This is a genomic window from Alkalilimnicola ehrlichii (assembly GCF_003399765.1).
Lineage (GTDB): Bacteria > Pseudomonadota > Gammaproteobacteria > Nitrococcales > AK92 > AK92.
In genome coordinates this window covers 1-227,812 of record NZ_NFZV01000005.1, presented here as the reverse complement: position 1 = coordinate 227,812, position 227,812 = coordinate 1, and the positions used below count along the sequence as shown (strand labels likewise).

Below are 227,812 nucleotides of genomic sequence, written 5' to 3'. Positions count from 1 at the left end.
GTCGCCTTTCTTTTGGTTCCTTTTCTTTGGCGACGCAAAGACTCATTCGCCGGGAGCGAATGAGGTGCGCTAAGCGAGCCGAAGGCCGAAGACCAGGGAGGGTCTGAGCCAAAAGGGACTCGCCCAGGAGGGCGAAACAGGCCGTTATGCATCGCTACGGCAATCGCGACTAAGCGCAGGCCCCAGACGCCGCCTTCTAAATCCATCGCGCGCAGCGCACCAAACTTAACCACCAACACCAGAAACTAACCACCAACAACCTACTACTCAGTCACCTCCGACTTCACGCCCACCCGCTCTTCCATCTGCTCGACACTAATGTGACGCACATCCTTACCCTTCACGAAGTAAATGACGTACTCGCAGATATTACAGGCGCGGTCGCCGATACGCTCCAAAGCTCGCGCCGCCCAAATGAAATCCATCATTCGGGGTACTTCCGCCGGGCTTTCCTTCATCCTCTCAACCAAGCCGCGCATGATGATTTCATACTGCCGGTCCGCTTGAATGTCGGACTTGGCCACTAGCACGGCGTGCTCTGCATCCATTCGCGCAAAGGCATCGAGCGCGCCTCGCAGCATGAAGCGAACGTGATTGCCAAGATGCTCGAACTCCGTCATCACCTCGCTGCCGCGCCCAATCTCCGCCAGGTGCATGGCCATGCGGCCGATCCGCTCGGCTTCATCGCCAATCCGCTCTAAATCGGTGATCGTTTTGATAACAGCGAGCACTAGCCGCAAGTCGCTGGCCGCCGGTTGTCGACGCGCAAGGACATGGACGCAATCTTCGTCGAGGGCGACTTCAAGCGCATTGACTTCGACATCGGTTCCGAGCACCTTCTCGCCGCGCTCGTCGTCGCCTTCGATCAGCGCCGACAAGGCGTCGGCCAACTGCTGCTCGACCAAACCGCCCATCGCCATCACCCGATTGACGATTTCTTCCAACTCCTCGTTGAAGCGGTGCGAAATATGCTTAGTAAAACTCTTGTTATCCATGTTCGAGCCTCCTCACGCTTAACCGTAGCGGCCGGTGATGTAATCTTCGGTCTGTTTCTTTGCCGGCGTCGTGAAGAGCGTATCGGTGTCGGAATATTCCACCAGCTCGCCCATATACATCAAAGCCGTATAGTCCGACACCCGCGCCGCTTGCTGCATGTTATGGGTAACGATGACGATGGTATAGTGCTCCTTCAGCTCGAAGATCAACTCTTCGATCTTTAACGTCGCTAACGGATCGAGCGCCGAAGCCGGCTCGTCGAGCAACAACACTTCCGGCTCGATGGCCACCGCCCGCGCAATCACCAAACGCTGTTGCTGACCGCCTGAAAGGCCATGGGCATTTTCATGCAGTCGGTCTTTAACTTCGTCCCAGAGCGCCGCCCGGCGTAGGGACTTTTCCACCACTTCATCCAGGTAACGCCGGTTGCGCACGCCCTGCAAACGTAGCCCGTAAGCAACGTTTTCGTAAATCGACTTCGGGAACGGGTTCGGCTTCTGGAACACCATGCCGACCTGGCGCCGAAGTTCGGCAACGTCGACGCGCTTGTCGTAGATGTTCTTGCCGTCCAGCGTGATCTCGCCCTCGGCGTGGAAAGCGTCGATCAAATCGTTCATCCGGTTAAAGCAGCGCAGCAAGGTCGATTTGCCGCAACCGGACGGGCCGATGAAGGCCGTGACCCGCTTTGCCGGGATCATCATGTTGATATTCTTCAACGCGTGATCCTTGCCGTAGTAGGCGTTCAGGTTCTTCACCTCCAGCGCCGCGGCTTCTTGCTCGAGGCGTAGTTTTTCGGCACGGCTTGAGCTCAGCAGGCTGGGATCGACCGCATGGGTCAAAGGAGATTTCGTTTCAGTCATGAGCTTATCCTCAGTCGCTCTCGGCCTTGTACTTCTCGCGGAGCCGGTTGCGGATCGCGATCGCCGTCAAGTTAAGAATGATGATAATCAGCACCAGCACGAGTGCCGTGGCGTAAACCAAAGGCCGGCCGGCTTCGACATTAGGGCTTTGGAAGCCGACATCGAAGATATGGAAACCTAAGTGCATAAAGGCGCGATCCAGGTGCAGGTACGGCGCCGTACCGTCTACCGGCAAGCTCGGCGCAAGTTTAACCACGCCGACCAGCATGAGCGGCGCGACCTCACCCGCAGCACGCGCCACGGCAAGGATCAAACCCGTCATCATCGCCGGAGCGGACAAGGGCACAACGACCCGCCATAGCGTTTCCGCCTTGGTCGCCCCTAAAGCCAAACTCCCCTGCCGGATCGAAGCCGGAATACGGGACAAGCCCTCCTCGGTCGAGACGATAACCACCGGCAGCGTCAACAACGCTAACGTTAACGAAGCCCAGATGATCGCGGGACCGCCGTAGGTGGGGGAAGGTAAGGCTTCTTGGTAGAACACCTGATCGATGCCGCCGCCAATGAAGTAGACGAAAAAGCCTAAGCCGAACACCCCGAAAACGATGGAAGGCACGCCCGCCAGATTATTCACCGAAATCCGGATGGCGCGTGTTAACGGCCCTTGTTTGGCATACTCGCGCAGATAGATCGCCGCCATTACCCCGAACGGCGTCACGACCACCGACATGATCATGACCATCATAACCGTGCCGAAGATAGCGGGCAGGATGCCGCCTTCGGTATTTGCTTCGCGCGGAAAACCGCTGATGAAATCCCAAAAGCTCTGGCCGTAGAATCCGAGCTTGGCGAAAAACCCCATATCGTTCGGCCACCAGGCCTTCACGATTTCGCCCAGCTGGATTTCCTGCATGCGCCCGTCCATGACCTCGGCGACGATGCTATAGCGACGCAGTTCGCTGCGTAAGTCATTACGGCGGGCTTGCAGCGCCGCGTACTCAGCGTCCAGCTCCGCCCGCTCCGCAGCAAGCTCCGCCTGCCGCTGCTCCCGCTCGGCTGCGCCGAGCTCGTCACGCAGATTTAGGCCGCGCTCAACCAGCCGCAGGCGCTCCATTTCACGGTTGACCGCGCCAATTTCGACGCGCTCGATGTGAGCAATCTCCCGCACCATCCGCTGCGTTTCCTGGAGACGGGCTTCGAAGGCCTGCCGCGCCTCACTGCCGCTGACGATGACCTCTCCGTCTTCCCTATATTCCCGCAGATAGCCAATGAAATCGCCCCACGTCAGCCGCTCCAACACCATCGCATCGCTGGGATAACGCCACTCGGAGCTGTAGCTGCCCAGGTACCACACGAAATCGCTGCCGGTAACATCGCGATTGCCTCGCTTAATGAGATGGCGGACAACAATTTCTTGGTCCTCCGGCACGGCGTGGCCGGCCTCGCGCATGGCCGCCGCGGTCAAGGTCTCGGAGCGGCTGAGCTCGCCCAAAACCCGTACCGGCTGTTGCCCTTCTTGGGCATAGTCGAACTCCACTACCGCCGAGGGCCAGAAGTGCCCAAGCCCGCGCACGCCGATCATTAGCAGAAGTCCGAGGACCATCACTAAGCTGACTGCGACGGCGCCGCCGGTAAGCCAAACCCAGGGGGTGCCTGACCGCATCCACTCTTTCATGCTTTCACCTCCACGCAGCCCCGGCTCAACATACCGGCTGCCGCTACCATTCGTTGCCCGACGCTCATGGCATCCCCCCGCGTTACAATGCGCTGTATTTCTGGCGCAGCCGCTGCCGGACGATTTCGGCGACGGTGTTCATCACGAAGGTGATGACGAACAGCACCAAGGCGGCTAAGAACAAGATCCGGAAATGCGTACCGCCCACCGCCGCTTCCGGCATTTCCACGGCGATATTGGCTGACAGGGTGCGCATGCCTTCGAAGATATTGAAGTTGACGATCGGGCTGTTGCCGGTCGCCATCAGTACGATCATGGTCTCGCCGACCGCCCGGCCCATGCCGATCATCACGGCGGAGAAAATACCGGGGCTTGCCGTCAACAGCACAACACGCGTCATCGTCTGCCAAGGGGTGGCGCCCAAGGCCAGCGAGCCTTGCGTCAGGTGCTTCGGCACGTTGAAGATCGCATCTTCCGAGATCGAGTAAATCGTTGGAATAACGGCAAAGCCCATCGCAATCCCCACCACTAAGGCATTGCGTTGGTCGTAGGTGATGCCGACGTCGGTCAGCCACTGCCGAGCGTCCCCGCCGAATAAGGCGACTTCCAGAAGCGGGCTTAGGGAAACCGACAACCAACCGACCAAAATCACCACCGGAATCAGCAGCGCAGCTTCCCAGCCGACCGGAATCCGCGCCCGCCACTCAGCCGAAACCAAACGGGTCCAGATAAAACCGAACGCCACCATCAGCAAAGGCATTAGGAGCAGAATACTGGCTACCGCCGGTAGGTTATTTTCGATGAAAGGCGCCAACCACAAGCCGGCCAGGAAGCCAAGAATAACGGTGGGCAAGGCTTCCATGATTTCGATAGTCGGCTTCACGTAGCCGCGCAGGCGGGCCGACATGAAGTAAGCGCTATAAATGGCCGCCATGATCGCTAACGGAACAGCGAATAACATGGCGTAAAAGGCTGCCTTAATGGTGCCGACCGTCAGCGGCACGAGCGAGAACTTCGGTTCGAACTCGTCCGTGGCGGAGGAGGATTGCCACACGTAATCCGGCTCTGAACGCCCTTCGTACCACACCTTCTGCCAAAACGCCGAGAACGACACTTCCGGGTGCGGATTACGTACGATAAGCCGATGCAACCGCTCGTCCTCGCCGACGGCATATAGGGCGTTGGCACGGGGGCCGAAAGATAACGCTCGCGGCGCCGTACCAATGCCGCCGTAGGTCGCCAAGGTTCTTTCGGAGGTGGCGTAATGCAATTTGATCGTACCGTCGGCATCGGCGGTGGCGAACCCTTTACGCGCATACTCCGGCGCGATCGCGCGCACCGGCGCGGCATGCGACTCGAAATCGCGGATGTGGGTCAGACGACCGATGTTGTCCGCATCGCGTACCAAAAACCACTGACTGACCGAACCGTCGGAGCCGCCAACGATTAAGGACACCGAGCCGAGCAGGTACTCCATCGACGTAACCGCGGCATTCGGGTCTTGCATCACACGCCGGCTATCGCGCACCTGCCCGTCCGCCGGACGCGCAATATCGTAGTAATGCACTTGCCCGTCGGCATCGCCCACCAGCAAGCTACGGTTGGTGCCGTCCAACAGCATGCGAGTGATGGCCGCGTTACTCGGCGGGCGTTCCAGCTCATATTGCTTGCGCTCGACCGTAGTTTCGCCGGTAAGAAACGACCGTGTTTCCTCGAAGCGGACCAACACCAAACGCCCATCCGCCAGCTCTGCGGCCAAAGCAATCCCTCGCGCCCCGCGCTGTACCGCTAAGTTGCGAACCGCCGTGCCGTCGCCGGCGACGTCCAGCAAGGGATCGCCGTCGACCGCGACCGGATACTCCAACGAACCGCTGACCTGTCGCGCCCCGCCCCTGAACACTTCGTCGAAACCGTAGGCGGCGATCAGCACATGCCCGTTATCTAGGCCTATCGCCACCGTGCGGCTGCGCGCTTCGGCTCTTGCACGGGCAGTAACCGCAACGTCGGCGGGCAAAGGTAGTATCTTTTGCTCCAGGACTTCCCCGGTTTCGGGCGAGAAGAAGAGCGCGTGTCCGGCATCGGTTAGCCGAACGCCAAGCGAGTTATGACGGTCGGAAGCAACCTGTGCCGTTCTTACGCCATCGATCGGTCCCGGCGCCGCGTACACGGCGCCTTGAGTAACCGCAGCGCTACGAAACAGCGGCACGACTTCGCTGAACAAGTAAACGAAAATCAGCCCAAGGCAAAAGATAACACCGAGACCAAAGATACCGATACCGTACCGGGCAAGCTGGTCTTTTATGTTGCGCCAACGGCGCAGTCTGGCGAGACGTTCCCCCGTCGGCAATAGGCTGCGCTCTTTTCGCAGCTTGCCGGCGACTCCGGCAGGATTGGCAAGATCGTTCATGCGGCCCCTCAAAGGCTTCTACGACAACTGCCGGGCATCATAGGCGGGATAGATGACGGATTTGTTACAGCCTCGGGAAACTATTATTACGAAAACAGGAAAGGCTGAACGAAGCAGGCTGAGTCCGGTGGTGCCGAAAACGCTCTACCGTCAGTAAAAGAAACGGCCCCATTAGGGGCCGTTAAACTTCTTTTAAGAACCGTTACGGTTTCTTATTCGATACCCAGGCGCTGACGCTCCTGCTTAGCCAAGGACTCCGGCAGCGGCAAGAAGCCGTCGCGAACCGTCACCTCTTGACCCTGCTGAGACAGCACCAGGCGCAGGAATTCCTTTTCACGCGGCGCCAGATCCCGCTCCGGATGTTTGTTGACGTACAGGTAGAGGAAACGCGCCAGCGGATAATCCCCGGACACGGCATTCTCAGCGTTAGGCTCGAACAGTCTGCCTTCCTCGCGGCCCAGTTTGATCGCGCGGACGCCGGAGGTGGCATAACCCATGCCGGAGTAGCCAATGCCGTTGATGGACTCGCTCACACCCTGAACAACGGAAGCCGAACCCGGCTGTTCGTTAATCGAGTTTTTGAAATCGCCGTCGCACAGCGCGTGCTGCCGGAAGTAGCCGTAAGTACCGGATACGGCGTTACGCGAGTACAAGGTGAAGTCGCGGTTCTGCCAAGCGCCGCCCAGGCCGACTTGGCCCCAACGGGTGATATCCTGCGGCCCGCCGCAACGACGGGTGGAGGAGAAGATCGCGTCGACCTGCTCCAGCGTCAGCCCTTCGATCGGGTTATCCCGATTGACGAAAACCGCCAAGGTGTCGATCGCCACCCGAACCAGCGTCGGCGGATAGCCGTGAGCTGCTTCGAACGCTGCGATTTCGCTGTCGCGCATCGCCCGGCTCATCGGACCGAAGTTGGCGGTACCTTCGGTTAACGCCGTCGGCGCAGTGGAAGAGCCGGCGCCCTGAATCTGGATGTTGACGTTCGGATAGAAGCTGTTGAACTCTTCTGCCCACAGAGTCATCAGGTTATTCAGGGTATCGGAACCCATCGAGCTTAGGCTGCCGGATACGCCGGACACTTCAGAATACACGGGCAGGTTCGCATCAACCTGAACGCGTTCTGCCCCGCCCCCGCACTGAACATCAGCGCCGCTGCAGCGAGGCCGGTCATTATTTTCCGCGTCATTTCACGCACTCCTTAACTGAGCGTTGGTTCATCGATAGTGGGCGGCTTACGTTAGTCACCTGCCCGACGACGGTGCTCACTATAGGAGCGATAGATGACAGAACAGTGAAAGCAACGTGACAAGTCCATGTAGCGTTAAGCAAAGATTAAAGTTACCGAACACACAAGCAAGACCAACCCGATGGCCGTCGAGAACGCTCGGCGACAACGGCGTTTTTCACAGGCCACTAGGATCTCAAGATACCGCAACGGTTGGGAATCTTACGCCGACAAGAAGCACCTACCCCGCCCGACTAGCGGCGGCATCTTGGTAACACATGGGAATGGGAAAATGGCAACTAAAGGTACTACCGACACCCGGCTTGCTCTCAATCGCTAAACGCGCGTCGTAGCGTTGCAGAATATGCTTTACGATAGCCAACCCAAGCCCCGTCCCGCCGGTTTTAGTGCTACGCCCTCTATCGACCCGGTAAAACCGTTCGGTCAACCGGGGGATATGCTTAGCGGGAATACCGATACCGGTGTCGGTAACGGAGAAATGCGCGCCGTCCTTATCGCACCACCACTTTAAGGTAATGGCCCCGCCTGGAGGCGTGTAATTGACTGCATTGAAAACCAGGTTGGAGAACGCGCTACGCAACTCGCCCTCGTCCGCTAAAACCTGACATTGAGTACGCACATCCAACTGTAGGAAATGCTCGCGATCTCCGCTCAAGGTTTCGGCTTCACGGCGCAGCGAGTGCAGCATAGCCGGCACGTCTACGGGGGCCACGTCTGCCGGCCGGCTACTGGTTTCCAATCGAGACAGCTGCAACAAATCCTCCACCAGGCGCCCCATTCGTTGCGCCTGCTGTTGAATCAGCTCCAAACCGTGCCGGTCGGCGGCCTCCAAATCGGCTTCGACTAAGGTTTCCGACACACCTTGAATGACCGTCAACGGCGTACGTAGCTCATGCGAAACGTTAGCCACGAAATCTCGCCGCATCGATTCTAGCCGTTGCAGGCGCGTAACGTCACGGCCGAGTAACAAGCGCTGATTGCGCCCATAGGGGACCAAGCGAATATCAAGGACGATGGATTCGTTGACGGGCGACGGCAAGCGAATCGGCTCGGGTTTATCGTAAGTACGCTGAATAAACTCGGAGAACTCAGGGTTACGGAATAGGTTCTCCAGGCGCAGCCCAGCATCCTTCGGCCATTTCAAACCCAGCAAATGCTCCGCCGCGGAGTTCCACCACTGCATTTCGCCATCGTCCCGCAATACGACAGCGGCATCCGGCATTGCGTCGATCGATTCCCGAAACGCCTGCAGCATTTCGATAAGGCGCCGACGACGTTGCCGGTGATGTTTCTGCAAGCGGTAAATATGGTTAAAAATGTCTTCCCATAAGCCACGCCCATGCGGCGGCTCAAAGCGACGATCCGTGCGTAGCCAGAACTCAAGCCGGGCAACATTACTCAGGTGCCATCCCAAGTAAATCAGCGTTCCTAAGAACAGCACCAGAAACAGTTGATTGACAAGGTAGCCGAGCACGCCCAAACCGGCGGTAAGCAAACCCCACCGGAGAAGGACGCCTGGCCAGGGGTTATAAGGAATCACGGCTTAGCAGAGAACCGGTAGCCGGCCCCCCGGACGGTTTGCACCAAGCGGTCGTGACCGCTGACGGCGAGAGCCTTGCGAAGACGGCGAATGTGAACGTCCACAGTGCGCTCCTCGACGTAGACATTAGTGCCCCACACGTTATCGAGTAACTGCCCGCGGGTAAAGACACGCTCCTGATGCGTCATAAAAAATGCAAGAGCTTGAACTCGGTAGGGCCGAGATCTAGGCTGCCTTCCTCGGCGCGCACCCGATGGCTAACCGGGTCGAGCGCCAAGCCGTCTACTTCCACAACCTCATCGGCCGCCATCGGCGACGCACGACGCAGCACCGCTTTGATGCGAGCGATCAGCTCGCGAGGAGAAAAGGGCTTGGTCACGAAATCGTCCGCGCCCACGCTCAAGCCGCGGACTTTGTCCTCTTCCTCGCCGCGCGCCGTCAACATGATGATAGGGATATCCCGACACAGCGGGTCTTTCTTGATCCGCTTTGCGAAGTCGACGCCGCTCATGCCCGGCAGCATCCAATCCAGCAAAATCAGATCCGGAACGACCTCGTTTAGCAACGAGAAACCTTCCTCTCCCGACTCTGCCTGATGCGCCTCGTAACCTTCCCGGGCCAGCGCCAACGCAACCATGTCGCGAATGGCAGCCTCATCTTCAATGATTAAAACTTTTACCGCCATGAGTTAATCGCCTATTACGAATACAATTCTCAGAACAAGCCTAGCGTCTTGTTCGGTGGCTCCGTCATGTAACGTGCTGCCATTAGATCTCACGGACGTGACAGTTTAATGACAGCAACAAGGCGCTCTGTCAGGAAATCTTCTCATTTTTGACCCGAAACTGTAACGCTGCAACGGCATCTTGCCAGCTCGACAGACATCGGCCGAGGCCGACCTGTAAACAGTACGCCATCTGACTTCAATCTTCGGATTCAGCGAGCTTGTGCGCGTTCGCGGTATTGGTGCGCAGGCTCGCCCGCAGGGAGCGTCTCGCAGTCAATGGCGCGACTCCCTTGGCGAGAGGCGCAACACCGCCAGGGGCCGAGGGAGACGCTCTGAACCCGAAGATTAAAGTCAGATGGCGTACTAACCCTGGCAAAAGAAAGGAAAAGCGTTATGAACCGCAAGATTATGGCCCTTGCCTCCGCAGCCGCACTGCTCGCACCCGCTGTTGCGAGTGCGGACGTCGACGTTTACGGCCGCGCCCACCTGTCCGTCGATTTCCTCGACAACGGTGACGACAGCGCCGTGAACGTTTCCAGCAATTCCAGCCGCCTGGGCTTCCGTGGCAAGCACGACCTGGACTACGGTTTACGCGGTATTTATCAGATCGAGTCGGAAATCCGCTTCGACACACAAGGCGGCGAAATTGCCAGCCGCGATACCTTTGCCGGTATCGAAGGCGATTTTGGCATGGTGCGTCTGGGTAAGTTCGACACCCCGCTGAAGACGCTGCGTAGCCGCGTCGACCTGTTCGGCGACCAAGTCGGTGACGCCCGCAACATCACCCGCAGCACGGTGCGGTTCGACGAGCGTTTCCGCAACAGTATCCACTACCGGACGCCGAACATGGCCGGCTTCTTCGCCGATGTTCAATACTCGACCAACACCGATAATGCCGGCGGCACCGATGACAACGATAACGACGCCATCAGCGTTTCCGGCACCTATCGCAACGGGGCGCTGTATGCGGCGATTGCCTACGAACAGCACAACAGCCCGGACGAGGATCTCAGCGCCGTGCGTTTCGCCGCTGCTTACGATCTAGGTGCATTGCGCTTCACAGGCTTAATACAGCAGGCCGACGTCGACGACGACCGCACCGACAACATGTACGGTGTTGGCGTCCGCTACAACCTCGGACTGACCAATCTGAAGGCACAAGCCTACCTGCTGGATGCAGATGTGGACGATGCCGACGCCACCATGGTGGCCCTAGGCGTCGATCACCGTTTGGCCAGCAACTTTACCGTGTACGCTAACTACGCGTTCACGTCGAACGACGACTTCCAAAACGCCGACCCATACCGCCAGGCTCGTAGCGGCGGCACCGCCGCAGCCGACGGCGAAACGGCCAGCGGTTTGTCTCTGGGTATGATCTATAACTTCTAAAGACGCGGAAGCACTTATTGCGGCACAAGGATGTGCCACTTCTTCTTCAATTTTTAAGACGTAATTCGTTTATCTTTATTTGCCAATGACCGATGCTATGAGAGGGAAATAGTCAGGCGGCTATCGACAACGCGCCGCCACGGTCGAGCTTACCGATCTTCTGCTCGATCACTCCGCAGCAAAAGTCAGAGGCGTAGGAATGCAATTAACCATTCTCGGCAGCGGCAATGCCGCCGGTGTTCCCGTATACGGCTGTAACTGTCCGGCCTGCGCACGCGCGCGCCAGGACTCGGCTTACCGGCGCCGCGCCTGCTCGGCTTTTCTGGAAACGGAAACGGACAACCTCCTGCTCGATGCCGGGCTACCCGATCTCGACGAACGTTTTCCCGCCGGGACGCTACAAGCCATTTTGTTGACTCATTACCATATGGATCACGTGCAGGGCTTGTTTCGACTCCGCTGGGGCGTGCACGAGCCGATTCCCGTCATCTCCCCAAACGATGCCAAAGGGGCCGACGATCTTTACAAACACCCCGGCATCTTCGACTTCACCCACCGCGCTCAGGCCTTTGTGCCTTTGCAGATCGGCGGTTTCTCTATCACACCGATTAAGCTTTATCATTCCAGGCCGGCGCTTGGTTATTATCTTCGCTACGGCGAGCGCAGCATCGCCTACCTAACCGATACCGTTGGCTTACCCGAGGTAAGCTGCGAATTCCTCGCCGCCCAGGAAATCGACCTGCTGGTTATCGACGCTAGCGAGCCGCCACGGCAGACACCTCCCCGTAACCACAACGATCTCGATCTAGCATTGGCCATTCACACGTTAATTCGTCCGCACCAAACGCTGCTGACCCATATCGGCCATGAACTGGATAACTATCTGCAGGAACATCCGCATGCTTTGCCAGCCGACGTCCGCCCTGCCTACGACGGCCTGACGATCGAACTGTAGCGCCACTACCGAGACGTTTCCGCAGCATTGGCCGGCGGTCGCTCAGGCGGCTTTAAGCAATAGCAGCGAGAAGTAACGGTTTGGCGGCGTAAAATGCGCGCATTCGGCTAAGCCTGCCTCTGCCATCAAGGCGGCCAATCGCTCGCCAGAATACTTCTGGCTGATTTCGGTAAGCAAGCGGTCGCCCGGCTCGAAGCGGTAGACCCCACCCAAGGCCGCGACCGAAACCGCCACGGCCTTGGTAGCAATCAAGTACATCTCAATACGCTCGGCTTGGCGGTTATAAACGGCTCGATGACGAAACCGATCGACCGGGAAATCGGCGCCTAGCTCCCGGTTTAGGACATGCAACATATTGAGATTGAACTCGGCGGTCACACCGGCCGCATCGTTATACGCCGCTTTCAGAACCGACGGCTCTTTTACCCGATCGAGCCCCAACAACAAGTAATCGTCCGGGGCCATTAGGCCGCGCAACTCGCGAAGAAAGCAAGCCGCTTGCTGCTGTTCGAAATTACCCAAGGTGCCGCCTAAAAACACGAACAGCCGTCGTCCGGCCGCTACCGGCAATGCGTCCAAGCCCGCCAAATAATCGGCTTCCAACGCCGTGATACTTAACCAAGGATAATCGGCTAGCAAGGCAAGACCGGCGTCGGTCAGCATTTCCGCGCAGACATCCAACGGCCAGTAATGCACCGCTTGCTCGGCTTTTTCGCAAGCATCGAACAAGTGCCTGGTTTTGCGCGATGTTCCGCTACCCAGTTCGATAATGTGCTCGGGCCTCGCATAATGAACGATCGATGCCGCAGACTCGGCCAATAGGCGGTCTTCCGTACGTGTCGGGTAGTATTCCGGAGTATGACAAATCCGGTCGAATAACACCGAGCCGCGCGCATCGTAAAAGTACTTGGAAGGTACGCTACGCGGCGAAGCCGACAATCCGCCGGCCACCTCGCCGCCATACTCAACGGCGGCCGCACCGGCGGCAGCCGGATACATCTGAAACGATCGTCGGTCGCCTCAACCATTTCTGTATTCAAACTAAAATTGCCGATAGCCATCCCTGCCACCTTGCTTTTGTTTGCTAAACGATTTACTAGGATTAAGAGGATACCGAGCACTGCTTGCCCGGAACGAGAAACTTAGCATCTCTGCGGGGTCGTTAGCCTAAGCAGCTTGTCGCCGACATACAGCAAATATGCTTGGGAGCCTCCAGTTAATTCCCTGGAAGTAGGGACGCCGCCGGTTCTTCCAAAGCATCGGCTCGTCCCCACATCATTTTGCAGCCCAGAATAGGAAGAGGAACCGTACCGTGTGTCGCATTGCTGCTTATCTCGGCCCCCATTGCTACTAGAGCCTTTTCTACTGCAACCGTCGCATAGCCTACTAAAACAAAGTTGGCAGCCGCGCGAAATGAGTACGGCGCTGATGAATGCCGACGGTTTCGGCATCGGTTGGTTCGACGATCGCGATCAACCTAGCGCTTATCGGCAAACTCAACCGATGTGGTCTGACAGCAATCTTCCTTTCCTAGCGCGTAGCCTTAAACAGCCGTTATGGCTCGCCTATGTGCGTAGCGCCACCGATCCTTTCACCACCGGGCTGGCCAACACCCAACCGTTCATGGACGAGGAGCTGATTTTCTTTCATAACGGATTTATAGCACCGTTTGCCGAGCGCGCACGGGTTTTAATGCGACGCTGGATGCTGCCGGAAATCGAAGCCGGCATTCACGGCAACACCGACTCGGAATATCTTTTCGCCTGCCTGCGTCAATTCTATCGCGAGGACGAGGAAGTCTCTCTGGAGGAAGCACTCCGCCGGCTTTGTCAGCAACTTAACCGATGGCTGGAAGCGGAAACCTTATTGCTAAACGTAGTCATCAGCGATGGCAGACGGGTGTATGCGCTCCGCCACGCGATCGCAGCGGAATGCCCCAGCCTGTATTACACGACCGACGACGATCAGTTCCCGGGTGCTCAGGTGGTAGCCTCGGAGCCGTTGACGGACTCCGAGTTCTGGCGCCCTTTGCCGCCCCATCATCTGCTGGTACTCGACCCCGACGAGCCTCCCTTGTTAACCGAGCTATGAGATGGGAAACGGCGCTAATTCGGTTGGCGGAACTACAAGCGCGGCTGCTTGAGCTTACCTCCGCGCAACCCGACGAGTGGCTGTATCGTCAATTCCACCCCGACCTCAGCCCCTTGGGCTGGCATTTAGCGCATTGTGTGTTTATCGAAGCACACTGGATCAAAGCATGCCTACTTGATCTTGCAGTGCCGACCGAGCTGGATGAGTTATATTTCCCGGACCGCGCACCGAAGGCACGGCGCGGGGCTCGCTTACCGCTGCGCGACACGCTGTTAGCCTGGTCGCAAGCGCAACAGGCGGAGCATCGCGCCTTGTTAGCAAACGGCCCTCTTTCTCACCCTCTTGCACAAGATGCCTACATCGTCCGCTTCCTATGCGAACACCACGCCCAACATCTGGAAACCATGCGAATGGCACTTGCCCAGGCGCAATACCAGAAATCGCCTGACAACGCGCCAAACGACCTGCCCCCCGCGTTGGCCACAGTAACCCATAGCGCGAAAAGCTCCCAAAGACCGACTTGGTTACCGGGTAGCGGCATTTCCTTGCGGCAAGGCCATTACCGCATAGGCTCGACCGAAAGCGTATTCGACAACGAGCAACCGCAGCGAGACGTACGGCTGAACGGTTGCCGAATCGCCCGCCGCCCCGTCACCAACGGCGAATACCTTATGTTCATAGAGGCTGGGATGTATCAACGGCCCCGAGAATGGTCCGCCCCAGGTCGCGAATGGCTCGCGCGCTCCGGTGCGCAAGCCCCCGGTCTATGGCGTCGTCGCGATGGCGCATGGCGGCAAATCGGCCCGGACGGAATGCAGGCTTTACAGCCCGAGGCGCCTGTTTGCGGGCTTAGCTGGTTTGAAGCCGAAACCTTCGCCCGTTGGGCCGGCGGACGCCTGCCGCACGAATACGAATGGGAAGCAGCGCTACGGACGGGCGGAATGGCATCGGTCGGCCAAGTGTGGGAGTGGTGCGCTAACCGCTTTCATCCTTATCCTGGCTTTCGCAGCTTTCCTTATGCGGGGTATTCCACCCCCTGGTTCGACGGACGGCATTACGTGTTACGCGGCGGGAGTCGATACAGCGAAGAAATACTCCGGGGATGTGCCAGTTTTCGAAATTTCCACACGCCCGAAAAGCGCTATCTCTTCTCCGGCTGCCGTTTAGCTTACGATGCCTGACTCACCGTCTTGACCGGCACATCATCAAACTCGTCAAGCCCGAGCGATGCCGCCATCGCAGCCCGAGCTTCTCGCGCTACGTCGGTTCGTCCTTTGCCTAAGGTTACGATCGGCTGCCCAACATGAATGCGCACATTCATCCTGGCTTGGCCGGCCAGCCGTAGCGTATGACGAATCAGCGGCGTGTCGTTAATGAAAGGCGCCAAGCGGCTAATCGTGCCGTCAGCATCCGTATAGCGAATCGTCACCGGCTGAACCACAGCCCCGGCATCCAACGCCGCTTGCAGTAAACGAGGCCGAAACGGCAATAACCCAAAGCCTTCGCTCGTCGTACCTTCGGGGAAAAATAAAACGCGCTCGCCAGCGGCTAAGCGCTCCCGCATCCGCTCGGCGGCACGCGCAGCACCATCCCGTTCGCCACGCTCGATATACAAGGTACCAAGGCCGCTCGCCACACCTCCAACCAAAGGCCAGCGGCGAACCTCCGACTTACTCAAAAAAGCTAATGGCCAATAGGCGGCGAAAACCGGGATATCCAGCCAAGAAATATGGTTAGCGACGACAAGTACCGGCCCGGCTGCTAGCGACTCGCCTTCTATTTGAACGCGTATACCGAGTAAACGGCACAAACCGCGACACCACCATGCTTGCGCGCAACGAGCCGCGCCTTGATACCGAGGCCGTCCGCGCAGGCGATCCCACAGTAGCGCACCGCGAATCCACAGCACACCGACGAGCAGCCAAAGAAACGCTAACGGCAAACGGACCACTTTCCGCAACAACAGCATAAAGCTCGACTTTCCTACCAGTTGATCAGGCTCCGCCTACCGACAGCAGACGTTCTTCGGATTAGCATTCGCATAGACTACCGCTGAACCGGGAAGGAAACCGAGAGCAGCGACCTTACCCTGCCCGCACGGGCGTTAGCGGTCTGCCCGCATATCCCGAAGGTTACTGACCACTGCCTCTAAGGCTTTGTCGAACAACATATTGTCATCGAGAATGAAGGCCCGCTCCGTCTCTAAATCAGCCGCCATCTCCGGCAAAGTTCTATCGGCCATTTTGAACCCTGCCCGGTTGACGAAGATCAGGCGCTCCCCTTCGTTCAGCTTAGCGGATAGCTTAGCACGGACCCGACTACCATTATCGTGCACAAATTCAAACCAAGTGCCGATGGTTACATCCCGCAACCGCTGAAGATTCTCGCTGGTCTGCGAATCCGGTAGCGAAGGCTCAGCCTCATCGACAACCGCTTCCGTATCCGCCCCGGCGGTAGGCTTATCTTCCTCCGGCGCCGGCCTAATAGTCGCCGCGCTGTCCGCAACCGCCCCACTCCCAGGCTGACCCGAAGCCGTAAGGCAACGCACGTGCTCAGTCTCTAAGGCTTTAAACAAGCGAGCCATCTCAAAGGGGTTATAAAGAATGCCGTTCAAGCCCTCGCGCAAGTCATGCAACAAACCGGGAATTTCTCCGAGCAGCTCCTTACGCTCTTCGGCAGTCGCCTTGGGTTCCAGGCTCCAGAGCAAGCGGTCGACGACCTCAAGCTGTCGCTGGAATACGTCGCTATCGCCGCCTTCCCGCAAACAGGTAATAAAAAGGACTTTAGCCCAGGCCTCCTTCAGCAAGACCTTGACCACTTCAGGCGGATTGTGCATCCCTAGCCGGACATGCAACTCGCTATCGACCAAGCTTTTAGCCACATCGACTTTAGCTTTACCCTCTGCCGCCTGCCGAGTACGCTCTTCGATCAGCCGCGTTCGCTCGCGCTCCTCCGCGCAGAATTGGCGGAACTCCTGCAACAACTCCTCGAACAACCCGATATCGTCGCTGAACTCGCGCAGTATGCGGTCAACCGTGTACTCGACCTGGCGATACAGCGGATCACGCTCCACATGCGTCGGCTCGCTCCACCCTAGCGCCGCTTGCGCCAGCTCGTTGATCAAGGCTCGCGCCGGATGCTTCCGTTTGCCGAAAAAAGCCCTGTCCAATAGCGCAACTTTAATGACTGGAATCTGCAAACGCCCGATGAGCGCTTTGATAGAGCGCGCGAGGTGAGGGTCGTCGAGAATCGCATCGAACAGCATCTCGACAATATCGATGGTATCGTCTTCAGGACGCCCCAACGCTCTGACTTCTCCGCTTTGCCGCTGTAACGTCTGAGCAAGAACCGGTTTTAAATCTACATCCGCATCGCCTTGTTGCCGCTGCAACATAGACAATGCACCAATCACATCTTGTAAGCTCGCTTCCGGCTGGCGATAACCGCTACCCGTCCACTGCCCGCCGGCGCACCGCCGTACTTCTGCCCCGCCAAAAGCTGATGCAAGGCCTCCGCCAGTTCGCCCTGCTCGATAGCTACCGACCCACTGTGATGCGAAGATGCGGTAGGCGGTGCCGACGGTTTGATTTCAATGCCGTGCTTAAGGCCCGGCAGTACGCCATGTTCGATAAGGCGTTGATTAACCTCTTCATACAGGCCGGGCAACTGGCTAGCGACATAGCGCTCGAACAACTTGAAGATAACCAAGCGCGACTTGATATCCAGCTCAAGAACAGCAGCGGCCTGACGAAAGGCGCGACAGACTTGTTGTGGATCGAAAGGGTTATTATCGTCGTTGATCTGCTGGTCTCTGAGCAGATAATCCAAACGCATTTGTAGCTGGGAGCGCGGCAAGGCGGTGCGCGTACGTGATCTGCCGATCATCCCTTCGACCGCCAAATCAAGCTCTAAGGTTTCGTTATCGAGCAAGGAAAGCTCGGACTCATCGAGGCTAAGAGCCGAGGTACGTTTTGTCGGAGCGGCCAGCGCTTTGCGGAAACAGGCAAGCAACTCGCGCTGAAAGCCCTCTTCCAACTCGCGCCGTTTCAGCCGTAATTGACGCATGGCGTCCAAAATCGGCTGCGCTCGCCTTCTTCTTCGCCCTTTTCGGCGAAGTCGAACAGCGCATCGTCGGCTTTATCAAGCATATGCGCCAACATGGCCGCAAGGCGCTTTAGTCCATGCTGCCGAAGCTGATCGTAGACATCCCGGAGCGCACCGGGCTGGGCTTTATCTGTCTGTTCGAGGTAAACGACGTTATTATTATCGGAGCTCATCGATGCCCCCTCACCTGCGCCGTGATGCAGTCTGCACACTCCGACGTGTGCCGGAACCGTTAATTAACTATAGCAGTACCGCAACCTCCCCCCAGGCCGCCGTATCGGCACTCGAGAACGAGTGCCAACATCACATACTGCACTACAAGGCCGTCATTAACAATTATTTTTTAGTGTTTTTTGAACTATACCCCACTATGTCCCTACATGAGGAAAACTTCTATAATCGCCCGCGATTTCGGAATAGTTGGCTGCTGGATAAAGAGCGTGGACGAGCAGGGGGAAACGCCTCGAAGACTCGCCGCGACCCTTTCGGCAGCCTAACACCCCTTTCCCGAAGCGGACGATTTTTGACGAACGGAGGATGACAATGACGGATATTCAATCCTTGCTGGGCGACGAGGCGGAATCTCTGCTGACGCACCGCTGCGAAGGCATTCCCAGCAGCATGATTCACCTGCCCGGCCCGAATTATATCGACGAAGTAGTGGCACAAAAAGATCGCAAACCCGGCGTTTTGCGGAATCTGCAAGCCATGTTCAACACCGGCCGGCTAGCGGGCACCGGTTATTTGTCGATTCTGCCTGTGGACCAGGGCGTGGAACACTCGGGTGCGGCATCGTTCGCCCCCAACCCGGAATATTTCGATCCGGAAAACATCGTCAAACTCGCGCTGGAAGGCGGCTGTAATGCAGTGGCCTCCACGCTCGGCGTACTAAGCTCGGTTGCCCGCAGCTACGCACACAAGATTCCGTTCATCGTCAAAATCAACCATAACGAGTTGCTGACGTACCCGAACATGCATGACCAGACCTTGTTCGCCAACGTACAGCAAGCATTCGATATGGGTGCGGCCGCCATCGGCGCCACGATTTACTTCGGAGCGCCGGAGTCTCGCCGGCAGATTCAAGAAATCACCGACGCCTTCGCCCTGGCGCACGAACTGGGAATGGCGACTATTCTCTGGGCCTACACCCGTAACAACGCCTTCAACAAAGACGGTACCGATTATCACGTCTCGGCGGATCTGACCGGGCAGGCCAACCACTTGGCGGCCACCATCAACGCCGATATCGTCAAGCAGAAACAGGCTGAAAACAACGGCGGCTATACGGCCGTCGGGTTTGGCAAAACCCATAAGCGCGTATACGACGAACTGACCAGCGACAACCCAATCGACCTCAACCGCTGGCAGGTCGCCAACTGCTACATGGGCCGGGCCGGCCTGATCAATTCCGGCGGCGGGTCCAGCGGCGAAAGCGACCTGGCGCAAGCTGTCCGCACCTCAGTGATCAACAAACGCGCAGGGGGCATGGGCCTGATCTCCGGCCGCAAAGCCTTCCAACGGCCGATGCCGGAAGGCATCAAACTGCTGCATGCCATTCAGGACGTATACCTGGACGAGAGCATCACCATTGCCTAAACCAGGCTGATTTAAGCGTGATAGAAAGGGCGCTGCGGCGCCCTTTTTAAGCACACCCTTCAAACTGATATTGCCTCCCCCCAGCGCTCAGGTCCCGGCAAAAATCACGCGCGTTCGCCGCCCCCTCACTACCGGAACATGCTCCGCAAGCTAAGCGCATTTCGCCTTTTGTTAAACCCTATCGACTTTTTTTTCATGGCACTTTAAGCCGCCCTATATAATAAGAGTAACCGCCTCAAAACGGCGCCAGGACGCGGTTTTTCATAGGTTAGGAGCTGTTGGAACGCTTGCCTTTCGGCCTCCCCTTCGCTATCTTGCGCACTCGATCTAGGGAACCTTAAACGAGTTTCCTAACGGCCCATACCGGCGCAAGCAGCCTGCTGAGAACACCAACGCGCCCCGGCCACCGAAAACCACAAGGAATCGGGCTCGCTGTCGTATGACTGGAGCGGGAATCGGGGGGCTCCGAGGAGCCGGCACGCTGCGACCGCCGAGCGGACTTGTTCTCCCGTTTCAGCGAATGGCTGAGGTCTTGGAGTAACAACTCGCTGCAGGCCATCAGCCCGACACGCAAAAGGAATCCCGGAACCCATGCTGTTAGCCGTTCTGTCAGGTTTCTTGCTGGCTGCCGCCGTCCCCTGGCTCTATAAGCTGCTGCAAGGTCGTATTAACTGGGCGCTCGCCCTCTTGCCCGCCGGGCTTACCGTTTATTTCGCGAGCTTCATGCCCGAAATAGCGGCAGGCGACCAGGTGCTGGTGAGCTACAATTGGATACCGTCGCTCGACATCCAGCTGTCGTTCCTGCTCGATGGTTTAAGCCTGATGTTCGCGCTGCTGATCAGCGGCATCGGCACCTTCATCCTGCTCTATGCGGGAAGCTATCTCCACGGCGATCGCGACCTGCCCAAATTTTACATTTTCATCCTCGCCTTCATGGCGTCGATGCTGGGTTTGGTGCTATCCAACAACCTGATTTCCCTGTTTGTCTTCTGGGAGTTGACCAGCATCACCTCGTACATGCTGATCGGCTATCACCACGAGCAGCTCAAATCGCGCAAATCGGCCTTACAGGGCTTATTGGTCACGGTTGGCGGCGGCATGGCGCTAATGGCCGGTTTGATCCTCATGGGCAGCGTTGCCGGCACCTACGAGATTTCCGAGATTCTCAACAACGGCGACGTCATCCGCGACAGCGGCCTGTACACCGGCATTTTGATTCTGATCCTGATCGGTACCTTCTCGAAGTCGGCGCAAGTGCCGCTGCACTTCTGGTTACCGAACGCGATGGCCGCACCGACGCCGGTAAGCGCCTACCTGCACTCGGCCACCATGGTGAAAGCCGGCGTATACTTGCTCGCCCGCCTCAATCCGAGCCTGGGCGAGACCGAGCTGTGGCACACCATCCTGCCACTATTCGGTGCGCTGACCATGTTCACCGGCATGTTCCTCGCCTATCGCAGCACCGAGATCAAAAAGATTCTCGCCTACACCACACTGATGGCGCTCGGCACGCTGACCATGCTGATCGGTATCGGCACCGAGCTTGCGATCGGTGCGGCGATGACTTTCTTGCTCGCCCACGCGCTCTACAAGGCTTCGCTATTCTTGGTGGCCGGCTCGCTGGATCACTCCACCGGCACTAAAGACATCACCAAGATGGGCGGCCTCGCGCGCATCATGCCGATTACAACCTATGCGGCGATTCTGGCTGCCTTGTCGATGGCCGGCATTGCCCCGCTGTTTGGCTTTATCGCCAAGGAAATGCTGTTCGAAGCGGTATTGGAGTCCAACTACCTCACCAGCTTCCTCTTGGTGCTGACGGTAGCCACGGCCATGCTCGGAGTCGCGATTGGCGGCGTCATCGCGCTGCGCCCGTTCTTCGGCGCCCGCAAAGAAACGCCGAGCAAACCGCATGAAGCTCCCTTTGCCATGTGGATCGGCCCGGCCACACTGGCCACCCTGGGCCTGCTTTGCGGTCTGCTGCCGTTCCTGCCGGAACGGGGCATCCTGTCGGCGGCCGTGACCAGCGTTTACGGCGAGTACGAATCCTTCTACCTAACCTTGTGGCACGGCTTTAACCTGCCGTTGATGCTGAGCATCGCCAGCATTGCCGTCGGCGTCTTGTTGTTCTTCGGCTGGGATGCGATTCGTGCCCGCCTGTTGTGGCTGGATAAGGTCTTTGCCTACGGACCGGAGCGCGGCTACGAAAAAGCGCTGGACGGCATGAACTGGACCGCCCAGTGGCAAACGCGGGTGCTGCAAAACGGCTACCTGCGCTACTACTTGCTGACCATTCTCGCCACGTTGATCGGGCTGGTCGGTTACACCCTGTTCACCGGCTACGAGCCGCGACTGCTGTTCGACTTTGTCGGAGTGCAGTTCATCGAAGCGGTAATCGCCATTCTGATCGTGCTGGCGGCGGTGGTCGCCGCAACCACCCACTCGCGTCTGGGTGCCGTGGTTTCGGTTGGCGTAGTCGGCTTCGGTGTCGCCCTGGTCTACGTCCTATTTAGCGCGCCGGACCTCGGTATCACGCAAGTGCTGGTCGAAACGTTGACCGTCCTCCTGCTCGTGCTGGTGCTGTTCCGCCTGCCCGAGTTCCTGGACCTCTCCAGCACTGCGGCGCGGATGCGCGATGCGGTGGTGGCGGTAGCCGTCGGCAGTTTGTTCACATTACTGCTGCTCACCGCCACCGAGTTACAACTGCACGATCCGATCTCGCAATTCTTCGTCGAGAACAGCGAGCCGGAGGGGCACGGACGCAACATCGTTAACGTGATTCTGGTGGACTTCCGGGCGCTCGACACCCTGGGCGAGATCTTCGTGCTCGCGCTGGCGGCCATCGGCGTCTACGCGATGATCAAATTCCGCGCGGAGGAGTATAAGAAATGACCAGCATGCCGTCCCTGATCCTCAGTACGGCGGCGCGGGTGCTATTACCCCTGCTCGTGCTGTTTTCGATCTTTCTTTTGCTGCGCGGCCACGACCTGCCGGGCGGTGGCTTTATCGGCGGGCTGGTCGGTGCTTCCGGCTACACGCTGTATTTGTTCGCTTTCGACAGTTCGGCGGCGCGGGCGGCACTACGCATGGACCCGCGCACCATGGTCGGGTTGGGCCTGGTCATCGCCACCTTGAGCGGCGTGATCGGCACCTTCGTCCGGGGCGAGCCCTTCTTCACCTCCCAGTGGTGGGAAGTCTACGTGCCGATTTTCGGCGAAATGAAGCTGAGCAGCCCGCTCATCTTCGACCTCGGCGTGTATATGGTCGTGCTCGGCTCGGTCATGACCATTGTGCTGACGCTGGCGGAAGCGGAGGAATGAGATGGAACCGTTAATGGCGTATGTCGTCGGCGGACTCTATGCCGCCGCCATCTACATGATGCTTCGGCGTAGCATCGTCAAACTGGTGATTGGCCTGATTTTGTTGAGTAACGCGGCCAATCTCTTGATTTTCACCGCTGCCGGGCTGGTCCGCGGCACACCGCCGCTGATCGCGGAAGGCGCCCAGGTGCCGCCGCCCGGTGTGGCCGACCCGCTACCGCAAGCGCTTGTCCTGACCGCTATCGTAATTGCCTTTGGCGTGCTCGCCTTCGCCGTGGTGCTGATTCACCGCGCGTACGAAATCGTCAAGGCCGATGACCTGGATCAAATGAAGAGTACCGACACGTGAGACCCGAGATCGCGCTTCCGATTCTGATCCCGCTTTTCTTCGGCGCCCTGTCGCTCGCGGTCTGGCGCTCGCGCCTGGCTCAGCGCTGGCTGGCCGTTATCGGCACCGGTGCGCTGTTGGCAAGCGGCATCTGGCTATTGTTCGCCACCCTGAACCAAGGCCCTCTGGTTACCACCCTCGGCGACTGGCAGGCACCGTTCGGCATTGTGCTGGTCAGCGACCTGCTCGGCGCCATCATGGTGCTCCTCGCCGGGCTGATGGCATTTTCCGCCGCGGTGTACTCGCTTGCCGCCATGGGCGAGGGCCATGAGCGGTTTGGTTATTATCCGCTGTTGCATATGCTGCTCGCCGGCGTCTGCGGCGCCTTCCTGACCGGCGACATTTTCAACCTCTTCGTTTGGTTCGAAGTGCTGCTGATCGCCTCGTTTGCGCTGCTCATTCTCGGCGGCGAACGGGCCCAGATGGAAGGTGCGATCAAGTACGTCACCATCAACCTAATTTCCTCGGCGGTGCTGCTGACGGCGATCGGTTTGGTGTATGGCTTAGTCGGCTCGCTCAACATGGCCGATCTGGCAGTGAAATTTGCCGACGCCGATGCCGAGCATACCGGCCTGATCACCGTCATCGCGATGCTGTTCATGATCAGCTTCGGCATTAAGGCGGCGGCGTTCCCGTTGTTTTTCTGGTTGCCGGCGTCCTATCACACGCCGCCGGTAGCGGTCTCCGCTTTGTTCGCCGGGCTGTTAACAAAAGTCGGCGTATACGCGCTGTACCGCTTCTTCACTCTGATCTTTACTCAGGATGCGGAGCTTATCCAAACCATCCTGATCTGGGGCGGTACGATCACCATGGTGGTGGGCGTGCTGGGTGCGGCTGCACACTTTGAGTTCCGCCGCATTCTGGCCTTCCATAGTGTGAGCCAGATTGGCTACATGATTCTTGCGCTAGGCCTTATGAGCCCACTCGCCATCGCAGGCGGACTCATTTACACCTTCCACCACAGCGTGGTGAAGACTAACCTGTTCTTCGTCAGCGGCGTTTCCTATCGGCTACGCGGTACCCATGAACTCAAGGAACTGGGCGGGCTTTACCGCGCTGCCCCCTGGTTGTCGTTGCTGTTCTTGATCTCCGCCCTGTCGCTGGCAGGCATACCGCCTCTGTCGGGCTTCTTCGCGAAATTCGTTTTAGTCCGAGGCGCTCTGGACCTACAATTTTGGGTGGTGACGGGTATCGCCTTGGCCGTCGGCCTACTAACCCTGTTCTCGATGACCAAAATCTGGGCGGAAGCGTTCTGGAAGGCGGCACCGGAGAACGCCCCAACACCGCCGCCGGTAGAACCGGGGCAACCGCTTTATCTGATGTACCTGCCGATCATCGGGCTTGCTGCCATCGCAGTGCTCATGGGTATTTTCGGCGAGGCGGTCTTTGAGCTGGCGATGCTGGCGGCCGAGCAACTGGAAGATAGCCGCATTTATATCGAAGCCGTGCTAGGAGAGAATCCGTGATTGCCTTCGCTTCCAATCTTGTACTGGCTATTACTTGGGTTGTCCTGACGGGTACCTTCACTGCGGTCAATTTGGTCGCGGGATTCGTCCTGGCCTATGTCGTGCTCCGTCTAACCAAGCGGGGATCTCCCCAGTTCGACCGTTATTTCAGCAAGACTCCGAAGTTCATCGGATTTATCTTTTTCTTCATCTGGGATTTGCTGAAGTCGAACCTTCGCGTGGCCTATGACGTAATAACGCCTTCGCACCACATGCGCCCGGGCGTTATCGGCGTACCGCTGGATGCGGAGACCGACGCCGAGATCACGATCCTGGCCAATCTGATAACGGTGACTCCCGGCACCCTCAGCCTCGATGTCTCCGGGGACCGAAAGACGCTTTACATCCACGCGATGTACATCGACAACGAGGAAGAGTTGCGGAAAGACATCAAAAACCTGGAGCGCCGGGTCATTGAACTATTGCGATAACCGAGGTTTGGCGTGTTCGAGCTGACCATACAAATTAGCTTTATTATTCTGGGACTGGCTCTGTTGCTGTCCTTTATCCGCTTGGTCAAAGGGCCTACGCTGCCGGACCGCGTCGTAGCACTGGAGTTGGTGGCGTCCCTAACCGTGGGCGTTATCGCCCTTTATACGGTCGCGACCGGTGTTGCCGATTTCCTGGACGTGGCCATCGTGCTTGCCTTGACGGCTTTCTTAGCGGCGGTTGGTTTCGCGCGTTATCTGGAAAAAGGAGGCCCGCGCGATGATTGAGTTTCTGACTGGCTTTTTCTTACTCGGCGGTGCGGCACTAATGCTCATAGCCGCTCTTGGTTTGCTGCGCATGCCGGACCTTCCCACCCGAATGCACGCCTCGACCAAAGCCGGCGCGCTTGGCGCCGGCATGATGGTTGCCGCGGTGGCGATTTACTTTGACGACGGCGCCATCATTGCACGTGCCATCGCCATCGTCGTGTTCATCATTATGACGGCACCGATCGGCGCTCATATGATCGGCCGTGCCGGCTATTTCGTCGGGGTTCCGCTGTGGGAGCACAGCATCAAGGACGAACTCAAAGAGCAGTACGATCGCGAGAAACACACCCTTGCGAGCAAGCGCGACGACGGATCGGCCAAGTAGTACGGTGAGGGGACACCCATGATCGACCAGGACCGTGTCAGGGACGATGTACGCCGAGCGCTCGCGGAGGATATCGGCAGCGGCGACTTAACCGCAGCCCTGATACCCGAGGACAAAGCGGCCGAAGCGACCGTCATCACCCGCGAGCCTGCCGTTATTTGCGGCCGGCCATGGGTGGACGAAGTCTTTCGGCAGCTCGATCCCGGCGTAAGCATCGACTGGTTAGTCGACGATGGCGCGCAGGCGGCAGCCGACCAAGCCCTGTTTCACCTCCGAGGCCCGGCCCGCAGCCTGGTTACCGGCGAGCGAACCGCGCTTAACTTTCTACAAACCTTATCGGGAACCGCCACCTGTGCCGCGCGATATGCGGCAGCCGTAGCGCATACTCATACGAAGGTACTGGATACGCGCAAGACACTACCCGGGCTCCGTCACGCGCAAAAGTACGCGGTCCGTTGCGGCGGTTGCCACAATCATCGAATCGGCCTGTTCGATGCCATCCTAATTAAAGAAAACCACATTCATGCGGCCGGCTCGGTTACCGCAGCGATTCGCCGCGCCCGGGAGCTGAATCCGAAGGTGCTGTTAGAAGTCGAGGTGGAAAACCTTAGCGAACTGCAAGACGCGCTTACGGCAGGGCCGGATGTCGTGATGCTGGACAATTTCAGCCTGGACGACATGCGTCGCGCCGTCGAACTCGCGGCAGGCCAAGCGAAACTGGAAGTATCGGGGAACGTTGAGCTTGACAGGTTGGCTCAGTTAGCGGAAACGGGGGTCGATTATATTTCCACCGGCGCGCTTACCAAGCACGTTCGGGCGATTGATTTGTCGATGCGTTTTACCGCTTGAGTTTGCTGGTCGCTTCGCGGCACGGCGTTGAGATTGTGCGCTTCCAAACAACCGCACCCTGTTAACTGGCTTGGTCTTATTTATTTGGGAAAGCGTGGATCGAAGGGTCTTGCTCTTGCCCGTTGGCGCTGCCGCGCGGGGGCGGAACCCCGCCTTCTAAATAAGCCGCGCGAAGCGCACAACCTCTAACCACCAACAGCAAAGACAACAAAACAGTTATCCCGCTAAAACAAAAAAGCAAAAACAGCGGCGATTTCCGGCGTTTTGCATCAGGCAAAGACTCTTAGCCTTGCATGTTGCGGAGATGTTCGTTCAAACGGCTCTTGTGGCGCGCAGCCTTATTCTTATGAATAAGACCTTTGCCAGCCATGGTGTCGATCACCGGCACGGCAGCCTTATAAGCCGCCTCAGCCTGCGCTTTATCACCGGCCTCGATAGCACGAACAACCTTCTTGATGTGGGTCCGCAGCATGGAGCGACGGGCCTGATTGTGCTGGCGGCGGACTTCCGCCTGACGGGCGCGTTTCTTTGCAGAGGCGATGTTAGCCAAGGCTCAACTCCTAGCAGTACCGATGGTTGCCGAAAGGCGGGTAATATGCAGAGATTGACGCATTTTGTCAATAGCTTTCGCAGGAAAAACCCTGAGAAACTGGGTATGATGCGAGGCTTCCGCGCCACTTCTGTTGCTGATAATGGGAATTCATGAAGAAGAAAGGCCTACTGCAGAATATCGCAACCTTCGGCTCGCTGACCTTTCTCTCTCGCATACTCGGATTGGTGCGAGATGTCATTATTGGTACGGTGTTCGGCCCAAGCGCGGCGACCGACGCTTTTTTCGTCGCGTTCAAGATTCCGAATTTCATGCGCCGCCTGTTTGCCGAAGGCGCTTTCTCGCAGGCTTTTGTGCCGGTTCTGGCGGAGTACAAATCGCAGCGCTCTCAAGACGAGGTGCGGCAACTGGTCAGCCGCACGATCGGCGTGCTGGGCACGGTGCTCACTGTTATTACCCTATTAGGGATGCTGGGCGCGCCCTGGGTGGTCAGTGCGTTTGCCCCTGGCTTTAGCGATGAGCCGGATAAGTACGAACTAGCGGTAGAACTCCTCCGCTACACGTTCCCTTATATCCTTTTCATTTCCCTTGTCGCCTGTGCAGGCGGCGTGCTCAATACGTACGGACAGTTCGGGCCGCCGGCCTTCGCGCCGGTACTGCTTAACCTGACGCTCATCGCCGGCGCTTTGTGGTCGGGCCCGTTTACCGACGAACCCATCAAGGCTTTAGGGGTAGCGGTGCTTGTGGCAGGCGTCTTGCAGCTCCTGCTACAGCTGCCGTACTTAGCCAAGCTCGGGCTGCTGACACGACCGCGCTGGGGGTGGAAAGATTCGGGCGTTCGCAAGATCATGCGCTTGATGGGACCAGCTATCTTTGGGTCTTCCGTCGCGCAGATCAACCTGTTGGTCGACACCATTCTCGCCTCGTTCCTCATCACCGGCAGCGTGACCTGGCTGTATTTCTCTGACCGAATGGTCGAATTTCCGTTAGGTATCTTTGGCGTCGCGCTGGGAACCGTGATTTTACCGCGCCTATCCAGCGAGTTCGCAAGCAAGGCACCAGAGCGATTCTCTAACACGCTCGACTGGGCATTACGCTGGGTCGTGCTTATCGCCGCCCCTGCAACCGTCGGCTTGGTGCTGTTATCGGCCCCGATTCTGTCGACGCTCTTTCAGTACGGGCAGTTTACTGCTTATGATGTGCGCGCTGCGGGGCTGAGCTTATCTGCCTACGCATTAGGGCTAAGCGGCTTCATTCTTGTTAAAGTCGCCGCTCCGGGCTATTTCGCCCGTCAGGATATGAAAACGCCGGTCGTATTCGCAGCAATCAGTATGGTGCTGAATATGATTCTCAGCATAGCCGCCGTTCTGTGGTTACGCGATTCCGGCGTCGGTCACGTTGGTTTGGCGTTCGCGACAGCCTGCGCCGCAACGCTGAATGCCGCTTTATTGCTCGTCGGCCTCCGTCGAAGCGGTGTGTATCGCGCTAGCCCCGGTTGGTGGGGGCTATTGGCAAAAGTCGGCTTTGCAACAGTAGCGATGGGCGCATTGTTAGCAATCCCCGCCACTAATGTCGAGTGGTGGCTTGAGGGTACCTTATGGCTTCGAATCGGTTATCTGCTCGGCTGGATTGGCTTAGCGGTACTGCTGTATTTTGGCTGCTTGGCGCTGCTGCGGATGCCATGGCGAACATTGCGGGCCCCTGCACCCTCCTAAAAAGCGCGTCAGACCATTATAATCAATCGTTTTGCGAGCTTTTCCGGGCATGGAGCTGATACGCGGTCTACACAATCTGCGCCCTCGACATCGGGGCGCGGTCGCTACCATCGGTAATTTCGACGGTGTCCACCGAGGTCATCAGGCGATGCTGGCTCAACTGCAAGCGCAGGCGGCCTGTTTAGGCGGCGTCAACACGCTCATTACCTTCGAGCCGCATCCGCTGGAGTTCTTTCGCCCGGATATCGCACCGAGCCGGCTCACGAGTTTGCGAGATAAGCTCGACGCACTACAAGAGCACGGGGTCGAACGCGTACTATGTCTGCGATTCGATGGCGCGTTGGCGAGTATACCCGCCGAGCAGTTTGTCCAGCGCATTCTGATCGATGGGCTCGGCGTTCGCTATCTTCTTGTCGGCGACGATTTCCGCTTTGGGGCGGGCCGGCGCGGCGATTTTTCGTTGCTTGCGCAGGCGGCGAAACAGCATGATTTCGAGCTGGAGCAGATGGGTACGGTAGCTGCTAGCGGCCAACGCATCAGTAGCACGCGGGTGAGGGAGGCCTTAGCCGCCGGCGAGTTGGAACTTGCCGGCGACTTATTGGGTCGACCCTATTGCATGAGCGGCCGCGTCATCCGCGGCCAAGCACTTGGCCGCAATCTCGGCTACCCTACCGCCAATATCGGGTTCGGCGGTCGCCATCCGCCGATGACGGGTATTTTCGCGGTACGCGTACATGGGCTTGATAAGGTCTATAACGGTGCGGCCAGCCTCGGTTACCGCCCAACGGTTAACGGCAAGCAACCGTTACTGGAGGTCTATCTGCTGGATTTTGAGGGCGACTTGTACGGACGCCATCTCCGAGTGGAGTTTTGCGCTCGCCTACGCGAAGAGGAGCGTTTCGAATCGCTAGAGGCGCTAACGCAACAGATTGCCGCGGATACCGAACAAGTACGCCGCTATTTCGCCAACGAACAGCAACACTTTACGACGCCACGCTAAGTCGCAAAGCGTGGCCATACGGCTTCTGCTCTGCGACGACATACTGATACGGGATTGCCACGTGACTGACTACAAAGACACGCTGAACCTGCCGAAAACGGATTTCCCCATGCGGGGCAATCTGTCCAACCGAGAACCTGAGTGGCTCGCCCATTGGGAATCGATGGACCTCTACGGGAAATTGCGTCAAGCGCGTGCCGGTCAGCCGAAGTTCATTCTGCATGACGGGCCGCCCTACGCCAACGGCGACATTCATATCGGTCACGCAGTCAACAAGATCCTTAAAGACATCATCATCAAGGCCCGCAGCATGGAAGGCTTCGATGCGCCTTACGTGCCTGGCTGGGACTGCCATGGCTTGCCCATCGAACTGAAGGTGGAACAAAAGATCGGCAAAGCCGGCCATAAGGTGTCGGTCAAAGCGTTCCGCGATGCGTGTCGCGCCTTCGCTAGCAAGCAGGTCGACGGGCAACGGGCGGACTTTAAGCGCCTCGGCATTTTTGGCGCCTGGGAACAGCCGTATCTGACCATGGACTACAAAGTCGAAGCGAACATCCTGCGTTCGCTCGGCCGTATTTTCGAGCGCGGCCATATTGCTCGCGGCTTCAAGCCCGTGCACTGGTGCGCCGACTGCGGCTCGGCTCTGGCCGAAGCAGAAGTCGAGTACGAACAGAAAGTCTCCCCCGCCATCGACGTCCGCTTCCAAGCGATGGACAGCAACGAGGCGTTGCAGCGGATGGAGGCGGCCGGCAGCGGTTTGAAGTCGGTCAGCGTGCCGATCTGGACTACCACGCCCTGGACGCTGCCCGCGAATCAGGCTGTCGCGCTACACCCTGAGCTCGACTATGTCCTCGTTCAGCCCGCCGGCACCGACGAGGGTCTCGTGCTGGCGGCAGAGCTCGCTGAGACGGCATGCGCCCGGTACGGCTTCGAAGGCTATCGGGAAGTCGCCCGTTTTCCGGGCCGAGTGCTTGCTAAGCTACCGCTACAGCATCCCTTCTACGGCCGTACGGTTCCCGTGATTCTGGGCGAACACGTCACGACCGAGGCGGGTACCGGTGCCGTCCACACGGCCCCAGGCCACGGCCTGGACGACTACCTGGTTGGCCTTGAGTACGGACTTGAGGTAGATAACCCTGTCGGCGGCGATGGGCGCTTCCTACCCGGAACCGAGCTTTTCGAAGGCCTTCCCATTGCTAAGGCCAACGATGAAGTATTGCGCGTACTCAAGGAGCGGGGCGCACTGCTCCACCACGAGAAGTACGAGCATAGCTATCCTCATTGCTGGCGGCATAAGACCCCCATTATCTTCCGGGCCACACCACAATGGTTTATCAATCTGGAGCAAGCGGGACTGCGCGAACAAGCGTTAGCGGCCATTAAACAGGTAGGTTGGCATCCCGCCTGGGGCGAAGCACGCATTGAAGGCATGGTGCGCAACCGGCCGGATTGGTGCATCTCCCGGCAGCGTAATTGGGGGGTACCGATTGCGCTGTTTGTCGACAAACGCAGCGGAGAACCGCACCCGCGGACACCGGAGCTGATCGAGCAGGTCGCGCAACGTGTCGAACAAGGGGGCGTCGATGCCTGGGATGAGCTGGAACCGAGCGAACTGTTAGGCGCCGAGGCCGAGCAGTACGAAAAGGTAACCGATATTCTCGACGTCTGGTTCGACTCCGGCGTCACCCACGCAACGGTTCTGGAAGACCGGGAAGCGCTACAGGTTCCGGCAAATCTGTATTTGGAAGGTTCGGACCAACACCGCGGCTGGTTTCAGTCGTCGCTCCTCACGGCGACGGCCATGCGCGGCGAGGCACCTTATAAAGAGGTGCTGACGCATGGCTTCACCGTCGACGCCTCGGGCCGCAAAATGTCGAAATCGCTCGGCAACGTCGTCGCGCCGCAGAAAGTCGTCAACAACTTAGGTGCCGACATCCTGCGGCTTTGGGTCGCCTCGGTCGACTACAGCGGCGAGATCGCCGTCTCCGACGAGATCCTCAAGCGAACGGCCGACTCCTATCGCCGGATGCGTAACACGGCGCGTTTTCTGCTGGCCAATTTAGCCGGATTCGATCCGAGTAAGGATTTAGTCAACAACGCCGACATGCTGCCGCTGGATCGCTGGGCGGTGGACCGTGCCCGCCTGCTTCAAGAGAGCGTACGCGAGGCTTACGATCAGTATGACTTCCACCACATTTATCAGAAGGTGCACAACTTCTGCGTGGTGGATATGGGCGGCTTTTACCTCGACATCATCAAGGACCGCCAGTACACCACGCCAACCGATAGCCTTGCCCGGCGTTCGGCACAAACGGCGCTCTACCACATCGTGCACGCTCTGGTACGTTGGCTGGCGCCGATCCTCAGCTTTACCGCCGAAGAGATCTACAGCAACATTCCGGGCGAGCGCAACGAATCGGTATTCCTCGGGACCTGGTACGATCAGCTCTCCCCCCTTGCCGATACCGAGCTCGACAGCGCATTCTGGGAGCAGATCATAAGGGTCCGCGAAGCGGTCGGAAAGGAGCTTGAGAACCTGCGCGCAACCGACAAGCTCGGCGGCTCGCTAGAAGCCGAAGTAGACCTCTTTCTACCCGAGCCTTTGCTGCAAACGCTGGGCAAGTTGGAGGACGAGTTACGCTTTGTCCTGATAACCTCGTACGCCCGGATTCATCCCGAGCAGGCGAAGCCGGAAGAGGCCGTCGAGGCAAAGTTAACCGACGGCACCACTATTTACATTCAAGCGAAACGCTCGGAGCACACCAAGTGCGTACGCTGCTGGCACCGCCGAGAGGATGTCGGCCAACATGCTACGCACCCGGAGCTGTGCGGACGCTGCGCAACCAATGTCGAGGGGCCGGGTGAACAACGTCGCTATGCCTGATACGCGTACCGGAATTGGCATTTGGCTACTGATTGCGGTTGTGGTTGCAGTACTGGATCAAGCCACCAAACTGGTGGCTGATTCGGTACTAAGCTACCACTCGCCGGTACCTGTCATTCCCTTTTTCAACTTAACCCTCAGTTACAATCCTGGCGCCGCTTTCAGCTTTCTGGGCGATGCTTCCGGGTGGCAGCGTTGGTTCTTTATCGCCTTAGCCACGGGCGTTAGCGTATTTCTGATCCAATGGCTTCGCCAGTTGCAGGGAAAGGACCGCTGGCTCTCCGCATCGTTAAGTCTCATACTCGGCGGGGCGGTAGGAAATCTGATCGACCGTGTAGCCTACGGGCATGTGGTGGACTTTATCCACTTCTATATCGGCGATTGGAGCTGGCCTATTTTTAACGTTGCCGATATCGCTATTACGGTAGGCGCCGGCCTACTCATTGCCCACATGTTTCTGGTCAAGCAAAGTCCGCAGGAACAGGAGCGGTAAGCCTTTGCGCAAAACCGCCTGAACAACGACGAGGTAACCATGCAAACTGAGATCGTGCTCGCCAATCCACGGGGCTTTTGTGCCGGTGTCGATCGCGCTATCGCTATTGTGGAGCGGGCTTTAGAGCTCTTTGGCGCACCGATCTATGTTCGCCATGAAGTAGTACATAACCGTTATGTCGTTGACGGGCTACGCGATAAGGGCGCTATCTTCGTCGAGGAGCTGCATGAAGTTCCGGATGGCAACACGGTGATCTTTAGCGCCCATGGCGTCTCGCAAGCCGTTCGCGACGAAGCGGCGCAGCGCGATCTGCGGGTCTTCGACGCAACCTGCCCACTGGTGACCAAAGTCCATTTGGAAGTTAACAAGCACGCCCGCGACGCGCGGGAAGTGGTGCTTATTGGCCATGCCGGCCACCCGGAGGTGGAAGGTACGATCGGTCAATATGTGGGCGAAGGCGCCGATCGCGGCGCCATTTATCTGGTCGAAACCGTCGAAGATGTCGAGCGACTAACCGTTCGCAATGCCGACGAATTAGCGCATGTTAGCCAAACGACGCTGTCGATGGACGACACGGCCAAAATTATCGACGCGTTGCGTGCCCGTTTCCCAAAGATTCAAGGACCGCGCAAGGACGATATTTGTTACGCCACGCAAAACCGCCAGGATGCGGTGAAAGAGCTGGTAAAACAAGTGGATCTCCTACTTGTCGTCGGCTCTCAGAATAGCTCCAACTCAAACCGTTTGCGTGAGTTAGCGGAACGGGAAGGCGTGGAGAGCTACCTCATTGACGGTGCGCAACAACTGAAGCCAGAGTGGATTGCCGATAAGCGGGCTGTCGGTGTCACGGCAGGCGCTTCGGCGCCGGACATTTTGGTCCAAGAAGTCATCGAACAGCTAAAAAGCTGGGGCGCACAAGCCCCGAAAGAGCAGATTGGGCGCGAGGAAAAAGTCTCTTTCTCTTTGCCCAGGCCGCTACAACGCACAGCGGTTAAGGCGGACGTGGGGCGGACGGCGTAAAAGAGAAAAGTTAATCCGGACAACGCAGCACGGCCGTATCGCTCTTGCCGCCGTGCGGACGTACGCGGCCTGTCATAGAGATTACCACCCCCGGGCGGCATCGATGCCCCTGTTGTCGCACACCGTGAACGTTGCCGCCGCTCCTCTCGCAAACCCTTGCGGGTCAAAAACGACCGCCTTTCTCAGATGGCTGTTGGCGCGGAGGGTAACCGAATTGTCGAGGGCCGACTGCACGAGAAACAAACGCCCACCGTCATCGCAGCGATCAGCCCCGAGCGGCGCTCCGCAATCGCCCGAGCCGCTAGGGTCTTCAAACCCAATCCAACCCAACTCCCAGTAGGGCACGTCAGCGCACGCAGACCCGTTGTCGCTCGGGCAAAGGACGGTGCGCACGCTACGAGTAACTGCCTGACTACGCGCCAGCTGCATACTGCCCGAAAACAGATTCAACACCGCCACCAGCTGGTTATCGGCCCGCAATCGCCCCAGCGCGGGCACCGCCGTGCTCAACAGGATGGCAAGCACGACGAGTGCCGTCATCACCTCAATCAGGGTTACCCCTTGCTGATCGCTTATCCGTGTCATCAGTTCGTCCTTGTACTGAGATCACGGGTTAGAGCAACGCGGCTTACCAGCAGTCTTCTTCTTCAGCCCCCGTCGCACCCGTGTGACTTAACGTTAACACTCCGCAACGATCATCTCTTTGCGGCCCATCAGGCAACGGCGTCGCCGTTAGCGTGTACTGCACCGGATCGGTCGAAGCCGTTAGCGCAATAGTATAAACCGGGGTGCCATCCCTCGGCGAAGCCGTGAACGGCAGATCGTCTTCCGGAACGACATAGGTATGGTTGGCGGTAAAATACCGTTCCATGAATTGCGCAAACTGCACCAAGTCTGCTTGCGCCTCGGCACGTCGGGTCTGTTCGACGTGACGCTGGTAGCTAGGGAAGGCTACCGCAGCCAACAGGCCGATGATGGCGACGACGATCATCAACTCGATCAAAGTAAAACCTGCCGCCCCCAGCCGCTGAGGCCTTCTGCTTTTTTCCATGGTGCCCTCTAACATTATCGTAATTGCTCCCACGACTGGCGCCCTCGCATCATGCTCCCCCGCTCGCCAATCGTCGCGCGCTGCCCTGAGGTATCCGCTACCACCTTACGCTCGTTCCTACCGGCGCCGACGTCGGAAATAATCCCGGGGCGACTGATAATGCCGAAGCCCTGAAACGATACCCCGCTCACGACAACCCATTCGCCGTCGATTTGGACCATATCGCGCTGATCGAAATCGCCATCGTCATTCAGATCGAATACCGTGTAATCCAGGCGGCCGCCGGTAAAGGCGTTCAGCTCCATGATGAAACTCTGCCCGCCCCCAGCACAAGGATCGTCCATTTCAGGAATCAACGTGGTAAAGATGACTCTGTCTTCTCGAACGATAGCCCGCTCGACAACACGCTCGCCGTTTAGCACTCCGTCGTAAGCGAGATCTAAGTACCAGCCTTGGTCATTAGACCCCAGAGCATGATCGCTGACTGCCCTGACATCGAAATCGTAAAGGCTGTTTTGATAGATAATACTTTGCTGGCGCAAAGCACCCCTGCCCCCAATTTCTTCGCCGGTATCGATGATCCCGTATAACGTCTGCAACTCGCCGTCCGATAGATCTTGCAGCTCTCGGAAACTACCCGTGCCGAAGAACACCATATGCTGGCGGTTCATGTTAAACGCCGAGGTTAACGGCGCCGTGATCGGCTGCCGTTGTCCGGACTCGTCACGGGCGATGAACAAAGGCCGGGGGTTCCCAGGCGAGCCAAGGGTGTCGGGAGGCGCCATGCTCAGGCTATTGCCGTTAGCGGTGAGGTCGAATCGCCAAAGGTTGCCTTCGGTATCGCCCACATAAAGGCGGTTCGCTACCCGGTCGCCGGTTAGATCCACCAAGAGCGGAGAGCCGAGGCGGCCACTATTGGGAACGACGATCGAGACGAGCTCTTGCCCTGTCTCCGGGTCCAGCACCCAAATTCTACCGTCTCGTTGATCGCTACCTGTGTAACCGCTGGTCACGACCACACCGAATCGCCCGGTGGGCAGGGCAACGACGCTGGGCTGGAATAAGGTGTACCCCATATCGTCGGGACTGAACTCCCATAAAACCTGCTGCTCGCCCACTTCTTCGGGGTGAGTAATATCTAGCGCGAATACGCTATTGCCGCCGGCACCGGTCGCTCCGACGACGATCGTTCGCCATTCGCCTCTGTCGCTAAACCAAGCATCCGCGATTCGCGGTGTTGCATCGACATAATAGCGATGCTCGTAATCGGGATCGGCTAACTCGTGCAGATGCTCATAAACACCGCGGGGCACGTAAGCAAATAGCTCGCGGCCTCCGCCCGGCCCCTCGATGGTGGCATCGAAACCATGCAGCATGCCGTCATTGGCACCAACGACAACGACCGGCGGCCGTTCGCGATACGCATCGGATTGCCGAAAAGCGAGGTATGCATTCCCCGCGTCCGTGCCGGCAAACTCCGGTGCATGACGCAACTGGCCGTAGCCAAAATCCGCCCGATGAGCGAATTGAGGGTCCGAGTTAATAATACCGCCGAGCCGGCTGCCACGGGCTCGGAAACGCCCCCCAGGGTTAGAGGGGGAAATCTCGTTGGCCCGCGAGCCGCGCAAATAAGCCACAACGTCTGTCGTCAACTCGTCGGGCGCTCCCGTCAAGTTGCCCCGGAACTGCGTTCCGGCCGTGGCCAGGCCGCTGTGGTTAAATTGACCGATCGTCAGAATATTCCGGCTATTGACACCGGTTTCATTCAGCTCGTCCAACCACCGAGCCGCATCCCAGGCCGGGCTGTCTTCCAACTCCCCCTCATCCGTGAACCGATAAGCCGCTAAGCTACCGCTCCAGTCCCGCGTGTCGAAACTCGCCTGAAACGCCGCCGAATCGCTCTCTAAACGCTGCGAGTTAATGGCAACCGCCGCTGTCGACCCTCGCGCCACCTCGAGGAACCTAGCGAACGCTGCATTAAAGCTCTCGACCATAGCCGCCGCGTTGCCGGCGAGGAAATAGTTATCCGGTCGCTGGAAGCTAACATCGCCGCTCGACAAGGGCTGGTTCGGCCCCGGATAAAGCGTTTCCCCATTCGTGTGCCATAGCTCCAACGGCAAAGGCTCAGAAACGCCATAAGGATCGAAGTCCGCCGGTACGCGGAAACCGCCGTATTTCGTTGCTAAGTAATATTGGTTTCGACGGCGATCTTCTAACGTCTGATTCTCCAACACGTCGATCCAGATAGTTGACAACGATTGCCGCCCCGGCATATCCGGGCGCAAGTCCCCAGCATTGGCGATATAAGCGAGGCCGGCCATATACGCGGAGTTTTCGCGACCAGACCAACTATTACTCTCGCCAAGATTGCCAAGCCTCTCCAATTGACCAACCTTGTTGGTCGCACGGATTACGTCAATCCAATCGTCGGCCGCCACCTCCGGCGGCATACTCGGCTCTCGGTGTCGATACCGCGTATTGCCGGGAAGATTCTTATCGACGTGCGTATACACATCGCCAATGCCTAAAATCGCGTTACTTTGGCATTCGTAGGCAATGGGGTCGTCCCAGTCGGTAATGGCCGGGAAACCATCTAAAAACTGCTCCGCCGGTTGATAGCTAGCGATATTGCTATACGCGGCAACATTGCCCACCCCTCTCGCGTAACGAAGCGCCGCGTAATAGAGTTCGCTCACCGGGTCATGACTCTTATGAGAGTTGTCCGTCAGCTGGCCGAACATATTGATGTAGTTGATGACACCACTGTGCGAAATGGTGACGCCGTAGCGTCGGGACGCAGCCGCCGCATCGTCAGGATCCGGGTTTTGGATGAGGATCCCGGTTCTGGCATCCCATTCTGCATTAGGATTCTCGATCAGCACGCCGTCCTCGTCCGGCATTTCCGGACCGACCCATTTTTGCGAGCCCGCACGCCGCCGTCACGGTTGGCCGACGAATCGTTGAGGTAGCCGAATACGCTAAAGCGAATGGCTTCGGCATGCTGCTGAATCAAACCCTCGGGCTTGTAACCGTTCGCATAACGAACGCAGTTATCCTCTCCTTCCATAAACTCACTGACACAAACGCTGACTCGAACGCTAAGGTCGTACGCTTGGCCCGGCCCGACAGTCCCTCCCGTGTAGGTAGAGCCGCTACTTACATCCTCACCTTCTAAGCGGAAGCGCATTTCATTGCCCAGACCGTGGATCCGCATACGCATCGAGGACGCATTAAACGGGGTCGCCCCACTTACTAAGCTAGCGTCGCTGCCATGCTCGGGAATGCGCCGATTGGGATAGATACTAGCGCCGCCTTGATTATCGTGACGTGCTTTTTCCAACCAGGTTTCTGTCGCCGTATCGCGAACGCGATAGCCGCCTGTTAGAACTTTTCTGAACGGGTCAACGGTTTGCGTCGCCGCCCAGTTCAGAAAGTTACCGCTCCAGTATCCGGAGCATTCGCGTTGATGTCGGCCCGAGGCATAACTCACCGGCTTAAAATGCCGCTCGCTTTCTTGCTCGTCGTAGACGTATTCGTAACACACGCGAGAATTAAAATACCCGACGAATTCCCGCGCAGGCGTGTATGGGCCGAGGTTGGCAAGGCTATTAATGGTCGGCCATTCCACCGAAGGCACCAAAAACATATTGCCTGGCACATTGCCCCCGCCAATATGCAGCGGCATCCTGGATAACTCGGCAAGGGCGGGGTTTATAGTCAACAAAAAAGCAGCCGTACCCCAAAAACCCTTGAACAGCGGGCGAAACCGGTTCCGCAAGGTCTTTTGCATGTTCTTATCCCTTATAACCTGTCATCGCAGCAAAACTGCGATCAGTAATATTGCGACGATGTCCCTAGCCTTTACGCTACGGGCGGTATACCGAGCGCACGACGACAACGGTATCCGGCCGCGCCCCGAAGCCACGGGCGGTAATGCGGTAGAACTGAATCTCCGTGGTAGGCGTCCCTACTTCCGTTTCGACGCCCGGCACCGAAATTTGCGGCAATTGCTCCACGTAATATTCTGGGAGCCGCGAAACCCCTTCGAACTCGCCGTTATAGCTCGCGGCGCCACCACCTTCTTCAATCTGCTGCCCCGCCCAGCTCGGTCGGTTCGCATCGCCGGCAGGATAAAACCCGCCGGTTCCATCGAAAGCGGGAACGGCGGCATCGCTCAAGACGGCTTCCGCCTGTCGCAAGGCTGACTCGGCAGCCTGGAATGCCAAATGCCGGTCGGCAACATTGCCCGTCATACGCTCCTGCAAAATCGAGACTCTGGCTCCCGTAACGCCGATAAGCGTCAAGACGAGCAGGATTAAAAGGCTAACGAGTAAGACGGTTCCTTTTTGGTTTGCTTTCGTAGCGTTCATAGCGGTTAATCCAAACGGTTTCGAATGGCCACGGTCGTGGTCGCTACTTTCCGCAGCCGGGCATCTTCCTCGCCGGCCGGGACTTGCAAGCGCGTTCCTAGCAGGTTGTAGATCCCGGTGCTGGGAATATCTTGCACTTGCCGATCAGACGTTAGGAGTAGCGAAACGCGAACACTGTATACGTTCTCCCAGTTAGTCACGTCTTCCGCCGTCACGTAGGTGCTAGCCCCCACGTTTCCGTCGGCATTAATGCCATACAGGACCTGCATGCTCTGTACGCCGCTAATCAGTTCTTGCGCTGGCGTCAGCGCGGCCAAATCCCGCCGAAACAGGCCCGGCTCCCCACCCGCGCCAATCCCTATGTAGTAAGCAAACGTACCTGCTTCGTAAACGACTGAGCTGGCGTCGTGATTTAGCAGGGCCGTTGTTGTCGCATTCCCGGGGGTGCCGCCTTCGCCTCGGGTAATGTCTGTTTCGTCGGCCGAATTCGTCTTCTGGAACAAATCGCCTCCGGTCAGGTCGTCCCGCATGATTAATACGATACGGCCTTGCTCAATCCCGCTGCTGCCGACAGTTCGGATGCTCTCTCCATTGGTAGCGTTATTCGGCAAGGTAACGGGCAGGCGTCGGAGTCCGCTGCTTAATAAGACGTCGCTGCCCCTGACTGCTGCGCCGACGAGAGCCGTAGGAAAGCCCTCCCCGGTACCATTGTTCCAGTCGCCTGCATTGCCTATTGCTGACGCTCTCAACGCGTATTCATCGCCAACGCCGGTTCCTCTTGCCTCCCAACCGAGAATGGCTGGACCGCCCGCAGCATGGGGCGAGATTCCCTCGCTACCGGCAGGGTTAAGGTGACTAATGACGCTAAACGGGATGCCGCCCGAGAACGCTGTCATGCGTAAATCGGCCTGCAACCGCCCGAGGGCAAAACGCATGTTCTCCTGAACACGCGACATATCCTCGTTCATTTGGTAACTGCGGTGGCTACCTAGGAACAAATTGATAATGCCGGCAGTTAGAATCAGGCCAATAACCAAGGCCACCATCAACTCAACCAGCGAGAATCCTTTCGAAGCGCCTTTTGAAGATTCCAGCGGCATCGCAGCTCTGGAACCCAGGCATAAAGCCCGACGCGAGCAACCGTAACCGTTATTCAAAGCTCCGCCCCCACCGTAATGCTGGCCTGCGCATCTGCCTCGGTATCGAACCACTCCACTTGTATGGTGGCGACGCCATCGGTCACCCCTACCGCCGCTTTACCCGACGAGAGGAAACACCCCACTTGATTCGCCCATTCCGCCAAATCGCGGTCGCTTAAAGAGGCGCTTTCGTCGGGAACGAACTCCCGGTCACAGGATAAAGGCTGGTCCTGTAACACCAAGCTGTAGTCTCCGGCGAGCGCAGCGGCCCTATTCGCCCGCATACGATCCAAAACATCGTAAGCCAGAAAAGTCGCTTGGGTGCGCATCTCCGAGTTGAAATTAACTCTCATAGACACAGCCTGTAGCCCGGCCACGCCCAACAGGCCGATAGCCAGGACCAAAACCGCCACCAGCACTTCCAGTAAAGAGAAACCGCGCTGCCGCTGTCGAAAGATTTTATTCTTCATTGTTCGCAATCTTGCGCTGTTACACTTACGCGCCCTGTAGGCGCAACCGACACCACTCGCGACCGAATGGAACCATTGCATAAACTCGGGGACAGAACGATGCTGAAGTCCTGCGGGACGGAGCCGTCGGCGAAGAACGCAATAGAGTGATCGCCGTCCAAATCGACCGCCGCCGTATTGCGCACAAGTTGCCGATAAACTTCGTCTTGAACCAGAATTTGACCGCTCCAACCCTCCTCCTCCGAAGTCAGGTTTGCCGTAACCTGCCCTCCCAGCCTAACCGCCTCGCTACGCGCCGCATTAAGCAGCGTTATCAGCTCATTGGCATCTGCTGTCATACGGTTCTCTTGGATAATTCGAGTGAAATTGGGCACGGCCACTGTTGCCAAGATCACCACAACCACCATAACGACGATCAGCTCGATAAGCGTAAAACCACGATTCTTTTTCATAAGCGCGAACTGCTTCATAAAGAGGCCGATACGCCCCCAATCCGTTTGGGCCACGGCATACCGCCGTTTATTTTGATTTTTCGACCACTAAAAAGTATTAGTTATACGACTTTCTAAATCAAAGTTTCACAGGGCCTCCTATCGGCCAAAACTTACCGTTTAGCAGAAGCCAACTAAAAACGGGCATTCCGATCCGGCCACCCGCCGCGCTCGCTGAGATAAACTGTGCGCTACGACGTTACTCGACTTAGGTATCAAAGAATGGCCGATACGATCATTGTGGGAGGCGGCATTATAGGCCTGCTGACGGCTAGGGAGCTGAGGATCGCCGGCGATCGAGTCACCGTTCTCGACCGCTCGGAGATAGGCTGCGAATCCTCCTGGGCCGGCGGCGGAATTCTAAGCCCGCTACCTCCTTGGCGATATCCGGAGCCCGTTACGCAACTTGCGTTGCTAAGCCTGCCGGCTTACCACGCTCTAGACGCTCACTTGCGCGACAGCGGTTATGGCGACCCGGAATTGAGTATTGGCGGGTTGTTGCTGCTGGATGCAGACCAAATCGCGCCCGGCTCGCAATGGGCAACGGCTCACAACGTACGCCATCACGTGATGGACGCCCAGCAACTACGCCATGACGAACCTTATCTGGCCGAGCAATTTTCGACCGCCTTCGCCCTGCCGGGGGTTGGCCATATCCGCAACCCGCGACTGTTAAAGGCGTTATACCGTGAGCTAATTGATCTCGGCGTGGAGATACACCCGCATACCCCGGTCGAGCGGTTGACGGTCTCAGACGACCGTATTACCGGCGTGACCGCAAAAGGCAAGCACTGGCCCGCGGACCGCGTCGTCATCGCTGCCGGCAGCTGGTCCGGCGCACTGTTAAGCGCCACCGGCCTCGCGCTAGCGACCGATCCCGTAAAAGGTCAGATCCTACTATTCAAGGGAGAACCGGGGCGTCTCCAGCATATCCTGCTCCACGACCGTCGCTATCTGATCCCCCGCCGCGATGGCCATCTACTGGTAGGCAGCACCACCGAACAGGTGGGATTTGACAAACAGCCTAGCCAGGAAGCGGCAGAGACGTTACGCGATTGGGCGTATCGCGTGGTGCCCGACCTCAAGAGGCTGAAGCCGATTAAGCATTGGGCAGGGCTGCGACCGGGAAGCCCCGACGGCCTGCCGACCATCGGCCCCCACCCGATGCTAGCCGGCTTATTCATCCATACCGGCCACTACCGTAACGGCCTATGCACCGCTCCGGCATCGGCTCGCCTGCTCGCCGACGTGATACTTGGGCGGCCGCCGATCCTGGATCCAACGCCATTTAGTGCAAAAAGGCAAAATCGCGTTGTTTGAACGCGATTCTTTTAATATACTGCGCGCTCAGCGTTGATCTTGCCGGTGTAGCTCAGTCGGTAGAGCAACTGATTCGTAATCAGTAGGTCGGCGGTTCGACTCCGTCCACCGGCACCATATATTAACGGCTTGCGGCCCCCACGGGACGCGAGCCGTTTTGTTTGTGTCGACACCATTATCGGTATTTCGTCGTAGCGGCTCGTCGAGGAACTGCTGCCCCAAGCCGGGCGGCCGGGTCACCATCAGCCTCTTAGGCGTCCAGGCGCCGGTCCGATTCCTCGCGCTGCTCTTGGGTCAGCGGCAAGACCTGCTAATCGGCCGCAATGCTGCTCCACAGCTCTTCGACAAGCCGCAGGCGCTCGAATGCGCTTGGGTTCCGCAGTATACTCGGCAAAGAATCTCTTCCTGTGATAACCATGAGCACACCACTTCGTCTACGCCAGCGCCTGCTGTTCGGCAAGGCCATCGCTATCGGTCCGGGCAAAGCGGAGCTGTTGCAGCACATCGCCGACAGCGGCTCGATCTCGGCCGCTGCCCGGCAAATGGGTATGAGCTACCGCCGCGCCTGGCTGCTGGTAGACACGATGAACCAGTGCTTCCGCTCTCCGCTGATCGAGACGGCGGCTGGCGGCAAGGGCGGCGGCGGAGCGCGCATCACCGAATTGGGCCAGCGGGTACTGGCCATCTACCGGTGTATCGAGGCCAAAACCGCTACCGCGGTAGCCCCAGAGCTGGCCGAACTGGAGAGTATGCTCGCACCCAACCCGCCCGAGAACCCTCACTAGCAGAACTTATGGGCGATGCTCGATTGACAACCTGTCAGGGCTATCCGTATCCTTTCGCTATATACCAACAGATACGGCGCCTAGCGGATTCGCAACAAAAGCCCCCTCTGCAACAAGCGTCATGCGTCCAGCGGCATGAGCCTTGGGCCGCAGATAACCCGCCGCGCTGGCCTACGCTATATCCAGCCGAACATAACAGTTGATATAGCTCGCGACACAGGAGAAGCACCATGCACTCAGGCTACCAAACCCTCCTGCGCGGGCTTGTCGCCCTCTGTCTTGGCGGTCTGCTGATAGCCGGTTCGGCCCAGGCCAACGAACCGCTACGCATCGCTGTGGCAGCCAATTTCGCCACTACTATGGAGAGCCTCGCTCAAGCCTATGCGCAGCAACACGGCGTCTCCAGCCAGATCAGCAGCGGCTCTTCCGGAAAGCATTACGCGCAGATCCGCCAGGGCGCTCCCTTCGATCTCTTCTTCTCGGCCGATAACCGCCGCACAGCCGATCTGGAAAGAGAAGGGCATACGGTTGCGGGCAGTCGCCAGATCTATGCCCTGGGTCGCCTGGTCCTGTGGAGCCCGGACCCGGCAAAGATTCCGGCAGACGGAGCGGCACTGCTCGCGGCCCAGGACTACCGGCGCTTGGCAATGGCCAACCCGCGGGTAGCGCCCTACGGCGCCTCCGCCGAGGCGCTGATGAACGCTCTGAACTTGGATCTGCCGCGCGGCCGGGTGGTGGTCGGCCAAAGCCTCGGCCAAACGATGAACTTTCTTGTCTCCGGCAATGCGGAAATTGGCTTCATCGCCCTCTCTCAGGCACGCATCTACGAGCGCGAGCACGGAAAAGGCTCCAGCTGGCTTCCGGCCGAGGAGCTTTATCCGCCGATCATTCAGGAAGCGGTCGTGCCTAGGACATCGAGGCAGCAGGATGCCGCCCAGAAGCTATTGGCCTGGATGCGCGACGACCCCGTTGCGCAGGCCATCATCACGGAAGACGGCTACCGTCTGCCCCAACAATGATCGTTCCAGCGGGAGCCGCTTAACATGGGCGATTGGCTGCATCCCCAGGATCTCACCGCGCTATGGCTCACCCTCCGCTTGGCGGCGGTTACTACTATCGTGCTTCTAATCCTCGGCACCCCGTTAGCTTGGTGGTTGGCACGCACGCGCTCCCGCTGCAAGCTGGTGATCGAGTCGCTGGTCGCCTTGCCGCTTGTGCTGCCGCCGACCGTGTTGGGGTTTTATGTCCTGTTGATGCTGGGTCCGCAGGGGCCGATTCAGGCCCTGGGCGGCCCGGCCTTTGCCTTCACCTTCACCGGTCTCGTGATCGGTTCGGTGCTCTATTCGCTACCCTTCGTGGTGCAGCCGCTGCAAAACGCGTTTGTCGCGGTGGGAGACGAAATCCTAGAGGCCGCGGCAGCACTACGCGCCGGGCCGTGGGATCGCTTTGCCAGCGTAGTGCTGCCGCTGTCACTCCGCGGTTTTCTTACGGCCACCACACTAGGCTTTGCCCACACAGTGGGGGAGTTTGGCGTTGTACTGATGATCGGCGGCAACATTCCCGGTGAAACCCAAGTGGTTTCCATCGCCATTTACGATCACGTCGAAGCGGTGGACTATCGCTCGGCCCATATGCTGTCCGCGCTGTTACTCGGCCTTTCCTTCGTCATGCTGTTGCTGCTTTACATGATAAACGGGCGCTACAGAATAGGAGCGACCAACTCGTGATCGATTTCGATTTCCACCTTGAGCGTGGGGCGTTTACCCTGCAACTAGCCAGCCGCATTCCGGGAAACGGTATTACAGCCCTATTCGGCCGCTCCGGCTGCGGTAAGACGACCCTGTTGCGCTGTATCGCCGGACTGGAGCGACGGGTGCGTGGGCATCTCCATATGCAGGGCGAGGTGTGGCAGGACCAACAATGCTTTCTCAGGCCGGAACAGCGCGCGATCGGTTATGTTTTTCAAGAAGGTCGACTGTTTCCCCACCTGAGTGTGCAACGCAATCTGGAGTACGGTCTACGGCGTATTCCAGCTTCCCAGCGCCGCATTGAGTTTGCCGAGGTGGTCGAGCTACTCGGCTTGCGCGAACTGGTCAAACGTCTTCCCAACGAACTATCCGGCGGCCAGCGTCAACGCGTGGCAATCGGACGCGCCTTACTCACCTGCCCGCAGGTATTATTGATGGACGAACCGCTGGCCGCGCTGGATGCGATCAGCAAGGCCGAGATAATGCCCTACCTGGAACGCCTGCATGGGGAATTGGCCATTCCCGTGCTGCTGGTCAGTCATAGCCTGGAAGAGGTCAGCCGTCTGGCCGATCATATGCTATTACTGGATGGCGGCCGTCTTCGCGCGGAGGGCCCATTGCTGCAGATGCTAACTCGCACCGACCTACCCCTAGCCCACAGCGACAATGCTTCGGCAGTGCTGGAGGCCAAGGTACTCAACAATACCGACGATCACATGAGCGAGCTGGTTTGCGGCGGCGGGCATCGTTTACTGATCTCGCGCGAGAATGTAGTACCTGGGCAAGAGGTGCGGGCGCGCATCCTCGCGCGGGATGTAGCAGTCGCCTTGGAACCGCCAACGGCATCCAGCGTATCCAACTGCCTGCCGGTACGCATTTTGGAGATCAGCGACGATCCTCATCCAGGCCATGTACTGCTACGCCTTGACCTGGACGGGCAAGCCTTACTCTCACGCATCACCCGCCGCTCGCGGGAACGGCTGGCATTGGCGCCGGACATGAAGGCCTATGCCCTGATCAAAGGGATCACTCTGAATTAACGGGCGATCGAACAACCCATGCCCACGCTAGCTGCGACAACCGGAGTCGCGCGTTGTCCGAAGATTTACGGAAGGCAGCGCATCCGCGCCTAACCAACTGTCGTCATCGAAAAAGTCTTGCACAGGAGGCAACCTCCCGTAGAGAGCGCCGCAAAAGTTTTTGCTCCGGCCTTAGCCTGTAATAGCGCGAGAAAACGACACCGCCTACGCCCATCGCGAGAGCAATCAGAATAATCCCGAGATTCATAGTATGGCCCCTAGTCCTCGTTACACTGCCCGCCACCCTACGCCCGCCCTATGACAATAGCGTGACAGCCTGCGGGCAAACCGATGACACCAAAAACAAACAGCCAACCTCCCGGAGAGATTGGCTGTTTGGCGAACAAGACGCAAGGGTACTATCCCGCGCCTGCCCGGCGCGTGCTAGCTTCCGATTACGCCGCCGTCCTCTTTCCAGATAACCACCGTCGCCGAACGCGGCGGCAAGTTAAGAGGATCGTGATCCGGCCAGGTTCCGTTCAGTTCGCCCTGCTCCCATTCCTCGGCGGTGGTGGTAGCACCAGGGTGCTGAACATTGATGAACATGGTCCTTTGATCCGGCGTGGTGATCACACCGGTAATCTCCTGCCCCTCGGCCCGGTCAGGAAGCGACGAATTTCGCCGGTCCTCGGATTCGCGGCCAACATGCCGTTATTTCCCATCATCTCGTAAACGGGATGGGTGTTCATCACGCTCTCGCTCATGTCCATCTGAATCCAGACACGGCTATCTTTGTCGATCCAGAGGCCGTCCGGCGAGCTGAAGATGTTATCTTCCGTCAGCGGGTTACCGTTATTGTCAAAGCCGGCAGCCACGCTATCAGGGTCATCCTGGCCGCTGGTATCGCCCGCAAATGCAAAGATGTTCCACTGGAAACTCAATGCCGTCGGCTCGTTGCCGTCTTCCGCCCAGCGGATAATATGCCCGTGCGGGTTGGGACCACGCGGATTCGCCGCATCGGTGCCGCGATCGCCTTCGCCGCCCCGGTTGCTATTATTGGTTAAGGTGAAGTACACCTCTCGCGTTGCCGGATCGATGGCGCCCCATTCTGGGCGGTCCATCTTGGTTGCGCCAACCAAATCGGCCGCAAGGCGGGTATTGACCAAGATATCCGCTTGGTTGGCAAAGCCGTTTTCCGGCGTCAAACCGTTCTCGCCAAATTTAAGCGACAACCACTCGCCCGTGCCGTCTTCTTTGAATTTGGCAACATAAAGCGTGCCTTCGTCCAGCAGGTGCCCGCCCGCGGTCGCTTTGTAGTACTTTTGCTTACTTACGAACTTGTAGATGTATTCGAACTGAGCATCGTCGCCGGAGTAACAAACGACCGGCTCGCCTTCTCGACCTTCGTGAAAAACAACGCCTTCGTGCGCGAAGCGACCGAGCGCGGTACGCTTCTTCGGCACGCTGTCCGGATTGAACGGGTCGAACTCGACCATCCAGCCGAAACAGTTCGGCTCGTTCCGATAGTCTTCCGTCTCGTCGCGCCGGTGCTGCTGGCATCGAAACGAATATATTCATCGGCGCCGTTGTCTGCCAGTTCCCATGCGTAACGGCCCGTTCCGCTGGAGCGCACGCCGTAACGCGTATGCTCGCGCGGCAGCGTATCGTCGTGATTAACGAAATAACCCGCCCAATTCTCTTCCGCCATGACGTAGGTATTCCACGGTGTGACACCATGGGCGCAGTTATTCAACGTACCGCGGACGCGGGTTCCATTGGGGCTGTACTTAGTACGAACCAATCCGGAACCGCGGACAGGGCCATGGATTTCCATTTCGGTTAGAGCCGTAATCCGTCGATTACGCACATCCGGTTGAACGGACCATTCGTTGTTCGTTCCTTTACGGATGCGCGCCACGCTGATACCGTGCGCATTCATCTCCTTCAGGACTTGATCGGCAGCGCGCGTCCCGTCGCCCTTGGTCGGATAATGGCCACGATTGAACGGCTGCCCGATCGCTTCGACATGCATGAAGCGCGGCTCGATATACTCGTGATTCATCACCAGCAAGCCGTCTTCCGAACTACCTTCGTACGGGTCTTCCCCTTCAATCGGGAAGAAATGCATCCCGTCGTGGTGCATACCTACCTGCTGCCCTTGGTCGGCACCGCTATTGGACAAACTAAAGGCCGGATAGGAGCCGGTAATCGGCTGCCCCCAGGGCATCAGTACGTGGTACCTATAGCCTTCTGGAACCACAATGTCGTCGGATTCGCTCAGGGGCACCGTTGTAAAACCGAGCGTAGGCTGACCGCCTCCACCGCCGCCGCCCCCACCGTTATTAGAGCTACTGCTACTGCCGCAAGCGACTAATCCGGTGCCGAACAGGCCCACCATCGCCGCCCCTAAAGTGCCTTTCAAAAGGTCGCGGCGCCCCATACGCGCTTCGAGAATACTGGCGAAAGTCGCGTTGTCGGAATGGTTACATAATGGCTCGTCACCATTGTCGACCACGTTCAATTTGTTCCGTTTATTATCCGTCATTCCTCTAATCCTCTGCCCTACGGTAAAGACGTGGGCAGAGCTTGCAGGACGGATATGGCGGCAGCGTTAACGCGACATGACGATTTTAAGACTAGGCAAAAGGGTAACCGCTAGCTTCCGCCATTAGCGGCGAGATAGAACTCCTCGGCACCAGGTTGATGCTCGCAAGCGGCAAAGATCTTTTCCATCAACTCCTCTCCCCAACGAGATAGCGGCATCCACACTTCCCGCGTCAATACCAGAATATCTCTTTGCACATCCGGCGGCGGCGACACAGGGCTGTACACGACAAATCCATCGCCAGAAAGACGGCCAAGCACTAACGGAGGGCACACGACCGCTGCTCTCAATGCATCGGCAACCGCATCGAACCGACGTGCTATTTCTATTGATTCTGTTGTCATCCTGACATCCTCGAGAATAGATTCGTCAAGAAAGCGTTGCACCCTACCCCCGCACCTTTTTCTTGGCTCGCTCGATGGAAGACCAAGAAGACGGCAAGCAGAGCAAACATCTCCTTAACAACAACAACAACCCGAGTCGACCCATCCTGGACCGGCTCCAGTTTGCTTCGATATGGAAACCCAACAAAGGTTCACAAGCAGCGATAAGACCAAGCGGGCGCGATCGATATCCGTCGCAACCGCCCCGCCTCTTGGCGAGCAAGCACCGACACCCGTAACGGTAACGCCGCAAAACACTATGCTCATTACTCCGCCTAATCCAGCGGCACCCAGCCACCAGGTAATATGGGGTGCCTGTTACCGCAGAAAAGAATATGAATGTCTAAATGGATACGAAAGCTGTTGTCTCCCCCACCGCACGCTCACCGCAAGGCAAGTCTTGCAGGGCGAAGTCAATCACCGCCACAACTACTCGAGGTCAAGGTCGGGAGAACGCGCAAAAATCTGCCTTACGCGGCGCACGGCTCCGTTGGGCATGGACAAAGCCGTTGGTTGGTAAGCGGTGCATCTATAGTATCGGGGAAACGGCTCGCAATCATTGCTCCTGCCCGTATTGAAAATACGGCAGCATGATTACTCAGACAGATGTCGAAAGAATGTAAATCCGATTACGGGCAAATGGACAACACAGCAAAGCGTGACGAGTGGCCGATCGCCGGACGAGCCCGGCCAGCCGAGCAGCACAAGGTTAAGGAAGAGTAATAACTAAATTATCGCGGTGAACCAGCTCAGGCTCATCGACATAGCTCAACAGGTGCTCGATCCGGCTGCTCGCGTGCCCCTTGATGGCATCGGCTTCCTGAGCGCTATAGTTTGTCAGCCCTCTTGCCACCTCCCGACCGTCAGGACCGATGCAGGCGATCATCTCACCGCGAGAAAAATTGCCTTCGACACGTGTCACACCCACCGGCAGTAGACTGCTCCCCGCTTCCCGCAGCACCTTTACGGCGCCCGCATCTATCCAGACTTTCCCAGCGACCTGCAAATGGCTTGCAAGCCACTGCTTACGAGCAGCCACAGGCTCTCGACTGGGGAGAAGCAAGGTGCCGATCGCTTCCGACTGGCGCAACCTCTCTAAAACGGCCTCCTCGCGACCGGAAGCGATAACGGTTGCCGCCCCGGAGCGGGCAGCGCGGGCCGCCGCCCGAACCTTCGTCAACATCCCGCCGCTCCCCAGCGCCCCAGCGCCCGCGGAGCACATCGCCTCCAATGCCGGATCGCCAGCGAGCCCTCTGGAAATCAAACGGGCGTCCGGGTTACTGCGCGGATCGCTATCGAATAGTCCTGCCTGATCGGTAAGGATGGCTAATAAATCAGCCTCTACGAGATTGGCAACCAAGGCTGCCAGCGTATCGTTATCGCCGAAACGAATCTCGTCGGTGGCCACGGTGTCGTTTTCGTTAACGACCGGCACCACGCCTAAATCAAGCAATGACTTCAGCGTGCTGCGCGCATTCAGGTAACGCTTACGGTTCGACAAGTCGTCATGCGTTAACAAAACCTGCGCCGTATGGATGCCATAGCACTGGAACTCGGACTCATAGGCTTGAACCAAACCCATCTGCCCTACTGCCGCCGCCGCCTGCAACTGATGTAGTGCATGCGGACGACGCAGCCACCCTAAGCGTTTGATTCCTTCTGCAACAGCCCCGGAAGAGACCAGCAAAACCTCGACCCCAGCTTGGCGCAGACGCACGATCTGCTCGACCCAAGAGGCAATACGCTGCCTATCCAAGCCGCGACCGTCATTCGTTACCAGAGCACTGCCGACCTTGACAACCCAGCGCCCTGACCGCTCGAGTCGGTCCCGCTCCCGCGTTTCCATAACGTTATACTTCCGCTTCCGGCCCGGCGCTAGCGTCGGACACGTCGCCGTCAAGCTGCTCGATGTGATTCATGATTTCCTGGCATAAGTACTCCGTACCCTCGCCGCTTAAAGCGGAAATCCGAAACACCGGACCATGCCAACCCAGACGCTCGATCAACTCGCGCGCATGAGCGTCACGTGCATCCGCCGGCAACATATCGAGCTTATTCAACACCAGCCAACGCTCTCTCCCAGCCAACTCCGGGCTGAAGCGTTCCAACTCGGCGTAAACACTTTCTATATCTACGATGGGATCATGGTCATCCATCGGCACCGCATCGACGATGTGCAACAGCAAACGCGTACGCGACAAATGCTTAAGGAAGCGAACGCCTAAACCAGCCCCTTCAGCCGCGCCTTCGATAAGCCCCGGTATATCGGCGACGACAAAGCTACGCCCCGGACCAATACTCACAACGCCCAGATTCGGGTATAGGGTCGTAAACGGATAATCGGCCACTTTCGGCCGCGCGGAGGAGACTGCGCGAATAAAAGTAGATTTACCGGCATTAGGCATACCAAGCAAGCCCACATCGGCGAGGACTTTCAGCTCGAAACGCAGTTCTCGCCGCTCGCCGGGAGTCCCTGGCGTGGCACGGCGCGGTGCCCGGTTAACGGAGCTCTTGAAATGAATGTTACCGAGCCCGCCACGACCGCCTTTGGCAACCAGCAAACGCTGCCCATGCCTGACAAGGTCGCCAATGAGCTCCTCGGTACCTCGATCCCACACTAAAGTGCCTACCGGCACTTTAATGACCAGCGGCTTTCCGCTCTTGCCGCTGCATTGTTTACCGGAGCCGCCCTCGCCCCGTTCAGCGGCGAAACGCCGAGTATGACGAAAGTCAGCTAAGGTGTTGAGGCCTTCGTCGGCTTCGAGCAACACATCGCCGCCGCTACCGCCATCGCCGCCATCCGGCCCGCCCCGTGGGACATATTTTTCTCTGCGGAAGCTGACAGAGCCATTGCCGCCGTCACCGGCCGTTACGCGGATGGTTACTTCGTCGACGAACTTCATGCTGCACCCGAGCCTACTTCACCGAGCTTATATTGTGCACAAAAAGCCCCGCACAGGGACGGGGCTTTTTCCAACGCGGGAGCGTCGGGTCACTCAGTTCGGGCGAACGCTTACGAACTTACGGTTACGAGAACCTTTGACCTCGAAGACCACATTACCGTCTGCCTTGGCAAACAAGGTGTGATCACGGCCGACCCCAACGTTTTCACCCGCGTGAAAATGCGTGCCGCGCTGCCGAACCAGGATGTTACCAGCGACAACGGCCTGACCGCCGAAGCGCTTCACACCCAGTCGTTTCGATTCGGAATCGCGACCGTTACGAGTACTACCGCCAGCTTTCTTATGTGCCATTGCCTATACCTCTCAACCAGCCGAAATGCCGGTGATCTTCACTTCGGTAAACTGTTGGCGGTGACCAAGCGTACGCTTGTAGTTGTGCCGGCGTTTGAACTTGATGCCGGTCACCTTCTTGTCCTTGGCATGCCGTAGCACGGTCGCGGAGACCTTGCCACCGGCCAGGACCGGCGTACCAATCTTGACGTCGTCACCGTCAGTGACCATCAGCACCTGGTCAAAATCCACGGACGCGCCTTCATCAGCGTCCAATTTTTCGACCTTCAGGGTTTCACCCTCGGAGACACGATACTGCTTGCCTCCGGTCTTGATAACGGCGTACATGTCCGTACTCCCAAGGCTTCTGCGACCTAACAAGGGCGGGAATTTTAGCCCCTTGCCTTCTCAAGGTCAAACTAAAGAACGCCTCTTGTATCAAGATAAGGGTATTATTTTCGAACACCGAGCCTTTTCAAGGAACCGGAAACGACAAAACCTCTGGTTTCGACATATATAGTGGGGGCTGTCGAACCGGTACATCTTAGACCTAGCGATGCAAGACAGAAGCACGAACCAGATAACGATTCAAGAGCAAGGGAATTATTCTTCGCCTTATTCAGGTACAATACGTTCTGCTTTAGTCGTACTTAATCTTGACACTCAGAAAGCCCCCCCTAGCATGCGGGCTTTCTCAACACCGAGCCCCTGGAATGGATATCGACGCCATCCGTTCACTAGCCGCGGAAGACATGGCTGCCGTGAACCGCCTCATACAGGCACGGCTCAGCTCCGACGTGGTCCTGATCAACCAGCTCGGCAGTTATATCGTCAACAGCGGCGGTAAACGGCTGCGGCCTTTGATCGTTCTACTGGCAGCGCGAGCCAACGGTTACCGCGGCGAAGATCACATTCAATTGGCAGCGGTCATCGAGTTTATTCATACCGCGACCCTGCTGCACGACGACGTTGTAGACGCCTCCGAACTCCGGCGCGGCCAAAACACCGCAAACAGCATCTGGGGTAACGAAGCAAGCGTCTTGGTCGGCGATTTTCTCTATTCGCGCGCCTTCGAAATGATGGTCGAAGTCGGCAAAATGGAGATCATGGCCGTTATGGCCGGCGCCACCAACACAATTGCCGAAGGCGAGGTGATGCAGCTACTCAATATTCATGAGCCTGACATTACCGAAGCGCATTACTTAGACGTCATTTATCGCAAGACGGGCACGTTGTTTGAGGCCGGCTGCCGATTGGGCGGCATGATCTCGAACGCGTCTAGCGAGGTTATCGACCAAATGGCGGCTTACGGCAAACACCTCGGTAATGCCTTTCAGCTTATCGACGACGCGCTTGATTATGACGGCGACGTCGAAGAGATCGGCAAGAACATTGGCGACGACTTAGCGGAAGGCAAACCGACAATGCCACTCCTCTATGCGATCCGCACAGGCTCCCCAGCGGACGCGGACATGCTGCGAGAGGTCGTACGAACCGGGGGCCGCGACCGCATAAAAGAAGTTCACGAGACCATTGAAAAGACCGGAGCGATAGCCTATACTCGCCGCCTCGCTAAGCTTGAAGCGGACAGGGCAAAAGAAAGCCTCGGCTGTCTCCCGAACAGCGATTATAGGCAAGCCTTGGAAAGACTGGCTGATTTTTCGGTCGAACGCACCGCTTAAGGCGAACTCGGGGTGTAGCTCAGCTTGGTAGAGCACTGTCTTCGGGAGGCAGGGGCCGGAGGTTCAAATCCTCTCACCCCGACCATTTAACGAAAGCCCGGCATCCATGATGCCGGGCTTTTTTTATACTCTGCCGCCAACGCCCGACCATGAACTGTCGCTGCGAGACGCCCAGCACCGCTGACAGCGAATGGACAGCGTCACAAGGGCAGGAAAGGCGAGCGGCCACTAGTTAGCGCTTACTGCATAAGTTATATTGAGGAACCTGCAGCGACTGGCAAGCCATCGTCGCTGCCCAGCACGGATACGCTAGCAAATAACTAAGATAACGAATACGTAATCACTTATGGCCACAGTCAATCCCATGCTGAATTTTAGTGGACTTGCCGGCAGGCTCGTCCGTGACGGCCTAATTAGCGAAGACAGTGCGAAAACGGCCTTAAGCGAAGCAAGACAAGCCCGCACCCCGCTAGTTACCTACTTGGTCGAAAGCAAGCTGGCGCCAGCAAAGGCTATCGCCCAAGCGGCTTCCGAGGAGTTTGGCCTACCGCTGTTCGACTTAGACGTGATGGACAGCGACGGCCAAGCGGTTTCTCTGGTAAAAGAGAAACTGATTCGAAAGCATCGGGCCTTGCCTTTGTTCAAGCGTGGCAAACGACTGTTTGTTGCTGTATCGGACCCAACCGATATCAACGCGCTCGATGAGCTTAAATTCCATACCGGTCTTACCACCGAAGCTATCCTCGTTGAAGACGACAAACTCGGCAGAGCCATCGAGCGTGCACTCGACGGTGCGAACAGTGCGATGGCCAATCTTGATCTCGACGAAGATCTCGACAACCTATCGGTAAGCGGCGGCGGAAGCACCGACGAGGACAGCGCAGAGGTCACTAACGTCGACACCGACGACGCTCCCGTCGTTCGGTTTATCAACAAGATTTTGCTCGACGCCATTAATAAAGGTGCCTCGGATATCCACTTCGAGCCGTACGAGAGAAAATACCGGATACGTTTCCGCCAAGACGGCGTGCTGCGAGAAGTTGCCGCCCCCCCGGTTACGCTCTCCCCCCGGCTTTCCGCGCGGCTGAAAGTCATGGCACGGCTCGATATCGCGGAACGGCGAGTCCCCCAGGACGGCCGTATCAAGCTCAACCTGTCGCGCACCAAGGCTATCGACTTTCGGGTTAATACTTGCCCCACACTCTACGGCGAGAAGATCGTTCTACGTATTCTCGACCCCAACAGCGCAAAACTTGGCATTGATCATCTCGGTTACGAAGAAGAACAAAAAGAACTGTTCCTCAATGCCATCCATAAACCCTACGGGATGGTCCTGGTAACCGGGCCGACCGGTTCCGGTAAAACGGTGTCGTTGTACACGGCTTTGAATATCCTCAACACCGACGATCGCAACATATCGACGGTCGAGGACCCGGTTGAAATCAACCTCCCCGGCATTAACCAGGTCAACCTCAACATCAGAGCCGGGCTGACCTTCGCCTCTGCCTTGCGAGCTTTCTTGCGCCAAGACCCCGATATCATCATGGTCGGCGAGATTCGCGACTTAGAAACCGCTGAAATTGCCATTAAAGCGTCGCAAACCGGCCACTTAGTACTATCCACGCTGCACACCAACGACGCGCCGCAGACTTTGACCCGGCTCGCCAACATGGGGGTTGCACCCTACAACATCGCCTCGTCGGTAAGCTTGATTATCGCGCAACGCTTGGCACGCCGCCTTTGCAACAACTGCAAGCAGCCGGCAGCCCTGCCGCGGGAGGCACTACTTAAAGAAGGTTTTCTCGAAGACGAGCTGGACGACCTCACCGTCTACGAACCCAAAGGCTGCGAACAATGCGCCATGGGCTATAAAGGACGGGTCGGCATTTATCAAGTCATGCCGGTATCGGAAGCAATGGGCCGCATTATCCTGGAGGGGGGAATGCGATGCAGCTCGCCGAGCAAGCGAATAAGGAGGGAGTTGCCGACTTACGCCGCTCGGGTTTGTTAAAAGTAAAACAAGGGATTACTAGTCTCGCAGAACTTAATCGCGTCACGAGAGATTAAGACAGGTACATCGGCGAGACAGATTCCAACGCGTAATACTCCAAGGAAAGACTGACTATGGCAGAGAAAACAATAAAACTTGCCACTTTTGCCTGGGAAGGAATCGATAAAAGAGGGGCTAAGGTAAAGGGGGAAAGCCAAGCGGCGAGCGCAAACTTAGTCAAGAACGAGTTACGCAAGCAGGGCATTGTCCCGCGCAGAGTACAGAAAAAGGCAACGAGAAGGCGCGGCGGTGCTATCAACTCGGCCGACATTGCCATATTCAGCAGGCAATTATCCACCATGTTGAGCTCGGGTGTGCCGCTGGTACAGGCCTTCGACATCATCGGACGGGGACACCGAAAATCTAGCATGCAAGACATGGTGCTAGGCATAAAAGCGGATATCGAGGCGGGAACCTCCCTAACGGAAGCGCTAGGCAAGCACCCTCTCCAGTTTGACCCTTTGGTCAGAAATCTGGTTAAAGCAGGCGAACAGGCAGGTATTTTAGATACTCTGCTAAACAAGATAGCGACATACAAAGAAAAAACCGAGTCGCTGAAAAAGAAGATTAAGAAAGCGCTTTTTACCCTGCCGCGGTCATTGCAGTGGCGTTTGTCGTGACGGTAGTTCTACTCGTCTGGGTTGTTCCCCAGTTCGAGGCGCTGTTTCGCGGGTTCGGAGCGGACCTACCGGCTTTTACCCGTCTGGTGCTAGACCTTTCCGACTTCGTCCGAGATAGAGGCGTATGGTTATTCGCCGGCATCGCCTTCGGTATCGGCGGATTTATTGCTGTAAGAAAGCGCTCACCGCAGTTCCGCCGACTCATCGATCGTTTATCGCTTAAGATACCGGTCATAGGCACTATCCTTGAGAAAGCGGCCTATGCACGTTATGCGCGCACCTTATCGACGATGTTCGCAGCAGGCGTTCCTCTCGTGGAAGCCTTAGAATCGGTCGCAGGAGCCACAGGTAATATAATTTTCGAGGAAGCGGTACTGGAAATGCGCGACCAAGTCGCATCCGGCCAGCAATTACAACTGGCGATGCAACAGGCTGAGTTGTTCCCCAATATGATGGTGCAGATGGTAGCCACAGGCGAAGAAGCCGGCACATTAGACAGCATGCTTGCCAAAGTCGCAGACTTCTATGAAGAGGAAGTCGACAACACCATCGACAGCCTAAGCAGCTTGCTCGAACCCTTCATTATGGTCGTACTCGGCGTCCTCGTGGGCGGCCTCGTTATTGCCATGTACCTGCCTATCTTTCAGTTGGGGCAAGTGGTCTAGCGGCCACGGCCGCGGCATCCGCGTTTAGGCTTTCATCGACAATCTTCAGGCGCCAGCTAATGTTCGATTATCTACAAGACTCCCTCGCCGCCTTCATCGGCGTTACCTTTGTCCTTGGTTTGCTGGTGGGAAGTTTTTTGAACGTCGTTATTTTGCGCGTTCCGAAGATGTTGGAAGCAGACTGGCGCCAGCAGTGCGAAGAATTCCTCAACCCCGACGAGTCTACTAAGACGCCCGAACGCCGCCACAGCCTTTGGTGGCCGCCTTCGCATTGCCCGGAGTGTCAACGCCGCATTCGCCCCTGGGAAAACATCCCGGTTATCAGCTATCTGTGGCTGAAAGGTCGTTGCCGCGGCTGTAAGACGACCATTTCGATCCGCTACCCGGTAGTGGAGCTGTTCACCGCCATTGTATCGGCAGTAGTCGCCTGGCAATTCGGCTATAGCTTCGAAGCCGCGGCGGCCTTACTCCTCAGCTGGAGCTTGATTGCTCTATCGGGGATTGATCTAGATCACCAATTACTGCCAGACAACCTAACCCTGCCCCTCATTTGGATTGGGCTTCTCCTAAGCCTCGGCGGTTACTTCACGCAGCCGCAAGACGCCATTATCGGTGCGGTTGCCGGGTATCTGTCGCTCTGGAGCGTATTCCATCTATTCCGTTTATTAACCGGCAAAGAGGGCATGGGGTACGGTGATTTCAAGCTATTGGCCGTATTCGGCGCTTGGTTAGGCTGGCAAGCTCTCCCGGTAGTGATCCTTCTATCATCGCTGGTCGGCGCATTAGTAGGCATCGCGCTTATTGCGTTCCGCGGCCAGGATCGCAACGTTCCTATTCCGTTCGGCCCTTATCTGGCCGCTGCAGGATGGATAGCGCTACTATGGCAAGACGATTTAGTGGGCGCTTATCTAAGATGGGCAGGGCTAAACTAATGCGGAACCCTACAAGCCTTTATATTGTCGGACTGACTGGCGGTGTTGCGAGCGGCAAGTCAACCGTCGCCGAGCTTTTCGCCGAACTGGGCGTTCCCGTACTGGATGCCGATGTAGCCGCGCGCGAAGTCGTAGAGCCAGGAACGGCGGGCTTGGCCCGGCTTGTCGACACTTTTGGCGCTACCATAATCGATAAACATGGGCGCCTAGACCGGCGCAGCTTAAGGAATGTCGTCTTTCAAGACCAAACCGCACGGCAGCAGCTAGAAGCCATACTGCATCCTTTGATTCGGCAGCGCCTACTTGACCAACTCGACCAAATACAGGCAGCGTACGTTATTCTCGTAGTACCGCTGCTGGTCGAGTCGGATTTCAGTAAACTTGTTGACCGTATCTTAGTAATCGACGTGCCGGTAGAAACCCAACGCAGCCGGCTCATGCAGCGAGACGCCTGCGATAGGACACAGGCGGATGCCATTATCGCATCGCAAACGGAAAGACAAAGGCGGCTTGACGCTGCCAACGACGTACTCGAAAACAGCGCCGGTCCTAACGAACTAAAGCCGAAAGTCGAAGCTTTGCACCGGCACTACCTGAGCTTGGCTGCCGAACGAAACCCTGGCTAGGCATGCTTTGCCCTTCGGTTAAAGCAATATATACGGAAGCCAAGCACTCGCGGTCAGATACACGCCAGGCTGTTCGCCGGCCCAACATGGCGACCGCAGACACATTAGGCGATGTAATACGCGGCGGCAAGCTAAGCCCGCCCTTGGAATAGCAAGGATATGGCCCCATGGCGAATGCCGAGCAGAATTTACTCATTTACGAACAACCGCTCAACGAACGGGTTCGTACGCTGTTGCGGCTTGAGCTTCTCTATGACGAGGCGCAAAAAGCCATCCAAGGCGATACGGTATGGCATAGCAGAAGAGCCGTTGACTCGCTCATCGCTATCCTCGGCGTATTGGAACGCGGCGACCTGCGCACCGACTTGGTACAAGAACTCGAACGTCTCATCACAACGCTACAGCGACTGGAGAATAGCCCCGGCGTTGCCCAAGAGCGCCTGCAAGAAACCCTTGGCAACGCTCGAAGCCTGATTAACGAACTCCGCGCCGTTCGCGGCCAGCCGGGCTGCGAACTTAAAGCCGACGAGCTACTCAATAGTATCATTAAGCGCAGCGGGATAGCTGGCGGCACCTGCGGCTTCGATCTTCCAACCTATCAAAACTGGCTAAGCCAAGCCGCGGCTAAACGCCAAGCTCAGCTGCAAGCATGGCTTGCTAGTTTCGACCCGCTCCGAAGAAGCGGCCAGTTGCTGCTTTCCGTCTTACGAGATAGTGCTATTCCGCAGCAACAATGGGCGGAGCGAGGAAATTACCAGCGAACGTTAGAGCGCGATGTTCCCTATCAGCTGATCCGCATTGGCTTACCTGAGGGAGCCCACTGCTTTCCGGAGATAAGCGGTAGCAAACTCTTTTTCACCGTCCGCTTTCTATCGCAAGACGACACCCGGGAGCGGCCGGTACAGATAAACGACGACGTAGAGTTTCAACTCTGCTGCTGCGTGATTTGAGGTATGAAATGACTGTAGTCCGTTGCCCAACCTGCGATACCAAAGTGGTTTGGAACTCGGAAGCTCGTTACCGGCCATTTTGTAGTCGGCGCTGCAAACTCATCGATCTTGGCGCTTGGTTTGACGGTAGTAATCACATCGCCGGCAATGAGTTGAACGAGCCGCTCTTTGACAATATCGACAGCGACTACCCTTCCGCCAATGAGTAGTTGCCGGCGCCCGGCTCATAAGGTCGATTACTCGGGTACTTGCCAGAAGGCACGAATACCAGCGATCCCTTGCCCGCCGGCACGGTAGACACGCTCCAGGGAAGTCGTGTCGACACCCCCAAGGCATACACAGGCAGCGCTGCCTCGGCCGTCAGCTCACGAAACCCCTCCCACCCTAACAGCCTGGCACCTGGATGAGACGGTGTCTCGCAAACCGGAGACAAAACGGCAAAATCGGCGCCGATGCGGGCAGCTTGTGCTAACTCAGTCGCACAGTGGCAGGATGCGGCAACCCAGTAAGCGTCCGGTAAAGGGCGCTCGCCCAAAGCCCTTAATCGCGCCGAACTCAAGTGCACGCCATCGGCGCCAAGCTGCCGAGCCCGCTGAGGCGCGGCATTCAGCAAAACGCGAGCTCCACGCGAACGGGCCCTACCGATAGCGCGTTTCGCGATTTCGGCAAACGCCGGGCTATCCTCCGGCAAGCCGAGTCGCAACTGTAATAGCGACACACCGCTATCCAGCGTTTGTTCGAGGGTCGTGAGGAAACGCTCGACCTCGGTACCGACGGACCCGCTAATGGCGTATACCGGCGGCAACTGAACGGCGGAAACAATTGGCCGATTCGCGGCCGGGAAACGGTAAGCGCCTAACGAATCCGGCTCAACCCACGCCAACGGTTGTCCTTCCCGCCCTTCAGGTTCTCCGGCAAAAGCTTCTACCCGCCATACATCGAGCAATACGTAGCGATCTGGGTAACGAAAGGGGATTTGGATCAGAGGCCGACTGCGCAGGGGCCGAATATGGACCTCTTCCCAAAGCTCCCGCGCCAAGGCGGCTTCGACGCTCTCGCCCGCCTCGACTTTACCGCCGGGAAACTCCCACAAATCGCCTTGATGAACATGCTTCGGCCGCCGAGCGAGTAGCACCCGCCCGGCAGCGTCGAAAACGGCCGCTACCGCAACATGCAGCGGCTTACTCTCATACTTGGCGCTCATTCAGGTGCGATAGTCGGCATTGATCCGGACATAATCGTAGGAGAAATCGCATGTCCAAACCGTCGCCTCGGCGCTGCCTCGCTCCAAACGGATGCCGATGGTCAATTCCTCCTTAGCCATCCGCTCGGCAGCTGCCGATTCGTCATAATCCGCCACACGCCCCCCTTTGTCAGCGATCAACAAATCGTCGAGATACAAGCGCACACGCTCGACCGCCAGATCGTCGACACCCGCCCTACCGATCGCAGCCAGAATCCGCCCCCAATTAGGGTCGGCGGCAAATAACGCCGTTTTTACCAAGGGCGACTCGGCAACGGTAAATGCAACCTGCTCTGCCTCGGCGACCGTTTCGGCACCTTCGACCTTAACGGCAATAAACTTGGTCGCTCCTTCGCCGTCGCGGACGATGGCCTGCGCCAACTCGATACAAATATCCGTTAACGCAGCGACGAAACGCCGATAATCGCTATTCTCAGCGTCGATGACAGACGCGCCCGACCGGCCCGTCGCCAACAACAGCAGTGCATCGTTAGTGGACGTATCGCCATCCACCGTAATGCGGTTAAACGAAACCGCCACCGCTTCTCGCAGAGCCGAGTCCAACAGCTCCGGCGCGACAGCCGCATCGGTAGCGACAAAGCTCAGCATTGTCGCCATATTCGGCCGAATCATGCCGGCCCCTTTGGAAACGCCGGTCAGGGTCACTCGCTGCCCGCCTAGCTCAAGCGTACGACTCGCCGCTTTCGGTACGGTATCCGTCGTCATGATACCTTCGGCGGCAGCTGCCCAGCCCGTGTCGCTGAGCTCAGCCAATAGCGCGGGCACAGCAGCCTTAATACGCTCAACCGGTAACGGTTCGCCGATCACGCCGGTCGAGAAAGGTAGCACCCGCTCGGGCTCGCAACCGGCGACCTCGGCAACCGCCGTACAGCAGGCTATCGCGTCCGCCAGCCCCCGTTCGCCTGTGCCCGCATTAGCGTAACCGGTATTAATGAGTAAATAGCCTGGTCTGCCCACGGACAAGTGCTGTTTTGCCACCTGCACCGGAGCTGCGCAAAAGCGATTCTGCGTAAAAACCGCCGCACACTGCGTATCCGGTGCCAGCTCGAACAACACCAGATCGCGTCGATCAGGCTTTTTAATCCCCGCCTTGACGGTAGCCAAGCGCACGCCGGCGACCGGCATCAACTCCGGTAAACCTTGATAACCTACTGCCATCGAGTATTTATTCCGTTAAGCGTCCGTGACACTGCTTATATTTCTTACCGGAGCCGCAAGGACAAGGCTCGTTACGGCCCACTTTACGCTCTTGCCGCACAAATGTTGTCGCCCCTGCAGCAGCCTGCCGCGCCTCTTCTTCGTCAACGCCTGGGCTGCCCGGGTCTTCGTGCTTGAACTCCATTTTCCCTTGGCGGCGGCGTTGCTCTTCCACCGCTTCGACGTCCTCCTGCGCCCGCACCTGAACACGCGACACGATAGAAATGATCTCGTGCTTAATCCGGTCCAGCATCTCGGAGAACATCGCGAAGGCTTCTTTCTTGAACTCCTGCTTAGGGTTGCGTTGCGCGTAACCGCGCAAATGGATACCTTGCCGCAAGTAGTCCATAGCGGCCAGATGCTCTTTCCACTGCGCATCCAGCACTTGTAGCATCACCGCCTTCTCGAACTGCCGCAGGACCTGCGAACCCGCCTGAGCTTCCTTATCCTTATACTGCTCGGCGATCGCCTCAACGATCCGCTCCCGCAAGGGCTCTTCGTGCAGGCTGTCGTCCTCGTCCAACCACTGCTGAACCGGCAATTTCAGATTGAAATCGCCCTCCAACGCCTCTTCCAAGCCAGGGATATCCCATTGCTCGTCGACGCTGCCAGGCCGGATGAATTGATCAATAACCTTATTCACAACATCGACCCGCATCGATGCGATCGCGTCACCGACTTCCTCGGCCTCAAGCAGCTCATTACGCTGAGCGTAAATGACCCGACGTTGATCGTTGGCGACATCGTCGAAGTCCAGAAGGTGCTTACGAATATCGAAGTTATGCGCCTCGACTTTCCGTTGGGCATTTTCGATCACCCGCGAGACAAGGCCGCTCTCGATGGCTTCGCCTTCCTGCATCCCGAGTCGCTGCATGAGGTTGCTAACGCGGTCAGATGCGAAGATCCGCAGAAGATTATCTTCTAGCGACAGGTAAAACCGAGTCGACCCAGGATCGCCCTGACGTCCCGAACGGCCGCGTAGCTGATTATCGATCCGGCGCGACTCATGCCGCTCGGTACCAACGACGTGGAGGCCGCCTGCTTCCACGACTTTATTGTGCCGCTCTTCCCATTCCTGACGGGCACGCTCAAGTTGTTCTTGGCTCGCATCCTCGCCGAGTTCGGCAAGCTCGGCATCCAGATTGCCGCCAAGCACGATGTCAGTACCGCGCCCCGCCATATTGGTTGCGATCGTAACCGTCCCCGGCCGCCCGGCCTGCGCAATCACGTGCGCCTCTTTCTCGTGCTGCTTGGCATTCAGCACGTTGTGCGGGATCTTATTCTGCCGCAACAGCTGCGCCAGATACTCGGAAGCCTCAATGGAGGCCGTACCGACCAGTACAGGCTGGCCGCGCTCGCGACAATCCTTGATATCTTCGACGATGGCGTCGAATTTCTCTTTTGCCGTGAGAAAGACAAGGTCGTTATGGTCCTCGCGGATCATCGGCCGGTGAGTAGGAATAACAGCGACTTCTAAGCCATAGATATGCTGAAATTCGTACGCCTCGGTGTCCGCCGTACCGGTCATGCCGGACAGCTTGTCGTACATCCGGAAGTAGTTCTGGAAGGTAATCGATGCCAGCGTTTGATTTTCGCTTTGGATAGGTAACCCTTCCTTAGCTTCAACCGCTTGGTGTAAACCCTCCGACCAGCGCCGACCGGCCATCGCACGACCGGTGAATTCATCGACAATGACGACTTGGTTATCGCGCACTAAGTAATGCACATCGCGCTGGAACAGCGCGTGAGCCCGCAAAGCCGCATTCAGGTGATGGACAAGCCCGATATTGCGCGCGTCGTACAGGCTCTCGCCTTCGCCTAACAAGCCTTCCTGCTTAAGCAGATCCTCGACCTGACCGTGCCCTTGTTCGCTGATGTAAACCTGACGCGATTTCTCGTCGACGTAGTAATCGCCTGCCTCTTCCTCGGTTTCGATTTCTTCTCCCGCCTGCCGCTTGAGCTTTGGCACGATTTGATTCATGCGCTGGTACAGCTCGCTACTTTCCTCGGCTGGCCCCGAAATAATCAAAGGGGTTCGAGCTTCGTCGATAAGGATCGAGTCGACTTCGTCGACAATGGCAAAGTTGAGCTTCCGCTGGGTACGGTGCTCTTTACTAAAGGCCATATTGTCGCGCAGGTAATCGAAGCCGAATTCGTTGTTCGTACCGTAGGTAACGTCGGCCGCATAAGCTTCCTGCTTTTCCTGCGGCGGCATTCCGGGTACGACCACACCCGTGGTCATTCCAAGGAAACCATATAGACGCCCCATCTGCTCGGCGTCGCGCCGCGCAAGATAATCGTTGACCGTGACTACGTGCACACCTTCGCCCGGCAAGGCATTAAGGTAAACGGCCAAGGTCGCCATCAGGGTTTTACCCTCGCCAGTTTTCATCTCGGCGATTTTGCCCCGATGCAAAACCATCGCACCGATAAGCTGTACGTCGAAATGCCGCATGCCGAGCACGCGCTTGGACGCTTCCCTAACCGTTGCAAACGCCTCCGGCAACACATCGTCGAGAGTTTCGCCCTGTTTAAGGCGCTGGCGAAACTCTTCTGTCTTCGCCTTCAGTTCGCTGTCCGACAAACCGCTGAAGTCGGTTTCCAAGTCGTTAATACGGTTGACGGTCTTGCGCATCTTACCGATCAAGCGGTCGTTGCGACTTCCGAAAACCTTCTTTGCAATCGCGCTTAACATATAGGGTTATCCGCGTCTGATGTGACTTCCGTATACAGGCCTATTCCAGCCGCCTGGGAAAAACGCTTACTATACTGTATCTATTCCGCGTTTTTTACCATTGTGAAAGCGTTGCGCTATCTTGCCACCACAAACCGAGGCCAAACGAATGGGCGATCGTACCGACGGCCCCCGCCGACTGACTCAGTGGTTACGCCAAACAGGCGGCGGAACTAGCGCCAAAATCCTGAACCAAGCCTCCCGCTTAGCTCAACTCACGAGGACGCTGGAGCGGCAATTGCCAACGAATCTACAGGGCCGTTGGCAACTGGCAAAAGTCGAACCGGGGGCACTGGTCTTAGTCGCGGAATCGCCAGCGTGGGCAGCGCAGTTACGCTTTGCGCAACACACTTTATTGGAGACAGTCGAGCAAGCGCTCGGGTTCCGCCCGAGAACGGTACAGGTGCGCAGCAACGGCTATCGACCTCTGCAACGCGAGAAACCGCGACAAAAACGGACATGAGTCGTGAGACGGCCGAGCTTATTGCCTCCAGTGCCGCCGCAACGGAAGACGCCCGCCTGCGCCAAGCCTTAGAGAGGCTGGCTCAAGCGGGCGCCGGCAAGAAAGACCGCTAAGGAGCAAAGCCATTAGCGCGGCGCTCCTTAGCCTCCTTTTGACAGGAGGTGCACGCTAAGCGGCAGAAACGGGTTGGTCGAACGCGATGGGCGCTGCCTCTTCGTCCTCGAAGGTTACCTCTTCCCAAGCATCCTGCTCAGCCAGCAGGGCCAGCAACAGGCGGTTGTTCAAGGCATGGCCGGACTTATGGCCGCTGAATGCACCGATCAAGCTGTGGCCGAGCAGGTACAAGTCGCCAATCGCGTCAAGGATCTTATGCTTCACAAACTCGTCGCGATAGCGCAAACCGTCTTCGTTGAGAATGCGAAAATCGTCGACAACAATCGCGTTGTCTAAGCTCCCGCCCAAAGCCAGCTGGCGCTCGCGCATCCATTCGAAATCGCGCATAAAACCGAACGTACGCGCCCGGCTGACTTCCTTGACGAAGGAGGTCGAAGAGAAATCGACAACCGCTTGTTGATCGACATTCTTGAATGCCGGATGGTCGAATTCGATGGTAAAGCCGACTTTGAATCCGTCGAATGGATCGAAACGAACCCACTTATCGCCGTCTTCGACCTTAATCGGACGTTTGATACGGATGAATTTCTTGGCGGCAGCCTGCTCTTCGATACCGGCGGAGCGGATCAAGAACACGAAGGGGCCAGCGCTACCGTCCATAATCGGCACTTCCGGTGCGCTCACATCGACGTAGGCATTATCGATGCCTAGCCCTGCCATGGCGGAAAGCAGATGTTCAACGGTAGAAACCCGCACATCGCCATTTATCAAGCAGGTGGAAAGCTGCGTATCGCCGACATTCTCCGGCGCTGCTTTAATCTCCACCGGTTCGTCTAAATCGACACGTCGAAAAACGATACCCGTATTCGGCGCGGCCGGCCGCAGGGTCAAGTAAACCTTCTCACCAGTGTGAAGGCCAACACCTGTGGCACGGATGCTGTTTTTTAGTGTCCGTTGTCGAATCATCGCGAGGAAGACTCCTCATGCATCACATCAAGGAAAAGTCGTAAGGCCGGCGCCAATGCGGGATCCATGGCCATTGTCATGGTTGCAGCGCACCATTGTACGGAAATACGACCGACGTGCCTACCTTGGCTTATAGTTTTTGCGAACTCCATCGCACATCACGTTAGAGCAGAAAAAGATGAAGAGGTTCCCGACTAGCTGTACAAAATGGCTTTCGGTAGCGAGCAACACTGTTGCAGCCCCCGCTCCCAACGCCAGTTCCGCTGCTTTCGGGACGGCCCTGCGGCGGGCGTCAATGCCCGCCGCAGCCGAAAAGGTGCGGAGATGGTAGAGCCGTCAGTCTGCCTGACGGCGCAGGAAGGCCGGGATGTCTAGATAATCGAGATCCCCGCTTCCCTGCTCCGGATAACGCTCATTCGCCGCTTTCTTACGAATGACCGTGGGTCGATCCAACTGCGCGTAATCGACCTCGCCGCTCGGCTTTTTGCTAACGGTCTGCGGTTGCGGAGCCGGAGCCGCAGCCGGTTGCGCCGCTTTGCCTTCGGCCCCTAAACCGGTGGCCACCACGGTAACACGCAACTCGCCTTCCAATTCCGGATCGATAACGGTACCGACAACGACGGTGGCGTCCTCGGACGCGAAGTCCTTGATGGTGCTACCTACCTCGTCAAACTCTCCGATAGAGAGATCCATACCAGCGGTAATATTGACCAAAATACCGTTGGCGCCGGCAATCTCGATATCTTCCAGCAAGGGACTGGCAATAGCCCGCTCGGCGGCTTCGCGCGCCCGGCCTTCTCCCGAAGCGGCACCGGAACCCATCACCGCCATTCCCATTTCCGACATGACCGTACGCACGTCGGCGAAGTCGACGTTAATCAGGCCCGGGCGGGTAATCAGTTCGGCGATGCCTTTTACCGCACCGAGCAACACGTCGTTAGCCGACTTGAAAGCATCCAGCAAGGTCAGGTTCTTACCCAAAACGCTGAGCAGCTTTTCATTGGGGATCGTGATCAAAGAGTCAACGTGCTTGCCGAGCTGTTCGATACCTTCCTGAGCGACGCGCATCCGCTTGCCGCCTTCGAAAGGAAAGGGTTTGGTAACAACCGCCACCGTCAAAATCCCCATTTCCTTCGCAACTTCGGCAACGACAGGTGCCGCACCGGTGCCCGTGCCGCCACCCATACCGGCGGTGATAAACACCATATCCGCCCCTTCGAGCAGCTCCTGGATACGCTCCCGGTCTTCGAGCGCGGCATCCCGCCCGACATTGGGGTTAGCGCCCGCTCCCAAACCTTTGGTTACGCTCGTACCCAGCTGCAATACCGTGCGAGCAGCCGTGTTCTTGAGGGCCTGCGCATCCGTATTCGCGCAGATAAAATCGACCCCCTCAATATCCGCCGACACCATATGTTGAACGGCGTTACCGCCGCCGCCGCCGACACCGATTACTTTAATGACGGCGCTTTGGCTATACGAATCCATTAGCTCAAACATTCTAGCCTCCTTAAGATCTCCATCTACCGCACCTAAACACGTCAGAACAACGCGCATCCCGCGCGTTACTCAATTATTAAAAATTGCCCTGAAACCAACTCTTCATCCGCGCCATGAAGGCTTCGAAGCCCCGGTCGCCTCGCAACTCCGGCATGGGACTCCCTTGATTCATCCAACCGAACTGCAATAAACCGACACCCGTCGAATAGATCGGATTACGCACCACGTCGGCGAGTCCCGCGACGTTCTGCGGTTGCCCCAAGCGAACAGGCATGTGGAACACCTCTTCGGCAAGGTCGATAACGCCTTCCATCTTCGAACTGCCACCGGTTAAGACCAGGCCCGCCGCCATCAAATCCTCAAACCCGCTGCGGCGTAATTCCGCCTGTACTAGGTTCATGAGTTCTTCGTAACGGGGCTCGACTACTTCCGCCAAAGTCTGGCGGGACAAGCGTCGCGGTTTGCGCTCACCGACCGAAGGCACTTCAATGGTCTCTTCGACGGCGGCCAGCTGGGACAACGCACAGGCGTACTTAACCTTGATCTCTTCCGCGTGCTGAGTCGGTGTGCGCAACGCAACTGCAATGTCGTTCGTTACCTGATCGCCGGCAATCGGAATTACGGCGGTATGACGAATCGCACCTTCAGTAAAAATCGCAATATCCGTGGTTCCGCCGCCGATATCGACGACGCACACGCCAAGCTCTTTTTCGTCGTCGGTTAAAACGGCGTGCGCCGAAGCGAGTTGCTCGAGAATGACGTCGTTCACCTCTAGCCCGCAGCGACGGACACACTTAATAATGTTCTGCGCGGCGCTAACAGCGCCGGTCACCATGTGCACTTTGGCTTCCAAGCGCACGCCGGACATCCCGATCGGTTCGCGAATACCTTCCTGGTTATCGATCAGGAACTCCTGCGGCAAGATATGCAGGATCTTCTGGTCGGCCGGAATGGCAACCGCCCGTGCCGCGTCGATGACGCGCTCGACATCGCCGGAGGTCACCTCTTTGTCGCGAATGGCAACGATCCCGTGCGAATTAAGGCTTCGGATATGACTACCCGCAATGCCGGTATAGACGGAATGAATCTGGCACCCGGCCATGAGTTCCGCCTCTTCCACCGCTCGCTGAATCGATTGCACCGTCGACTCGATGTTGACCACCACGCCTTTTTTCAGGCCGCGGGACGGGTGAGAACCAATACCCACCACGTCGATCACACCTTCTTGGTTCATCTCGCCAACAATCGCCACCACTTTCGAGGTGCCGATATCCAGACCAACCAACAGATTTCGTTCGGTCTTTTTGGTCATTCGATTTATCCTTTATCGCGCTCCGCCGGGCTCATGCCAGCGCAGGGCAAAACCGTTCGGATAACGAAGGTCCACTGAGGCCAAAGAGCCGTCAGCCGCTTCCGCCAATCGCGGATAGGTGCGGACGAAACGCCGCAATACGGCGTCGTCCTGCTCCGCGCCTAGTTGCATGTCTATCTCGTCGTTTAGGACGGCACGCCAAACCAAGCGATCGTCCAAGGTCACCGCAGTGACCGTAAAACCTAACGGCGCCAGGAGATCCGATAACTGCCGATAGCGCTCGGCCACTTTCCCGCCACTGCCTTCCGGACCGCGCAAGCTCGGTAGATCGTTCGCTAAGCGGGCACTGCCGGCGGCAAACACGTCGCCGCTGGGGTTTAGCGCTTCCTCGTCGTTCCAGCGCGCCAACGCCACCTGTTCTTCAATTTCCAGCGCTAAGGTGCCTGGCCATTGCCGTCGTACCGACGCCGTAGCCACCCAGGACAGGCCTTCCAGGCTTTCCCGAATACTCCGCACATCCAACCCCAGCATGCCGCGGTCGACGTGCGGCTCGATGGCCGCCCGAATTTCCTCTTCGCTGACCTGTTGCAAACGACTTTCGACCGACACCGCTTGCAACGGAAACACCTCGGGGGACATCAGCCAGCGCCAACCGGCGTCCAAACCGAACCCGAGCATCATCAGCACCGCCACCGCCAAGGCATAGCGACGGTACGGCGGACGCGGCTTATCCTGCGAACGCACAGCACGCAGCGTGTTGCGACGCGGAGCAGGCTCCGTCTGTGCAACGCGTTTTGCTATGCTCGCCGCAGGTGTCGCCATTAGCTGCCCCGCACCTCGTTACTACTCGTCAAAATCCGCCAGACCAGCTCGTCAAAGCTAATGCCGGCAGCCGCGGCCGCCATCGGTACCAACGAATGATCCGTCATCCCCGGCACGGTATTGACCTCTAACAACCAGTTGCTGCCGTCACCGTCGCGCATGATGTCGACCCGCCCCCAACCGCGCCCCTCAACCGCTTTAAATGCCTCCACGGCGAGCGCCTGCATTTCGGCTTCCTCCGCCGTCGACAGGCCGCAAGGGCAATGGTATTGCGTGTCGTTAGCCTGATACTTCGCCTCGAAGTCATAAAAACCACGCGGCGTCTCCAACCGAATTACCGGCAACGCCTGCTCGCCGAGAATCGCCACCGTGAACTCCTGCCCGGCGACAAAGCGTTCGGCAAAGACCTGGTCGTCGAAACGACCCGCGGCAGCGTAAGCCTGACGCAACTGTTCGGGATCCTCCGCTTTGGTCATCCCGATGCTCGAGCCTTCCCGACTCGGCTTGACCATCAACGGCGTTCCCAACCGCCCGCAGACAGACTCCGGACGCCAATCGCCACCCAGGCGGGCAAACTCCGGCGTCGGCAAGCCTGCTCCGCGCCAGGCAAGCTTCGTTTGCAACTTGTCCATAGCCAAGGCGGAGCCCAGTACACCGCTACCCGTGTACGGCACTTGCATCGCCTCCAAAGCGCCTTGAATAACGCCGTCTTCGCCGCCGCGCCCGTGCAGCATTACGAATGCCCGATCGAACTCGGCCAACCGATGCAGGTTGTCGCGCTGCGGATCGACCGGCGTCACCTTCACGCCTAAGCGCTCAAGTGCCGCAAGCACGGCAGCGCCGCTTTTTAACGACACCTCCCGCTCCGCGGACCAGCCGCCGAATAAAAGAGCAACGCGGCCCAGTGCCGCTATTTCATCTGCTCGCCGCGCCGCCACTACAAAACCTCTCCCACAATTCGCACCTCAGGCTGAAGTTCGACCTCGAATTTTTTCTCACCGTCGCTTGTACATGCTCGATCAGCGCTTCGATGTCGGAAGCCGTCGCCTCGCCGGTATTGACGATGAAGTTCGCATGCTTATTCGAAACCTGTGCGCCCCCACGCCCATACCTTTCAATCCCGCACGTTCGATCAAGCGTGCTGCGTGCTGCCCTTCGGGGTTCCGAAACACCGAGCCGCAACTGGGTTGGTTGGTCGGCTGACTCGCGCCACGCCGCGCCAAAAGGGCGCGAATACGCTCGTTAACGAGCTCGCTGGCAGTCGCGTCCAACTGCAGGCGACAAGCAATAAACCATTCATCGGCAGGGCCGCGGACATGACGGTAAGCGACTTCGAAATCGGCCGGTTGCCGCTGTCGAATGTTGCCGCTGCGATCGAGCGTCTCGACGCTGAGCACGCGATCCCATGTCTCTCCGCCAAAGGCACCGGCATTCATTGCCAGCGCCCCACCCATGGTGCCGGGAATACCCGCCAGGAACTCGGCACCGCCCAAATCGCTTTTGGCGCCAACTTGGCAACCTTGGCGCAAGGCACACCGGCTTGCGCATAGACCACGTCGTCGTCGAGCAGACGCAACTCGTCAAGCCTGCCCTGGGTATAAATGACGGTGCCCGGCCAACCGCCGTCGCGTACCAACAAATTGCTACCAAGGCCGCACCAAAGCAGCGGCTCGGCGTCCGGCAACTGGCGCAAAAATGCCTGCAAATCCGCGAGATCGGCCGGACGATAGAAGCGAGCGGCCCGGCCTCCCGTGCGCCACGAGGTATGACGCGCCATCGGCTCGTCTTCTAACAGCTCGCCCCGCAACGGCGCGATATCGACCGCAGTCATCACGCAGTCACCTCCTCGCTTTGCTCGACCAGACGCGGTGCCAACGTACCGATGTTGCCCGCTCCCATGGTCAACACCAGATCGCCGTTCTCGACCACTTCCGGCAAGACCCGCTGCAATTCTTCCAATGTCTCGACAAATACCGGGTTGACATGCCCGCGCGCTCGAATCGCTCCACACAGGGAGCGGCCGTCGGCACCGGGAATAACCGACTCTCCCGCGGCATAAACTTCCGTCACCACCAAGGCGTCGACGCCCGCCAAAACACGGGCAAAGTCCTCGAACAGATCTTTGGTACGCGAGTAACGGTGCGGTTGAAACACCACCACGAGACGACGGTCCGGCCAACCGTCCCGTGCTGCTTGCAAGGTAGCGGCGATTTCCCGCGGATGATGGCCGTAATCGTCGACCATCAGCACCTCGCGGCCGTTAAGCGTAAGCGCTCCATAGAGCTGGAACCGGCGTCCGATCCCCTGAAACTCGTGCAAACCGCGCGCAATAGCGCCCCGGCTCACGCCAAGCTCGCTGGCGATGGCGATGGCGGCCAGCGCATTCAACACGTTGTGGGTACCCGGCAAATTCAGAGCCAATTCAAAACGCTCGCCCTGTTGCTCGACCGTGAAGTGCGTGCGATTCCCCTCCTGCCGGATATCGACCGCGCGCAGGTCCGCCCCTTCGGTCAGGCCATAAGTGCGTACTGGGCGCGTCACTTCTGGCAGCATCTCGCGCACGACCGGATCGTCGATGCACAACACCGCAAGACCGTAAAACGGAAGGTGATGCAGGAACTCGACAAACGTGCTACGCAAACGGCCAAAGTCGCCGCCATAAGTCGCCATGTGATCGGCATCGATATTGGTGACCACGGCCATCATCGGCTGCAGATACAAAAAGGAGGCATCGCTCTCGTCAGCCTCGGCAACCAGATATCGTCCGCTGCCTAAGCGCGCGTTGGCGGCCGCGCTATTAAGCCGCCCTCCGATAACAAAGGTCGGATCGAGCCCGCCTTCGCCGAGCAAACTGGCAACCAAGCTGGTCGTGGTTGTTTTACCGTGCGTCCCCGCCACGGCAATGCCGTAACGAAACCGCATCAGCTCCGCCAACATTTCCGCCCGCGGCACCACTGGCACACGGGCTTCTTTCGCCGCTAGCAGCTCCGGGTTGTTAGGGTCTATCGCGCTGGAAACGACGACCGCATCCGCAGCACGCGCGTACGCGCCGTCATGGCCAAACCAGACCTGGGCTCCCAAATCCTGTAGGCGGCGCGTCATCGCGCTTTCTCGTAAATCCGAGCCGGTCACTTGGTAACCGAGATTCAGCAACACTTCCGCGATGCCGCCCATGCCGACGCCGCCAATGCCGACAAAATGCAAACGGCGTACTCGGCCCATCGCCTGGGTATGATCAATGTCGGACAAAGCCGGCGAAGTCATTTCGCAATCTCCAAACACATTTCCGCTACCTCCTCGGCAGCATTTGGGCGCGCCATCGAGCGGGCATTGCGCGCCATCGTCAATAAGTGTTCCCGGTCTGCAAGCAGCTCTTCGAGCACGACAGCCAGTCGCTCCGGAGTCAGTTGATCCTGCGAACACAAAACGGCTGCATCGCGATTAACCAAATGGCGTGCATTCGCCGTTTGGTGATCGTCAACTGCATGCGGGAACGGAACCAAAACAGCAGGCGTACCCGACGCCGCCAGTTCGGCGACCGTCAGCGCACCGGCACGACAAATCGCCAAGTCAGCCCACCCGTACGCTTGGGCCATATCTTCGATAAAGGGTTCAACTTCTGCTTCAATTCCAGCCTCGCGATAGGCCGTTTGGGCGACATCGAAGGCGCTACCGCCCGCCTGATGACGTACCTCAGGCCGTAACCCCGCGGGTAGGCATTGCAACGCCGCCGGCACGATCTCGTTGAGGACTCTCGCTCCTTGGCTACCGCCGACGACCAGTAAGCGCGGGCGCCGCTGTTGTTGTTCCGAACGCATCGACGGCGCCGGCAATCGAGCGATGGCAGCGCGTACCGGATTACCGACCCAGACTGCATCCTCCCGCTCCGGGAACACCGCATCGAAGCCGGTGACCACTCGGTTCGCAAACCGTAACAACTGCCGGTTGGTCATTCCCGGCACGGCGTTTTGCTCGTGAATAATCAACGGCGTTCCCGTCAAACGCGCCGCCAAGGCGCCGGGGCCCGATACGTAGCCCCCCATGCCAAGCACAACCCGTGGGCGATGGCGTCGAAAAACCGCCAGAGCCTGTCCAAGCGCTCGTAGCACCATAAACGGCGCTTTAATCCAGCCGAACGCGCCCTTACCGCGAATACCGCTTACCGCCAGCCATTCCATATCGATACCGGCCGCGGGCACGACCCGCGCCTCCAGGCCTGTTTCCGTACCAAGCCACAGCACTGGCACCTCACGCGCACGCAAGCGTTCGGCGACTGCCAAGGCGGGGAACACATGCCCACCGGTACCACCGGCCATGATCAAAACCGGACGGGCGCCGTTGTCGTTCATCACGCCTCCTCCCCGGTTGCCCGCGCTGCCACCTTAGCGACGCGCAGCTCATAATCCGCACGCAGCAGCAAAGCGAAAGTAATCAATGTCATGATCAAACTACTGCCGCCATAACTCAGCAGCGGTAAGGTCAAACCTTTGGTCGGCAGCAACCCCATATTCACGCCCATATTGATAAACGCCTGAAGAGCCAGCCAAATAGCAACGCCATAGGCAAGGTAGGCTGCAAATAGACGCCCCATACGCAGCCCTGCCGTACCGATGCAGAAAGCCCGCCAGACCACGAAGCTGTACAGCGCGATAACACACACCACGCCAACCAATCCCAACTCTTCGGCCAGTACCGCGAACACGAAGTCCGTGTGTGCTTCGGGTAGGTAAAACAGTTTCTGCACGCTGCTTCCCAAACCGACGCCGAACCACTCGCCACGACCGATCGCAATCAACGACTGGGTTAGCTGGAAGCCGGTATTGAAAGGGTCGGCCCACGGATTGAGAAACGCCGTGAGGCGCTGCCAACGATAAGGAGAACCGACAATCAATAACCACGCCGCGCCGGCACACAACGCTGCCAACATGCCGAATCGCCAAACGGGAACGCCGGCGAGAAAAATCATCCCGAGCCCGACCGACATCAACACCACGGCGGCACCGAAATCCGGCTGTAGCAGGAGCAGTACGCACGCCAAGGCCAAGATGGCCACAGGAATCAAAAACCCGTCATCGTTGTGCGCACACTATCGGCGCGCCGCACCAAATAACCGGCGATGTAGAGCATGAATAAAAGCTTGGCCGGTTCGGAAACTTGAAGATTGAACGGCCCGATCGAGATCCAACGTACGGCCCCGTTAACTTCTCGCCCCACCCCCGGGATCAACACCAAAACCAACAAGAAGTAAGCAAACAGCAAAACGGCCGGCCCCGACCGCTCCCAGGTATCCATCCGCACGTGCAAAACCACCGCTGCCAGCAAGGTTCCTACAGCGATGAATAACAGCTGCCGCTGGAGGTAATACAGCGGCGCTCCTAGGTGTCGATCCGCGATAGAAATCGATGCGGAGGTCACCATCACGATGCCGAGGGCCGCCAACACGGCGATAGCCGCCAGTAAAGCGTGATCCAGATTCGGCCAAATGGCCGGCTTTCGACGCTCGGCGACCACGGGTAAGAAGCGGAGGATTGCCTCGGTCATAGCACCCACCTCCGCACCGCAGCGGCGAACACATCGCCGCGTTCTTCGTAGCCGGAGAACATATCGAAACTGGCACAGGCCGGCGACAACAGCACGCTGTCTCCCGGCTGCGCCAAGTCAGCGGCCATTTTCACCGCGGTTTCCATATCTGGCGCCTGGCGTAGCGGCACGGCACCCTCCAAGGCCGTACGTAACAGCGGCGCATCGCGACCTATCAACACCACCGCGCGGGCTTTATTCGCCAGAGCCGGACGCAACGGGGCAAAATCGCCGCCTTTACCGTCGCCGCCGGCGATCAAAACGAGCTTGCCCGGCAAGCCGTTCACGGCCGCCAACGTGGCCCCGACATTAGTTGCTTTGGAATCGTTGTACCAAACGACCCCGTTCGCTTCGCCGACCCACTGCGTGCGATGCGACAACCCGGGATAGGTCCGCAACGCTTCCAATACCGCCGGAGTCGGGATGGCAACCGCCTCTGCTAACGCACAGGCAGCCAGCGCATTGGCTAGATTATGCTGCCCCGGCAATCTCAACTCGCCAGCCGGCAGCAGTGGCTCGCCGCGCGCAACCAGCCACGTTTCGCCGTCCCGCCGTACAACGCCGAACCCGTCGGCAGGCGCCTTTTGCAAACTAAACGGGACGCAACGACGATTGGCATCCGCCATCGCAACCACCGCCGAGTCGTCCTGATTAAGAACCATGACACCGGTGCCGGCGAAAATCCGGCGTTTGGCTTCGGCATAGGCCGCAAGATCCGCATACCGGTCCATGTGGTCGGGGCTGATATTGAGCACGACGGCAGCACGCGGGTTAAGCCCCGAGGTCGTCTCAAGTTGAAAACTGGAAAGCTCCAACACATAAAGCTCGGGCTCCGGCTCGCGTAGCAGTTCTAACGCCGGTGTGCCCAAATTACCGCCGACCGCAACGTCGATACCGGCTAGTTCGGCCATTCGCCCGAGCAACGTGGTTACCGTACTCTTTCCGTTCGAACCGGTGATCGCTACCACCGGCGCTTGTGCATACCGAGCGAACAGCTCTATTTCGCTAACCATGGCGACGCCTGCCGCCGCGGCGGCTTTTAACGCCGGCTCGTCCAGGGCTACGCCGGGACTAACGACAACCTCCGCCGCTGCACACAGTGCCGGCTCATCAAAGCCCCCCAGTGCCAGCGGTACGGCTGGAAGCTCTTGCCGAGCAGCAGCCAAACCCGGCGGTTGCGGACGGCTATCGGTAACCATGACCGGCACCCCGCGAGCATGCAGGAAACGCGCGCAGGCAAGCCCGGTGGCACCGAGTCCGACCACGACTGTCATTCCACGCGTTGTCACTGCTGCGTCTGCCATATCAGCGAATCTTCAAGGTTGCCAAACCAATGAGCACCAGGATCACCGTGATGATCCAAAAACGAACGATAACGCGCGGCTCCGGCCAGCCTTTTAGCTCGAAGTGATGATGAATCGGAGCCATGCGGAAAATCCGCCGCCCGGTCAACTTGTAGGAGGCGACCTGCAAAATGACCGAAACGGTTTCCATCACGAACACACCGCCCATGATGACCAAGACCAGTTCCTGCCGCGTAAGAACGGCCAACAGGCCGAGCGCCGCACCCAAGGCCAGCGCTCCGACATCGCCCATAAACACCTGCGCGGGATAGGCGTTAAACCAGAGAAACCCTAAACCCGCGCCAACAAGGGCACCGCAGAACACAACCACCTCGCCGACGCCGGCGATATACGGAATCCCCAGATAGTCGGCAAACACCAAATGCCCTGTGGCATACGCGAACACAGCAAATGCCGCAGCCACCAGCACCGTCGGCATAATCGCAAGCCCGTCCAAACCGTCCGTCAAGTTAACCGCGTTGGAGGACCCGACGATGACGAAGTATGTCAGCGGAATAAACAAGATCCCCAACGGGATAACCGCATCCTTAAAAACCGGCAGAACCAGCGCTGTCTCTACCGGCGTCTCCGCGGTAACAAACAACACGATCGCCACCGTCAGGCCGACGACCGACTGCCAGAAATACTTCGCCTTAGCCGACAAACCCTTGCTGTTACCCAGCAAAAGTTTCTTGTAATCGTCGACGCCGCCGATGACGCCAAACGCCAAGGTCACCAACAGCACCATCCACACGTAACGATTGCTTAAGTCCGACCACAACAAGGTCGAGATCGCAATCGCCACCAGAATCAAAGCGCCGCCCATCGTGGGCGTACCCGCCTTCGATAAATGACTGGCCGGCCCGTCTTCTCGAATCTGCTGGCCGATCTGATGCAAGGTCAGGCGACGAATCAGAATCGGGCCAACCACAAACGAAATCACCAGCGCCGTGAGCGTACCGAGAATGGCGCGCAACGTGAGATACTGAAACACGTTGAACGCGCTGTAGTACTGCTCCAACAGGCTTGCTAGGTAAAACAGCATTCGTTACTTATTCCTCGCGCGGGCCGCATAAAGCCGCGACCACCTGTTCCATCGCCATGCTGCGCGATCCCTTAACCAGCACGGCGACATCCGGCCGCAGCTCGCTCCGTAGCGCGGCAACTAAGGCATCCTTGTCAGCGTAGTGCGACCCACCGGCGCCGAAGGCGTCCGCAGCATCGCCCGCGAAATGACCGACCGTGTACAAGCGCGTCACTCCACAGTCACGAGCCAAACGACCGGCTTGCGCATGCAATGCGCTCGCGGTGTCTCCTAGCTCCGCCATATCTCCTAAAATCAACCAGTGCTCGCCTTCGGTTTCGGCGAGCACGCGCAACCCTGCCTCCAACGAATTCGGGTTTGCGTTATAAGTGTCATCCAACACGCGCGCGCCTTGACGCGCGACCCGCCAATTCAAACGGCCCGCAACCGGCTTCATGGCGGCCAGCCCTTCGGCGATAGCCGCCGGTGCAATGTCAAGAGCAAGCGCCGCCGCGCTGGCCGCCAAGGCATTTAGAACGTTGTGCCGCCCAGGCAACGGCAACGACACGGGCACACGCCCTTTTGGCGTGTGCAACTCGAATCCATCGGCGGCAATCCGCTCCGCTCTAACCATCGCGGTTGGCGACAGACCAAAATCGACAATGCGTTTACGCCCGGCTAACTGCCTCCAGAACCCGGCGTATTTGTCGTCCGCGTTGATAACGGCGATCCCGCGCTCAGGTAGCGCCGAGAACATTTCGCCCTTACCTTTGGCGACGCCGTCGTAACCGCCGAAACCTTCCAGGTGCGCGGCCCCGGCATTCGTCACCACGCCGACTTCAGGCTCGGCAACGCGCGCCAGATAACCGATTTCCCCCTGATGATTGGCGCCCATCTCCAGCACCGCGTAACGGTCATCCGCCTGCAGCCGAAACAGGGTCAAGGGCACGCCGATGTCGTTATTCAGGTTCCCCACCGTCGCGAGGGTCGGCCCCTGGGCGGCCAGAATCGAGGCCAGCATTTCCTTCACGGTGGTTTTGCCATTACTGCCGGTAATCCCAACCACACGGGCCTGGCTTGCCCGCCGCACCGCACGTGCGATATCTCCAAGCGCAATCCGGGTGTCGGGGACAACGCAGTGCGGCAGCTCCCAATCCCCTTCGCGACTGACCAACGCCGCCGCCGCACCGGCCGCTTTGGCCTTCCCAATGTAGTCATGGCCGTCGAAGCGCGGGCCACTGAGGGCAACGAATAACTGCCCCGGCACCACCTGCCGGCTATCGGTACCAACGCCGGAAAAACTCGTATCGGCCCCAGTCAGAGCACCATCGAGCAAAGTAGCGAGCTGTTTCAGACTCATCTCTTGCATGTCACTCGCTCCTGCAATGCCTTAACCACCGCCACCCGATCGTCGAACGGAATGCGCTTATTGCCGACCTGCTGCTCTTGCTCGTGGCCTTTACCGGCGACGAGCACGACGTCGTTATTCTCGGCACGGTTGACCGCCCACCGGATCGCCTGCTCCCGGTCATGCTCGACATGGGCCGGTGCCCGACCTAAGCCGCGCCGAATATCCGCGACAATCTGTGCCGCAGGCTCGGAACGAGGGTTATCGTCGGTAATCACGATGCCATCGGCCTGATGCGCTGCCACCTTGCCCATTTCCGGCCGTTTACCTCGGTCGCGATCGCCGCCACAGCCAAACACGCACCAAACGCGTCCGACGACATGCTCTCGAACCGCAGCCAAAGCCGCTGCGAGCGCCGCCGGCGTATGCGCGTAGTCAACAACCACCAGCGGCGAATCACCCCCACCGAAACACTCCATTCGACCGGGTACCGGCTTCAGTTCCTGCAACGCGTGAACCGAGTCGGAGAGCGGCACACCCAGAGCCTGTAAAGCAGCCAGAGTCGCCAAGACATTGGCAGCATTGAACCGGCCCAAGAGCGGCAGCACCAAATCCGCCGTTTCCTCGCCTACCCGCACCCGCAAACGCATTCCTCCGCCGTCGAGCTGCAAGTCGGAACACACGATGTCCGCGCCCGTATCGGCCGGGTCGAGCGAGTAGCCCAAAAGTGAAACACGCGGTTCAAGCTGCGCTTGTAAGGCACGACCAAAAGCGTCGTCGCGATTCAGCACCGCCGCACCCAAACCGGCCTGTCTAAAAAGGCGCGCCTTTGCCTCGGCGTACGCCTCGACCGTGCCGTGATAATCCAGGTGATCCCGGCTTAAATTAGTCAGCACTGCGACATCGAAATGCACGCCGGCAACCCGGCCCTGATCCAAAGCGTGGGAAGACACCTCCATCGCGGCTGCTTCACCTTCTGCGGCGCATATCGCCGCCAGCAGGGCTTGTACGCGTACAGCATCAGGCGTTGTATGGCTCGCCGGCTGCAATGCCTCGACAAATCCATACCCCAGGGTTCCGATCACACCGCAGCGAAGCCCGACAGCCGAAAGCGCCTGCGCAAGAAACTGCGACACCGAGGTTTTACCGTCAGTCCCGGTAACACCAATGACCTTGAGCTTTTCGCTCGGCTCGCCGTACCAGCGACCGGCAATCGCGCTCAGTTCATCGTTCAGACGATCCAGCACGATCAGCGGCACATTCCGCTTCGCACAAATCTGCGCCGATCGAGTCAGCAAGGCAGCAGGGGCCCGCGCCGCTAAAACAGCCGACACCTTACTCGCCAGCGCGTCGTCAACGAATTCCAGACCATGCCGCCGCGTCCCGGCCAACGCACAGAACACGTCGCCCGGCTGCGCCTGAGCACTATCGACGCTCAGCCCCGTCATATTTCTGTCATCGTCTGCCACCACGTCTACCCAAGGACGCAGTAGCTCGGCGAGCGTGGCTTGCCGCGGCGCGACCAACGAAGCGCTCATCCCGCACCTCCTCGGCTCGCCATATGCGCGTCCAAAGCGGGTAGATCGTCAGGCGGCACATTAAGCAAGCGCAACGCCCCCGTCATGACGGAGGCGAACACCGGAGCAGCCACCTGGCCGCCGTAATACGCTCCGGCCGAAGGCTCGTCGATCACGACCGCCATCGCCAAACGGGGCCGGCTGGCAGGCGCTAAACCGGCAAATGTCGCTACGTACAAATCATCGGCATAACCGCCGGCAATGGATTTTTTGGCCGTTCCCGTTTTCCCGGCGATGCGGTAACCCGAGACACCCGCCCGTCGCCCCGTCCCCTGAGAACCGGCAACACCTTCCATCATCTCCCGCAGTAGCTGGGCGACGTTGGCATCGAGCACCTGCTCACCGTCCGGCGCTTCTTCCAGCTTCAGGAACGAAATCGGGCGCTGTACGCCGTCGGCGGCCAACGTCGCATAAGATTGCGCCAGCTGCAGCGGCGTAACCGACAAACCATAGCCATAGGAGAGCGTGGCTCGTTCGATAGCGCTGCGCGGCGGTACGATGGGCAAACTACCTGCAGACTCACCGGGAAACCCGGTTCCCGTGGTCATGCCGAAACCAAACCGAACCAAAAGCTCCCAGAAAACGTCATCCTCAAGCTCCAGCCCCACTTTCGCAGCACCTACCGTGCTTGAGCGGTTTAGCAGTGTCGACAGGTCTATCGTGCCGTAATCGCGGAAGTCGCGGACAGTATGCCCGCCAACACGCATCACACCCGGGCTGGTGTTAATGACGCTATCCGGTCGCAGCTGCCCGCTTTCCAAAGCTGCGGCTATCAACAACGGCTTAACGGTGGACCCAGGCTCGAAGGCATCGGTTACCGCACGGTTGCGCATATGTGCCGGCTGGGCGTTGGTGCGATTATTCGGATTGAACGAGGGTTGATTCACCATCGCCAATACTTCGCCGGTTTTCACATCCAGCAGCACCAAAGAGCCCCCGCGCGCACCATGCTCTCTTACGGCGGCCTTCAATTCTCGATACGCTAAATACTGCAAACGCCGATCGATACTTAATGCCAGCGTGTTACCGGGACGAGGCTCGCGCAAACTCTCGACATCGCGTACGCGCCGACCGAGCCGATCGCGCAACACCCGCTTCGCTCCAGGCTCGCCCCGTAACCATTCGTCGAACGAGAGCTCTAAACCTTCCTGGCCCCGATCGTCGATATTAGTAAAACCCAGCACATGCGCCGTTACTTCGCCGGCGGGATAAAACCGGCGGTACTCCCGCTGTAAGGCAACCCCAGGCAAACCAAGCTCCATCACCTGAGCGGCACGATCCGGAGACAAATGCCGGCGCAAGTAGACGAACTCGCGCTCGCTGCGGGCTTCCAACCGACGGCGCATAGTCCGCTCGTTCAAACCCAGCAGAGAAGCCAACGCCGTAAGATCCGCACCGCTTTCCAGCAAATAACCCGGATGCGCCCAAACCGAATCCACCGGCGAACTCAAGGCTAAAGGATCGCCGTAACGATCGGTCACAGCACCACGGTGCGCAGGCATTTCGACCACGCGCAAGTGGCGTGCATCGCCTTGATTTTGCAAAAATTCGCGGTCGAGAATCTGCAAACTCAAGGCACGCCACAACAGCACGCCCGCCAAGGCGACGAAGAATACGAGCAGCAGCGTGGGTCGCCACAAGACGACCGACTGACTCTCTTCTTGCTGAGCGCGTGGTGCCAAGCCCCATTCCTTCCTTATCTAAAGCAGCTTAAAGCCGCATTTCTCTTAGTCGATTACTCTTCGATGATGACTACGTCATTTCGGCCTGGAATGCGCATTTGCAGGCGTTCGCGAGCCAGCCGCTCTATACGCCCGTGGGTAGCCCAAGCACCGCGCTCGAGCTGCAACATGCCCCATTCCACGTTCAATTCGTCGCGCGTTTTAATCAGCTCCTGCGTCTCGACGAAAAGCTGCCGGCTATGATGCTTGACATAGACGACCGCGACTGCCGACCCGATCACCGCTAGCACTAAAGCGGTGACGACGAGCTGCTCAACTTTCATGACAAACGCTCCGCCACCCTTAATACGGCGCTGCGCGAACGAGGATTGACGGCCAACTCCGCTTCCCCGGCACGAACAGGCTTGCCGACAAGCTTCAAGCGCGGCCGCCGCTCCTCGGGAACGACAGGCACCTCCGGCGGCAAATAGCCGACGGAGGACTTATCGCGCATAAATCGTTTAACGAGACGATCTTCCAACGAGTGGAAGCTGATTACGGCCAAACGCCCGCCGGGCGCTAACAGATCGCAAGCGTCGTCTAGCAAAGCCCGCAGCTCGTCGAGCTCACGGTTAATAAAAATACGAATGGCTTGAAAGCTTCGCGTCGCGGGATGCTTATTTCGCTCTTTGAACGGCAGCGCCGCCTCGATAAGAGCAACCAGCTGCTGAGTGGTTTGCGGCGCAGCGCCGGATTCGCGGGCTAAAACAATGGCCCGGGCGATACGTTTCGCAAAGCGCTCCTCGCCATACTCCCGCAACACCTCGGCAATCTCCTCCGGTGCTGCTTCAGCCAACCATTCGGCGGCACTCATGCCGCGCGAGGCGTCCATCCGCATATCCAGCGGGCCATCGCGCAGAAAACTAAATCCTCTTACAGGATCGTCGAGCTGCGGCGACGAAACGCCGAGGTCGAGCAAAATGCCATCTATCTTGCCTCGGCACCCCTGCTCGCTCGCCAGCTCCGATAACTGGACGAACGACCCTTGCCGGATCAAACAACGCGGGTCGGTACCAAAGCGTTGGCGGGCATAGTCGACGGCTTGACCATCCTTGTCGATCATCCACAACCTTCCCTTGTCGTTTAGCTTCGCCAGTATCGCCTCGCTGTGACCGCCCCTACCGAAGGTGCCGTCCACATACAGTCCGTCCGACCGTATCGCCAAAGCGTCGACAGACTCTGCGAGCAGTACTGACCGGTGCGCGTATTCCTGCATTTGTTATCGCCAACCCCGCCACGTTCGCGAGAAACCGGGACACCCGGCCGTAATAGCCGGACGCACACGCTCAATAACCGAAACGGCCGCCCTTGGAACAAGGCCTATCGTCAACTCGAACACCGTGAACCCATCACATCCGCCTCAACAGACGCTGCACGCACTCGCCGCCACTGAAGAGGCGTAAGGAAGCATCTCCTACAGCGAAAGCTCCTCCAGCTCCGCAGAAAGCTCCATTTCTTCCGCCGCTTGCGCCAGCCATACTTCACGTCGCTCGTTCCAGGTCGCTTCATCCCAGAGTTCGAATTTATTTCCCTGACCGACCAGAACGACTTTCTTATCCAGTCCCGCAAAATCGCGCAGCGGGGGTGGCAACAAAATCCGCCCATTGCCGTCCATCGGGCACTCGGTTGCATAACCGATCAGCAAACGCTGTAGACGACGGTTCTGAGGCTTCAGGCTCGGAAGCTTCGCCAACTTGGCTTCGATCACTTCCCAATCGGGTAGCGCATAGACGAGCAGGCAGTGATCGGGATCGACCGTAATGACCATCTCACCCTCGCAATACGCCTGCAGCCGCTCGCGATAGCGGCTCGGGAACGTCAAGCGTCCCTTGGCATCAAGGTTGAGATGACTAACCCCGCGAAACACTTTCCGCCCCCGTTGCGCCCCAAAATTCCATTTTCATCCACTTTGTCCCACTTTGCCACACTATAGGTAGCGACAATCCTCCTTGTCAAGCTGAACTCAATGAAGTTCTTTCTTACACAACAAATACTTAGAGCCAATTCACAACGTCGCTTATTAGCGACAGAACACCGCGAATAGAATAGAATGAGAAAACACAGCGTTACACGCAGAACGCACAAACAAGATGAAGTGTCACGTTTAAGCCGCTGAGAAAGCGGGGATTTCTCGCAGTACCAAGAGAAGAGAACAAGAAGGGAAGTGGGAGCCGGCCGATAAGCCGGGTTCTGTCGTGGGCAGCCATTCCTCTGGGACGCGCGTCGCCGCGCGCCTCAAGCGACCTACCCGGGAGCGATGCGGGCCACATCGATGCCCCCCTATTTGGTCTTGCTCCGGGTGGGGTTTACCCTGCCGCGGCATGTTACCACCCGCGCGGTGCGCTCTTACCGCACCTTTTCACCCTTACCGGCACCCTTAAGGTGCTTAGGCGGTATATTTTCTGTGGCACTAGCCGTAGGCTCGCGCCCCCCAGGCATTACCTGGCACCCTGCCCTTTGGAGCCCGGACTTTCCTCCACATCGAGACGATGCAGCGACTGCCTGGCCGACTCCCGTACTTATAATATCAAATTAACGCTGCATCAGGGGAAACTGAAAAATCATACGGCCCCTCGAGCACTGACCGCATTGCGGCCAGTGCAGGCCCGCCGCACACCGGTAGCGACGCTTTGAACCGGCAAAGCGAAAGGCGATCGACCGCTAGAGCCAACGATTACTTATTGTCTTTATAACTTTTTAAGGCCAGAGCGCGCTCGTACAGAGCGTTCTTAGGCTGACCGGTGATACGAGCCGCCAAACGAGTCGCCTGCTTAAGAGGCAACTCTTCCAACAGAGCCTGTAGGACGTCGTCGCCAGCAACCACCGCTTCGGGCTGCGCAGCAGGACCGGCGCAACCGGCAACGATCACGACGAACTCGCCCCGCCTTTGGTTAGGGTCGCTTGCGAGCCACGCCTCCACCTCCCCCAACGCCCCCTGGCGGACGGTTTCGTAGGTTTTAGTAAGCTCACGCGCGACCGTAACTTCCCGCTCCGCACCGAATACTGCGCTCATATCGGCTATGAACGCCTCGATGCGATGGCTGGATTCGAAAAAGATCATTGTCCGCGGCTCTGCGGACAATGCATCCAACTGCTTACGACGAGCAGCGGATTTCGCTGACAAAAAACCTTCAAAACTAAAGCGATCCGTCGGCAACCCGGCCACGGACAACGCGGCCAACACGCTACTAGCTCCCGGCACCGGCACCACGGGCAACCCGCGCCGGCGCGCTTCCCGCACCAAACGAAAGCCAGGATCGCTAATCAACGGCGTTCCGGCATCGCTCACCAACGCGACCGATTCGCCCTGCTCTAACAACCCTAATACAGAATCGAGCTGCGCCTCTTCGTTATGCTCATGCAAGCTTCGCAGCCGCGCGGAAATACCGTAATGCCGCAAGAGAATCCGTGTGCGCCGGGTATCTTCCGCGGCAACATAATCGACCTCGGCCAACACGCGCTCGGCACGCCGAGTCATATCCTCGAGGTTACCGATAGGCGTTGCTACAACAAAAAGGGTGCCGCAGTTGTTTGACACTTTGAACCTCAAATGCTGATATTGACGCCTGCCCTTCCGGCAGGCGACGTTAGGGGGCTAATTTGCTCCCTTCCAGGGAACGCTCGAGGAGTAGCCGATGTCTCTGTAGATAATCGAGGCCGTCTACGGCTTTAGCAGGTTAAGATGCATCAAAAAGTTATTCCTTCGATTTTGCGATGCCCGTTATAGCGTCACCATACCCGAATTGGCCAAAATCGCTTGATAATATGGTATCAAGCAATTGCGTAACTGTATGGTGTCGAGCAAAGGTCACCAAATTTCATGCAGCAGAAAAATAGCCGTTTTATTTCCCTATTGTCGCTGATCGCACTCGCGGTCGTATTGGCTAGTTGCGCCACGGCACCACGCCCAGTGGTCGAACGCTCGGTGGCAGAGATCGTTGAAGAAGCCGATGCCGCCATCGAAGCCGGCGACATTGAGCGCGCGGCGGAGCAATTAAGGCGGGCCGCAACGAAGAGCGTCTCCCCCGAACGGGAGCACCTATTGCTCCGCGCGGCAAGCTTATACCTGTATCTCGGGAATACCGACGAGGCCGATGCGCTGATAGGCGACTTGCCCTCGGTGCTACCTGCTGCCCAACAGTTCCACCGCGAACTTCTAGAAGTCCGCCAACTACTCCTGCGGGACCGTCCGGCGGCGGCATACCTAAGCTTTAGCATGCTCGGAGAGGCTCCGGAGTATCTGCATCAAGAAACGTTACGCCTCCGCGCGGAGGTCAGCGCGGCGGTAGGCCTGTTGCTGGAAAGCGCCGAGGCCCGAGCCGAACTGCATCAGACCTTGAGCACAGCAGAAGAAATCGACGAGAACATGCAGCACTTGTGGAACTCGCTTTCGCAAACGCCGATGGAACTGCTGCGCGAACGCATGCCCCCGCCGCCCGACGCGTTTGGCGGTTGGCTCGAGCTTGCTTTTACGGTCAGAACGTATCGCCTCGATGTAAATCGTTTAGAAAACGCGCTAAAGCAATGGCAGCGCCGCTATCCTGATCACCCTGCCGCCGACGTTTTCGTCCAGGAATTACTGGTTCGTTATCGCGACCAACTAACAGAGCCGCAGCAACTAGCGATACTGCTTCCGTTGTCAGGCCCTGTGGGCGGTGCAGGACAAGCGATCCGCGACGGATTTCTGGCTGCCTATTACGCAACCAATAACAACCGCCCCAGCCTGCGCATCTACGATACCGGCAGCGAGGACGGTTCGGTACTGCGGCTATACGATCAGGCCGTCGCCGACGGTGCGGACTTTATCATCGGCCCGCTGACCAGGGGCGATGTCGCAACCCTCGCCGCTCGGGGCGAGTTACCGGTACCGACGCTAGCCTTGAACACGCTCCCCGCCGATGCCACCGCTCCGGAAGGTTTATACCAGTTTGGCTTAAGCCCTGAGGACGAAGCACGGTCGGCGGCGCTCTACGCAATAGAAAGAGGCTACGAAAACGCGCTTGTTCTGGTTCCCGAGGGCGACTGGGGCGAGCGGGTAGCCAAGGCTTTCGCTCAAGCCTTCGAAGGCGAGTATCAGCAGGTACTTGAGACGCGCACCTATCCTGCGGAAGGCAGCGATTTTAGCGTCCCCATCAGAACCTTACTCAATCTGAACGCCAGCGATCATCGCCAAAGACTGCTACGCAGAACACTCCAAAGAGGCTTCCACTTTGAGTCGCGCCGTCGTCAGGACGCGGACTTTATCTTTCTGGGCGCTTTCCCGCGCGACGCCCGCCTCATCCAGCCCCAACTACGGTTTCATCACGCGATGGATTTGCCCATCCTGGCAACTTCGCACGTATTCAGCGGCGTGATCGATACGGCGGCCGACCAGGACATGAACGGCATTCGCTTTGTCGATATGCCCTGGCTGCTCGACCCGGAGCCGAAAGACGACGGCTTGAGCCGTTCCGAACTGGCCGAGCATTGGCCAGGCGTAGCAAGGCAACCCCGCCTCTACGCCTTGGGGATAGATGCCTATCGGATCATCCCCTATCTTGAGGCACTACAAGCCTACTCGGGCGACACACTCGATGGCAAAACCGGGGTACTCCAAGTAGACACGAACGGTCGCGTTCAAAGAATGCTGCTGCCGGCGCAATTTACCCGCGGGCAACCACGCCTTGAACCGCGACAAGTCCAGCCCTCACGCAACGGAATCAGATTCGAGGGGAACGACTAAGCCATGAGCCGGGCGCAAGGAAGCAGCGCAGAAGCCAAAGCCCGCCGCCACTTAGAACGCGCAGGCCTGCGGTATAAGGAAAGCAACTATCAATGCCGTCTCGGCGAAATCGACCTTATCATGGAAGATGGCCGGACATTAGTGTTTGTCGAAGTTCGCAGCCGCAGCGATGCGCGATTCGGGGGCGCTGCGGCGAGTATCGATACGCGCAAACAGGCCAAATTACGACGAACCGCCGAACATTACTTGCAACGTTTAGGTAAGCTTCCACCTTGCCGTTTCGACGTCGTTGCTTTCGAAGGCGATACTGGGATCAACTGGATCACCGACGCCTTTTAACGGGTAAGCGTAGGGCACCCACAGAAAAATTGGGATTCGTTGCGCTTGCCATAAGTCATCGACAATCATGTTTTACTCTACGTTTAGAAGGAAACGATATGGATCCGCATGAGCGCGTTATCCAGCACTTTCACGAGAGCATCCGGACTAAACAGATGGCAATGGACCAATTGGCATCCGTCATCGTCGACGGCGCTCGCACCATGGCGCGCTCCCTACAGCAAGAAGGCAAAGTGCTAACCTGCGGCAACGGCGGCTCGGCAGCGGATGCTCAGCACTTTTCCTCGGAGTTGTTGAACCGTTTCGAAATGGAGCGTCCCGGGCTGCCCGCCGTCGCGCTAACAACGGACAGCTCAACGCTGACCTCGATCGCCAACGACTACGCTTATAACGACATCTTTGCCAAGCAGGTTCGCGCACTGGGTCAGAGCGGCGATATTCTGCTGGCGATCAGCACCAGCGGCAACTCGCCCAATGTCGTCGCCGCCATCGAGGCTGCTCATGAGCGCGATATGCGAGTAGTCGCGTTAACGGGCAAGGACGGCGGTCAAATGGGGCCGCTCATAGCCGAAGGCGACGTCGAAGTCCGCGTGCCCGCGACCGTCACAGCCCGGATTCAGGAAGTACACCTGCTTGTCATTCACTGTCTTTGCGACCTGATTGACCAATACCTGTTTAATCCGGAGTAAGCCCCGCACCGTTCGCGACTTAACGGCCGCGGCACCGATACGCCTTCAAGCTTAAGCGGGTCGCATGCCGCGACTTGCCAAGAGCCGGAAGAAGAGCTTTGAACCGGCAAACCTAGGGGCTGCGCGCACAACGCTGTGGTATACCGTGACGTTTCTTGCCGACGATATTTATCGCCATTTAGTAAGCGCTCTCGATGAGCAGCGCGTCAAAATCGATCCTGCCGACTGCTGGGCCTATGGCTTTGATAATAGCCGCCATCATAGCCTGCCGAGCTGTGTAGTCTTTCCGCAAAGTCATGAGGAAATCCGCTCGGTGGTGCAAATCTGCCATGCTAGCGGCACACCGCTGATTGCCCGCGGCCGCGGTACAGGAACAACCGGTGCGAGCGTACCGGTGACGGGGGGCGTGATTCTTGCTCTGGAACGGATGAACCGTATCCTACGCATCGACGCCGATAACCGCTACGCGGTGGTCGAACCTGGAGTAACCAATCAAGCACTGCAAGATGCCGTTGCAGCGAAAGGTTTTTTCTGGGGGCCCGACCCGAGCAGCGCTACGGTCTGCACGGTTGGCGGCAATCTCGCCTGTAACGCCGCCGGGCCGCGAGCCGTTAAGTATGGTACGACGCGCGATAACGTACTTGGGCTGCGCGCAGTAACCGGTGACGGCATAGAATTGCGTGCCGGTGTTTTCACTACCAAAGGGGTTATCGGTTATGACTTGACGCGCCTTTTGATTGGCTCGGAAGGCACCTTGGCCATCATCACTGAGGCCACACTCAAGTTAACCCCCTTACCCGAGGCCAAACGGACCCTACGCGTCATATATACCGATATCGATGCGGCGGCCCAGGCCGTCTCCCGCATTATGGCGCAACCCATCACGCCTTGCGCACTGGAATTTATGGACGGGCGCGCTATCGAGCTCATCCGCCAGTACGGCGAGATACCATTGCCGGAACAGGCAGGCGCCTTACTTATGGTCGAGGTGGATGGCCCCACAACCGGCCTGGATGCCGCTGCACAAACCATCGCAGCGGCGGCCAGCGGCAGGGGAATGCTGAGCCTTGATATCGCCAACGACCCCTCGACCGTGAAAGCGCTTTGGCAAGCCAGAAAGGCCCTTTCTCCTTGCCTGCGCAAAGCGGCACCGAAAAAAGTCAACGAGGACGTTGTTGTCCCCGTGTCGAGGATGCCCGAGCTCATCGCGGGGCTAGAGGCGCTTAGCCGGACCCACGGAATCTTGATCGTCAACTTCGGCCATGCCGGTAACGGTAACATTCACGTTAACCTGCTCTACGATCCCAGCAACCCGGCACAGGCAGAAGCCGCACCGCACTGTCTTGACGCCGTATTTTCCTTAGTCCTCAAGCTTGAAGGAACGCTCTCCGGCGAGCACGGCGTCGGCATCGATAAACGCGACTTCGTCAACCGAGAGCTTACACCGGAGACGCTGGAACTTATGGCTCGAATCAAGCGGCAATTCGATCCGGCAGGGATCTTGAACCCGCAGAAGTCCCTTCCCGCCACACCTACAGGCGCAACGGCAACGCCTTACAGCTCACCCACACGCCGGCTGTAGGTACTCGCCGAAACACTCGACCTACCCGGGCCGAGGGCAACTCGTTATACGTGGACGGACTCAACCCGAGACTCAACCGGGCTTCTGCGCCACGAACGCAAAGTAGGTTGATTCTCCGGTCAAGAACTTGTCGTAAACCGTACTGCCGCGCAGCGCGGCAAAATCCGCCAGGTTTTTCCTCATAAAGCTCAGCGTCGTAGCGCGCTCGATAAGGTGGCGTTTCTCTTCATCGGCTACATCGAGCGCGGCCAACACCCCCTTAGTAATATCGACCGCCTCAACCAGCGAAAAACCCTCTTCTTTTAGGCGGCGAGCAAGGTTTTCTATTGGATTCTCGGGAATGTCCTTGGATCCATAAGGATTGAAATCGGCATAGAGGAAATAGCCGCCGCTACGCAACACTCGAAAGGCTTCGCGATAAAAGTCCTGAACGCTTTGGTAGCAGTGAGACGACTCTACATTCAACACCACATCGAAACTATCGCTCGGATACGGCAGTGCAATCGCATTGGCGCAACCGAAACTAAGATTCTCGAACCGATGCCGTCCCTGGCAGAAGGCCACTTGCTCCGGCGACAGATCCACCCCTTCGATCCGGGCAGGCTGTCTTGTACTAGCCAAGTACGCAGCACCGCCGCCTCGGCCGCACCCCACCTCAAGCACGTCTTTACCGGCCAAGGAAATGTTCGATAAAACCCGGTCATACAGTCCACGCTGCAAGGCCTCCTTGTCGCCATCCTTGGACATGGCAGCAGCATCTTTACGACTCGGATCGATATAGCCGTAGTTCAAGAACGTTACCTCGTCGGCCGGCAGTCGCCGCATCAATGCGTTATAGAAGAACTTAAAGAACGCACTCTTCGCCGGCGTAACGCGCTGCATCAGCCAGAAGAACCTGACAAAGGCCGACGGTTTAGCAATAGCTTTCTCGCTCATAGCAACTCCTAATATCGTTAACCCACAAGACGGTCGGAATCTTGAACGCCGGCTTCATCCCTCTCGTTGGCGACAGGCCATGTTCTCGGACCGCGACGCATCCACTGCGCGATTAGATCGAATACGGCAACGGCCGGTTTGCCGTTGGCCAAAAACGTTTGCTCATAAACTCTCGGCGCTGCATACCATTTAGTCGTGGGATAAGCGTGATGAACGCGGTGATAGTTGCGAAACAGGCATAAGGCACCAAAGAAGGCGGGGAGCGCTATGTCGTTGGCGGTATCGGCAGGGTCGTCGCTTCGTTTTTGCCCGTAAAAGGGCGCCCATAGTGCTCGCCTTGGTTCAAAAAGTAATCGAACCAGGCGAAGACACAGAACGGAATGACATACAGCAAAATTACAAGCACTGGCGCGACAAACGCCAAAGCTGTCATTGCCAATACGAACGCCAGAATCGCCAAAAAGGAGATCGCCGACTCACGTCGTTTATGAGCAGGAACGTAACGGGAACGATTAATCGCCGCAGAAAATAGCAGCTGGTAGAAGGGCGCGAATAATAGGGAGAGCAGTTTTCCAGGCGGCTCTTTATAGAAAACCTGTTCGGGATCGTTAGCGGCGTTGGTCGAACGATGATGCTCTAAATGAAAGTAACGGTATTTCGTGAAGTTAATCAGCAGCACCGCCCCCGCAAACAGACCAAACACTGTGTTCATTAGCCTAGAGCGGAAAAAATTATAATGCAGCGACTGGTGCAATGCTTCCAGCAAACCTGATAAAAGCAACCCCTGGAGGAGAACCAATGGCAGCACAATGAGAAAGTGCGCAGAGAAAACAACAATAAGAAGAGCGTTGATCGAAACAGCCAGCAGAAAAGCGGCATCCTGCCATTTCATATGATATCCCCCTAACAACTTACCAAATCACCCACTTCGGAAACGATGACGATACGCCTCGAATAGTCCGCAATAAGTGCCGACGGCAAACAGAAGCACTATGCCTTCCCAGCAAGACGATCGAGAATTTAGACAGCAGGGAGGCGACTGTGCACTAAGATGCTTTTGAGCACCTACTTTCGGCGCCGACAAGTGCCGACTCGGCCAAACACGCCATACCGTTTATTGCTTTCAGCAAATGGTCGATATCCCGGTATGACGTTCTCGGATTCATAAAACACAATCTCACGTACAAATCGTCGCTGATGAAGGTGTGGCCGATGGAATACTCTCGGCTCGCATTGATGCACTCGACGATCGCTTGGCTTACGGCATTCGCATCCGCTCCCGCGGCGTGCTCACGGCGGAAACACACAATGTTGGAGAATGGCGCATAAAGCACATGCCAGCCTGCAATATCCCGCAATGAAGCAGCGGCATATTGCGCTAACGAGAGTAGGTGCTCGTGCGCGGCATACACGGCTGTTTCATTCGTCATCTGCAAAGTCATCCATAACTTCAGGCAGAGGCTCCGCCGCGAGCATTCAAGGGTCAGATCCGACTTATCGGGGAACTCTGCGGTTTTATTCTGCGTAAGATACGGCGCATGATGAACGGCAAGATGCGCTGCTCTTCGTCCATCTCGGTAAAAGAGAAGCCCTAACGGAATCGACTGAAAAATAGCTTATGCGGATTCCAGGAAACGCTATCGCACTCCTTCAAAGCGGCAAACGTTTCATGCAGGGAGGAGAGGTGAAAGAGTCCCCCGCCATGCGCCGCATCGACATGAATCCACACATCGGGGCGGATTCGACGGGCTACGGCAACGGCATCTGCGATGGGGTCGATCGCCCCGGTTGCGGTATTCCCAAGCGTTAGTACGACCACGGCCGGCTCGGAATCCCGAAGCCGCGTTAAGCTCTTGGCCAGACCCTCGACCGACATCCGCCCATAGCGGTCTCCCTCGATCTCAAGGCAGTTTTCCACGCCGATTCCGAGCATACCCGCAGCCCTGGCGACGGAGTAATGCGAAAATGCCGTCGAGAACACCGTCAGCTTTGGCCATGCTCCGTCCCGCCACCCTCGCCAGTTACTGAGAAAGTTACGCGCTGCTAGTAGGGCTGATAGATTCGAAAGAGAGCCGCCCCCCGTCGGTATGCCGACAAAATCCTCCGCAAGCCCCAACCGTTGTTTCGCCCAAGCCAAGACTTCGTCTTCGACAAGACTGTGCGTAGGGGACATGGAAAACACCGCGTGGCCCTGGTTGAGCAAGGAAGCCAACGCATCTCCGACAACGCTTGCGGCAGCCGGCGCACATAGCTGTTGGCTCATGTAGCCGGGGTGATAAAGGTTTACCGCGCCCTCGCCTAACAACGCGATCGCATCCTCGTACCGACCGTTACGCAACAGCCTCTTTGCTTCGTGTAGACGCTGTTTCAGTGCCTTTCCATCCAGGGAAGGCGCTACGCTTCCAGTGTCGTCTGCGTTGGAGTACAACCTTTGCCCAAGCGCACCTACCGCTTCCAAGCCCCCAACCAATTCGTCCGGATTCCACAGCTGCGCAATACTCTGCTGACGATTACCGTTATCCATACACTACTTGCCTATCTCCGTGTGGAAACACAAAGCACAACAAATCGTCACGAGAGTCTTCGCTGAAGACAGCTAGAACATGTTGCAGGAGACGATCGCTGCCCGGACAAACATGAAGGGTCATGGGCTGATTCCAGCCGGTCGGGAAAGTAACGCCGGTGTTAATGAACCCTATGCGGCGCATATACTTGTGTATCGGCTTAATGCTAATGGAGGCGATGCGTTCGGCTTCGTTCCGGACCAAGTACCGGGTAACCGCAGCAGTCAGCGCGCCGAGGACCTTGAACGTGTCATGCTCATCCTTGTGAATAACCAACTCCGACAGCTCCCAGACGTCGCCGGCAGTAGCGAAATAGGCGCGGGGATCGACATACTGCTGCATGAAAAACCCCAGCGGATTAGGTCTGATCATCCTAACCATCCCCTTCACTGCGTTCGCCTCGTCCCGGTAGACCAGATAATCGGTGTACGGATCGAACTTATCGCCAATCGATAGTTCGGGCGTTCCGCGATCCGGCAGATAGCGGTTCCACCGGCAGATGTGTCGATACCTTAGGTTCAGCGCATCGCTCACATCCTCTGGTCGGGCAATCCGGACGTTTTTCAGATAGTCGGTTGTGAACGCCATACGGCTATCCCTCCTCCGTGCCCGATACTTCCTCAGGCCACGTACGAACGCCGTGACGCCACCACGACTTGACGAAGCCGAGATAGGGTACGGTCGAGGCTAAGGCGATATCTCCATGGCTCGCCGCCACCTCCGGCATCCGGTACCACTTGGCAGAAGGCGATGCGTGGTGCGTGGCGTGATAGTTCGTATATAACGATAAAAACCCAATCCAATTGGGCAACCGCAGATTACGGCTGTAACGGTAATGCTCTAGCCCTTTTGGTGCGGTCGCCGCATACGGTTTTTGGTAATGCTGGGAATGCGACATGAAGTACTCGTAGTAGAAGAATACGAGCATTGGCAGTAGGAAAACCGCCAGGGTTTGGGAGGGGTACAGCACCAGCGCCAGCAGTATAAGCACTGCTCGCAGATAGATCAGAAGCATAGTGAACTTGTGCAAGTTAACGTCGTTTCTTTGCAGCAGATCCTGTGCCGCATTAACGATGGAAGCATGCCCTGCCACTGTGATGGGAATCAGCAGTAAAGCACGAAGACGGCTACTAGCTTTGGTATAGAACCGCGCTTCGGGATCTCCATCGCTATTGGTCAATTGATGATGCTTCAGATGGAAGCGGCGATAGGCAGGGTAACTCGTTCCTAGAAACGCTCCAACGAACACCCCAACAACGAGGTTGGCTCGTTTGCCTGGAAACAAGTTGGAATGAACGCTTTGGTGAAACGCCTCAACCAGCCCAACAAACATAATGGCCTGCAACAGCACCAGAGGCGCCGACAGCAAACTTAAGGGGAAAGCTATCAGTAAGAAAGTATTTGCCGCTAAAGCCAGAAAAAACAAACCGAAAAAAAGTAGTCCTTAACCACAACAATACCTCGTCGCCACCTTCCATAGACAGGTCATCCGCGAAGCATCCCCACGTCGGCTTCCGCAAAAAAGCCACATCAAGGTTGCACTATCCATGGTATAGAGGACCTCAAGACCAAAAAACTGACTTTTATCAAGTATTGTCGTGTTTTTTATTTCATCAATAATTAATAAATTTAATAACGTTAGCATGCTCTAAGCAAGCGAAAGCCGAGCCTCTATTAGGGAATGTTAAAATAATTACATTCCAATCCTAGAGAGTGGAAAATCCATCTCAGCAATCTTTCAATCGCTTTATTATTTGAATAAAAGAAAGGTAATTAGCGAGCTTTGCGAATGGCGACGAGCAGGACATGCACGTACGGCCGAAAACGGAATTCGTGGAACTTGGCGGCATTAGCGGTCGACCAGCTTTCGCTTTGCCGGTTCAGAATGCCACTCTCTTTGTTCGGGCTTGTAATCGGCCAGTAGGCGTATAAGTTACGAAACGGTGGGAAGGCGTTATCGAGTCACGATGACGCAAGATACAGGAGGCAGCCTTTGGGCTTCGGAAACCCCTCTCTCCATACTCGAAAAGAGACGGCTATATCAACAGCCGCTGCGGATACATATCTCCGCAGCGGCCGCGCTTAAGCTCACTTGACGATACGCAGCGTGGGCTTACTGCTACCCTTACCTTGAGGATCTGGCGGCGGCTCCCCGCCATCATCCCGCTCCGAGAACAGCATACCTTGCCCATTCTCTCGCGCGTAGATAGCCATTACCGCCAAGATGGGAACATAAACGTCACGCGGCGTACCCCCAAAGCGAGCATTAAAAGACACGCCGTCGTTCGCAACGTTCAAGCCACGCACAGCTCGCGGGGCGATGTTCAACACCAACTTACCGTTGTCGGCATATTCTAACGGTGCGACCAATCCCTCGTAGTTCGAGTCGACCAGGATATAGGGCGTCAAGCCATTATCGACGATCCACTCATAGAGCGCGCGTACCAAATAAGGACGACTGGAAGTCATATAACCTCAAACAGGAAGATGCCTGCGCCCCCTCAGGGGCGCATAACACGTTCCGCGTCGGTAAGACTACGTTGGAACGAGTCCAGCGCGAAGATCCGCTCAGCGTAATCCAGTACTGCCTGCGCCTGCTCCGGCAACTCGATGCCATAGTGCGGTAAGCGCCACAGCAACGGCGCTACCGCGCAGTCCATGATCGAGAGATCTTCGCTAAGGAAGTACGGCATATTCGCAAACAATTCATTGCTAGCCGTCAGACTCTCGATCAGCGCCTTACGGGCACCCTCGGCGTCCGTCTCGCCGCCTTCGATTAACCGGTCTAACGGACCGTACCAATCTTTCTCGATCCGATACAGCACCAGCCTCGCCTTAGCCCGCGAAACGGGGTCGACCGGCATCAACGGCGGATGCGGGAAACGCTCGTCCAAATACTCGGCGATGATCTTGGTCCCATACAGGGCAAGATCGCGATCAACCAAGGTCGGTACCGTGCCATAAGGGTTCAGATCCAACAGCTCTTCGGGCTTGTTGTCTCCGCTGACAGGCACGATATCGGCGGTGATTCCCTTCTCCGCCAACACGAAGCGTATCCGATGACTCAACGGGCAGGTTTGCCCCGAATAAAGCGTCATAACCGAACGTTTACTCACCGCAGCCATCCGGCACCCTCCTCGCCGGTTACACCCTCACACGAGGTGTAAGATTTAGTGGACATCCTTCCAGTATTCCTTCTTAAGCAAGTACGCCACGAAGAGGAACACCAGCAGGAACAGGATCACCCGCACCCCTAAGCGCTCGCGCTCGGCGCGAATCGGCTCGGAGATGTACACCATAAAGTTGGTGAGATCCTGGGTAGCCTGACGGTATTCCGCTTCGGTCATTAGCCCGGAACCTTCTTCCACACGGGTGCCAACGATTTCCAAGCGAGCTTCGTCGCCGACCTGAACCTCTTCATAAACCGGCTCCGGCATACCCTGCAGCTCCCACAACGGGTGGGGCATGCTCAGATCGGAAAAGATCAGGTTGTTGACCCCGACCGCGGACTCTTCGTCCCGATAGAAGCTGTTAAGAAACGTATAGATCCAATCGGCCGAACGCACACGGGCCGTCAAGCTCAAATCCGGCGGCGCGGCGCCGAACCAACCTTCCGACAGCTCCGGGTCCATCGCGTTGAGCATGGTGTCGCCAATCTGCGCATCGGTGAAGATCAGGTACTTCTCGACCAGATCTTCGCTCAGACCCAAGTCCTGAGCAACCCGCCCAAAACGCATGAACTCGGCCGAGTGACAGCTCATGCAGTAGTTGACGAAAAGGTTAGCACCCCGCTGCAGGGAAGCATTGTCGTTTACGTTGACCCGAGCCGACATCAGGTCGCCTTGTGGACCTGCGGCGCCGCTTAATCCCGGCGCCAGCAGTAACAGTACAGCTAGTACGAACTTTTTCATTACTTTGTCACCCTTTCCGGCACCGGCTTCGTCTTCTCTAGTCCGAAGTAGGTGTAGACCCACAAGAAGATGAAATAGCCGAAGTAGATCACCGTACCGATCTGCGACAGCGCCGTATACAACGGGGTCGCAGCCTGCATGCCAAGGAAGGTCAGCATGACGAAGGCGATAGCGAACAAGATCAAGGCGATCTTGAAGCTCAAGCCGCGATAACGGATCGAACGCACCTTACCACGATCCAGCCAGGGCAACAGGAACAGCATGACGATCGCCAGCCCCATGACGGCTACCCCAGGGAAGGAAGAGCCGGCAATACTTGGGATCGCACGCAAGATGGCGTAGTAAGCCCCGAAGTACCAAACAGGGTGAATCAGATCCGGCGTAACCAGCGGGTTCGCAGGCTCAAAGTTCGGCGACTCGATGAAAAGGCCGAAGAAGGTCGGCATGAAGAACACAACGGCCGCGAAGAAGATCAGGAAGATAATAACGGCTACCAGATCTTTCACGGTCATGTACGGGTGGAAAGCCACGCCGTCGAGCGGAACACCGTTCTCGTCCTTATATTTCTTGATGTCGATGCCGTCGGGATTGTTCGACCCGACCTCATGTAACGCCATGATGTGGAAAATCACCAGGAATACCAGCACCAGCGGCAGAGCGATCACATGCAGCGCGAAGAAACGCGTCAAAGTAACTTCGGAGATGTTGTAGTCACCGCGAATCCACAGCGCCAGGTCTTCGCCTACGAACGGGACCGCGCCAAAGAGCGAGATAATCACCTGCGCACCCCAGTAGGACATCTGCCCCCAAGGCAGCAGATAGCCCATAAAGGCTTCGGCCATCAGCAGGACGTAGATCAACATGCCGAAGATCCACACCAACTCGCGCGGCTTTTGGTAAGAGCCGTACATCAACCCGCGGAACATGTGCAGGTAGACGATAATAAAGAACGCGGACGCGCCCGTTGTATGGATATAGCGCAATAACCAACCCCATTCGACGTCGCGCATGATGTATTCGACGGAGGCAAACGCGCCGGCGCCAGTGGGTGATAGTTCATCGTCAAGAAGATGCCGGAGACGATCTGTATGACCAGCACCAACATCGCCAGAGAGCCGAAGAAATACCAGAAGTTAAAATTCTTCGGCGCGTAATAATTGGAAACGTGCTCTTCCCAAAGCTTGGTTAACGGGAAGCGCGCGTCGATCCAGCCAATCAAACGATTGGACTTTGCGACTTCTTCCATCTTATTCATTAGGCCGCCTCTTCCTCTTCGCCGATCAGGATCTGGTTCTCGTCAATGTAGAAGTGCGGCGGCACTTCCATATTAGTCGGAGCCGGTAAGTTACGGAAAACACGACCGGCCAGATCGAAGCGAGAACCGTGACAGGGGCAGAAGAAACCGCCTGGCGAGCCGGTCCCACCCATATCGGAAGAACCCGGCTCAGGACGGTATAACGGCGAACAACCAAGGTGGGTACAGATACCGACCATAACCATGACTTCCGGCCGAATCGACCGGTGGTAATTTTCGGCATACTGAGGTTGCTGCGGCACGCGAGACTCGGGATCGGCCAGACGCGGCGCCAATTCCTCAAGCTCTTGCAATGCCCTTTCGTCACGCTGAAAGACCCACACGGGCCGTCCACGCCACTCGATATTGATCAGCTGACCCGGCTCCAGGCGACTAATGTCAACCTCTACCGGTGCACCCGCGGCTTGAGCCCTAGCACTTGGCTGCCAGGACGCAAGGAAGGGGTAGGCGGTAAACACAGCGCCTACGCCACCCACAACCGCGGTCGTTGCAGTCAGAAAACGGCGTCTTGATTTATTTACGCCTTCTTGATTCATTCACGACCCCCACGAGGTTGAGACGGTGCCTGGAAGGAAAAGCCGGCCTTAGCCGACCTGCCGAGCCCCTAGAAAAACAAAAGGGAACCCGGGCAAATTTGGCGCATAAGGATCTTATATCCCACCTGGGAAATCAAGCGGACAAGCCGCAGAAGCGATACATCGAACGCAACTTTCCGGGAAAAGACCGTATAAAGTTCCCGCACTCCAACCTGGAATTAGCGGGGGCTAGGTGCGCCTATTAGGCCGGCAAGACACTATATCCGGCTGCTGCCAACCCTGCCGGCATGGGCACGAAACATCGATCGAACGCGCTCAAGCCGGATTATCGACATCGATAAAGGAATACTTGAGCCCGAAGCGCTCGGCAAGATGCTCGCCTAGGGCCTGAACACCGTAGCGTTCGCTGGCATGATGACCGACAGCATAATAGTGAATACCTTGCTCCCGCGCGCTGTGCGTGGTCCGCTCGGAGATTTCTCCGCTGATATAAGCGTCGACCCCACTTGCAGCAGCAGCGTCGATGAAGTCTTGCCCTGCTCCGGTACACCAGGCGACTTCTTGAATTTTGCCCGGCCCGCCTTCGATATGCATGGGACTGCGCCCCAAGACAGCCTCGATGTGGGCGGCAAACGCCTCAGCGGTTACCGGCTGCGCCAATCGCCCCTTTAGGACCAAGGCCGGCCTCGGTCCGGCTGCCACCTCGCCGGTTATGGCAATTCCAAGCCGATCGGCCAATTGACGGTTATTGCCGTAGAGCGGGTGGGCATCCAACGGCAGGTGGTAAGCAAGTAAATTGGCATTCGCTCGCAGCAGGGCGCCAATACGTTGAGCCTTCATCCCGACTATGCTGGGGTTCTCCCCTTTCCAAAAATAGCCATGATGCACCAGAACCGTATCGGCCCCTTCCGCCAAGGCTCGCTCCAGAAAAGCTTGCGATGCAGTCACCCCTGCAATCAACGTTTGCACCTCCGAACAACCTTCGATCTGAAGCCCGTTCGGACAATAATCGCTGAAGTGCTCGACGGCCAGTAGGTCATTCAGATAAGCGATCAGCTCCGAGCGCTGGACCATATTTACTCCTTATCTCCCTCACCAAGCCATCGATTAGGGACACTAGCACGCCGCCGAACAATGTGCGAGGCCGAATCGCCAACCAATAGTACTCGGCCCTTCACAACGTACGCCATTTACACAGCCTTACATTGTGAAGGCATCGAAAGCATGCCGTCGAAGAAGATTTACACTACAATATAAGCCTTTGTTTTATCGCGAGCCGGATTACGACACCCGATAGGCCGCGCACCCGCAGGCACAAACAAAGCATAAAAAACGCCCGTGGCGGGAAGACGGTTTTGACTGTCGGCGTAAAATGTACCCAGCATCGACTGGGACGAGGACATGTCCGTAATGAAGAAAAGTCGTCTACTCCGTTTTTACTTAGTTATGCGTTAGTCGGCATTATCGTAGCAGCAACGATAATGTACGTATTCCCCGGTGTAATTGGGCCGGAACAACACGTCGTTGAAGTACACTCGTCCGAAGCCGGCACTCCAACCCCAGGCGGCGGGCTGGGTGAGGGTCCGGTTTCCTACGCCGATGCGGTGGCACGGACAGCGCCCGCCGTCGTCAACATATACACCACCAAGCGGGTACAAGAGCGACAGCATCCTTTGCTGGAGGATCCGTTGTTTCGCCGCTTTTCGGCGAAAGTCCGGGCGGAGAAACCCGCGAGCGGATGGAAACAAGCCTCGGCTCCGGCGTTATCCTCAGCGAAAACGGCCATATCCTTACCAACAACCATGTCATCCAGGGAGCCGAGCAAATCGAGGTCATGCTCAACGATGGGCGCACCGCGGACGCACGGCTAATCGGTGCCGACCCGGAAACCGATTTGGCGGTACTGGCCATAGAACTCGACAATTTACCCTCCATCACGTTGGGACACTCGGATGCTTTGCGCGTCGGCGATGTCGTGCTTGCCATCGGCAACCCGTTTGGCGTTGGGCAGACCGTTACCCAGGGCATCGTCAGTGCGACAGGGCGCTCGCAACTGGGCCTTTCGACGTTCGAAAACTTTATCCAGACGGACGCGGCTATCAACCCAGGCAACTCAGGAGGGGCGCTGATCAATGCTCGCGGCGAGTTGGTAGGCATTAATACGGCGATTTTCAGTCGCAGCGGAGGCTCGCACGGGATCGGCTTTGCCATCCCCGCCGAATTAGCGCGGGAAGTACTGATCAGTATTATCGAGCACGGTCGGGTTATTCGCGGCTGGGTTGGCATCGAAGTACAACCGCTTACGATGCCTCTTGCAGAATCGTTTGGACTTGATTCCGATGCCGGCGTCATCGTCGCTGGCGTGCTACGTAATGGGCCTGCAGATCAAGCCGGCTTGCGCCCCGGCGACGTCATTCACACCATTGACGACACACCCGTCGATAATGCCCAGTCCTTGCTACGGCTCATCACCGCACGCCCGCCAGGGACGGAAATCACCGTCGGCGCGTGGCGCACCGCCGACGAAACGACATTTGAAACGCAAATTAGCATTCACGAACGGCCCCACAGACAAGAATCGCGACGCTAATAGGGAGCGAGGATAGTTAGCTCCCGCGGGAGCAAGGCCAACCTACTAATGCCGCCCTCTGTCGAAGGGCGGCTCTTATGGTTATTTCTCGGCTTCGACTCGCAGCTCGGCCGAGCGCGCATGAGCTGTTAACCCTTCTCCCCGAGCTAATATACTGGCAGTCTTCCCGAGCCGAGCCGAACCGCTTGCCGAGCAGTTAATGACGCTTGTCCGCTTCTGAAAATCGTAAACGCCCAAGGGCGAGGCGAAGCGTGCCGTTGCCGATGTCGGTAGCACGTGGTTTGGCCCTGCGCAGTAATCGCCTAGCGCCTCCGGCGTATGCCGCCCAAGGAAAACCGCACCTGCATGACGAATCTCGGCCAGCAAAGCTTCCGGCTCGGCGACCGATAGCTCTAGGTGTTCGGGGGCAATGACATTGGCCACGACAGCCGCTTCGCTCAGATCTCGCGCGAGCACAAAAGCACTACTGCCCGCAAGCGATTGGCGGATAATAGCTTCTCTCTCCAATGTCGGCAGCAAACGCTCCATCGAGGCCTGCACTTGATCGAGATAACGCTCCGAGGTCGCGATTAAAATCGCCGATGCCTGTTCGTCGTGCTCGGCCTGCGAGAAAAGATCCATTGCGATCCAATCGGGGTCGGTTTCACCATCGCAAATCACTAATATTTCCGACGGCCCGGCAACCATATCGATGCCGACCACCCCGAAAACCATCCGTTTGGCCGCAGCAACAAAAGCATTACCGGGCCCCACGATCTTATCGACAGCGGGAATCGTTGCCGTACCATAGGCAAGCGCGCCCACCGCGTGCGCTCCACCCAGCGTAAACACTCGATCGGCCCCGGCGATACGGGCCGCCGCCAACACTAGCGCGTTAACCTCGCCGGCCGGGGTCGGCACGACCATAATGACTTCCGGCACGCCCGCAACCTTCGCCGGAATGACATTCATCAATACGGAAGAAGGATACGCTGCCTTTCCGCCCGGCACGTAAACGCCGACGCGGTCTAACGGCGTCACACGCTGACCGAGCAGTGTCCCGTCGGTTTCTTGGAACTGCCAAGACTCCTGCTTCTGTCGCTCGGCGTAAGCACGAATGCGGCCGGCAGCTTGCTCTAATGCCACGCGTTGATCGCTCGGCAACTCGGCCAGCGCAGCCTCTAAGCGCTCGGCGGAGATTTCAAATTCGGCCACCGTCTGCGCTTCGAGCTGGTCGAAACGCTGGCTGAACTCAAGCAGGGCGGCGTCGCCGCGCTGCTTGACAGCATGGAGGATATCTCTAACCGCATGTTCGACACCTGCTTCAGCGCTGTTGTCCCAAGCGGTTTTCGCCCGCAAACGCTCCCAGAAATTGGGTTCCGCAGTACTTAGGCGTTCAATATCCACCATCTTTCCAAGCCTTTCTTGCACTGATAAAGGAAAGCACCGAACCAAGCCTCGCGCGCAGCTGCCAAGCTCCGCTCTTTGTAGGCAATCGTTCAATATTTCGAGGTCTGGCGCTAGCGCTGGACCGCCTGCGCCATTTCGGTAATAAATCGTTTAATACGACGATGCTTCATCTTCATCGAAGCTTTATTTACGATCAACCTCGAACTGATGTCTGCTATATGCTCCAACGGCTCCAGGCCATTGGCTCGCAGAGTATTGCCGGTATCGACCACATCCACGATCAGGTCCGCCATCCCCATTAAAGGGGCTAACTCCATCGAACCGTACAGCTTGATCAATTCCACCTGGCGACCGCGCTCGGCGTAGTAGCGCCGGGCGATATTAACGAACTTGGTAGCGATCCGAAGGCGTCCTTCGCGCAGGTTAGCGCCCGGACGGCCCGCCACCATTAAACGGCAGCGGGCGATGTTGAGATCCAACGGCTCATACAAATCCTGCCCGCCGTACTCCATCAGCACGTCCTTGCCGGAGACACCGATATCCGCGCCGCCGTACTCGACGTAGGTTGGCACATCGGTCGCTCGCACAATCACCAGCTGGACATCGGGCTGGTTGGTCGGCAAGACGAGCTTACGGCTCGATCCAGGGTCTTCCAACGGCTCTATCCCGGTCTGCGCCAGCAGAGGCAACGTTTCCTTAAGAATACGCCCTTTCGATAAGGCTATGGTTAGGCTATCAGACATAATTCATTCCATCGTTCCGCTGGCGAGACGCTGACTCTGGCAAAGCGAAAACCGATCGACGACTAGTCCGGCACACGCCGAATATTCGCCCCCAGCTGCGCCAGCTTTTCTTCAATACACTCGTAACCGCGATCGATGTGGTAGATGCGCGCGACTTCCGTCTCGCCTTGGGCCACCAACCCAGCTAAAACCAGACTCGCAGAGGCACGCAGATCGGTTGCCATAACTGGCGCGCCGGTCAAGGTCGGCACTCCCCTACTGATGGCGGTATTACCTTCGATTCGGATATCCGCGCCCATACGCTGCATTTCCAACGCATGCATGAAACGATTCTCGAATACCGTCTCGGTGATGGTCCCAACGCCTTCGGCGATGCTGTTCAAAGCGCAGAACTGCGCCTGCATATCGGTCGGAAACGCAGGATAGGGTGCCGTCCGCAAAGACACGGCCTTAGGCCGCTCGCGGCGCATGTTAAGTTCGATCCAATCCTCTCCGGTATCGATCTCCGCGCCGGCATCTTCCAGCTTGAGCAGCACGGCTTCCAACAAGCTCGGGTCGGTATCCTTAATGCGCACGCGCCCGCCGGTCATAGCGGCAGCCACCAAATACGTACCGGTTTCGATGCGGTCCGGCAACACCCGGTAGTGTGCACCCGATAACGACGGCACTCCGTCGATGACGAGCTTATCGGTACCGGCACCGCTGATCTGTGCTCCCATAGCGTTCAAGCAGTTAGCAAGATCCACCACTTCCGGTTCGCGCGCGGCATTCTCGATGACAGTGGTACCTTCGGCAAGCGCGGCAGCCATCATCAGGTTCTCGGTTCCGGTGACAGTTACGGTATCGAGCACAATCAAACCGCCTTTCAGGCGCTTGCACTGTGCCTTGATGTAACCGCCCTCGACGGTAATGTCGGCACCAAGAGCCCGCAACCCCTCTACATGTAGATTGACCGGCCGCGAACCGATAGCACAGCCGCCCGGCAAGGAAACCGTCGCCTCGCCGAAACGCGCTAATAGCGGCCCTAACACTAAGATACTCGCCCGCATGGTCTTAACTAATTCGTAAGGGGCGTAGCAGGTCTTGATCGTACTCGTGTCGACCTCAACGCTAAGCCGCTCGTCCACCGTCAGGCTGACGCCCATCCGGCCGAGCAATTCCATAGTGGTCGTAATATCCTGCAAATGCGGGATATTACCGACCGTCATGGGACCTTCGGCTAGCAGGGTCGCAGCCAAGATAGGTAACGCGGCGTTCTTAGCGCCGGAAATGCGGACATCCCCGTTAAGGGGAACGCCGCCACGCATGATCAATTTTTCCATTTCAAGTATTCCGGATCTGGACTCGGAAACCCGCGCGAGGTTTCGACGAAGGGTTAAGGCCTTGGCAAAGTGCTATCTGTATGCCCACCCTGCGAAAGCGGCAGAGCATAAGCCATGCAACGTTACTAAACTAGCTTAGATGTCTCAGCCGGCCTGGTTCATCCACCCGGAGGGAAAGAAGCACGACGACACCTAACCGCGCTGATCCGGCGTTAGCGTACGCATGGAAATCGCGTGCAAGACATCGCTGTGGATGTGCTCCTCAAGCAGCGCATAGACCATCCGATGCCGTTGAATCGGCGTCTTGCCGGCAAAAGCCGGCGAGACGATCGTAGCCTGAAAATGCCGCCCGTCCCCCTGCACTTCTACTTCGGCAGCTTCCAGCCCAGCCTTAATTAGCACTTCGATCTCTTGAGGATCCATCATGCTCCGTCCTCGCTCTCATCAAATGTATTCACATGTCCGCCCAACACGCTTCAGGCGGCGCTAAATGGCAGCACATCCTGTAAACCGCTGACTTCGGCAATCGCCTGCATTTGCGGCGACATTTTAACAAAACGAATATCCTGCCCCTGCATCTGCGCTACTCGCGTCCACTCGACAAGCAACGCAAGCCCTGCGCTATCGGCGCGCTCCACCCCCCCGAGATCGACCGTGATCCGGGCCTGGCCTTTGAACAAGCGCTGGCTTTCCCGCAACAAGCCCGTCACCGTGGAAAAGCCCATCACACCCTGTACCGTGAATGCGCCGGCGGACAAGCTCGGACGCAGCTCAGCCTTAAGCTCGGCGGCTCTCATCCTTACTCCCCTTCAATTTGGCGAACCATGAACGTTCCGATCAAATCTTCCAATACCAATGCCGGCTGCGTGTACTCGATTTCATCACCATCTTCCAGATAACCAAAGCCGGGAGCGCCGGGCGTTAACCCGATGTACTGCTCGCCCAACAGGCCGGCCGTCATTATTCTGGCATCGGTTTCCGCCGGCAGGCCCTGGAAGCGAGCGTCGATTTCCAAGACCACATCGGCGCGCCAGGTCTCGGGGTTCAATTCAATCGAGGCGACCCGCCCGATGCGTACACCGCCAACAGTGACCGGCGCCCGCGGCTTTAAATTACCGATGTTGCGAAAACTGGCCGTTAGCTCGTACGTCGGGCCTTGGCGAAATTCCGTAAGATTGCTGACCTGGACAGCCAGGCCTAGCAATGCAGCCAAACCCAGGGCAACGAAGATGCCCACCCAAATTTCTACCACACGGGATGTTTGCATAACCTGCTGCCCCTTATCCGAACATGAGCGCGGTCAGAATAAAATCGAGCCCGAGGACCGCTAGCGACGTATTGACTACGGTCCGCGTGGTCGCACGACTAATACCTTCCGAAGTCGGCGTGGCGTCGTAACCTTCGAAAACCGCAATCCAAGCCGCTACGAAACCGAACACAATCGCCTTGATCAAACCGTTAAGCACATCGTCATAAAAAGAAACTGCGGCCTGCGTCTGCGACCAGAACGCCCCGTCATCGATACCCAACATATTCACACCGATCACGTAACCGCCCATAACGCCCAGGAAGCTGAAAATCATCGCCAGTAACGGCAAGGCGAAAAAGCTGGCCAGAAAACGCGGCCCGATCACCCGGCGAATAGGGTCGACCGCCATCATTTCCATGCTTGAAAGCTGCTCCGTGCTCTTCATCAAACCGATCTCGGCGGTCAATGCCGAGCCTGCCCGACCGGCAAACAATAACGCGGTAACGACAGGCCCCAACTCCCGCAGCAAGGACAACGCAACCAAGACGCCGAGCGACTCGGTAGCGCCAAACTGCACGAGGGTGTAATAGCCTTGCAGACCAAGCACCATACCGACAAAGGTGCCGGAGACAATAATGATAATTAGCGACAGGACACCGACCGAAAAGATCTGCGCCACGATAAGCCGCGGCCGTAACAAGACGGCCGGAATCGCCGCGAGTATCTGCAATAAAAACAGATGTCCGCGCCCCAGCCGCGTCAGCGACTGCAACACCCGCTCTCCAAGAAACTGGAACCCTGCGATCATCGCCGGCCTCCACGCTGTTTACCCGTTAGCAGATCATCGCGATAGGATCCGCCGGGGAAATGGAAGGGCACCGGGCCGTCCGCTTCGCCTTGCAAAAACTGCTGAACCCAGGGCGAGTCGGACTGCCATAACTCCTCCGGCGTACCGGACTCGATGACTTGCCCACCGGAAAGTACGTAGATGCGATCCGCGATTTCAGCGCTTTCCTGGACATCGTGGGAGACTAGAATACTGGTCAGCCCCAGCGCGTCGTTAAGCAAACGGATAAGCTTAACCAGCACCCCCATCGAGATAGGGTCCTGCCCTGTAAACGGCTCGTCGTACATAATCATCGATGGATCGAGCGCGATCGCCCGCGCCAGCGCCACTCGTCGCGCCATGCCGCCCGACAGCTCGGTGGGCGCAAGTTCGCGCGCACCTCGCAAACCGACCGCTTCCAATTTCATCAAAACTAAATGACGAATCAGAGACTCGGGAAGGTCTGTATGCTCGCGCAGCGGGAATGCCACGTTCTCGAAAACGTTCAAATCGGTAAACAGCGCACCGCTTTGAAACAACATCCCCATCCGCCGCCGCAATTGATACAACTCTTTACGCCGCAGCCGGTGGACATCGATACCGTCGACTTTGATGGTGCCGGCGTCAGGACGCAACTGACCGCCGATCAGCCGTAGCAGAGTGGTTTTACCGGTTCCGCTCGGCCCCATAATCGCGGTGACTTCACCGCGCCGTATATCGATATCGACGCCGTCAAAGATCTTCCGCTGCCCGCGGGTGAAATGCAGGCCGCGAATTTCAACCATGACGTCGGAGGGTCGAGCGCTATTATCAGCTGCCATAGGCATCACTTGATTGCCAAACCTCGATGACGGGAAGGAACGTCTACACATCCGGGGTAGCGAGAGCCACCTATTACCGGATGGTTAATCACCATTCAGACAGTGCAGCTATGCGCGTCGCCGAAACTAAAGGCGAGACATTCGGAGCACCCCAAACCTTGAACGATCAGGAGTATCCGGCATGGTTCCACATCAGTCAAATGACATACGCTGTGTAACGAAGCAACAGCGGGTATGATAACGCCCGTCATGCACTCGGCGATCGACCCATGCTTTTATATATCATCGGACTGATAGTCGGCTTTGCGGCGCTTGCCTGGAGCGCCGATCGATTTGTGCTCGGAGCCGCCGGCGCAGCCAATCAACTCGGCCTATCGCCGCTAGTCATCGGTTTGACGATCGTTGCACTAGGCACATCGGCACCGGAGCTGCTCGTTTCCGGCCTGGCCGCTTGGCACGGCAGTCCAGGGCTCGCAATCGGCAACGCTGTCGGCTCCAATATCGCCAACATGGGCCTGATTCTCGGTGCCACCGCGCTGGTCGCACCGCTTGCTATCCACTCGCGATTACTCCGCCGCGAGCTTCCCGTTCTTTTCGCCACCATTCTGTTGTGCTGGGCGCTGCTCTGGAACGGCCAGTTATCGCGGTTGGAGAGTAGCGCGCTATTGCTCGGCCTCGTTGCCCTGATTCTTTTCCTGCTTTGGGAAAGCCACCGAAAATCGGCACGCACCGACCCTATCGCCAGCGAATTTGCCGCTGAGATCCCAAGCGGCTTAAGCGTTGGCCGAGCCGCCTTATGGTTGACAGTCGGTTTGATCGGGCTGCTGCTTAGCGCGCGCCTTTGCGTTTGGGCGGCCGTGGAACTTGCACAACTTTTCGGCGTCAGTGATTTAGTAATAGGCCTGAGTATAGTTGCGCTAGGCACCAGCCTACCGGAATTAGCGGCTTCTATTGCCAGCGTACGCCGGGGAGAGCATGACATCGCCATTGGCAACCTGATCGGCTCGAACATGTTCAATCTGCTCGGAGTTATGGGTCTGGCTGGCTTAATCGCGCCGACTGCGGTAGAAAGCGGCGTCATCGAGCGGGACTTTGCGGTGATGTTCGGCCTCACCGCAGCGGCGGTCGTCATGAGCCGCGGCTTAGGTTCGCCGGGGCATATCGGTCGACTTGGCGGCGCGTTGCTACTGCTCGCCTATGCCGGCTATCAGCTGTGGCTCTACCTCGTGTCGGGGTCGTAACGAAGGCGCGGGTGTGACGGGTTACTATTACCCCTGGGCCGGAACTGCTATACCATGTCTGCCGCCTTAGCCGGTATAAACCAAACGAGGGAATTGCTCGGTGTTTCGCTAATAATTCGCAGTATTTTTGAGTGCCAGACCGATGCCGGAACGGAGGAGCGGTACCGCGGCCCTTGATCTGTGCACACGCATCTAAGGGTGACAGAAATACTCCGAATTATTGGGCAGGTACGCTAACGCTAAGCTTGGCGGTATATACAACGCCTGAAAAACTCATTCACCTGATGACGACACTCAACGAGATGGAACAAGATAAGATTCGTTCACCGCTAAAAGATACCGATACGACCTCCCCCAATGCACGGGTTACCGACGGTCGGCTCCGCGAGCTGGCCTTAGCGGTGCTGGCAACGGAAGCAGACGCCGTAGAAAGCTTGAAAGAGCGCATTGACGAAACGTTTACCAAAGCATGCCGCTATATGCTGGCCTGCGAAGGCCGAGTCGTCGTTACCGGCATGGGCAAATCCGGCCACATTGGCAACAAAGTTGCCGCCACCCTAGCCAGCACCGGCACACCGGCATTTTTCGTCCACCCCGGCGAGGCCAGTCATGGCGATCTCGGCATGATCACGCCCCAGGATGTGGTCCTGGCGCTATCGAATTCGGGCGAAACCGAGGAAATGATCACGATCCTACCGCTTATTAAGCGGCTCAATGTGCCCTTGATCGCCCTGACCGGCAACCCCGACTCGACGCTCGCCAAAGCCGCGAACGCGCATATCAACGTTAAGGTTCCGAAAGAGGCCTGCCCGCTGGGCTTGGCGCCTACGTCAAGCACAACAGCCGCCTTAGCCATGGGCGACGCCCTCGCCGTTTCTCTGCTCGAAGCCCGTGGTTTTACCGCCGAAGACTTCGCCCGCTCCCATCCCGGCGGTCGCCTGGGACGCCGCTTGCTGCTTCTCATCGACGACCTTATGCACACGGGCGAACGGGTACCGCAGGTAACGCCGGAGACAGCGCTAGCCGACGCGCTGATGGAGATGAGCCGCAAAGGCTTAGGCATGACCGCCGTCGTCGATCAGAAACAACGACTGCTCGGCGTTTTACCGACGGCGACCTGCGCCGAGCCCTGGATCGAAACGTCGACGTACACCGCACTAAGGTACGCGACGTGATGACGGAGCGGTGCAAAACCGTCCATCCGCAGCAACTGGCAGCCGAAGCGCTCGCCGTCATGGACGAACACAAAATCAACGCACTGCTGGTTATCGACGACAACGAACAACTGGTAGGCGCACTTAACATGCACGACCTACTGCGTGCCGGCGTGGTCTAGACAAAATGAATACCGGAGAGCTTGAATACGCCTGCTTCACGGCGCCTACGCCCGCCCTTGCCGAGCGGGCGCGAAACATCAAACTGCTCGCCCTGGATGTCGACGGTGTCCTCACGGACGGTCGCATATACATGGGGAACAACGGGGAGATGATGAAAGCGTTCCATATCCAGGACGGCAAAGGTATCAGTATGTTACTTGCCGCAGGCGTGGAAGTTGCGATCATTACCGCACGCAGTTCACAAATTGTCGACCAACGCGCGAAAGAGCTAGGAATTCGTTACGTTTTACAGGGTCAAAAGCAAAAGCAAATAGCGCTTGAAGAATTGCTGGAGCTGCTTAATCTTGACCTTGCACAGGTTGCCTATGCGGGCGACGATTTGGTAGACGTTCCCATCCTTGCTCAGGTCGGGCTCGCCACCGCTGTCGCCAACGCTCACCCCTGGGTGAAACGACACAGCCATTGGACCACCCAACGGGCCGGTGGCGAGGGCGCCGTGCGCGAACTTTGCGAACTCGTCCTCGCAGCCAAAGGGCAACTGCGAAGTATATTGGAGCGTTATGTTCCTTAAACGACGCCTTTTTCCGCTGGTAAGCCTCGTCGTAATGGCGGTGATGGCTTGGTGGGTTTTTGATGAGCGCGAGCAGCCGCCCCCGCCCACAGCCGAAGAACAACCTCCCGAGGAAACCGACTACTACGCGCGGCAGCTCCACCTGCTGACCAGCGGCGCAGACGGACGCTGGCGCTATCGGTTGGAGGCCGACGATATGATGCATTATCCACGCACCGAGCATTGGGAGTTCGACACCCCCCGGCTCGAGCTGTATACCGAAGACGGCGCCAACTGGTACGGTACGGCGGAACGTGGACGTGCCTGGGCCGATGGCGACGAAGTGTTACTGCAAGGTCAGGTCAGGCTTTGGCGGCCGGCCGGAGAAACAAGAGAAGCCACTCAACTCGATACCGCAGAAGTTCATCTGCAAACGCAGGAACATTACGCTGAAACCGATCAGTTAGCCGTACTGACACAGGAGAGCGGCCGCATCGAAGGGATTGGCGCTCGCGCCTGGCTGGACGAGGGCCGAATCGAACTACTTTCCAGAGTAAGGGCTCATTATGCACCGCAAGAGCTATAGCCGCCTCGGCTTAGTATTTATCGCATCGGCACTTCTCTTAGCGACCGGCATAACGCAGGCGGAACGCGGCGCAGCCGTTCAGCTCGAATCCGACCGCGCCGAAATGAGTCAAGCGACCGGAATCGGCGTGTACACAGGTAATGTCGAATTAACCCACGGCGACACCATCATCCGTGGCGACCGCATGACGGTACACACCTCCCAGAACCGAGAAATCGAACGCGTCGTCGTCGAAGGCGAACCGGCCAATTTCGTCCGTGCCCGCGAAGGCCAGCAAGAACCTATTCGCGGCTATGCTCCGCGCATGGAATATCATGCAACGGCCCCCGAGCACGTGCGACTTCTGCAGGGCGCGCGCCTGGTTCAGGGGACGAACGAATTCACCGGCGAAACTATCCACTACGACCTGACCGAAGAACGCGTCGCCGCGGAAGGTGCAGGAGAACGCCGCACCCGGATTACCTTTTTCCCCCGGCAGGACGAAAACGCAGAGGGCGAAGACGAATGAGCCGCTTGCTAGCCAGCGATCTAAGCAAGAGTTATCGACGGCGCTCGGTGGTCAAGAGCGCATCGGTCGAAATCGGTAGCGGCGAGGTTGTAGGGTTACTAGGGCCTAACGGCGCCGGCAAGACCACATGCTTTTACATGATCGTCGGCCTCGTACCCGCCGATAGTGGCCGAATCGAGCTAAACGGTCAGGATATCACCCGCCTCCCCATGCACGAACGAGCCCAACGCGGTATCGGCTATCTACCGCAGGAAGCCTCGGTTTTTCGAAAACTGACTGTGGCCGATAACATCATGGCAGTTTTAGAAATACGCAAAGATCTCGACCGTGCCGGCCGGCGCGAGGCACTAGAGGCTCTGCTGGAAGAATTCCACATTGGCCATCTGCGAGATCAATACGGCATCAGCCTATCCGGCGGCGAGCGGCGGCGAGTAGAAATCGCCCGAGCCCTAGCCGCCAACCCTGCCTTTATTCTTCTCGACGAACCGTTCGCCGGTGTCGACCCCATTTCGGTGATCGATATTCAACAGATTATCGGCCAACTCACCGAACGCGGCATCGGCGTACTCATTACCGATCATAACGTTCGAGAAACCCTCGGCATCTGCGAGCGGGCGTACATCCTCAGCGGAGGGCACGTCATCGCATCAGGCAATGCGGAAGCCATCCTAGCCAATCAACAAGTCAAGGAAGTGTACCTCGGAGAGAACTTCCGCTTATAGTCGATAAGCCAGCGGCAACAATTCACACACCGCCCGTGATAGATTTCTTTCGCTTCATACAGAATTTGGGCTAGCATTGGATTAACATCATGTTCATGAAGCATACGCCAACACAACCGGCCGCCTTCGGCCGGAAACCGGTCAGGTAAGCCTTGCAGCCATGAAGCAATCGCTACAGATTCGACTTGGCCAACAGCTGACCATGACCCCGCAACTGCAACAAGCTATCCGCTTGCTGCAGCTGTCTTCGCTCGACCTGCAAACGGAAATTCAGCAAGCGCTTGATTCCAACCTCATGCTGGAAGTCGCCGAAGACGTGGAGGCGCGTAGCGACGAAGCAGCGCTGTCGGTCAAGGAACCGCAAGAAGCCGCCGCCGAACGCAACGACCACGATAGCGACATCGAACATGAAGCGGCTAGCGTCCAAAACGAGCGGGAGAACATTCCGGACGAATTACCGGTCGACAGCGACTGGCAGGACGTCTACGACGGGAGCTCGTCCTATAGCGCGGGCGACCCCGACAGCCAGCGCGATCTTTTTGAAAACCAAGCCGATAGCGAAGACGGACTACGCGAACACCTGAGCTGGCAGGCGAACCTCAGCCGTTTCTCCGAACGTGATGCAGCGATTGCCGAAGCGATCATCGACGCTATCCGCGAAGACGGCTACCTCGGCTGTAGCCTGGAAGATATCCAAGCGACACTCCCCCCGGACTGGGAGGTCGAGGCGGATGAGATTGAGGTCGTCCTGCACCGGATTCAACGCTTCGATCCGGTGGGCGTTGCCGCGCGCGACCCCCAGGAAGCGCTGCTGATTCAGCTCCGAGTGCTTGATTTAGATTCCCCCTGGCAAGAAAAAGCCCGGGAATTAGTGGAAAAGCATCTGGACCTTCTCGTCAATCGTCAGTACGCTCAACTTATGCGCCGCATCAAACTCAGCGAAGAAGAGCTGAAAGCGGTCATTACGTTGATTCAAGGGCTCGACCCTCGGCCGGGATCGCAATTTAGCGCGCAACGCGCGCAGTATGTCATCCCGGACGTGTATGTGCGCAAAGTACGGGGAGTTTGGCGGGTGGAGTTAAATCGCGAAACCGCACCCAAAATCCGCATCAACAATTACTATGCAAGCCTTGTTCGGCGTGCCGATAACAGCGCCGACAATACGACGTTGCGCAACCATTTGCAGGAAGCCCGCTGGTTTCTCAAGAGCTTACAAAGCCGCAACGAAACCTTGGTGAAAGTTGCCAATTGCATCGTCAAACATCAACAGGGCTTTCTGGAGCAAGGGGAAGAAGCGATGCAGCCGTTAGTGCTGCGGGAAGTGGCGGAAGAGGTCGACATGCATGAATCGACGATCTCCCGAATTACCACTCAGAAATACATGCACACCCCCCGCGGCACTTTTGAGTTCAAGTATTTCTTCTCCAGTCACGTGCAAACGGCGGATGGCGGCGAATGCTCAGCCACCGCCATTCGCGCCCGAATCCGACGCCTCATTGCTGCCGAAGACGCAAGACGCCCGCTTAGCGACAGCAAATTAGCGGAAATCTTGCGCGACGAAGGCATCAATGTGGCACGGAGGACCGTGGCCAAGTATCGCGAAGCCATGTCCATCGCCTCGTCCACCGAGCGCAAACGATTAGCTTGAAGGCAAATACAGGAGGCCGCATGCAAATCAATCTGACTGGACATCATGTCGACATCACCGAGCCTCTGCGGGAGTACGTGACCACCAAATTCGCTAAACTTGAGCGGCACTTCGACAACGTCGTTAGCGTGCATGCCGTCCTCACTGTCGAAAAACTTGAACAAAAGGCCGAAGCGACCATACAGTTGCGCGGCGGCACCGTGCATGCCGACGCCGTCGCGACCGACATGTACGCGGCGATCGATGCTTTAACGGATAAACTTGACCGTCAAGTCGTTAAGCACAAGGAAAAACTAACGGACCACCACCGCAGCGAAGGCGCCATACATCGCGCCTTAGCGGAAGAATAGGCGACGACCGTCGGCCGTATCGCAATGCTTGCAGGCACGCGATGCGGCCGATATACCTTACCTCGCCCCTGACAGCGTATTGGCAGGCACAATGGACATCATTGACCTTATCAGTCCGGACCGAATCAAGTGTGACGCCGACGTCACCAGTAAAAAGCGGGCTCTCGAACTGCTGAGCGAAATGCTCGCCGCAAGTACCGAGACGCTCCCCGCTAGCGCCCTATTCAACAAGCTCACCGGGCGCGAGCGACTTGGCAGTACCGGTCTTGGACACGGTGTTGCACTTCCCCACGCCCGCATCGAAGGCAGCGATAAAGCTGTAGGCGCGCTCATTAAGCTCGAGGAAGGCATTGACTTCGACTCCTTCGACAAACACCCTGTAGACCTTCTATTCGCGCTGGTAGTTCCCGAGCATTTCACCGACGAGCACCTAAAAATACTGGCCGACCTCGCCGAGATGTTCAGCAATGAGCAACTCTGCGAAAGTCTGCGGCAGGCTAATACGCCCGAAGATATGTACAAGGAACTGCTGCACTGGCAGAAGCAGCTAAAGATTGCCTGAACGTGGCGGATCCATCGGTTCAAAACACACGCGATTCTGTGATTTCATCTCGACCTAGCGCGTCTGGCAAGACTGTGCCGGGTACGCTTGTCCAGATATTTGATCGAGGCGTTTTGTTAACGGGCCTTAGCGGTATCGGCAAAAGCGAAACGGCACTTGGCCTTATCGATAGAGGCCACGCGTTGGTTGCCGACGATGCGGTAGACGTTTACCTCGACGAAGGTTTGCCTTTCGGTAGCTGTCCGCCGTTGCTACGAGGCATGCTCGCTATTCGGGACCTAGGCGCATTGGATATTCAGCGTCTATGGGGGGCGAAGCGGGTCGCGGAAAGTGCTCGAATCGATATTGCGATCGAGTTGCTCGCCTACGAGCCGGGACCAGCCAAAGCCGGCGATATTGCCCGGCCAACGGCACGATACGAGCTACTCGATCTCAGCATCCCCTGCGTGAAGCTAACGGCGGGTCCGGGGCGGAACTTGGCTTTGCTGGTTGAAACTGCCGTAAGGGATCTGCACGCTCGGCAACAGGGCTATCATGCCGACCGCGTACTCAATGACCGACAGCAACGCCAGTTGAGCGGAGAAGCGTCATGAAACTGGTGATTATTAGCGGCCTGTCAGGCTCCGGCAAAAGCGTGGCACTCCACACCTTGGAGGATGTCGGTTTTTACTGTATCGACAATCTGCCGGTCGAGCTACTCGATGCTTTCGGACGCCACTTGATCGAGAATCCCTATCCGCAGCAAGAGCGTTATGCCGTCAGTATCGATGCCCGCAACAACCCCGGTGCGCTCTCGCGATTTCCCGATATTCTCGAACAACTAGCGGAGCGCGGGCTGAGAGCGGAAATTCTCTTTCTACGCGCCGATAACGATACCTTAATCAAGCGCTTTAGCGAGACACGGCGGCGCCATCCGCTCAGCAACGGCAAAACCTCGCTGGCCGAGGCCATCGAACGCGAGCAAGAGCTGCTAAGCCCTATACTCGGGCGGGCCGACTTGGTAATCGACTCGACCCAAACCACCCTGCACCAATTGCGGAACTTAGTCAGAGAGCGGCTAGATCGCCGGCACGATAGCCGCATATCGCTGCTGTTCCAGTCCTTCGGCTTTAAACACGGCATACCGAAAGACGCCGATTTCGTGTTTGACGTTCGTTGCCTGCCTAATCCGCATTGGGAACCACGCTTACGGCCTTTGTGCGGCCGAGATGCCGAGGTTTGCGAGTACCTCGAAAGCACCGAAGAAGTTGGCCGAATGCTCGGCCAAATCCAGCGTTTCGTCGACGACTGGCTACCATCGTTCGAGCGCGAGAATCGTAGCTATCTTACCGTCGCCATCGGCTGTACGGGAGGGCAGCACCGCTCCGTTTATTTAGTAGAGCGGTTAGCCGAGCATTTTCGTAAAACACGCGACGACGTCGCGATCCGGCACCGGGAATTATCATGAGTGTCGGCTTATTGCTCGTAACGCATAATCGTATTGGCGAAGAGCTGCTTGAGACAGCATGTACAACCTTAGGGCTATGTCCGCTCGCAACGCGCAGTCTCGCGGTTATCCAAGATGCCGACCCCGACCAATTACTGCAACGTTGCGAGGCATTGCTGACCGAAGTCGACTCCGGCGACGGCGTGCTTGTCCTCACCGACGCCTTCGGCTCAACCCCCAGCAACATCGCTATGCGACTTGGCCGGCGGCCTGGGGTAACGGTTGTATCCGGGCTGAATCTGCCGATGTTATTGAGAGTCATGAACTACCCGCAGCTCGGACTTGAAGAGTTACAGCATAAAGCCGTGTCCGGAGGGCAAGACGGCGTCATATTGGTAAAGCAGGAGGGAGCGCAGTAAGTGCCGACCCGCGACATCACAATAATAAACCGACTTGGCTTGCATGCGCGTGCGGCAAGCAAATTCGTCGCCTTGGCGTCGCAGTTCGACGCAGACATCAAACTTCGGCGCAATAACCGCGAGGTCAACGGTAAAAGCATTATGGGGGTTATGATGCTAGCCGCCGGCAAAGGCACCGAACTTACGCTCATTGCCGAAGGCAGCGATGCCGATGACGCCCTGAACGCATTGGAAGAGCTGGTGCAAGCGCGTTTCGAAGAGGCCGAATAGACTCGTTTTTGCTACCCAGGGAGGGAAACCTTATGCGCATGAAGGATCTGTTAGAGCGCTGGGAAGAAACGGCTAGCGAACAGAAAACACCCAGCCATTATTATGTTCGGCTCCCTCTGTCCGACGCGGCCAAATTGGCTGCGCTCGGCGAACTGTACCCTGGCCGCAGCGAAGAAGAGCTCATTACCGATTTGCTAGCCGCTGCGTTAGACGAACTGGAAGCGGCATTTCCTTATATCGAAGGCCAGCGAATGGTCTCGGAAGACGAGCACGGCGACCCGATCTACGAGGACGCTGGCTTAACCCCGAAGTTTCAACAACTCATGCGAAAGCATTTGGTGCGGCTGGAAGAAGAGTTTGGACGCTAACCAAACTCTTTCGTAGCCATGCCCAACGGCTAGTGGCCAATCAGCTTTCGGTTTACCGGTTCAGCGCGAAGGCGTACTGGCAGGTTGCCGAAAAATCATTTTCGGCAACCTGCCAGTGGCCGGCTTACTCGCCGGCAACCGTTAACCCATCAATCAATATCGACCCGGTGCGGACATTGCCCCGCAAATCGACGTCGGACCCAATGGCCTGAATGTTCGCCAACATATCGCGCAAATTCCCCGCTACCGTGATCTCTTGTACCGGGTAGGCAAGCGCTCCGTCCTCGACCCAGAAACCGCTCGCACCGCGGGAGTAATCGCCGGTGACCATGTTCACGCCTTGCCCCATCAGACTCGTCACGACCAGGCCCCGCCCCATATGCCGTACCAGCTCGTCGAAGCCGAACTCGCCGGGCTGGACAACGAGGTTATGTACACCGCCGGCATGTCCCGTGCTTTGCATTCCAAGTTTACGCGCGGAATAACTACCCAGGAGGTAGGTTTCTAGTACACCATCCCTGACTAAATGCCGCGGCACGGTGGCTACGCCTTCAGAGTCAAAGGCGGCGCTGCCTAACGCACAAGGCAGATGCGGCTGTTCTTCGATTTGCACGAAGCTTGGAAAAACTTGCTCGCCTAATTTATCGTACAAAAAGCTCGCTTTTCGGTACTGAGCCCCACCCCTGATCGCGCCAAGAAAGTGCCCCAGCACGCCGCGGGCGACCTCTGGCGCGAATAAAACCGGTACCCGCGCCGTTCCCACACGCCTCGCGCCCAAACGACGCAGCGTGCGTTCCGCAGCTTTCTTGCCCACCGTCTGCGCGGCTTCCAAGAGGTCGGGCCGACGACTTACGGTAAACCAGTAATCGCGCTGCATTTCATCGTTCTGCTTACCGACGGAAACGCAACTCAAGCCATGCCGCGAAGCGTGATAGCCGCCGATAAAGCCGTGGGTGTTGCCATACACCCGAACGCCGCCATGGCTGGATACGTCAGCCCCATCGGAGTTGACTATGCGCGGATCGGCATCGAGCGCGGCGACCTCGCAATCCCGTGCCAGCGCGATCGCAGCATCGGCCTCTAATGCCCAAGGGTGATATAAATCCAGATCGGGGATATCGCGCGCCATCAACGCGGCGTCCGCCAACCCCTGACAGTTATCCTCTGATGTATAACGGGCAATCGTACAAGCCGCTTCTACCGTCTCCCGGATCGAAGCCGGCGAGAAATCGGCGGAGCTCGCACTCCCCTTGCGCTGGCCGAAATAGACCGTTACGCCGAAGCCTCGATCGCGCTGATACTCCAACGTATCGACTTCCCGCATCCGGACCTTAACGGACAACCCGGCGTCAACGCTAACGCTTGCTTCCGCCGCACTCGCACCGCATTTCTGCGCATGCGTCAATGCATCGGCCACTAACTGTTCCAACTCAGCCTGTTGCGGCAAAGCCGCGCGCGAGGCTTTAACCGGCTCAGTTACCGACATAATCACTCCTTACCAAGCCTTTACGCCTGGGTGCCGCCCACAGTAAGCGCATCCACTTTCAAAGTCGGCTGCCCGACCCCGACCGGAACGCTTTGACCGTCCTTACCGCAGACGCCAATACCGCTATCGAGCGCTAGATCGTTCCCAACCATACTGACCTGCTTCAACACCTCAGGCCCGGAACCAATCAGCGTCGCCCCTTTCACCGGCCGGGTCACTTTGCCATTCTCGATGAGATAAGCCTCACTGGCAGAAAACACGAACTTACCGGAGGTAATGTCCACTTGCCCGCCGCCGAAGTTAACCGCGTAGATTCCCCGCTCTACGGAAGCGATAATCTCTTGCGGATCATGCGGCCCGGCGAGCATATACGTGTTTGTCATGCGCGGCATAGGCAAGTGGGCATAAGATTCCCGACGACCGTTGCCGGTCGGCCGCGTGTTCATCAGGCGGGCGTTAAGGCTGTCTTGCATATAGCCTTTCAACACGCCTTTCTCGATCAAGGTTGTGCACTCGGTCGGATTACCCTCATCGTCTACGTTCAACGACCCGCGCCGGTTCGCGAGGGTACCGTCATCGACTATCGTACACAAAGGCGATGCGACCCGCTCGCCGACGCGGCCGGCAAACGCCGACGTCCCTTTCCGATTAAAATCGCCTTCCAACCCGTGACCGATAGCCTCATGCAGTAGCACACCCGGCCAACCAGGCCCCAACACGACCGGCATCGTCCCTGCTGGCGCATCAACCGCCTCGAGGTTAACCAGCGCTTGCCGCACCGCTTCGCGCGCATAGTTAAGCCCGCGGTCACCTTGTAGGAAATACTCGTAACCGAAGCGGCCGCCACCACCGGCGGAGCCGTTCTCGCGCCGCCCATTCTGCTCGGCCAAGACGGTCACATTCAACCGAACAAGCGGGCGAACGTCGGCGCTGAGGCGTCCATCGCTACCTGCGATCAACACCGTCTCGTAAACGCCTGCCAGGCTCACAATCACCTGCTCCACCCGCGGGTCTTGTTTACGCGCCTCCGCATCCAAGCGGCGAAGCAGATCGATTTTCGCCTCCGAGGACAAACTCTCAAGCGGATTCGCCGGCTGGTACAATTCCAGCCCCAGGCCTGCTTGCCATGCCTGCAAACGGCCGGATTGGCCGCCACGGGCAATGGCTCCGGCTGCGGACGATGCATCCATGAGAGCCGGCAACACAATCTCGTCCGAATAAGCAAAGCCGGTCTTCTCGCCGCACATCGCTCGCACCCCTACCCCTTGATCCAGATTGCGGCTTCCTTCCTTCACGATACCGTCTTCCAATACCCACGCCTCGTGGCGCGAGACTTGGAAATACAAATCGGCGGCATCGACCCCCGGCGTCATCAGCTGACCGAACACGCGCTCCAAGTCGCTTTCCGTCAAGCCAGCCGGCGCTAAAATCGTTTGGCGGGCGGTATCCAGATTAAGTTGCGAGATACTTGTACTCATGCTGCCTCTTCGGGTTAGGGGAAACGCTGACTGTTCCTTGCCCTGCTGGGGCTACGACGCGTACAGAGGGGGCAAGGTGCCGTCGGCCGGATAATCGCGCAGACATCAAAAGCGCCGATGCGAGAGTGCCGGAAACCGGCGCCGAACCGTCTCCAATCGCGCGCGGCTGAACTCGGCGATAGCAAACCCTTCGCCTTTATCGACGCTGCTTAAGACAACGCCCCACGGATCGACAATCATCGATTCGCCGTGCGTCTCCCGTCCATTCGGATGACGCCCGCCTTGCCCTGCCGCCACGACATAGCATTGATTCTCGATGGCTCGGGCCCGGAGCAAAGTCTGCCAATGCGCCTCTCCTGTTACTGCGGTAAAAGCAGCTGGCACGACGGCAATCTCCATTCCCTGACCGATCATATGCCGAAAGAGTTCCGGAAATCGCAGATCGTAACAGACGGTCAAACCAAGGCCGCCCAGCGGTGTCTCGACGACCACCGGCTGCGCCCCCGGCTCTAACGTCGCCGACTCGCAATAACGCTCCTCGGCCCCGATTTCCACGTCGAATAGATGAATTTTATCGTATCGGGCGACTCGTTGCCCGGCAGCATCGTAAACCAGACATGCCGCCCGAACGCGCTGCGGGTCGCTCCCTCGCAACGGAATCGTACCGCCGATTAACCAAAGCTTGTGGCGCGCGGCAGCTTCGGCAAGAAAGCGCTGGATCGGCCCCTCGCCGTCGCGTTCGGCAATCGCCAGCTTATCGGTCTCCAGCGGCCCCATGAGTGCAAAGTTCTCAGGCAATAGCACCCAATCTGCCCCGGCTTCCGCCGCCTGGGCTATCAGCCTAGCTGCGGCCTCGAGATTCTCCTCCAACACCGCACCGGAGACCATTTGCACCGCAGCGATACGACCAGACTCTTGAGCCACTGGACTTACCTCCCGTTGGAAAAAGGAAGGGGCAAGCCACCGTCTGCCGGCGGAACAGGCGGCGGCGGAGGCCGGCTGGTTCCGATTCGTTCAACGGCCGGCTCTTCCCAATCGCCGGATACCCGATAACGATAACGCGTTAAGCTATCGATTTCCTGCTCTAATAGCCTCTGGGTAACGAATAAGGCGACCGCGCCGACAGGACCGCCGGCCAAACCGCCGACGATAGGCAGCGCGGACGACACGCGTGGCGTGACAACGACGACTTGATCGAGCGTTTTGTGTTTGAAGTCCAGCTTACCGGAAGCTTCCACCCGCGCCGCTGGGCCATGCACATAAAAGTACTCTAGCTCGCCTGCCCCATTATTTAACCGCATCCGGCTGGCCATTTGATCAAACGCGAAACCGCGCCCGAACAAATCGGAGAAATCCAATAACAATCGGCGTGGCAGCATCGTGACGCTAAGCAGACCGAACACACGACCGGCTCCCGGATCTACTGCAAGGAGATGCCCGTTTCGTATTAAGAAGGCAACTTCGCCGTTGACCGTTTCCAAAGCGAAGTCCGTGGGAGCACCCGGCCAACGCAAATCCAGCCGCGCTTCCCCTCTACCGCCGCCCAACAGGCTGTCTTGGCCAAACAAATCCATCGCACGCCCAGCCTTGTCGGTCTCCAGGCGCACTTGCAAATGCGTCGCGCTAGAGGCATCTCCGCCGCCGGCGTCACGCCAAGCGCCATTACCCGACATTCGTAGAACGGGACCATCCAATGCAAAATGATCGAGCTTTAAACCATCGCTTACCCGGCTAACGTTCAAGTCGACCTGCCCAAGCAAGGTGCCATTGAGTAGCGCCTGCTCCACACTTAACCTTATCGGTGGCATATCGCGCGGCTTCAAGTCCATGGGCTGGCTCGCCGCGCGCTCACCCGTGCCATTCCCTAAACGGGCGGCGGCATGGCGTAAATGCAGACGCTCCAGGTCGATCTCTACGGCTTGCTCGCTATCGGCTTTTGGAATCAAAACGGTCCCGGCCAACTCCGGTCCGGCCAACTGTAAATGCCAACCCAGAATGGCGGTCGACGCGCTGATACCGACATCCGAAAATCGCTGTCCAAAGGCGTTTACGCGCCCCGCGTGCAGATCCACAACCGTCAACGGCGGCAACATATCGCCGCGTCCGCCGCTGACGCCCTCGCTTGCGTCGCTGCCGGATTGTGCCGTCTGCAATGCCTTCCAGGTCCGATGCCACTGATCAAGGTCGAGATCCGACAGTCGGCCACGTAGATGCATACCAGGGCTGGTAGGCAAAACCGGTGCGGCGTTATCTAAACGAATCGCCGCATGGGAAATACCGCCGCCCTCAGGCGCAAATTGAAACAGCGCCCGCAGCTGATCGGAGTAGCGCACTCGCAACGGCGCCGGCCCGTTTTCGTCGAAGCGCGCGTGCAAGCGAAACAAGCGAAACTCATTAGCTTGCTTTGCGAAAGGCTGCGGCAACTCCACCGCCAACCCCTCCAACTCCGACTCGAGATAGAGATCGACACCGCGCCCGGCTCCCGCTGCAAAGCCGGCAAGCGCAAGCGAAAGCGCCAATCCGCACTCCCTCTGAACAAAGGCTCCAAATCGGGGCGCTGGAGCAACCCGGGCAGGGCCCCGTTAAAATCGGCCCTGACCAGGATCGAGGCGTTCTCGTCTGCGCCTGTTGTCGTGGCGCGCGCGATAACATCCTGCCCTCGGAGCCGCCCGGTAAGCCGCTCCGCGCTCAGCGATTTCTCGGTAAAGTCGATCGTCCCACGAACATCGTCGATGGCTAGATCCCACTGCGGCATCCGCAGCACGCCGCGGTCGAGCTCGACGCTGCCGCTGACTCCGACCGGCCCTTCTTGAAACGGAACGTCGACTCTGAGGTTCAACGTGTGCTCGCCGTCTACCCGAAACATATCGAGCTGATGACGGATACCGGCCCCAATGGGCGAGTCGGCCAAAAAGCGCAGCATGTCGTCGCCGGGACCGCGCATCCGGCCCTGCAATTCGAGACGCGCTTGCGTTAAATCGTCAATAGCCGCCCGCACGCGTTCAGCGCGCGCGCCATAAATACGGCCGGCGCGCGCGTCGATAACCATGGTTCGATTATGAAAACGCAACTCGGCGTCCAACCCTTCGGCGACTGGCCAATCCGGCATATAGCTCAAGCGGCCGTTCTCAACCTGCGCGCGGACGTCAAAAGTCCCTTGCCCCTCCCCATAGGGAAACTGATCGATCGGACCAAAACCAGTACATCGGAATGGGTGACGGTGCCTGCCTGGATAGCCTGATCGAGCCATTCCACAAGATTGGGGTGCATCACTCCCACCGGGAAATAACGAGAACCGTTGGCCGCATTGGCATTACGGGTATGGCTGCGAATATCGAGAAACGGCGCTTGCCCTCGCTCGGCGAAAATTCGCACGCGCGAGCGCGCCTCGCCGTCCGGGCTGACGATGCTAAGCTGCGGCGCCTCGGCCTGCCAACGCTCCCCCGGCCTAACCCACCAATACAATTGGCCGTCTAAGCGGTCGAATGGCAACGCATCCCGGAATAGCTTAGGAAAATGCAGGGCTCCGTCCTGGGCATCCAGCTGCATGTAGCCGCCGCTACGACGGGCCACTAAAGAACCGCTAAGCCCCTCGGCCCCGGGGATCGTATCGACAGGCTCCAAACCCAGCCCCGTAAAAGCGGCGGTTACCTCGTAATGCTGTATCCGGCCCTCGCGCCAATCGACAATCGAGCGAACCTCTTTCAATTCGCCTTCGGCGTCGAAATCGCGCAACCGCTCTCGGACCTCGGCCGGTAGCTGAGGAACCCGCGTCAACACCCGCCAAACGTCTTCCAAACGCAAGTAATCGGCAGCGATGGCCAAGCGGGTCAGGCCTTCGTCGTCGGTGCCAAAGCCAACTCGCGCCGCCGTATACGGCCAGCGGCCGGCCGGCGACACTAGCTCCAGCTCGGACAAAGAGAGCAACCAACCGGCGCCCTCGGCTTCCCAGGAAAAGCGAGTTGCCATCCGTTCGAACAGCAGGGCTTGATCGCGATCTATCCGCCAGTCATCGAGCGCCACATCGCCGTGAATACTACGGATACGGCCCCGCTCCAAGGAAGCCCATAACTCGCCGCCAAACTTCCCCGCCATGGGCGGCACGGCCACCCCCTCGGGCAACCAATCGTGAAACGCGGCCAGATCGATGTTGCCGAGATCCAAATAGAGCTGCCCACTGCCATCGGCCGTCCCTCCCTCCCACTCTAGGAGAAAACGCGCATAATCGCCGAAACCGGCAGGCAAACCCATCGCCCCGGCGATCAGGTATTGCTGGCGGGAGCTTTCAAAGCGGAAATTGACCGGGCCGAGCACATGCCGCTCGTTGCGCATATGGTCGATAAAGGTCAGTTCGGCGTCGCGCAATTGCACCCGAGCAGGTAACAGCGGAGGCTCGGCGGCCAGGTCTTCAAAGTCGTCGCCGTCGCCGGCAGCAACCGGCAACACGCCCCAGCCCTGTAGTTTGATCAAACCGTTATCCAGTCGCTCCACGGTAACGCCTAAACCGCGCGCCGTGATCTCGATCGGGCTGATTTGCCGGCTACGAATAGAGCGCAGCAGGCCGATGCTCACCTCGAGTTCGTCTAACCGTAACGGCCCTTCGCCTTCCTCTCCAAGCAACGCCACGTCTTCGAGGATCAAGCGCGGATGACGGCCGTACCACTCGGCACGTAAGCCGCCCAGCGTTAACGGCTGTTCTAACGCCTCCGATAAGATCCGCTCGGCCTCGGCGCGAAAATCGGGCGCATACGTCACTAACACCCGCAAGCCGCTTAGCAGGAGAGCCAGCACAATCAGCAACACGGCGATGATCGCCGCTATACGCGGTCGCCAGCGGCTAGTTCGACCGGCAGTCACAGCGCAACGCTCCCTCGTGGCTGCAAGCGAGCCTCGACAAACTTGGTTAGGACCATGATATTAAAAAGATTTCCGACAGGCACGACGAGCAAAACGCCCCCCAACGCTCGTTTCATCACCACCGCCCTACCTACATAAGAACAACGTCATACTGTTCTTGCGTATAAAGCGGCTCCGCCTGAAATCGTATCGACCGCCCGATGAATTCCTCCAGTTGCGCGACACTGGCGCTTTCCTCATCGAGCAGCAAATCAACGACTTCCTGCGAGGCGAGCACTAACAAACGCTTGGCTTCGAACTGCCGCGACTCCCGTAAAATCTCGCGAAAAATTTCGTAGCAAACCGTCTCGGCCGTCTTTAGCGACCCTCGCCCCATACAAGTCGGGCATGGTTCGCAAAGCACGTGCTCCAGGCTCTCGCGCGTACGCTTACGCGTCATCTCCACTAAACCGAGTGCGGATACGCCGCTAATCTGGGTTTTGGCATGATCGCGCTCCAGCGCTTTCTCTAACGCGCGCAGCACCTGTCGCTTATGCTCTTCTTCGAGCATATCGATGAAGTCGATGATGATTATGCCGCCAAGATTGCGCAGGCGGACTTGACGCGCAATCGCCTGAGCGGCCTCCAGGTTGGTCTTGAAGATCGTCTCTTCCAGCGTCCGGTGCCCGACATAACCGCCGGTGTTGACATCGATAGTGGTCAGCGCTTCTGTCTGATCGATGATCAAGTAGCCGCCGGACTTTAATTGTACTTTGCGCTCAAGCGCCTTTTGTATCTCGTCCTCGATGTTATACAGCTCAAACAACGGCCGTTCGCCGGGATAGTAGTCAATCCGCGAGACCAAGTCCGGCAGGTACTTATCGCAAAAGGCTTTAACTCGCTGATAATTCTCGCGCGAGTCGACCCGCACCTTTTCTACTTCGCTCGCCACCAGATCGCGTAACGAACGCAACAGCAGCGGCAAGTCTTCGTGTACCAGTGTACCCGGCTGAGCACTGGCAGCGCGCGCCTGGATCGACGACCACAACTTTAATAGAAAGCGCCGATCCTCCTCGACCGCTTCAAGGGAGGCCCCTTCCGCCGCTGTGCGCACGATATAACCGCATGGATCGCCGTCCTCCACAAACGCTTGCACGGCCTCCTTCAGCCGCGTCCGCTCGGCATCGTCCTCGATTCGGGCCGATACTCCCACGGATTGCGAATCCGGTAGCAACACTAAATAACGAGACGGAATGGTGATATGCGTGGTGAGCCGGGCGCCTTTGGTTCCGATAGGGTCTTTTATGACCTGGACCAAAATCTGCTGCTGCTCCCGCACCAAATCGACAATACTGTCGCTGCGTCGCCCTTCGCCCTCCTCGCCCACCGCCTCGGGCACGGCGATATCGGACGCGTGCAAAAATGCCGTTCGGCTTAAGCCGACCTCGACGAAAGCCGCTTGCATACCGGGCAAGACGCGGCAGATACGCCCCATATAGACGTTCCCGACCAGCCCGCGGCGGCGCTCCCGCTCGATACTGACTTCCTGCAAAACACCGTTTTCGACCAGCGCGACGCGGGTCTCCGGCGGAGTTACATTGATGAGAATCTCCTGACTCATAGCACTACCAGCAACGCTGATAGTCAATGCCGAACTCCTCAAGCAGCTGGCCCGTTTCAAACAACGGCAGCCCCATCACGCCGGAATAACTGCCTTCCAACTGTTCGATAAAGACGGCGGCGAAGCCTTGAATGGCATAAGCGCCCGCTTTGTCGTTCGGTTCGCCGGTCGCCCAATAGCGTTCGCGCTCCTGCTCACTCAGCTGACGGAAAGTAACCTGGCTCACACTAAGGCGTGTAGCCTCCCGCTCGCCGTCGACTAAGGCTACCGCCGTCAGCACACGGTGCGTACTACCCGAAAGCTGTGCCAGCATGGCGATGCCGTCTTGGTGAGTACGTGGTTTTCCAAGCACCTGCTCGTCGAGCACGACGATCGTATCGGCTCCCAATACCGGCAAATCGCGACGGCCTTCGTCGTCTAAACGCTTGTGGCCGGCGCGCGCTTTATCGAGCGCCAACCTTAATACGAACACCTCGGGGCTTTCCCCTTCCTGCAAGGTTTCCTCGACACCGGAGTCGATCCAGGCGTAACGCACGCCGATTTGATCGAGCAGTTCGCGCCGACGCGGCGAATTCGAGGCAAGATAGATATCGGGCTGATATTCCGGCTTCATGCCGTCCCCTGTTAGCTAACAAGATATGCAGACTCCCTAAAGCCGAAAGCTTTAGGCGTATATTCTTACCGATGATACGGATGATTTTGAATAATCGTCCAGGCACGATACAACTGCTCGGCAAGTAGCACCCGCACCATCATATGCGGAAACGTGAGTTTGGACAGCGACCACATCTCATCGGCACGCGCCCGGCACTCATCGGACAAGCCTTCCGGCCCGCCGATTAAAAACACCACCTCTTTACCGTCCTGCAACCAATGCTCCATTCGCTCGGCCATCTGCTCGGTGGTCAAGCTGCGGCCTTTCGGGTCCAACGCTACCACGTGCGCGGGCGAGGGAATGGCTTTTAACATCCGCTGGCTCTCCTGAGCCTGGGCCTTGACGGTGCTACCTTGTTTCGACCGCGGCGCGAGCGATAGTTCCACGAGCTGTAGCGGAAGATTCGGCGGCATACGGTTAGCGTACTCCTGCCACCCTTCGCTGACCCAGCTCGGCATCCGGCCGCCGGTACTAAGCACACTCATGCGCATGAGCAAATATCTTTCTTAAACGACGAGAAACAGCGAAAAGCCTGGGTAGGCGCACACCAATAGAAAGGTACGCGCTTACCGGCACAGGATATAGGCGTCTCTTAATAGAGATCGCTAAGGAAGCTTACTCCTTTGCTAAAACGGCAAAGGAGCGATTAGCGCTCCTTAATGGGAGGTCGCGCCACTGGAAGGGTAATCCGACGCCTCGTCGTCAACGCCCCAAATGCGCTCCAGACGATACAGGTCGCGAACTTCCGGCTGCATGACGTGCACGACCACATCGCCGAGATCGACCAAGATCCACTCGCCGCCTTCCTCGCCTTCAACACCCTGCGGCCGAATACCGCTATCTTTCGCCTTTTGCACGACGCTATTCGCAATCGAGCGTACATGGCGATTGGAGTTACCGGAGACGATCACCATGACGTCGGTAATCGAGGTCTTATCATGTACATCGAGCACGACAGGGTCGACCGCTTTCAGGTCTTCCAACGCCTCGCTGACCAACGCCTGGAGCCGCTCTACCGAGAACTCGCCGTTCACTTCATTCATTCAGCAGTCACCATCCCACTGTTCAAATCCGGAACTATCCGGCATCACGCTTCCCCGTAACCGTACAGGCCCTGCTCTCGAATCAGGTGCCATACCGGCTCCGGTACAAGAAACTGTATCGAGCGTCGCTCGTTCAATAAAGCACGAATTTGGGTCGCCGAGATGTCAAGTTGAGTCACTGCTAAGCGAAAAACCCGACCGTTCAGCGCCTGCCTTAGTGCAGCCACATCCTCAACCTGACGCGGCGCGAGCCATTCCGCCAACTCGCCCGTAACGGGCAGCTCGCTGCCCGGCCGCTCCATAACGATAATGTGCGCGTACTCGGCCAACTCACGCCAACGGTGCCAGCGCGGCAACCCGGCGAAAGCATCCATGCCAAGAATAAGACACAAGGGGGTATGGGGCAGTTCCGCTCGGAGCGAGGCCAAAGTGTCGGCCATGTACGACGGGCCGGGCCGCTCCAGTTCGCGCGTATCGACCCGAAACGCCGGACAGACCTCGCTCCCCGCTCGCAACAACGCCAAGCGCTGCTCAGCGGAAAGCTGAGGTGTGTCCCGATGCGGCGGAATTTGGCAAGGCACCAGCCGCACCTCGGCCAACCCCACCGTTTCCCAGACTTCCAACGCCATCCGCAGATGGGCAAGATGGACGGGATCGAATGTGCCGCCGAAAACCCCGATCGGCGGCTCCAAAGTTGCGGAATTGTTGCTGATAAGCGCTCCCTGCCCTACTGGCGAATATGCCCGTCACCAAACACGACGAATTTCTCCGTCGTCAACCCTTCCAGGCCGACCGGGCCGCGTGCATGCAGCTTATCGGTACTAATACCGATCTCAGCCCCCAGCCCGTACTCGAAGCCGTCGGCGAAGCGCGTAGAGGCGTTTACCATGACCGAGCTCGAATCCACTTCCCTTAAGAAACGACGCGCCCGCGTATAGTCTTCCGTGACGATCGTATCGGTATGGTGAGAGCCGAAGGTTTCAATATGGTCGATCGCCTCGTCCAGACCGGAAACGACCTTTACCGACAGAACCGGGGCCAGATATTCGGTCGCCCAATCTTCCTCCGTCGCCGGCGCCATTTCCACCCAGGCGCGACTTTTAGCGCAGCCGCGCAGCTCAACCCCAGCCTCCCGATAACGGGCCGCCAAACGCGGCAGGATCTCGCCGGCCACCGCCTCCGCGACTAACAGCGTCTCCATGGTGTTACAGGTGCCGTAACGCTGCGTCTTGGCATTCACAGCCACCCGCTCGGCTTTATCGAGGTCGGCTTTATCGTCGACATAAACGTGGCATATCCCGTCCAGGTGTTTAATCACCGGCACGGTGGCCTCGCGGCTGATGCGCTCAATCAAACCTTTGCCGCCACGCGGCACCAGCACGTCGACGAAATCGTTCATACGAATCAGCTCGCCAACCGCGGCACGGTCCTTGGTCGCGACCACTTGCACCGCCTCCGCCGGCAAACCGGCTTTCTCCAAACCGCGTTTCACGCACGCAGCCACCGCTTGGTTGGAGTGCAAAGCCTCCGAGCCGCCCCGCAAGATGGCGGCATTGCCGGCTTTCAGGCATAAGCCGGCAGCATCGGCCGTCACATTCGGGCGCGACTCGTAAATGATACCGATGACACCCAACGGCACGCGCATCTTGCCCAGCTGGATTCCGGACGGGAGGTACTTGAAGTCGCGAATTGCCCCGACAGGGTCCGGCAAATTAGCAATCTGCCGCAAACCTTCCGCCATCCCGACAATACGCTCATCCGTCAACTCCAAACGGTCGAGCAAAGCGGCGTCCAAACCGTTCTCGCGACCGGCCGCCATATCTTTCGCATTGGCCTCTTTCAATGCCTCCATCGACGTTTCGATGGCATCGGCGATGGCCAGCAATGCTTGATTCTTCGCGGCGCTTTCGGCACGGCTCATGGCACGGCTCGCTACGCGAGCCTGACGCCCAAGCGCCTGCATGTAAGCGACGACATCCTGTAACTGATTTTCTGCGGTAGCGGTGCTCATAGCTATCTCTTAACTCCGTCGCGCCAATTGGGCTGCATACGCTGTACTTAATTGTATCAATTCATCCCAAGGCCTGCCGGGGGCCACCCCTTTTATGACTCGATCGACCCGCGCACAGCGCGTCAATAGATTCTGCCACACAGCCGGCGGTCGAGCGCGGGCTGCTTGCTGAAACAACGCCTTACGACTGGTTAACACACGCTGCTGGCGAAATGTCTGATCGGGATTGCGGCGCGAGGCCAAGTCGGCGCTCACCGCTGCCAAAACGCGCAAATCCCGCGCTAAGGCCCATAATATCAGCGTCGGCTCCTCGCCCTCTGCCCGCAAGCCGCGAACGATACGAGAGCAACGCGCAACGGCCCCGGTCAACGCCGCGTCGGCCAACGCGAAGATATCGAAACGCGCGCTATCCGCCACCGCACCCAACACTTGCTCTAACGTTAAGTGCCCGGCACCGTGGAGCAAACGCAGCTTCTCGATTTCCTGCACCGCGGCTAATAAATTGCCTTCGGCACGCTCGACCATGACTTCCAGCGCATCGGTGTCTACGTCCAGCTCATATCGCTGTAAGCGATTTTCAGCCATTGCGGCAACTGTTTTCGCTGCAAAGGCCAGCCGTAACAAAACACACCGGCTTGCTCCGCAGCCTTGACCCATGCGCTTTTACGTTGTTTGGCATCCAAGGCCTCGCAACTAATCACCAACACGACATCGGGCGGCGTATTTTGGCAATACGCCGCAATCGCCTTCGCCCCCGTAGTGCCGGGCTTGCCGCCGGGCATTCTTAGTTCGACCACCCGCCGCTCGCCGAACAGCGACATCGAACCCGCTACGGATTCCAGCTGTTCCCATTCGAAGCCGGCTTCGACGTTCAATACTTCGCGTTCGCTGAACCCCGCCTCGCGGGCGGTCGAGCGGATCGCATCCAGCGCTTCCTGGACAAACAGCGGTTCTTCCCCGGCGACGAGGTAGACCGGCGCTAAGCCAGTCTTTAGTTGCCGCTCGAGCTCGTCGATTCGTAGCTGCACCGCGTAGCGCTCCCGCCGTTACAGGTTTCGCCCCATCGTCGCCTGCGCCCGCGCCAGCAACAATCGCGTCGTATCGCGGCGCAGCTCTTCCAACACGACTTCCTCGCGCGCTTCGGTGGCGAGCACATCGTCGCGGTCGTAGCGATAACTGCGGGTATTGGTCACCACTTCGGAAACGCCCCACGGCTCGCCTTCCGGGGATTCGACGCGGAATCGCAAACCATATTCCAATTCGTACTCCTGCGCCCTGGCGTCACGGTCCACCGCCGAAGCACGCCGCCGCCGCTGCTCGGAGATAAGTACGAGTACGGCCTCTGCCTGCTCGCGCTCGTCGACCAACACCGCACCGGCCCGTTCCATACCGCGCCGCAACTCCCGTTCCACCTCCGGCAAGTTAGCCTCCGTCACCACCGCAACGGGGATGCCGTCTAAAGGAATCGCCCCCGCGCCTCGCAATTGCCAACCGCAAGCACTCAACACCAATGCGAAAGCCATAATTAGCGAGGCGCGTAGCAGCATTATTTCACCACCAGATTTACCAAACGGCCGGGCACCACGATTACCCGCGCCAAGCTCTTTCCTTCGATGAAGCGCTTAACGTTGGGTTCCGAAAGAGCGGCCGCTTCGCATGCAGCTTTATCGGCATCGGCAGGCACCTGAATCTGCCCGCGTAGTTTGCCGTTCACCTGCACGGCCAGCTCAATACTATCGCGCGTCAGCGCTTGCGGATCATGATCCGGCCAGGCCGCATCGACCACGGGCTCGTCATGCCCCAGCGCATTCCACAAGGTATGCGCAATGTGCGGAGCGATCGGCGCAAGAATAAGCACCGCGGCCTCTAGCCCTTCCTGTAGCACAGAACGGCCGCCGGCGCTGGTATCGTCCGCCCCTTTGGCGAGCGCGTTGGTCAACTCCATCACCGCTGCGATCGCGGTATTGAAGGTATAGCGGCGACCGATGTCGTCGCTCGCCTTCTGGATCGTCTCATGCACTTTCCGCCGCAGATCCCGCTGCACGTCGTTCAAATCCGCCGGCGCCACTTGCGCCGCCACACCTTGCTCGACATGCCCTTGCACCAAGTTCCACAAGCGCTTGAGAAAGCGATAAGAACCTTCCACACCGGAATCCGACCACTCAAGCGACTGCTCGGGCGGTGCCGCAAACATGGTGAACAGGCGCACCGTATCCGCCCCGTAACGCTCCACCAAAGCCTGCGGGTCCACGGTATTGCCCTTCGACTTGGACATCTTCGCCCCGTCTTTCAGCACCATGCCCTGGGTCAGCAGATTCTTAAAGGGCTCGTCGCTAGCGACCAAACCTTCGTCGCGCAACAACTTATGGTAGAAGCGCGCGTACAGCAGATGCAAAATGGCGTGCTCGATACCGCCGATGTACTGATCCACCGGCAACCAATGATCGGCCCGCTCATCGAGCATGGCCTCATTATTACCGACGCTCGCAAACCGCGCGAAGTACCAGGACGACTCCATGAAGGTGTCGAAGGTATCCGTCTCCCGTTGCGCTTTGCCCCCACACTGCGGACAGGTCGTTTCGTAGAACTCCGGCATCTGTTTGATCGGCGAACCCGAGCCGTCGAACTCGACATCTTCCGGCAATACCACCGGCAAGTCCTCATCCGGTACCGGCACATCGCCGCAATCGGGGCAAACGATCATCGGGATCGGCGCGCCCCAATAGCGTTGCCGCGAGACGCCCCAGTCACGCAACCGGTAATTCACCCGGCGCCGGCCGCGGTCCAAACTTTCCAGCTTATCCGCAATCGCAGCGAACGCCTGCGCCGACGTCAGCCCGTCAAACTCGCCGGAGGCGAACAACACGCCTTTATCGGTGAAGGCCTGTTCGCTGAGGTCTGGCTCGCCGCCCTCTGCCGGCCGAATCACGGCTTTGACCGGCAATCGGTATGCCTGCGCGAACTCGTAGTCGCGCTGATCATGCGCCGGGACCGCCATCACCGCCCCGGAGCCATACTCCATTAACACGAAGTTTGCGACCCACACCGGCACTTCCTCGCCGGTGAGCGGATGCACGGCGCGCAGGCCGGTATCCATGCCGCGTTTTTCCATCGTCGCAACATCGGCTTCCGCCACTTTGGTGTGACGACATTCTTCGATAAAAGCGGCTAATTCAGGGTTAGTCGCCGCCGCTTCCCGCGCCAGCGGATGATCGGCGGCAACACCGACATAAGTCACGCCAAATAAGGTATCCGGACGCGTGGTATAGACCGTCAGCAGCTCATCGCGCCCCGGTAGACTGAACGCCAGTTCCACACCTTCGGAACGGCCGATCCAGTTGCGCTGCATGGTACGCACCTGCTCCGGCCAGCCCGGCAACTGCTCAAGGCTCTCCAGTAGCTCATCAGCGTAGTCGGTAATCTTAAGGAACCACTGGGGAATATCGCGCCGTTCCACCAACGCGCCGGATCGCCAACCGCGGCCGTCGATCACCTGCTCGTTCGCTAACACGGTCTGATCGACCGGATCCCAGTTAACGGTGGCAGTTTTCTTGTACACCATCCCTTTCTTATAGAGACGGGTAAACAGCCATTGCTCCCAGCGGTAATAATCCGGATCGCAGGTCGCCAGCTCGCGCTCCCAGTCGTAACCGAAACCAAGCGACTGTAGCTGACCGCGCATATAGGCGATGTTTTCCTTGGTCCACTGCGCCGGCGGCACCTTATTCTTTATCGCCGCATTCTCCGCAGGCAGACCGAACGCGTCCCAGCCCATTGGCTGCAACACATTTTTTCCGCGCATACGCTGATAGCGGGAGATCACGTCGCCGATCGTGTAGTTCCGAACGTGCCCCATGTGCAAACGACCGCTGGGGTAAGGAAACATCGACAGACAATAGTACTTCTCGCGCGAGTTATCCTCGCGCGCTTTGAACGTACTGTTTTCCTTCCAGAAGCGTTGAGCTTCCGCCTCGACTTGTTCAGGTTTGTAGATCGCGTCCATCGGCCCTGCTGGAGATATCTGTGACCCAAGGGGCGGCATCGAGAAACGGGGAAATCCGCCGCGACGCCCACATAACACCCCACGAAGACGGAGAGGATACCCTAGCGAGGAAACGGGACCAAACTTAACTCGCTCTTTTATCCGCTCCGGACTTGGCATTCGTCCATTCCCGGCGTATACATTGAAAGAGAGCGCAAACAATTTTACGGGAGACGCCATGAGCAACGACCGTGACGAAGAGAAACGGCGGCGCGTTTACGCTTACGAGCGCATGCTTGAACGCTTGAACGAATTGATGCGCTCGTCGGAGCCGCAAGGCTTAAAAGAAGCGCTGGATGGCGTAAAAAAGCGAGCGGTTGAACTCGGCGAACTCACCCGCGAAGAAGCCGAGAACATCAGCGACTTCGTACGCCGCGACATTCAGGACGCAGCGCAATATGTCGCCAGCTCGGACAAAGACTATCGAACCTGGCTGCAGATGGACCTGCAACTGATCGAAAACTGGATTTGGGACCGCTTCACCTCCGTGGCGGACCAAACCAAAGTTGAATTACTGCAGTTTCAAGAAGCGGCCAATATGCCCGAGGAATACCACACGGGCGAAATCGCCGGCCCCGGTTCGCTCAGCTGCCTCAACTGCGGAAAAGAAATCCACTTCTCGCAAACCGGCCACATACCCCCTTGCCCGAGTTGCCATCACTCGCGGTTTATTCGCACAGCGAGAAAAGCACCGGATTCGTGACTACCGCTAACATAGGGGTATGAAAGGTCCTCCGCGCCTAGGCGGGAGTGTTGGGTTTCGGCTTCGCCTCTACCCAACCTACCGACTAGTGTTCACCAGCCGCCGTCCGTTTTTATTGGGCTCCTGGGGCGAGTAAGCCCGCACGCTGCAGAAATAGGCAGGGATCCTCATCAAGGGCTGTTAACCAGTCCACCAACTCAATGATATCCAACCGTCGCTGGCATTTTTCGACCTTTGACACATCTGACTGCTGAATACCTAACCTCTCGGCAAGCTCGACCTGCGTAACGCCTTTGTTTGTACGCGCCAAGCGCAGCTCTGCGACCAGCTTTGAGAAACGGTTGTCATGGATAGAACTCATTTAGGCATGATTTACCTACCATAGGGAAATATGCCAAAATCGAATAATTGGAATTTTATTGACCATGGAGTTGGGTTATGGAGCCGATATACTGCACCTGCAAATACGCGAACGAGAGACAAGAGTCTAAGACAAACGAAGCCTGCGACTCCCACGATACAGAAACGCGGGACACGATCAGAGCCGTTCGAGAACAGACGGTCAGGCAACTCGCGGCTGCGCGACAAACCGATAACTACACACCTAGGCTGACCCGGCGCATCTACGAAATCAACGGTATGCTTGAGTTGGCACAGCGCCTACCATCCGACCCGGAGCTGCTCCTCTTCCTTGAGGACCACCATCACGCTCTACGTATGAAGAAAAAATCCGCATAACTGAGCAGCATTCCACCGGGAGGCGCTCAAAGTAGCGGGCTTGGATTCGTAAAGGCTGGTGAGAAGATTGGGTTTCGGCTTCGCCTCTACCCAACCCTCTACGCGTAATAACAGATCATCGTCACCGCCGCCGGCGGCGAATGAACTCTGCTGCCGCGAGCCCCAATAGCAACAGCCCCAGCGCCGCTAATACGGGCACATCGTTCCAGCGGACATAGGGTGTGGCACCTTGGCGCGGCGTGACTTCGGCAACCAAGGTCGTGGTTTCGAATTGCGGCGCGCGGTGGGTAATCTGGCCTCGGTGGTCGATGAATACGGTAATGCCGGTGTTAGTTCCGCGCAGCATTTCGCGACCGGCTTCCAAAGCCCGCATGCGAGCGATCTGCAAGTGTTGATGCGGCCCCAGGGAGTCGCCGAACCAAGCGTCGTTACTGACGTTGACCAGCACCGCGGCGTCTGGCAGCAACTGCGTCATTTGGCGCCCGAAGACGACCTCGTAGCAAATCGACACCGCTAAGGGCAGACCAGCCCCAGTCAAAGGCACCGGAGGGCCGCCCGGTACGAAATCCGCCATCGGGGCCCCTAGTATATCGAGGGCCTGACCGAATACGCTGCGCAGCGGCAAGTACTCTCCAAACGGCACCAAATGCCGCTTATCGTATTGCCCGCCCTCGCCGGTAATACTGACCATGCTGTTATAGAATTCCCGCGTCTCGAAATTGAAGACCGGGATACCAAGCAAGACATCCGTTTGATGGGCTTCGGCCTCTTCTGCTAGCGGGCGCAGATAATCGCTTTCCACTTGATGCCGCAATAACGGGATCGCGCTCTCCGGCCAGATGATTAAATCGGCATCCCAGTGCTGACGGGTCAACTCGAGGTAGCGATCCTTGGTAGCCTGCAAATACTCCGGGTCCCATTTAACATCCTGCGGCATATTGCCTTGGATCAGTACGGCAGTAAAAGGCTCGCCGCTAGGCTCCGTCCACTCCCGATCCAACACCGGACCAATTAGCAATACTGCCGCGACGATACCAGCGGCGATGCCGCCACGACGCCCCGAAGGCGCAAGTACCACCCAAGCTAATAAACCGGCAACGGTGGCCACCAGCCAGCTTAGCGCAAACACGCCGAACACCGGCGCCACACCGGCCAGCCAAGTGTCGGTTTGGCTATAACCTAGAAGCAGCCAAGGAAAGCCGGTTAGCAACCAGCTTCGCACCCACTCTAAGCCTAACCATAGGGCCGGCAACACCAGTACCAGGAAGCGAAAGCTTGGTGCCCGCCGCAGCCGTTCGGCAAGCCAGACCATCACCCAGGGAAACAGCGCCAATAGCGCAACGAAGATAGCCACCAACGGCACCGCCAGCATCCAACCGGCAGCACCAAAAACCGCCACGCTGACATACACCCACGAGACACCGGTGCCGAAAAAACCCAGGCCGAATAAGTAGCCGGCCCGCAACGCTTGTCGATAGGGAGCAACCGCAACAATCGCAAACAGGACAGCCGGCGAGCCAACGGCTAACCACGCCCACTGCAGCGGTGCGAACGCAAGCGGCAGTATGGCGCCCGCCAATAGCGCGGCCACCAGCCCCGGCCATCCCGACAAGCGGTAGCTTAGTCTCAATGTGTACTCGGCTTGTTGGGCATCCGCCGCGGGCATAGCTGTACGCTCAGCAATGTTCATGGGCTTTCCGTTGCAAGGTAAGGGTTGCAGTGGGAAGGCTACCGCAAATGGTAGTCCTTCGGTAGGACAGCGTTCTCGGACGAATGCCGCCCTTTGCCCTACGCTCGGGCAAAGGGCTGCGACAGCGCATCAATGATGGGCGGCAACCACGCGGTCGCGTGCTTCGCTTTCGCTCACATCCGCCACCATCAGCAGGTGAATACGGCGGTTGTCGGCCCGTATCACCTGCAGGCGTTGGTCGCCGATAACCACCGACTCTCCTCGCCGCGGCATATGGCCAAATTCATGCGCTACCAAACCGCCGATGGTATCGAACTCTTCGTCGCTCAGATCGGTGCCGAAGTGTTCGTTGTAGTCGCCGATCGGAGTTAGCGCTTTGACGATGCTGCGTCCATGCTCGTGGCTAAGGATGTAGGAGTCTTCGTCAAAATCGTGCTCGTCGTCGATCTCGCCGACGATCTGCTCGATGACATCCTCAATCGTGACCAAGCCAGCCATCCCGCCATACTCGTCCACCACTACGGCAAGATGGTGACGACTCTCTTGAAATTGTTTGAGCAAAGCATCCAACCGCTTACTCTCGGGGATGAAAAGCGCCGGGCGCAACAACTCGCGCATATCGAACAGCTCGTCATTCTCCGCGTAAAAATACTTCAGGAGATCCTTTGCCAGCAGAATGCCGATGACATCGTCACGGCTCTCGCCAACAACGGGAAACCGGGAGTAACCGGTCTCGACAATCGTGGGCAAGAGTGCTCTGGGGTCACTCTCTCGGGTTAGTACCGCTACTTGGGCACGAGGGATCATGATATCCCGCGCTTGCAGTTCGGAAACGTGCAATACGCCTTCTATCATGGCCAGCGCGTCCGCATCCATAAGTCCACGCTGATGCGAGTCACGGAGTAGTTCGACTAACTCGTTCCTGTCCTCCGGCTCGCTGCCGCCAAATACCTGGCCCAATCGCTCGAGCCAGCCTTTATGGCCGTTATTATTCCTAGGTCGGTCCTCGCTCATTGCTCTCTAGTTAGTGGCCACTGAAAGTTGCTTAGTTGATGGGTCAGCCCAATAAGGCTAGACCGATCAACTAACCAACTGTTCAGCGTTTCCACTAAAAGCCTGCCTTCGAGTTTAGTGGCGATACTCCCGTATTTCCATAGTCTATTTGTCGGCACCGACAGGCGACTCTGAATATGGGTCGGGCATACCCAACCCTGCCAGAATCTCGACCTCCAGGCTTTCCATCGCTTCGGCCTCGGCGTCCTCCTGATGATCGTAACCCAGGAGATGTAACACCCCATGCACGATCATGTGCGCCCAATGCGCCATAAGCGGCTTCCCCTGCTCCTGCGCTTCGCGGGCAACGACCGGCGCGCAAATAACGAGATCGCCAAGAAGTTCGAGCTCGACCCCAGGGGGCGCCTCGAAAGGGAAGGAAAGCACGTTGGTCGGTTTATCCTTACCACGGTAGTCGCGGTTCAAGGCACGGCTTTCTTCTTCCCCGGTAATGCGAACCGTAAGTTCGGCGAAGTCGCGGCGCCCTTTGAGAGCGGCTTCGCTCCAACGCTGCACGTCCTCGGCCGTCGGCACATCGTCGCCGTCATAGACACGCTGAAGATCGAGCTCGACACTCACGCCTGGCTTTCCATCTCGTGTCGGTCGTAGGCGGTAACGATACGCTGCACCAGGGCATGGCGAACGACATCCTGGGCGTTGAAGAAGGTAAAGCTGACGCCGTCGACGTCGCTCAACACTTCGATCGCATCGCGCAAGCCCGAGCGCTTTCCGTGTGGCAAATCGACCTGCGTCACGTCGCCCGTCACGACAACCGTCGAGCCAAAACCGATCCGAGTCAGGAACATCTTCATCTGCTCGACGGTCGTATTTTGCGCCTCGTCGAGGATAATAAACGAATGATTCAGCGTGCGGCCGCGCATGTATGCCAGCGGTGCCACCTCGATAACATTACGCTCGATCAGTTTCCCGACCCGCTCGAAGCCGAGCATTTCAAACAAGGCGTCGTATAAGGGCCGCAGGTAAGGATCAACCTTTTGCGCCAAATCCCCCGGCAAAAAGCCCAGGCGCTCGCCCGCCTCTACCGCCGGCCGCACCAAGACGAGACGGCGAACATCGCCGGCCTCGAGTGCGTTGACGGCGCAAGCGACGGCCAAGTACGTCTTACCGGTACCGGCCGGCCCCACGCCGAAGTTGAGGTCGTGGTCGAGAATATTATTGAGGTAACGTTGCTGGTTCGGCCCTCTGCCCCGGATCTGTGCCTTCGGCGTCGAGACGATGACCTCTTCTACCTCGCCTTCGGCTTGCCGTCGCTGTTCGAGCGCCGATTCCTGCAAGTGCAGATGTACCCGGTCCGGGCTCAAGTCGCCTTTGCCGGCGACCTGATAAAGCTCTTCCAGCAAATGCTGCGCCTGTTGGATCGCCGTCGATGCGCCGATGACGCGAAACCGATGGCCGCGGTTACTGATCTCAACGCCAAGTCGGCGCTCCAACTGCCGCAGGTTTTCGTCAAGCTGCCCCGATAGGCGCGCTAAGCGTTGGTTATCGGCCGGCTCCAGCGTGAAATCGATGCTATCTGGATGTTCGCTCAAGAGTGCAACGGTACCTCTGTTAGTCAGGCCTGCAATGCCTCGGCAGATGCCCGATCGTCATTGAATTCGACAATTTCGCCTCGCAAAGAGTTCGGCAGCGCCTCGGTGATGCGGACGTTGACAAAGTGGCCGATCAACCGCGGTTGGCCGGTAAAGTTCACCACCCGATTGTTCTCCGTCCGCCCTGCTAATTGCAAGGGGTCTTTCTTCGACGGCCGATCCACCAATACCCGTTGCACCGTGCCGACCATGCGCTCGCTGATGCGTCGCGCATTGGCGTTAACCACCTCTTGCAGGCGATGCAAACGACGGCGTTTTTCCTCTTCCGGCAGACGGTCTACCAATAGCGCAGCGGGAGTGCCGGGGCGCGGACTGTAGACGAAACTAAACGATTGATCGAAACCGATCCGTTCGATCAAGGCCATGGTTTCTTCAAACTCTGCTTCCGTTTCGCCCGGAAAGCCGACGATGAAGTCCGACGAAACACTGATATTGGGCCGAATTTCCCGCAACTTGTCGATTTTTTCGATGAACTCCTGAGCAGTATGCCCGCGCTTCATTGCAGCAAGAATACGGTTGGAGCCGCTTTGCACCGGCAAGTGCAGATGGTCTACCAACTCAGGTACCTCAGCATAGGCTTCGATCAACGCATCGGAGAACTCTACCGGATGCGAGGTGGTATACCGGATGCGGCCGATGCCGTCGATGGCGGCGATGAAGTTCACCAGCAGCGCCAAGTCAGCGGTACCGCCATCGTCCATCGGGCCTTGATAAGCGTTCACGTTTTGCCCTAACAGGGTCACTTCCCGCACGCCTTGCTCGGCCAGTTGTGCCACCTCGGCAATTACGTCATCGAACGGGCGACTGATTTCTTCACCGCGCGTGTAGGGAACGACGCAGAAGGTGCAATATTTACTACAGCCTTCCATGATGGAAACGAACGCGGTCGGGCCCTCGGCACGCGGCTCCGGTAAGCGGTCGAACTTTTCGATTTCCGGAAAGCTGATGTCAACCTGCGGCCTGCGGACCTCACGGGCTGCGTCGTACATTTCCGGCAAACGGTGCAAGGTCTGCGGGCCGAACACGACATCGACATAAGGCGCGCGCTTGACCAGCGCTTCCCCTTCCTGACTAGCAACACAGCCGCCGACGCCGATTACTAAGTCAGGGTTCTTATCCTTCAGCGGCTTCCACTGCCCGAGCTGCGAAAATACCTTCTCCTGGGCTTTCTCCCGAATGGAGCAGGTATTCAGCAGAATAACGTCGGCCTCCTCTGGGGAGTCCACACGTTCGAAATCACGGTTTTTCACCAGCACGTCGGCCATCTTGGCCGAGTCGTACTCATTCATCTGGCAACCGTGAGTTTTAATGTAAACCTTGCGAGGCATACTCTTGCGCTCCTTAAGCCTCACTGGCGACTGAAAGCAATAAACCCAACCTCGGCGAGGTCGCGCATTATCTCAGCCACCAGCAAGCGATCCAACGCCGATCCGGCAGCCCAACACTCACGAAAACAAGAGCTTTGGGCGAGAACAAGCGCTTGGCTAATCTATTTAGCGCAAGGATACCTTCCGACTGACTTATGGTCGAGAGGCAGAGGTCCGGTTTCATCCGGCAGCAAGGCTGGAGCCACGGCCGTAATTGTCTTCGAAGCGGATGATATCGTCCTCTCCAAGATAAGAGCCGGTTTGCACTTCGATCAACTCCAACGGGATCACGCCTGGGTTCTTCAGGCGATGGCGCGTACCGAGGGGAATGTAAGTCGATTCGTCTTCGGATAAAAGAAAGGTTTTGCCGTCGCACTCCACCTCTGCCGTTCCCCGCACGACGATCCAGTGCTCGGCCCGATGGTGGTGCATTTGCAGCGAAAGCTGGTGCCCTGGGTTGACGACGATGCGTTTCGCTTGGAAGCGGTCCGCCATAGCCACGCCTTCGTAGGAACCCCAGGGGCGGTAGACGCGTCGATGGTTGGTGCATTCGTCTCGTTTGGCGTCCTGTAAACGCTGGACAATTATCTTAACGTCCTGCACGCGATCCCGGTGGGCGACCAATACAGCGTCGGCGGTTTCCACAACCACGTGATCCTGCAAACCAACGGTCGCTAATAAACGGCTTTCGGCCCGTAAATAACAGCCGCGACTGTCGGCCGCTAACACATCGCCGAGTAGAACGTTATCGTCTTCGTCGCGCGCTGCAACATCCTGCAACGCAGCCCACGATCCAAGATCGCTCCATTCTGCGTCCATCGCCACGACGACGGCCTCGTCGGTGCGTTCCATAACGGCATAATCGATCGAGTTCGAGGGGCAGCGCGCAAAGGCCAATTCGTCGATTCGAATAAAATCGAGATCGCGGGTTGCCGCAGCGTGCGCTTGCCGACAGGCCTCGACCATATCCGGCTCATACCGCGCCAAAGTATCGAGGTAGCGATCTGCCCGAAACATGAAAATGCCGCTGTTCCAATAATAGGCGCCACTCGTTATATAACGCTCGGCAGTCTCAAGATCAGGCTTCTCGACGAAACGCTCGACACGCTGAACAACGCCATCGGCGCCTTCGCCTTTAATATATCCGTACCCGGTTTCCGCTCGCGTAGGCAGAACCCCGAACGTTACCAAGGCACCTTGCCGAGCAGCCATTTCGCCTTCTTTAACGGCATAGGCGAAACGCTCGGCTTGGTTGATCACATGATCGGCGGGTAACACTAACAGTGTGGCATCGGGATCGCTCTCCAAGGCCTGGAGGGCGCCAAGAGCAACGGCCGGGGCCGTATTACGTCCAAGCGGCTCTAACAAAATAGCACCCGGTTCGAAGCCCGCCTCGTACATCTGCTGGGCCACCATAAACCGATGCGTTTGATTGCAAACCACCAGTGGCGCGGCAAACTGCGGCAAAGCACGTAAACGCTCCAACGTGGCCTGAAACAGGCTGCCGTCGCCGTTTAAGGGTAGGAATTGTTTGGGATAAGCCTCGCGCGATAGCGGCCATAGCCGCGTCCCCGAACCTCCCGAAAGGATCAACGGCGTAATCATAACCCTCCCTGCCCTGACTGGGCCGCACGGCCCGTTTAGCAACACCTTCTTTAGTTTGTGCTGCTAAAACGAGATGCAAGGGGCAAGGAGGAGAAGGCCGACCGGCAGCTATGCCGCCGATCGGCCAATGTGGCTTTTATGCGCCAGTCGCCAAGCGAACGCTGCTACCTTCGCTCGTCGGCTCTTGCACCGGGCGACCGATAGCATAGTAGTGGAAGCCCTGAGCGGCCAAGCGATCCGGATCGTACAGATTACGCCCATCGAAAATTACCGGCTGCTTCAGACGCTGCTTCATGCCGGCGAAATCCGGGCTGCGGAAAACCGACCATTCGGTGACAATCGCCAGTGCGTCAGCACCTTCCAAGGCCTGCTCCGCGCTGCTGCATAGCTGCAAGTCCGCACGCTTCCCGTAGATACGGCTCGCTTCCTCCATCGCCTCCGGGTCGAAGGCGGCAACCGTTGCGCCCGCCTCCCACAAGGCTTCCATTAAACGGCGACTTGCCGCTTCGCGCATGTCGTCCGTTTCCGGCTTGAAAGCCAAACCCCAAAGAGCGATGCGGCGGCCGGCCAAATCGCCGAAGTGCTGCTTGATCTTGGCAAATAGCACTTCTTTCTGACGCAGATTAACGTCTTCCACCGATTGCAACAGCTGCGCATCGTACCCGACTTCGGACGCGGTACGCGCTAAGGCCTGCACATCTTTCGGAAAGCAAGAACCGCCGTAACCGCAGCCTGGATAAATAAAGGAATATCCGATACGCGGGTCGGAACCGATGCCGATGCGCACGTGCTCGATATCGGCGCCTAAACGGTCGGCCAAGTTAGCCAACTCGTTCATGAAGCTGATCTTGGTGGCCAACATCGCGTTGGCTGCATACTTGGTCAGCTCCGCAGAGCGAATATCCATGTCGATCAAACGATCGTGATTGCGGTTAAACGGGGCATACAAAGCCCGTAGCAACTCGGTGGTGCGTGGATTATCGGTACCGACGATGATGCGATCAGGCTTCATGAAGTCGTTAACCGCGGCACCTTCTTTTAGAAACTCGGGGTTAGACACCACGTCGAACTCTAAGCTTGCACCACGCTTAGCCAGCACCTCGGCTATCCGCGCGCGCACTTTGTCGGCCGTTCCTACCGGCACGGTGGATTTATCCACCACAACTTTATAGTCGCTCATGTGCTCGGCAATCGTGCCGGCCACGGCCAAGACGTACTGCAAATCGGCCGAGCCGTCTTCGTCCGGTGGGGTACCGACCGCGATAAATTGGAACAAACCATGCTCGACACCGGCTTTGGCGTCCGTTGTAAAACGCAGCCGACCAGCTTTTCGATTACGGTCTACGAGTTCTTCGAGCCCTGGCTCGTAAATAGGCACTTCGCCTTTATTCAGCCGCTCGATTTTATCGGCATCCACATCGACGCAAACAACGTCATTGCCTACTTCCGCGAAGCAAGTGCCGGTTACGAGACCCACATAACCCGTACCGAAAATCGTAATCTTCATAATCGCTCTTCCAATTAGTTGTTAGCCTATCCCTGGTTAAACCAATAAGCTCTATAGCACTCTGCGGCAGAGGGTACAGCAACAGCAAAACAAATGCGTGCTCGCGTACTCACCACCGCCAACGCACCCCAACGCTGTATTCGTCGGGTGCAACGTTTACGCTGAACTCGACCGGGTTATCCTCCGGCCGCGGCTCAACGAATAACCACGTAAAGGCAAAACCGATAGCCGCTCCTGCCACCACATCCTCCCAATCCGCCTGATCCGACTCCAATTGGCTCCAACCGACGACACCGGCCAAACCGTAAATCGGCCAAGCGTAACGCCAACCGTAGCGCCGCTGAATAAACGACGCGGAGGAAAATGCCATGGAAGTATGCCCAGAGGGAAACGCGTAGGCTTGCCCATCGGGCCCTTCGCTATCCACGGCGAGCTTTAATGCAACGGTGGTTACCACCGTACTACCCAAGGCCCAGTAGAATTGATCCCGGCCTTCGCCGTCCTGATCCACATACGTGGCGGCCCAAGCGGCTGCCGGCAAGAAAACGCGCAAGGCGTTGCCGGTTACTTCGATGACTTCTTGCGCCCTCGCCTGCGAAGCGGGCAACGCCAACAGCACACCCGCGCACAGCAGGGTTAACGCACGAATAAACCGCACGCGTTGGCGGTTTATCCCAAATAAGGAAGCAATCGACCGGTGGTTCATAATCCGATTTAGCCGGACTCGTCCAAGAAGCGCAAGAGTTCTTCCGTTTTCGCCTTCATCAGCGCCTCATCGGCGCGCGACTCCACATTCAATCGCACCACGGGCTCGGTGTTGGATGCACGCAGGTTGAAACGCCAATCGTCGAACTCGAAACTTAATCCGTCGGTGCGATCCACCGACCGCGCAGTACTGCCGTATTGAGCTTCTATGGCCTGCAACGTAGCGGCGGCATCTTTTAGGCGGCGGTTAATTTCGCCGCTGGCAGGGAATTTACGCTGTCGATCCGCGAGTAAGCTGGAGAAAGGGCGCTCGGCACGAGAAATCAACTCCCCAACCAACAGCCACGGAATCATACCGCTATCGCAGTATGCAAAATCGCGGAAATAGTGATGCGCGCTCATCTCGCCCCCGTAAGCGGCATCTTCTTTACGCATGCGCTCCTTAATGAAGGCATGCCCTGTTTTGCTCTGCACCGGCGTCCCGCCCAGAAGACCGCAAATATCGATTGTATTCCAGGTAAGCCGAGGGTCGTGCACGATTTTCTGCCCGGACTGCTTCCGTAGACAAGCTTCCGCTAACAAGCCCACGATGTAGTAGCCTTCAACAAACTCACCCTTTTCGTCGAAGAAAAAACAACGGTCGAAATCACCGTCCCAGGCCAACCCTAAATCAGCGCCATGAGCGCGCACCGCTTCGGCGGTAACCGTTCGGTTTTCGATCAACAAAGGGTTCGGCACACCGTTCGGGAAATGCCCATCCGGCTCATGTTGAAGCTTGATAAACTCAAAAGGCAGGTGGGGTTCGAGCAGGTCAACGACGGCTCCGGCACCGCCGTTACCGGCATTCACAACCACCTTTAGCGGCTTAAGTGCCTCTCGCTCGACATATCCCAGTAGGTGTTCGAGGTAACGCGGCCGATGATCCAACTCGAAACGACGCCCGCACTCGGCCATCTTGGGAAATGCGTTCTCTTCCGCAAGAGCCTTGATATCCTTAAGCCCCGTATCTCCGCTGATAGGCTTGGATTGCTCGCGAACGAGCTTCATGCCATTGTAATCTTTTGGATTATGGCTGGCGGTGACCATAACCCCACCGTCCATATCATTATCGAAGGTGGCGAAGTAGACTTCCTCGGTGCCGCACTGTCCGATCTCGTACACATCCGCCCCACCTTCAGTGAGCCCCTTAATCACCGCCTCGCTCATCGCCGGACTCGATAAACGAATGTCGTACCCGACGACCACCTTTTTCGGCCGCAGGTATTCCGCATAAGCACGACCGATCCGGTAAGCGATATCCTCGTTCAGCTCATCGGGTATCCGCCCACGGATATCGTAAGCCTTAAAGCAAGTCAGCTCGCTCATATCGGTTTGTTCCTTCTTCTTGTTAAGCGACTAGGGCAGCGGCATCAGGCAGCTTAAACCGCCTCGGAAACAAAAAACGGCGGAAGCAGACGAACCGCTCCCGCCGAGAATCATACCGCGCGGCAATTACACCGCCGAGGCTTCGGCGTCGCGTTCCAACTCCGCCGCCGTTTGCAGCAACAAATCCCGAAACCCGTCGCCAAGCTCCGGATGGGCCAAGCCGTAGGCCAGCGTCGCCTCTAAGTAACCCAGCTTACTGCCGCAATCGTAACGACGACCGTCAAACTCATACGCCAACACCTGCTGTTCCTTAAGCAGCGCGGCGATCGCATCCGTGAGCTGGATTTCGTTACCCGCGCCGCGTTCGGTTCGCTCCAACAAATCGAAAATGCGCGGGGTCAGCACATAGCGGCCGACAACGGCCAAGTTCGAAGGCGCCTTATCGACCGGCGGCTTCTCAACGATGGCATCGACAGCCTGTAAACGCTCTGCAAACGGCGTCGGGCTCACCACGCCGTACTTGTTCGTCTCATCCTCCGGCACTCGCTCGACACCTAACAAGGAGCATTGATGCCGCTCGAATAAGCGCGTCATTTGAGCAAGCACGCCCTGTTTGCCGGCATCGATCAAATCGTCCGCCAAAATAACCGAAAACGGCTCATCGCCCACCACGGATTTCGCCCGCAGCACCGCATGCCCCAAACCCAGCGCCTCGCCTTGGCGAATGAAAATGCACTCGATACCGTCCGGTGTAGTTTCGGCAACGGTCTGCAGCAGCGCTTTTTTGCCCCGCTCTTCAAGCTCCCGCTCAAGTTCGGGCGCCTTATCGAAATGATCCTCAATCGGACGCTTCGTTCGGCCGGTGATGAAAATCATTGTTTCCACACCGGCGGCGACTGCCTCTTCTACCGCATACTGAATAAGCGGCTTATCAACGACCGGCAGCATTTCCTTCGGGCTAGCCTTAGTAGCCGGCAAAAAACGGGTACCTAAGCCCGCTACGGGAAACACACACTTTCGAATCTTATCCATAGTTTTCTCGTAAAGGACCTTCGGCATTCGGGGACGAACCGGAATGCATTCAACTTTAACGAAAACGGAAGGCAGAGCACGATGCCTCAGGCCGTTTGTTCAAACGCCAGCCTACCGTTGCTCCAGCGATAGAAACCTCATAAACCCTGTCGCCAAGTATCAACCGACCCATAGCGACAGAGCAAACGACAAACGGACTATTTACGGCTAACGCGTACTCTTATCTAAGTCGCGCGCTCGCGGCTGGAACTGCGCCACATTGTTAGCAACCACAGCCGCAGCATTGCCGACAGCCGTTTGGCCTTGGCTGCGTGCCCAGACTAAATCAGGCAGGGCACCCTGTGGCGAGAAGCCGTGCACCATTTCTTCCAAAATTCGCTGCACCGTCGCGACATCGCAGTTCTTCGCCGCCGTCTCAAGCTCAAGCAGCAGAGCGCTCATCTGCTCCCAGCTCGGCGCCCATTCCTCGGCTCGGAAAATCTTCGGATGCGCCGTACCGGAAACGTTATCTCCGATCAACAGCTCTTCGTACAACTTCTCGCCCGGGCGCAAGCCCGTGAACCGGATTTCGATATCGCCATGCGGATGTTTATCGTCCCGCACCTCGTAGCCCATCAAATGGATCATCTTCCGGGCTAGATCCACGATGCGGACAGAGTCACCCATATCTAAGACGAATACATCGCCGCCCTTCTTCATGGACCCTGCTTGAATAACCAAGGAAGCCGCTTCCGGTATAGTCATGAAATAACGCGTAATTTCCGGGTGCGTTACCGTGACGGGCCCACCTCGTTTGATCTGCTCGCGGAACAAGGGCACAACGGAACCCGAGGAGCCCAATACGTTTCCAAACCGGACCATGCAGAATGTAGTCTTGCCCGGATCGTCCATCATGGACTGCAAAACCATCTCCGCAAGGCGCTTGGTAGCGCCCATAACGTTGGTCGGCCGCACTGCCTTGTCCGTTGAGATCAGTACGAAATGCTCAACCCCCGTCGTTCGGGCCGCTTCCGCCGTGTACCAAGTACCCAAGGCATTATTGCGCAAGCCTTCGATGCTATTGTGCTCGACAATCGGCACATGCTTGTAAGCGGCCGCGTGATAAACGGTTTGAATATCGTATGCTTGCATGATTCGCAGCATGCGGTCGCGATCGGTGACCGAGCCGAGCAAGGGGATAAGCTCAACGTCATAATCGAGCTTATCGATAATCCCTATCAGCTCTCGCTCGATTCGGTACAAACCAAACTCGCTCAATTCCAGAAGCACCAAACGCTGGGGGCGCTCCCGGATAATCTGCCGGCAAAGCTCGCTGCCGATTGAACCGCCGGCACCTGTTACCAAAACATTTTTGCCGGCGATACAGGCGCTCATAAGCTCGGGATCCGGCACCACCGGATCGCGCCATAAGAGGTCTTCAACCTCAACATCCCGTACCTCATCCGGTTTGGCTTCGCCGCTGACCAAGTCTTCCATACTCGGCACCGTCTTAACATGCACCGGGAAGCTCTCCAAACGTTGCAGGATAGCTTTCCGCCGCATACGCGGCGCGCCGGGCATGGCGAGCATCACAAACTCAGCGTCATACTCGGCAATCAAATCTGCCAGCTTATCCGGCCCGTAGACTTTGACGCCGCTAACGAAGCTGCCATGCAGGCTACGATCGTCGTCCAACATCGCAACGGGGTGGAATTCCCACCCGGCCGCCAAAGCCGCGGCGAGCTGAGCCCCCGAACTCCCGGCACCGTAAATAACGACCGGTTTTTTCTCGACCGAACGCCGAAAACGCGATTGTAGCCAGGCGCGCACCAAAAACCGGCTACCACCGACGCCTAGTAGCAAAATCAACCAATAAGAGACGAGAATCGAGCGCGGGAAGCCTTGCGAACCGAGCATAAGCACGATTACCGACAACATCAGCGCCGAGTAGGTAACGCCCTTAAATAGGGCATAGACGGCATGCGGCCCCATATAACGGACCACCATGCGATAAAAACCCAACGCTGCAAAGACGGGGACTGTGAGCAACGGCAACAGCAGGAATAACCACCAGAAACTCCCCATCTCCGGTGGGAAGAATTCCCCAAGCCGTAAAGCAAACGCCCCCCACAACGCAAACGGAATTAACGCCAAATCGGCGCCAACCATTACAACCCGCTTAATTACTCGACTCATCCAGATAAGCTCTCGTTAATTCAGCAAATCCATGCCTATGTGACTCAAGCGGATGCCTGGGTGCCTGGGTGCCGAACCGAAATTTGCATGTAGCACCCTATAGCCCTGCCTTGCCGATGCAGGCAGCAACGAGAAACGTTCACAGCTGGTTCCGGCAACGGCGGCTATCCGCCCCCTAAGGATGAGGCGCTTTGCGTAGAGACACAAGACGCAATTGTATGAAAACGCATAGATTAGAAATCAATCAAAAACCAACAAAAACGTAACGTCCACCCTACGCAAGCACTATATCTTTACCCATTACCAACAGAACCACGCGGAAATCAGTCTCTGTATAGAGCGAACTGCTATGAGCTACACTTTCCCAACCGGCTGAAGCAATTCAAATTATCAAGCGCTCTCCGGCACTCCAGCTTTAAACCACCAGCACAGGAACACCAAAGGCGCCCACGCAATCACCAAAAAGAGCCCGCCTAAGCCCGGAAACCATGTCGCTAACGCTGCCCAGGGCAGCAACCATCCGATATTAATAGCCGCGACTCCCAACGTCACCGGCTTATGGGCGCCAAACTCTCGTGATGCATATTGATATGCATGGATGCGATGCGCCTCGTAAAAGCGCTGGCCAAGCGAAACTCGTCGAATAAGCGTCCACGTCGCATCGACTAAAAACACCCCCAGCAGAATCCCCCAGGCCCATACGCCGATTCCGCCCTCGCCCCCCGTCCAGAGGGCAAAGACTGCAAGCACGAACCCTAAAAAACCGCTACCGGCATCACCCATAAAAATTTTTGCAGGTGGCCAATTCCAGACCAGAAACCCCAATCCGCACGCCGCCAACAAAAGCAACCAGCTTGCAGAGATAGGCGCCCCTTGCCAAAACAACAGCAGAGCCGCGCCGCCTGAGACGGTTACCAGCTCCACCCCGGCCAGACCGTCGATTCCGTCCATGAAGTTGTAAAGATTTAGCAACCAGACGATAAAGAGCGCCGCAAACAGATAGCCAAAGACGCCCAAATCAAGTATCCACGAGCCCAAGGGTACAGTCGGCAAGCCGCCATGCGCCGCTAACGCAGATAAAGCGACGAACGCTGCGACAAAATGCGCCATAAGCCGCCAACGGGCAGCGACGTCACCATGATCGTCCAAGTAGCCAATACCCGCGACCACGGCCCCTCCGCCCAACATAGCCATAAGCGCTGTCGCTGACCAGCCAAGCCAAGGCGCTAACAGAGTGGAAAGAGCTGAAAAAACCAGTACTAATGCTACCCCGCCGCCTCGTGGGGTAGGGTTGGCATGAGAACTCCGCTCATTGGGCACGTCTACCATCGAATGTGCCAATGCATGCCTACGCATAGCGGCAGTGAATGCGGCGGACAACGCTACCGCAATAAACAAGGCAAACGGCATTATCCAGCTAGCGTGCAAAATCAGTACCCTTCAAGAAAAGAATCATTATTTGGCCGCCCCACCTTTCTTTGACTCGCTGAACGCACGCGCCGTCGCAAGAAGCCCATCCGACAATGAACGAACTTCATGCCAGCCCAACAGGATCCTCGCCTTTTTCGAGTCGACCTGAAGCGGATCACACACCTTCCTTATCAATTCTTCCTTCCTGAAAGTTTTAGCGGCCCAAAGAAGCAATTCATAAGGGACATTTAGCAATCGAGGAGAACGCCCCATCCCCTGCGCAAGGACACGGACTAAATCGCCCGTAGCAATATCCTCGCCGTCGGAAACGAGAAAGGCCTGATTCGCCGCAGCAGGATGTTTTGAGCACGTAACTAGAAAATCAGAGAGATTATCAACACCAATCAAACTGCGAGCACCCGCCACAGCGCCAAACGGCAAAGGAACGCCTTTGTAAATCAACTCCATCAAGCGGTGTAAGTTGCCAGGGCATCCAGGCCCGTACACCAGAGGAGGCCTGACGATGACCCACTCAAAGTCCGCTGCCTGAGCGAATTCAATTACAAGTTTCTCCGCTTCCAACTTGGAACGGGCATAAAGCTCGCTTGCATCTAAGTCGTCCGACTCACGGAGCACCCGCCCATTAGCTGGTCCGTGAACGCCAACAGAACTCACGAACACAAGCCGACGAACCCCGGCGCGCCGCGCGCCCTCTAGAACGGCCTGGGTAGCATCTACATTAACTTGCCGGAAAGCCTCGCTAGGATTCCCTTGTCGCTCCCTGAGTATATGAGCGCGACCAAGAAGATGAACGACCACTTCCGCCCCTTTAAAGGAACGAGCCCAGCCATCAACATCGAGCAATGACGGAGTGGGACGGCCTCCGGGCAGCTCTTTCCATTGACTTGATATAGATATAGGGTTAGTAGGCCCTTCGTGTAAGCGATGAGCGAGTACACGCCCAATAAAGCCTCCAGCCCCAGTAATGGCGACAGTCATAGAAACAGCCAACTATTTACTCAAAGACAAGACTCGCTTTTACGCGCTCCTCTCTTCCGAGGATCTACAATGCTCAGAGCCTTGTATAAAAAATGTTGAACTGGAGCCGGTAATAGTGCACGAATTAACGGCACTGAAACCGCTAGCTGCTGCCACAAGGGAAGCCTCAATCGCCGGCACCCCGCCATCCAATCCCCGCCTGTTGTAAAGCTAACCTTAACGGTTGTTTACGGTGTGTATTCTCATCAAAAAGTAGTAAATCAGAGGCTCTTGCAAGTTAGCGAACCTCAACCCTCGCTCGGCACATCGAAACCACAGTTCATAGTCCTGGCGCCTTCGCAACTCAGGATCATAACTGCCAACATCTAGAAGACGACGGCGACGAAAGGCGACCGTTGGATGAATAAAGGGGTTAGCCCAGATACATGCCATAATATCATCATGCTCCGCAGGCATGCACCGCACCCCAATTTGTTTTCCTGAACTGTCCACTTCCAGCGCCGCACCACCTAACACATCAACTTCCGGGTTCTGATCCAGGTGCCGCACCTGCCTTTCAAGGCGATCAGGTAGACAGACATCATCAGCATCAATACGAATCAAATATTCACCAACAGCCTCATCAACTCCCCAAGCCAAGCTCGCCCCGAGCCCTAAATTGCTTGAGTTTGACAAGATACGGATCCGGTTATCTTTCTTCGAAGCCCGCCGAATTATATCCGCTGTCTGATCTGTCGACCCATCGTCCACGATCAACAGCTCAAAATCCTTGAAACTCTGCTCGAGTATGCTTTCCACACACTTAGATATTGATCGCTCGCTGTTATAGACCGCGAGCAGAACAGTTACTCGGGGAGTTGATGCTGTCTTAGTCAACAGATGGTTCCTACAGCTATCTCTGCATGGCTACACTTAGGCAGGCCCAAATCCTACGAGAGTAGGCCTTCAATATTAATGACATATGTGCCTCTAACACCATCATGCCCTGAGTCAACCGAAACCGCCCGCCCATCAGGACTCCACCTAGGATGAAGATCGATACGCCCCACTCCATCAAAGCATAGGGGCAATAAGAAACGGCCAATCTCTTCGACTCGACCATCAGAGAAACAATAAAGCAAAAGCCGTTGTTGGCGTTTACGATCAGGATAGGTGTCGGTGATTAAATAGTCACCGCAGGGAGAGATGGAGGGATGCCCATCGCCGAACTGGTTCAGCAAACCTGCAGCAAAAGTCTGCACCACACAGGTGTCCACATTAAGCTGATAGTAGCCGTCTCCCGCAGGTCCGCGAGCATATGCAATGATTTCGCTTTCAGTCCGCCAGCAGTAATGCGACACCATGCCCTCGTCAAGAAGCAGCTTCACACGACCGCTTTCCCGTTCATAAAGAAACAGTCGGCTCTTCTTTCCCTCACTTCCGAACCAACGATAGACGAAGATGAACCTATTACCTGACGGGCTAAACATCACATGGTTCACCTTATGCTCATCGGCCCCAGCGGCATCGGGCGTCAGAGCCCGCAGCTCGGCTAAGCTGACGAGAAGTTCAGCTGCCCCATTATCACGCTCCACACCCCATAAGCCATCCTGCTCATCATCCATCTCCGCAGAGAAGTTAGAAACCTCAACCGAATAGCCGTAATCCGGCCGGAGCTTCTGCAAGCGGCAGTAATTAAGTGAGATAAAGTAATCACCAGCCGGTGCAACTGCTTGTATTGGCCAGTCAATCACCTCACTCTGCGCACTCGCGGCAGAATACCAATACGACACCAGCTTGTTATCAGCGACGCCATTGTAGGCAATCGCAACATCCGGCCCTCGCTGGACCCACTGAGCCATTGCTCCTTGCTGCCAACTCCACGCCGCGGTTCGACCCAATAAGCCAGCCGCAGGCCCATCAACTACCAGTACCGCCGCCGTCCCATCATCTTCGACTTGATGGCATAAGAAACCCGACTGGGCTGAGCTCCAAGGAGATTTATCGTAATAGCCAAAAAAGTCGGGGTACTCGGCTCTCCGTTGGCAGGTTCGACTCTTTCAAGGGACGCATGGGCATGAACACTAGCGGAGAAACCACGCTCACGAAACACCAAGTAATTGCCGACTTGATACAACCGCTTCAGTGAACGCTTAACCCCAGGAAGCCGATCAAGGCTGCGGGCAATGGCTCGCTCAAAGCCGCCATAACTACCACTCATACTGATCACAATCTCTATACATCCCGAGCCTCCGCCGCATTAATAAAGTTCGCAATTTCCCTACCCTGAAAGCCAGAGGAGTGCGCCCTTTCCGCCATACGTGCCCTAACTACCCCACATCCGACGGCACCAACCTCCCTTGCAAGTCGCCCGCCCTCTAAGCAAGAGACAAGACAAGCACTTACTGCTAATCACCTGAAAAGCGCGAACAAAGCTCGAGCCGGAGCCTCAACTTGCAAAGGGCGAAGACATGCACTCTGAGCCGCCGCCTTCAAAGCAGCCTTGCGATCAACCCCACTTGCCGCCTTAGCAGCGAGGTTATAAAACGTTGCGGAAAGCTCATTAAGCTCCGCGCCTGTCAAACCGAATTCTCTTCCACGGTACTTATCTATCAACATCTTTGTGCTTGCAACATGCCTATTATACTGCTTACTAATCTGATCGCCGCCACCCACACGATAAAGAATCAAAGGCTCCGATATAAAACCAACCTGCCTCCCCCCAAGAATTAAGCGAATGTAGACGTCATAATCTTGAAGACAAGGCAATCTAAAATCAAACCCGCCCACATCAAGCAATGCTTGCCTTAAAACAAGAAAACCTGACGTAGTTCCCAAAAAGTTACCACGTAATATAGCACGACGTTGACAACCATTCGGCAGCTTTCTTTTTGTTCTTTTTAGAACCAAAAACTCATCGTCACTCCAGCGCCCAAACCAAGCCCCACATGCAACCCCAGAAACGGATGCCTCTGTAACGACATCGAGCTGCTTCTCCAATTTCTCAGGCAACCAAGCATCATCATCATCAAGGAACGCAACGTACTCACCGCGGGCAGCCTCAATCCCAGCATTCCTCGCCTGGCCTCCACCTCGCGCCTCAGATAACGCTCCAACGTGCACAAATCGAACGCCAGCCTTTTGGCAATCTAAATCAATAAGGCGTATCTGTTGGAAAAACTCTGCATTTTCGTTGCCATCATTTACCACTATTAGCTCATAAGGAGCATGCGTCTGCGCTAAAATAGACCTCACAGCACGCCCCAATGCTTGCACCCGATTACGTGTCGGGACGATTACCGAGACCCTTCTATCCACACCCCCTCCAAAAGAAGCAACATACAAAGCGTACAGTTCGATATAGAAAAGCGTATAAGCAAGGACCGTTATTTGCTCTCCCTTTTTAGAAGCTCAACAACATTGACCCATACCATCATCAACCTAATACGTTGCCTCAAGAAAACCAACTTACCGAAAAAACGCCAATCACCTGGCGCTCCTCTCCTCCTAATAGCATCGGCCACTTCAAAAAAATTTGGCACAATAGCCGCTGAAAAGCAGCGGATTAAGGATCTAACCACCCGATTTTGCAGGCGCCAAATGCCTACTTGCCCTTTAGCAACCCGACGCTGCTTCCGCAAGAGAGCGTCTTTTCCTTTAGCTGGGTACTCAACTATGCATCGTTGGAAATACCTGATCGGCTGGAACTCAACAGACACCTTTTTCGTTAGCCTCAGGTCTTCTCCAGAGCGGACCCCCTCACCAAAACCACCGGACGCCCAGAACAGCCCCTTATCGATAAACAAGTTCCCTCCAGGCGCCCACCCCTTTCTAGAGGCCCGCTCAGCGTCAACATTAAAAAGACTGTCATAAAGCTGATAAATACAATCTCTTTTGCTTCTCTCTACGACGTACCCACCTGTCGCGTACAGCCGCTCACCGTGCCCAGTCAACCGATCAGCATTCTCAAGCCATTCACGCGACGGAACACAGTTGGAGTCCAAAAAGACCAAAATATCGCCCTTAGCTACCTTAGCCCCTAAATTTCGACAAGAATAAGGGCTCCGCCGCTTATCGATCTGCTCTAAAAACTTGACCCAAGAGAATGCCAGCACAGCTTCTTTAGTTCCGTCTTTCGAGCCATTATCGACTACAATTACTTCATACCTATCGAATGACAGCGTCTGCTGCCGGATCGCAGAAAGGACCTTCAAGAGCCTTTCACAATTATCGAGGGTCGGTATTATCACACTAAAAAAAACTCTCGCCATACTCCTTAACCTCCCCCCGCCAATCGCCGCCTTAGAAAAAAGGGATAATTTTCAAAAAACCACAAACGAATAAGGAACAACACTATAAGGATCATCTAAAAGCATTTTAATCAGCATTGCCATATATACGAAGACAGCCGCAATATATGCAATCAGCCTCTCTAAACGCGTCCGCAAACGTGAAACCAGGAGCGCCACAACAACCCCCTGAAAAACAATAAAATAATTCGCCAACCTAGAAACATCGGCGAAATTGACCAGCGCAAACCTAAGAACAACACCGATCACAAAAAGATAGACTATTACCTTATTACTTAACGCAATATCCTCGCGCCTGTTGATAAGGAAGAGGCCCGCCAAAGCGATCAAACACTCAAACAGCGCTCGCACACCTACACCCGCAGCCTCGCGCTGAACCAGAGAGAAATACCTCTCATACCCAGGAAGATAGGCCTTTAAAAAAGACAACAAATCTACCAACTGCACAACGTAAGAAGGCTTGAGGTACAAGAAAAAGGCAACCACAACCCCTGCTGCGAGAACAAGATCACACCGAATATAGCGTGCAAACAAAAAAGCAGGCCAAAACAAGACAGCGGTAAAATGAAAAAGTGGTGCAATGACCGCGAGCGCTACGGCAAACAGATAGCGCCGGTGCAAAAAGCACAGACTGCCAGCGCAGTTATAGAAATAGCAAACCCTTGCCGCACCGCACTCAGCTGCCAGAACACAACTCCGGAGCAGAATAGTACGAAAATCGCCAATCCTGGATAGGGCGATAAACTTCGACTCAAGACCGCTGAACTAAACAGGGTAAGCGCAGCAGCCAAAAAAACACGGCACTGACCTCGCCCCCCATTCGTCTAAGGTAAACATTGAGGTAAAAGTAGCCCCTTTCGACATTTTCCCGGGTAAAAGGGTGCTGTTCCATAATCTGGAACCAACGGACATACTCTTGCCAATCAACGCCGACATCTTGCCTTATCGCCATCACTACCCCGTACATCGCAACCACAGCAGCGATGGAAAAATATGATGCGTTACGCGAAAGCGGTCGAGCGACCGCACCGGCCGCAAGTAAGGGAAATATTAGATAAGGCAACATGCCAAGGCTCACTTATAGCAGCCTCTTTTCAAACACAAGGAAAACACCGACTGACTCACCACGCTGAACCCCGATCAAATGTGCTCGCGCAAGACAAGCTATCTACCTGTTTCGCTCTTCTTCGAATTCTCTATAACTTCAAACACTCGTTCCCACATTAACTCGGTAGCCTCTTTTAATTGGTCCGAGTGGTGCTCTAGCGTTCTCCGTATGCGCAGGTTACTTTGTGGATCAATAAGTTGGTCTAGCTTCGACTTTACGTCTTCGTCTCCCACCTTAATCAAGCCGTCCGACCACCCGTAATCCTTGAACAATTCAAGGTATTTATGGCTCCACCCGGTTCCTAGCGAAGGGACGCCTTGACTTAAGGCACTAACCAATCCGTGAAAACGACTACCGATCGTCGCGTAGCTACTTCCAAGTATTCCCTTGATCGCGAGAGGATCAGTTTCTCGTACAATTGGAATTCCCCCGGCCTCGTACGATATCTCTTCCGCCAACCGGTAATCGGCATCACCTTCGTGAACAAGAATAAAAGGCTTTTCCCCACGACTGACCAAATAGGCAACGCACCACACCATAAAGGACGTGTAACGATTAGATACGTCAGGTAATGACTTATCGATCATTCGATAATTTGGAACAATACATACGCGCATTTTTGAATGATCAAAATCATCAGGTCTCCTGCCAACCAGAAGGTTGGTAAAGTCAGGAAACCTACATATGTTGGACGTAGAGCCGACGACGTCTTCAAGATTTCTTAGAGAAACTGAGTCTCTAGGCATTACGAGATCGACATCCTTGACAACTTTCGCTATTAGTTTTCGGTGAATGGTGCCCTCATAAGGGCCAAAGGCCTGCGGCATCAATATTATTGTGGTGCCCTGTTTGCGCCACCTTTTCACTGCATGAGCAAGCTCTTTGGTATGACCAATCCCCCATTGGTCACTATACGAAAAGCCAGCAGCATCCAGAACAACATCCACCTCTCTGTCGAGAACAACTCCATACATTTCTCTTAGTTTTCTCGGAGCAAGACTCGCAACCCTCCCCCAATCAAACCCATAACGATATAATGAGGCTTTAAGGTAGAAGCCTTCCTTTGCGATCTTATTGAAAGGGCGGGTTCCATGACTGGGAGTAGGCGCTACAACAATTCTACTAGCAGGAAACTTAAGAAGAACCTTCTCCTTAATAGCCCTGAGCATCAACTCTGCGCCTTTGTTTACGAAACCCGCTTTCCGAATTTCTATTATCATGCTTTCTTTACCGTCTTTAGAAAGTAACGATAGAGCGCCCCTCCCACAACCCGCCATACTGGTCGATCGTCAAGCTGCTTGATATAGGGCTGAACGGCACGCTCAAGGTGTGCAAAGTCACGACGCTCTTTTGCTTCCTGATATGCCTTGATGGAAACATCTCTTAACGCGACTCGCGCTCTGTACATTCGCTTCCTGCGGCGAGTTAAATTCACGCCAGGTTCAACACGCTTCGTCGGCACCCATTTTCCAACGGCAATGTCATCACTTAGGCGCAAAGCCAACCCTTCCGTCCGATGCCTAATTCCACCCATTTGGGATTTCACAATCACTTCTGGGGCGACTTCCGTTAGATCCAATCGGCCTGCAGCATTTGCTCTTTCTACAATCCTTTGTACCCCTGGATCCCTAATCACAACGACACTACTGCCGCGATGATCATTAACATACTCCGGTAGCCAGGCATCGCCGATAGCGACATCCGCAGTTTCAGCCAAAACATCGTCACAATAATCGCAAGCTTTATATTTGAAAAGGTTCCATCCCCAGTTGCCGCCAAAAAGCTGCTTTGATGAGATTGGCCCTGCCAAATGAGTGCCATCCGAGGCTGTTACCCCCTTGTCGTTCGCTTTCTTTCCCTCAATCTTTCCCCGAAAATCAATACCCTTAAGGCGGTTGGGCTCTACACCCAGCTGCCAAGCCAATGCTTCCGCAAAGCTCGCCGTCTTTAAATGCCCGCAAATTATTCCAATGACAAGCGATAGCCTTTCATCAATTACCGAATCCACCTTCGCCAAGTTTCTCAATGTCTTTGCGAAGCAAGGAATTGCAGTTATTGCATATCGCCCTGGCACAGATCTTATCCTCTCTAGAGCGCCCGCCAGCGTAACCGGGTAATATGCTGACTTGGCTGCCGCACGCACTTGAGCTGGGTCATTAAAACAGGCGTAGGAGAATAGGGTATCGCTACCGTCTTGCGGCTCCACCTGAATGACATAGTCAACAGCTCCGACCTTAAGGAGCTCAGCCAGCAGCCACCTACCAACTCCTCCACTGCTCCCAAGAGAACGGTGGTCTTCTTCTTCCACGTGCCCTACATAGCACCCGCGGAAATAACCAACGTGGCGTGCTTTTTCCGCAAAGCCGCCAAACAGGCGCTCACCTATTTCATCTTCGTTTTCTATTTTATTGGTAAACGGGCACACCTGATCGGCTAATTCCGATGGGTTATGCTGGCCTGCTTGCAGTGTGGCCTGATAAGTTCCTTCAGAGGTCCAATCCAGCTTATAAGCCGCGTCATCTAGATAACTACATGCTCCACATCCTATGCAGTAGCCACCCGGAAGCACTCGCTCTGATATTTGACTCATAAAAGACCTACAGGACAAAATTGGCAATAAATGTTTTTTCAAGAAGAACGGCGTGAAGTTTGTTCAACCTCACTTTCTGGACTTTTGTTTTCCTTATCAGAGCCACACAGTCCGCAACGGGACAGCTGTGTGTCACTTAGTCTAGAAAACTGGTCAGCGAACTTTTTGCTTGAACCTCCAAGGACAGCCTCATGGACTTGAGCGCACCATCCTATTAAAGACGTCACTACGTTGCTGCAAGTCATCGATTGCGCCCTCAGCGCTGACTCGGCCATTTTCGAGTAACGCCACCTTATCGCAGCCCTCAACCGTGCTCAGACGATGGGCGATCAGAATAACCGTTTTCTGCTTACTAAGAGCATCGACGGCGTTCATCACGGCCTTTTCAGTGAGCGTATCCAACGCGCTCGTCGCTTCATCGAACACCAGGATGCTCGGATCGTGATAAAGGGCGCGGGCAATCCCGATGCGCTGGCGTTGGCCGCCGGAGAGGCGTACGCCGCGCTCGCCAACGGCTGTGTCGTAGCCGGCAGGTAGTTGGGTAGTGATGAAGTCGTGCACCTGAGCCATTCCGGCGCAGCGCTCAACTTTCTCTTGGTCGATTTCTTCCTTTGGCACGCCCAGAGCGATGTTCTCCGCGACGCTGGCGTCGGTGAGGAAGATATCTTGAGGCACATAGCCTAGCATTTGTTGCCATGCCGCCAGGTTGGCATCCGTCACCGGTTCACCATCCACTCTTAAGGTTCCGGCATTAGGCCGCAGCAAGCCAAGAATGAGATCAACCAGGGTTGTTTTGCCCGCTCCGGTACCGCCGACAAGGCCGATTGAGGAACCGATGGGGATAGTTAGGTTGATGCCCGTTAACGCCGGGGAGTCCGCACCGGGATAGGTGTAGGTGACGCCTTCGAGACGGATTGCATCGGTCGGCGTCATGGGCGCGGGGGCGCGACGCTTGATCTCGGCCAGGGCTGTGCGTTGCTCTAGATCATCGTAGATGTCGTTGACGGCCGACGCACCGAAGCGGAATTTTGCCATACCGGTGTATATGCGCTGGGCAGCCGGCAGCAGTTTATATCCGGCAAAGGCATAGAGACCCAACACCGGAAGCACTCCGGCAATGCCGTCACCGGTCGTCAATAGAACCAGCGAGAGCGCAAGCACGCCCCCTACCCCTACCGCCTCGATGAGGTATTTAGGCACTTCCGACAATGTTTGGTTGGTCGCTTGGTGGCGGGCAAAGCGGGCCGAAGAGGGACGGAAACGCGACAAGTAAGCGTATTCTCGCCCCAAAAGTTTGATGTCTTTGATTCCGCCCAGGGCTTCGCTGGCGGCGGTGAAACGTTCACGGTTGGCGGCAGCACGGTCGCGACCAACGCGGCCGAGGATTCCCCGCACCGCAAAAAAATGAGGGAATACAAGCCACCAACAACAACCCCTACAACCAGGGCTAGCAATGGGTCAAAAACAACTAGTAGAGCAATGATAGCCATTGCGACCACAACATTAGCGATAGCCTGTATACCGGGCCGGTAAACATTCAAAATAAGCTGGTCGACTTCCGAGAGGATACTTTTTGCCATATCGCCGCTATGCCGATTGAGAAAGAAAGCGTACGGCTGGCGGAGGTAGGTTTCTAGCAAGCGCTGGCCGATGCTGTGGCGACGCATCTCGATAAAGCGGTTCATCACGTACTGGGTGACAATTCGAAACGCCGCAGCAAAAAGCACTAAGCCGAACACTAAGACGCCAAGCCCAAACAAGAAACTATCAACGGACTCGAAACCTAAGCGCTCATAGGCGCCGGACAGCACAGGGTTTTCTTCCACAACAGCTGGGTCGCCTAGCACAGCGAGAAAAGGCATGACGGAGGCGATGCCAGCAGTTTCGAGCACAGCCATGATGATAACCATAACCATGACGAGCACGCCTCGACGGCGTTCCTTCGGCGATAGTAAGGCCAAAGCCTTCTTATACGTTCCCATAAATCGCTGGTTATCCCACTCAAAAACCGTGAACTAGAAGGTGCGGCACGCTACCGCCCTAGGGCGCCCTCCCCAAGCATGCGGATGCAACCGTTTAAAACTTAAGTTCAACGTCCTTGAAGGCCTATGCATCAGGTAGGCGACGGCGCTCTTCTTTCTTATCGATAGCGTCAATCGCCGCCTGGAAGGTTACGCGGAGTCCAACATGGCCTCAAACGACTTAGTCACAAATCGGTTGCAGCACCAAAACAGCAGGAACGGCGCTCGCGGGCGACATTACACGCGATGCCTGGAAACAAAGCAAATTAGCAAATAGAGAGATGAGGGCGGGGGCTGTCGAAGTAAACGAAGCCTGGGGGTAGGCAATAAACAAAGGGCGGCTTGATTCTTCAAGCCACCCAATAGGATAGACGACCTTATCCGACGTCGACGGCTTAGCCGGCCATGACGTTCAGCGCAGCGGCCTCGGACATAACTCTCTCAACGGCATCGGCCAAGCGATGCATATCGTCTTCCACAAGCGTGTGGTCGACCTGGAACATCAGGCTGGTTTCGCCGAGCTCGCGCGCCACAGGCAAGCGCTGCCTTGGGGCGTACCCAGTCCCGATAAACGCTTTCTCGCGGTAAATCTCGCTGCAGCCGCCGTGGAAGCAACGCACACCTAGGCTGTTAATGGCGTCGACAACGGCGTCCTGATCCCACCCATACTGGAGTGTGTCAGGGCGCAGATAAGCGTAAAACTTGTAGTAAACATGCCCCGCCTCCGATGGCGGCTCCGGTACACGCAGGCCCCGGATCGCCGATAGACGTTGGTGAAGCACCTCGGCATTGGCACGGCGCTGTTCTAACCACTGCGGCAACTTCTTGAGTTGAGTCCGCCCAATGGCGGCTTGCACTTCCGGCAAACGCCAATTTGTACCGAAGGACTCGTGCAACCAGCGGAATCCAGGGGGATGCTCACGGTTGTAGACGGCATCCCAGCTTTTCCATGATCTTTAAAGCTCCACGCACGGCGCCAGGCATTTTCGTCGCGGAACAACACCATTCCGCCTTCGCCGCCGCTGGACATGATTTTGTCCGTACAGAAGGAAAACGCCGCGGCATCGCCGAAACTGCCGACAGTACGGCCCTTCCAGGTAGCACCGTGAGCTTGTGCGCAGTCCTCGATGAGGAATAGATCGTGCTCGTCCGCCAAGGCTCGGAACCCATCCATATCGCAGGGCCAACCTGCGATGTGCACGGGAATGACAGCCCGCGTGTTGCGCGTAAGCACAGCGCGAACAGTATCGGGCGTTATATTGCCGGATTCCGGATCGACATCGGCGAACACTGGGCGCGCCCCACACATGACGATGCACGAGGCGGAAGCAAGAAAGGTGCGTGGGGTTACAATCACGTCATCCCCCGGGCCGACCCCTAGAGCACGTAGTGCCAATTCTAAAGCCAGGGTTCCGTTACTGACGGCGACACCATAAGGAGCACCATGGTATTCGGCAAACTCACGCTCGAATGCGCGCCCCTGCTCGCCGTTCCAGTAGTTAACTTGGCCAGACTCCAGCACCTGCTGTACGGCCGCTATTTCGTCTTGTTCAAATCGGGGCCAGCTCGACATATCGTCCTCCGATGACAACTGTCAGTCCATTTCGCAGCATTGGCATTGACGGAAGGAGTACCGCCTCACACCACATCAACCTTGCTTAAGTATAGTACTGCGGCTGCGGCTTCTCATAGTACTTAAGTGCAAGGCGCGGCAACGGCTGAGGCCTGCGAAAGGAATGGTATGGGTTTTTGGTTACAAAAAGAGGAAACTCGGCGATGTAATCGCCATCTTTTCAGATAATTGGGTTAAAGCGGAAAAAGGAAAGCATGCGTCGCGCAGGCTATTTGAAGACCGTCTTCCAGACATAGTCAATGTCACGCCAAAAAGACCATTGTTCGACATACAGCCTATTTAGACGCACCTTGTCCGGAAAGATAATGTCTTTGTTATAGGCTTCGGGGTCATCCACCTCGGCCAGCAGTTCTTCTTCGTTGCGATACTTTAAGGTTGCAGGGCCTGTAATCCCTGGTCGCACAGAGAGGACTATCCTGTCCTCTCCCTGTAGCAGGTCAGCAAATCCCGCCACATCGGGACGCGGGCCGACAAAGCTCATATGTCCGAGCAAGACGTTAATCAACTGCGGCAGCTCGTCGATTTTAGTGCGCCGAAAAAACGCCCCAAGGGAGTAATCCGAGGGTCGTAGGTTGTTGTGACCGTGGTACTCACCTCCCTAGCCGGCCGCATCGTACGAATCTTGACGACCTTGAATAGCTTTCCGTCTTTTCCGACTCTCTCTTGGGTGAAAAAGCCGTTGGACCTGGTATCGATAGATGCTAAAACCCAAGCGACCGCAATAATCCACCACGTAAGCGCTAAACCAGAGGCGGCCCCTATGACGTCGAAACAGCGTTTAACGAAGGCCTGGGTAAGGCTTAACCCTTTTGCTGGGTTGGTATAAGGCGTGACCTGCATAGAAGATGTCCGAGGGTAAAGATAGTGTTGCACATAAAATAAAGCGTTATGCGACTGGCTATGCATAACCAAAAGGAGTCATTGCTGATCAAGGGCTTTATACTTTTGGGGCATCGTCATTCAGCTGGGATCATCCGGCGCCAGCCCTATAACCCTTTACTCTAGCTATAAAACCTATCTTCGGCGCGCACGTTAACACCGAACCTTAAAATATTTGGCCATTCCCTTTAGCTCTTTATTATCCGTAAGCAAAAACCAAAATTAACGGCTATCCTTTGGAAGGCGTGCTTTAGGTTTCTACCTGCCGCGACCAAATCACCGTCGCAAAGCATCAATGAAGAACTATTTTAGGTGGATCGACAGATACCGGAGGAAACTCGATAAGTAGGTAATCATTAGGCAGCTCCTTTATAACCTTAAACCCGCCCTTCGCCTCTAACGAAGCCAGCGAAGCCGTATTGTGCCGGGATATAGTTGCCCTGGCCTTGACTCCGAGGATCCCCGCCTGCCAATGGAGATATTGACTCAAAAGCTTCCCGACCCCGCTTCCGGACAGTGCCTCATTAACCAAGCGCCCGCGATAAGCAGAACCGGTTGGCGACAGCTTTAAAAGTGCATAGCCTTCCAAGTTATCACCAATAAAGAGACCATAATTGAGATATGCGGGGGATGCCAGCACCACCGCCAATCCCTCAAGCGAAAAATCATGCGGACGAAAGAACTTCAAGCGCGACTCTGACTGCGCCCCTAAGAAGTCATAAAGAGCCCTTGCATCCCCGACTACAAGCGGCCTTACTACCGCCGCTTTCCCATTGATGAAACCTTCGACTCTCCCGGCCTTTGTGGCTCGTTCAACAGCTCGACGATAACGTAAACCAGTATAATAGCCTGCAATCTTCTCGAGAAAGCGAAACACCTTGGGGAATGTGTGCTTCAATCGGTAGATTAGGTAATCCATCAGCTCTTGAATACCTCGCTTTCTTGACCACTAAGCGCTGTACTCTCAAGGGAAAGAATCTCAATAAGCTCCGCGTTAATACGATGAACATCAAATTTCTTCTCAGCAAGCTTCCTGCTTGCCAAGCCCATACTTGCAATCTTCTCTGGATGTTCGATGAAGTACCGCATTTTGTCCGCAAGCGTATCAACGTCATGAGGCGGCACTAGAAAACCCGTTTTACCATCCTCAACAGTCTCACGACACCCCGGGTTATCTGTAGTGATAATTGCCCTACCCATAGCCATTGCTTCTTGACTACTACGCGGCACCCCTTCCCTATAACACGACGGCAAGACATAAACACTCGTTTGTTCAAGCCACGGCCTGACGTCTTTTACTTTCCCTGGCCACTCAACAAGCCCCTCATCCACCCAAGACCGCACTTCTGACTCTGGAATTCCATCAGGAGTGTCATCGCATCCACCGAGAAGAATAAAGCGACAATCTACGTTAGCCTCCTTAAGAGCACGAGCTGCACTCACGTAATCGCGAACTCCTTTCGCTGCAATCAACCTTGCGGCTAACGCGAATGTTACGGGTTGTGTAGGGCACGGAGAGAAACTGTATTCTGTTGTATCGATTCCTGTTCCGTTAACTCGTTCAATTTTTCCCTTGGAAACAATATTTCTCTCAACGAGCTCTAGCTCATCTTCGAGGTTGTAAACCACTATTTTTTCATTTAAGGACGAGGCCCGCCTCAGTAACCCTTGCACTACGGCACTTACGAGCTTTTGCTTAGTCGTCGATTCTTTTCCTTTCTCGAACGAATATCCAAGTCCAGGTAACATCCCGTAACATGTACCGACTCCGGCCATTCGCGCAGCGAACGAACCAAATACCACCGGCTTTACAAAGTAGGTAAAAACAAAGTCTATACTGAACGATTTTAGCTTTCTCGAAAGCTCGTAGGTGCTCTTGAGGTCCGCTATAGGGTTTACACCCGTTCTATTTAAGGCATAGCTTACCGGCACCGCCCCCAAGTCACGCACCCGTTCTGCGGCCGCTTCGTCGTAGTCTATGGCAAACGCATAAACCTCATGCCCTAAACCAACGAGCCTCTTTAAAAGCGGCCCACGAAAACCAACCATCGAAGAAGACACGGTCCCTATCACAGCGATACGCATCACTTAGCACCCTCGCAACCATTATTAACCGCCTCAACAGCATGTGCGTAACGCTTACCCCAAGTATCCGTACTAAAGTTCTCTAATGCGTGAAGGTTGGCGCGCCGTGTAACCTCGTTCCGTAAGCGTGAATCCTGTATGACCGTATTAAGTTTATTGGCCCAAACGCGAGGACACCAAGAATCGATAACCCACCCCGTCACATCATTTGTAACGACCTGCGGCAATCCTCCCACTGAGCTAACCATGACAGGAAGGCTCAGCAACATCGCTTCTTGAACGCAGTTTGGGACACCCTCGTTCTGCGAAGGCAGTATAAGCAGGTCGGCTGATCGCATTAATGCGACGATGTCGTCTCTCCAACCCAGGAATTCGACATCGCTCTGGAGGCGAGCCTCCTCGATATAGGCTTTTATATCTCGAAGGTAAACCTCATCGGCCACTCCCCCTGCACACAGGAGCTTTACATTCTTCTGGCCATACTCGTTCTTAAGAACACTCAGTATTTCAATGGCCAATCGTTGATTTTTACGGTCGCACACCGTGCCAATCAATAGAACCTGAAAGGCTTGCTTAGCGTCTTGGGACTCTTCCTCTGGGCGCGAAACACCTGACTCACTCAAGATACGCGATGAGTCGATACCGGGCACAATAGAAATATGCTTGCTCTGCGTTTTGACAACTGTCGATTTCCCAAAAATTTCCTCGGCAGCCGCCTGATACTGATAGATCACCTTGCTTGACAAACGCAGCCCCAACCGATGAAGGATTCGAACAATCCCTTTTGACTCAGGCTCAAAATCAACATCCCAAATAAGGCGACGGCCCGCCAAGCGCCCACCAAGAGCTCCGAATGCGATACCTTTAGAGCTTCTGATCCAGATTAAATCAGCGCGCTCGCGTTGAGCGGCTAGTGCAACACGGGCGTTTTGCAGCAGCAAAAAAATATCACTTTTATACGAAAAAAAAAGCCAGAGCCAAGAAGTCCACGCCTCCGAGTTTTGAGGATTTTGAAGCAGTCTAACTTGGCTATAGCCAACCCTTTTGACCGAGCCTCCGCCAACATCTGAGACTCTGGGGGCGCTGCCAGGATCGGCTCTAACCCCTGCTCACGGAGAACCTCACATAGGGCTAGCACACGACGCGGAGCTCCGGTCATCCCTCCTGGCAAAGGCATGTATAGGAGGATTCTTGTCTTTTTCTTTCTATCCATGAAAACCTATTTTTTTCGTATGTGATGCAAAAACTGTTTTACGTTTAATACAACACACTGGAGGAATCATGAGGCACCAATTCAATCGAGAGGTTGAGGAAACCCGCCAAACGCGAGCTTAACAAGCGCCACTTTCAAAACGCACTCCGCAACCGACTGGACAGCTCCTGCAAGAGGGCCCTTTCCTTCTGGAACTCGAACTCCAACTCCTTTAAAAACTCACCGGAAAGCGGTTCTTTCGGTTTGGCCCGCTCATTTAACTTTGCTAGGCCAAAACCTTTCCTGAGCCCTAAGGCGGCACGCGTTCTCCCGCCAACCCTTAGAAGCCGTTGGAGTAGGCGACTTCTGCTCCCTCTGGCCTCATTTGCCACCGGGAATGAGGCTCGCCCATCATCGCTCAACTCCAAGAAAGCAAGAACGCGTTGATACTCAACTTTTGCATTAACGCGCATCGCCTCAAGCGGGATATGCAATACTCGCTCAACGTCAACCTGTTCTAATAGCCTTTCCAGCATCGATCCCAAAGCGCAGGCTTGGCGGTACTGTAGAAACTCAGGCTCAGTGCAAGGGGCTGGAATCATTTTCCCTTTTTCTCTTTCGCCTTGCAGTTTCCAAGCACGCTCAAACGTCGGCTGATCCTCATGCAACACTCGATAGTTATGGTGGTAAAGGGAGTGCGCCATCTCTATTGGATCGCGAGTCATCACGATATAACGCGTACCCGAATGCTGACGCTCAATGTTTGCTACCGCTTCTTTTGAATAAAGGTACCAAGTCGACGCTTCGCCAATAGCCTTATGCGCCGATCCCACACCGGAGAACAAGCTTAAGTACGATGATTCCGATTTAATTCGCCTATTAGACAAATCGGTACTGTAGTAATGCGGCTCTTTCGTCGGCGATAGATAGGTTTCCGGATGTTCTGATAACCAACGCGCCAAGGACGTCGTACCACATTTGGGCGCACCGATGATAAAAAAGTTGGGGCTTTTTACCGTCATGAATACTTCTGCGCTCCAAAATCAGTGTCAAGGCAACACTACTAAATATGATTCCGCGTGTGTTGAGTAACGATGTTCCCCGCTCTGGGAACACCTAAAGGGGAAGAATCCGCTTTACTGGCGGTATACCGAAATCTAAAACGCGCCACAAGCGTCCACCAAATGAACACGGCAGGAACTATTGCATGAAAAACCCGTAAATGGATGGGGTGGTCGGCTGCAAATAAAAAAGTGAGTATACAAATATAACCATTATAAGGGAGTGGCCAGCGTTTGCATGGTAGGCACATGCCACCCACTTCAGAAACACACCATATACCAAGAAAACCAGCACAATACCTGGATACGAGAAATTCCAATATGCCTCTCCCACCGCCCCGGGAGGAATAGCCGTCAAAGGTTGATCATAGATTCTGATAGCATTGAGCTTACCGCCTGCTTCTGGTTTAGCTCCCCAGACGGCACTAGGAACGAATACAAAGGGGATTGAGAGATAGGACTCGCCATACAAGTAAGGAACGTCATGGGGAACACGCCCCAGTATCGCTAGCTGACCATTATTGGCTCCAGCATGTCGCTCCAACTCTTCGATTGCCCGAACAGCCCAATCCTTTAGGCCGCCCTCCAACTGCACATCATCTAGAGCACTGACTTGCTGACTTGTTGCTCTAAACTCGCCTAAGAAACCGATAAGCAGGAGAGCACAAAAACCCCTGCAAAAACAGCCCTATAAGGAATTCTCCGATGCTGCAGAACCCAAACAGTCCCTATCATCAGCATGGGCGTTACGATTCCGCCTCGCGATCCGGTTGCCGCGAAGCGGATACTTAAAGCTGCAAGCAACAGAATCCAAAAGGCTGGTTTTTTAACGGCCGCAGGTTGGCACGCCAACCACACCAAGGTTGCCACCACCCCGATCCCGGCGAGGAAGTTCCACTGTCCACCTACTTGAGCGCTTATGCGTTGATCAGAAGCCAAACCTCTCTGCATTAATACTTGATCAATTCCCCCGCCAATTCGGATTAGCATCAGCAACCCAATGGCTGCGACTCCGACCCATAACGCACACCTCCATACTGCTCCTGTTGGCTCAGGCGCGCGCCACTGAGGAATGCGCAGCCATGGCGCAAAAGCGTAACCAACATACAAGGCAACCAAAGCGATGGCTTCCAGAGCAAATGACAACGCTACAAGATGATTAAGTTCACGCACTGTGAGCCCAGGCAGTGCACGATGGAACTCTAGACCGGTGGCAGCCAGCACGGCGTCACCTTCCAACACCCCACGAAACCCCATCCACAACACGTAGAAAACCAAAGGGTGAAAAACGCTAGGTTTGAAGTCACGAATAACAAAAGGGAGCGATAACGCAGCGAGGTATGCAACAAAAGCGGTAACGGCAACAACACTTCCAGGAGTTTCGCTCGTAAGAGCTACAAAACTTGCCAAGAAAGCGGTTACTATTAAAAAGCCAAGGGCAAGAATCCGCTCCCCTGGCGCTAGTGCGACAAATGGTGACTGAGGGTCTCGGTTAAATAGCGACGACACATTTATCTCCCGGATAACACCCTACTCTAGCCTGTCGCGCTAGTAGCATCGAACCCCCAAGTGCGCACCACCCTGCATATCACCATCAACCTAATGCTTAGCATTGCTTCCTACTCAACCGCGAACCAATAATGCTTGGCTCAATATCAAGCTTCTTTCTAACCGATATGTATAAGGCGAAATTCCACAAAAATAGCGTCATCGCGGTAGCAAAGGCAGCACCTTCCATTCCATATGAGGGAACGAGCAATATATTCAAAACAATATTACAAATTGCAGCAACGAAAACGCCTCGCAATGTTGCCTTTTCATTTCCTGTCATGTTTAGGAGTTGTACAACAGAGCCAAAGGCAGCATTAACTAGCTGACCTATAACGAGGATTGATAGCGCCATGTAGGCTGCCTTATATTCATTACCGAAGAAGACCCCCAGGATTTCCGAACCAAACACCAGAAGAACCAAAGTCGGCACGACTCCTAAGAAAAACATGGCTCGAGCGCTAGCGGTCGCAATCTTTTGTAACTGCGCAGCGTCCCCCCTTGAGTACGCGGCCGAATAATACGGCTGAATTACCTGCTCGATAGCTCGAAGACCAAATATAACTAGCAAGGCGAACTGGACCGCTACCTTATACAGCCCCACCTCTTCGTCGGTACGAAAATAACCTACCATCAATATATCTAGGTGGCTGTTTATTAGTTGAAACCCGGCCACCATGGCTAGCGGCGCGGCAGCTCGCCGCCAGTCGCGCCTCGCACTCAAATCAGCCGCCACCTGACGAGCAGAAGGAGGCATATTTTCCTAAGCATGTATGCGCCGAACATAAAAGCTAGCGACGCAGCCCCCATATGCAATACTAATGCAAACCAAGGCTCAATGGGGAAATGAGAGTAGCTGAATATGCTGACAAGAAGAATTAGCACAAGAGTAAGGGCTGGCTTGATAATTTTCTCAGGCAGTAGCCCTATAACAATATGGCGTAATCCTCGTAAAGCCCCCGCTCGAACGTTCGCCAGTGCGATTACTGGTATCAGCAGCATCCCTGCAAACAGTGCGTTCCACCTATCTTCGTATAGCCATGAAGGACGCAGAAATAGCAAAGCTATGGCGCACGCCATTAATACTAAAGAGAACATAAGGACATAGCGATTTGCCCACTTCCACAATCCTCTCAACCGCCCCCAATGCTGGGCAGACTGCGCCTTCGCAGTCTCCCTGATGACAACTTGGGGAACACCCACTTGCGCAGGAATGGCTAATAATGTGATTAGGGTAAGAATAAAAGAGTAAACACCGAACCCCTCGGCGCCTAATGTCCTGGCTAACGTGATGGCTAACAGAAAAGCGATTACTGCATTCAGTGACTTGACAATCAAACTTCCCGCTCCGCCTCTTAGTAGCCGAGCTCTTAAACTGTCGCCCTTTGCCAGACGTTGAAGTTTACGAAGTAAGGTTTGCTCTGTTAGTTCACTCAAAAAGTCACCTTCAATCAGCATCTACTTGAGTAGACAACCTGATCAATGCTTATTTTGGAAAAAACCCAGCATGAGTGCCATTGCTCTCTGAGAGCACAACCCATGCTCAATAAATCACTGTGATAGTGACATTCCCACTATAAATCTTGGCACTCTTACCCATAAGCCTTAGCCAACCACTCTTTACCTTAAGCCTCCGGCTCTTTGGGAAACTTGCGTAACTGGGCTGACTTTATGCCTAAAGGCTTTCCAAGGTCGCTTTCTTAGAGATTTCTATGAAGTCAGTAGAAACGGGATGAAATCTATTCAGCAGCCTCCAAAAGGGGCCAAGGTCCAAGAATGGATGAAAACCCTGTGTTAGACACGCTACCGCCCTAGGGATATACCCCATGACTCGCGAGAACATATGGCCTGTTAAGCATTTAGGTGAGGAGTGCTGCGCGCCCGGAAGGAATCTTGATACTCAATAACCCCTCCTTAGGTACTACACGCTAAGAGACTCGCTGGAAATGAGTATATAGATGTGGAAATACGCAGCATTAGCCCGAACGGACTAATCAAATGGATGGCAAATAGTAAACGATTGACGAGACTTAATATCCGCTGCGAGCCATTAGGCTCGCAGCGAAGCTTTCAACTGCCTATAGGGACTCTTTGCGTGCACGCCTTGCATTCGCAACAAACTCCCAGAACAGCGCTGCAAAAACGCCACCCATTAGCCCTAAAACGATGGAAAGGGCCAGAACAAGCGCTTTCCCGCCGCTAACCGGCTGCTCGGATTGACTGACCAGGAAACTGAGTTGGGTCGACTGGCTAACGGTCTCAGCCCCTTGAATGGAGGCTTTCACCGGTGCCAACTGGGAACGAACCGTGGCAATGTCACGGCGCAGATCCGATGTCCGCTGGGCATCGATCAAGGCCACGATTCCTCGCTCGGCCCCCGCTGCATGATCGCGCTCGCTTAGCAACTCGGCTTGCTCGCGTAAGCTAGTCAGTTCTTCGTCAAGCGCCGCGGCACGCACTTCAAGCTGCCGCACGACCAAAGCAAGCTCACGCTCGAACAAAGGCTGGTGCCGTTCGGCTAGGGCATCGACAACCTGGGTGTGTAACTCCTCCACCAGCCCCACTTGGCTTGCCGGAGCACTCGAAATCAACACAAGCCCAGCGTCACTTTCCCGCACCTCGACATTCACACGGGGTATGGCTTCGTTCGTTGCGGCAAGCATGCGCCGGACTTCAGGAACGACAACCTCGGCCAGTCGGGCGCGTGACGCATCGGGAGACTCTATAAGACGATAACGATCGCCGGTGGCAACTTCGCCACGATAGATATATCCAATATCCACGCCCGAACGAAATTCATAGCTAGGAGTACTCGAGAAAGCAACGGCGCCTCCTAGCAGCACAGTAGCGAGGAAGACGGCCGCGATCACCCACCAGCGGTCGACAAGCACGTTAAATAAATCATAAAGGCTGATTTCATCATCGCGGTAATACAGCTCTGCGTCCCGCTCAGTTTGCGGCTGGCGCATCAAGTCTCCCGAAGACGAAGGCTCCGTCATTCTCTCTACCTCAATTCGTACATTGCCTATATTGCCGTGCTCTGCCGGCGAAACACACCGGCAAGGCATCGGCTTGCATACCAAAATAAGCTATTTCCCCAGGCGGGCGTGAAGCCGGGTACAAGAATATAAGTATGCGGGAGCAATTTCTAAAAAACCTGACCCATTTAGCGGCCAGGCGACTCAGAACTATAGAAGCAGAACTCCGCCTATGTTACGGGCCGGGAGACCACGCACGACTACGCTTCAATCGTCGGTAAAATAAGGTATAAGCGACAAACTCTCGGCCATACGCGCCAAATACCGCGGCTAACAGCCCTATCACAAACCCGAGCGAAAGCGATATGGCAGGGTGCGCTCCCACAGCTTGCTCAGAACGACTTGCCAGAAAAGTGTAGGACGTGGACCGGCTAGCCTGCTCGACGCTCTCGCGCATAGAACGAAGACGAAATAACTCGGCCTGCTTAGCTGTAAGGTCGCGACGGACCTCAGCCATACGCCTCGCATCAATCAACGCCAACAGCCCGTTCGCTTCCGCGTCGGCGCTGTACTGCAAGCGCTCGAAGCGGTTTCTATCGGCAGCAAACTCCTGCTCAAGCACCGTTTGCATAACTGAAAGCGGCTGAACCGCTAAAGCCAACTCCCGCTCGAATTTAGGTTGGTGCTGCTCGACTAAGGCGTCTGCGATATACCGATGCAAGCGTTCGACTTCAGCTCGACGATGAGCTGGCGCAACCGAAACGAGTGCAAGCTCGTCATGCGCGTCTAGAAACTCGACACCGACTTCCGGAGCAAAGCCTTCCGCAACGAAGGCCTCGCGGCGCGCGGCGGGAATAATGAGATCGTTTAGCACCGCCCGCGCTGCCTCCGGCGATTCCACTAATCGGAACCGCTCGTTAAGCGACTGCTCCCCGCGGTAGATATAAGCAAGCTCCATACCGGAGCGGTATTCGTAAACCGGAGGCCTTAATAATACGTATGCCGCGATCGTCGCCGTCGTAAGCAGCCACACCGCAACAAAAAAAGTTAACTGCCGTTTTACTACGCGAGGCAACGCTAACGACCGGCGCTGCACTTTTAAATCGGAAGCAGTGTCCTTATCCATCGCGCATCATCCTTGATGACTCGATCGATTCGCAGGCGGCGCCGGGAGAAGGCCTTCACCCGCAACGATAAAGGCCTCTTGCCGTTATAGCATTAGCGCTTAACTCGCCAGTCGCCGGAATAACTCGGGATCGTATTCCCTGTACCATTCGACAAAGCGCCGCACACCCTCTTCCACCGGCGTGGCCGGCCGATAACCGACATCGTTTTTGAGGTCTTCGACATCGGCATAAGTATCGGGGACATCGCCGGGCTGCATGGGTAAGAGATTCTTCTGCGCCTTCCGGCCCAGGCAGTCTTCCAGCACCTCGATATAGTGCATCAACTCTACAGGTTGACTATTACCGATGTTGTAGAGCCGATACGGCGCTGCACTCGAGCCCGGATCAGGCGCATCGCCGGACCAGGCCTCGTTCGGCGAGGCGATCTTATCGAGCGTCCGAATCACACCCTCGACAATGTCGTCGATATAGGTGAAATCACGCCGGTGCTTGCCGTAGTTGAAAACATCGATCGGCTCGCCCTTGAGGATTTTTGCGTGAACAGGAACAAAGCCATATCCGGCCGACCCCACGGCCCGTATACCGTAAAGAAACGCAAGCCCGTGGTAGGAATCCGGTACAGATGGGCATAAGTATGCGCCATCAGCTCGTTAGCTTTTTTGTCGCCGCGTACAATGAAACGGGATGATCGACGTTGTCGTGCACCGAGAACGGCATATTGGTGTTAGCGCCGTAAACGGAGCTGGTCGAGGCATAAACGAGGTGCTCGACCTCATGATGCCGACATCCCTCCAATATGTTCATAAAACCGACTAGGTTTGCGTCGACATAGGCGTGCGGGTTCTGGATCGAATAACGCACGCCGGCTTGCGCGGCCAGATGCACAATACGTTGCGGCTTGTCTTGCGCAAACATGGCCTCCATGCCTTCGCGGTCCGCCACGTCAAGCTTGCGGAAGACGAAGCCTTCACGGGCTTCCAACCGCTGCAAGCGGGCAAGTTTGAGATTAACGTCGTAATAGTCGTTCAGGTTATCGACGCCTATCACCTCGTCGCCCCGGTCGAGCAATTTTTGCGCAACGTGCGAACCAATAAAACCGGCGGCACCGGTTACGAGTACCTTCATACCGTTTTACTTCCCTTGGAATCGTTTGCGAAAGTGCAGTTTAACAGGCCTGACGCGGTCCCGGCAGGCGTACTTATCGTAATAACAGGAATGTCCGGGGACGATGCCCCATACGCTTGATAACCGAACTTCGCATCTACATGTACACCATAGGGCGTAACCGTCCGACTTCCAAGCGCTAAAAAAGATCAACAAAACGCTAAACAACAGCCAGGTTATCCATGAATACAAGAACCTACGGAGAAAGATTTTGTCTGTGGGGAAGCTGTATCGCACTGGCCTGCGGTGTCGTCAGCCCCGCAATGAGCGAGGAGAACGGAATAACGGTCGGCGGCGCCGTTCGTCTTAACTATCACCTGGACACTTCGGATGACGCTCAGAAAGATCGCGGGGGCGACTTCGACATCGAGCTCTTCCGGCTAAACGTCGCCGGCACGCTCGATAACATCGAGCTTAGCGCTGAGTGGCGTCAATATAGGGATTTTCAAACTATTCATCACGCATGGATAGGCTATGCCTTTTCCGACACGCTGAACATGGAGCTCGGAATCACTCAAGTTCCGTTTGGGCTGCTGCCTTTTGCCTCTCATTCGTTCTGGTTTAGCGGCGCACATTACCTCGGTTACGAGGACAATTACGATACCGGCATTAAATTTGAGCAGCTCTCAGGCGATTGGTTGTTCACTTACGCTTTTTTCAAGAACGCTGAGTACGCCAGCAGCACCCGCACAGAAACTTACTCGGTGAACCTCGCTGCCGACGAGGTACCGACTGACGAAACGGACTGGACAGGGCAATACAACACCGAAATCAACACTTTCAACCTGCGCATAGCCCGCACCCTAGCTCCAACCGACCAAAGCGCGACCGAACTAGGGGTAAGCGGTCAATACGGGCAAATTTACAATCACGCAACCGCGCGCACCGGCGATCGCTGGGCTGCTGCGGTTCACCTTGATGGAGAGTATGGTCCGTGGAATCTTCAGCTACAGGCGACCCGCTACGCATACTCACCGGAAAACCCCGCCGATGTGAGCGACGACTTCGTCCAAAAGCGTCCTTCGGCTGGCCGTTTTGATGGCCGCCGAGGCCGATGTCTATATCGCTAACATCGCCCGCACCCAGGTCGTTTCCTGGGGGCCGATCAACAAAGTTAGCTGTTATAACAACTTCACTCATATCGACCCGCGCGTCTCCAACGCCTCCGAATCGATACAAAATGTTGTTGGCTGCTCGGTCGCGGCAGGACCAACCCTAACCTATATCGACTGGATATCGGGGAAAAACATGTGGTTCGCCGGCGGCGACGGTATCGGCCTTAGCAGCGAAACGGCAGGCGAATGGAATCACCTGTTTAACGTCAATATCGGCTATTACTTCTAATCAACAGCAACGCCCGCTGCCGCCCCTACAGGCGGCCATCGACGTCGGCGGCCGGTAGGACACTCTTGATGTCGAAAAGCACGCCGTTCGGTTTCAGCAAGGCTCGAATCTGCGCGCCTCCCATTTCCTGGAACTGGCGGTGGCCAACGGCGATGATAACGGCATCGTAGCGCCCCGCTTCCAAGCGGGGAATAGGCTCCAGGTCGTATTCCTGCTTCGCCTCGGCCGGATCGACCCACGGGTCGTAAACGTCAACGTCGGCATGATAACTATGCAGCTCTCGTATGGTGTCGACCACACGGGTATTGCGCAGGTCCGGACAGTTTTCTTTGAAAGCGAGCCCCAACATCAGCACCTTGGCACCTACCACATGAATGCGCTTTTGGGTCATCAGCTTAGCCACCCGGCCGGCGACATAACCTCCCATACGGTCGTTAATGCGACGCCGGCCAGGATCATTTCCGGGTGATAGCCTATCTCCTGCGCCTTATGGGTAAGGTAATACGGATCGACGCCGATACAGTGCCCGCCGACCAAGCCGGGCCGAAACGGCAGGAAATTCCACTTGCTGCCAGCGGCCGCCAGCACCTCGTCGGTGTCGATTCCGATCTTGTTGAAGATAAGCGAGAGCTCGTTCACTAGCGCAATGTTCACATCGCGTTGGGTGTTTTCGATAACTTTCGCCGCTTCGGCTACTTTTATGCTGCTTGCTTTGTGCGTACCGGCCTTAATCACGCGCCTATAGAGGCTATCGATGATTTCGGCCGCCTCGGGGGTGGAACCGGCAGTCACTTTACGGATCGTTGTAACACGGTGTTCCTTATCGCCGGGGTTAATCCGTTCCGGCGAGTAACCGACGAAGAAGTCCTCGTTAAAACGCAATCCGGACGTTCGTTCTAATATCGGCACGCAGACTTCTTCCGTACAGCCGGGATAGACCGTCGACTCGTAGACGACGATATCGCCTTTGTTTAAAGCTGAGCCGATGGTTTGACTAGCGGACTGCAAAGGCGTGAGATCCGGCCGCTTGTGAGCGTCGATCGGCGTCGGAACGGTTACAACGAAAATATTGCAGCCGGTCAGCGACTCCGGATCGGCGCTATAGCGTAAACGCTTAGCCTGTGCCAGCTCCTCGGCATCGACTTCCAGTGTACGATCCCGCCCGGCGCTAAGCTGCTCGACGCGTTCGCGCTTGACATCAAAACCCAGCGTATCGAATTGCTTACCAAACTCCACGGCAAGCGGCAGGCCGACGTAACCCAACCCCACAACCGCAATCCGTGCTCGATCCAGATCGAATGTCACGCTCATCTGCAGACCGTCCCTGTCTGGGCTTGAAGGTAACGTTAAACCTCGGTTCCACGACAACAAGGGAGCCGAAGGCACTTAAGGAATAAGCAGGCTATGATGCTGCTGAAGTTGGAGCGGATCACGCGCTTTTCAAGCATTCCGGCATATGATCATAAGAAAACTGAGCGTGATGAATGGACACCCTTAGCGATATCGGACTTTTGGCAAGGGCTGACGCTATTCGCAGCGAACCTGGCTTTCCTTAGCTCTACCTGACCAGAGAAACAAAAGGCCGTTAAGGGTTTCCTTGAATCCAAGCGGCAGGCGGGCCATTATCTTGTCCCTACCCGGCAATACCGCAATGATTTAAGGGAAAGGCGCTTCTGCCCCCTTTTGGACGGACATCCTCTATGCTCGAAGACGTAAAGCCCTTACATACGCCGCCCCAACTTCCACCGGAAGATTTACCGCTGGACAAGATCCTGCCGGACGAGCCGCTTCTGCTCATGGGCGCAGGACCGGTGCCGGTGCCGAGCAAGGTCGCGGCGGCCAATTCAGTGGTCATCAACCACTTAGGCGATACCATGGGCACAATCATCGAGCGCGTTAAGCTAATGGCCCAGTACGTCTTCCAGACGCGCAGCCGTCATGTGCTCGGGGTAGCCGGCCCCGGCTCGGCGGCGATGGAAATGGCTATCAGCAATCTGGTCTGGCCCGGGCGGCGGGTATTATGCGTCCAGAATGGGCTGTTCAGCAGCCGCTTCGCCGAAATGGCGCGCCGCGTAGGGGGCGAGACGACGGTACTGAACGTGCCGCTCGGGCAACCGGCCGACCCGGAGGCGGTCAAAGCCTTGTTGGCGCAGGAGCGGTTCGACGTGGTTACCCTCGTTCAAGGCGAAACCTCCTGCACGGTATGGAACCACGCACTACCGGAGATTTGCCAGCTGGCCAAGGCGCGCGGCGCACAGACTATCGTCGACGCCGTCTGCACCCTCAGCACCATGCCTCTACCGATGGACGAATGGGGCGTGGACGTGGTGGTTACCGGCGGTCAGAAGGGCTTGTCCTCCATCCCGGGGGTATCTCTGCTGGTGTTTTCCAACGAAGCCTGGGAGAGCATCGAAAACCGCAGTGCGCCCATGCCGCACTGGTGCCTGGATGCACGCTTGGCGCGCGAGTTCTGGCAAAACAAGGGCTATCACTATACGGCACCGGTGTCGGGTATTCTCGCCCTGCACGAAGCGCTGCGGCTTATCTGTCTGGAAACCCTGCCCGCACGCTTTGAGCGCCACCGGTTGTGCTCAAAGGCGCTACAGGGGGCGATTCTCGCGATGGGGCTTACGCTGTTCGTCGACGAGCCGGCACGCCTCAACTCCGTGGTCGGCATTAACGTGCCAGAAGGCGTTGACGCCAATGCCGTGCTGAAGCAAATGTCCTCGCGTTACCGGGTGGAGATCTCCGGCGCCTTTGGCCTGAACCTGGTGCGGATCGGCCAAATGGGAGAGCAGGCCCGTGCGCACAACGTCTTACGTGCCGTCCATGCCTTAGGGATGAGTATGCAAAGCGCCGGCGCCAAACTAGACGTGCCGACCGGCATGGCGGAACTGGAACGGGGCTTGGCCGACGCCACTTGATGCTGTTATTCGCCCGCGTTGAGTTTTCGCCATAACGTACTCCGGCTGATTCCAAGCCGGCGGCTGGCTTCGCTGCGATTGCCGCCACAGGCGGCCAATACCTGCTCGATGCGCGCGCGCTCATCGAGAGCGGGCGCCGCCCGCTCCCCTCCCGCTGCGTCCGCGAATAACTCCGGCACCACGGTGCGCAGCTCCTCCGCCCCTATCGCACCGGCGGCAAATTCGGCGTGATAAACCGCCAGCCGCTCCATCAAGTTTTCTAATTCGCGGACGTTGCCAGGCCACCGATAAGCCCGCAGCAACGGCAAAACCTGCGCGAGAACAACCTCCGGGTCGCACCGGCCACCCAACCTCGGCAAGGCTTTTGCCAGGGCTTGGCGCGCAATTGCCGGCACATCGTCAATACAGTTCCTCAAGGGCGGCACATCGATGCGCAGAATATTCAAACGGTAGTACAAGTCTTGCCGAAACTCGCCGCTGGCCACAGCGGCCGCCAGGTTGCGGTGGGTAGCGGCGATCACTCGCACATTCACCGGCGTCGGCTCGGTGGCACCTAGACGAATGACCTCCTGCTCCTGTAAGACGCGCAGAAGTCGCGTCTGCAACCCTACCGGCATTTCGCCGATCTCATCGAGAAACACCGTACCGGTATGAGCGGCCTCGAACAGCCCTGGCTTACCGCCTCGACGCGAGCCGGTGAAAGCGCCTTCCTCGTAGCCGAATAGCTCGCTCTCCAGCAGTGCAGCAGGAAAGGCTCCACAGTTAAAAGCCACGAAGGGGTGGCCGCGACGGGGGCTCGCATTGTGGATACCTTGAGCAAGCAACTCCTTGCCGGTGCCGCTCTCGCCGACGATTAGCACGGTCGCCTCGGTGGCCGCATATTTCGACGCCAGCCGCTTGGCTTGTTGCAACGGGGGGAGGAGCCGAGCAACTGATCGAGTTCGTATTTCGCCGCCAGTTGGCGCGGTTTATCGGTCGAGCGCAGGCTGCGGTCGACACGCTGGATAGCCGCCGAGTCCTGTAAGGTCATTACCGCGCCGGTTTGTACGCCCTGCTCGCGGATGGGGATGCGGTTGGTCACCAGCGTACGCGAGCCGAGCCGGTGAATCCGCTCCAGCTCCGCGCGCCCCTGCTCCAAGGTCGAACGCAAGCTCAGGCTAGGGGCGATCTCGCTTAAACGGCGGCCAATGGCCTGCTCGGCAGGCAGACTCAGCAGGCGCTCCAGCGCCGGGTTGAACGACTGCACGCGTTCGTCCATGTCAACAGCGACAACACCTTCGTTGAGCTGCTTGAGGATAGTGTCCAGCCGCTCCCGACGGGCGACCTCGACACGGCCGACACGGGCGATTTCAATGGCCTTGTCCAAGGCCTCCGCTACCGAATGGTGCGAATACAAGAAAATGCCGGCCAAGCCGCTGCGCACGGCCAAGTCGGCGACCAAACCTGGGCCGATAATGGCCTCGGTACCGGCGTCAGCCAGCTCGCGCACCCGGGCGCGGGCATCGTCTGCCGTATGGTAGGCACGCAGTGTCAGCGGCAAGCCAAACTGCGCTTTGAACTGCGCTAACTCCGGCGGCACCGCGCCGTGCGTCACCACGCCAATCCGTTCGCTGATGCGGCGCGCTTCGGCTAATGCCTTTAGCACGTCGAAACCGGTCAGCGTCACCAAAGCAACCGGCAGCGCAAGATGGCGCCGTAGAAAGGCGCCATTCGAACCTGCCGCCACCAGCGCATCCGCCTCATCGGTCCGACGACGATGCTTAATGGCCTCGACAGCCTCGTCAAACCCTTTGTCGATAATATGGATTTCGGCGCGTTCGGCATAATGGGGCGCTAACTCTTGCAAAACGTGCTTTAGGCGGCTGACGCCGACAGCCCAGATGATCGGTTTGCGATCCCTATTCTGGCCGCTGTAATCCACCATAGCTTCGCCCCCGCCGTTTCATATTGAAACAACTGAGTGTTTCACAAAAACGACAAACAAAACACTCAAGATCTAACGCCGGCTTCGAAAACCGCTATCTCGGCCCCAACATCAATCACTTAGCCGAGGCTGCCGCGGCTGGCATGGCGCTTGCGTAACGGCTTGTCAGCCCAACCGCACCAAGGAGCCAGTCATGAGCAATAAAGCAACCTCAGCCGGCGCCCGCTTTCGCCGCGCCGTAGCCGCCGAGCGACCGTTGCAAGTCATAGGAACCATCAACGCCTACCACGCGGTTATGGCCACTGAGGTCGGCTATCAGGCAATCTACCTCTCCGGCGGCGGCGTCGCGGCCGGCTCCCTCGGCTTGCCGGACCTTGGCATCAGCACACTGGACGACGTACTCACCGACGTGCGCCGCATTACCGACGTCGTGGACACGCCCTTGCTGGTCGATGCCGACACCGGCTTTGGCGGGGCATTTAACATCGCCCGCACGGTCAAATCGCTGATCAAGTTCGGCGCCGGGGCCTGCCATATAGAAGATCAGGTACAGGCCAAGCGTTGCGGCCACCGCCCCGGCAAGGCCATTGTTTCTCGAGAGGAAATGGTAGACCGTATAAAAGCGGCGGTGGATGCGCGTACCGACCCGGATTTTGTGATTATGGCGCGCACCGACGCGCTCGCGGTGGAAGGCCTGGAGGCGGCCATCGAGCGCGCCCGTGCCTACGTGGAAGCTGGCGCCGATATGATCTTTCCTGAGGCGATGACCGAGCTCGACATGTATCGCCAGTTCAGCAAGGCGGTAAAAGTGCCCGTACTGGCTAATATTACCGAGTTCGGCTCGACGCCCTTGTTCAGCCGCGAAGAGCTAGGAGAGGCCGGCGTCCGCCTGGTGTTGTATCCGCTGTCAGCATTCCGCGCCATGAACCAGGCCGCACTCAAGGTCTACCGTACGGTACGCGAACAAGGCAGCCAGGAATCGGTGCTACCGCTGATGCAAACACGCGCCGAATTGTATGAGTTTCTCGGCTATCACGCTTATGAGCAAAAGCTCGACGCACTGTTCAGCAAGGAGAATCAAGAATGAACGAGACCGTTAAGCCGAAACCGAAAAAGTCGGTCGCCTTATCCGGCGTCGCCGCGGGCAACACAGAGCTATGCACCGTAGGCCGCAGCGGCAACGACCTACACTATCGCGGCTATGACATCCTCGACGTGGCCGAAGCCTGCGAGTTCGAGGAAATCGCCTATTTGCTCGTTCACGGCAAGCTACCCAACCAAGCCGAGCTGACCGCTTACAAGAGCAAGCTAAAAGCGCTGCGCGGCCTGCCGGCAGCGGTCAAAGGCGCGCTGGAGCAACTCCCCGCCTCCGCCCACCCGATGGATGTGATGCGCACCGGAGTGTCCGTGCTCGGTTGCTGCCTACCGGAGAAGGACGATCACAACGCAGCCGGCGCCCGCAGCATTGCCGACCGTTTGATGGCCTCTTTGGGCTCGATGCTGTTGTACTGGTACCACTTCAGCCATAACGGCCGCCGTATCGAGGTAGAAACCGACGACGACTCCATCGGCGGCCACTTCCTGCACTTGTTGCATGGGGAGAAGCCGCGCGAATCCTGGGTGCGTGCCATGCACACCTCCCTGATCCTCTACGCCGAGCACGAATTCAACGCCTCGACCTTTACCGGACGAGTGGTGGCCGGTACCGGCTCGGATATGTACTCCGCCATTACCGGCGCAATCGGCGCCCTACGCGGGCCTAAGCACGGCGGCGCCAACGAGGTGGCCTTCGATATCCAGCAGCGCTACCAAACGCCGGACGAGGCCGAAGCGGACATCCGCCAGCGGGTCGCGAACAAAGAAGTCGTCATCGGCTTCGGGCATCCGGTTTACACGATCAGCGACCCGCGTAACAAAGTCATCAAGGAAGTCGCGCGGCGCTTGGCGGCGGAAAACGGCGACATAAAAATGTTCGACATCGCCGAGCGCCTGGAGAGCGTGATGTGGGACATCAAAAAGATGTTCCCGAATCTGGATTGGTTCTCGGCAGTGTCCTATCACGCGATGGGCGTACCGACAGCAATGTTCACGCCCTTATTCGTCATCGCCCGCACCAGCGGCTGGGCGGCCCACATCATGGAGCAGCGGGTGGATAACAAGATCATCCGCCCCAGCGCCAACTATGTCGGCCCGGAAAATCGCCGCTTCGTGTCCATCGACCAGCGCGATTAATCCTGCGGAAAACCGGGGCCACCGCAAGCTCGGTAGGTTGGGCTGAGGCGAAGCCGAAGCCCGACATCCCCCACCGATAAGAGCCTACGGAAAGCCAAGATATCGCAGCGGCGCCGAACGGGCTCCGCCTGAATTTCGCGAGCCCCGGCCCTGCCCGTGCTCAGGCGAGACGCCACAGCCTTTGTGGCCTCAGGCCGCTAGAAAGCATCGCCTGGCACGCGCACCCAGCCTTCCATCAGCACCCGTGCGCTACGGCTCATAACGGCTTTGGTCACGCGCCAGCAGCCGCCTTGTCGGCTCGCCTCGGCACCGACGCGCAAGATGCCGGAGGGATGACCGAAGCGCACGGCGTTGCGCTCGCCGCCACCAGCGGCGTCGCTAACGAGCGTGCCCGGGATCGCCGCGGCGGTGCCGATGGCCACCGCCGCCGTACCCATCATGGCGTGGTGCAACTTACCCATCGACAAAGCCCGCACCAACAAATCGACCTCGTCGGCATTCACCGTTTTACCGCTGGAGGTGGTGTAGGGCCGCGCCGGGGCGACGAAAGCGATTTTTGGGGTGTGTTGGCGTTGCGTCGCCTCCTCGATACGCTCAACTAAGCCCATACGTAGCGCGCCATGAGCGCGCAAGGTCTCGAAAAAGGCTAAGCGTTCCGAATCGCCATTGATCGCCTCTTGTAGCTCCGTGCCGCTGTAGCCGATGTCCTCGGCGTTGACGAAAATAGTCGGGATACCGGCGTTGATCAGCGTTGCCCGCAGCGTGCCGATACCCGGCACTTCCAGCTCATCCACCGTATTCCCAGTGGGGAATAAGGCGCCGTCGCCGGCGGCCGGATCCATGAACTCGATCTGCACTTCGGCCGCCGGGAAGGTCACGCCGTCGAGTTCAAAATCCCCGGTTTCCTGCACCTGGCCGTCGGCAATCGGCACGTGAGCGACAATAGTCTTGCCGATATTCGCCTGCCAAATGCGCACTGCGCAGACGCCGTTGCGGGGAATCCGTTCGGCTGCCACCAGCCCGCTTTCGATAGCGAATGCGCCCACGGCGGCGGTGAGGTTGCCACAGTTGCCGCTCCAGTCGATGAAGGCTTTATCGATGGCAACTTGGCCGAACAAGTAATCGACATCGTGCTCCGGCTGCGTGCTCGGCGCCAAAATAACCGTCTTGCTCGTGCTCGATGTTGCACCGCCCATACCGTCGGTATGCTTGCCGTAAGGGTCGGGGCTGCCGATCACCCGTAGCAAGAAGGCATCGCGCGCCGCTCCAGGTATTTGTGCGGCGACGGGTAAGTCCTCCAGCCGGAAGAACACCCCTTTGCTGGTGCCCCCGCGCATATAGGTCGCAGGCACTTTGATTTGCGCTGCTCGTGCCATACCTTAAGCCTCCACCGCTTCGGCTTCGAGAAAGTCTTGCGCGAAGCGCTGCAACACACCACCCGCCTCGTAGATGGAAACTTCTTCGGCGGTGTCGAGCCGACAGGTCACCGGCGCTTCGACCGTCTCGCCGCTACGGCGACGAATTACCAGGGTAAGATCGGCGCCCGGCTTTAGCGCGCCGTGCACGTCGAAGGTTTCGGTGCCGTCGATCGATAAGGTTTTGCGCGTGGTGCCGGGTTTGAACTCTAGCGGCAGCACGCCCATGCCAACCAGATTGGTGCGGTGAATGCGCTCGAAGCCTTCGGCGACAATGGCCTCCACGCCGGCTAGACGCACGCCCTTCGCCGCCCAATCCCGCGACGAGCCCTGACCATAATCGGCGCCAGCGATGATAATCAGCGGTTGCTCCCGTGCTTGATACGTCTCGATTGCTTCCCACATCCGGGTAACCCGGCCCTCGGGCTCGATGCGTGCCAACGAGCCCTGTTTGACCTCGCCGCCCTCCTGCACCATTTCGTTAAGCAGCTTGGGGTTAGCCAGGGTGGCCCGCTGTGCGGTGAGATGGTCGCCGCGGTGGGTGGCATAGGAGTTAAAGTCCTCCTCCGGCAGCCCCATTTTGGCTAGGTACTCACCGGCGGCGCTATCGGGCAGGATGGCGTTCGAGGGCGACAGGTGATCGGTGGTGATGTTATCGCCCAATACCGCTAGCGGCCGCATGCCCGTGAGGCTGGGTTTGCGCGCCAGCGCTCCTTCCCAATAGGGCGGGCGCCGAATATAGGTGCTCATCGGCCGCCAGTCGTACAAGGGGCTGACCGCCTCGCCGGCTTCCACTTTAAGCTGGAACATCGGCTCGTAGACTTGCCGGAACTGCTCGGGCTTGACGTGTTGCTCGACGATGGCGTCGATCTCCTCGTCGCTCGGCCAGAGATCTTTCAGGGTAATAGGCTTGCCATCCAGGTCCGTACCCAGCGCATCCTTTTCGATATCGAAGCGGATGGTGCCGGCGATGGCGTAGGCCACCACCAGCGCCGGCGAGGCCAGGAAGGCCTGTTTGGCGTAGGGGTGAATGCGGCCGTCGAAGTTACGGTTGCCGGACAATACGGCGGTGGCGTAGAGATCGCGGTCGACGATTTCCTGCTGGATCGCGGGGTTCAGCGCGCCGCTCATGCCATTACAACTGGTGCAAGCAAAACCGACAATGCCAAAACCCAGTTTTTCAAGCTCCGGCAATAGGCCAGATTCTTCCAGGTACAACTGCACAGCTTTGGAGCCGGGCGCCAGCGAGGTCTTCACCCAGGGCTGGCGAGTCAGGCCCAATTCGTTGGCCTTGCGCGCCAAAAGCCCCGCCGCCACCACGTTGCGCGGGTTACTCGTGTTGGTGCAGCTGGTAATGGCTGCGATAATGACGGCGCCGTCGGGCATTAGCCCGGCTTCGCGCTCCACCTTACCGGCAATACCCCGCTTGGCGAGCTCAGTGGTAGCGACCCGCTTGTGCGGATTTGACGGACCGGCGATATTGCGCACTACTTGCGAGAGGTCGAAACGTAGCACCCGCTCGTAGTCGGCCTCGGCAAGCGAGTCGGCCCATAGACCGGCCTCTTTAGCGTAGGTTTCCACCAGCTTGACCTGCTCGTCCTCGCGACCGGTGAGCTTGAGGTAATCGATAGTCTGTTGGTCGATGTAAAACATCGCCGCCGTGGCGCCATACTCGGGCGTCATATTGGAGATCGTGGCCCTATCCCCCAGCGTCAGGTGCGCCGCACCCTCGCCGAAGAACTCCAGATAGGTGGAAACCACACGTTCTTTTCGCAAAAATTCGGTCAACGCCAGCACGATGTCGGTGGCGGTAGTTCCTGGCCGCGGCTTGCCGGTCAACTCCACACCGACGATGTTCGGCAACCGCATCCACGAGGCGCGGCCGAGCATCACGCTCTCGGCCTCCAGGCCGCCAACGCCGATAGCAATCACGCCCAGGGCGTCGACGTGCGGCGTATGACTATCGGTGCCGACCAGCGTGTCGGGGAAGGCCACGCCGTCGACCGCGTGCACCACCGGCGACATCCGCTCCAGATTAATCTGATGCATGATGCCGTTGCCCGGCGGGATGACGTCGACGTTGTGAAAGGCTTGCTTGGTCCAATTGATGAAATGGAAGCGATCCTCGTTGCGCCGCTCTTCAATCGCGCGGTTTTTCGCAAAGGCGTCCGGGTCGTAACCGCCGCACTCCACCGCCAGCGAGTGGTCGACGATGAGCTGGGTCGGCACGACTGGGTTGACCTTGGCCGGATCGCCGCCTTTTTCCGCAATGGCGTCGCGCAAGCCGGCGAGATCGACTAGGGCGGTTTGGCCGAGGATGTCATGGCACACGACCCGGGCGGGGTACCAGGGAAAATCGAGATCGCGCTTACGTCCGATGAGCTGCTGCAAGGCATCGGTCAACAGCTCCGGCTCGCAACGGCGCACCAGATTTTCCGCCAGCACGCGCGAGGTATACGGGAGTTTTCTGTAGGCGCCAGGCTGGATGGCCTCGACGGCGGCGCGGGCATCGAAGTAGTCGAGCCGGGTTCCCGGCAGAGGCTTGCGGTATTGTGTGTTCATAAGCATCAATCGTCGTGGTTTTCCAGATATTTGCGCGCACGGCTGATATGCCGGCGCATAAGCAGTTCGGCCAGTTCGCCGTCGCGCGCAGCAATGGCTTCGGCAATCCGTCGATGCTCGTCCAGCGCTCGCTGTGGGCGGTGGAGATTCAGCGAGACTTGATAGCGGTAACGACGCACGCGGTAGTAGATTTCATTGAGCAACAGATCGACCAAAGTGCCGTTGTGGCTGCCCTGGATGATGCGGTAGTGAAAATCGAGATCGCCCTCGCGCTGATAGTAGGCGACATCCTCCTGCAGATCCTGCTGTTGCTCGTGTTGCTCCAGCAACTCCCAAAGACCGGCAATCTCCGCCGCGCCCATCTGCTCGGCCGCCCAACGCGCCGCCAGGCCCTCCAGGGCTTCCCGCACTCGATAGATCTCGATCAATTCGCGCAGTTCCAACGCCGCCACTCGGGTGCCGACGTGGGGGATGCGCTCCAGCAGCTTGCGTGCTTCCAAGCGCCGAATTGCCTCCCGCAGCGGGCCACGGCTAACGCCGTAGCGGGCCGCCAGCTCGGCCTCGCCAAGTTTCTGGCCGGGTTCGAACACACCGAGGACGATATCGTCCTGCAAGCGGGTGAAAACCCGCTCGGCCAGCGTACGGTTGTCGTTGGCAAGAGCAGTGTCCATAGGTCAGCCTTAACAGGATAGATCCGGCAAATTGTCGACAATGGACTACCCGTGAGCGGGCAATCAGCGCTTGCCGATAGGTATCCTATCGGTTTTATGGTCATTTTGTCGACAATGAATCTTCATAACAGCGGTACTCAAGGGAAATCGGGAGGGAAGCCTGTTTATTGTCGACAATCTTTTCAAGATTCGCAGCTGTGTAAGGTTCCGCCGGGCAAAAGGGTTTTTCCTGACAACTGAGGCTTGCCTTTCAAGAGGTTCGTCGTGCTTTAGCGGGATGATTGCTTTGTTGTGGTTAGGTTCTGGTAACGGCAACGAACAGGAATGAGGAGATAACGGCACTCCTTCCGTAAAACTGTGGCGAGAACCTACCGACCTAGCCGGCAAACCGTTAGGTGCCGCTTCTGGAGCACTTTCAGATCAGATTCCACAAGAATCAAATTCGCATTTTCTAAACCAGCCACAAGAGGTTGACGGGCCATCCGGCCTGGACAATACTCAAGCTAATCAGACAAAAGAAAAAACCAGCATAATCAAAAAGTAATGAAGCCCTCGGTCATGAGGGGTTTCCACGCGACCACCTCAACTCAGGCGGTCTGCTGATAGGGCCTAAACATGCTAACTCGTAGTGCCGGAGCGTACCGCCTGGCGGTATACAAGGGCAGGCGTGTTTACTAGGAAAGCGGCCTAATAAAGGGATATATCATGAGCAACAGCGTGTATATGGCACTGATCGGCTATGCGTTTGTTACCTCGGTCACCCCTGGCCCCAACAACTTCATGCTGCTTTCCTCAGGCGTCAACTTCGGTTTCCTTCGATCCATCCCTCATATGCTGGGCATTTCTGTAGGTTTTTTTGCGCTCTTGATCGCTGTTGGGGCTGGTCTAGGCGCATTACTGACAACTTTCCCAGCATTCCATCTTGCACTGCAAATAGCTGGAGGCGCCTACCTCCTCTACCTCGCTTGGCGGATCGCAATGACGCGCTCTATCGCGGAGGGCAGCGTTGAGAGAAACCAGCCGATCACTTTTCTCGAGGCGGCAGGGTTCCAATGGGTCAACCCCAAGGCTTGGGTCATGGCCACCACCGCGATGGCGATCTACACCAACACGGATAGCCCACTCCTATCGGTCTTGGTAATCGCGTCTGTGTTTACCTTGATCAACCTTCCTTGCGTATCCATCTGGGCGGGTTTTGGAGTGAGTTTGCGGCAAACCCTCTCCGATCCGGCTCATCTTAAGCGCTTCAATATGGCGATGGGTGTGGTGCTTGTGCTTAGCATGTGGCCCCTCCTGTTTTAATCGATCATGAAGGGGGCTCTATGATTGATTTGCTTCACGCACCATTTTCCAAATTTGCCGGGATGCGGGCATTCTGACCCGGCGCGCTATCAGGGACAATGGACAGGACTTTTCCTACGAGGATCTGCTTGCACGGTCCGAAGAGGTGGCAGCGTTCCTGTCTGCGGCCGGTGTTAGGCAAGGCGATGTTGTCGCCCTGATGGCCAGGCGCGGGTTTGACGCAGTAGCAGCCGTCTACGGGATTATGGTGTTGGGCGCGGTTTACATGCCCGTTGACAGAGCCTTCCCGCGCGATCGCGTTGCCTACATGCTCGAAACAGCATCCTGCCGATATCTCCTGACCGATGACATCGCGTGCGCGCAAGGGCTTCCGGAATCGGTTGCGCGGCTTCCCCTTAATCGCGCTGGCGGCGAGCGACTTGGCTACGATCCCGCAGTCGTTGCGCCCGACGACCTTGCCTACGTGCTCTTCACTTCGGGCAGCACAGGCCGCCCAAAGGGAGTCATGATCCGGCACCGCTCAGCGGCGCGCAGGATGGTCTGGGCTCGCGAGCGGTTTGGGCCAGATCTCGCCCTCGTACTCGGGTCCACCTCCTATGCGTTTGATATCTCGATCCTAGAGCTCTTTGCGCCGCTCGGCTGCGGTGGCGCGCTTGAGATCGTCGACAGCGCGCTCTCCCTCGCCGAGGAACACGTCGGGCGAGAGGTTACGCTCGTCAACTGCGCGCCGTCCGCATTATCCGCCGTCCTATCCCTCACACGACTCCCCCCTACGGTGCAGACGGTAATTCTTGTCGGCGAGGTGTTACACGGCCGCCTTGCCCGCAGGCTGTATGATCAAGGCGTCCGACGAGTCTTCAACCTGTACGGCCCGACCGAGGACACGATCTACTCGACCGAGTACCTCGTCCCGCGGGATGTCGGCGACAGCGTTCCCATCGGCATGCCGCTGCCAGGGACCGAGGCGGTTGTCATGGACACGGACCTGCAGCCGGTCGCCGACGGAGCGCTAGGGGAACTATGCCTGCTCGGGGAAGGCCAGGCAGCCGGATACATCAACCGCCCGGACCTCACAGATGAACGGTTCGTAACCTGTACCGCCCCACCCTACGTCGGTAAGCGTATGTACCGTACCGGGGACCGCGCCCACCGGCTACCGTCCGGGGATCTGCATTGCCTCGGCCGCCTCGACGATCAAGTCAAAATAGACGGCCACAGGATTGAGCTATCCGAGATTGCGCATGTCATCATGAGCGTGCCGGACGTCGCTCAGGCCACAGTGATCGTTGCGCAGTTCGGTGCGCAACGCCTGGGGCTCGCGGCCTACGTGGTGCCGACGCAGGGTAACAGCAACGAAGAAGATCTCCTCGAGAGCATCAAGGGCCAGGTCGCCGCCAAGCTCCCCGTCTATATGCATCCGCTGAGCTACGACCTGCTGCCCTCGTTCCCGACGACGACGAGCGGGAAGCTCGACAAGAATGCGCTCCCCCCACCCTCCGCAGGGCGAGGCAGTAGCGCGACGGATATGGTCGACGAGGCCCTACAAGCGGTCCTCGGCCGATCCGACCTGCCGGCATCAGCTCCGATTTTCCTGCACGGGGCGAGCTCGATGGACCTCGTGCGGATAATTGCGTATCTGCGCGAAGCCAGCGGGCGGGCCGTGGCGCTCGCCGCGGCATTCCGCGCCGCAAGCCCGGACGGGCTGCGCCAACTCCTGGCAAATGCAAAGGAGAGCCCCAGCCGCCTCGCGTCGATCAAACCCGATCCAATGGCCGTGACGCAAGCCCAGCGACAGATGTGGCTCGCGCAGGAGATGGCTGAGGATCCGGTTGCATACCTCCTGTTCGTCGAGGTCGAGACCACGCTGCCACCCGAGGCTCTTGCGCTCGCCGTGCGAGAGGTGGTCGCGCGCCACCCCTCTCTACATACGGCTATTGCTCTAGATGAAGAAAACCTGCGGCGCATGGCGATCGATGCAGCGGAAGATCCGGTCTGCACTTGCGAAGAAGACCACGGCTGGGAAGGGGCGGTCGACCGGCATCTGTCGAGCGCATATCCGTTCACGGCGGCGATTACCAAGATTCCGGGAGGAGCAGCCGCTCGGATCGTCGCTGACCATGCCATATTCGACCGCTGGTCACTCAATATCCTGCGCGACGAACTCGCCGCGCACCTCGCCGGTCAGGCTCTTCCTCCCCTACCCTCCTTACGCGTGCCTGTCAGGGACGCCGAGGACGATGCTGCATTCATCGAACGACTCTCCGTGGAGCTCGCCCAAGCACAGCTCCTTGCCTGGGCTGCAACCGATGCGCGTGCCGCACACATCCTCCGCGAGCCGCTGTCCGATACCGCCGTCGCCGCGATCCGCAGGGCTGCGGGCGCGCTTAACCTGACGGCCGCGGCGGTAGGCTTCGGTCTTTTCGCCGAATGTGCGTCGATGCTTACCGGCGTCGGCGACCTCTCAATTGGGATCACCCTCGTCGATCGCCACCAGGGGAACATTAACGCCATCGACTGCCACGTGAATACGCTACCCATCTACTGGTCGCGCGCATTCGGTGTAACCCTGGAGGAGCGCCTCGATGCGGCCGGCCGTCGCGTGTTCTATCACGTAGCACATAGCCATGTTGGCATCGAGTCTGTGCTGTCGGCAGTCCGGACACGGCGCGGCGAGCCCGGTTGGGTTCCGTACGCAATCGCCTACGGCTGGCACTCCGAATCGCCCGACACCACTGCCGGCAGCCCCATTATCGTCCGTTTCCGACCGAATCCGTCGGCAAGGCTTCCGCTCACGCTCTGGCTGGAGGAGCGCGGTGGCCATGTGGACGCCGTCTGGACGGCACACCCAGCATGCTTCGAAACGATGCGCCTCAAGACATGGCATCGTACGTTCGAGAACATCGCCGGCAAACTGGCAACCCTGCTGTGAAGGAGAACGGAATGACGCTACGCCAATCTCGATCCTTTTTGGGCGCCGTTGCGCAAGCACGATCTCAAGCCGAAAAGCCGTTCCCGTTCATGGTAGAGGCTGCAGGAAGGGAGAGCCTTACTGACTATATTGCGAGCGCCAAACCCATGATCGAGCGGTTGCTCGTCGAGCACGGCGCGATTTTGTTCCGCGGATTCGCCGTGAGCGAGGCGACCGACTTCAGTGCGGCTCTCGCCCAGCTCGAGCCCAACATCCTAACCTACACTGAGCGCTCCTCGCCGCGCACCGCGGTTGCCGAGAAGGTCTACACCTCCACGGACCACCCGGCGCACCAGAAGATCGCCATGCACAGCGAGCAGTCCTACACTTTAAATTGGCCTTGCCTGATTAGCTTCTTTTGCCGCAAGAAGGCCGCGAGCGGCGGCAATACACCGATAGCCGACAATCGCAAGATCCTCTCGGCCCTATCCGAGCCTCTGCGCTCCAAGTTTCTTGAATATGGCGTGATGTACCGGCGCGTCTACACCCCGGGTCTCGGCATCGACTGGCGCACTGCGTTCCAGACCGAAGATAAGGCGACAGTGGAAGCGTTCTGCGAGTCTCGGGGCATCAGCCTGACCTGGGAAGATGACGATCGCCTACGCACCACACAGCTACGCTCGGCCTTTCAGAAGCACCCGGTCACGGGCGAGCTTGTCTGGTTCAACCACGCGCTGTTTTTCATGTGACGAGTCTCGAGCCCGGCCTCGCCGAGGCGCTCATCGACGCGGTCGGCTTGCAGAACGTTCCCACCAATACGTGCTTCGGGAACGGAGAGGCGTTCTCCGCCGACGACCTCGCACTACTACGCGGCGCCGTTGACGAGGCCACCGTAGAGTTCGACTGGCAGGGGGGCGACATACTCCTGCTCGACAACATGCTCTCGCAACACGGCCGCGACTCGTTCACCGGCGAGCGGGAGGTGCTCACGCTGATGGCGGGTCCGTACGCCGACCGCGCCGCGCCCTTACGTGCTCCCCACCAAGGATGAACCAGCATGGCGAGACAACCGTTTCCCCAATCGCCCATCACGCTGATCAAGGCTCCCGCCTCGCCGTTGGTTAGCACTCATGTCGATACCGAGACCGCCTTCCTCGCGATCATCCCGCGCGGCGCCGGGAGTCGCACTCGCCGACTTCGTCTGCCGGCATGCCTCCGACCTGGAAGCCGAGCTCGAGCGCTCCGGTGGGCTCCTCTTCACCGGCTTCTCCGTAAACAATGCCGCCGAGTTCCGTGCGGCGGTACTCGCCTTCGGTGCCGAAACACTGCCTTATATGGAACGCGCGGCGGTACGCCGGGAGGTCGTCGATGGGGTCTTCACCTCAACTGAGTTCTCCTCCTCGAGTTGGATCGACCTCCACCACGAGATGTCCTTCGCTCGCCGCATACCGGCGCGGATATTCTTCTTTGCCGAGGAGGTAGCCGCTAAGGGTGGTGAAACGCCGGTCGCCGACGAGCACAGAACCACCGCCGCCATTGACTCCGCAGTGCGCGACGAATTCCTAACGCGGGGCCTCATCTACGTACGCAACTTCCGACCCGAGATCGATATGGACTGGCAATCCGCGTTTCAAACTTCCAGCCGCGATGACGTCGAGCGCTACTGCCAGGCAAATGGCATCCGCTGTGAGTGGATCTCATGGGACCACCTGCGCACCGAGCAGCCTCAGGCCGGTTTCCTGCGCAGCCGCATCACCGGCGAACGCCTATTCTGCAACCATGCGCACATTTTCCACCCCGCCGCTATGGACAACGACCTTCGCGAGGCGCTCGTAGACGCTTACGGCGAGGACGGCCTGCCACGCAACGTCCTGTTCGGCGATGGCGCGCCGATTCCCGACCAGATGGTGCGGCACCTGCGCCTGGTCTATGCGCGTGCGGCACACGCTTTCACATGGAAGAAGGGCGACGTAATGATGCTTGACAATGCCCGCTGCCTGCACGGCCGCGCGCCCTTCGAGGGAGCTCGCACCGTTCTCGTTAGTATGACCGGCCTCTTGGAAAGGGATGTTTGAGATGAACACGATACTGCACCCCCACCCCGTCGGAAACGACACCGACCGCGTCCCCGCGCGCCCCTGCAGAGCGCCGCATTCCGCGCTTATTCCGCTGGCGAACTCAACCATCCCGTGGTGATGGTCGGGTGGACAAGACCACCTGCCGTGAGCAACGTTCGTAGCGCACTCGATGCAGCCGTCTCGCGCCATCCGACCTTCGGGACGCGGATCATGCCACCGACGGTGGACACCGCGCCGCTACAGGTTGCACGCGGTGGCCGCGTGGTCGTGACCGAGCACGACAACGAAGACGCGTTCGAGGCCAGCTTGGCAAAACGGTTCCACCCAAGCGACGACACGGCGCTCGCTATCCACTTCCTGCGTTCCGAGGACGGTATCGGCCGACTCGCACTCGCGACGCCGCCTTACGTCAGCGATGTCGATGGCCTCCTGCTACTTCTGACAGAGAAGGAGCCGCACGAGGACCTGAGCTATTGGCACTTTTCAGAGTGGTGTCGCGGGCAGGTAATAGCGGGAACGACCGAGGTGTCCCACGATAGCTCGGTCGACCTCCTAACATCCCCAAACTCGGCGCGGCGCCTCATGCGTGCCGTCCGACGCATAGAGACCAGTGCCCCTGCTGCTCTCAAGGGGACGGTCACCACAATCGCCTGCCTCGCACCCTACCTGCAGGCTGCCGACGACGGAACCGTGCAGGTGTCCCTTTCCGTCGACGGTCGCCTGTTCGACGAGTTTGCGGCTGTCGCCGGACCATTCCGCTGTCGCGTACCGCTACGGATCCCACACGCTGCCCTGCAGTCGGTCGACCGTACAGGCCAGGTCGTCATGGAGGCCATCGCCGCCTACGAGGAGGCCGCTCAGCTTGGCGCTCTCGGCGCACACGGTGCGCCGCGCTGCCTCGTAGCCTGCATTGAGTTCGGCCGGTTGGCACACCCCTTTACGGATGCGGATATCTCGGTACGTCTGCCGGAGATCGCGCAAATTGGCGTCACCCTATTGGCCGGACCCGACGCGACAAGCGTCCTCGTTGAAACCGACCTCGCCGGGGTGGACGAGAACGCTGCCGGGCGCCTCGCCGGCGCGATTGCAACCGCCCTCGGCACCGCGGCTACAGGCACAGACGCTCCGCTCGCCGAGATTGCAGGACAGCAGCCGCCGGATTTTGCCCCACCGAGATTCTCTGAACGTAACCTCATCGACCTATACGCGGATGCGGTGAGTCGCTTCGCACACCGAACCGCTGTCATCGCAGAGGGCACGGCAACACGCTTCGCCGAGCTTGACGGGCACGTCACCGCGCTCGCTGCGGCGTTGGTCGAACGGGGGACTGTGGGCGACCGCGTTCTCATCCTCGCAGACCGTTCGCTCGACGCGATTGTCGCGATGTTCGGCGTGCTGCGGGCAGGCATGGTCTGTGTGCCCATCCTACCGGATAGCCCGGATCATCGCGTCGCGGATATCGCGCGCCTTGCCTCGGCAACGCACGCCGTCGCGCAGCTCGACAGCATTGAGAGGGCCAACCGGGTAATGCCAGGCAAAGTTCTGCCGGCGTTGGGCCATCCACCGAACCTTGCGCCCTCAGTAGCACCCGCTCCAACCGACACGGCCTACCTACTCTTCACGTCTGGCACGACAGGCACACCGAAGGGAGTAGCGGTCGCACACCACTCGGTGGCAAACCTAGTCGACGCGCTCGATGCGACCATCTACGCCCGCACGAAAGCGCCGCTTCGAATTTCGCTCAATGCGCCCCTCGCCTTCGACGCCAGCATGAAGCAGCTTTTCCAGCTCACCCGCGGCCGTACTCTCGTCGTCGTTCCGCAGTCCGTTCGGCGAGACCCCGAAGCATTGGCGGCGTTTGTGCACACCGAGCAGCTCAACGTTCTCGACGCCACACCGACCATCCTAGATGCGATGATCGAGCACGGGTTCGGCACCTCAGCGGAAGGCCTCCCCGAACGCATTCTGATCGGGGGGGAACCGATCAGCCAGTCACTCTGGGACACCGTCGCAAGCTGGGCAAGTTGTGAGGCATGGAACGTCTACGGTCCGACGGAAGCGACAGTAAACACGCTCGTCGCCCGTATCGGCGAGAAAGGCTACGTTAACCTCGGAGCACCGTTACCCAACATGTCCATCGCGGTCGTCGACGAACACGGGTACGAGGTTCCTGCCGGCGCGGTCGGCGAACTGCTAATATCTGGCGCTGGCGTCGCGCAGGGCTATATCGGAGCCTCGGCGGCTGAATCAGCGAAGTTCATCAAAGCCCCATCGGGGGGCAGGGCCTACCGGTCCGGCGATCTCGTACGCCGCCTGGCCGACGACAGCCTTGCCTTTGTCGGGCGCAACGACGATCAGGTGAAAATCGGGGGCCAGCGCCTGGAGCTAGGTGAGATCCGTCACCGCCTTGAGCAGCATCCGTTGGTGCAGCGAGCAGCCATAGTACTCGACGATCGAGACGAAGGTGCGCCGCGCATCGTGGCGGCGGTAACCTCCGCCGGAGCGCACGCTCCGGACGATGGAACGCTCTACGTCGACCTTCCGAACGGACTACGCGTCGCGAGCGTCAACGCCAACGAGACGCACTACCAGTACAAGGAGATCTTCGAGGACAAGATCTACACCGACCCACAGCTCCCGTATCCGTCGGGCGCGGTCGTATTCGATGTCGGCGCCAATATTGGCATGTTCACGATCTTCGTTGCTCAGCATGTGCCTGAAGCGCGGATTTATGCCTTCGAGCCGCTCACCCCTATCCGCGAGCGCCTCGCCCGCAACGTGGCGGCGTACGCCCCAAAGACCACTATCCTCCCCTGCGCCCTCGCGAGTAAGCAGGGCGAAACCGAATTTACCTACTACCCCGGTTATTCGATGATGTCGGGGCGATCTCAGGACGCCGATGCCGGCGCCGAGATGTCGGTCATCGAGACGTTTCTATCCAACTCCGCGGTGAAGGGCGACGAAAACGCCTCGATCCTGCGCGAAAATTTGGACGAACTGTTGCAGGGCCGCTTCGACGGCGAGACGCACATATGCGAGCTACGCCGCCTGTCCGATGTCATAGACGAGCTCGGTATCGAGCGCATCGACCTCCTCAAGATCGATGTGCAACGGGCCGAGCTTGACGTCCTTTATGGCATTGAGCCCCGCCATTTCTCAATCATCCGCTCGGTCGCTCTTGAGATCCACGACGATCCGGACGGCAGCACCTCCGGGCGAGTTCAGGTTATCTCAGAGCTGCTAAAGGACAGGGGTTTCGAGGTCCGCGTTACTCAGGACGAACTCCTACGCGGCACTGACCGCTGGAACTGCGTCGCGGTCCGCCGTGACGGCTCCTACAGCTGCGCCGATGCGGCAAACTTCTCCCAGTCGCTGCCCGCTGCAACCACTGCGGACTCCGCTTCATTACACCAGTTTCTCGCTGCCCACCTTCCGGCCTATATGCTGCCCTCCCCAATCATCGTCCTCGACGACCTGCCGATGACGCCGCAGGGGAAGCTCGACCACACGGCGCTTTTCGCCCGCATCGATGCAGTAGAGGCGGCGAAAGCACGCTCTTCCAGGGCGTCATGCGGCATTCCGAATCAGCCGGAGCAAGAGATCGCCAGCGCGACGGCATCTACTGCGCGTAAGCGGCAGACTCTGCTTCAGATCTGGCGTCGCGTTCTACGCAAGCCCGATCTCAGGGAGACGGACAACTTCTTCCACAATGGCGGCGATTCGATTCGAGCTATCATGATGCAGTCGCAAGCTCGTAAAGCCGGCATTTCAATTAACCTCGCCGCGCTGAACGCGACGCCAACCGTCGCCGGTCTCCTCGCCAAAGACGAGCCGGCGTCAGCCGACCATTCCGCGCCGCGTCACGCTATGCTCGAGCTATGGCGCAAGGTGCTACGCAACCCCGAGTTTGACGAGAGCGATAACTTTTACCTGAAGGGCGGTGACTCCATCCGCGCGATCATGCTGCAGTCGCAGGCCCGCAAGGCAGGCTTCCCGTTCAGCCTAAAGACGCTCAACGAGCATCCGGTCTTCACCGATTTTTGCGCTGCCGTCCTTAGGAGTAGACCGCCCCAGAGCGAGGTCAATATACACAAGCTGGCGCCCACTACAGACGGTACGGCCTGGACGCCGTCGAGTCTGCAGCAGGCCATGTTACTCGCTACCCTTACGCGCGGCGACGCCCGGATCTACCACAATGCGACGGTGACACCAGTGCGGGCGCCCTTCGATGCTGAACGCTTTAGCGAGGCAGTCGCGGCAATGCGGCGAGCTCACCCCGTGCTTGCGGCACGCGTCCTTATCGGCGAGGCCGGTCTCACGTTAGTCTTCGACCACCGCCTCGTCTACCGACCGGTGCAGGTCGAGGATCTATCCGCGCTTGACGAAGCCGAGGCTGACCGGATCGTTACAGACGCGGTTTTCCGCGAGCGCGACCGCCACTTTGCTCCGACCGAGGGCGACCTCGTGCGCTTCTCCGTCTTCATCCGCGCCCCGTCCCGTTTTGATGTCATCGTCGCAGAGCATCACGCGGCGCTCGACGGCATGAGCCTTAACGCTATGATCGCCGAGCTCGTCCACCGTTATCAGGGCCGGTCGTTTGCCCCGACCTCAGACATCGCGGTGTTTGAAGCCCTGGCACAGAATATAGCGGAGACTTCAACCAGCCAGGCCAGCGCAACCTTCTGGCGCAGTGCCTTCGCTAGCCGTCCCGAGCCCGAGCCCGAGCCACTTACAGTACCCCGCGGCCCCAACGACATCGCAGACATGCGTCAAGTCGACGTCTGCGTCTCATACGAGGCGAATGCTGCGCTCGCGGCGGCTTCTCAACAACTTGGCGCGTCACGTAAAGCCCTCCTCTTCGCGCTTCACGCGCGTGCGCTGAATCGCTTGCGCGGGCCCATCTCGAGCCTCGGTGTCGTCACCTCGTTACGGCCGGAAGTCTACGGTAGTGAGAACGCCGTTGGGATGTTCCTCAACGTCCTACCAGTCCCCGTTGAGGGAACGGAGATTGCAGAAATTGCAGTGGCTTTCGATCACTTCGATCAGAAGGCCTTCGCGCACAAGGCGGTCTCGCAAGAACGGCTGCGCGAGTGGGTCGGGGCCCACGCATTGATCGACTCTATCTTCAATTTCATCCAGTTCCCAGAACCGGATGCGGCGGCCGGCGATGTATACGAATCTGAAAGGCGCTATTTCGCGGTGGATGCCTACGTACCGCTCGCCATCGACTGGGACATGTCCGGCGGGCGTTTAGCGGTCGGCTTTCAGTATGACCACAATCGGCTTGATGACGACTTCGCCGAGGCGCTCGCCACCGCAATCAGGGCGGAAGTCGCCGGCCTCCCCAGTGCAGCCCACGGAGCGGGGAACCGCATCCACAACATCCTTCGAGACTTTGGCCTCGAGCCCTCGGACCGGCAGCAGGCTTTGTCGGCAGCCGGGCTCGGCTCTCTCGACCGGCTCCGTCTTGCCGGCGCACTGAAGGCGGTGGCCCGCCGCCGCCTGGATGTCGTCACCTTCATGAGCCTGCGCACCGTCGGGGAGGTCCTTGACGCCATCGGGGGTGCGCGTGGAGAGCTTAGGGTCAAGCTCGTGGAGCTGTCGGCCACCCTTGCACACCCACATGCCCGGATCATCGGTTTCCCGCAGGCGGGCGCGGCAGCCTCGGCCTTCGACCCATGGTGCGAGCTTGTCTCGCCAGAGGTTGCAGTACATGCCCTACAAGCTCCTGATCCGGCGACCTTGGCCTCTGCCTCTTTCGAAACCCTCGTGACAGCGATCGCCGAGGCCGTCGAGGCGCTCACCGATGTCCCGTGCATCTTCGTCGGCAGCTCATTCGGTGCAATCCTCGCTTTTGAGACGGCGCTTCGACTCACACGTCGCCCCACGGCACTGTTCGTCGTTGGCTCCCCCGCTCCGACATTGGAGTTCGAGGCCCAACCTACCACCTGATGGACGACGCAGCGATCGATGCCCTTTTGCGCAAGATGCGGATGGCGACGGATGCGCTTCCCGAGGAAGCACTGCTGCGGGCAGGACGTGAGGCGCTACGCGCCATGTCTCGCCTTGCACAGAGCTATTCTCCAACTGGCGCGCCATTAGTCGACTGCAACATCGTTTCGGTCTGGCCGCGCGGAGACCGCTTGGTCACGGCCGAACACATGCAAGGATGGCAGACACTCGCCGGCTCCGAATATACGGCAGTCACGGTTAGCGGCGGCCATGCTGTTTTAGTTGAGGATCCCGAACGGCTCTACGCCGAATGCGGCATCGCATCACTGGTAGAACGGCTCCTAAGTCGTACGTCACCCGCTTGAGGATAGACCCCAAGTGTGTCTCTCGTTACCTATGAAAAGCCGCGCTCCAAAGAAGCGACGGATCTGGACACGGGGAGGACTGGGTCCGCGCAATGACCGCCTATAGCGGAGGCAGGTCTCGTGCTCGTACGCAGCCGCTATACCGTTGCCGGCCACCACCCTGGCGCTCCCCCCGCAAGGATGCCGAGCACAGCTACGAGCGCTTGCTCGGCGCTTTGACACCGCCTACCTCGACCACCACCAGGCCAGCTGGGATGGTTACGTCGAGGTGCGCGGCAACCGCTAGCACCGGAAAATAGCTGCAGGACCACCCCGCAAAAGCGGGGCTTTATATGCATCATCAACAAAACCTACAAAAGGTACTCACTAGAACGGGATATCGTCGTCGAAATCATCAACCGGCGGTTGTTGCTGCGGGGCTTGCCGCTGACCGCCGCCCTGGTTGCCACCGCTCGGCTGGCCGTAACCGTCATCGTACTGCGGCGGCTGTTGTTGGGTTTGATAGCCTCCGCCACCGCCCCCTCCACCACCGCTGCCTCCGCGGCCGTCGAGCATTTGCATTTCGCTGGCGACAATCTCGGTGGTGTAGCGGTCGCGGCCTTCGCGATCCTGCCATTTGCGAGTCCGCAGGCTACCTTCCAGATAGACTTTGGAGCCTTTCCGCAGATACTCCCCGGCGATTTCTGCCAAACGGTTGAAGAACACTACATTGTGCCACTCGGTACGCTCTTGCTGTTCGCCGGTTTGTTTATCGCGCCAGGTCTCGGAGGTCGCCACCGCGATGTTGGTTACCGCGCTTCCGCTGGGCATGTAGCGGACCTCCGGATCGCGTCCGAGGTTACCGATCAATATGACCTTATTCACGCCCCTGCTGGCCATGAAAGCCTCCTTGAGTTCAGAAAATGGAACTGAAGAACGCCGCCTTCAGCCTCCGAATACGAATGTGACGAGTTTAGCGCTATCGGCTGCTCAGCAACACTACTGTATATTATGACAGCTCTAATAACGAATAGTGCGCCGCCAGTAACAACAAGGGGCAGGCACTGTGTTGGTACCCGCCCCTGAACGCTGCGATTATAAATGCAGCAGGCTTAGCTTTGAGTAGCTTGATAATGCTGCATGAGGATTTCCGCCACTTCCGGGCGGGAGAATTCCGGCGGCGGAGCAATGCCCTGGCTGAGCATTTCCCGCACCTTGGTACCGGATAGGAGGACGAAGTCCTCTTTGCTGTGGTCCGGCGCTTCGTTCATCATAACCACGCGGTCGAGCTTCTTCGAGTAGGCGGTGTGATCGGCACGGAAGATGTCGATTTCCAAGGCGCCGGCCGGAACCTGCTCGTCGAAAATCGTCTGCGCGTCGAACGGCCCATAATAGTCGCCCACACCCGCGTGATCGCGCCCGACGATCAAGTGCGTGGCCCCCATGTTCTGGCGGAACACGGCGTGCAGCACGGCCTCCCGCGGGCCAGCATAGAGCATATCGAAGCCGTAGCCGGTAATCATGGCCGTGTTGGGCGGGAAATATACTTCTACCATTTTGCGGATGCAGGCATCGCGCACCGGAGCCGGAATGTCGCCGGGCTTGAGCTTACCAAGCAGCATATGGATCACAATACCGTCCGCCCCTAGGCGCTCTTGGGCCATGCGGCACAGCTCTTCGTGCGCGCGGTGCATCGGGTTGCGGGTCTGAAAGGCAACCACTTTGTTCCAGCCGCGCTCTTTGATTTCGTTGCGGATTTCGACGGCGGTGCGGAAAGTATCCGGGAAGTCGGTCTGGAAGTAGCTGAAGTTCAACACCTCGATCTTGCCCGACAACAGTTTATTACCCAGGCCTTTAAAGGTCGCCACGCCCGGGTGCTCCGGGTCGAGGGTGCCGAAGATTCTCTCGGCCATGAAGTCGATCTGCTCGGCGCTGACATCCTCGATGGCGTCGACGTCCATAACCGCCAGCACAGGATTGCCTTCGACGTTGGGATCGCGCAGGGCAATGCGCTTGGCGCCTTCGATACCGCTGACATCCTGGGTGAGGTTAACGACCGGCACCGGCCAGAACAATCCGTCGGTGGTCTGGAGCTTTTCGGCCACGCTCAGCGCATCGGCCAGGTTCATGTAACCTTCCAGCGGATTGAAGTAGCCGCCGCCGAGCATCACGGCATTAGCGGCAGCGGCCGAGTTCAGCAGCAAGGAAGGCAGACTTTCTGCCTCCGCAACCAGCGCGTGATGACGCTCCGTGTCGTAAACGAACAAAGGCTTGAGTTGATCGGATCCGTGGGGTTTGATCATTCGTGTTTATCTCCCGTTTAGCTGGCAACAACCTTGCCGCTGGCCTGGCCGATGATGCCCCTCTGTTCGAGCAACTCGAGTAGCAGGGTCACTTCTTCTTCCAAGCTCATTTCCTGGCTCTTGAGTACGATTTCCGGCTTGAGCGGCGGCTCGTAGGGGTCATCGATACCGGTAAAGTTTTTGATCTCGCCGGCACGCGCTTTTTTGTACAACCCTTTCGGGTCGCGCCGCTCGGCCTCTTCCAGCGGCACATCGACGAAGACTTCAATGAAATCCATGTCTCCAGCCTCGTGCAAAGCGCGGACGTTATCGCGGTCTTCCCGGTAGGGGCTGACGAAACTGGACAGCACGATCACGCCGGTGTCGACGAAGAGCTTGGCGACCTCGCCAATGCGACGGATATTTTCGGCCCGGTCCTCGGCAGAGAAACCCAGGTTTTTGTTGATACCCATACGCACGTTGTCGCCGTCGAGCCGGTAGGTGAGGTGCCCGCGTTCGGTCAGCACCTTCTCCAAAGCAACAGCCACCGTACTCTTGCCACTTCCGGAGAGTCCGGTAAACCACAGCGTGGCGCCTTTTTGGCCTAGCAGGCGATTGCGTTCAGCGCGCGTCACTTCTCCCTCGTGCCAGTGCACGTTGGTCGCTTTTTGTTCTGCCATGTCATCGCTCTCCATTGTTGTCAGGCCGTTGATACGACGCCTACCAGGTGTTCCGACCTCTCGTCGAGCGGCGCAGCACACCGAAGGAGTCGGCCTCCCTGTTAGCGTTCTGCCAGGGAGGCCCGAACACCCTTGCCCGCTCTCCGAGGACAAATAATGCCGTGCATTTTACATTACGCTCAGCGCCTTATAACGGCGCTAGATATAACGTTACGGTCTATCGTTATGCGGGCTTACCGCTTAACGTCGCCAATAACCGCTTCCGCCAATTCTGTCTGCACCGGTGCGGACAATCCCCGGGCCAGAAAGAACCAGCCCAGAGCTATCACGCCACAGAAGGCGAACACACCTTCGATGCCAAGCCCCGTATACAGTCCGCCACCGGCCACACCGCCCACGAAAGCGCCGAAGAACTGCGAGGTTGAATAAACGCCCATGGCCGCCCCTTTCGCTTCCAGCGGCGCATAACGGGACACCATGGAAGGCAAACTGGCCTCAAGCGTGTTAAATGCGACGAAATACAGCCAAAGGGCGAACCAAAGCCAAGCAACGCCAGCGGTAACGGAAAACGCCAAAAGGAACGACGCCGCGGCTAACATTAGTACGACATAACCCAATAGGCGGTGCATTTGCCGACGCCGCTCACCGAGCGCCAACAGAGGCACCATGCCGACCACAGAAGCCAGGAGTACGGGGATATACACCCGCCAGTGCGCATTGTCCGCCACACCCAACTGATCGCGTAAAGCAATCGGCATAACGACAAAGCTCGCGGTCAGTATTAAATGCAGTACGAAAATCCCACTGTCCAGCCGAAACAGGTTCGGCTCTTTAAACACGGCCCATAGCCGCCCTTGCTCCGACACAGCCATACCCGCCGCGCCGGCGCCTGCTCCGGCGTCGGCACCAGAAGATACATCACCCCGATACCCGCCAGGGCCATCACCGCCGTAAACCAAAACACACCGGACAAGCCCCACCAACCGGCGATGACGGGGCCCAGCATCAAGGCCAATAGGAATGAAAAGCCGATACTTATGCCTATTACCGCCATGATTTTGGTGCGCTGCGAATCGCGCGTCAGATCTGCCGCCATTGCCATCGCCGCTGCCGCGACCGCGCCCGTCCCCTGTAGCGCACGACCGGCGATAACGCCGTAGATACTTTCGGAGAGAGCTGCGACAACGCTACCCAACGCAAACAAAAGCAAGCCGGCGACGATCACAGGGCGCCGCCCCCAACGATCGGAGGCCATACCGAGCGGTATCTGCAATAGAGCTTGCGTTAGACCATACGCGCCGATGGCCAAGCCGATCATCATCGGCGTCGCGCCCGCCAGTTCGTGCGCATACAGTGCGAATACGGGCAGGACGAGAAACAGCCCCAGCATCCGCATCGAAAAAACGGAGGCGAGGCCCAAAGTAGCGCGACGCTCGCGGGCGGTCATCGGGTTGCGCGGGGTTTGCCTGGTTGAACTCACGAATTGATTTCCGGCGCTAGCCAGAGCCGAACTCTGGGCGCTTGTCAGTTGCATCAGTGGATATTTGGTCGCGGGCTTTCCGTCGAGAGGAGAAAACACCACGAAAGCCAAGCTGCGGTGCAGTATACTATCAGGTCGCCGAAACGACGGGAAACTGCATGGAAACAATCCGCATACAAGGCGCTCGCACGCACAATCTACAGAATATCGATCTGGAGCTGCCGCGCGATAAACTCATCGTACTGACCGGCCTATCCGGCTCGGGCAAGTCCTCGCTGGCCTTCGACACCATCTACGCCGAAGGTCAGCGTCGCTACGTCGAATCGCTCTCGGCTTATGCCCGCCAGTTTCTGTCCATGATGGAAAACCGGACGTCGACCATATCGAAGGGCTCTCGCCGGCTATTTCCATCGAACAGAAGTCGACTTCGCATAACCCGCGCTCGACGGTAGGCACGGTTACCGAGATCTACGACTATCTGCGCCTTCTCTATGCGCGGGCAGGTAAACCGCACTGTCCGGAGCATGGCGTAAGCCTGGATGCGCAAACCGTCAGCCAGATGGTCGACCAAATTCTGGCCCTGCCGGAAGGCAGCAAAATCATGCTGCTAAGCCCCTTGATCGACGACCGCAAGGGCGAGCATGTTCATATCATGAGCGAACTACGTGCCCAAGGCTTTGTGCGGGCACGCATCGACGGACACATCGTCGAGCTGGATCAACCGCCGCCGCTCGACCCCAAGCGCAAACATACCATCGAGGCGGTGGTGGACCGCTTTAAAGTCCGCCCGGACTTGGCCACACGGCTCGCAGACTCGTTGGAAACCTGTTTGTCGCTGTCTAACGGTTTAGCGCGAATTGCCTGGATGGATGAACCGGAGCGCGACGAACTGCTTTTCTCCTCGCGCTACGCCTGCCCGATCTGCGGCTACAGTTTAACCGAGCTCGAACCCCGGCTGTTCTCCTTTAACAATCCCAAGGGCGCCTGTCCTAGTTGTGACGGCCTTGGAGTCAAGCAATTCTTCGACCCGGCTCGCGTGGTAACTCAAGCGCATTTAAGCGTGGCGGACGGCGCGATACGAGGCTGGGATCGGCGAAATAACTACTATTTCCAGATGATCACCAGCCTGGCCACGGCTTACGAGTTCGATATCGAGACACCGTTCGAAACGCTACCGAAAGAGATAAAACAGATCCTATTGTACGGCAGCGGCAAACAGGCAATCGACTTTCGGTACGTCAACAGCCGCGGAGAGGTGAAGGTTCGTAAACACCCCTTCGAAGGCATTCTGCCCAACATGGAGCGCCGCTACCGGGAAACCGATTCGAACCTGGTACGGGAGGACTTAGCGCGGTATTTGAGCAATCGCCCTTGCCCCGACTGTCAAGGAACGCGGTTAAATCAGGGGGCTCGTCATGTCTACGTGGCAAGCCGTAGCCTGCCCGAGATTTCCGCCCTACCTGTGGGCCAGGCCTTAGCTTTTTTCGAGGGCCTGGAACTAGCGGGCGCCAGAGGCGAGATAGCCGCAAAGATCATCAAGGAAATTAATGAGCGGCTGAGTTTCTTAGTCAATGTCGGCCTGGATTACCTCACCCTCCACCGCAGTGCCGATACGCTTTCGGGCGGCGAAGCTCAACGTATCCGCTTAGCCAGCCAAATTGGTGCGGGCTTAGTCGGCGTTATGTATGTCTTGGACGAGCCCTCGATCGGTCTTCATCAACGGGACAACGAGCGGCTGTTAGCCACCCTGATCCACCTACGCAATCTTGGTAATACGGTCATCGTCGTCGAACACGACGAGGATGCCATTCGCGCGGCCGACTACGTCGTCGATATGGGGCCGGGGGCTGGGGTGCATGGCGGGCAGATCGTGGCACAAGGTGCAGTAGCCGCCATCGAGCGCAACCCCCGTTCGCTCACAGGGCAGTATCTTTCCGGAGCACGAGAGATCGCCGTTCCCATCGAGCGGCGTCAGCCCACTCCAGGCAAGGCATTACGGATAAAGGGCGCAAGTGGTAACAACCTTAAACACGTCGACACGGAAATCCCTGCCGGTTTACTAACCTGCATCACGGGGGTTTCCGGTTCAGGCAAGTCAACGCTGATCAACGATACGCTGTATCGCTTTGCCGCGCGCGAACTCAACCGCGCCAGCGAAGCACCCGCTCCCTGTCTCGCCATCGACGGCTTGGATTTGTTCGATAAAGTCGTCGATATCGATCAAAGCCCGATTGGCCGTACACCGCGCTCGAACCCGGCCACCTATACCGGCTTATTCACCCCGATCCGGGAACTGTTTGCTGGCGCCCCTGAAGCAAGAGCACGTGGCTATCAGCCCGGCCGCTTTAGCTTCAACGTCAAAGGCGGTCGCTGCGAAGCCTGCCATGGCGATGGTGTCATCAAAGTCGAGATGCACTTCCTACCGGATGTCTACGTCCCCTGCGACGTCTGCAAAGGTCGGCGCTATAACCGCGAAACCTTGGAGATTCGCTATAAGGGCAAAACCATCGACGAAGTGCTGGATATGACCGTAGAGGACGCCCTTGAGTTCTTCAGCGCGATTCCAGTGCTCAAACGCAAGCTGGAAACCCTGATGGACGTAGGGCTGAGCTATATCAAGCTAGGCCAGAACGCGACAACGCTCTCCGGCGGCGAAGCGCAGCGAGTAAAGCTTGCCCGAGAATTGTCTAAGCGCGACACCGGCAAGACGCTCTACATACTGGATGAACCGACGACGGGCCTACATTTTTACGACATCGAGCAATTGCTTAGCGTCTTGCACCGGCTACGCGACCATGGCAATACCGTGATTGTGATCGAACACAACTTGGATGTGATTAAAACAGCCGATTGGATACTCGACCTTGGCCCCGAAGGCGGTGACGGCGGCGGAGAGATTATTGCCTATGGCACGCCGGAAACCGTAGCGGACACACCGAGCTCCTATACGGGCCGTTTTCTCAAACCCATCTTGGAGAAAGCCCGCCGAAGCATCCCCAAAAAGAAGGCGCCCTAGGGCGCCTTCTTTTTCTTTCGCGAATCGTACGTATCGCTTACGGCAACAAGTGGCTAACGCCGTCGCGCTCTTCTTTCAGCTCCTGTTCGGTAACCGTCATCCGCTCGCGGCTGAACTCGCTGATTTCCAGACCTTGCACAATTTCGTACTTACCGTCTTTAACGGTGACCGGGAAGGAGTAAATAAGCCCCTCCTCGATGCCGTAGCTGCCGTCGGACGGAATACCCATGCTGGTCCAATCGCCGTCCTCGGTGCCTAGCGCCCAAGTGCGCATGTGGTCGATCGCAGCGGACGCCGCCGATGCAGCACTGGACTGCCCACGGGCCTTGATGATTGCCGCACCACGCTGTTGTACGGTCGGAATAAAGTCGTCGACCAACCAAGCCTCGTCGACCAAATCGGCAGCCGACTTACCGTTAACCAGCGCATTGCTGATATCAGGATACTGCGTCGCCGAATGGTTGCCCCAAATCGTCATTTTCTTGATGTCGTTGGAATGGCAGCCGGCTTTGTTAGCCAATTGCGCCAGAGCACGGTTGTGATCCAACCGCGTCATGGCGGTGAAACAACGCGGATCGAGGTCCGGCGCATTACGCTGAGCGATCAAAGCATTGGTGTTTGCCGGGTTGCCAACGACCAAAACGCGAACGTTTCGGCTAGCTACATCGTTCAGTGCTTTACCCTGAGCGGAGAAAATCGCTGCATTAGCTTCCAACAGGTCTTTACGCTCCATACCCGGACCGCGCGGACGCGCACCGACCAGTAGCGCATAATCAGCGTCCTTGAACGCCTCCTCCGCTTTATCGCTAGTCGTAATGCCAGCCAACAGCGGGAACGCGCAGTCCTCAAGCTCCATCACAACGCCGCGCAACGCTTCCAACGCCGGAGTAATCTCTAGCAGTTGTAAGATAACCGGCTGATCCTTACCCAGCATATCGCCAGCGGCGACCCGAAACAGTAAGCTATAACCGATCTGCCCAGCCGCGCCAGTGACGGCAACCCGTACAGGTGCTTTCATCGACAATCTCCTTCAGATTGAACTTGTACTTGCTTCCTCATCCTGCATGGCCCCGCCTAACCTTCGCGAACGTCATACGAGCCACATACGGACAGGTGCAGGCCGGCGGGCATTGTACCAGAACATGACCTGTGCCACATTTTTCTGTCTACGAAGCTTGGGTATATAAGGCACACTTCTTTCACCGCAAGCCTTTGCTAAGACCTACAACAGGTCGCAAACGCACCTATCAACGCCTGACCATATCGACCCGGGAACCTATCTCAAGGCCAAGCGTTTCCGCTGCGCTACCTTCGGCCACCGCCACCTCAACCAACCCCGAGGAGTTGTGGTACCAAAAAGCCTCCCCCTTCTGAACTTCGCAAAAGGTACGAGCGTACCTCAGCAAACGCTTCCCAACCCAAAGCAAACCGTCAGCCGCAACGGCATGACTCGGAATGCCGGTAATGGCATTCCCAAACTTGTCCACATAACAGATCTCGAAACAAACACTTGGCCAGCCGATGCCGACCAACTGCCCCGCCGCACATTCCGCCCCCTGAGGCTGCACCCCGTTGGCGATGGCAACAGCAGCCGGACAAAACAGATCTCGGCCGTGGAAGCTGTCCGACGCCCCTTCGGGCACGTCCAATTCAAGTATTCGGACATGCTCGGCACCCTTGATAATCGGCGCCAAAAGTCCATTATCAGGCCCTAGGTACCAACGCCCATCAGCCATCACCGCCAGCGCCTTTCTAGCTCCACCTACGCCTGGATCCACCACCGCTATGACGATCGCCCTCTGCGGCAAGGCCGCGCTATAAGCCTTGAGTAAATAGCCGGAATGCAGAGCATCGAACATCGGCGCATCATGCATCAAATCGACTATCGGCGCTGCCGAGCTAGCCGATAAGAGCGCCTTCATCTGGCCAATGTAAGGCCCCTCCCAGCCAAAATCCGTAAACAGAACGAACATGCTTAAGCCCACCTAACAGGCAAAAAAAACCGGAGCATCGTTCCCGACGCCCCGGTTTCGTTCGGCTCATACGATAGGTTTACCTATCGCGAATTACTCTGCGGCTTCTGCACTCTCCGCCTCAGCCGCTTCCGGCATCGGACGGTCAACCAACTCCACGTAAGCCATCGGCGCATTGTCGCCGGCGCGATAGCCATACTTCAAAATCCGCAGGTAACCACCCGGCCGCTCTTTGTAGCGCGGGCCAATCTCGGAGAACAATTTGCCAACAGCTTCTTTGTCGCGCAGGCGCGCAAAAGCCAGCCGCCGGTTGGCAACGCTGTCCTCTTTACCGAGGGTAATCAGCGGTTCAGCCACACGCCGCAGCTCTTTAGCCTTGGGCAACGTGGTTTTAATGGCTTCGTGAGTCAGCAGCGAAGCGGCCATGTTCCGGAACATAGCCTTACGATGGCTGCTATTCCGATTAAGCTGTCGTCCGGATTTACGGTGACGCATGATATCTTTCCTTCAGTTCCAAAGCGGGCGCTGCAATCAAACCAGGCGATCAACCAGCAGCCTGATCCCTATCGCCTAATCCCGCGGGAGGCCAGTTTTCCAGCCGCATCCCCAGCGCCAGGCCATGGGACGCCAAAACCTCTTTGATCTCCGTAAGCGATTTCTTACCGAGATTCGGAGTCTTCAAGAGCTCGACTTCCGTACGTTGGACCAAATCGCCAACGTAGTGAATGCTTTCCGCCTTCAAGCAGTTAGCAGAGCGCACCGTCAGCTCTAAATCGTCGATCGGACGCAACAGAACAGGATCGACCTCCGGTTCTTTCCGCTCCGGCTCGCTCTCGAACTCGCCGCCCTCCAAATCGACAAACACAGACAACTGGTCCCGCAACAGGCCGGCTGCCAGGCGGATCGCCTCTTCCGGCTCTAGGACACCATTAGTCTCGATGTCCATAACCAACTTATCTAAGTCGGTGCGTTGTTCGACACGCGCGCTCTCAACGTTATAAGCGACGCGCCGTATCGGACTGAAGCTCGCGTCCAGTTGCAGTCGGCCGATTGGACGGTCTTCTTCGTCACGACGCTGAGTGGCGGGCTCGTAGCCCCGCCCACTGCGCACCCGAAGCGTCATCTTCAGTTCTTCGGCCTTGGTCAGGTTTGCGATCACCATGTCGGGATTCTTAATCTCGACATCGTGTCCGACCTCGATGTCACCCGCGGTCACCACACCTGGCCCTTGCTTGACCAGCGTCAGCGTCGCCTCGTCCTTCGAATGCAAACGAACCGCCAGGTTCTTAAGATTCAGGAGAATATCGACAACGTCTTCCTGAACACCTTCGATCGCGGTGTACTCATGCAGGACGCCTTCGATCTCGGCTTCAACCACCGCATAGCCCGGCATGGAGGAGAGCAACACCCGCCGCAGGGCGTTCCCTAAGGTATGACCGAACCCCCTCTCCAAAGGCTCAAGCGTGATCTTCGCATGCCGGTCGCTGAGGGCATTAACATCAACAATTCGCGGCTTAAGGAAATCCTTAAACAGACCCTGCATGGGCACTTCCTCTCTCGATTCCAGCGGTACGCGAAAGAGCCTTTACTTGGAGTAAAGCTCGACGATCAGGGATTCGTTGATATCGGCGGACAGATCGCTGCGATCCGGAAGGGCCTTCAACGTACCCTCCATCTTCTTCGTGTCCACCTCAACCCACTGAGCAAAACCCTGCTGCTGCGCCATCTCCAGCGCCGCCTGTATGCGGACTTGCTTCTTCGCCTTTTCGCGAACGCTCACCACGTCACCAGGCTTAACCTGGTAAGACGGAATGTTCACAACCTGGCCGTTGACCTGCAACGCGCGATGACCGACTAGCTGACGCGCCTCACTCCGCGTAGAGCCAAAGCCCATACGGTAAGCAACGTTATCCAGCCGACCTTCCAGCAACTGCAACAAGACCTCGCCCGTCGCACCTTTGCGTCGTGCGGCCTCACCGTAATAGTTGCGGAACTGCTTCTCCAGAATGCCGTAAATACGACGAACTTTCTGCTTCTCGCGCAGCTGCAAGCCGTAGTCGGAAGTCCGACCGCGACGCTGGCCATGCTGGCCAGGCGGCGTATCGAGTTTGCATTTGCTGTCGAGCGGACGCATGCCGCTCTTAAGGAAAAGGTCGGTACCTTCCCGACGCGACAGCTTGCACTTAGGACCAATATACCTCGCCATCAATCGTCTCCCTGGGTCAGACGCGACGTTTCTTCGGCGGACGGCAACCGTTATGCGGGATCGGCGTCACGTCCGTAATATTCGTAATGCGGTAGCCTACGTTATTCAGCGCACGTACCGCTGATTCGCGACCCGGCCCTGGGCCCTTAACCCGGACTTCCAGGTTCTTCAGGCCATAGTCGAGCGCCGCCCGACCCGCACGTTCCGACGCCACCTGTGCCGCGAAGGGCGTGCTCTTCCGCGAACCGCGGAAACCGCTGCCACCGGCACTCGCCCAGGAAAGCGAATTCCCCTGACGATCCGTAATGCTAATAATTGTGTTATTGAACGACGCGTGGATATGCGCCACGCCGTCGACCACGGTACGTTTCGCGCGTTTACGACCACGCGAACTGCTTGCAGCTTTCGCCATCGCCTTAATCCTACAGTTGCTATGCAGCTATGCTAGAGCCTTACTTGCCGGCACCGCGCCGCGGACCCTTACGCGTACGAGCATTCGTACGGGTGCGCTGACCACGAACCGGGAGACCGCGCCGATGACGAATGCCCCGGTAACTACCAAGATCCATCAGACGCTTAATATCCATGGCAACGCTACGCCGGAGGTCACCCTCGACGACATACTTGCCGACTTCACTCCGAAGGGCCTCGAGCTCCTGCTCGGACAGCTCCCTCATCTTACGCTCAGGCGCAATTCCGACCGCTTTGCAGATATCCTGCGCCCGGCTCCGCCCAACGCCATAGATATAGGTGAGCGAAATCACAGTGTGTTTGTGGTCGGGTATGTTTACGCCAGCAATACGGGCCATAAACCCAATCTCCCAGTCCGCTCGCGGAAAACCCGCAATGTTATCGAATACAAAGGCGCCGCTTCAAGCGGCAACTTAACCCTGTCGTTGCTTATGACGAGCGTCGGTGCTGCAAATAACACGCACCGAGCCGTTACGCCGGATAATCTTGCAGTTCCGGCAAATCTTCTTAACAGAAGCACGTACCTTCATGGCTTCGTCTCCAAAAACTACGCGTCGCGCCGCGAAAGGCGCGTAGGATAACAGAATTAGCGTCGGCGCGCTAAGAAAAAAACGCGCCGGCACATATCAACTCAAACCCTTATCGGAGAAACCCGGTGCCGCCGTGCCCTTTCAGGTTAGCCTTGCGCATAAGCGGCTCGTACTGATGCGAGACCAAGTGCGCCTGCAACTGCGCCATGAAGTCCATAAGTACGACGACAATAATCAATAGCGACGTCCCACCAAAGTAGAACGGTACATTCCAGTAGAGGATCAAAAACTCTGGCAGCAAACAAACGGCGGTAATATATATCGCCCCGACCATCGTCAGGCGGCTCATCACGCCGTCAATGTACCGCGTAGTCGCCTCCCCAGGACGAACGCCAGGGATAAAGGCGCCCGATTTCTTCAGGTTATCTGCCGTGTCTTTAGCGTTAAAGACCAACGCCGTATAGAAAAAGCAGAAGAATATAATTGCGGCCGCATACAGCCCAACATACAGCGGCTGGCCGGGCGACAGCGTATTTGCGGCGGCCCCAAGCCATCCCAGCCCCGGCGCATCGCCGAACCACTGCCCCACCGTTGCGGGAAAGAGGATGATGCTTGAGGCAAAATCGGCGGAATCACACCTGCCATGTTGAGCTTCAGAGGCAAATGGCTGCTTTGGGCAGCATACACCCGACGCCCTTGTTGCCGCTTGGCATAGTTAACCGTGATCCGCCGCTGCCCTCGCTCGACAAACACCACAAAAGCAGTAACGGCAACAGCTAGAATCAGCAGCAATAGAATGGCTGCGGTACTTAGCTCTCCAGTACTACCCAACTCCAGCGTACCGGCCAACGCACCTGGCAGGCCTGCAACGATGCCGGTAAAGATAATAATGGAAATACCATTACCGATACCGCGTTCAGTAACCTGTTCACCCAACCACATCAAGAAGACCGTGCCGCAGACCAAGGTTACAGTGCCGATGAAGATAAAGTTCCACGTCGGCAACATTGCAACACCCTGCTGCTCCAAAGCAATGGTAATCCCAATGCCCTGCACTGTGGCAAGGCCAACCGTACCATAGCGGGTGTACTGCGTAATCTTTCGGCGCCCAGCCTCGCCCTCTTTCTTCAACTGCTCAAGAGAGGGCACGGTCGCAGCCAACAGCTGCATGATAATGGACGCCGAAATGTACGGCATAATGTTGAGCGCGAATATACTCAACCGCTCGAGCGCCCCGCCCGAGAACATGTTGAACATTTCGAGGATGGTACCGCGCTGGGCATCGAACATTTCAGCCAACTGGCCGGGGTCGATGCCGGGAATGGTGATGTGTGTACCGATCCGATACACGATCATCGCCAACAGCACAAATAACAAACGGCGTTTGACTTCCGCCAACTTCCCGAGGCCCCCGATGGAACCCATATTCGCGCCCGCCTTAGCCACTTAGTCCTCTACCTTACCGCCGGCAGCCTCGATAGCCGCGCGCGCACCCTTGGTGACACCAACGCCACGCACGGTAACGGCCCGAGACAGCTCACCCGATGCAATAATCTTTGCGTTGCGCGCCTGCAAAGGAATAACCTTGGCAGCTTTCAAGCTCAGCAGATCAATCACGTCGCCTTCGACGTACCGTAGCTCGGACAGCCGGACTTCCGCGTTATAGCGGGCAGTCTGCGAGCGAAATCCAACTTTCGGCACGCGCCTTTGCAGGGGCATCTGCCCACCTTCGAAGCCGACCTTATGGAAGCCGCCCGAGCGAGAGTGTTGCCCTTTATGACCGCGACCCGCGGTTTTGCCGTTACCCGATGCAATGCCGCGACCGACACGGTTGCGTTCGGGGCGGCTGCCAGCGGCGGGCTTAATCGTGTTCAAACGCATGATTAAACCTCCTCAACCGACAGCATGTAGGAGACTTTGTTGATCATGCCTCTATTCTCAGGCGTGTCAGCAACAATCACCGAATGCCGAATTTTCCGCAGACCAAGGCCTGCAACACATGCCTTGTGGCTCTGAAGCCGTCCGATGACGCTACGCGTCAACGTGACTTTCAGCTGTTTGTTCTTGCTCATGGCTTAACCCGTAATCTCTTCGACGGATTTTCCGCGCTTGGCCGCCACCTGGTCCGGAGAGGCCATCGCAGTCAACCCATTGATCGTCGCACGAACGACATTAACAGGGTTCCGCGAACCGATGGCCTTGGCCAGAACGTTCTCGACCCCAAGCACCTCGAAAACCGCGCGCATTGCACCCCCGGCAATAATACCGGTACCGTCCGATGCCGGTTGCATAAACACTTTGCTCGCGCCGTGGTTTGCACTTACCGGGTACTGCAACGTCGTCCCGTTGAGATCAACGGTCCGCATGTTCTTACGCGCCTTTTCCATTGCCTTCTGGATGGCGACAGGCACTTCGCGCGCCTTCCCATACCCGAAGCCAACCCGGCCGGCGCCGTCGCCAACCACGGTCAATGCCGTGAAACCAAATTGCCGACCACCTTTAACCACTTTAGCCACACGGTTAACCGTGATCAGCTTTTCGCGGAGGCCGTCGCTATTCACCGAATCGTTGGTCGCCATAGCTCTCGCCCTTGCTTAAAACTGCAGACCGGCTTCGCGCGCAGCGTCAGCCAACGCCTGCACACGGCCATGATAACGGAAGCCAGAACGGTCGAACGCAACCTGAGTAATTCCGGCTGCTTTCGCACGCTCCGCGATCAGTTTACCCACCTCCGCCGCGGCGTCGCGGTTACCGGTGGATTGGAGTTTACCACGGAGATCTTTCTCGACCGTGGAAGCGGCTGCCACCGTACTCTGTCCGTCCGGACCGATCACCTGCGCGTAAATGTGCCGCGGTGTGCGGTAGACGCAGAGGCGGTGGGCGCCCAACTCGCGAATTTTCGCCCGGGCTTTACGGGCGCGCCGCAAACGTGCTGCCTTTTTTCCATAACCCTTACCTGCCCGATTATTTCTTCTTGGCTTCCTTCATGATCACACGCTCGTCGGCATAACGAACGCCCTTACCCTTATAGGGCTCCGGCGGACGATAAGCACGGATCTGAGCAGCGACCTGACCCACCTTCTGTTTATCGATTCCCCTAACCACGATTTCGGTTTGGCTCGGGGTCTCGACAGTGATCCCTTCCGGAATCTCGTGATTCACCGGATGGGAGAAGCCAAGCGTGAGGTTCAAGACTTTACCTTGAGCCTGGGCGCGGTAACCGACGCCCTTCAGCTCGAGCTTGCGCTCGAAGCCCTGCGTCACACCTTGGACCATATTACTAACGATGGAACGGGTAGTGCCGGTCAACGCAACGGCATTCGCTTTCTCGCCGCGCGGTTCAAACAGCAGTTCGCTACCCTCTTGCTTCACGGCAACTAGCTCGTGAACATTCCATTCAAAGGCGCCTTTCGGCCCTTTGATCTTGAGCTGATTCTCAGCGATGGCGACTTCCACGCCACCGGGAATCTGCACTGGTTTCTTGGCAACTCTGGACATGACGTAATCCTAAGTTAGAAGACGACGCACAGAACCTCACCGCCATGACCGGCTGCACGCGCAGCTTTCTCAGTCATAACGCCTTTCGAGGTCGAAACGATGGCGACGCCGAGCCCGCCCCGCACTTGCGGCAGCTCGTCTTTGCCCTTAAAGATACGAAGACCCGGCCGACTTACGCGCTGAATGGTCTCAATAACCGGAGCGCCCTGGTAATACTTAAGATCCACGGTCAGGGTGGGCTTGCCAGCCTCTTCCCCAACGGTGTAGCTTCCAATATAGCCTTCGTCTTTCAAAACCTTGGCGATCGCCGCTTTTAGCTTCGACGAGGGCATGCTGACCTGCGCTTTACGCGCAGTTTGAGCGTTGCGGATGCGGGTCAACATATCCGCAATGGGATCGGTCATGCTCATGCTGTTGCCACCTAAGTGCTATGCGTATTTGCTGGTCAGTTTCGAGCTTACCAGCTCGACTTGACCAGACCCGGGATCTCACCGCGCATGGCCGCCTCGCGCAACTTGTTACGCGCCAAGCCAAACTTACGGTAAACCCCACGAGGACGGCCGGTGACACGACACCGGTTCCGTCCACGAACCGGGCTAGAATCCCGCGGCAGCTGATTCAATTTCAGCTGTGCGTCGAAGCGCTCTTCATCAGAGGTCTCCGGATTCAGGATAATAGCCTTTAACTCCACCCGACGGGCGGCATATTTCTTAGCCAGACGGGCGCGTTTCTTCTCGCGCTCGACCATCGATACCTTTGCCATACCTGCCTCTTACTTCCGGAAGGGAAAGTTGAAGGCCTCAAGCAAGGCCTGACCTTCTTCGTCGCTCTTCGCAGTGGTCGTGATGGTAATGTCCATACCGCGAATAGCGTCGACTTTCTCGTAATCGATTTCCGGGAAAATGATCTGTTCCCGTATACCGAGGTTGTAATTACCCCGACCATCGAAGGACTTCGGCGTAAATCCGCGGAAGTCTCGTATACGGGGGATACTACGTTCACGAAACGATCAAGAAACTCATACATCTTTTCGCGACGGAGCGTTACTTTACACCCAATTGGCCATCCATCGCGAATTTTAAAACCCGCAATCGATTTCCTGGTATACGTAACAATAGGTTTCTGACCGGCTAGCTTAGCCATGTCAGCCTGCGCATTCTCGACGACCTTCTTGTCACGGACGGCTTCGCCTAAGCCCATGTTCAAGGTAATCTTCGTGATACGCGGGACCTGCATCACGTTCTGATAACCAAAGCGTTCCAATAGCGCTTTCGTTACCTCTGATCTGTAATACTCTTGCAGCCTCGCCATCACGTCACCTACGCGTCAACTAACTCGTTGTTGGACTTGAAATAGCGCACCTTACGGCCGTCATCTACCCGGATTCCGACCCGATCCGCTTTTCCAGTCGCCCGATTGTACAACGCCACGTTCGAAATATTGATGGGCATCTCTTTCTCGACGATCCCACCCTGAACCCCCATCTGCGGGTTCGGTTTCGTGTGGCGCTTTACCATGTTTATGTTGGCGACAACGACTTTGTCCTCGTCCGCGATCACGCGGATGACCTCGCCGCGGCGCCCTTTGTCTTTACCTGTGATGACGATAACTTCGTCACCTTTCCTGATCTTCCGCATGACGATCTCCGCCTTAGAGGACTTCCGGTGCGAGAGATACGATGCGCATGAATTTCTCACTGCGCAGCTCACGCGTAACCGGTCCAAACACACGCGTACCGATGGGCTGCAACTGGTTATTCAGCAAAACTGCAGCATTGCTGTCGAAACGGATAATCGATCCGTCCTGACGACGCACTCCCTTGCGGGTGCGTACGACGACAGCGTTATACACTTCGCCTTTCTTCACGCGGCCGCGCGGAATAGCATCTTTGATGCTCACTTTAATAATGTCGCCAATACCGGCGTAGCGGCGCTTGGAACCGCCAAGCACCTTAATACACATAACTTGGCGCGCACCGCTGTTGTCGGCAGCGTCCAAGAGAGTCTGCATCTGAATCATGGCGCTCTACTCGCTAACTTTCCGTTGGTGTCGTGACTGCCGACCCGCGACCGGTGCCACCGCACATTACTGCGCGGCTTTCTCCACGATCTTAACCAGGCGCCAGGTCTTCGTTTTCGAAAGTGGGCGACATTGCTCGATAGAAACAACATCGCCTTCCTGGCACTCATTGTTCTCGTCATGGGCATGAAGCTTGGACGAGCGGCGAATGTACTTTCCGTACAGCGGGTGCTTTACAAGGCGCTCGACCAGCACGGTGATGGACTTGTCCATCTTATTGCTGACGACGCGGCCGGTCATCACCCGAGTTGTCTGTTGCTGTTCGCTCATCACGCCTCACCTGCCGTCCGCTTCTCACCAAGGATCGTCCTGATGCGGGCGATGTCCCGACGAACCTTTTTCATCTGATCCGGTTTGCTGAGCTGCCCGGTAGACTGTTGCATACGAAGGTTGAATTGCTCCTTCAACCGTTCCAACAGCTCCTTGTTTAGCTCTTCTTCACTCTTATTCCGAAGATCTGCTGCGTTCATTACATCACCGTCCGCTGCACAAACGTGGTCTGAACCGGCAGTTTCGCCGCAGCTCGGCGGAAAGCCTCGCGCGCGAGCTCTTCGGAAACGCCTTCGATCTCATAGAGCACGCGACCGGGCTGAATCTTAACTGCCCAATGGTCGACGTTACCCTTACCTTTACCCTGACGAACCTCTAGCGGTTTCGCCGTAATCGGGGTATCGGGGAACACGCGAATCCAGATCTTACCGCCACGCTTAACGTGTCGGGTGATCGCTCGACGGGCCGCCTCGATCTGGCGAGCAGTCACGGGACCACGGGTTGTTGCTTTCAACCCGAACTCGCCGAAGCTCACCTTATCGCCACGACGCGCAAGACCGGTGTTCCTACCTTTTTGCTGTTTACGGAACTTCGTACGCTTTGGCTGCAACATGGCCTAATCCTTAACTCTTCGCGGCGGCGCGTTCTCCGCCTTTCGCTTCGGCCGCCGGCACGTCGCCTTCAATGATCTCGCCTTTGAAGATCCAGACCTTGATGCCGATAATGCCGTAGGTAGTCTTCGCCTCGGCGAAGCCGTAGTCGATGTCGGCGCGCAGGGTGTGCAACGGCACTCGGCCTTCGCGGTACCACTCGCTACGAGCAATCTCCGCGCCGTTAAGCCGGCCAGCGACGTTGATCTTGATGCCCTGGGCACCAATCCGCATCGCGTTGCCGACCGCACGTTTCATAGCGCGCCGGAACATAATGCGTTTCTCGAGCTGCTGGGCCACACCCTCGGCAACGAGCTGCGCGTCGAGTTCCGGCTTGCGAACCTCTTCGATATTGATGTGCACCGGCACACCCATAATCTTCGCAACTTCGCCACGCAGACGCTCGATATCTTCACCCTTCTTACCAATCACGACACCAGGCCGTGCGGTATGAATCGTGACCAACGCGTTCTTGGCCGGACGCTCGATCTTGATTCGGCTTACCGACGCGTGCGAAAGCTTGTTCTTGAGAAAGTTCCGCACCCGGAGGTCGGTATTGAGGTAATCACCGAAGCGGTTGCTGTCGGCATACCACATCGACCGCCAGTCCTCGGTAATGCCGAGGCGAAAACCCGTGGGATGTACTTTATGACCCATTACGGCCCCTCTTTACTTTTCAGCGACCATCACAGTGATGTGACTGGTACGCTTGAGAATCCGATTCGCGCGCCCCTTGGCGCGAGGCTGGATGCGCTTATAGACCGGACCCTCGTCAACAAAGATCCGCGACACAGTCAATTCGTCAATGTCAGCACCGTTATTGTGCTCTGCATTGGCGATCGCCGAATCCAGCACCTTCTTGATAATGGCGGCGGACTTCTTCGGGCTGAACTCAAGCAGGTCCAGTGCCCGAGCTACCGGCAACCCGCGAATTTGATCCGCTACCAAGCGCGCCTTCTGCGGGGACACGCGCGAGTACCTAAGTTTTGCCGCGACTTCCATCGCTATACCCCTACTTGGATTTCTTGTCCGCCGCGTGTCCGCGGTAGGTCCGGGTCATCGCGAACTCGCCCAACTTGTGGCCGACCATATTCTCGTTGACCAACACCGGCACGTGTTGCCGCCCGTTATGAACAGCAATGGTGAGCCCCACCATGTCGGGTACGATCATGGAGCGCCGGGACCAGGTTTTAATAGGACGCTTGCTGTTGGTCTCGACGGCCTGCTCGACCTTCTTAAGAAGGTGGGCGTCGATGAACGGTCCTTTTTTAATCGAGCGTGGCACTGTTCACCAACCTCTCTGCGTTTAACGTTTGCGACCGCGGACGATGAACTGCGTAGTACGCTTGTTCTTCCGCGTCTTGTGACCCTTGGTGGGTTGCCCCCAGGGCGACACCGGATGGCGTCCTCCGGAGGTACGACCTTCACCACCACCGTGCGGGTGATCCACTGGGTTCATGGCCACGCCACGAACCGTCGGGCGAACGCCCCGCCACCGTTTCGCGCCGGCCTTGCCGAGCGAACGCAGCGCGTGCTCGGAGTTACCGACCTCACCAACGGTCGCCTTGCAGTCAACCGGCACTTTACGCATCTCGCCCGAGCGCAAACGGATCGTCGCATAGGCCCCTTCGCGAGCCACCAACTGAACCGTCGCACCAGCCGAGCGCGCCAACTGCGCACCTTTGCCGGGCTTCATCTCTACACAGTGCACCTGCGTACCGACCGGGATATTCCGCAATGGCAATGCGTTGCCCGGTTTAATCGGCGCCTCGGACCCGGAAACGATCTGGGAACCGGCGGAAACCCCGCGGGGCGCGATAATATACCTTCTCTCGCCGTCGGCATAAAGTACTAATGCGATATTCGCACTACGATTCGGGTCGTACTCTAGCCGTTCGACCTTTCCAGGTATGCCGTCTTTATCCCGCTTAAAGTCGATAACGCGGTACCGGCGCTTATGACCTCCGCCCCGATGACGCGTCGTGATGCGGCCAGCGTTGTTGCGGCCGCCGCTTTTGGAACTCTTCTCGACCAGCGCCGCATGCGGCTCGCCGGTGTAGAGCTCCGGATTCTTCACCCGAACGACAAAGCGTCGCCCCGGAGATGTCGGTTTTGCCTTGACCAGTGCCATGGTATTCGCCCGTATCCGCCTCAGTGGGTTGTGTGGTGTTTACGCACCGACGATGTCGATTTCCTGGCCTTCCGCCAGCGCGACGTACGCCTTTTTCCAATCCGAACGGCGGCCACGTATGCGGCCAAAGCCCTTCTTCTTGCCCTTAACGTTCACCACGCGAACGCCGTCGACCTTCACTTCAAACAGTTGCTCGACAGCTGCTTTGACCTCATCCTTAGTGGCATCTTTAGCCACCTTAAACACCACTTGATTGGCGGAATCCGCAATCACGGTGCTCTTTTCGGAGACATGAGGCCCCAAGAGTACGTTGAAAACTCGTTCCTGGTTCATGCCAGCCACTCCTCTATCCGCCGAATGGCATCGACGGTAACCAGTACGTTTTGGTGGCGTAGGAGGCTTACCGGATCGAGACCAACCGGGTCGCGAACATCCACTCTGCCGAGGTTTCGGGAGGCGAGATAAAGATTCTCGCTAACCTCTTCCGTAACGATCAGCACGTCGGAAACGCCGAATTCGCCCAGCTTTGCAACCAGCGCTTTGGTTTTCGGCTCTTCGACATCGAACTTATCGACGACGATCAACCGCTCTTGCCGGATAAGCTCCGACAGGATAGAGCGCATTGCGCCGCGATACATTTTACGGTTGACCTTCTGCTCAAAGCTCCGCGGTTTTGCGGCAAAGCTGACGCCACCCGTGCGCCACAAGGGGCTACGAATGGTGCCGGCGCGCGCGCGCCCGGTGCCTTTTTGACGCCAGGGTTTTGCGCCACCGCCGCTAACTTCGGAGCGGGTTTTCTGCGCCTTCGTCCCAGCACGCCCGCCGGCCATATAGGCCACGACCACCTGATGAATCAGCGCTTCGTTAAAGTCGCGTCCGAAGGCGCCCTCGGAAACCGCCAGCTTGTCACCACCTTTGACTTGCAGCTCCATTAGCTAGCCCTCCCCCTGCGCGTTTTCACCGACGCGCGGATGATCACATCTCCGCCTTCGCTACCAGGAACAGCGCCCCGAATCAGCAGCAGATTGCGCTCTGCATCGACCTTGACGACTTCCAGGTTCTGTACCGTAGTACGTACATTACCCAGCTGCCCCGCCATTTTCTTACCTTTGAAGACACGCCCCGGCGTCTGGTTCTGACCGATGGAACCCGGCGCACGATGCGACAGCGAGTTTCCGTGGGTAGCATCCTGGGTGCGGAAGTTATGCCGCTTAACGGTACCTGCAAAGCCTTTACCTTTACTGGTGCCGGTAACGTCAACTTGCTGGCCCGCTTCAAAGATGTCGACCTTGATTTCGCCGCCTACTTCCAGCTCCGGCGCTTCACCGTCCAGCCGAAACTCCCACAATCCGCGCCCGGCTTCTACACCAGCCTTTGCGAAATGACCTGCAGCAGGCTTGCTCACCCGGGTCGGGCGGCGCGAGCCGGTAGTAACCTGCACCGCGCGATACCCATCCACCTCATCAGCCTTTAGCTGAGTGACGCGGTTAGGAGTCGCTTCGATGACGGTCACCGGCACCGATACGCCATCTTCGGTGAAGACACGCGTCATGCCGCACTTACGACCGACGATTCCGATTCCCATCGTTAACCTCTTCTAGAGACAAAGAGGATCACCCCCGCGCTGCGAGGGTGAATCCTGTCTGCGCCTAAGCGCGTTAGTACAGCTTAATCTGGACATCGACCCCTGCGGAGAGGTCGAGCTTCATCAATGCGTCGACCGTTTTATCGGTCGGATCGATGATGTCCATCAGTCGCTTGTGCGTACGAATCTCGTACTGATCCCGCGCGTCCTTGTTGACGTGCGGCGAAATCAGGATCGTAAAGATCTCTTTCTTGGTCGGCAGCGGGATCGGGCCCTTAACTTGGGCGCCGGTACGCTTGGCCGTCTCTACGATTTCTCGTGCTGATTGATCGATCAGTCGATGATCGAACGCCTTCAAGCGAATACGGATTCTCTGGTTCGCCATGCCGCTTACTCGATAATCTTGGAAACGACGCCGGCGCCGACGGTACGGCCGCCTTCACGAATCGCGAAGCGCAAGCCGTCTTCCATCGCGATCGGCGCA

At 57.4% G+C, this 227,812-nt stretch carries 205 protein-coding genes, 2 tRNA genes, 1 other RNA gene and 22 pseudogenes; 67 read left to right on the top strand and 163 right to left on the bottom strand.

From position 1 onward, the window contains the following. Window positions 1-263: 263 nt before the first annotated feature. The 7 genes and pseudogenes from phoU to phoB all read right to left on the bottom strand — a co-directional run bounded on the left by phoU (window position 264) and on the right by phoB (window position 9,409). A complete protein-coding gene (gene phoU, locus CAI21_RS07250; protein ID WP_116301665.1) occupies window positions 264-995 on the bottom strand; it encodes a phosphate signaling complex protein PhoU in 732 nt (243 codons plus the stop codon). An 18-nt stretch (window positions 996-1,013) separates the two neighbouring features. Continuing rightward, window positions 1,014-1,856 carry a phosphate ABC transporter ATP-binding protein PstB gene (gene pstB, locus CAI21_RS07245; RefSeq protein WP_116301664.1) on the bottom strand — a complete coding sequence of 281 codons (843 nt, stop codon included), beginning with the start codon at window positions 1,854-1,856 and terminating at the stop codon, window positions 1,014-1,016. Between the two features lie 10 nt (window positions 1,857-1,866). Continuing rightward, window positions 1,867-3,531, bottom strand: coding sequence for a phosphate ABC transporter permease PstA (gene pstA, locus CAI21_RS07240; RefSeq protein ID WP_116301663.1), 1,665 nt, complete (start codon window positions 3,529-3,531; stop codon window positions 1,867-1,869). Window positions 3,532-3,613: 82 nt separating this feature from the next. Continuing rightward, entirely contained in the window at window positions 3,614-5,938 is a 2,325-nt protein-coding gene (locus tag CAI21_RS07235; protein ID WP_116301662.1) for an ABC transporter permease subunit, read from the bottom strand. Between the two features lie 212 nt (window positions 5,939-6,150). After that, window positions 6,151-7,050, bottom strand: a pseudogene (locus tag CAI21_RS07230) (PstS family phosphate ABC transporter substrate-binding protein); the annotation flags it as partial. A gap of 354 nt (window positions 7,051-7,404) precedes the next feature. Further along, complete coding sequence (gene phoR / locus CAI21_RS07225) at window positions 7,405-8,724, bottom strand: phosphate regulon sensor histidine kinase PhoR (RefSeq protein ID WP_116301660.1); 1,320 nt, start codon at window positions 8,722-8,724, stop codon at window positions 7,405-7,407. Next, window positions 8,721-9,409 (bottom strand): annotated as a pseudogene (phoB, locus tag CAI21_RS07220) (phosphate regulon transcriptional regulator PhoB). Before phoB ends, phoR begins: the two are co-directional and overlap by 4 nt. 435 nt (window positions 9,410-9,844) lie before the next feature. On the opposite strand from phoB, the gene CAI21_RS07215 reads away from it, so the two are divergent. After that, window positions 9,845-10,840, top strand: a complete 996-nt coding sequence (locus CAI21_RS07215; protein ID WP_116301659.1) for a porin — start codon at window positions 9,845-9,847, stop codon at window positions 10,838-10,840. Window positions 10,841-11,039: 199 nt separating this feature from the next. Next, window positions 11,040-11,795 carry a phosphonate metabolism protein PhnP gene (gene phnP, locus CAI21_RS07210; protein ID WP_116301658.1) on the top strand — a complete coding sequence of 252 codons (756 nt, stop codon included), beginning with the start codon at window positions 11,040-11,042 and terminating at the stop codon, window positions 11,793-11,795. 42 nt (window positions 11,796-11,837) lie between these two features. Here the strand turns inward: phnP and egtD are convergent, their stop codons facing one another. Continuing rightward, on the bottom strand, window positions 11,838-12,794 hold the full coding sequence (gene egtD, locus CAI21_RS07205) for an L-histidine N(alpha)-methyltransferase (RefSeq protein ID WP_116301657.1): 957 nt from the start codon (window positions 12,792-12,794) through the stop codon (window positions 11,838-11,840). Window positions 12,795-13,107: 313 nt separating this feature from the next. On the opposite strand from egtD, the pseudogene egtC reads away from it, so the two are divergent. Both egtC and CAI21_RS07195 read left to right on the top strand, forming a co-directional pair. After that, window positions 13,108-13,886 (top strand): annotated as a pseudogene (egtC, locus tag CAI21_RS07200) (ergothioneine biosynthesis protein EgtC). Then, a complete protein-coding gene (locus tag CAI21_RS07195) occupies window positions 13,883-15,067 on the top strand; it encodes an SUMF1/EgtB/PvdO family nonheme iron enzyme (protein ID WP_116301656.1) in 1,185 nt (394 codons plus the stop codon). The pseudogene egtC and the gene CAI21_RS07195 overlap by 4 nt, the downstream one beginning before the upstream one ends. Here CAI21_RS07195 and CAI21_RS07190 read toward each other — a convergent pair. From CAI21_RS07190 to CAI21_RS07175, 4 genes are all read right to left on the bottom strand, one after another. Further along, window positions 15,055-15,855 (bottom strand): 1-acyl-sn-glycerol-3-phosphate acyltransferase, encoded by an 801-nt coding sequence (locus tag CAI21_RS07190; protein WP_116301655.1) that lies wholly within the window; start codon window positions 15,853-15,855, stop codon window positions 15,055-15,057. The two genes, CAI21_RS07195 and CAI21_RS07190, sit on opposite strands and share 13 nt — an antisense overlap. 135 nt (window positions 15,856-15,990) lie before the next feature. Continuing rightward, complete coding sequence (locus CAI21_RS07185; protein WP_181919301.1) at window positions 15,991-17,298, bottom strand: DUF1631 family protein; 1,308 nt, start codon at window positions 17,296-17,298, stop codon at window positions 15,991-15,993. Beyond that, entirely contained in the window at window positions 17,295-17,951 is a 657-nt protein-coding gene (locus CAI21_RS07180) for a DUF1631 family protein (protein WP_116301653.1), read from the bottom strand. Before CAI21_RS07180 ends, CAI21_RS07185 begins: the two co-directional genes overlap by 4 nt. Further along, window positions 17,933-18,163, bottom strand: a complete 231-nt coding sequence (locus CAI21_RS07175; protein ID WP_116301652.1) for a hypothetical protein — start codon at window positions 18,161-18,163, stop codon at window positions 17,933-17,935. Before CAI21_RS07175 ends, CAI21_RS07180 begins: the two co-directional genes overlap by 19 nt. 370 nt (window positions 18,164-18,533) lie before the next feature. On the opposite strand from CAI21_RS07175, the gene CAI21_RS07170 reads away from it, so the two are divergent. The 9 genes from CAI21_RS07170 to nadC all read left to right on the top strand — a co-directional run bounded on the left by CAI21_RS07170 (window position 18,534) and on the right by nadC (window position 26,731). Beyond that, a complete protein-coding gene (locus CAI21_RS07170; protein ID WP_116301651.1) occupies window positions 18,534-19,586 on the top strand; it encodes a class I fructose-bisphosphate aldolase in 1,053 nt (350 codons plus the stop codon). A 591-nt stretch (window positions 19,587-20,177) separates the two neighbouring features. Then, on the top strand, window positions 20,178-22,478 hold the full coding sequence (locus CAI21_RS07165; RefSeq protein ID WP_116301650.1) for a putative monovalent cation/H+ antiporter subunit A: 2,301 nt from the start codon (window positions 20,178-20,180) through the stop codon (window positions 22,476-22,478). Continuing rightward, window positions 22,475-22,906, top strand: a complete 432-nt coding sequence (locus CAI21_RS07160; RefSeq protein WP_116301649.1) for a Na+/H+ antiporter subunit B — start codon at window positions 22,475-22,477, stop codon at window positions 22,904-22,906. Before CAI21_RS07165 ends, CAI21_RS07160 begins: the two co-directional genes overlap by 4 nt. 1 nt (window position 22,907) lies before the next feature. Next, window positions 22,908-23,255 carry a Na+/H+ antiporter subunit C gene (locus tag CAI21_RS07155; RefSeq protein ID WP_116301648.1) on the top strand — a complete coding sequence of 116 codons (348 nt, stop codon included), beginning with the start codon at window positions 22,908-22,910 and terminating at the stop codon, window positions 23,253-23,255. Continuing rightward, the gene (locus CAI21_RS07150; RefSeq protein ID WP_116301647.1) at window positions 23,252-24,760 is read left to right on the top strand and encodes a Na+/H+ antiporter subunit D; all 1,509 of its coding nucleotides are present in this window, start codon (window positions 23,252-23,254) and stop codon (window positions 24,758-24,760) included. The genes CAI21_RS07155 and CAI21_RS07150 overlap by 4 nt, the downstream gene beginning before the upstream one ends. After that, window positions 24,757-25,230, top strand: coding sequence for a Na+/H+ antiporter subunit E (locus CAI21_RS07145; protein WP_116301646.1), 474 nt, complete (start codon window positions 24,757-24,759; stop codon window positions 25,228-25,230). Before CAI21_RS07150 ends, CAI21_RS07145 begins: the two co-directional genes overlap by 4 nt. Before the next feature lie 12 nt (window positions 25,231-25,242). Then, entirely contained in the window at window positions 25,243-25,515 is a 273-nt protein-coding gene (locus CAI21_RS07140; protein WP_116301645.1) for an MrpF/PhaF family protein, read from the top strand. Further along, window positions 25,508-25,882 carry a monovalent cation/H(+) antiporter subunit G gene (gene mnhG, locus CAI21_RS07135; protein ID WP_116301644.1) on the top strand — a complete coding sequence of 125 codons (375 nt, stop codon included), beginning with the start codon at window positions 25,508-25,510 and terminating at the stop codon, window positions 25,880-25,882. The genes CAI21_RS07140 and mnhG overlap by 8 nt, the downstream gene beginning before the upstream one ends. A gap of 18 nt (window positions 25,883-25,900) precedes the next feature. After that, complete coding sequence (nadC, locus tag CAI21_RS07130; protein ID WP_116301643.1) at window positions 25,901-26,731, top strand: carboxylating nicotinate-nucleotide diphosphorylase; 831 nt, start codon at window positions 25,901-25,903, stop codon at window positions 26,729-26,731. A gap of 283 nt (window positions 26,732-27,014) precedes the next feature. On the opposite strand, the gene rpsT is transcribed toward nadC, so the two are convergent. After that, window positions 27,015-27,281 (bottom strand): 30S ribosomal protein S20, encoded by a 267-nt coding sequence (rpsT, locus tag CAI21_RS07120; protein WP_116301641.1) that lies wholly within the window; start codon window positions 27,279-27,281, stop codon window positions 27,015-27,017. A 152-nt stretch (window positions 27,282-27,433) separates the two neighbouring features. On the opposite strand from rpsT, the gene murJ reads away from it, so the two are divergent. The 5 genes from murJ to ispH all read left to right on the top strand — a co-directional run bounded on the left by murJ (window position 27,434) and on the right by ispH (window position 34,393). Continuing rightward, window positions 27,434-28,996 carry a murein biosynthesis integral membrane protein MurJ gene (murJ, locus tag CAI21_RS07115; RefSeq protein ID WP_116301640.1) on the top strand — a complete coding sequence of 521 codons (1,563 nt, stop codon included), beginning with the start codon at window positions 27,434-27,436 and terminating at the stop codon, window positions 28,994-28,996. Between the two features lie 49 nt (window positions 28,997-29,045). After that, window positions 29,046-29,996, top strand: coding sequence for a bifunctional riboflavin kinase/FAD synthetase (locus tag CAI21_RS07110; RefSeq protein WP_116301639.1), 951 nt, complete (start codon window positions 29,046-29,048; stop codon window positions 29,994-29,996). A 61-nt stretch (window positions 29,997-30,057) separates the two neighbouring features. Continuing rightward, window positions 30,058-32,880 carry an isoleucine--tRNA ligase gene (ileS, locus tag CAI21_RS07105; protein WP_116301638.1) on the top strand — a complete coding sequence of 941 codons (2,823 nt, stop codon included), beginning with the start codon at window positions 30,058-30,060 and terminating at the stop codon, window positions 32,878-32,880. Further along, window positions 32,873-33,373, top strand: coding sequence for a signal peptidase II (gene lspA / locus CAI21_RS07100; protein ID WP_181919303.1), 501 nt, complete (start codon window positions 32,873-32,875; stop codon window positions 33,371-33,373). The genes ileS and lspA overlap by 8 nt, the downstream gene beginning before the upstream one ends. Before the next feature lie 39 nt (window positions 33,374-33,412). Further along, window positions 33,413-34,393 carry a 4-hydroxy-3-methylbut-2-enyl diphosphate reductase gene (ispH, locus tag CAI21_RS07095; RefSeq protein ID WP_116301637.1) on the top strand — a complete coding sequence of 327 codons (981 nt, stop codon included), beginning with the start codon at window positions 33,413-33,415 and terminating at the stop codon, window positions 34,391-34,393. An 81-nt stretch (window positions 34,394-34,474) separates the two neighbouring features. Here the strand turns inward: ispH and CAI21_RS07090 are convergent, their stop codons facing one another. The 8 genes from CAI21_RS07090 to CAI21_RS07055 all read right to left on the bottom strand — a co-directional run bounded on the left by CAI21_RS07090 (window position 34,475) and on the right by CAI21_RS07055 (window position 41,875). After that, window positions 34,475-34,978: a GspH/FimT family pseudopilin gene (locus CAI21_RS07090; protein ID WP_116301681.1), complete on the bottom strand. Its 504-nt coding sequence runs from the start codon at window positions 34,976-34,978 to the stop codon at window positions 34,475-34,477. Between the two features lie 43 nt (window positions 34,979-35,021). After that, window positions 35,022-35,444 (bottom strand): type IV pilin protein, encoded by a 423-nt coding sequence (locus tag CAI21_RS07085; protein WP_116301680.1) that lies wholly within the window; start codon window positions 35,442-35,444, stop codon window positions 35,022-35,024. 14 nt (window positions 35,445-35,458) lie between these two features. Further along, complete coding sequence (locus CAI21_RS07080) at window positions 35,459-38,344, bottom strand: pilus assembly protein (protein WP_116301636.1); 2,886 nt, start codon at window positions 38,342-38,344, stop codon at window positions 35,459-35,461. Further along, a complete protein-coding gene (locus CAI21_RS07075; RefSeq protein ID WP_116301635.1) occupies window positions 38,320-39,234 on the bottom strand; it encodes a hypothetical protein in 915 nt (304 codons plus the stop codon). Before CAI21_RS07075 ends, CAI21_RS07080 begins: the two co-directional genes overlap by 25 nt. Window positions 39,235-39,310: 76 nt before the next feature. After that, entirely contained in the window at window positions 39,311-39,814 is a 504-nt protein-coding gene (locus CAI21_RS07070) for a pilus assembly PilX family protein (RefSeq protein ID WP_116301634.1), read from the bottom strand. A gap of 5 nt (window positions 39,815-39,819) precedes the next feature. Then, the gene (locus CAI21_RS07065) at window positions 39,820-40,914 is read right to left on the bottom strand and encodes a PilW family protein (RefSeq protein WP_116301679.1); all 1,095 of its coding nucleotides are present in this window, start codon (window positions 40,912-40,914) and stop codon (window positions 39,820-39,822) included. A 53-nt stretch (window positions 40,915-40,967) separates the two neighbouring features. Then, on the bottom strand, window positions 40,968-41,423 hold the full coding sequence (gene pilV, locus CAI21_RS07060) for a type IV pilus modification protein PilV (RefSeq protein ID WP_116301633.1): 456 nt from the start codon (window positions 41,421-41,423) through the stop codon (window positions 40,968-40,970). After that, window positions 41,420-41,875 carry a GspH/FimT family pseudopilin gene (locus tag CAI21_RS07055; RefSeq protein WP_181919299.1) on the bottom strand — a complete coding sequence of 152 codons (456 nt, stop codon included), beginning with the start codon at window positions 41,873-41,875 and terminating at the stop codon, window positions 41,420-41,422. The genes pilV and CAI21_RS07055 overlap by 4 nt, the downstream gene beginning before the upstream one ends. A gap of 261 nt (window positions 41,876-42,136) precedes the next feature. Here CAI21_RS07055 and thiO point away from each other — a divergent pair, with 261 nt between their 5' ends. The 6 genes from thiO to modC all read left to right on the top strand — a co-directional run bounded on the left by thiO (window position 42,137) and on the right by modC (window position 46,807). Then, on the top strand, window positions 42,137-43,234 hold the full coding sequence (thiO, locus tag CAI21_RS07050) for a glycine oxidase ThiO (protein ID WP_116301631.1): 1,098 nt from the start codon (window positions 42,137-42,139) through the stop codon (window positions 43,232-43,234). A gap of 41 nt (window positions 43,235-43,275) precedes the next feature. Further along, window positions 43,276-43,351 (top strand) — tRNA-Thr (locus tag CAI21_RS07045). Between the two features lie 299 nt (window positions 43,352-43,650). Continuing rightward, window positions 43,651-44,019: a winged helix-turn-helix domain-containing protein gene (locus tag CAI21_RS07040; RefSeq protein ID WP_116301630.1), complete on the top strand. Its 369-nt coding sequence runs from the start codon at window positions 43,651-43,653 to the stop codon at window positions 44,017-44,019. 230 nt (window positions 44,020-44,249) lie between these two features. Further along, window positions 44,250-45,038 (top strand): molybdate ABC transporter substrate-binding protein, encoded by a 789-nt coding sequence (modA, locus tag CAI21_RS07035; protein ID WP_258868031.1) that lies wholly within the window; start codon window positions 44,250-44,252, stop codon window positions 45,036-45,038. Window positions 45,039-45,062: 24 nt separating this feature from the next. Beyond that, window positions 45,063-45,746: a molybdate ABC transporter permease subunit gene (modB, locus tag CAI21_RS07030; protein ID WP_116301629.1), complete on the top strand. Its 684-nt coding sequence runs from the start codon at window positions 45,063-45,065 to the stop codon at window positions 45,744-45,746. After that, window positions 45,743-46,807: a molybdenum ABC transporter ATP-binding protein gene (gene modC / locus CAI21_RS07025; RefSeq protein ID WP_116301628.1), complete on the top strand. Its 1,065-nt coding sequence runs from the start codon at window positions 45,743-45,745 to the stop codon at window positions 46,805-46,807. The genes modB and modC overlap by 4 nt, the downstream gene beginning before the upstream one ends. 423 nt (window positions 46,808-47,230) lie before the next feature. On the opposite strand, the gene CAI21_RS25505 is transcribed toward modC, so the two are convergent. The 8 genes and pseudogenes from CAI21_RS25505 to rplU form a co-directional block, all read right to left on the bottom strand. Continuing rightward, window positions 47,231-47,419, bottom strand: coding sequence for a hypothetical protein (locus CAI21_RS25505; RefSeq protein ID WP_309544667.1), 189 nt, complete (start codon window positions 47,417-47,419; stop codon window positions 47,231-47,233). Window positions 47,420-47,425: 6 nt separating this feature from the next. After that, a pseudogene (locus CAI21_RS25845) lies at window positions 47,426-48,282 on the bottom strand (PhoX family protein); the annotation flags it as partial. Window positions 48,283-48,413: 131 nt separating this feature from the next. Further along, window positions 48,414-49,184: pseudogene (locus tag CAI21_RS25840) on the bottom strand (PhoX family protein); the annotation flags it as partial. Between the two features lie 257 nt (window positions 49,185-49,441). Next, entirely contained in the window at window positions 49,442-49,735 is a 294-nt protein-coding gene (locus CAI21_RS22855) for a hypothetical protein (protein ID WP_147305047.1), read from the bottom strand. Window positions 49,736-50,483: 748 nt separating this feature from the next. Continuing rightward, the gene (proB, locus tag CAI21_RS07015) at window positions 50,484-51,620 is read right to left on the bottom strand and encodes a glutamate 5-kinase (protein WP_116301627.1); all 1,137 of its coding nucleotides are present in this window, start codon (window positions 51,618-51,620) and stop codon (window positions 50,484-50,486) included. Between the two features lie 4 nt (window positions 51,621-51,624). Further along, window positions 51,625-52,677, bottom strand: coding sequence for an Obg family GTPase CgtA (gene cgtA, locus CAI21_RS07010; protein ID WP_116301626.1), 1,053 nt, complete (start codon window positions 52,675-52,677; stop codon window positions 51,625-51,627). A 93-nt stretch (window positions 52,678-52,770) separates the two neighbouring features. After that, window positions 52,771-53,028 carry a 50S ribosomal protein L27 gene (gene rpmA, locus CAI21_RS07005; RefSeq protein ID WP_116301625.1) on the bottom strand — a complete coding sequence of 86 codons (258 nt, stop codon included), beginning with the start codon at window positions 53,026-53,028 and terminating at the stop codon, window positions 52,771-52,773. Between the two features lie 12 nt (window positions 53,029-53,040). Next, a complete protein-coding gene (gene rplU, locus CAI21_RS07000) occupies window positions 53,041-53,355 on the bottom strand; it encodes a 50S ribosomal protein L21 (RefSeq protein WP_116301624.1) in 315 nt (104 codons plus the stop codon). Window positions 53,356-53,720: 365 nt separating this feature from the next. Here rplU and ispB point away from each other — a divergent pair, with 365 nt between their 5' ends. From ispB to CAI21_RS06960, 8 genes and pseudogenes are all read left to right on the top strand, one after another. After that, complete coding sequence (gene ispB, locus CAI21_RS06995) at window positions 53,721-54,689, top strand: octaprenyl diphosphate synthase (protein WP_116301623.1); 969 nt, start codon at window positions 53,721-53,723, stop codon at window positions 54,687-54,689. 8 nt (window positions 54,690-54,697) lie between these two features. Continuing rightward, window positions 54,698-54,774: transfer RNA gene (locus tag CAI21_RS06990), tRNA-Pro, on the top strand. A 261-nt stretch (window positions 54,775-55,035) separates the two neighbouring features. After that, window positions 55,036-56,756: pseudogene (gene pilB / locus CAI21_RS06985) on the top strand (type IV-A pilus assembly ATPase PilB). Window positions 56,757-56,813: 57 nt separating this feature from the next. Next, window positions 56,814-58,024 (top strand): annotated as a pseudogene (locus CAI21_RS06980) (type II secretion system F family protein). A 59-nt stretch (window positions 58,025-58,083) separates the two neighbouring features. Continuing rightward, complete coding sequence (locus CAI21_RS06975) at window positions 58,084-58,956, top strand: prepilin peptidase (RefSeq protein WP_116301622.1); 873 nt, start codon at window positions 58,084-58,086, stop codon at window positions 58,954-58,956. After that, window positions 58,956-59,582 (top strand): dephospho-CoA kinase, encoded by a 627-nt coding sequence (gene coaE, locus CAI21_RS06970; RefSeq protein WP_116301621.1) that lies wholly within the window; start codon window positions 58,956-58,958, stop codon window positions 59,580-59,582. The genes CAI21_RS06975 and coaE overlap by 1 nt, the downstream gene beginning before the upstream one ends. A gap of 167 nt (window positions 59,583-59,749) precedes the next feature. Further along, window positions 59,750-60,532 carry a cell division protein ZapD gene (gene zapD, locus CAI21_RS06965; protein ID WP_116301620.1) on the top strand — a complete coding sequence of 261 codons (783 nt, stop codon included), beginning with the start codon at window positions 59,750-59,752 and terminating at the stop codon, window positions 60,530-60,532. An 8-nt stretch (window positions 60,533-60,540) separates the two neighbouring features. Next, on the top strand, window positions 60,541-60,741 hold the full coding sequence (locus CAI21_RS06960) for a DNA gyrase inhibitor YacG (protein WP_116301619.1): 201 nt from the start codon (window positions 60,541-60,543) through the stop codon (window positions 60,739-60,741). Here CAI21_RS06960 and CAI21_RS06955 read toward each other — a convergent pair. The 3 genes from CAI21_RS06955 to secA are packed head-to-tail and all read right to left on the bottom strand — an operon-like array spanning window position 60,720 to window position 65,688. Beyond that, a complete protein-coding gene (locus tag CAI21_RS06955; protein WP_309544664.1) occupies window positions 60,720-61,736 on the bottom strand; it encodes a Nudix family hydrolase in 1,017 nt (338 codons plus the stop codon). The genes CAI21_RS06960 and CAI21_RS06955 overlap by 22 nt on opposite strands. Beyond that, window positions 61,737-62,954 (bottom strand): bifunctional glutamate N-acetyltransferase/amino-acid acetyltransferase ArgJ, encoded by a 1,218-nt coding sequence (argJ, locus tag CAI21_RS06950; RefSeq protein WP_116301618.1) that lies wholly within the window; start codon window positions 62,952-62,954, stop codon window positions 61,737-61,739. It abuts the gene before it with no gap. 7 nt (window positions 62,955-62,961) lie between these two features. Continuing rightward, window positions 62,962-65,688, bottom strand: coding sequence for a preprotein translocase subunit SecA (gene secA / locus CAI21_RS06945; RefSeq protein ID WP_116301617.1), 2,727 nt, complete (start codon window positions 65,686-65,688; stop codon window positions 62,962-62,964). A gap of 148 nt (window positions 65,689-65,836) precedes the next feature. On the opposite strand from secA, the gene CAI21_RS06940 reads away from it, so the two are divergent. After that, window positions 65,837-66,190, top strand: a complete 354-nt coding sequence (locus CAI21_RS06940) for a DciA family protein (protein WP_116301616.1) — start codon at window positions 65,837-65,839, stop codon at window positions 66,188-66,190. Between the two features lie 168 nt (window positions 66,191-66,358). Here CAI21_RS06940 and lpxC read toward each other — a convergent pair whose 3' ends face one another. The 20 genes and pseudogenes from lpxC to rsmI form a co-directional block, all read right to left on the bottom strand. Then, window positions 66,359-67,270, bottom strand: a complete 912-nt coding sequence (gene lpxC / locus CAI21_RS06935; protein ID WP_116301615.1) for a UDP-3-O-acyl-N-acetylglucosamine deacetylase — start codon at window positions 67,268-67,270, stop codon at window positions 66,359-66,361. A 336-nt stretch (window positions 67,271-67,606) separates the two neighbouring features. Continuing rightward, complete coding sequence (ftsZ, locus tag CAI21_RS06930) at window positions 67,607-68,767, bottom strand: cell division protein FtsZ (protein ID WP_116301614.1); 1,161 nt, start codon at window positions 68,765-68,767, stop codon at window positions 67,607-67,609. Window positions 68,768-68,843: 76 nt separating this feature from the next. After that, entirely contained in the window at window positions 68,844-70,079 is a 1,236-nt protein-coding gene (gene ftsA, locus CAI21_RS06925) for a cell division protein FtsA (RefSeq protein ID WP_116301613.1), read from the bottom strand. A 12-nt stretch (window positions 70,080-70,091) separates the two neighbouring features. Beyond that, on the bottom strand, window positions 70,092-70,901 hold the full coding sequence (locus CAI21_RS06920; protein ID WP_116301612.1) for a cell division protein FtsQ/DivIB: 810 nt from the start codon (window positions 70,899-70,901) through the stop codon (window positions 70,092-70,094). Further along, window positions 70,901-71,839 (bottom strand): D-alanine--D-alanine ligase, encoded by a 939-nt coding sequence (locus tag CAI21_RS06915; RefSeq protein WP_116301611.1) that lies wholly within the window; start codon window positions 71,837-71,839, stop codon window positions 70,901-70,903. The genes CAI21_RS06920 and CAI21_RS06915 overlap by 1 nt, the downstream gene beginning before the upstream one ends. Continuing rightward, a pseudogene (locus CAI21_RS25835) lies at window positions 71,817-72,337 on the bottom strand (hypothetical protein). Before CAI21_RS25835 ends, CAI21_RS06915 begins: the two are co-directional and overlap by 23 nt. Next, window positions 72,334-72,732, bottom strand: coding sequence for a hypothetical protein (locus CAI21_RS25830; protein ID WP_404840856.1), 399 nt, complete (start codon window positions 72,730-72,732; stop codon window positions 72,334-72,336). Before CAI21_RS25830 ends, CAI21_RS25835 begins: the two are co-directional and overlap by 4 nt. Continuing rightward, window positions 72,732-74,165 (bottom strand): UDP-N-acetylmuramate--L-alanine ligase, encoded by a 1,434-nt coding sequence (murC, locus tag CAI21_RS06905; protein ID WP_258868030.1) that lies wholly within the window; start codon window positions 74,163-74,165, stop codon window positions 72,732-72,734. The genes CAI21_RS25830 and murC overlap by 1 nt, the downstream gene beginning before the upstream one ends. Beyond that, the gene (murG, locus tag CAI21_RS06900; RefSeq protein ID WP_258868029.1) at window positions 74,162-75,250 is read right to left on the bottom strand and encodes an undecaprenyldiphospho-muramoylpentapeptide beta-N-acetylglucosaminyltransferase; all 1,089 of its coding nucleotides are present in this window, start codon (window positions 75,248-75,250) and stop codon (window positions 74,162-74,164) included. The genes murC and murG overlap by 4 nt, the downstream gene beginning before the upstream one ends. Further along, window positions 75,250-76,442: pseudogene (ftsW, locus tag CAI21_RS06895) on the bottom strand (putative lipid II flippase FtsW). The gene murG and the pseudogene ftsW overlap by 1 nt, the downstream one beginning before the upstream one ends. Further along, window positions 76,439-77,785, bottom strand: a complete 1,347-nt coding sequence (gene murD / locus CAI21_RS06890) for a UDP-N-acetylmuramoyl-L-alanine--D-glutamate ligase (RefSeq protein WP_116301610.1) — start codon at window positions 77,783-77,785, stop codon at window positions 76,439-76,441. The pseudogene ftsW and the gene murD overlap by 4 nt, the downstream one beginning before the upstream one ends. A 1-nt stretch (window position 77,786) precedes the next feature. Beyond that, on the bottom strand, window positions 77,787-78,869 hold the full coding sequence (gene mraY / locus CAI21_RS06885; protein ID WP_116301609.1) for a phospho-N-acetylmuramoyl-pentapeptide-transferase: 1,083 nt from the start codon (window positions 78,867-78,869) through the stop codon (window positions 77,787-77,789). 7 nt (window positions 78,870-78,876) lie between these two features. Further along, window positions 78,877-80,217, bottom strand: a complete 1,341-nt coding sequence (locus tag CAI21_RS06880; RefSeq protein WP_116301608.1) for a UDP-N-acetylmuramoyl-tripeptide--D-alanyl-D-alanine ligase — start codon at window positions 80,215-80,217, stop codon at window positions 78,877-78,879. After that, the gene (locus CAI21_RS06875; RefSeq protein ID WP_116301607.1) at window positions 80,205-81,734 is read right to left on the bottom strand and encodes a UDP-N-acetylmuramoyl-L-alanyl-D-glutamate--2,6-diaminopimelate ligase; all 1,530 of its coding nucleotides are present in this window, start codon (window positions 81,732-81,734) and stop codon (window positions 80,205-80,207) included. The genes CAI21_RS06880 and CAI21_RS06875 overlap by 13 nt, the downstream gene beginning before the upstream one ends. Continuing rightward, on the bottom strand, window positions 81,731-83,455 hold the full coding sequence (locus CAI21_RS06870; RefSeq protein WP_258868906.1) for a peptidoglycan D,D-transpeptidase FtsI family protein: 1,725 nt from the start codon (window positions 83,453-83,455) through the stop codon (window positions 81,731-81,733). Before CAI21_RS06870 ends, CAI21_RS06875 begins: the two co-directional genes overlap by 4 nt. A 53-nt stretch (window positions 83,456-83,508) precedes the next feature. Continuing rightward, complete coding sequence (gene ftsL, locus CAI21_RS06865; RefSeq protein WP_116301606.1) at window positions 83,509-83,778, bottom strand: cell division protein FtsL; 270 nt, start codon at window positions 83,776-83,778, stop codon at window positions 83,509-83,511. Then, complete coding sequence (gene rsmH / locus CAI21_RS06860; RefSeq protein ID WP_116301605.1) at window positions 83,775-84,710, bottom strand: 16S rRNA (cytosine(1402)-N(4))-methyltransferase RsmH; 936 nt, start codon at window positions 84,708-84,710, stop codon at window positions 83,775-83,777. The genes ftsL and rsmH overlap by 4 nt, the downstream gene beginning before the upstream one ends. 198 nt (window positions 84,711-84,908) lie before the next feature. Continuing rightward, window positions 84,909-85,361 (bottom strand): division/cell wall cluster transcriptional repressor MraZ, encoded by a 453-nt coding sequence (mraZ, locus tag CAI21_RS06855; RefSeq protein ID WP_116301604.1) that lies wholly within the window; start codon window positions 85,359-85,361, stop codon window positions 84,909-84,911. A 296-nt stretch (window positions 85,362-85,657) separates the two neighbouring features. After that, an RNA gene (gene rnpB / locus CAI21_RS06850) (RNase P RNA component class A) lies at window positions 85,658-86,008 on the bottom strand. 160 nt (window positions 86,009-86,168) lie between these two features. Continuing rightward, window positions 86,169-87,032 (bottom strand): 16S rRNA (cytidine(1402)-2'-O)-methyltransferase, encoded by an 864-nt coding sequence (gene rsmI, locus CAI21_RS06845; RefSeq protein ID WP_116301603.1) that lies wholly within the window; start codon window positions 87,030-87,032, stop codon window positions 86,169-86,171. 282 nt (window positions 87,033-87,314) lie between these two features. On the opposite strand from rsmI, the gene CAI21_RS06840 reads away from it, so the two are divergent. The 4 genes from CAI21_RS06840 (at window position 87,315) to CAI21_RS06825 (ending at window position 91,826) form a co-directional block, all read left to right on the top strand. Next, entirely contained in the window at window positions 87,315-89,216 is a 1,902-nt protein-coding gene (locus tag CAI21_RS06840; protein WP_116301602.1) for a penicillin-binding protein activator, read from the top strand. 3 nt (window positions 89,217-89,219) lie between these two features. Beyond that, window positions 89,220-89,555 carry a YraN family protein gene (locus tag CAI21_RS06835; RefSeq protein ID WP_116301601.1) on the top strand — a complete coding sequence of 112 codons (336 nt, stop codon included), beginning with the start codon at window positions 89,220-89,222 and terminating at the stop codon, window positions 89,553-89,555. A 98-nt stretch (window positions 89,556-89,653) separates the two neighbouring features. Next, entirely contained in the window at window positions 89,654-90,244 is a 591-nt protein-coding gene (locus tag CAI21_RS06830) for a phosphoheptose isomerase (protein ID WP_116301600.1), read from the top strand. A 64-nt stretch (window positions 90,245-90,308) separates the two neighbouring features. Further along, complete coding sequence (locus CAI21_RS06825; protein WP_116301599.1) at window positions 90,309-91,826, top strand: FAD-binding oxidoreductase; 1,518 nt, start codon at window positions 90,309-90,311, stop codon at window positions 91,824-91,826. A gap of 72 nt (window positions 91,827-91,898) precedes the next feature. On the opposite strand, the gene CAI21_RS06820 is transcribed toward CAI21_RS06825, so the two are convergent. The 13 genes and pseudogenes from CAI21_RS06820 to CAI21_RS06760 all read right to left on the bottom strand — a co-directional run bounded on the left by CAI21_RS06820 (window position 91,899) and on the right by CAI21_RS06760 (window position 102,162). Next, window positions 91,899-92,762, bottom strand: a complete 864-nt coding sequence (locus CAI21_RS06820; protein WP_116301598.1) for a class I SAM-dependent methyltransferase — start codon at window positions 92,760-92,762, stop codon at window positions 91,899-91,901. 17 nt (window positions 92,763-92,779) lie between these two features. Next, window positions 92,780-93,124, bottom strand: coding sequence for a fatty acid desaturase (locus tag CAI21_RS25825; protein ID WP_404840858.1), 345 nt, complete (start codon window positions 93,122-93,124; stop codon window positions 92,780-92,782). Further along, on the bottom strand, window positions 93,028-93,654 hold the full coding sequence (locus CAI21_RS06810) for a fatty acid desaturase (RefSeq protein ID WP_116301597.1): 627 nt from the start codon (window positions 93,652-93,654) through the stop codon (window positions 93,028-93,030). The genes CAI21_RS25825 and CAI21_RS06810 overlap by 97 nt, the downstream gene beginning before the upstream one ends. Before the next feature lie 154 nt (window positions 93,655-93,808). Beyond that, window positions 93,809-94,363 (bottom strand): pyridoxal-dependent decarboxylase, encoded by a 555-nt coding sequence (locus CAI21_RS06805; protein WP_258868034.1) that lies wholly within the window; start codon window positions 94,361-94,363, stop codon window positions 93,809-93,811. Continuing rightward, window positions 94,354-95,286, bottom strand: coding sequence for a pyridoxal phosphate-dependent decarboxylase family protein (locus CAI21_RS06800; protein ID WP_116301595.1), 933 nt, complete (start codon window positions 95,284-95,286; stop codon window positions 94,354-94,356). Before CAI21_RS06800 ends, CAI21_RS06805 begins: the two co-directional genes overlap by 10 nt. Beyond that, window positions 95,279-95,914 (bottom strand): GNAT family N-acyltransferase, encoded by a 636-nt coding sequence (locus CAI21_RS06795; RefSeq protein WP_116301594.1) that lies wholly within the window; start codon window positions 95,912-95,914, stop codon window positions 95,279-95,281. Before CAI21_RS06795 ends, CAI21_RS06800 begins: the two co-directional genes overlap by 8 nt. A gap of 4 nt (window positions 95,915-95,918) precedes the next feature. Continuing rightward, a complete protein-coding gene (locus CAI21_RS06790; RefSeq protein WP_116301593.1) occupies window positions 95,919-96,752 on the bottom strand; it encodes a fatty acid desaturase family protein in 834 nt (277 codons plus the stop codon). Window positions 96,753-97,414: 662 nt separating this feature from the next. Next, window positions 97,415-97,795: a ClpXP protease specificity-enhancing factor gene (locus tag CAI21_RS06785; RefSeq protein ID WP_116301592.1), complete on the bottom strand. Its 381-nt coding sequence runs from the start codon at window positions 97,793-97,795 to the stop codon at window positions 97,415-97,417. Between the two features lie 32 nt (window positions 97,796-97,827). After that, entirely contained in the window at window positions 97,828-98,451 is a 624-nt protein-coding gene (locus tag CAI21_RS06780) for a glutathione S-transferase N-terminal domain-containing protein (RefSeq protein ID WP_116301591.1), read from the bottom strand. A gap of 45 nt (window positions 98,452-98,496) precedes the next feature. After that, window positions 98,497-99,237, bottom strand: coding sequence for a cytochrome c1 (locus CAI21_RS06775; protein ID WP_116301590.1), 741 nt, complete (start codon window positions 99,235-99,237; stop codon window positions 98,497-98,499). Beyond that, a pseudogene (locus tag CAI21_RS06770) lies at window positions 99,237-100,483 on the bottom strand (cytochrome b). Before CAI21_RS06770 ends, CAI21_RS06775 begins: the two are co-directional and overlap by 1 nt. 8 nt (window positions 100,484-100,491) lie before the next feature. Further along, complete coding sequence (gene petA / locus CAI21_RS06765; protein ID WP_116301589.1) at window positions 100,492-101,088, bottom strand: ubiquinol-cytochrome c reductase iron-sulfur subunit; 597 nt, start codon at window positions 101,086-101,088, stop codon at window positions 100,492-100,494. A 315-nt stretch (window positions 101,089-101,403) separates the two neighbouring features. Next, window positions 101,404-102,162, bottom strand: coding sequence for a Nif3-like dinuclear metal center hexameric protein (locus CAI21_RS06760; protein ID WP_116301588.1), 759 nt, complete (start codon window positions 102,160-102,162; stop codon window positions 101,404-101,406). 664 nt (window positions 102,163-102,826) lie between these two features. Here CAI21_RS06760 and CAI21_RS06755 point away from each other — a divergent pair. Continuing rightward, window positions 102,827-103,678: a S1C family serine protease gene (locus tag CAI21_RS06755; protein WP_309544660.1), complete on the top strand. Its 852-nt coding sequence runs from the start codon at window positions 102,827-102,829 to the stop codon at window positions 103,676-103,678. 81 nt (window positions 103,679-103,759) lie between these two features. On the opposite strand, the gene hisD is transcribed toward CAI21_RS06755, so the two are convergent. The 8 genes from hisD to CAI21_RS06715 form a co-directional block, all read right to left on the bottom strand. Further along, window positions 103,760-105,067, bottom strand: coding sequence for a histidinol dehydrogenase (gene hisD / locus CAI21_RS06750; RefSeq protein ID WP_116301587.1), 1,308 nt, complete (start codon window positions 105,065-105,067; stop codon window positions 103,760-103,762). A 110-nt stretch (window positions 105,068-105,177) separates the two neighbouring features. Then, window positions 105,178-105,810: an ATP phosphoribosyltransferase gene (gene hisG, locus CAI21_RS06745; RefSeq protein ID WP_116301586.1), complete on the bottom strand. Its 633-nt coding sequence runs from the start codon at window positions 105,808-105,810 to the stop codon at window positions 105,178-105,180. Window positions 105,811-105,872: 62 nt separating this feature from the next. Continuing rightward, window positions 105,873-107,132: a UDP-N-acetylglucosamine 1-carboxyvinyltransferase gene (gene murA, locus CAI21_RS06740; RefSeq protein WP_116301585.1), complete on the bottom strand. Its 1,260-nt coding sequence runs from the start codon at window positions 107,130-107,132 to the stop codon at window positions 105,873-105,875. Window positions 107,133-107,324: 192 nt separating this feature from the next. Next, complete coding sequence (locus CAI21_RS06735; protein WP_404840855.1) at window positions 107,325-107,558, bottom strand: BolA family protein; 234 nt, start codon at window positions 107,556-107,558, stop codon at window positions 107,325-107,327. Between the two features lie 50 nt (window positions 107,559-107,608). Beyond that, entirely contained in the window at window positions 107,609-107,929 is a 321-nt protein-coding gene (locus tag CAI21_RS06730) for an STAS domain-containing protein (protein WP_116301583.1), read from the bottom strand. Window positions 107,930-107,931: 2 nt separating this feature from the next. Next, window positions 107,932-108,399 carry an outer membrane lipid asymmetry maintenance protein MlaD gene (gene mlaD / locus CAI21_RS06725; RefSeq protein WP_116301582.1) on the bottom strand — a complete coding sequence of 156 codons (468 nt, stop codon included), beginning with the start codon at window positions 108,397-108,399 and terminating at the stop codon, window positions 107,932-107,934. Between the two features lie 13 nt (window positions 108,400-108,412). Next, complete coding sequence (gene mlaE, locus CAI21_RS06720; RefSeq protein WP_116301581.1) at window positions 108,413-109,189, bottom strand: lipid asymmetry maintenance ABC transporter permease subunit MlaE; 777 nt, start codon at window positions 109,187-109,189, stop codon at window positions 108,413-108,415. Next, complete coding sequence (locus CAI21_RS06715; RefSeq protein WP_116301580.1) at window positions 109,186-110,028, bottom strand: ABC transporter ATP-binding protein; 843 nt, start codon at window positions 110,026-110,028, stop codon at window positions 109,186-109,188. The genes mlaE and CAI21_RS06715 overlap by 4 nt, the downstream gene beginning before the upstream one ends. 269 nt (window positions 110,029-110,297) lie before the next feature. Between CAI21_RS06715 and CAI21_RS06710 the strand changes: the two genes are divergently transcribed. The 14 genes and pseudogenes from CAI21_RS06710 (at window position 110,298) to CAI21_RS06645 (ending at window position 120,015) form a co-directional block, all read left to right on the top strand. Continuing rightward, window positions 110,298-111,269, top strand: a complete 972-nt coding sequence (locus CAI21_RS06710) for a calcium/sodium antiporter (RefSeq protein ID WP_116301579.1) — start codon at window positions 110,298-110,300, stop codon at window positions 111,267-111,269. A 302-nt stretch (window positions 111,270-111,571) separates the two neighbouring features. After that, window positions 111,572-112,605: pseudogene (locus tag CAI21_RS06705) on the top strand (KpsF/GutQ family sugar-phosphate isomerase). Between the two features lie 5 nt (window positions 112,606-112,610). After that, window positions 112,611-113,177 carry a 3-deoxy-manno-octulosonate-8-phosphatase KdsC gene (gene kdsC / locus CAI21_RS06700; RefSeq protein ID WP_116301578.1) on the top strand — a complete coding sequence of 189 codons (567 nt, stop codon included), beginning with the start codon at window positions 112,611-112,613 and terminating at the stop codon, window positions 113,175-113,177. Beyond that, complete coding sequence (gene lptC / locus CAI21_RS06695) at window positions 113,167-113,742, top strand: LPS export ABC transporter periplasmic protein LptC (protein WP_116301577.1); 576 nt, start codon at window positions 113,167-113,169, stop codon at window positions 113,740-113,742. Before kdsC ends, lptC begins: the two co-directional genes overlap by 11 nt. Continuing rightward, entirely contained in the window at window positions 113,723-114,250 is a 528-nt protein-coding gene (lptA, locus tag CAI21_RS06690; RefSeq protein ID WP_116301576.1) for a lipopolysaccharide transport periplasmic protein LptA, read from the top strand. The genes lptC and lptA overlap by 20 nt, the downstream gene beginning before the upstream one ends. Next, the gene (lptB, locus tag CAI21_RS06685; RefSeq protein WP_116301575.1) at window positions 114,247-114,972 is read left to right on the top strand and encodes an LPS export ABC transporter ATP-binding protein; all 726 of its coding nucleotides are present in this window, start codon (window positions 114,247-114,249) and stop codon (window positions 114,970-114,972) included. Before lptA ends, lptB begins: the two co-directional genes overlap by 4 nt. Before the next feature lie 160 nt (window positions 114,973-115,132). Next, entirely contained in the window at window positions 115,133-116,620 is a 1,488-nt protein-coding gene (locus tag CAI21_RS06680; protein WP_116301574.1) for an RNA polymerase factor sigma-54, read from the top strand. A gap of 20 nt (window positions 116,621-116,640) precedes the next feature. After that, window positions 116,641-116,970 (top strand): ribosome hibernation promoting factor, encoded by a 330-nt coding sequence (gene hpf / locus CAI21_RS06675; RefSeq protein ID WP_116301573.1) that lies wholly within the window; start codon window positions 116,641-116,643, stop codon window positions 116,968-116,970. A gap of 91 nt (window positions 116,971-117,061) precedes the next feature. After that, window positions 117,062-117,532, top strand: a complete 471-nt coding sequence (locus CAI21_RS06670) for a PTS sugar transporter subunit IIA (RefSeq protein WP_116301673.1) — start codon at window positions 117,062-117,064, stop codon at window positions 117,530-117,532. A gap of 2 nt (window positions 117,533-117,534) precedes the next feature. Beyond that, a complete protein-coding gene (locus CAI21_RS06665; protein ID WP_309544659.1) occupies window positions 117,535-118,125 on the top strand; it encodes a hypothetical protein in 591 nt (196 codons plus the stop codon). Continuing rightward, window positions 118,122-118,979: an RNase adapter RapZ gene (gene rapZ / locus CAI21_RS06660; RefSeq protein ID WP_116301571.1), complete on the top strand. Its 858-nt coding sequence runs from the start codon at window positions 118,122-118,124 to the stop codon at window positions 118,977-118,979. Before CAI21_RS06665 ends, rapZ begins: the two co-directional genes overlap by 4 nt. Then, window positions 118,976-119,377 carry a PTS sugar transporter subunit IIA gene (locus CAI21_RS06655; protein ID WP_116301570.1) on the top strand — a complete coding sequence of 134 codons (402 nt, stop codon included), beginning with the start codon at window positions 118,976-118,978 and terminating at the stop codon, window positions 119,375-119,377. Before rapZ ends, CAI21_RS06655 begins: the two co-directional genes overlap by 4 nt. Beyond that, a complete protein-coding gene (locus tag CAI21_RS06650; RefSeq protein ID WP_116301569.1) occupies window positions 119,378-119,647 on the top strand; it encodes an HPr family phosphocarrier protein in 270 nt (89 codons plus the stop codon). It abuts the gene before it with no gap. 32 nt (window positions 119,648-119,679) lie between these two features. Further along, complete coding sequence (locus CAI21_RS06645; protein WP_116301568.1) at window positions 119,680-120,015, top strand: type 1 pili tip component; 336 nt, start codon at window positions 119,680-119,682, stop codon at window positions 120,013-120,015. Window positions 120,016-120,139: 124 nt separating this feature from the next. Here the strand turns inward: CAI21_RS06645 and pmbA are convergent, their stop codons facing one another. The 14 genes and pseudogenes from pmbA to leuS all read right to left on the bottom strand — a co-directional run bounded on the left by pmbA (window position 120,140) and on the right by leuS (window position 137,148). Continuing rightward, window positions 120,140-121,501, bottom strand: coding sequence for a metalloprotease PmbA (gene pmbA, locus CAI21_RS06640; protein ID WP_116301567.1), 1,362 nt, complete (start codon window positions 121,499-121,501; stop codon window positions 120,140-120,142). 20 nt (window positions 121,502-121,521) lie between these two features. Further along, complete coding sequence (gene tldD, locus CAI21_RS06635; RefSeq protein WP_181919297.1) at window positions 121,522-122,979, bottom strand: metalloprotease TldD; 1,458 nt, start codon at window positions 122,977-122,979, stop codon at window positions 121,522-121,524. Between the two features lie 105 nt (window positions 122,980-123,084). Then, the gene (locus CAI21_RS06630) at window positions 123,085-123,867 is read right to left on the bottom strand and encodes a carbon-nitrogen hydrolase family protein (RefSeq protein WP_404840857.1); all 783 of its coding nucleotides are present in this window, start codon (window positions 123,865-123,867) and stop codon (window positions 123,085-123,087) included. A gap of 41 nt (window positions 123,868-123,908) precedes the next feature. Further along, window positions 123,909-125,408 carry a YhdP family phospholipid transporter gene (locus CAI21_RS06625; RefSeq protein ID WP_472973972.1) on the bottom strand — a complete coding sequence of 500 codons (1,500 nt, stop codon included), beginning with the start codon at window positions 125,406-125,408 and terminating at the stop codon, window positions 123,909-123,911. Window positions 125,409-125,512: 104 nt separating this feature from the next. Beyond that, a pseudogene (locus CAI21_RS26235) lies at window positions 125,513-127,740 on the bottom strand (YhdP family phospholipid transporter); the annotation flags it as partial. Between the two features lie 226 nt (window positions 127,741-127,966). After that, the gene (gene rng, locus CAI21_RS06610) at window positions 127,967-129,436 is read right to left on the bottom strand and encodes a ribonuclease G (protein ID WP_116301563.1); all 1,470 of its coding nucleotides are present in this window, start codon (window positions 129,434-129,436) and stop codon (window positions 127,967-127,969) included. Between the two features lie 4 nt (window positions 129,437-129,440). Then, window positions 129,441-130,049 carry a Maf family protein gene (locus tag CAI21_RS06605; RefSeq protein WP_116301562.1) on the bottom strand — a complete coding sequence of 203 codons (609 nt, stop codon included), beginning with the start codon at window positions 130,047-130,049 and terminating at the stop codon, window positions 129,441-129,443. Between the two features lie 65 nt (window positions 130,050-130,114). Next, entirely contained in the window at window positions 130,115-130,582 is a 468-nt protein-coding gene (rlmH, locus tag CAI21_RS06600; RefSeq protein WP_116301561.1) for a 23S rRNA (pseudouridine(1915)-N(3))-methyltransferase RlmH, read from the bottom strand. Between the two features lie 165 nt (window positions 130,583-130,747). Then, window positions 130,748-131,134 (bottom strand): ribosome silencing factor, encoded by a 387-nt coding sequence (rsfS, locus tag CAI21_RS06595; RefSeq protein WP_116301560.1) that lies wholly within the window; start codon window positions 131,132-131,134, stop codon window positions 130,748-130,750. A gap of 44 nt (window positions 131,135-131,178) precedes the next feature. Further along, entirely contained in the window at window positions 131,179-131,826 is a 648-nt protein-coding gene (nadD, locus tag CAI21_RS06590) for a nicotinate-nucleotide adenylyltransferase (RefSeq protein WP_116301559.1), read from the bottom strand. A gap of 35 nt (window positions 131,827-131,861) precedes the next feature. Next, window positions 131,862-133,145, bottom strand: coding sequence for a glutamate-5-semialdehyde dehydrogenase (locus CAI21_RS06585; protein WP_116301558.1), 1,284 nt, complete (start codon window positions 133,143-133,145; stop codon window positions 131,862-131,864). Between the two features lie 9 nt (window positions 133,146-133,154). Further along, a pseudogene (gene holA, locus CAI21_RS06580) lies at window positions 133,155-134,173 on the bottom strand (DNA polymerase III subunit delta). An 18-nt stretch (window positions 134,174-134,191) separates the two neighbouring features. Then, window positions 134,192-134,692 (bottom strand): LPS-assembly lipoprotein LptE, encoded by a 501-nt coding sequence (locus tag CAI21_RS06575; protein WP_116301557.1) that lies wholly within the window; start codon window positions 134,690-134,692, stop codon window positions 134,192-134,194. Continuing rightward, window positions 134,692-137,148 carry a leucine--tRNA ligase gene (leuS, locus tag CAI21_RS06570; RefSeq protein WP_116301556.1) on the bottom strand — a complete coding sequence of 819 codons (2,457 nt, stop codon included), beginning with the start codon at window positions 137,146-137,148 and terminating at the stop codon, window positions 134,692-134,694. Before leuS ends, CAI21_RS06575 begins: the two co-directional genes overlap by 1 nt. 217 nt (window positions 137,149-137,365) lie before the next feature. Between leuS and CAI21_RS06565 the strand changes: the two genes are divergently transcribed. Continuing rightward, window positions 137,366-137,890, top strand: a complete 525-nt coding sequence (locus CAI21_RS06565) for a zinc ribbon-containing protein (protein WP_116301555.1) — start codon at window positions 137,366-137,368, stop codon at window positions 137,888-137,890. A gap of 112 nt (window positions 137,891-138,002) precedes the next feature. Here the strand turns inward: CAI21_RS06565 and CAI21_RS25820 are convergent, their stop codons facing one another. Beyond that, window positions 138,003-138,251 (bottom strand): helix-turn-helix domain-containing protein, encoded by a 249-nt coding sequence (locus tag CAI21_RS25820; RefSeq protein WP_116301554.1) that lies wholly within the window; start codon window positions 138,249-138,251, stop codon window positions 138,003-138,005. A gap of 77 nt (window positions 138,252-138,328) precedes the next feature. On the opposite strand from CAI21_RS25820, the gene CAI21_RS23675 reads away from it, so the two are divergent. Then, window positions 138,329-138,628, top strand: a complete 300-nt coding sequence (locus tag CAI21_RS23675) for a hypothetical protein (RefSeq protein WP_116301553.1) — start codon at window positions 138,329-138,331, stop codon at window positions 138,626-138,628. Between the two features lie 121 nt (window positions 138,629-138,749). Here CAI21_RS23675 and lnt read toward each other — a convergent pair whose 3' ends face one another. The 33 genes and pseudogenes from lnt to CAI21_RS06375 form a co-directional block, all read right to left on the bottom strand. Then, window positions 138,750-140,318 carry an apolipoprotein N-acyltransferase gene (gene lnt, locus CAI21_RS06550; protein WP_258868025.1) on the bottom strand — a complete coding sequence of 523 codons (1,569 nt, stop codon included), beginning with the start codon at window positions 140,316-140,318 and terminating at the stop codon, window positions 138,750-138,752. Between the two features lie 129 nt (window positions 140,319-140,447). After that, window positions 140,448-141,332, bottom strand: a complete 885-nt coding sequence (locus CAI21_RS06545) for an HlyC/CorC family transporter (RefSeq protein ID WP_116301552.1) — start codon at window positions 141,330-141,332, stop codon at window positions 140,448-140,450. 144 nt (window positions 141,333-141,476) lie between these two features. After that, entirely contained in the window at window positions 141,477-141,950 is a 474-nt protein-coding gene (ybeY, locus tag CAI21_RS06540) for an rRNA maturation RNase YbeY (RefSeq protein WP_116301551.1), read from the bottom strand. Beyond that, window positions 141,947-142,921, bottom strand: a complete 975-nt coding sequence (locus CAI21_RS06535; protein WP_116301550.1) for a PhoH family protein — start codon at window positions 142,919-142,921, stop codon at window positions 141,947-141,949. The genes ybeY and CAI21_RS06535 overlap by 4 nt, the downstream gene beginning before the upstream one ends. A 23-nt stretch (window positions 142,922-142,944) precedes the next feature. Beyond that, a complete protein-coding gene (gene miaB, locus CAI21_RS06530) occupies window positions 142,945-144,309 on the bottom strand; it encodes a tRNA (N6-isopentenyl adenosine(37)-C2)-methylthiotransferase MiaB (protein WP_116301549.1) in 1,365 nt (454 codons plus the stop codon). A gap of 219 nt (window positions 144,310-144,528) precedes the next feature. Further along, the gene (locus CAI21_RS06525; protein WP_116301548.1) at window positions 144,529-145,953 is read right to left on the bottom strand and encodes a mannose-1-phosphate guanylyltransferase/mannose-6-phosphate isomerase; all 1,425 of its coding nucleotides are present in this window, start codon (window positions 145,951-145,953) and stop codon (window positions 144,529-144,531) included. A 136-nt stretch (window positions 145,954-146,089) separates the two neighbouring features. Beyond that, window positions 146,090-147,460, bottom strand: a complete 1,371-nt coding sequence (locus CAI21_RS06520) for a UDP-glucose dehydrogenase family protein (RefSeq protein WP_116301547.1) — start codon at window positions 147,458-147,460, stop codon at window positions 146,090-146,092. Window positions 147,461-147,569: 109 nt separating this feature from the next. Further along, window positions 147,570-148,118: a phosphatase PAP2 family protein gene (locus CAI21_RS06515; protein ID WP_181919296.1), complete on the bottom strand. Its 549-nt coding sequence runs from the start codon at window positions 148,116-148,118 to the stop codon at window positions 147,570-147,572. Window positions 148,119-148,174: 56 nt separating this feature from the next. Beyond that, window positions 148,175-149,530, bottom strand: coding sequence for a phosphohexomutase domain-containing protein (locus CAI21_RS06510; protein ID WP_116301545.1), 1,356 nt, complete (start codon window positions 149,528-149,530; stop codon window positions 148,175-148,177). 126 nt (window positions 149,531-149,656) lie between these two features. Continuing rightward, on the bottom strand, window positions 149,657-150,562 hold the full coding sequence (gene galU, locus CAI21_RS06505; protein ID WP_116301544.1) for a UTP--glucose-1-phosphate uridylyltransferase GalU: 906 nt from the start codon (window positions 150,560-150,562) through the stop codon (window positions 149,657-149,659). A gap of 207 nt (window positions 150,563-150,769) precedes the next feature. Continuing rightward, complete coding sequence (locus tag CAI21_RS06500; RefSeq protein WP_116301543.1) at window positions 150,770-152,737, bottom strand: polysaccharide biosynthesis protein; 1,968 nt, start codon at window positions 152,735-152,737, stop codon at window positions 150,770-150,772. 390 nt (window positions 152,738-153,127) lie between these two features. After that, on the bottom strand, window positions 153,128-153,931 hold the full coding sequence (locus CAI21_RS06495; RefSeq protein WP_258868905.1) for an MraY family glycosyltransferase: 804 nt from the start codon (window positions 153,929-153,931) through the stop codon (window positions 153,128-153,130). A 261-nt stretch (window positions 153,932-154,192) separates the two neighbouring features. Further along, window positions 154,193-155,146 carry an NAD-dependent epimerase/dehydratase family protein gene (locus CAI21_RS06490; RefSeq protein ID WP_116301541.1) on the bottom strand — a complete coding sequence of 318 codons (954 nt, stop codon included), beginning with the start codon at window positions 155,144-155,146 and terminating at the stop codon, window positions 154,193-154,195. A gap of 216 nt (window positions 155,147-155,362) precedes the next feature. After that, complete coding sequence (locus CAI21_RS06485; RefSeq protein ID WP_181919294.1) at window positions 155,363-156,022, bottom strand: glycosyltransferase; 660 nt, start codon at window positions 156,020-156,022, stop codon at window positions 155,363-155,365. A gap of 53 nt (window positions 156,023-156,075) precedes the next feature. Further along, window positions 156,076-156,987, bottom strand: coding sequence for a TolB-like translocation protein (locus CAI21_RS06480; protein ID WP_116301539.1), 912 nt, complete (start codon window positions 156,985-156,987; stop codon window positions 156,076-156,078). Window positions 156,988-157,537: 550 nt separating this feature from the next. Then, window positions 157,538-158,443, bottom strand: coding sequence for a glycosyltransferase family 2 protein (locus CAI21_RS06475; RefSeq protein WP_258868024.1), 906 nt, complete (start codon window positions 158,441-158,443; stop codon window positions 157,538-157,540). Window positions 158,444-158,511: 68 nt separating this feature from the next. Further along, window positions 158,512-159,396 carry a glycosyltransferase family 2 protein gene (locus tag CAI21_RS06470; RefSeq protein WP_116301537.1) on the bottom strand — a complete coding sequence of 295 codons (885 nt, stop codon included), beginning with the start codon at window positions 159,394-159,396 and terminating at the stop codon, window positions 158,512-158,514. Between the two features lie 51 nt (window positions 159,397-159,447). Then, window positions 159,448-160,056 carry an EpsG family protein gene (locus CAI21_RS06465; RefSeq protein ID WP_181919292.1) on the bottom strand — a complete coding sequence of 203 codons (609 nt, stop codon included), beginning with the start codon at window positions 160,054-160,056 and terminating at the stop codon, window positions 159,448-159,450. A gap of 543 nt (window positions 160,057-160,599) precedes the next feature. Then, window positions 160,600-161,763 carry a polysaccharide pyruvyl transferase family protein gene (locus CAI21_RS06450; protein ID WP_116301534.1) on the bottom strand — a complete coding sequence of 388 codons (1,164 nt, stop codon included), beginning with the start codon at window positions 161,761-161,763 and terminating at the stop codon, window positions 160,600-160,602. Beyond that, window positions 161,760-163,175, bottom strand: coding sequence for a Coenzyme F420 hydrogenase/dehydrogenase, beta subunit C-terminal domain (locus tag CAI21_RS06445; RefSeq protein ID WP_147305043.1), 1,416 nt, complete (start codon window positions 163,173-163,175; stop codon window positions 161,760-161,762). Before CAI21_RS06445 ends, CAI21_RS06450 begins: the two co-directional genes overlap by 4 nt. 147 nt (window positions 163,176-163,322) lie before the next feature. After that, window positions 163,323-165,115: pseudogene (locus CAI21_RS06440) on the bottom strand (ABC transporter ATP-binding protein). A gap of 434 nt (window positions 165,116-165,549) precedes the next feature. Continuing rightward, a pseudogene (locus CAI21_RS06435) lies at window positions 165,550-166,727 on the bottom strand (DegT/DnrJ/EryC1/StrS family aminotransferase). Between the two features lie 268 nt (window positions 166,728-166,995). Further along, window positions 166,996-167,549: pseudogene (locus CAI21_RS06430) on the bottom strand (sugar transferase). 409 nt (window positions 167,550-167,958) lie between these two features. Further along, on the bottom strand, window positions 167,959-168,585 hold the full coding sequence (locus tag CAI21_RS06425; RefSeq protein WP_116301532.1) for a GNAT family N-acetyltransferase: 627 nt from the start codon (window positions 168,583-168,585) through the stop codon (window positions 167,959-167,961). Then, window positions 168,585-169,751 carry a glycosyltransferase family 4 protein gene (locus CAI21_RS06420; RefSeq protein WP_116301531.1) on the bottom strand — a complete coding sequence of 389 codons (1,167 nt, stop codon included), beginning with the start codon at window positions 169,749-169,751 and terminating at the stop codon, window positions 168,585-168,587. Before CAI21_RS06420 ends, CAI21_RS06425 begins: the two co-directional genes overlap by 1 nt. Then, the gene (locus CAI21_RS06415; protein WP_116347673.1) at window positions 169,751-170,692 is read right to left on the bottom strand and encodes a glycosyltransferase; all 942 of its coding nucleotides are present in this window, start codon (window positions 170,690-170,692) and stop codon (window positions 169,751-169,753) included. Before CAI21_RS06415 ends, CAI21_RS06420 begins: the two co-directional genes overlap by 1 nt. A gap of 406 nt (window positions 170,693-171,098) precedes the next feature. Beyond that, window positions 171,099-171,965, bottom strand: coding sequence for a sulfotransferase domain-containing protein (locus CAI21_RS06410; protein WP_116301529.1), 867 nt, complete (start codon window positions 171,963-171,965; stop codon window positions 171,099-171,101). Window positions 171,966-172,643: 678 nt separating this feature from the next. Continuing rightward, entirely contained in the window at window positions 172,644-173,513 is an 870-nt protein-coding gene (locus tag CAI21_RS06400) for a hypothetical protein (protein WP_116301527.1), read from the bottom strand. A 97-nt stretch (window positions 173,514-173,610) separates the two neighbouring features. Then, window positions 173,611-174,309, bottom strand: a complete 699-nt coding sequence (locus CAI21_RS06395; RefSeq protein WP_116301526.1) for an MATE family efflux transporter — start codon at window positions 174,307-174,309, stop codon at window positions 173,611-173,613. Continuing rightward, window positions 174,273-174,989, bottom strand: coding sequence for a lipopolysaccharide biosynthesis protein (locus tag CAI21_RS06390; protein ID WP_220347781.1), 717 nt, complete (start codon window positions 174,987-174,989; stop codon window positions 174,273-174,275). The genes CAI21_RS06395 and CAI21_RS06390 overlap by 37 nt, the downstream gene beginning before the upstream one ends. Window positions 174,990-175,630: 641 nt before the next feature. After that, window positions 175,631-176,521, bottom strand: a complete 891-nt coding sequence (locus CAI21_RS06385; protein WP_181919289.1) for a Wzz/FepE/Etk N-terminal domain-containing protein — start codon at window positions 176,519-176,521, stop codon at window positions 175,631-175,633. Window positions 176,522-176,765: 244 nt separating this feature from the next. Further along, entirely contained in the window at window positions 176,766-177,656 is an 891-nt protein-coding gene (locus tag CAI21_RS06380) for a hypothetical protein (RefSeq protein ID WP_116301523.1), read from the bottom strand. A gap of 99 nt (window positions 177,657-177,755) precedes the next feature. Beyond that, window positions 177,756-178,782 (bottom strand): annotated as a pseudogene (locus CAI21_RS06375) (NAD-dependent epimerase). Between the two features lie 221 nt (window positions 178,783-179,003). On the opposite strand from CAI21_RS06375, the gene CAI21_RS06370 reads away from it, so the two are divergent. Both CAI21_RS06370 and CAI21_RS06365 read left to right on the top strand, forming a co-directional pair. Further along, on the top strand, window positions 179,004-179,891 hold the full coding sequence (locus tag CAI21_RS06370) for a porin (protein ID WP_116301522.1): 888 nt from the start codon (window positions 179,004-179,006) through the stop codon (window positions 179,889-179,891). Next, window positions 179,860-180,165, top strand: coding sequence for a hypothetical protein (locus CAI21_RS06365; RefSeq protein WP_116301521.1), 306 nt, complete (start codon window positions 179,860-179,862; stop codon window positions 180,163-180,165). Before CAI21_RS06370 ends, CAI21_RS06365 begins: the two co-directional genes overlap by 32 nt. A 25-nt stretch (window positions 180,166-180,190) precedes the next feature. Here CAI21_RS06365 and tviB read toward each other — a convergent pair. Continuing rightward, window positions 180,191-181,476, bottom strand: a pseudogene (gene tviB, locus CAI21_RS06360) (Vi polysaccharide biosynthesis UDP-N-acetylglucosamine C-6 dehydrogenase TviB). A 389-nt stretch (window positions 181,477-181,865) separates the two neighbouring features. Between tviB and CAI21_RS06355 the strand changes: the two are divergent. After that, window positions 181,866-183,089, top strand: coding sequence for a pyridoxal-phosphate-dependent aminotransferase family protein (locus tag CAI21_RS06355; protein WP_116301520.1), 1,224 nt, complete (start codon window positions 181,866-181,868; stop codon window positions 183,087-183,089). Window positions 183,090-183,094: 5 nt separating this feature from the next. Here the strand turns inward: CAI21_RS06355 and CAI21_RS23670 are convergent, their stop codons facing one another. Both CAI21_RS23670 and CAI21_RS23665 read right to left on the bottom strand, forming a co-directional pair. Beyond that, entirely contained in the window at window positions 183,095-183,949 is an 855-nt protein-coding gene (locus CAI21_RS23670; protein ID WP_258868020.1) for a sigma-54 interaction domain-containing protein, read from the bottom strand. Beyond that, window positions 183,943-185,013 (bottom strand): PrpR N-terminal domain-containing protein, encoded by a 1,071-nt coding sequence (locus CAI21_RS23665; RefSeq protein WP_220347779.1) that lies wholly within the window; start codon window positions 185,011-185,013, stop codon window positions 183,943-183,945. Before CAI21_RS23665 ends, CAI21_RS23670 begins: the two co-directional genes overlap by 7 nt. A gap of 193 nt (window positions 185,014-185,206) precedes the next feature. On the opposite strand from CAI21_RS23665, the gene prpB reads away from it, so the two are divergent. Both prpB and prpC read left to right on the top strand, forming a co-directional pair. After that, window positions 185,207-186,100: a methylisocitrate lyase gene (gene prpB / locus CAI21_RS06345; protein WP_116301519.1), complete on the top strand. Its 894-nt coding sequence runs from the start codon at window positions 185,207-185,209 to the stop codon at window positions 186,098-186,100. After that, a complete protein-coding gene (gene prpC, locus CAI21_RS06340) occupies window positions 186,097-187,245 on the top strand; it encodes a bifunctional 2-methylcitrate synthase/citrate synthase (RefSeq protein WP_116301518.1) in 1,149 nt (382 codons plus the stop codon). The genes prpB and prpC overlap by 4 nt, the downstream gene beginning before the upstream one ends. Before the next feature lie 197 nt (window positions 187,246-187,442). On the opposite strand, the gene prpF is transcribed toward prpC, so the two are convergent. The 3 genes from prpF to CAI21_RS06325 are packed head-to-tail and all read right to left on the bottom strand — an operon-like array spanning window position 187,443 to window position 191,893. Next, on the bottom strand, window positions 187,443-188,621 hold the full coding sequence (gene prpF / locus CAI21_RS06335; protein WP_116301517.1) for a 2-methylaconitate cis-trans isomerase PrpF: 1,179 nt from the start codon (window positions 188,619-188,621) through the stop codon (window positions 187,443-187,445). Window positions 188,622-188,624: 3 nt separating this feature from the next. Then, on the bottom strand, window positions 188,625-191,222 hold the full coding sequence (acnD, locus tag CAI21_RS06330) for a Fe/S-dependent 2-methylisocitrate dehydratase AcnD (protein ID WP_116301668.1): 2,598 nt from the start codon (window positions 191,220-191,222) through the stop codon (window positions 188,625-188,627). Between the two features lie 5 nt (window positions 191,223-191,227). Beyond that, window positions 191,228-191,893 (bottom strand): GntR family transcriptional regulator, encoded by a 666-nt coding sequence (locus CAI21_RS06325; RefSeq protein ID WP_116301516.1) that lies wholly within the window; start codon window positions 191,891-191,893, stop codon window positions 191,228-191,230. Window positions 191,894-192,598: 705 nt separating this feature from the next. Between CAI21_RS06325 and CAI21_RS06320 the strand changes: the two genes are divergently transcribed. From CAI21_RS06320 to CAI21_RS06290, 7 genes are all read left to right on the top strand, one after another. Then, entirely contained in the window at window positions 192,599-193,195 is a 597-nt protein-coding gene (locus tag CAI21_RS06320; protein WP_116301515.1) for a LysE family translocator, read from the top strand. A 43-nt stretch (window positions 193,196-193,238) separates the two neighbouring features. Then, window positions 193,239-196,124, top strand: coding sequence for an amino acid adenylation domain-containing protein (locus tag CAI21_RS06315; RefSeq protein WP_309544940.1), 2,886 nt, complete (start codon window positions 193,239-193,241; stop codon window positions 196,122-196,124). A gap of 11 nt (window positions 196,125-196,135) precedes the next feature. Next, a complete protein-coding gene (locus CAI21_RS06310; RefSeq protein ID WP_181919288.1) occupies window positions 196,136-196,852 on the top strand; it encodes a TauD/TfdA family dioxygenase in 717 nt (238 codons plus the stop codon). After that, window positions 196,849-197,154, top strand: a complete 306-nt coding sequence (locus CAI21_RS06305) for a TauD/TfdA family dioxygenase (protein WP_181919287.1) — start codon at window positions 196,849-196,851, stop codon at window positions 197,152-197,154. The genes CAI21_RS06310 and CAI21_RS06305 overlap by 4 nt, the downstream gene beginning before the upstream one ends. A gap of 79 nt (window positions 197,155-197,233) precedes the next feature. Next, window positions 197,234-198,178, top strand: a complete 945-nt coding sequence (locus tag CAI21_RS06300) for a TauD/TfdA family dioxygenase (protein ID WP_116301511.1) — start codon at window positions 197,234-197,236, stop codon at window positions 198,176-198,178. A gap of 147 nt (window positions 198,179-198,325) precedes the next feature. Next, window positions 198,326-204,133 (top strand): non-ribosomal peptide synthetase, encoded by a 5,808-nt coding sequence (locus CAI21_RS06295; protein ID WP_147305041.1) that lies wholly within the window; start codon window positions 198,326-198,328, stop codon window positions 204,131-204,133. Next, a complete protein-coding gene (locus CAI21_RS06290) occupies window positions 204,133-204,498 on the top strand; it encodes a hypothetical protein (protein ID WP_116301509.1) in 366 nt (121 codons plus the stop codon). The genes CAI21_RS06295 and CAI21_RS06290 overlap by 1 nt, the downstream gene beginning before the upstream one ends. Before the next feature lie 366 nt (window positions 204,499-204,864). On the opposite strand, the gene ssb is transcribed toward CAI21_RS06290, so the two are convergent. From ssb to CAI21_RS24655, 5 genes are all read right to left on the bottom strand, one after another. Further along, on the bottom strand, window positions 204,865-205,377 hold the full coding sequence (ssb, locus tag CAI21_RS06285) for a single-stranded DNA-binding protein (protein ID WP_116301508.1): 513 nt from the start codon (window positions 205,375-205,377) through the stop codon (window positions 204,865-204,867). A gap of 212 nt (window positions 205,378-205,589) precedes the next feature. Continuing rightward, on the bottom strand, window positions 205,590-206,780 hold the full coding sequence (gene sat, locus CAI21_RS06280) for a sulfate adenylyltransferase (protein WP_116301507.1): 1,191 nt from the start codon (window positions 206,778-206,780) through the stop codon (window positions 205,590-205,592). Window positions 206,781-206,797: 17 nt separating this feature from the next. Further along, window positions 206,798-207,439, bottom strand: a complete 642-nt coding sequence (gene cysC / locus CAI21_RS06275) for an adenylyl-sulfate kinase (RefSeq protein ID WP_116301506.1) — start codon at window positions 207,437-207,439, stop codon at window positions 206,798-206,800. Between the two features lie 233 nt (window positions 207,440-207,672). After that, the gene (locus CAI21_RS24660) at window positions 207,673-208,197 is read right to left on the bottom strand and encodes an MFS transporter (protein ID WP_258868904.1); all 525 of its coding nucleotides are present in this window, start codon (window positions 208,195-208,197) and stop codon (window positions 207,673-207,675) included. A gap of 23 nt (window positions 208,198-208,220) precedes the next feature. Continuing rightward, window positions 208,221-208,919 (bottom strand): MFS transporter, encoded by a 699-nt coding sequence (locus tag CAI21_RS24655; protein ID WP_258868903.1) that lies wholly within the window; start codon window positions 208,917-208,919, stop codon window positions 208,221-208,223. A gap of 158 nt (window positions 208,920-209,077) precedes the next feature. On the opposite strand from CAI21_RS24655, the pseudogene uvrA reads away from it, so the two are divergent. After that, window positions 209,078-211,935: pseudogene (gene uvrA / locus CAI21_RS06265) on the top strand (excinuclease ABC subunit UvrA). A gap of 37 nt (window positions 211,936-211,972) precedes the next feature. Here uvrA and CAI21_RS06260 read toward each other — a convergent pair. The 31 genes and pseudogenes from CAI21_RS06260 to CAI21_RS06110 form a co-directional block, all read right to left on the bottom strand. After that, the gene (locus tag CAI21_RS06260) at window positions 211,973-212,953 is read right to left on the bottom strand and encodes a malate dehydrogenase (protein ID WP_116301505.1); all 981 of its coding nucleotides are present in this window, start codon (window positions 212,951-212,953) and stop codon (window positions 211,973-211,975) included. A gap of 229 nt (window positions 212,954-213,182) precedes the next feature. Next, entirely contained in the window at window positions 213,183-213,908 is a 726-nt protein-coding gene (locus CAI21_RS06255) for an SAM hydrolase/SAM-dependent halogenase family protein (protein ID WP_116301504.1), read from the bottom strand. A 93-nt stretch (window positions 213,909-214,001) separates the two neighbouring features. After that, window positions 214,002-214,403 carry a 50S ribosomal protein L17 gene (gene rplQ, locus CAI21_RS06250; RefSeq protein WP_116301503.1) on the bottom strand — a complete coding sequence of 134 codons (402 nt, stop codon included), beginning with the start codon at window positions 214,401-214,403 and terminating at the stop codon, window positions 214,002-214,004. A 49-nt stretch (window positions 214,404-214,452) separates the two neighbouring features. Beyond that, on the bottom strand, window positions 214,453-215,451 hold the full coding sequence (locus tag CAI21_RS06245) for a DNA-directed RNA polymerase subunit alpha (RefSeq protein ID WP_116301502.1): 999 nt from the start codon (window positions 215,449-215,451) through the stop codon (window positions 214,453-214,455). 42 nt (window positions 215,452-215,493) lie between these two features. Further along, window positions 215,494-216,114, bottom strand: coding sequence for a 30S ribosomal protein S4 (rpsD, locus tag CAI21_RS06240; protein WP_116301501.1), 621 nt, complete (start codon window positions 216,112-216,114; stop codon window positions 215,494-215,496). A 16-nt stretch (window positions 216,115-216,130) separates the two neighbouring features. After that, window positions 216,131-216,526, bottom strand: a complete 396-nt coding sequence (gene rpsK / locus CAI21_RS06235; protein WP_116301500.1) for a 30S ribosomal protein S11 — start codon at window positions 216,524-216,526, stop codon at window positions 216,131-216,133. 40 nt (window positions 216,527-216,566) lie between these two features. After that, window positions 216,567-216,923: a 30S ribosomal protein S13 gene (gene rpsM, locus CAI21_RS06230; protein WP_116301499.1), complete on the bottom strand. Its 357-nt coding sequence runs from the start codon at window positions 216,921-216,923 to the stop codon at window positions 216,567-216,569. A gap of 75 nt (window positions 216,924-216,998) precedes the next feature. Next, complete coding sequence (gene rpmJ, locus CAI21_RS06225) at window positions 216,999-217,115, bottom strand: 50S ribosomal protein L36 (RefSeq protein WP_116301667.1); 117 nt, start codon at window positions 217,113-217,115, stop codon at window positions 216,999-217,001. A 109-nt stretch (window positions 217,116-217,224) separates the two neighbouring features. Next, a pseudogene (secY, locus tag CAI21_RS06220) lies at window positions 217,225-218,540 on the bottom strand (preprotein translocase subunit SecY). Window positions 218,541-218,561: 21 nt separating this feature from the next. Beyond that, window positions 218,562-218,996 (bottom strand): 50S ribosomal protein L15, encoded by a 435-nt coding sequence (gene rplO / locus CAI21_RS06215; RefSeq protein WP_116301498.1) that lies wholly within the window; start codon window positions 218,994-218,996, stop codon window positions 218,562-218,564. A gap of 2 nt (window positions 218,997-218,998) precedes the next feature. After that, on the bottom strand, window positions 218,999-219,187 hold the full coding sequence (rpmD, locus tag CAI21_RS06210) for a 50S ribosomal protein L30 (protein WP_116301497.1): 189 nt from the start codon (window positions 219,185-219,187) through the stop codon (window positions 218,999-219,001). Window positions 219,188-219,190: 3 nt separating this feature from the next. After that, a complete protein-coding gene (gene rpsE / locus CAI21_RS06205) occupies window positions 219,191-219,694 on the bottom strand; it encodes a 30S ribosomal protein S5 (protein ID WP_116301496.1) in 504 nt (167 codons plus the stop codon). A gap of 15 nt (window positions 219,695-219,709) precedes the next feature. Next, a pseudogene (gene rplR, locus CAI21_RS06200) lies at window positions 219,710-220,057 on the bottom strand (50S ribosomal protein L18); the annotation flags it as partial. A 22-nt stretch (window positions 220,058-220,079) separates the two neighbouring features. After that, window positions 220,080-220,613 carry a 50S ribosomal protein L6 gene (rplF, locus tag CAI21_RS06195; protein ID WP_116301494.1) on the bottom strand — a complete coding sequence of 178 codons (534 nt, stop codon included), beginning with the start codon at window positions 220,611-220,613 and terminating at the stop codon, window positions 220,080-220,082. 14 nt (window positions 220,614-220,627) lie between these two features. Continuing rightward, complete coding sequence (gene rpsH / locus CAI21_RS06190; RefSeq protein WP_116301493.1) at window positions 220,628-221,023, bottom strand: 30S ribosomal protein S8; 396 nt, start codon at window positions 221,021-221,023, stop codon at window positions 220,628-220,630. A gap of 47 nt (window positions 221,024-221,070) precedes the next feature. Continuing rightward, window positions 221,071-221,376, bottom strand: coding sequence for a 30S ribosomal protein S14 (gene rpsN / locus CAI21_RS06185; RefSeq protein ID WP_181919286.1), 306 nt, complete (start codon window positions 221,374-221,376; stop codon window positions 221,071-221,073). Window positions 221,377-221,385: 9 nt separating this feature from the next. Then, window positions 221,386-221,924: pseudogene (gene rplE, locus CAI21_RS06180) on the bottom strand (50S ribosomal protein L5). An 8-nt stretch (window positions 221,925-221,932) separates the two neighbouring features. Then, the gene (gene rplX / locus CAI21_RS06175; RefSeq protein WP_116301492.1) at window positions 221,933-222,250 is read right to left on the bottom strand and encodes a 50S ribosomal protein L24; all 318 of its coding nucleotides are present in this window, start codon (window positions 222,248-222,250) and stop codon (window positions 221,933-221,935) included. A gap of 13 nt (window positions 222,251-222,263) precedes the next feature. Continuing rightward, complete coding sequence (rplN, locus tag CAI21_RS06170) at window positions 222,264-222,632, bottom strand: 50S ribosomal protein L14 (RefSeq protein ID WP_116301491.1); 369 nt, start codon at window positions 222,630-222,632, stop codon at window positions 222,264-222,266. 66 nt (window positions 222,633-222,698) lie between these two features. Continuing rightward, entirely contained in the window at window positions 222,699-222,962 is a 264-nt protein-coding gene (gene rpsQ / locus CAI21_RS06165; protein WP_116301490.1) for a 30S ribosomal protein S17, read from the bottom strand. After that, the gene (rpmC, locus tag CAI21_RS06160) at window positions 222,962-223,162 is read right to left on the bottom strand and encodes a 50S ribosomal protein L29 (RefSeq protein WP_116301489.1); all 201 of its coding nucleotides are present in this window, start codon (window positions 223,160-223,162) and stop codon (window positions 222,962-222,964) included. Before rpmC ends, rpsQ begins: the two co-directional genes overlap by 1 nt. Further along, on the bottom strand, window positions 223,162-223,575 hold the full coding sequence (gene rplP / locus CAI21_RS06155) for a 50S ribosomal protein L16 (RefSeq protein ID WP_116301488.1): 414 nt from the start codon (window positions 223,573-223,575) through the stop codon (window positions 223,162-223,164). Before rplP ends, rpmC begins: the two co-directional genes overlap by 1 nt. A 10-nt stretch (window positions 223,576-223,585) precedes the next feature. Then, window positions 223,586-224,269 carry a 30S ribosomal protein S3 gene (gene rpsC, locus CAI21_RS06150; RefSeq protein ID WP_116301487.1) on the bottom strand — a complete coding sequence of 228 codons (684 nt, stop codon included), beginning with the start codon at window positions 224,267-224,269 and terminating at the stop codon, window positions 223,586-223,588. 12 nt (window positions 224,270-224,281) lie between these two features. Beyond that, entirely contained in the window at window positions 224,282-224,614 is a 333-nt protein-coding gene (gene rplV, locus CAI21_RS06145; RefSeq protein WP_116301486.1) for a 50S ribosomal protein L22, read from the bottom strand. Window positions 224,615-224,624: 10 nt separating this feature from the next. Further along, window positions 224,625-224,897 carry a 30S ribosomal protein S19 gene (gene rpsS, locus CAI21_RS06140; protein ID WP_116301485.1) on the bottom strand — a complete coding sequence of 91 codons (273 nt, stop codon included), beginning with the start codon at window positions 224,895-224,897 and terminating at the stop codon, window positions 224,625-224,627. Between the two features lie 21 nt (window positions 224,898-224,918). Then, entirely contained in the window at window positions 224,919-225,743 is an 825-nt protein-coding gene (gene rplB, locus CAI21_RS06135) for a 50S ribosomal protein L2 (protein ID WP_116301484.1), read from the bottom strand. Window positions 225,744-225,782: 39 nt separating this feature from the next. Next, window positions 225,783-226,076: a 50S ribosomal protein L23 gene (gene rplW / locus CAI21_RS06130; protein ID WP_116301483.1), complete on the bottom strand. Its 294-nt coding sequence runs from the start codon at window positions 226,074-226,076 to the stop codon at window positions 225,783-225,785. Beyond that, on the bottom strand, window positions 226,073-226,675 hold the full coding sequence (gene rplD, locus CAI21_RS06125) for a 50S ribosomal protein L4 (protein WP_116301482.1): 603 nt from the start codon (window positions 226,673-226,675) through the stop codon (window positions 226,073-226,075). Before rplD ends, rplW begins: the two co-directional genes overlap by 4 nt. Next, window positions 226,675-227,328, bottom strand: coding sequence for a 50S ribosomal protein L3 (gene rplC / locus CAI21_RS06120; RefSeq protein ID WP_116301481.1), 654 nt, complete (start codon window positions 227,326-227,328; stop codon window positions 226,675-226,677). Before rplC ends, rplD begins: the two co-directional genes overlap by 1 nt. A 73-nt stretch (window positions 227,329-227,401) precedes the next feature. Continuing rightward, window positions 227,402-227,713, bottom strand: a complete 312-nt coding sequence (gene rpsJ / locus CAI21_RS06115; protein ID WP_116301480.1) for a 30S ribosomal protein S10 — start codon at window positions 227,711-227,713, stop codon at window positions 227,402-227,404. 5 nt (window positions 227,714-227,718) lie between these two features. Further along, a partial coding sequence (locus tag CAI21_RS06110; RefSeq protein ID WP_207545791.1) for an EF-Tu C-terminal domain-related protein occupies window positions 227,719-227,812 on the bottom strand: 94 nt, incomplete at its 5' end.

What these genes read in the sequence shown, in the direction of transcription:
- phoU (WP_116301665.1), bottom strand. Translation starts at nt 995, where the DNA reads ATGGATAACAAGAGTTTTACTAAGCATATTTCGCACCGCTTCAACGAG.
- pstB (WP_116301664.1), bottom strand. Translation starts at nt 1,856, where the DNA reads ATGACTGAAACGAAATCTCCTTTGACCCATGCGGTCGATCCCAGCCTG.
- pstA (WP_116301663.1), bottom strand. Translation starts at nt 3,531, where the DNA reads ATGAAAGAGTGGATGCGGTCAGGCACCCCCTGGGTTTGGCTTACCGGC.
- CAI21_RS07235 (WP_116301662.1), bottom strand. Translation starts at nt 5,938, where the DNA reads ATGAACGATCTTGCCAATCCTGCCGGAGTCGCCGGCAAGCTGCGAAAA.
- CAI21_RS07215 (WP_116301659.1), top strand. Translation starts at nt 9,845, where the DNA reads ATGAACCGCAAGATTATGGCCCTTGCCTCCGCAGCCGCACTGCTCGCA.
- phnP (WP_116301658.1), top strand. Translation starts at nt 11,040, where the DNA reads ATGCAATTAACCATTCTCGGCAGCGGCAATGCCGCCGGTGTTCCCGTA.
- egtD (WP_116301657.1), bottom strand. Translation starts at nt 12,794, where the DNA reads ATGTATCCGGCTGCCGCCGGTGCGGCCGCCGTTGAGTATGGCGGCGAG.
- CAI21_RS07195 (WP_116301656.1), top strand. Translation starts at nt 13,883, where the DNA reads ATGAGATGGGAAACGGCGCTAATTCGGTTGGCGGAACTACAAGCGCGG.
- CAI21_RS07190 (WP_116301655.1), bottom strand. Translation starts at nt 15,855, where the DNA reads ATGCTGTTGTTGCGGAAAGTGGTCCGTTTGCCGTTAGCGTTTCTTTGG.
- CAI21_RS07180 (WP_116301653.1), bottom strand. Translation starts at nt 17,951, where the DNA reads ATGCGTCAATTACGGCTGAAACGGCGCGAGTTGGAAGAGGGCTTTCAG.
- CAI21_RS07175 (WP_116301652.1), bottom strand. Translation starts at nt 18,163, where the DNA reads ATGAGCTCCGATAATAATAACGTCGTTTACCTCGAACAGACAGATAAA.
- CAI21_RS07170 (WP_116301651.1), top strand. Translation starts at nt 18,534, where the DNA reads ATGACGGATATTCAATCCTTGCTGGGCGACGAGGCGGAATCTCTGCTG.
- CAI21_RS07165 (WP_116301650.1), top strand. Translation starts at nt 20,178, where the DNA reads ATGCTGTTAGCCGTTCTGTCAGGTTTCTTGCTGGCTGCCGCCGTCCCC.
- CAI21_RS07160 (WP_116301649.1), top strand. Translation starts at nt 22,475, where the DNA reads ATGACCAGCATGCCGTCCCTGATCCTCAGTACGGCGGCGCGGGTGCTA.
- CAI21_RS07155 (WP_116301648.1), top strand. Translation starts at nt 22,908, where the DNA reads ATGGAACCGTTAATGGCGTATGTCGTCGGCGGACTCTATGCCGCCGCC.
- mnhG (WP_116301644.1), top strand. Translation starts at nt 25,508, where the DNA reads ATGATTGAGTTTCTGACTGGCTTTTTCTTACTCGGCGGTGCGGCACTA.
- nadC (WP_116301643.1), top strand. Translation starts at nt 25,901, where the DNA reads ATGATCGACCAGGACCGTGTCAGGGACGATGTACGCCGAGCGCTCGCG.
- murJ (WP_116301640.1), top strand. Translation starts at nt 27,434, where the DNA reads ATGAAGAAGAAAGGCCTACTGCAGAATATCGCAACCTTCGGCTCGCTG.
- CAI21_RS07110 (WP_116301639.1), top strand. Translation starts at nt 29,046, where the DNA reads ATGGAGCTGATACGCGGTCTACACAATCTGCGCCCTCGACATCGGGGC.
- lspA (WP_181919303.1), top strand. Translation starts at nt 32,873, where the DNA reads ATGCCTGATACGCGTACCGGAATTGGCATTTGGCTACTGATTGCGGTT.
- ispH (WP_116301637.1), top strand. Translation starts at nt 33,413, where the DNA reads ATGCAAACTGAGATCGTGCTCGCCAATCCACGGGGCTTTTGTGCCGGT.
- CAI21_RS07090 (WP_116301681.1), bottom strand. Translation starts at nt 34,978, where the DNA reads ATGACACGGATAAGCGATCAGCAAGGGGTAACCCTGATTGAGGTGATG.
- CAI21_RS07085 (WP_116301680.1), bottom strand. Translation starts at nt 35,444, where the DNA reads ATGGAAAAAAGCAGAAGGCCTCAGCGGCTGGGGGCGGCAGGTTTTACT.
- CAI21_RS07080 (WP_116301636.1), bottom strand. Translation starts at nt 38,344, where the DNA reads ATGCCGGACGAGGACGGCGTGCTGATCGAGAATCCTAATGCAGAATGG.
- CAI21_RS07075 (WP_116301635.1), bottom strand. Translation starts at nt 39,234, where the DNA reads ATGCAAAAGACCTTGCGGAACCGGTTTCGCCCGCTGTTCAAGGGTTTT.
- CAI21_RS07070 (WP_116301634.1), bottom strand. Translation starts at nt 39,814, where the DNA reads ATGAACGCTACGAAAGCAAACCAAAAAGGAACCGTCTTACTCGTTAGC.
- CAI21_RS07065 (WP_116301679.1), bottom strand. Translation starts at nt 40,914, where the DNA reads ATGCCGCTGGAATCTTCAAAAGGCGCTTCGAAAGGATTCTCGCTGGTT.
- pilV (WP_116301633.1), bottom strand. Translation starts at nt 41,423, where the DNA reads ATGAAGAATAAAATCTTTCGACAGCGGCAGCGCGGTTTCTCTTTACTG.
- CAI21_RS07055 (WP_181919299.1), bottom strand. Translation starts at nt 41,875, where the DNA reads ATGAAAAAGAATCGTGGTTTTACGCTTATCGAGCTGATCGTCGTTATG.
- thiO (WP_116301631.1), top strand. Translation starts at nt 42,137, where the DNA reads ATGGCCGATACGATCATTGTGGGAGGCGGCATTATAGGCCTGCTGACG.
- CAI21_RS07040 (WP_116301630.1), top strand. Translation starts at nt 43,651, where the DNA reads ATGAGCACACCACTTCGTCTACGCCAGCGCCTGCTGTTCGGCAAGGCC.
- modA (WP_258868031.1), top strand. Translation starts at nt 44,250, where the DNA reads ATGCACTCAGGCTACCAAACCCTCCTGCGCGGGCTTGTCGCCCTCTGT.
- modB (WP_116301629.1), top strand. Translation starts at nt 45,063, where the DNA reads ATGGGCGATTGGCTGCATCCCCAGGATCTCACCGCGCTATGGCTCACC.
- CAI21_RS22855 (WP_147305047.1), bottom strand. Translation starts at nt 49,735, where the DNA reads ATGACAACAGAATCAATAGAAATAGCACGTCGGTTCGATGCGGTTGCC.
- proB (WP_116301627.1), bottom strand. Translation starts at nt 51,620, where the DNA reads ATGGAAACGCGGGAGCGGGACCGACTCGAGCGGTCAGGGCGCTGGGTT.
- cgtA (WP_116301626.1), bottom strand. Translation starts at nt 52,677, where the DNA reads ATGAAGTTCGTCGACGAAGTAACCATCCGCGTAACGGCCGGTGACGGC.
- rpmA (WP_116301625.1), bottom strand. Translation starts at nt 53,028, where the DNA reads ATGGCACATAAGAAAGCTGGCGGTAGTACTCGTAACGGTCGCGATTCC.
- rplU (WP_116301624.1), bottom strand. Translation starts at nt 53,355, where the DNA reads ATGTACGCCGTTATCAAGACCGGAGGCAAGCAGTATCGTGTCTCCGAG.
- ispB (WP_116301623.1), top strand. Translation starts at nt 53,721, where the DNA reads ATGGATATCGACGCCATCCGTTCACTAGCCGCGGAAGACATGGCTGCC.
- CAI21_RS06975 (WP_116301622.1), top strand. Translation starts at nt 58,084, where the DNA reads ATGTTCGATTATCTACAAGACTCCCTCGCCGCCTTCATCGGCGTTACC.
- coaE (WP_116301621.1), top strand. Translation starts at nt 58,956, where the DNA reads ATGCGGAACCCTACAAGCCTTTATATTGTCGGACTGACTGGCGGTGTT.
- zapD (WP_116301620.1), top strand. Translation starts at nt 59,750, where the DNA reads ATGGCGAATGCCGAGCAGAATTTACTCATTTACGAACAACCGCTCAAC.
- CAI21_RS06960 (WP_116301619.1), top strand. Translation starts at nt 60,541, where the DNA reads ATGACTGTAGTCCGTTGCCCAACCTGCGATACCAAAGTGGTTTGGAAC.
- CAI21_RS06955 (WP_309544664.1), bottom strand. Translation starts at nt 61,736, where the DNA reads ATGAGCGCCAAGTATGAGAGTAAGCCGCTGCATGTTGCGGTAGCGGCC.
- argJ (WP_116301618.1), bottom strand. Translation starts at nt 62,954, where the DNA reads ATGGCAGTAGGTTATCAAGGTTTACCGGAGTTGATGCCGGTCGCCGGC.
- secA (WP_116301617.1), bottom strand. Translation starts at nt 65,688, where the DNA reads ATGTTAAGCGCGATTGCAAAGAAGGTTTTCGGAAGTCGCAACGACCGC.
- CAI21_RS06940 (WP_116301616.1), top strand. Translation starts at nt 65,837, where the DNA reads ATGGGCGATCGTACCGACGGCCCCCGCCGACTGACTCAGTGGTTACGC.
- lpxC (WP_116301615.1), bottom strand. Translation starts at nt 67,270, where the DNA reads ATGATTCGACAACGGACACTAAAAAACAGCATCCGTGCCACAGGTGTT.
- ftsZ (WP_116301614.1), bottom strand. Translation starts at nt 68,767, where the DNA reads ATGTTTGAGCTAATGGATTCGTATAGCCAAAGCGCCGTCATTAAAGTA.
- ftsA (WP_116301613.1), bottom strand. Translation starts at nt 70,079, where the DNA reads ATGACCAAAAAGACCGAACGAAATCTGTTGGTTGGTCTGGATATCGGC.
- CAI21_RS06920 (WP_116301612.1), bottom strand. Translation starts at nt 70,901, where the DNA reads ATGGCGACACCTGCGGCGAGCATAGCAAAACGCGTTGCACAGACGGAG.
- CAI21_RS25830 (WP_404840856.1), bottom strand. Translation starts at nt 72,732, where the DNA reads ATGACTGCGGTCGATATCGCGCCGTTGCGGGGCGAGCTGTTAGAAGAC.
- murC (WP_258868030.1), bottom strand. Translation starts at nt 74,165, where the DNA reads ATGACTTCGCCGGCTTTGTCCGACATTGATCATACCCAGGCGATGGGC.
- murG (WP_258868029.1), bottom strand. Translation starts at nt 75,250, where the DNA reads ATGAACGACAACGGCGCCCGTCCGGTTTTGATCATGGCCGGTGGTACC.
- murD (WP_116301610.1), bottom strand. Translation starts at nt 77,785, where the DNA reads ATGGCAGACGCAGCAGTGACAACGCGTGGAATGACAGTCGTGGTCGGA.
- mraY (WP_116301609.1), bottom strand. Translation starts at nt 78,869, where the DNA reads ATGCTGTTTTACCTAGCAAGCCTGTTGGAGCAGTACTACAGCGCGTTC.
- CAI21_RS06880 (WP_116301608.1), bottom strand. Translation starts at nt 80,217, where the DNA reads ATGCAAGAGATGAGTCTGAAACAGCTCGCTACTTTGCTCGATGGTGCT.
- CAI21_RS06875 (WP_116301607.1), bottom strand. Translation starts at nt 81,734, where the DNA reads ATGAGCGCTTCGTTGGTCGCGCCGCGGCAAGCCACGCTCGCCGAGCTA.
- ftsL (WP_116301606.1), bottom strand. Translation starts at nt 83,778, where the DNA reads ATGAAAGTTGAGCAGCTCGTCGTCACCGCTTTAGTGCTAGCGGTGATC.
- rsmH (WP_116301605.1), bottom strand. Translation starts at nt 84,710, where the DNA reads ATGCAGGAATACGCGCACCGGTCAGTACTGCTCGCAGAGTCTGTCGAC.
- CAI21_RS06840 (WP_116301602.1), top strand. Translation starts at nt 87,315, where the DNA reads ATGCAGCAGAAAAATAGCCGTTTTATTTCCCTATTGTCGCTGATCGCA.
- CAI21_RS06835 (WP_116301601.1), top strand. Translation starts at nt 89,220, where the DNA reads ATGAGCCGGGCGCAAGGAAGCAGCGCAGAAGCCAAAGCCCGCCGCCAC.
- CAI21_RS06830 (WP_116301600.1), top strand. Translation starts at nt 89,654, where the DNA reads ATGGATCCGCATGAGCGCGTTATCCAGCACTTTCACGAGAGCATCCGG.
- CAI21_RS06825 (WP_116301599.1), top strand. Translation starts at nt 90,309, where the DNA reads ATGCCGCGACTTGCCAAGAGCCGGAAGAAGAGCTTTGAACCGGCAAAC.
- CAI21_RS06820 (WP_116301598.1), bottom strand. Translation starts at nt 92,762, where the DNA reads ATGAGCGAGAAAGCTATTGCTAAACCGTCGGCCTTTGTCAGGTTCTTC.
- CAI21_RS06810 (WP_116301597.1), bottom strand. Translation starts at nt 93,654, where the DNA reads ATGAAATGGCAGGATGCCGCTTTTCTGCTGGCTGTTTCGATCAACGCT.
- CAI21_RS06800 (WP_116301595.1), bottom strand. Translation starts at nt 95,286, where the DNA reads ATGGATAACGGTAATCGTCAGCAGAGTATTGCGCAGCTGTGGAATCCG.
- CAI21_RS06795 (WP_116301594.1), bottom strand. Translation starts at nt 95,914, where the DNA reads ATGGCGTTCACAACCGACTATCTGAAAAACGTCCGGATTGCCCGACCA.
- CAI21_RS06785 (WP_116301592.1), bottom strand. Translation starts at nt 97,795, where the DNA reads ATGACTTCCAGTCGTCCTTATTTGGTACGCGCGCTCTATGAGTGGATC.
- CAI21_RS06780 (WP_116301591.1), bottom strand. Translation starts at nt 98,451, where the DNA reads ATGGCTGCGGTGAGTAAACGTTCGGTTATGACGCTTTATTCGGGGCAA.
- CAI21_RS06775 (WP_116301590.1), bottom strand. Translation starts at nt 99,237, where the DNA reads ATGAAAAAGTTCGTACTAGCTGTACTGTTACTGCTGGCGCCGGGATTA.
- petA (WP_116301589.1), bottom strand. Translation starts at nt 101,088, where the DNA reads ATGAATCAAGAAGGCGTAAATAAATCAAGACGCCGTTTTCTGACTGCA.
- CAI21_RS06760 (WP_116301588.1), bottom strand. Translation starts at nt 102,162, where the DNA reads ATGGTCCAGCGCTCGGAGCTGATCGCTTATCTGAATGACCTACTGGCC.
- CAI21_RS06755 (WP_309544660.1), top strand. Translation starts at nt 102,827, where the DNA reads ATGGAAACAAGCCTCGGCTCCGGCGTTATCCTCAGCGAAAACGGCCAT.
- hisD (WP_116301587.1), bottom strand. Translation starts at nt 105,067, where the DNA reads ATGGTGGATATTGAACGCCTAAGTACTGCGGAACCCAATTTCTGGGAG.
- hisG (WP_116301586.1), bottom strand. Translation starts at nt 105,810, where the DNA reads ATGTCTGATAGCCTAACCATAGCCTTATCGAAAGGGCGTATTCTTAAG.
- murA (WP_116301585.1), bottom strand. Translation starts at nt 107,132, where the DNA reads ATGGAAAAATTGATCATGCGTGGCGGCGTTCCCCTTAACGGGGATGTC.
- CAI21_RS06735 (WP_404840855.1), bottom strand. Translation starts at nt 107,558, where the DNA reads ATGATGGATCCTCAAGAGATCGAAGTGCTAATTAAGGCTGGGCTGGAA.
- CAI21_RS06730 (WP_116301583.1), bottom strand. Translation starts at nt 107,929, where the DNA reads ATGAGAGCCGCCGAGCTTAAGGCTGAGCTGCGTCCGAGCTTGTCCGCC.
- mlaD (WP_116301582.1), bottom strand. Translation starts at nt 108,399, where the DNA reads ATGCAAACATCCCGTGTGGTAGAAATTTGGGTGGGCATCTTCGTTGCC.
- mlaE (WP_116301581.1), bottom strand. Translation starts at nt 109,189, where the DNA reads ATGATCGCAGGGTTCCAGTTTCTTGGAGAGCGGGTGTTGCAGTCGCTG.
- CAI21_RS06715 (WP_116301580.1), bottom strand. Translation starts at nt 110,028, where the DNA reads ATGGCAGCTGATAATAGCGCTCGACCCTCCGACGTCATGGTTGAAATT.
- CAI21_RS06710 (WP_116301579.1), top strand. Translation starts at nt 110,298, where the DNA reads ATGCTTTTATATATCATCGGACTGATAGTCGGCTTTGCGGCGCTTGCC.
- kdsC (WP_116301578.1), top strand. Translation starts at nt 112,611, where the DNA reads ATGAATACCGGAGAGCTTGAATACGCCTGCTTCACGGCGCCTACGCCC.
- lptC (WP_116301577.1), top strand. Translation starts at nt 113,167, where the DNA reads ATGTTCCTTAAACGACGCCTTTTTCCGCTGGTAAGCCTCGTCGTAATG.
- lptA (WP_116301576.1), top strand. Translation starts at nt 113,723, where the DNA reads ATGCACCGCAAGAGCTATAGCCGCCTCGGCTTAGTATTTATCGCATCG.
- lptB (WP_116301575.1), top strand. Translation starts at nt 114,247, where the DNA reads ATGAGCCGCTTGCTAGCCAGCGATCTAAGCAAGAGTTATCGACGGCGC.
- CAI21_RS06680 (WP_116301574.1), top strand. Translation starts at nt 115,133, where the DNA reads ATGAAGCAATCGCTACAGATTCGACTTGGCCAACAGCTGACCATGACC.
- hpf (WP_116301573.1), top strand. Translation starts at nt 116,641, where the DNA reads ATGCAAATCAATCTGACTGGACATCATGTCGACATCACCGAGCCTCTG.
- CAI21_RS06670 (WP_116301673.1), top strand. Translation starts at nt 117,062, where the DNA reads ATGGACATCATTGACCTTATCAGTCCGGACCGAATCAAGTGTGACGCC.
- rapZ (WP_116301571.1), top strand. Translation starts at nt 118,122, where the DNA reads ATGAAACTGGTGATTATTAGCGGCCTGTCAGGCTCCGGCAAAAGCGTG.
- CAI21_RS06655 (WP_116301570.1), top strand. Translation starts at nt 118,976, where the DNA reads ATGAGTGTCGGCTTATTGCTCGTAACGCATAATCGTATTGGCGAAGAG.
- CAI21_RS06645 (WP_116301568.1), top strand. Translation starts at nt 119,680, where the DNA reads ATGCGCATGAAGGATCTGTTAGAGCGCTGGGAAGAAACGGCTAGCGAA.
- pmbA (WP_116301567.1), bottom strand. Translation starts at nt 121,501, where the DNA reads ATGTCGGTAACTGAGCCGGTTAAAGCCTCGCGCGCGGCTTTGCCGCAA.
- tldD (WP_181919297.1), bottom strand. Translation starts at nt 122,979, where the DNA reads ATGAGTACAAGTATCTCGCAACTTAATCTGGATACCGCCCGCCAAACG.
- CAI21_RS06630 (WP_404840857.1), bottom strand. Translation starts at nt 123,867, where the DNA reads ATGGTCTCCGGTGCGGTGTTGGAGGAGAATCTCGAGGCCGCAGCTAGG.
- rng (WP_116301563.1), bottom strand. Translation starts at nt 129,436, where the DNA reads ATGAGTCAGGAGATTCTCATCAATGTAACTCCGCCGGAGACCCGCGTC.
- CAI21_RS06605 (WP_116301562.1), bottom strand. Translation starts at nt 130,049, where the DNA reads ATGAAGCCGGAATATCAGCCCGATATCTATCTTGCCTCGAATTCGCCG.
- rlmH (WP_116301561.1), bottom strand. Translation starts at nt 130,582, where the DNA reads ATGCGCATGAGTGTGCTTAGTACCGGCGGCCGGATGCCGAGCTGGGTC.
- rsfS (WP_116301560.1), bottom strand. Translation starts at nt 131,134, where the DNA reads ATGAATGAAGTGAACGGCGAGTTCTCGGTAGAGCGGCTCCAGGCGTTG.
- CAI21_RS06585 (WP_116301558.1), bottom strand. Translation starts at nt 133,145, where the DNA reads ATGAGCACCGCTACCGCAGAAAATCAGTTACAGGATGTCGTCGCTTAC.
- CAI21_RS06575 (WP_116301557.1), bottom strand. Translation starts at nt 134,692, where the DNA reads ATGCTGCTACGCGCCTCGCTAATTATGGCTTTCGCATTGGTGTTGAGT.
- leuS (WP_116301556.1), bottom strand. Translation starts at nt 137,148, where the DNA reads ATGGACGCGATCTACAAACCTGAACAAGTCGAGGCGGAAGCTCAACGC.
- CAI21_RS06565 (WP_116301555.1), top strand. Translation starts at nt 137,366, where the DNA reads ATGAGCAACGACCGTGACGAAGAGAAACGGCGGCGCGTTTACGCTTAC.
- CAI21_RS25820 (WP_116301554.1), bottom strand. Translation starts at nt 138,251, where the DNA reads ATGAGTTCTATCCATGACAACCGTTTCTCAAAGCTGGTCGCAGAGCTG.
- CAI21_RS23675 (WP_116301553.1), top strand. Translation starts at nt 138,329, where the DNA reads ATGGAGCCGATATACTGCACCTGCAAATACGCGAACGAGAGACAAGAG.
- lnt (WP_258868025.1), bottom strand. Translation starts at nt 140,318, where the DNA reads ATGAACATTGCTGAGCGTACAGCTATGCCCGCGGCGGATGCCCAACAA.
- CAI21_RS06545 (WP_116301552.1), bottom strand. Translation starts at nt 141,332, where the DNA reads ATGAGCGAGGACCGACCTAGGAATAATAACGGCCATAAAGGCTGGCTC.
- miaB (WP_116301549.1), bottom strand. Translation starts at nt 144,309, where the DNA reads ATGCCTCGCAAGGTTTACATTAAAACTCACGGTTGCCAGATGAATGAG.
- CAI21_RS06525 (WP_116301548.1), bottom strand. Translation starts at nt 145,953, where the DNA reads ATGATTACGCCGTTGATCCTTTCGGGAGGTTCGGGGACGCGGCTATGG.
- CAI21_RS06520 (WP_116301547.1), bottom strand. Translation starts at nt 147,460, where the DNA reads ATGAAGATTACGATTTTCGGTACGGGTTATGTGGGTCTCGTAACCGGC.
- CAI21_RS06510 (WP_116301545.1), bottom strand. Translation starts at nt 149,530, where the DNA reads ATGAGCGAGCTGACTTGCTTTAAGGCTTACGATATCCGTGGGCGGATA.
- galU (WP_116301544.1), bottom strand. Translation starts at nt 150,562, where the DNA reads ATGGATAAGATTCGAAAGTGTGTGTTTCCCGTAGCGGGCTTAGGTACC.
- CAI21_RS06500 (WP_116301543.1), bottom strand. Translation starts at nt 152,737, where the DNA reads ATGAGTCGAGTAATTAAGCGGGTTGTAATGGTTGGCGCCGATTTGGCG.
- CAI21_RS06495 (WP_258868905.1), bottom strand. Translation starts at nt 153,931, where the DNA reads ATGGCTATGTTGGGCGGAGGGGCCGTGGTCGCGGGTATTGGCTACTTG.
- CAI21_RS06490 (WP_116301541.1), bottom strand. Translation starts at nt 155,146, where the DNA reads ATGACTGTCGCCATTACTGGGGCTGGAGGCTTTATTGGGCGTGTACTC.
- CAI21_RS06480 (WP_116301539.1), bottom strand. Translation starts at nt 156,987, where the DNA reads ATGGCTCAGTGGGTCCAGCGAGGGCCGGATGTTGCGATTGCCTACAAT.
- CAI21_RS06470 (WP_116301537.1), bottom strand. Translation starts at nt 159,396, where the DNA reads ATGGCGAGAGTTTTTTTTAGTGTGATAATACCGACCCTCGATAATTGT.
- CAI21_RS06450 (WP_116301534.1), bottom strand. Translation starts at nt 161,763, where the DNA reads ATGATAATAGAAATTCGGAAAGCGGGTTTCGTAAACAAAGGCGCAGAG.
- CAI21_RS06425 (WP_116301532.1), bottom strand. Translation starts at nt 168,585, where the DNA reads ATGGATTACCTAATCTACCGATTGAAGCACACATTCCCCAAGGTGTTT.
- CAI21_RS06420 (WP_116301531.1), bottom strand. Translation starts at nt 169,751, where the DNA reads ATGCGTATCGCTGTGATAGGGACCGTGTCTTCTTCGATGGTTGGTTTT.
- CAI21_RS06410 (WP_116301529.1), bottom strand. Translation starts at nt 171,965, where the DNA reads ATGACGGTAAAAAGCCCCAACTTTTTTATCATCGGTGCGCCCAAATGT.
- CAI21_RS06395 (WP_116301526.1), bottom strand. Translation starts at nt 174,309, where the DNA reads ATGCCTCCTTCTGCTCGTCAGGTGGCGGCTGATTTGAGTGCGAGGCGC.
- CAI21_RS06385 (WP_181919289.1), bottom strand. Translation starts at nt 176,521, where the DNA reads ATGCGCCAGCCGCAAACTGAGCGGGACGCAGAGCTGTATTACCGCGAT.
- CAI21_RS06380 (WP_116301523.1), bottom strand. Translation starts at nt 177,656, where the DNA reads ATGGATAAGGACACTGCTTCCGATTTAAAAGTGCAGCGCCGGTCGTTA.
- CAI21_RS06370 (WP_116301522.1), top strand. Translation starts at nt 179,004, where the DNA reads ATGAATACAAGAACCTACGGAGAAAGATTTTGTCTGTGGGGAAGCTGT.
- CAI21_RS06365 (WP_116301521.1), top strand. Translation starts at nt 179,860, where the DNA reads ATGGCCGCCGAGGCCGATGTCTATATCGCTAACATCGCCCGCACCCAG.
- CAI21_RS06355 (WP_116301520.1), top strand. Translation starts at nt 181,866, where the DNA reads ATGCTCGAAGACGTAAAGCCCTTACATACGCCGCCCCAACTTCCACCG.
- CAI21_RS23665 (WP_220347779.1), bottom strand. Translation starts at nt 185,013, where the DNA reads ATGGTGGATTACAGCGGCCAGAATAGGGATCGCAAACCGATCATCTGG.
- prpB (WP_116301519.1), top strand. Translation starts at nt 185,207, where the DNA reads ATGAGCAATAAAGCAACCTCAGCCGGCGCCCGCTTTCGCCGCGCCGTA.
- prpC (WP_116301518.1), top strand. Translation starts at nt 186,097, where the DNA reads ATGAACGAGACCGTTAAGCCGAAACCGAAAAAGTCGGTCGCCTTATCC.
- prpF (WP_116301517.1), bottom strand. Translation starts at nt 188,621, where the DNA reads ATGGCACGAGCAGCGCAAATCAAAGTGCCTGCGACCTATATGCGCGGG.
- acnD (WP_116301668.1), bottom strand. Translation starts at nt 191,222, where the DNA reads ATGAACACACAATACCGCAAGCCTCTGCCGGGAACCCGGCTCGACTAC.
- CAI21_RS06325 (WP_116301516.1), bottom strand. Translation starts at nt 191,893, where the DNA reads ATGGACACTGCTCTTGCCAACGACAACCGTACGCTGGCCGAGCGGGTT.
- CAI21_RS06320 (WP_116301515.1), top strand. Translation starts at nt 192,599, where the DNA reads ATGAGCAACAGCGTGTATATGGCACTGATCGGCTATGCGTTTGTTACC.
- CAI21_RS06310 (WP_181919288.1), top strand. Translation starts at nt 196,136, where the DNA reads ATGACGCTACGCCAATCTCGATCCTTTTTGGGCGCCGTTGCGCAAGCA.
- CAI21_RS06300 (WP_116301511.1), top strand. Translation starts at nt 197,234, where the DNA reads ATGTCGATACCGAGACCGCCTTCCTCGCGATCATCCCGCGCGGCGCCG.
- CAI21_RS06290 (WP_116301509.1), top strand. Translation starts at nt 204,133, where the DNA reads ATGGACGACGCAGCGATCGATGCCCTTTTGCGCAAGATGCGGATGGCG.
- ssb (WP_116301508.1), bottom strand. Translation starts at nt 205,377, where the DNA reads ATGGCCAGCAGGGGCGTGAATAAGGTCATATTGATCGGTAACCTCGGA.
- sat (WP_116301507.1), bottom strand. Translation starts at nt 206,780, where the DNA reads ATGATCAAACCCCACGGATCCGATCAACTCAAGCCTTTGTTCGTTTAC.
- cysC (WP_116301506.1), bottom strand. Translation starts at nt 207,439, where the DNA reads ATGGCAGAACAAAAAGCGACCAACGTGCACTGGCACGAGGGAGAAGTG.
- CAI21_RS24660 (WP_258868904.1), bottom strand. Translation starts at nt 208,197, where the DNA reads ATGCCGATTGCTTTACGCGATCAGTTGGGTGTGGCGGACAATGCGCAC.
- CAI21_RS06260 (WP_116301505.1), bottom strand. Translation starts at nt 212,953, where the DNA reads ATGAAAGCACCTGTACGGGTTGCCGTCACTGGCGCGGCTGGGCAGATC.
- CAI21_RS06255 (WP_116301504.1), bottom strand. Translation starts at nt 213,908, where the DNA reads ATGTTCGTTCTGTTTACGGATTTTGGCTGGGAGGGGCCTTACATTGGC.
- rplQ (WP_116301503.1), bottom strand. Translation starts at nt 214,403, where the DNA reads ATGCGTCACCGTAAATCCGGACGACAGCTTAATCGGAATAGCAGCCAT.
- CAI21_RS06245 (WP_116301502.1), bottom strand. Translation starts at nt 215,451, where the DNA reads ATGCAGGGTCTGTTTAAGGATTTCCTTAAGCCGCGAATTGTTGATGTT.
- rpsD (WP_116301501.1), bottom strand. Translation starts at nt 216,114, where the DNA reads ATGGCGAGGTATATTGGTCCTAAGTGCAAGCTGTCGCGTCGGGAAGGT.
- rpsK (WP_116301500.1), bottom strand. Translation starts at nt 216,526, where the DNA reads ATGGCGAAAGCTGCAAGCAGTTCGCGTGGTCGTAAACGCGCGAAACGT.
- rpsM (WP_116301499.1), bottom strand. Translation starts at nt 216,923, where the DNA reads ATGGCCCGTATTGCTGGCGTAAACATACCCGACCACAAACACACTGTG.
- rpmJ (WP_116301667.1), bottom strand. Translation starts at nt 217,115, where the DNA reads ATGAAGGTACGTGCTTCTGTTAAGAAGATTTGCCGGAACTGCAAGATT.
- rplO (WP_116301498.1), bottom strand. Translation starts at nt 218,996, where the DNA reads ATGCGTTTGAACACGATTAAGCCCGCCGCTGGCAGCCGCCCCGAACGC.
- rpmD (WP_116301497.1), bottom strand. Translation starts at nt 219,187, where the DNA reads ATGAGCAAGAACAAACAGCTGAAAGTCACGTTGACGCGTAGCGTCATC.
- rpsE (WP_116301496.1), bottom strand. Translation starts at nt 219,694, where the DNA reads ATGGCGACCAACGATTCGGTGAATAGCGACGGCCTCCGCGAAAAGCTG.
- rplF (WP_116301494.1), bottom strand. Translation starts at nt 220,613, where the DNA reads ATGTCCAGAGTTGCCAAGAAACCAGTGCAGATTCCCGGTGGCGTGGAA.
- rpsH (WP_116301493.1), bottom strand. Translation starts at nt 221,023, where the DNA reads ATGAGCATGACCGATCCCATTGCGGATATGTTGACCCGCATCCGCAAC.
- rpsN (WP_181919286.1), bottom strand. Translation starts at nt 221,376, where the DNA reads ATGGCAAAGGTATCGATGGTCGAGCGCGAGAAGAAACGCGCCCGTCTG.
- rplX (WP_116301492.1), bottom strand. Translation starts at nt 222,250, where the DNA reads ATGCGGAAGATCAGGAAAGGTGACGAAGTTATCGTCATCACAGGTAAA.
- rplN (WP_116301491.1), bottom strand. Translation starts at nt 222,632, where the DNA reads ATGATTCAGATGCAGACTCTCTTGGACGCTGCCGACAACAGCGGTGCG.
- rpsQ (WP_116301490.1), bottom strand. Translation starts at nt 222,962, where the DNA reads ATGAGCGAACAGCAACAGACAACTCGGGTGATGACCGGCCGCGTCGTC.
- rpmC (WP_116301489.1), bottom strand. Translation starts at nt 223,162, where the DNA reads ATGAACGCAGCAGATCTTCGGAATAAGAGTGAAGAAGAGCTAAACAAG.
- rplP (WP_116301488.1), bottom strand. Translation starts at nt 223,575, where the DNA reads ATGTTGCAGCCAAAGCGTACGAAGTTCCGTAAACAGCAAAAAGGTAGG.
- rpsC (WP_116301487.1), bottom strand. Translation starts at nt 224,269, where the DNA reads ATGGGTCATAAAGTACATCCCACGGGTTTTCGCCTCGGCATTACCGAG.
- rplV (WP_116301486.1), bottom strand. Translation starts at nt 224,614, where the DNA reads ATGGAAGTCGCGGCAAAACTTAGGTACTCGCGCGTGTCCCCGCAGAAG.
- rplB (WP_116301484.1), bottom strand. Translation starts at nt 225,743, where the DNA reads ATGGCACTGGTCAAGGCAAAACCGACATCTCCGGGGCGACGCTTTGTC.
- rplW (WP_116301483.1), bottom strand. Translation starts at nt 226,076, where the DNA reads ATGAACCAGGAACGAGTTTTCAACGTACTCTTGGGGCCTCATGTCTCC.
- rplD (WP_116301482.1), bottom strand. Translation starts at nt 226,675, where the DNA reads ATGGAGCTGCAAGTCAAAGGTGGTGACAAGCTGGCGGTTTCCGAGGGC.
- rplC (WP_116301481.1), bottom strand. Translation starts at nt 227,328, where the DNA reads ATGGGAATCGGAATCGTCGGTCGTAAGTGCGGCATGACGCGTGTCTTC.
- rpsJ (WP_116301480.1), bottom strand. Translation starts at nt 227,713, where the DNA reads ATGGCGAACCAGAGAATCCGTATTCGCTTGAAGGCGTTCGATCATCGA.